Source organism: Caballeronia concitans (genome assembly GCF_001544615.1).
Classification (GTDB): Bacteria; Pseudomonadota; Gammaproteobacteria; order Burkholderiales; family Burkholderiaceae; genus Caballeronia; species Caballeronia concitans.
Window position 1 is genome coordinate 54720 of sequence record NZ_FCNV02000007.1, and the last position, 199211, is coordinate 253930.

Here is a 199211-nt window from a genome sequence, read left to right on the forward strand (position 1 = left end):
CCTGGAGCTTCGCGTGCGCCATGTCGCCGGTCTGCGCGAAGAAGCTGGCGGCGCTGCCGGCAATGCGTTCCTGACCGATGATCGAATTCGCTGTCACCGATTCACGGATGGCCGCCGCGTGAAAGTCGTTGCGCCGGTCGATGACCGTGCCGAGAATCGCGAGCCCCACGGAGCCGCCGAGATTGCGCGCCATGTTGTAGAGACCGGCGGCATCGCCCGATTCTTCGCGCGAAACCGCCGCCATCGACGCCTGATTGAGCGGCATCATCGCGAGCATCTGGCCGAAGCCGCGCAGGATTTGCGACCAGAAGAAGTCGTGTCCGACGCTTTGCGCGGTCAGCGAGATGTCGAGCAGACAGCTCGCCGCGAAGCAGAGCAGCCCGGAGATGACGAGGAAACGCGAATCGACCTTGCCGAGCAGACGCGGCAGCACAGGCATGATGAGAAACGCGGGCACGCCGGAAATCAGCATGATCGAGCCGGATTGAAACGCGTTATAGCCCGCGACGATGGAGAGGAATTGCGGCAACAGGAACGACACGCAATAGAGCCCCGCGCCGACCGCGAACACGATGAGAATGACGCTCGCATAACGCAGATTGCGCAAGAGCGAGAGCCGCACGATAGGCTGCTTCGCGACGAACTGCGACACCGCGATCAGGATGAAGCCGAACACGGTCACGCATGTGAGCGTCACGATTTCATGCGATTCGAACCACTGATTGCGCTGGCCTTCTTCGAGCACGACCGTGAGCGAACTCAGGCCGATGGCCAGTCCCGCAATGCCGATCCAGTCCGCCTTGAAGAACGCTTCCCAATGCGGCTTGTCGGCGGGCAGGCCGCTCAAGAGCAGCGCGGCGAGCGCAATGCCCACGGGCAAGTTGATGAAGAAGCACCACGACCACGAGATGTTCTCCGCGAGCCAGCCGCCGAGCACGGGACCGAGCAGCGGCCCGAGCAGCACGATCAGCCCGAAGATGGTCATGCCGACCGGCATCTGCTGGCGCGGCAGCCGCGTGCGGATGATGGTCTGCGCGGTCGGGATCATCGCGCCGCCGGTGAAGCCCTGGCCGATGCGGCCCGCGACCATCATCGGCAGCGAATGGGAGAGGCCGCACATCACCGAGAAGAGCGTGAAGAGCACCGCGTTGCCGAGCAGGAAATTGCGCAGCCCGAACACGCGCGTGAGCCACGCGGCGAGCGGAATCATCACGATTTCCGACATCAGATAGCCCGTTGAAATCCACGTGCCTTCGGTGCCGGTCGCGCCGATTTCGCCCTGAATCTGCGGCAGCGCCGAGTTGGTGATGGAGATGTCGAGGGTGGCCATCAACGCGCCGAGCGCGCCCGCCGTGACGGCGATCCAGTCGGTGGCGCTCGCGCGGGCTTGCGCGTTCGCGTCAGTCATGGCGGTTTTCAGCGGCGATGCGCTTGCTTTGATCGGTGGCGGATTTCGTATCGACATCGACGGTCACGGACAGCCCCGGCAACAGCACCTTGCGCGTTTCCGGCCCCGTGTCGACGCGAATGCGCACCGGCACGCGCTGCACGATCTTCGTGAAGTTGCCGGTGGCGTTCTCGGGCGGCAGAAGCGCGAACTCCGCGCCCGTGCCCGGCGAAAAGCTCTCGACGACGCCATGCAGGTCCGTGCCCTTGAGCGCATCCACATGCAGCGTCGCCGGCTGGCCGACACGCATGCGGCCCACCTGCGTTTCCTTGAAGTTAGCTTCGAGATACACGGTCTGCACGGGCACGACCGTCATCAGCCGCGTGCCGGGCTGCACGAACTGGCCGACGCGCACCGAGCGGTCGCCCACGCGACCCGCGAGCGGGCTGTAGAGCGTGGTGTCGCTGAAATCGAGTTTCGACTGGTTCAACTGCGCCTGCGCCGCTTCCAGTTGCGCGCGCGCCTGCGCGATCTGCGCTTCGGTCGCGCCGATCTGCGTCGCGGCGGAGCGGGCCGCGGCCTGATTCGCGGCGAGCGTGGCGCGGGCCTGATCGCGCGTGCTCACGAGGCTCGCGAGACGCTCCGCGCTTTCCGCGCCGGTCGCGACGAGCGGACGATAGCGGGTCACGTCGTCCTCCGCGTGCTGCAGGCTCACGCGCGAGACTTCGGCTTGCGCCTTCGCCTGATCCGCGTTGGCCTGCTGCTGCCTGACTTCGGCTTCGGCGCGCTGGATGTCGGCGGCGCGGGCATCGAGCGTGGCCTTGGCCTGATCGAGCGATGCCTGATACTGCCGCGTGTCGAGCCGCGCGAGCGGGGCGCCGGCGGCGACGGCCTGATTGTCCTCGACGAGCACCTCGGTCACGTAGCCGCTCACTTTCGGCGCGATGGTCACGCTGTCGGCCTTGAGATACGCGTCGTCCGTGCTTTCGATGAATCGTCCGACGGTCCACCACCGGACGCCCCACGCCACCGCGACCACGGCCGCGACGAGGCCCACGATAATGAGCAAGCGCCGCCGCGACGGTTTGCGTTGGGTGGTGACAGTGGAATTGCCGCCTTCTGCGGGCGCTGCAACGGACATGTTTTCTCCGAGGAATGGGGCGAGCCGCGCGCGCGGCGGCTCGATGAATGCGTGCGGGGAGCGTTGCAAGCGCGTGTTTTCAAGCACGATGCGACGCTCGCCAAACTAGACGATGTCGTCTAGTATGCACGAGTCTAGACGGGAGCGTCTAGTTTGATCAGACAATGGACACGAGATGACGAAGCACCGCGACGACGACACCTCTCAACACGACTCGGAGCGCACCACCGCCGCGCGATCCCCGTTGCAGGCGCGCGGCCGTGCGCGCATCGAGGCGGTGCTCGACGCGACGGCTGAACTGATCGTGGAAAAGGGCCTCGCGGGCGTGACGATGCATGGCGTCGCGCGGCGCGCCGAGACGCCCATCGGTTCGATGTATCACTTCTTTCCGGACCGCGAGAGCCTGCTTTCCGCGTTGTGGGATCGCCACATGGCGGCGACCGGCGAGATCGACGACGAACTCGGCCAGATCGATATCGAAACGTGGCGCGCGTTGTCGTCCGAGGCGGTGATCGATCGCTTGATGACGCCCTACATCACGTATCTGGAGCAGAATCCCGACTGCCTGATCCTGATGACCGTGATGCCCCATGACGACAACAAGAAGCGCGAGCCCGGCACGCTGCGAAAAGTCGTGGATGCGCGCATGCCCAACGTGAAGGCTGCGGAGCGCGCGCTCTATGTGGAGATTTTGAGGGCGCTCGCGAGCGGATCGCTTGCCATCAAGCTGCGTCCCGCAATGGGCGATGTTCAACTCGCCAGACGTTACCTGCGCGAGGTGAAGCGCGCGCTGGCCGCGTATCTCGCGGCGGTGGAGGCGTCGGTGCTCGGCTGACGTCGTCCGCGCACGGCGAGTGTGCGCCCCGTTTCGGACCGAATAAAGATCAATACAAAATGCTTTCTATTTCGGGCGGCGCAGCTATCGATTAGGCGTGCGAGGGTTTACACGAAACAGACAACGCTCGTGCTATCAACTAAGGCATCCTATCTTGTTAGGCAGCGATCGATTTTCGTGCGTCACTCGTGTAGTCAAATCGTATTTACATCGGGAGAATCGCCATGCGTATGATCGCTTGTCACACGCTCTTTGCCGGACTCTGTATCGCGCTTGCTTCGCCGCTGACTCACGCCCATTCATACGATAACGACGACAATTCCTCTGGCCGATGCACGCTGCCGCAAGGCACGGTGTCGCTCGTCGAGAAACAACTCTACACGGTGGTCAATCTCGGCGACGGCAACGGCGGCATCTTCAAGCCGAATCGGATGTGGGCGGCCATCGTGGATCGGCAAGGTCATCTCTGCTCCGTCATCAAGACCGGCGATGCATGGCCCGGCAGCCGCGCCATCGCCATCGCGAAGGCCTACACCGCGAACGGCTTCAGCAACGACGCGCTCGCGCTTTCCACGGCGAATCTTTATGCAGCCACGCAGCCGGGCGGATCCTTGTATGGGCTGAACAATTCGAATCCCTTCGATGCCCGCTTCCTCGAACAGGGCACCGGCATCGGGCGCACGCTGGGCGGCGTCATCACGTTCGGCGGCGGCGTCGCGCTCTATGCGGGCGGCAAGGTGATCGGCGGGCTGGGCGTCAGCGGCGACAGCGCATGCGCCGATCACGCCATCGCGTACCGCATGCGCAAGCTCGCGGGTCTCGGCGGCGTGCCGGCCGGTCAGGGTCCGGGCAATACCGACAACATCATCTATTCGACGGGCGCATCGCCGATGGGATTCGAGCACCCGCACTGCTTCCCGACCGATCTCTCCGCGAGCAAGATCGAGTCGGTGCGATAAAGCGGTTCACTCCATCGAGGGCCGCTGAGCCCTCGATGTCCAGCAGCCGGTAAAATGCTGCGCCCGCCGTCATTCAGGCCCGCGCCGCGCGACACCCGCGCGCGCCGGCGTCACGGACGGGCATGCGCCCCACGAAGGCAAGCCTGCGTCATTCTCTTCGACCACGAGCCGCATCATCGACGGCTGACGGGTCGTGAAGCCGTTCGCCACGCGCCACGGTTTCGACCATCACACGACACGACATACGAGGAACGCTTCACATGCTTGCCCGCATCACCCGTCTTTTTCCGCTTTGGGCCGTTATCGTTTCGATCGCCGCTTATTTGTCGCCTGCATCAGTCACCGGCATTGCCCCGCACGTCACGACGTTGCTCACCATCATCATGCTGTCGATGGGCGTCACGCTTTCCATCGACGATTTCCGCCGCGTCTTCACGCGCCCCGCGCCCGTCATCGCGGGCATCGTGCTGCATTACCTCGTGATGCCGCTCGCGGCCTGGGTCATCGCGAAGGCGTTGCGCATGCCGCCCGATCTGACGGCGGGCATGGTGCTGGTCGGCAGCGTCGCGAGCGGGACCGCGTCGAACGTGATGATCTATCTCGCGCGCGGCGACGTGGCGTTGTCCGTCACCATCAGCGCGCTGTCCACGCTCGTCGGCGTGTTCGCGACGCCGCTGCTCACGCGCCTTTATGTCGATGCGTCCATCGTCGTCGATGTCCACGGCATGCTGATGAGCATTCTGCAGATCGTCGCGCTGCCGATCGTCGTCGGGCTGATCGTGAATCACTTCTTCGGCAAGTTCGTGCGCAGGATCGAATGGCTGCTGCCGCTAATCTCGATGGTGTCGATTCTCCTGATCATCGCGGCGGTGGTCGGCGGCACGCAGAAGAGCATCGCGTCGGTGGGCATGGTGGTCGCGCTGGGCGTGGTGCTGCATAACGGCATCGGCTTGCTCGGCGGCTACTGGGGCGGCCGTCTGCTCGGCTTCGATGAAGCCGTTTGCCGCACGCTCGCGATCGAAGTCGGCATGCAGAACTCGGGTCTCGCCGCGACGCTCGGCAAGCTGTATTTCACGCCGATCGCCGCGCTGCCCGGTGCGCTGTTCTCCGTCTGGCACAACCTGTCGGGTTCGGTGCTCGCGGGTTACTGGGCGGGACGTCCGGCGAAAGGCGCGACGCGCGACGCCGATGCTTCGGGCGTCGCCGCGCGGCAAGGCTGAACGCGGATCGAGCAGCGGGGCGCTCAGTGGCCGAGCGCCCCGCGAATGCGTTCCGCCTGCGCTTCGAGCGTCGCATCGTCGGCGCGCACGCGGGCATGTTGCTTCAGCGGCGCGTCGTGCCAGCGCGGGATGATATGAAAATGGATGTGCGGCACGGTCTGGCCCGCCGCCTCGCCGTTGAACTGCGCGATCAGCATGCCGTCGGGCTGCAGGGCATCGCGCACCGCCGCCGCCACGCGCTTCACCTCGCGCATGCATTCGGCGAGCGCGGCATCGGAGACATCGTGAATCGTCGATGCTGCTTCTCTCGGAATGACGAGCACGTGTCCGTCCGATTGCGGCATCACATCCATGAAGGCGAGCGTGTGCGCCGTTTCGCTCACCTTGATGCACGGCAGTTCGCTGCGAAGAATGCGGGCGAAGATATTGTTCGGGTCATAGTTCATGGGCGGCTCCGTTGCCAAGAATTCGACGATGCCAAGTGTAGGGTCTTCCATGCACGGCCACGCGTTTTTCGCTTAGAATGCGCCCTTCTGGAGATGGCATTCCTCCAAACAACCGCCGGCTGTCCTGCCGGCTGATGATGCCTACGAGTTCCTGAGCGCAGGAGGTCGTGGGCCGTCCAAAGCGGCGTCCTGCCGCTCAGGTTTGATGTTCAGTCAAATCTGCCAATCATGAAGCGTCTTCTTTCCATCGGGCATGTCGAGCAATTCGCCATGGCGCCGCATTTCGTGCGCTGGCTCGCGCTGTCTTCCGTGCTGGGCGTGCTCGCGGGGTCCGCGTCGGCATTCTTTCTCTATTCGCTCGATGCCGCCACGAACACGCGCATCGCGCATCCGTGGCTTCTGTGGCTGCTGCCCGTCGCGGGGCTCGTCACGGGCTGGGTGTATCAGCGCATCGGCAAGCCGGTGGAGGGCGGCAACAATCTGCTGATCGACGAAATCCACGATCCACGCAAGATCGTGCCCGCGCGCATGGGGCCGCTCGTGCTCGCGGCGACCGTCGTGACGCATCTGTTCGGCGGATCGGCGGGCCGCGAAGGGACGGCCGTGCAGATGGGCGGCGCGCTCGCCGATCGCGTCACGCAATTCTTCCGGCTCGGCAGCGACGACCGCCGCATCCTGCTGATGGGCGGCATCGCGGCGGGCTTTTCGTCGGTGTTCGGCACGCCGCTCGCCGGCGCGATCTTCGGTCTCGAAGTGCTCGCAATAGGCCGCCTGCGCTACGACGCGCTGCTGGCTTGCGTCGCGTCGTCCATCGTCGCCGATGAAACGTGCAGGCTCTGGGCCGTCCATCACACGGCGTATGCGGTGCCCTTCGTTCCGCCGGTGAGCGCGATGGGCTTAGGCTCGGCGGTGCTGGCGGGCGTGGCGTTCGGCGTGGTCGGCATGCTGTTCGCCGATACGACGCACGCGCTGTCCGCGTTCATCAAGCGCCGCATCGCGTGGGCGCCGATGCGGCCGTTCGCGGGCGGCGTGGTCGTCGCCGTGTGCGCGACGCTCCTGAACACGCCGCAGTTTCTCGGCCTCGGCATTCCGACCATCGAAGCGGCGTTTCGCGGCGATCTGCCGGTCTACGATTTCGCCGGCAAGTTCGCGTTCACCGTGGTCACGCTGGCATCGGGCTTCAAGGGCGGCGAAGTCACGCCGCTGTTCTATATCGGCGCGACGCTCGGCAACGCGCTCGGTCAGGTGCTCGCGCTGCCGGTTCCGGTGCTGGCCGCGCTCGGGTTCGTGGCGGTGTTCGCGGGCGCGGCCAATACGCCGATCGCATCCACGGTCATGGCGATGGAGCTTTTCGGCACGCATATCGGCGTCTATGCCGCCGTGGCGTGCGTCGTCAGTTATCTGTTTTCGGGCCACACGGGCATTTATCGGGCGCAGCGCGTGGGGCAGGCGAAACATCGGCGGTTGCCGGAAGACATTCGCCTTGCCGATGTCGCCGCGTTTCGCAAGCGCGGGCAGGCAGACGAGCGTTCGTGAGCGCGACCGCACGCCTTTGCCCGATGACAGGCAAAATACGCGGTTCAATCCCTGAACGCTGCCTTCGATCTTCGGACCGGCCGATGCTCATTGAGCGCATCGGCGCTCTCGCCCTTTATGAACCCTGCCAACCCCGACCGCTCTTTTGCCGCCGTGCGCGAATCGAATTCGCCGCGCTTTCTGCTGTTCCTCGTCTGCTTCTTCGCGTCCGCCGGGCAACTCGCGATCGACATCTATGTGCCCGCGCTGCCCGCGATGGCGCGTTACTTCGCGACATCGCCGCAGGCCATTCAGTCGAGCGTGTCGGGTTACATGGCCGCGTATGCGCTCGGCCAGCTCATCTTCGGCCCGGTCGCCGATGCGTATGGCCGCAAGCGCGTGCTCGCGTTCGGGCTCGTGATCTTCACGCTCGGCTGCCTGCTTTCGCTCGCCGCGACGAACCTCGAAACGTTCCTGCTCGCGCGATGCATGCAGGGCTTCGGCATCGCGACGACCAATCTGCTCGCGAAAACCATCATCACCGATTCGTTCGCCGGACAAGCGCTGATGCACGCGTTCACGTACATGTCGATTGCGTGGGGTCTCGCGCCGATCATCGCGCCCGTGATCGGCGCGCACTTGCAGGAGTGGCTCGGCTGGAAGTCGTGCCTCGTGTTCCTGCTGCTGTATTCGATCGTGATGTGGTTCCTCGTCTGGCGATACCGCGAGACCTTGCCGCGGCCCGTTCATCTCGCGCCGCGCACGCTCGTCACGAATGCGGGCAAGGTGCTGTCGAGTCCGGTGTTTCAGAGCTGCTTCCTGGCGCAAGGGCTGTGCTACAGCATCCTGCTCGTGTTCAATGTCGTCGGCCCGTTCATGGTGCAGAACACGCTGCACAAGCCGCCGACTTACTTCGGCTATCTCGCGCTCGGCATCGGGCTCGCATACTTTCTCGGCGGCCTCTCGAACCGCGTGCATGGTCCGCGTCTGCCGAGCGCGGAGCGGCGGCTCCGCATCGGGGCGTGCACGATGGCGGTCACGTCCGTCGTGATGCTGCTGCTTGCGCTGACGGTGGGCTTGCGCGTGTGGACGCTCGCGACGCCGGTGCTCGTGATGGGCTTCTGCGCCGGCGCGATGTATCCGACGCTGATGGCGAAGGGCAATTCGCTGTTCCCGCACATCGCCGGGCTGACGAGCGCGATTCTCGGCTGCGCGTTGCTGCTGGTGTCGTCGTTGATGATGGGCCTCGCGGGCTTCGTGTCGGTGCAGGTGCTGACGCCGCTGGCGGTGTTCTTCGTGCTGCTGGCGTTCACCGTCGTCGGCATGGTGACGAAGCTGTTGCGGCATCTGGAGCAGGCTGCGCCCGATGCCGTCGCGCGGCGAGCGGGCTGAACGCCACGATCACTCCGCCGCGAGCGCGTATCGCCGGCAATGCTCCAGATAACCGACCTCGTGACTGCCCACCAGCTCGACGATGCTGCTCCACAGCCATAACGGCGCATCGATCGATTTGGGCTTCGTGCGCTTGAGTTCGGCGAGCCAGCTTCGACGCGTCGCCTTGTCCATCTGGCGCGCGTGCGCCTGGCCGACGACGAACGCCAGATAGCGCGCCACTTCCATCGCTTCCGCTTCGCCAATCTGCTCGATCTCGAGCTTGAGGTCTTGCGGCAAGAGTTCGCGCAAGACCACGGGCTTGCCCTGCATGGTGGCGGCCAGCATGCGCTCGCCCAGATGCGGCGACAACGCGCGCGCGCCCGCGACGACGCGCTCGGCATTGTCGCGCGGCATCGCGGCGCCCGGATAACGCGGCGCGGCGGCCTTCACGCCTTCCTTGATGTCGATGAGACACAGATCGTCGCCCTCGACGACGCCGCCGTCGACATCGAGCAGCACCGCGTAGCGCAGGCGTCCGAGCGAGCTGCATCCCTTCACCCAGTACGCCGCGTCCAGCACCGTGACGTGCCCGGTGTTCGCGCGGTCGCGCAGGCTCGTGGCGAGATTGGCGACCGTCGCCTTTTCGAAGAGCGCATCGATCTCGGCGCGCTCGTCCTTGCTGACGGGCCAGAAGCGGCTGCCGAACGGAATCGTCGGACGCGTGTCTTCGAGGCGCTCGCGCGCCAGATGCTTCCATGACCGTCGCACGGCCTCGCGCATCACGACCCGCACGACTTCGGGCTTGCGGCAGACGTCGTCGGAGGCACGATCGTTGTCGAACGCGAGCGCGTAGCCTTCGAACAGCGCTTCGATCATGTTGATGGTGGTGACGCCGGGCAGCGCCGAGCCGCGCGCCGCCGTGGCGAGCGAAAGCCCGAGCCGGATCAGGTCGTGCACCGGATTGCCGATCACGGTTTGATCGAGATCGCGGATCTGCACGTCGATGCGGCCCTGCACGTTGCCGACAGGACCGAGATTGCCGGTGTGGCAATCGCCGCAGATCCAGATCGCCGGTCCTTCGGGGAGGCTGCGAATGTCCGCCTGTTCCAGCCAGTCGTAAAACTTGGCGGTGTTGCCGCGCACGTAGGCGTGCGTCGAACGGGCCATCTTGGCGTTGCGCCGGGCGGTCAGCAGTTCCTGCCGCTTGTCGAAACTGGTGAGCTTGGGCTGCGGGGGATTACGCATGGAGTCGTGTTCGGAAGTGAATCGATGGGGCGCGTCGTATGACCTGAAGTCACCGTCCGCTAGACAACGCACGGCGTGTGCCTGATGCGGGAGGTCGCGCAGTTGGACGATGCAGCCGGACGCGGAGCAATCGCTGCTGGAAGCGATTGGCGTGGGAGAGTGGTCGACGAGGCGGGCGCGGACGCGATGTCCGGCCCGCGCGAACCGCCGCTTACTTGAAGAGCTTCACCGCCTGCGTGAGCGTGTTCGTGATGCCCCACGCGAGCGGAATCAGCACGTACAGCCAGAACACCACCAGCAGCGCCTTGTTCGACGCGCCGCGTTCGGAAGAAGTAGCCATCGTAGAGTCCCCTGAATTCAGCCGGCGGTCTGCGCCGCCGTGTCCATGTGATGTCTGTCGTTCACGCGCGTGACCAACAGGTTGCAGAAGAAGCCGATGACGAGCAGCACGGCCATGATGTGCAGCGTCATCGTGTAGGCGTCCGCCTTGGCGACGCCGTGCGCCACTTCATACGCGCGAATGTAGTTCACGAGCACCGGACCCGCGATGCCCGCCGCCGCCCACGCGGTCAGCAGCCGCCCATGTATGCCGCCGACGAACGCCGTGCCGAACATGTCCGCGAGGTACGCGGGAATGGTGGCGAAACCGCCGCCGTACATCGAGAGAATGACGCCATACGCGGCCACGAAGAGCGCGATGTTGCCCGCCTGCGCGAACTGCGGCACGAGGAAGTACAGCACCGCGCCGAGCGCAAAGAATACGAAGTACGTGTTCTTGCGGCCGATCCAGTCCGACGCGGAAGCCCACACGAATCGTCCGCCCATGTTGAAGAGCGACAGAAGCCCGACGAAGCCCGCCGCCGCGCCCGCCGTGATCGACGACTTGAAGCTCTCCTGGATCATCACCGATGCCTGGCCGAGCACGCCGATGCCCGCCGTCACGTTCAGGAACAGCACGAGCCACAGCAGATAGAACTGCGGCGTCTTGAGCGCCTGATCGATGTGCACGTGGTTCTTCGTGATCATCTTGTTCGCGGTCGTGGGCGGCGTCCAGCCGGCGGGCTTCCAGTCGGCCGGGGGAATGCGGATGGCGAGCGCGCCGATCGTCATGGAGATGAAGTAGACGATGCCGAGCACCACGAAGGTCTCCGCCACGCCCACGCTCGTCGCGCTCTTGAAGTAGTTCATCAGCGCGACGGAGCCGGGCGCCGCGATCATCGCGCCGCCGCCGAAGCCCATGATGGCCATTCCCGTCGCCATGCCGCGACGGTCCGGGAACCAGCGAATGAGCGTCGATACCGGCGATACATAACCGAGCCCGAGCCCGATGCCGCCGATCACGCCATAGCCGAGATAGAGCAGCGCGATCTGATGCAGATAGACGCCGAGCGCGGACACGAGAAAGCCGCCGCCGAAGCAGCATGCGGCGGTGAACATGGTGCGGCGCGGGCCGACCTTTTCGAGCCACTTGCCCGCGAACGCCGCCGATAGCCCCAGGAACACGATGGCAAGCGAGAAGATCCAGCCGAGCGTGGTGAGCGACCAGTCATCGGGCGCGGACTGCGTGATGCCGATGATCTTGGTGAGCGGCGCATTGAACACGGAGAACGCATACGCCTGCCCGATGCACAGATGAACGGCGAGCGCGGCGGGCGGCACCATCCAGCGTGAGAAGCCGGGGCGCGCGACCGTCGCCTCCTTCGAGAAAAAGCCCTGCGGGCCGTGCGCGGCCCCCTGCTTGATGGTGCTCATCGTGGTCTCCGTGGCGCGTCAATGGCGCACTTGTCCTTGTCGTACACCGCCGCGCGATATCGCGTCAGACATGTGATGAAGCGACATATGACGACGGTTGCGCATGACCTTAGACAAGAGCGATGCGCTTGGCAATATGAACCGTGCTGCCATAAGCGTTTGCCCCAAGCAGTTGTCCTGCATCGCTACAGCGCGCATTGCACCTGTAGCGAAAGTGGACAGCGAGCGTGCAGCGCGTATGAGCGATTGCACCCGTGCATGCGTGCTGCGCGGGCTTGTCGCGCGATGGCATGGAACTCGCAGAGCGGATCGTGCGGCGGCGAGCATCGCAGCATCGCCGGCCGTTCATATCGACATGCGAGGAGCACATAGATGAATCATGCAGAGATGCAGTTCCTGAGCACGGACTATCCGTACAAGAAGCAGTACGGCAACTTCATCGGCGGAAAGTGGGTGCCGCCCGCGGGCGGCGAGTACTTCGACAACATTTCGCCCATTACCGGTGAGCCGTTCACGTCGATACCCCGCTCGCGCGAAGCCGATATCGAAGCCGCGCTCGATGCCGCGCATGCCGCGAAGGCATCGTGGGCGAGGACGTCGGCGGCGGATCGCGCGAACGTGCTGATGAAGATCGCGGACCGCATGGAAGCGAACCTCGCGCGGCTCGCGGTCGCGGAATCCATCGACAACGGCAAGCCCTTGCGCGAGACGATGGCGGCGGACATTCCGCTCGCCATCGATCATTTCCGCTACTTCGCGAGCGCGGCGCGCGCGCAGGAAGGCTCGATCTCGCAGATCGACGACGATACCGTCGCCTATCACTTCCACGAACCGCTCGGCGTGGTCGGGCAGATCATCCCGTGGAATTTCCCGATTCTGATGGCCGTATGGAAGCTCGCGCCCGCGCTCGCAGCGGGCAATTGCGTCGTGCTGAAGCCGGCCGAGCAGACGCCCGCGTCGCTGCTCGTGCTGCTGGAAATCGTCGAGGACTTGCTGCCGCCGGGCGTCGTGAACGTGGTGAACGGCTTCGGGCTGGAAGCGGGCAAGCCGCTCGCATCGAGCAAGCGCATTGCGAAGATCGCGTTCACGGGCGAGACCACGACGGGCCGGCTCATCATGCAGTACGCGAGCCAGAACCTCATTCCGGTGACGCTCGAACTGGGCGGCAAGAGCCCGAACATCTTCTTCGCGGATGTCATGAACGCCGACGACAGCTACTTCGACAAGGCGCTCGAAGGCTTCACGATGTTCGCGCTGAATCAGGGCGAAGTGTGCACGTGTCCATCGCGTGCGCTGATCGAGGAATCCATCTACGAGCGATTCATGGAGCGCGCGTTGAAGCGCGTCGCGGCCATTGCGCAAGGGCATCCGCTCGATACGAAAACGATGATCGGCGCGCAGGCATCGCAGGAACAGTTGGAAAAGATCCTGTCGTATATCGATCTCGGCAAGCAGGAGGGCGCGCAATGCCTGAGCGGCGGCGCCCGCAATGCACTCGACGGCGAACTTGCCAACGGCTACTACGTGCAGCCGACGGTGTTCCGCGGCCACAACAAGATGCGTATTTTTCAGGAGGAAATCTTCGGTCCGGTCGTCTCAGTGACGACGTTCAAGAACGAAGAAGAAGCGCTGGAAATTGCCAACGACACGCTCTATGGACTGGGCGCAGGCGTATGGACGCGCGACGGTACGCGGGCGTATCGCTTTGGCCGCGCGATTCAGGCGGGCCGCGTGTGGACCAACTGCTATCACGCGTATCCGGCGCACGCGGCGTTCGGCGGCTACAAGCAATCGGGCATCGGCCGCGAGAATCACAAGATGATGCTCGATCACTATCAGCAGACGAAGAACCTGCTTGTCAGCTATAGCGACAAGCCGCTCGGCTTCTTCTAAACCTTGCGCGAAGAGAGCCGCTGCATCGAAGGGCGGCTCGGGGAATGTCATGAGCGAACAGGAAGTCTTGCGCGTCGTCGCGACGGATGCGGCCATCGCGTTGATCGAAAAGCTCGTCGGGGAGCATGGCGCGGTGCTGTTTCATCAATCCGGCGGATGCTGCGACGGCAGCGCGCCGATGTGCTTTCCCGCGAACGAGTTCATCGTCGGCGGCTCGGACGTGAAGCTCGGCGACATCGCGGGCGTGCCGTTCTACATGAGCGAATCGCAATTCGAATACTGGCAGCATACGCAGCTCGTCATCGATTGCGTGCCGGGCAACGGCGGCATGTTCTCGCTCGAACGTCCTACGGGACTGCGCTTTCTGACGCGTTCCCGCCTCTTCACCGATGAAGAGAACGCGTGGCTCGACAAGCATCCCGTCGAGCACGCGCAATGAGCGCGATACTCACCAGCGCGGCGCGCGTTTCTCGATGAACGCCTGCGTGCCTTCTAGCGTGGCCTCGTCCATCATGTTGCAGGCCATCGTCTCCGACGCGAGCGCATACGCCCCTTCGATGCCCGTTTCGAGTTGCCGATAGAAAAGCCGCTTGCCCGCCGCGACCGCTTCACGCGGCTTGCTTGCGATGCTTGCCGCGAGCGCGCTGACTGCATCGTCGAGTTCGGCGAGCGGCGCAACGCGATTTACTAGGCCGCGTTCGCGCGCCGTATGGGCATCGATGAAGTCGCCCGTCACGAGCATCTCGAACGCGGCCTTGCGCGATACGTTGCGCGAGAGCGGGACGCTCGGCGTGGCGCAAAAAAGCCCGAGATTGACGCCCGATACCGCGAAGCGCGCGTCGTCCGATGCCACCGCGAGATCGCACATCGCGACGAGCTGACAGCCCGCCGCCGTCGCGATGCCATGCACGCGCGCGATCACCGGCTGCGGTATGCGTTGAACGGTCAGCATCATGCGCGAGCAGCGCGCGAAGAGATCGCGATAGTAGTCGAGCGCGGGCTGCGCGCGCATCTCCTTGAGATCGTGGCCCGCACAGAACGCACGCCCCGCGCCGGCAATGACCACGACCCGCGCATCCGATTCGCCGATGTCCTGCAACGCATGTTCCATTGCATCGAGCATGGACTCGGACAGCGCGTTGAACGCTTGCGGCCGGTTCAACGTGAGTTTCACCGCGCCTTTTATGCCGTATGCATCGTGTTCCAGCAGGACGAGTGCTTCGTTATCGCTCATCGATGCTTCCTTTAAACGTCGATTGCCGCAACCGAGCCCGCGCGCTTGCGCAACTCGTACTTCTGAATCTTGCCGGTCGATGTCTTCGGCAACTCGCAGAATTCGATTGCACGCGGCACCTTGAAGCCCGCGAGATGCGCCTTGCAATGCGCGATGAGATCCGCCGCGCTCACTTCTGCGCCAGCCTTGATTTCGACGAACGCGCAAGGCGTCTCGCCCCAACGCGCATCCGGCTTCGCGACAACAGCGGCCGCGAGCACCGCCGGATGCCGATACAGCACGTCTTCCACCTCGGTGCTCGATATGTTTTCGCCGCCCGAGATGATGATGTCCTTGCTGCGATCCTTGATACGCACATAACCATCCGGATAGCAGACGGCGAGATCGCCGGTATGGAACCAGCCGCCGCGGAACGCTTCCTCGGTGGCCTTCGCGTTCTTCAGATAACCCTTCATCGCGATGTTCCCGCGAAACATGATCTCGCCGATGGTTTCGCCGTCGTTGGGCACGGGCTGCATCGTGAGCGGATCGCACACGCCGACCGCATCCTGCAAGTGATAGCGCACGCCTTGCCGCGCATTGAGCCGTGCGCGGTCGCTGATGTCGAGCGCGCTCCATTCGGCCTGCTGCGCACAGACGGTCGCGGGTCCATAGACTTCGGTGAGCCCATACACGTGCGTCAGTTCGAAGCCGAGCCGCTCCATGCCTTCGATCATCGCGGCAGGCGGCGCGGCGCCCGCGACCATCGCGTGTACCTTGTGCGCGATGCCTTGCTTCATCTCGTCCGGCGCATTGACGAGCAGGTTCTGCACGATCGGCGCGCCGCAATAATGCGTGACGCCTTCGCTGCGGATCAGATCGAAGATGGCCTTGGCATCGACCTTGCGCAAACAGACGTTCACGCCCGCACGCGCCGCCACGGTCCACGGGAAGCACCAGCCGTTGCAATGAAACATCGGCAAGGTCCACAGATACACCGCGTGCTTCGGCATGTCCCATTCGAGGATGTTGCTCACCGCATTCGTATAAGCGCCGCGATGATGGTACACAACGCCCTTCGGATTGCCCGTCGTGCCGGACGTGTAATTCAGGCAGATGGCGTTCCACTCGTCCGATGGCGGCGACCACGCATAGTCGGGATCGCCGCTCGCGAGCAGCGCTTCATAGCCGATCTCGCCGATAAGATCGCCTTCGCCCGTGTATTGCGGATCGTCCACATCGATCACGATGAGCGACTGCGGCACGTCCGCAAGCGCCTTCTTCACCACTCCGGCGAACTCGCGATCGACGAGCACCGCCTTGGCCTCGCCATGCGTGAGCATGAACGCGAGCGTCGCGGCATCGAGCCGCGTGTTGAGCGTGTTGAGCACGGCGCCCGTCATCGGCACGCCAAAGTGCGCTTCCACCATTTCCGGCGTGTTCGGCAGCATGGCCGCGACCGTATCGCCCACGCCGATGCCGCGCGCCGCGAGCGCCGATGCGAGGCGTCGCGTTCGCGCATACGTTTCGGCCCACGTGCGCCGCACATCGCCATGCACGACGGCAAGCCGCTTTGGATACACGGACGCCGCGCGCTCGATGAAAGTCAGCGGCGTCAGCGCCGCGAAGTTGGCCGCTGTCTTGGGAAGGCCTTCGTCATACATATGGGCGGTCATGGTTGTCTCCTCACCGTGTCTTTCGCGGATGCCGCTCATATTACGCGCGCCTGACAGCGCCGCGCATCAGGCCTGATCGTCCAGTTTCACTTCGAAGCCGCGCTGCACGCCGGGTCGCGCAAACAATGCTTCATACCAGCGTTTGACGTTGGGAAAATCGTCCAGCGATACTTGATGCCGCTCGTGCCGCCACGCCCAGCCGAGAATCGCGAAGTCGGCGACGGACAACGCGCCCGCGACGAATTCCACTTCGGCGAGACGCCGGTCGAGCACGCCGTAGAGGCGTCGTGTTTCATCGGAATAGCGCTTGAGGCCATAACGGCGATCGCTCTCCGCTTCGACCATGCGGAAGTGATGCACTTGACCGGGCATCGGGCCGAAGCCGCCCATTTGCCACATCAGCCATTCGAGCACCGGTACGCGCTCGCGCAGGCTCGCGGGAAGAAACTGCCCGGTCTTTTCGCCGAGATATAGCAGGATCGCGCCGGACTCGAACACGCTGATCGGCTGGCCGTCGGGACCATCGGGATCGACGATAGCCGGAATGCGGTTGTTCGGGCTGATGCGCAGAAACTCGGGCGCATGCTGCGCGCCCTTCGTGATGTCGATGGTCCTGACCGTGTAGGGCAGTTGCATCTCTTCCAGCGCGACGCTGATCTTGCGTCCGTTGGGCGTGTTCCATGTATGCAGTTCGATGGTCATGTCGGTATCTTTTCGATGGATGCGTTCAGGTCAGTTCGGGCGCGATGTAGCGCTGGAATCCCGCGCGTTGCGACTGTTGCGCGTACCAGCGTTCGAGGTCCGGCAGCGCGGGGCGCTCCAGCTCCGCGATGCCATACCACCGGCGCGCATAAGCGGCCACGACGAGATCCGCGAGCGTGAACGCGTTGCCTTCGAGAAAGTCGCGGTCTTTCAGATGAGCGTCGATCACGCGCCACAGCGTTTCGACTTCGCGGGCGTCGGCTTCGAGCTGCTTCAAATGGCGCTTGGCCGCAGGCGTGCGGATGTAGCCCCAGAACACCGGGCGCTCCGCCGGTTGCAGCGTGGACAGCGTCCAGTCGAGCCAGCGGTCGACGCTTGCGCGCAGCTTCGGGTCGGCGGGATAGATGGCGTTGTCCGCGCCGTATTGCATCGCGAGATAGCGGATGATCGCGTTGGATTCCCACAGCACGAAGTCGCCATCCACCAGCGTCGGCACGCGGCCCATTGGATTCATCGCAAGGTATTCGGGTTCGTGATTGCGCCCGAACTGCATGCCCGCGTCGATGCGGTCGTACGCCAAGCCCAGTTCGTCACAGCACCACAGCACTTTCTGCACGTTGACGGAGTTGGCTCTGCCCCAGATGGTCAGCATCGGATGTCTCCCTCTTCAATAGTCTGTCGTTTTCTTCAAGCATAACGGCTATTAAGCGCGGGCTGCAATCGGGCTTTGCATGAACGCTTGAGCGGATAAGGCGTCGCCAAGCGTTCGTGGTCTGTGGGCTTGCCCACGTTCGGTCGTCGACTTGCATCGCAATGATGGACGGACACGAACGCTGGCGAGCGGCGTCAAGCAAAACAATATGCTAAGGATGACGAATAAACGTGCGGCCGCCTTCAGACGTTCATGGCGATGGCTACGCCCGTCCCGATCACTTGCCGCCTGTTGCGTAAACCACCACAGTTTGCGCGCCCGCGTGCCCGCGCCGATGCGTTGCGATATTTGATGTGATAAAAGTCCGCGTGCTCATCGCGTTTCCATTGCAGACGCGCGCAACGGGCGCATCACATTGAACAGAAATAAACGCATAGACACTATGAAGACGATCACCTCGCGCGCGGCCACCGCGTTTGCCGCATCCGCCATTGCATTCGCCTGCCAATCCGCGTTCGCGCAAAGCTCAGTGACGCTGTACGGCGTCGCCGACGTGAGCGTGCGCTATCTGACCAACGCGAACGCCAGTAACGACGGCAAGCTGTTCATGACGAACGGCGCAATCACCAACAGCCGTATCGGGCTGAAAGGAACGGAAGATCTCGGCGGCGGCCTGAAGGCGATTTTCCGCCTGGAAAGCGGCGTGGAACTGAACAGCGGCCAGTATTCGGACAGCCAGCGCGCGTTCAATCGCGCGGCCTATGTCGGGCTCGCGAACCAGTATGGCGCGCTGACGCTCGGCCGCCAGAAGACGCCGCTCTTCGACATGCTCGGCGACACCTACGATCCGCTTACCGTCGGCAATTACTTCGAGAACGCGTGGCTGCCGGTGGCGCTCGGCGCCGGCTTGTATGCGGATAACGCGGTGAAGTACGAGGGCACGTTCGCGGGCCTGTCCATCGGCGCGATGTACTCGTTCGGCACGAACTCCACGTCGACCGGCGCAGGCGGCTTCTCGGGCCAGGTGCCGGGACATCTCGGCGCGGGCAACATGTACGGCTTCACGGCGTCGTATGCAGTGGGGCCGTTGTCGATCGGCGGCGGCTATCAGCAGAACAGCGACAACGCCAGCAACAAGCAGAAGATCTGGAACGCGAACATCGTCTATACGGTCGGGCCCGCGAAGCTCTATGCCGGCTATCTGCATTCGACGGACGACACCGGCTTCGTCGACAGCCTGCTCGCGCAACGCAACCTCGTGTCCGGCGTGGACATTCTCAAGGGCTCGGGCCGCCGCGACGATGGCCCGTTCGCCGGCGTGACGTGGCAAGTGACGCCCGCGCTGCTGCTCACGGGCGCGTTCTACTACGACCACATGAAGAACGCCGCCATCGGCGGTGGCGAGACGGGCAGCGGCAATCGCTACACGGGCGTCGCGGTCGCGGAATATGCGCTGTCCAAGCGCACCGAAGTCTACGGCACCGTCGACTTCAACAAGGTGACGGGCGCGGGCGTCGTGGAATTGCCGGGCCGCTCGAATCAGACGGGCGTGTCCCTGGGACTGCGCAACCTGTTCTGATCGATGCCGGTGGTGTCGGCATGTCTTGCGGGCGCGAAACTTGCGGCGTAGCGCCCGGAGCCAAAAATCAAAGGAGACAAGGATGCCCGACACCACTCATCCGGACCCGTGCAGGCTGGGCGTCGCGTTCATCGACGCTCAGTTGCTCTCGCTTTGCACGCATGCCGGCTTGCTCGCCGACTGGATCGAAAATGGCGAGCGCGCGCCGGACTTCAGCGCGCTCGCGCGATTGATCGAGCATCGGCATGCGAAGCCCGAAGCGCACACGCATAGCGAAGACGGCATGCCGATGAAGAACGATCCGTCCGACGCCTTGCAGCCGTGGCCTTCGCTGCCCGATGCCTCGCAGCGCATGTCCTTCGCGCTGCGCGTGCCGTGTACGAATGCGATTCTCGCGGTGGCGGATTTCTTCGACGTGCATCGGCTGTCGAGTTCGCGCACGCCCGAAGTGCAGTTCCTCATGCGCCTGCGCGATGCGGCCGTGAACGGCGGGCGCTTTCGCATCGGCGTCGATGAGTATGTGCCGCACGCGGCGTATGGCGGTCTCATCGTCGACAAGACGATCGACGGCAAAGCCTTGTTCAGCGATGGCGGGGAAACGGGCTTCATCGCGTTCGGCGATGTGGTGGGTTTGCTCGCGTACTTGCGCAAGCTCCTGAAGAGCATGCAGGCAGTGATCAGTGCGGGCGATGCCGGATAACGCTTGACAGAAGCGGCCGCATGCAACGTACCGCACGCGGCCGCGATGCTTATTGCGCCGGCGCGGTCTTGTGATGCTTGTGGTGCTTGTGCGTCTTGCTATACGCCGGGCGCTTCTGGCTGGACGGATAAGCGGCCGTTGCGAACGAGAGGCTCGGTGCGGCGAAAGCCGCGAGCACGAACAGCACGAGAGTCTTTTTGATGGCAGTTTTCATCGGATGCTCGGTAGTGATTCGTGAATGACGCGATGGCGAACGATCATTCGTGCGCGTCGCGGGCAATGTCGGCACTGCGCTGATCAGTTTAACCGCGTAAAGCGTTGCCGCGTCATGCCGCATCGACGGTGTTGCGGATTCACCGCGCCCGACGCTTCACGCTCACGCATTCGGTCCTTCGGGCAGCTTGCGCTGCCACGCGACTGCAATCGCGCTGCCGACGATCAACGCAATGCCCGCAAGCGAGAGCGGCTGAATGATCTCGCCCCACGCGACGTACGCGAAGAGCGCGGCCCACGCGATGCTCGTGTAGTTGAACGGCGCGAGCGCCCCGGCGTCCGCGCGCCGATACGCGACCGTCATCAGCAATTGTCCTGCCGTCGCGAATGCGCCGAGCAGCGCCATGACGACGAGCGCCTGAAGGGTCGGCGTCTTCCAGCTGAACGCGAGCGTGCACGCGCTCACCGCGGTGCCGACCGCGCTGAAAAAGAGCACTGTCGTGCGCGAATCGTCGGTGGCGCGAATGCGCTTGATCTGCATGATCGAAAGCGCGCCGAACATGGCGCTCGCCAGCAGCAGCAAAGGTCCGAACCACGTCGATTCGCCGCCGCCCGGCCGCACGACCAGCAGCACGCCCGCGAAGCCGATGCACGCGGACCATGCGCCGCGCGTCGTGAGCTTTTCCTTGAGGACGAACGGCGCGAGCACGACAACGATCAACGTCTCCGAATACGCGATGGCGACGGCCTCGCCGAGCGGCATGAACGGAAGCCCCGCGAAAAAGAAGCCGGACGCGCCGAGCAGCGTGAGCGCGCGCCACGTTTGCCCTTTGATGTCGAGCGATCTCATGCGATCGGCGAACGACCGCTTGCCGACGCAGCACATGACGAACGCCGGAATAAGCCCGAACAGCATGCGAAAGAAAGTCACTTCGTTCGCCGGATACTGAAGCGCGACGACCTTCGCGAGCGCATCGACGATAGCGAAGCACAGCATCGACGTGAGAATGTAGCCGATGCTCGCAAGCGAAAGATGGCCGTTACGTGTGGCGGTTATCGACGGCATGTCGTGTTCAATGTTTCGATGAGCGTGGCGCACGCATCGCGCGTTTGGCGGCCGGCTTGCGCGGCTTCGGCTCGACGCCCACGCGCGGATCGCGTGCGAGCACGAGCGCGGTCAACTGTTCGGCGACGGCCTCGAAGTCCGGGCTTTCCTGCGCCACGTAAAGCCACTTGCCGAGCACGGGATGCGGTTGCAGCGCGGGTATCTCGTCGATGAGCGCGGCATGCCGCTCCCGCGACGTGCACACGAGCAGGCCATTCCACGGCTTCTCGCGATCGGCGGCGACGAGGCACAGCAAGCCGTCGATATACGCGGCATCGCAACCGAACATGCGTCTGCGGATGTAGGTCGCATCGCGCTCGAAGGCATCGAAGATCCAGAGCAGGGAATTGCGAATGGTGGCGGGCATCGTCGTTCAGTGTGTCTGCGCCGGCTGGCAATCCGTTTGGAACCAGCCATCGATTCGACGCTGCGCCACTTGAAGATCCTCGGGATAGTACGGGTCGTACCACTTCGACGGATCGTAACCGGCTTGCCTCAGCGCGGTCAGTTCGCTCGCGTTGCGTTCGCGCGAAGGCGGCGCGTGGTTGCGCAGCGCGGCGAGATCGCGGCATTGCGTTTCTGAGAGATGCCGCGCATTGTCGGGCGTGGCGCTCGCGGCGCAACCCGCCAGCACGAGCGCCGACGCGAAGATCATCGGGAAGAGTTTGATGAAGTCGTTCATCCCGCGTTTTCCTTCAGGGCGATGTCGATTTTGCGTGCGATGCATCGTCGTAGACTGTGTCGAATTTTTCAAGCGAGGAGTGGATATCATGACTACCGGCACCGTCCATCTGCACCGCGTCCTGCGCGCGACGCCCGAGCGCGTCTATCGCGCGTTCCTCGAACCCGAAGCCATCGCGAAGTGGCTGCCGCCCTACGGCTTCACGTGTCAGGTGCATCACATGGATGCGCGCGAGGGCGGAACGCACAAGATGTCCTTCCGCAATTTCAGCACCGGACATGGCCACTCGTTCGGCGGCGAGTATGTCGAACTCGTGCCGTTCGAGAAGCTGCGCTACACGGACCGTTTCGACGATCCGAACCTGCCCGGCGAGATGCACGTCACCGTTTCGCTGCGGCAGGTATCGTGCGGAACGGACCTGACCATCGTGCAGGAAGGCGTGCCCGAGGTCATCCCTCTTGAGATGTGCTATCTCGGCTGGCAGGAGTCGCTGCTTCAGCTCGCAAGACTCGTCGAGCCGGATATCGCCGAATGATGCGCAATACGCGGCCCGCGCTCACGTGTGTCATGCGTGTCACGCGTGCTCAGGGCCGCGCCGCGACTTCGTCCAGATGGGCGAGCAGGTCGGCGGGATCTTCGTACACGCGCAGCGCGCCGGATCGCTCGAGTTCGTCGCTGCCGTAGCCGCCCGATAACAGGCCGACGCCAAGCGACCGGCAGCGCCGCGCCGCGAGCATGTCCCAAATGCTGTCGCCGACGACGACCGTATGCTCGATCGGCACGTTCAGACGTTCGGCGGCGGCGAGGAACAAGTCGGGGTCGGGCTTCGCGTACTTCACGTCGTCGCGCGTGATGACGACCTGCTTCGACGCATCGACGCCCAGCGCTTCCAGATTGACCGCCGCGGTTTCCATGCGTCCGCTCGTCGCAATGGCCCAGCGCGTGCCCGCGTCCGTCAGCGCGGCGAGCAGCTCGCGCGCGCCCGGCAGCGGGCACACCTGCGCGCGCAGCCGCTTGTACGCTTCGGCATGCAACTGGCGCAGCCGCTCGACGCGATCCGCGCTGATCTCGCCATGCGTCTCGCGAAGCAACTGATTGGTGAAGAGCCCGCCGCTCATCCCGATCTTGCGATGAATGCGCCACACCGACAGTTCGATGCCCTCCGCATCCAGCGCTTCCTTCCAGGCCAGCACGTGTTGATAGACGCTGTCGACGAGCGTGCCGTCGAGGTCGAAAAGAAACGATGTTTCGATCCGCATGTTCTTGCTCCGATGATGAAGTCTCATGATACGCACGATCCTCAGCCCAAGGGGCCGCCGCACCGCAACGATGCGATAATCGATGTTCGCGCCGCTCGTCGGCAATGAAGCGGAAAAACCGCATCGAACCTGCATTTCAAGCATTTATACCGCATGACGGAGCCCATTTTGAGCCGCATCGACAATCCCGCTCGCGACCAGGAGGCCGGCGTCGCCGACTCCACGCAAGATACGACCCGCATCGACGACACGCGCATCGGCGCGGTGCGTCCGCTGATTTCGCCGGCGCTGCTCATCGACGAACTGCCGGTCACGCCCGGCGTGCAGACGCTCGTGGAAGAGAGCCGCGCGTCGATTGCGAACATCCTGCACGGCCGCGATGACCGGCTCGTGGTCGTCGTCGGACCGTGTTCCATTCACGACCACGATCAGGCGATGCAATACGCCGAGCGCCTGAAAAGCGTCGCCGAGCGCCTGCGTGACGATCTTTTCATCGTGATGCGCGTGTACTTCGAAAAGCCGCGCACGACGGTCGGCTGGAAGGGCTATATCAACGATCCGCGTCTCGACGGCAGTTTCCGCATCAACGAAGGCCTGCGCCGCGCGCGCGAACTTCTGCTCGATATCAGCGGCCTCGGGCTGCCGACCGCCACCGAATTCCTCGACCTGCTGAGCCCGCAGTACATCGCCGATTTGATCGCGTGGGGCGCGATCGGCGCGCGCACGACGGAGAGCCAGAGTCATCGGCAGCTTGCTTCGGGGCTTTCGTGTCCGATCGGCTTCAAGAACGGCACCGATGGCGGCGTGCAGGTCGCCGCCGATGCGATCGTCGCGGCGAGCGCGAGCCACGCGTTCATGGGCATGACGAAGATGGGCATGGCCGCGATCTTCGAAACGCGCGGCAATGCCGACTGCCACGTGATTCTGCGCGGCGGCAAGAAGGGCCCCAACTACGACGCCGACAGCGTGAACGCAAGCTGTGCAGCGCTCGCGACGCTCGGCCAGCGCGAACAGGTGATGATCGATTTCTCGCACGCGAACTCGAACAAGTCGCATCAGCGTCAGGTCGATGTCGCCGAGGACGTCGCGCGGCAACTGTCGGCGGGCGAGAAGCGCATCACGGGCGTCATGATCGAAAGCCATCTCGAAGAAGGCCGGCAGGACCTGAAACCGGGCGTGCCGCTGAAGCACGGCGTATCGATCACCGATGCGTGCCTCGGCTGGACGCAGACCGAGCCGGTGCTGGAACTGCTCGCGGAAGCGGTGAGAAAGCGCCGGGCGCGATGAACGTTGGATGAACGCCGTCGCGCTCAGGCCGCGGCGGCGGCATTCAACGCATCGACGAGCGCGAACGGATCGTACGGCTTGCGCACTTGAATGGCGCGCGGCAACGCCTTGCGTTCGTCATCGCTCAGTGCAAGTTCGTAGCCCGTCACGAACACGACGCCCAGCGCGGGCTGGTCGCGACGCGCGGCCATCGCCAGTTCAACGCCCGATTTCCCCGCCAGATCCACGTCCGTCAGCAAGACGTCGAAGCGATGCTCGCGTAGCAGCGTCATCGCTTCATCCACGCTTGCCGCTTCCATCAGATCGAGCCCCATCGTGCGCAGCAGTTCGGCGCTGCTCGTGCGAACGAGTTCGTTGTCTTCGACGAACAGCACGCGCCGGGCGGCAAGCGCGTCTTGCTGCGCCGTCTCCGGCTCTTTAGCGGGCGCATCGCCGGATTCGGTATCGTGCACGTTTCGTCCGAGCACGAGCCGGACCTTGCGTGCAAGCGCCTCGTGCGTATAAGGCTTGCTCAACAGGTCGATGCCTTCGTCGAGCCGCCCCGCATGCACGATCGCGTTGTCCGTATAGCCCGACGTGAACAGCACGCCGATGCCCGGCACGCGCTCACGCGCCTTGCGCGCGAGTTCGGTGCTGCGCAGCGGCCCGGGCATCACGACATCGGTGAAGATCAGGTCGATGGGCACGCCGCTTTCGACGATCGCGAGCGCGCTCATCGCGTCCTTCGCGCGCAGCACGCGATAGCCGAGATCGGCCAGCAGCTCGACCACGGTGGCGCGCACTTCCTCGTCGTCCTCGACCACGAGGATCGTTTCGGTGCCGCCCTTGGCCGGCCCGGCTTCGACGTTCGTTTCGAGGTCTTCTTCCTCCCGCGCGCGCGGCAGGTAAATGCGCACCGTGGTGCCGTGCCCTTCCTCGCTGTACACCTTCACGTGCCCGCCCGACTGCTTGACGAAGCCGTACACCATCGAAAGTCCGAGGCCCGTGCCCTGGCCTTCGCGCTTCGTCGTGAAGAACGGCTCGAACGCGCGTTCCTGCACTTCGGGCGACATGCCCGCTCCCGTGTCCGTGACCGCGACCATCACGTACTGGCCGGGCAATACATCGACGTTGCGCAAGGCGTAGGTTTCATCGAGCGATGCATTGCCCGCCTCGATGGTCAGCTTGCCGTGGCCGTTCATCGCGTCGCGGGCGTTGATCGCGAGATTGAGCAGCGCGTTCTCGACCTGGAACGGATCGACGAGCGTATTCCACAGGCCGCCCGTGATGACCGTTTCGATCTCGATGCCGTCGCCGAGCGCGCGGCGGAACATGTCGTCGAGACCGCGCACGAAGCGGCCCAGATTGACGACCTTCGGCGCGAGCGGCTGGCGTCGCCCGAATGCGAGCAGTTGCGAGGCGAGATTCGCGCCGCGCACCACGCCAGCGAGCGCGCTGCGCACGCGCTGCTCGGCTTTCTCGTGGCCCGCGACATCTTTCACGAGCAGTTGCAGGTTGCCGCCGATCACTTGCAGCAGGTTGTTGAAGTCGTGCGCGACGCCGCCCGTCAGCTTGCCGATGGCCTCCATCTTCTGCGCCATGCGCAGCGCTTCTTCGGCGTGACGCAGCGCATCGGCGGTTTCGCGGTCGGCGGTGACGTCGCGGCCCACGCCGTGAATGCGCCGCGTGCGCGGATCGAGCGACAGCGTCCACGCGATCCAGCGCCATCCGCCATCCATGCGCGCAAGGCGGCATTCATAACGCACCGGCGTGCCGCTCGCCCGCAGGCGGTCGATCTCGAATTCGGCGGCGGCCGCGTCGTCGGGATGCACGAGTTCCAGCATCGTGCGTGCATGCAGACGCTGCTCATCCATGCCGAGCACCGACGCCCACGACGGACTCACGCGCAAGAGCGCGCCGTCGAAGCTCGCGATGACGAACAGGTCTTCGCTCAGTTCCCAGAGCCGGTCGCGGTCCGCGACGACTTCCGTCACGCGGCGCTCCAGCGTTTCGTTGAGATCGCGCAGCGCGGTCTGCGCCTTGGTGCGCTCGGCGATTTCGTCCTGCGCCGCCTGAAAGAGCCGCGCATTGTCGATGGCGATGGCCGCCTGTGCCGCGATGCCTTCGATGATCTGCTCGGCGCGTTCATGGAAAATATCCGGCTCCGGATGCCCGAAGAACAGGCCGCCGAGCACTTCGCCCGTGCGCGACACGACCGGCGCGGCGAGATAGCTGCGCACCGCGAGATGGCCCTTCGGCATGCCGTGATGCGGCGCGTTGTGGCCGTATCGCGGGTCCTTCGTGATATCCGCCGAACGGACGATGCCTTCGCCGCGGAACGTCGGCCCGAACACGGATGTGTTGCGCGGCATCGGGAACTTGGAGAAGCTGTCCTTCGGCACGCCTGAGAGCGCGTACAGCGTGTAGCTGCCGCCTTCGTTGTCGAGCACGTTGTAGAAGAACGAGCCGAACGCCGCGCCGGTCAGTTCCGTGGCGGCGTCCGTCACCACCTGCACCGCGCGCGACAGATCGAGTTCCGCCGCGATCGTCGTGCCCACGCGGTTCAGCACTTCCAGCACGCGCGAATCTTCGCGAAGTTTGCGCTCCGTTTCCTGCCGAAGCCGCGCGAGCCGCAGATTGCTCGATACGCGCGCGAGCAGTTCGCGCGCGGAGAAGGGCTTGGTCAGATAATCGTCGGCGCCGGCATCGAGGCCGCCCACGCGCGCTTCTTCGCCCGCGCGCGCGGACAGCAGCACGACCGGCGTCTCGCGCAGCGTCTCGTCCTCGCGCACCGCGCGCAGCAGGCCGAAGCCGTCGAGACGCGGCATCATCACGTCCGACACGATCACTTCCGGGCGCAACGCGCGGGCGGCTTCGAGCGCGGCGGCGCCATCGGCGGCGACGATCACGTCGTGGCCCGCCGACGCCAGCATGCGGCGCATGTAGTCGCGCAGGTCGGTGTTGTCGTCGACCACGAGCACGCGGCCTGTCAACGCCGCATCGCCTTCGGCATGCGCGAGCGGCGCGTTGATGTCGCTGATCGCGTCGATGGCTTCGTTCGCCGCATCGGACGTCCAGCGCAATGCGGCGTCGACGTAGCTGCGCGCGCCGCTGCTCGCTTCGGCGCGCGAGGCGTCGTCGCGCACGACGGCCGTCGGCTGCGCGGCGGGCAGCGTGACCCTGAAGCACGCGCCTTTGCCCGGCCGGCTCTCCACGCCGATACGCCCGCCATGCAGCTTCACCAGCTCGTGCACCATCGCGAGTCCGATGCCGCTGCCTTCCACCGAACGCCCCGTCGCGCCCGCCACGCGATGAAAGCGCTCGAACACGCGCTCGAGTTCGTCGGCGGGAATGCCGATGCCCGTATCGCGCACGCACATCTCGATCTCGCTGTCACCGCGCGCGTGCAGGGACACGATAATCGCGCCGTCGAACGTGAACTTGAACGCGTTCGACAGCAGGTTCATCACGACCTTCTCCCACATGTCGCGGTCGATGTCCGCGAGAAGCGGCGTGTCGGGAATATCGGTGCGAAGCTCGAGCCCGGCGGTTTCGATCGCCGAGCGAAACAGCGACGCAAGCTCCGCGGTGAACGCGGCAATGTCCGTCGTCTGGCGATGAATCTCGATGCGCCCCGCCTCGATGCGCGAAAAGTCGAGCAGCGCGTTGACGAGCTTCAGGAGCCGCAAGCCGTTGCGATGAACCATCTCGACGAGCCGCACGTCGCCGGGCGCGACGCGCTCGTGATTGGCGAGCATCTCTTCGAGCGGGCCGAGCATCAGCGTGAGCGGCGTCCTGAACTCGTGGCTGATGTTCGAGAAGAACGTGGTCTTCGCGCGGTCGATTTCCGCGAGCGCTTCGGCGCGGCGGCGTTCTTCGTCGTAAGCGTGCGCGTAGCCGATCGCCGCGCCGATCTGCCCGGCGACGAGATTCATGAACGCGCGATAGCCGTCGTCGAACAGGCGATACGGATTCAGCGCGACGACGAGCACGCCCGCGTGGCCGGTCTCGCCGGTCGGCGCGATCGGCATGAGGACCGCGCGCGTGGGCGCGGCGTTCCATGCGCCGCTCGGCAACGGCGCATCGATATGTTCGTGCAGATTCGTCACGAGCCGCGACTGGTTATCGCGCAGGACTTCGTGGATCGGCCACGGTTCGCGTTGTCCGGCGTGGACGGTCTCGGGCGCGGCGGGATGCCCCGGCGCGATGCCGCATGCGCCGACGAGCGTCGCCGTCTGATTGCCCGGCTCGGCGGCGTAGAGCAGCGCGAACGGCATGTCGCGCGGCGCGTTGCGCAGCGCCTTCATCGAGCGTTCGCAGGCTTCCCGCCAGGTGCGCGCATCGGCGGCGTAGGTCGCGAGTTCGCGCAGCACGAGAAGCTGGCGCTCGCCGAGCACGCGTTGCGTGTCGTCGCTGTTCGCGCAGATGATGCCGCCCGCGCCGCCCCGGTCGTCGGGAATCGGGCTGTAGGAGAACGTGTAGTACGTTTCCTCCGGGAAGCCGTTGCGCTCCATGATGAGCAGCTTCTGTTCGACGAACGTGCCTTCGACGCCCGCGAGCGCGGTATCGAGCAGCGGCCCGATGTCGTTCCAGATCTCGCGCCATACGGCCGAAGTCGGCTGGCCGAGCGCATGCGGATGCTTGCCGCCGATGATCGACTTGTACGCGTCGTTATAGAAGAACAGCAGGTCGCGGCCCCAGCCGATCCAGATGGGCTGGCGCGACGTCAGCATGATGCGGATGGCGGTCTTGAGACTTTGTGGCCAATGGACCGGCTCGCCGAGCGTGGTTTGTGTCCAGTCGAAGCCACGGATGAGCACGCCCATCTCGCCGCCGCCGAGGAGAAAGCTCGGGTCGCCGGGGCGCGATGTCATATCCGGGATCAGATTGCTGGAATCCATTGACGCTGTAGCTCCTCACTGTCTATCGATGCGGCCATTCAACGCCGCAGGGTGACGTTTCTTTTGGGATAAAGCTTCGGAATTTTCGCATGGAATATGCGGAAAGCCGGGCCGTCGTGCTTGTTCCGGATCGCGCGCAAGTGCGTAGCAAGCATCGTGACCGGGCGGCTGACATGCTTTTGTCGAAGGCACTGAAGGCGAATAACGCCAACGCCGATAATCGGCGTTTCACGCAATCGCACCCCGATCGTTGGCAATAATTTTTGGACTATACGCGAATGCATCCGTTAATGTTCGCCCTTTGAAATAGCAATAATGCGAAGCCGGATTTAGCGGCATCGACTAGATCACGCTGAAAATCGGCGCCCGGGCGATGCGTTCGCGTGCCGCGCGTCGTGGCGCTTTCCTCATTTCCGTTAGCGGCCATTCGAATAACGTTTTATCCCCGGCACGAGAATCAACTCATGAATGAAGAGACGAGCCTTAATCGCGAGCGCCTCGCTGAAGCGGAAACCATGCTTCGCGGCGAATTGGCCGATAACCCGAATTCCGTCGCGACGTATAACAATCTGGCGCTCGTCCTTCGTCAACTCGGCCGTCCCTCCGAGGCCGAGCGGCTGCTTCGGCATGCACTGACGTTGCAGCCCGATTCGGCTGACATTCATCTGAATCTCTCACTGCTTCTTTTCGATCAGCGGCTTTACGGCGGATGCGAAACCATGCTGAACGCGGCGCTGGCGCTGCGTCCGGATTTCGCGCTGGCCAAACACCTGCTCGGCCTGGCGCTTCAGGCGCAGGGCCGCATGGATGAAGCCGGCAACGCATTCACCGGGGCGATTGCCGACGATCGCGGCTTCGCACTGGCGCATCTCGCGCTCGGTCGCTGGCTGCGCATTGACGTGCGCTGGGGGCAAGCGGAAGCTGCATGCCGCCGGGCGATCGACCTGGGACGAAGTGATCGGCCGTGTCGTGATGAGCCTGGCGGAGTTCAGGCAAAACGCGTGACGAAGCGATTCTCAGTCAGCCGCATGGACAAAAGCTATATGTAAGGCTTGCTTCTTGCTCGTGCATGAATATGTAATCGCAGGGAGAAAATTCATGCAGAAGCCGAAGCCCACATCGACCGATCAGCTCGACACCATCCCAGACACGAGCAGCCCCGCCTACGCGAAGGCGAATCCCGTGATGCGCGCGTTCGACAGCTTCGCGAGCCTCGTCACGCGCTGGGCCGGCTCGCCGTTTGCATTCGGCTTCGCGGTCACGAGCATCGTGGTATGGGTCGCCACTGGCCCCATCTTTCATTATTCCGATGGCTGGCAACTCGTCATCAACACGGGCACGACGATCATCACCTTCCTGATGGTGTTCCTGATCCAGCAGAGCCAGAACAAGGACAGCGTCGCGCTGCATCTGAAGCTGAACGAGTTGCTCGCGACGCACCGCACGGCGAGCAATCAACTCATCGGCATCGAGGATGCGAGCGAGGAAGAACTGCGCAGGCTCGCCGCCGCGTATTTGCGTCTCGCCTCGGAAGGCAGCACGCGCGGGGGCGCGGCGCGGTCGCCTGCATGCGAAGTGGAAGTCGAAGGCGCAAGCGACAAGGACGCGCGTTGAGCGCATCGATGCCGCCTCGAAGCAGCATCGCGCGGCCTCGTGCGCGCATCAGTCCTTGTGGCCCGGCAGCACCGCGCCGATGACCTGCTTCGCCGTGTCGATGATCACGTTGCGCTGATTCGGATCGCCCTCGAAGAGCGTCGTCGCGAACGCCTTCGCCTGCTGCAGCGTGATATGCGGCGGCAGCGGCGGCACGTTCGGATCGGCTTTCACTTCGATCACCACGGGGCGATCCGACGCCAGCGCTTCGTCCCAGACGGCGGCCATGCGTTCGGCATCGTCGACATAGAAGCCGCGCAGTCCGATCATTTCCGCGAACCGGTGATACGGCACCGACGGAATGTCCTGCGACGCTTCGAACTTGGGATCGCCGTTCATCACGCGCTGCTCCCACGTGACCTGATTCAGGTCTTCGTTATTGAGCACCATGCAGATCCATCGCGGATCGGACCATTGTTTCCAGTACTTCGATACGGTGATGAGTTCGGCCATGTTGTTCATCTGCATGGCGCCATCGCCGACGAGCGCGATCACGGGCCGCTCGGGATGTGCGAACTTGGCCGCGATGGCGTACGGCACCGCTGCGCCCATCGACGCAAGGCCGCCCGATAAAGAGCACATCATGCCGCGTTTCACTTTGAGATCGCGCGCGTACCAGTTGGCGCATGATCCCGAATCACTGGTGACGATCGCGTTCGACGGAACACGCGGCGACAGTTCCCATACCGTGCGTTGCGGATTCACGCCGGTCGTTCCCGCTTCCAGCGCGCGCTTTTCGAGCTTCTTCCACCAGTCGCCCATCCAGCCTTCGATGTCCTTGCGCCATGCGTGATCGGTCTTTTCCTCAAGCAGCGGAAGAAGCGCACGCAAGGTCTCGGCGCTATCGCCGACGAGGTTCACTTCCATCGGATAACGGATGGACAACATGTCCGGCTTGATATCGATCTGCACGCCGCGCGCTTGTCCTTCCTTCGGCAGAAACTCGGAGTACGGAAAGCCCGAGCCGATCATCAATAGCGTGTCGCATTCGGTCATCAGCTTGTAGCTCGGCTCGGTGCCGAGCAGGCCGATCGATCCCGTCACGTATGGAAGATCGTCGGGCAACGCGGCCTTGCCGAGCAGCGCCTTCGCGACGCCCGCGCCCAACTTTTCCGCGATGGCGATGACTTCATCGGTAGCCTGAAGCGCGCCCGCGCCGACGAGAATCGCGACCTTCTTGCCTGCGTTGAGCACATCGGCGGCGCGTTGCAAATCATTTGCATAAGGCACGACTTTCGGCGCGCTGAAACCCACGCCCGAGTGCAGCGTGCCGTGCTTGCGCGCGGGCGCTTCGTATTCGAGGTCCTGCAGATCGTTCGGCAGAATCAGTGCCGTGACCTTGCGTTCGCCGATCGCCGTGCGCACCGCCCGATCGACGAGATGCCTGATTTGCGACGGCACGCTCGCCTGCTGCGCGAATGCACCGGCGACGTCCTTGAACATCGCTTGCAGATCGACTTCCTGCTGATAATGCCCGCCGAGCGCCGCACGCGCCTGTTGGCCCACGATGGCGAGCACGGGCATGTGGTCGAGCCGTGCATCGTAGAGACCGGTGATGAGATGCGCGGCGCCCGGTCCGGAAGTGGCGATGCACACGCCGAGTTCGCCGGTGAACTTTGCATGCGCGGACGCCATGAACGCGGCCATTTCCTCGTGCCGCGCCTGAATGAATTCGATCTTGCCCTTCGCGCGATTGAGCGCGCCGAACACGCCGTTGATGCCATCGCCGGGATAGCCATAGATGCGGCGCACGCCCCAGGCGTGCAGACGGTCGATCAGAAAATCGCCGACGGTGATGCTCATGATGAGGCCTCCGTGATGCGGTCGGAAAGGGATGCGGGAACCAGAGCGAGTGAGCAATGCACATGCCGTATCCATTCAATCGCGGCGATGTAACGGTCGCGTAAGAACAGTGAAAACATGGGGCAATCCCGGATGATTCGATCGTCCTAGGACATGCGTGCGGACAATTGGCTTCTGTATGGTGGACTCAAGACGGCGCGACATGCACGCACGAAGCAACACGCTTCGCTTCGACGCCGATTCACTGACGCATCCGGACCACGAACATGAGTTATGTGCAGGCATCCATGAAGCAGGACACGACGCACGACACGACACGAACGGAACGCGGCCCGCTTCGCCGTGCGATGGCGGCATCGGCGATAGGCAACGCGACCGAATGGTTCGACTACGGCATCTACAGCTACGGCCTGACGTATATCTCCGCCGCGCTCTTTCCCGGCAGCACCGCGCAAGCGACGCTCTTCGCGCTCGCCACCTTCGCGATCTCGTTTCTCGTGCGTCCGTTGGGCGGCCTCTTCTGGGGACCGCTCGGCGACCGTCTCGGCCGCAAGCATGTGCTCGCACTGACGATCATCATCATGTCGGTGGCGACGCTGCTCGTCGGCGTGTTGCCGTCGTATGCGAGCATCGGCATGTGGGCGCCGGTATCGCTCATTGCGTTGCGCATGATTCAGGGCTTCTCGACGGGCGGCGAATACGGTGGCGCGGCGACCTTCATGGCCGAATATGCGCCCGACCATCGGCGCGGCTTCTGCGGCAGCTTCCTCGAATTCGGCACGCTCGCGGGCTTTTCACTCGGCGCGTTCCTGATGCTCGGCTGTTCGGTCCTGCTCGGCAACGACGCGATGCACGCATGGGGCTGGCGTCTGCCGTTTCTCGTGGCCGCGCCGCTCGGTCTGATCGGCCTCTATCTGCGCTCGAAGATGGAAGACACGCCCGTGTTCCGCGAAGCCGCCGCCGCAGCGCAACGCGAAGAGCCGGCGGGCGTGCCGCTGCGCGAACTGTTCACGCGCTTCTGGAAGCCGCTCGTTCTGCTGGGCGGACTCGTGGTGGCGCTCAATGTCGTGAATTACGTGCTGCTCGCCTACATGCCGACCTTCATGAAGAAGGAACTCGGCATGAGCGACAACCTCTCGCTTCTGCTGCCGCTCATCGGCATGTTGTCGATGATGGTGCTGCTGCCGTTCGCTGGCGCGCTGTCCGATCGCATCGGCCGCAAGAAGGTGTGGTGGCTGTCGCTCGCGGGCATCTTCGTGGCCGCCGTGCCGATGTTCTCGCTGATGTCGCATGGCATTGCGGGCGCGCTCATCGGCCTCGCAGTGCTGGGCGTGCTCTACGTGCCGCAACTCGCGAGCATCTCCGCGATGTTCCCCGCCATGTTCCCGACGCAGGCGCGCTATGCGGGCATGGCGATCGCGTACAACGTATCGACGTCGATCTTCGGCGGCACCGCGCCGATGGTCACGGACTGGCTGATCGGCCGCACGGGCAGCACGCTCGTCCCGGCGTATTACATGATGGCGGCGTGCGCGGTCGGCGCCTTCGCGCTGTTGTTCGTCACCGAGACGGCGGGATGTTCGCTGCGCGGCCGCGAGATTCCGGGCGAAGCGGAGAAGGCGAAGCGCGTGGATTCGACAGTCGATGCCGGCGATGCGTGGGTCGATGCCGATCGCTACCACGCCTGAACGCAATCACGCCTCGAACAGCGAATGGCCCGGCAGAACGCCGGGCCATTTTCGTTTTCATTGAAGCATGGTCAATGCGCGACCTTCGCGGGCGCCGCGCTTCGCTTCAGCACGCGCGCCTGCAACACGATCACGAGCAGCAGGAACAAGCCGCGAGTCACCGACTGCCAATACGCCGACAGGCTGATATACCCGAGCCCGTTCTCGAAGTTCAGCAGGTTGAACACGAGGCCGAGCAGCGCGACGCCCGCGATGGTCATCGCGATGGAACCTTCGCCGCCCGTCAGACGCGTGCCGCCGAGCACGACTGCCGAGATCGCGAACAGCTCCCAGCCGACGCCTTCGTTCGGCTGTCCCGCGCCGAATTGCGCCGCGAGGATCGCGCCGGCGATGCCCGCCAGCAGTCCGCTCACCGCATACACCGCGACGAGCGTGCGGTCCACGTTCAGCCCCATCAGCCGCGATGCTTCCTCGCTGCCGCCGATGGCGAGCGCATGCCGCCCGAAGCGCGAGCTGCGCAACGCGATCCACCCCGCGACCGCCGCCACGAGCGACACGATGCCCGGTATCGGCAAGCCGAGGAAATCGCCCTGGCCGAACGCGGCGAAGTTCGTGTCGTAGGAAATCGCGACGGCATCGTTATGGCCGAGCAGGAGCGCGAGACCATGCGCGCCGAGACTCGTCGCGAGCGTGACGATGAACGGAAGAATGCGCATGTGCGTGATGACCATGCCGTTCAGCACGCCGACAGCCAGCCCCGCGCACGATCCCGCGAGCACGCCCGCCACCGCGCCGTGCGAACTCGCCAGCGCCGATACGACGCTCGCCAGCGCCGCCACCGCGCCCACCGACAGATCGATGCCGCCCGTGATGATGACGAACGCCATGCCGATGGAGATCAGTGCGAACATCGAGTTGTATCGCCAGAAGGAGGTGACGTTGTATGCCGACGCGAAGTGCTCGTAGCGCACCACGCCCAGCACGAGCAACGCCGCGAGCGCGATCAGAATGGGAAGGTTCTTCTTCATGTCATGAGCCCCGGCGACGTTGCACGTACACGGCAGCGATGATGATCGCGGCCTTGAGCACGAGCGCGGCGGCATCCGGAATGCCGTGCGCGAGCAGCGTGTAGCGCAATAGCTGGATGATGAGCGCGCCGATCAGCGTGCCCGTGATATACGCCTTGCCGCCCGTCAACGCGGTGCCGCCGACGGCGACCGCCGCGATCGCATCGAGTTCGACGCCGAGGCCGACCACGTTCGCATCCGACGACGAATTCACCGATATCGATATCAAACCCGCAAGACCCGCGAGCGCCGCGCACAGCGTGTACGCGATCATCTTCACGCGCGCGGTCGGAATGCCGCACAGATACGCGGCGTCCTCGTTGCCGCCGGTGACGAGCAGGTACTTGCCGAAGAGCGTCTTGCGCACGATCCACGTGAAGATCGCGACGAGCGCGAGCATCAGCAGGATTTGAAACGGCACGCCCGCGACCTTGCCGAGCGCGATCCACTGGAACGCGGGATTGTTGAACGCCTGCAGGCTGCCGTCGGTGACGACCTGCGCGATGCCGCGTCCCGCGATGAACAGCACGAGCGTCGCGACGATAGGCTGCACATGAAGCCTCGTCACCAGCAGCCCGTTGAACACGCCGCACGCCGCTGCGGCGAGCACGGGCAGCGTGAACGCGAGCAGCAAGCCCAACGGGCCGTCGATGTTCATGAAGAGCATCGGCGCGAGCGCGCCTGCAATCGCCATCGATGCGCCCACGGACAAGTCGATGCCACCCGTCGCCACGACGAGCGTCATGCCGATGCCGACGATCACGATCGTCACCACTTGCGTGAGATTCACGTTGAACGTCTGCAGCGACAGAAAGTGGTCCGTGAAGATGAGATTGAAGACGATCATCGCGACGAGCACGGCGATCTCGCGCTGTATCGCGATGCCGCGCTTCTTCTTCGCGGGCGCGGCCTGTGCATCGGCGGCGAGCGGCGCGGCGGGTTGCGTCTTGTCGATCATGTTTCGTTTCCTTGCGCGGCGCTTGCTTGCGCCAGCGTCGATTCCTCGCCCGAGCCATACGCGATGGCATCCATGATCGACGCTTCGTTCATCTGCGCGCCGTCCAGTTGCGCGACCGTTTCGCCGTCGCGGATGACGACCGCGCGATCGGCGACGGCGGTCAGTTCCTCGAGTTCGGATGCCGATAACAACACGGCCATGCCCGCATCGCGCAACTCGCGCACGATGTTCGCGACATCGGCTTTCGCGCCGACATCGATGCCGCGCGTGGGTTCATCGAGCAAGAGAAGCCGCGGATTCGTCGCGAGCCAGCGCGCGAGCAGCACCTTCTGCTGATTGCCGCCCGACAGCTCGCGCACCGGCTGATCCGGCGAACGCAGCTTGATGCCGAGCGACGCGATGAAGCGATCGACGATCTCGCGCTGCTTCGCCACATCGACGATGCCGCGTTTCGTCAACGCAGGCAGGCACACGAGCGTGAGGTTGTCGCGCACGGAAAGCTCCGGCACGATGCCTTCCGCCTTGCGGTCTTCCGTGAGATACGCGATGCCGCGCGCGATCGCATCTTTCGGCGACTTGAACGCGACGCTATCGCCGCCGACGGCGAGCGTTCCGTGCGACGGACGGTCCGCGCCGAACAGAAGACGCATGGTCTCCGTGCGGCCCGAGCCGAGCAAACCCGCGAGGCCGACGGCTTCGCCCGCGTGGACATCGAGCGAGACGTTCGCCACCTTCGCGCCCGCCGCGAGCGATTGCGCGCTCAGCGCCACCGCGCCGCGCTTCGCGAGATTCGCTTCCTTGACCGCGCTGTCTTCGTGAACGACGGCGGCGAGCGTGCGGCCGAGCATCGTCGTGACGAGCTTGAGCTTGTCCATCTCCTGCATCGTGCTTTCCGCGACGGTCTGTCCGTCGCGCATCACGGTCACGCGGTCGCATAGCGCATAGAGTTCGTCGAGCCGATGCGACACGAAGATGACCGCGCGGCCATCGTCACGCAAGCGGCGCACGACGGTGAAGAGCAGCTCCACTTCGCGTTCGTCGAGCGAGGACGTCGATTCGTCCATGATGACCATCTTCGCCTCCGACGATACGGCGCGCGCGAGCGCCACCATCTGCTGAATCGCGGTGGAATAATCGCGCACGGGCTTCTTCACATCGATTCGTAATCCGAACGATTCGAGCAGTTCGCTCGCGCGACGCTGCACTGTCTTCCAGTCGATGAGGCCGAACCGGCGAGGCTCGCGCCCGAGGAAGATGTTCTCCGCGACCGAGCGGAACGGCACGAGATTGATCTCCTGATAGATCGTGCTGATGCCGGCCTCGCGCGCTTCCTTCGGCGTGCGGAAATCGACTTCGCGTCCGTCGAAGCGAATCGTGCCGCCGCTCTTGCGATACGCGCCCGTGAGAATCTTGATGAGTGTCGACTTGCCCGCGCCGTTCTGGCCGATGAGCGCATGCACTTCGCCCGCCGCCACGGTCAGACGCGCGCGCTTCAACGCCGCGACGCCGCCGAACGCGATGTCGATGTCCTGCATGTCGAGTAGGGGAGTCTGGGCCATGCGGCTTGTCCATCGGAATGAAAAAGCGAGCGCCGGCGAACGGCGCCCGCAAGACACACACCTTCGCTTCTGGCGATTCAATACCCGTACTGCATGCTCTGATCGACGTTGCTCTTGTCGTAGAAGCGGTCGGAGACTTTCACCCACGGCGGGATGGTCTCGCCCTTCGCGTACTTCTGCGCGACATCGCACGCGAGCGGTCCGAAGAACGGACTCGACTGCACGCTCGCGCCGAGTTCGCCCGCCTTGATCGCTTCGAGGCCGCCCTTCGTGCCGTCGATGGTGACGATCTGGATGTCCTTGCCCGGCTGCTTGCCCGCCGCCTTGATCGCGGCGATCGCGCCGAGCGCCATTTCGTCGTTGTGCGCGTAGACGGCGGTCACGTCCGGATGCGCCTGCAACAGCGTTTCCATGACCTGACGGCCCTTGTCGCGCGCGAAGTCGCCGCTTTGCGACGCGACGATCTTCATGCCGGGATTCTTCGCGATGACTTCATCGAAGCCCTTCTTGCGATCGTTCGCAGCGGACGCGCCCGTCGAGCCTTCGAGTTCGATGATCGTCGCCTTGCCGTTGGTCGCCTTCACGAGCCAGTCGGCGGCGCGGTGTCCCTGGTCGATGAAGTCGGAGCCGATGAACGTGATGTAGTCGCGGCCCGCCTTCGCCATCGACTGATCGATGTTGCGGTCGACGAGAATCACCGGAATGCCCGCCTTCTTTGCCTGCATGACGACCGGCGCGAGCGGCTTCTCTTCGCGCGGCGGGAACACGAGCAAGTCCACGCGCTGCGCGATCATGCTCTGGATGTCGGACACCTGTTTCGCGGCGGAACTGTTGGCGTCGGTCATGACCATCTGCCAGCCGCACTTCGCGGCGATGTCCTTGAAGCTCTTGGTCTCCGCGAGCCGCCACGGGTTGTTGCTCTCGGTCTGCGCGAAGCCGACCTTGAGCGGCTTCTTGTTGGGGATCTTGGGCAGCGCGTCGTCGGCGGCGTGCGCGGCGGAGAAGCCTGCGGAAAGCGTCAGCGTGGCGACCGCCGCGAGCGCGGCGGAAAGCGGGCGCAGGCCCGAGCGCGAATGGTTCTTGAGCGACAGCATGTCTTCCTCCGATAAGGATGATTCTCTTGTGGTGATGCCGATGCTTGTTGTTGCCCGGTCGATCTGCTGCGAGAGTGGCTGCTGTTGCTGCGTTTTATCGATGGACGGCACTTTCTATCGACCGTCAATCGCTAATATTATTAATGGCGAGTTGCCTGACTTCATTGACGACTCTGACCGATCCGCGTTCGATCAGCGGACCGTCGAGCTTCACCGTGCGATGCCGCACCGGCGCGCCGGCCGCGCGATTGTGTTCCTCCTGCAAGAGCGTTTCGACCGCCCAGCGGCCCAGGTCGTAGTTAGGAAGCACGACGGTGGACAGCGGCGGATGCGTGTGCCGCGCGATTTCCTGATCGTCATAGCCGACGACGGATACATCGTCGGGAACGCGCAGGCCGAGTTGCTTCAGCGCTTCGATTGCGCCGAGCGCCATCAGGTCGTTCGCGCAGAAAATCGCGGTCGGCGGATTCGCTTCACGCATCAGCGAAAGCGTTTGCTCGAAGCCCGTGCCCGAACTCCAGTCGCCTTCGCGCACCAGTTCCGGCGCGAACGGCAAGTCGGCCGTGGCGAGCGCGGTGCGATATCCCTTCAGGCGCTCGCGCGCCGCGTCCTGCCACGGTTCGCCGTTGATATAACCGATCCGCCGATGCCCCGCCGCCAGCAGATAGTCGGTTGCCGTGTGGCCGCCCGCGACTTCCGCCGGCACCACCGACGACACGTTCGCCTCGCCCGAATAGCAATTGAGCAGCACGGTCGGCACCTTCGCGAGCGCGGCGGGCAGCGTGACGCGGCGCGTGTAGACCGTCGCGTAGATCACGCCGCAGACGTCGCGATTGCGAAGCGTCGCATCCAGCACGCGCGCTTCGATCTTCGCGTTGCCGTGCGTCGAATACACGGCGAGCATGCGTCCGTGCGCGAACGCGGTTTCGCGCGCGCCGTCGATGCTGACCACCGGATGCGGGCTCGTCGAGATTTCGTCGGCGAGATAGACGATGAGATTGCGCTCGTTTTGCGTATGGAGCGCATCGAGCGGATCGAGACTCGCGGACTCGCGCGGCGTCATGCGATAGCCGAGTTCCTGCGCGGCCTTGAGCACCTTGTCGCGTGTGGCGTCCGAGAACTTCGCGCCGCTGGCGTTGTTCAGCACGAGCGATACCGTCGATTGCGAGACTCCGGTGAGCTTCGCGATGTCGGTCATCGTCGGGCGGCGTGGCGTGGATTTCTTCATTGCGCGAAGGCAGGGTCATGAGCGAATGAAACTTACCACTAATATTAGCGATGAACAACGCGGGCGAGCACTAGCCAAATGGTGAATCTGCATCGGGTTTTCCCGTGTTATTACTAATAATATTGACGGCCTGCTGACGGCCATGCGATTCTGCTTTCGATCCAGTGACGACCGAAGAACACGGAGGAGACGATGGGCCGCTACGACGAAAGCACGAGAGACGCGCTCGCTCGAGCGTTCGAGAAGGATGGGTTCGTGTTGCTGCGCGATCACTTCGACCGCGCGAAGCTCGAAGCCTGGCGCGATGCATTCGCGCCGCTGTTCAAGCCGCATGTCGATGCGGCGCGCGAGGCATCGGCGAACGGCAATCGCGGACCGGGCCGCTATTACGTGACCTTGCCGTTCGAAGGCGAGTTCGCGGACCCGGCAATCATTTGCGACGAAGACATCGTCGGCATTGTCGAGCGCGTGGCCGGACCCGATCCGGTGATGTGCCAACTCGCCACCGACACCCCCGTGCGCGGCTCGGACTTCCAGGACTGGCATCGCGATACGCCGCCGCTCTTCGACGACGCGCCCGAAACGCCGTCGTTCCAGCTTGCGGTGAACTTTCCGCTCGTCGATGTGAACGACAGCAACGGCCCGCTCGAAACCACGCGCGGCACGCATCGCATGTCGCGCGAAGAAGCGCTCGCCGGTCTCGCCGATGGCCGCTTTCCGCCGGAGCGCGTGCCGATGCGCGTCGGCGACGTGATGATCCGCGACGTGCGCGGGCTGCATCGCGGCACGCCGAATCTCACCGACGAACCGCGTCCGATGGTCGTGATCGGCTATAGCCGCGCGTGGTATTTCCGGCCCGAAGTGCATATCGACGTGCCGCGCGCCGTGCTCGCCGACCTGCCGCCGCACGCGCGACGTCTCCTGCGCTACAGCCCGGTGGTCGAGCGCACCGCGCGGACCTTCGACGAAAGCTACCGGCAGTTCGCATATTGAGCGCCGATCCGAACACGCGCGCGCCCGACGCGCTCCTCGAATTGCGTCACGGTGCGCGGCGCGTGCTGCTCGCTCCGCATATCGGCGGGGCGATCGCGGCCTTCTTCGACGCGCACGAAAGCGGCGAGCGCCACTGGTTGCGTCCCGCGACGCCCGAGACGCTCGCCGCGCGCAATCCGCTCGGCATGGCGAGCTTTCCGCTCGTGCCGTATTGCAACCGCATCCGCGATGCGCGCTTCACGTTCGATGGCGCGCTTATCGATCTGTCCGGCGATGGCAATACTTTCCCGCACGCGCTGCACGGCAACGCGTGGCGGCTGCCGTGGCGCGTCGATTCGCTCACCGAAGCGCATGCGCGCCTGACGCTGCATCACGAGCCGTCGCGGGAAGCGGCGCATCACTGGCCGTTCGCGCATGAGGCGGCGCAGGACATCGCGCTCGATGCGCAATCATTGACCGTCACGATGTCGCTGCGCAATCTGTCCGATCGGCCTATGCCGTTCGGCATAGGACATCATCCGTACTTTCCGCGCACGGCGGGCACGCGTGTGCATGCGCGCGTGGCGTCGATGTGGCACACGACGCCCGATCCGCTGCCGACGCACGCCGGGCCGCATCCGAGCATCGATGCGCTGGCATCGCCCGAAGGCATGTCCCCCGATGCGTACGATCTCGACAATAACTTCACGGGCTGGGCGCGCACGGCGTCTATTGTGTGGCCGGACGAGCATCGCTCGATCACGCTGCAGGCGGGCGCGCCGTTCGACTTCATGGTGATCTACGCGCCGTCGGCGTTCCCGTCGCTCTTGTGCGTGGAGCCGGTGAGCAACGTGGCGGACTGGATCAATCTCGATCTCGATCCCGCGTCGAAGGGCGGCGGGGTGCTCGCGCCGGGCGAGTCGATGAGCGCGAGTTTCACCCTGACGCCGCAAACGGCGTAGCGTTGCGGCTTTGAACGACTCGCGCGCTGTTCGGGTAAGACGCCGACGCCTCCCGAAGGAAGCGTCGCCGTGCATCGCTCAATGCCCGAAGAACACGCTGCAGGCGGGCGTCCATGCGCAGGTCTCGGCGTCGCGGCGGCTCGCCGATGCGCTCGCGCCGGCAGTCGAACCGCCATACGCGCTGTCGTCGGTCGTCTGTGCGCGGGCGTTGGCGTCGTGCTCCGGCGCGCCGTTATGCGGCTGCATGGGGCGCATCGTCTGGACGAGTTGTTGCGCGGGCTCCGGCATGCCTTGCGCGTGCGCAGCGCCAATGCCCGCGGCCATCGCGCAGGCGGCCATCATCGCGACGACTTTCAGGTTGACTCTCGGCTTCATGTTCCAGCTCCTCATAACGAATGCCCAAGCAGCCGGAAACGTATTTCTCGGACTCCTTGCAGCGTCTTAGGACGAAGTCGCGCGATGAGTGGATTCGAACGCGTCGCGCGAACGATACCGGCGCGCAGCGGATTCGCCGCATGCCATTTTTCAAAGACGGATGACGAAACGCGCGACATGCAGACGTGGCGAAACCACGTAAGCAGTGCAGGCGAACGGTTCATTACGCCTTGGCGCGACAGGGATCGCGCAGGCATACGTTACGGATTCATGAGAGGACGCGAAATCCCTATGTGGAAGGGATGCGTTAGGAGGGATCGGCTGGAACAAAGCCGGCAACGAGGGAACGACGCGACGCTGAGAAGCGTCGATCAGGCCGCGCATCGAACGCGGCCTGAAAATACGACGAGTCACGACGACTTACGACGAATTACGACGAATTACGGCGAGACGCTGTTAGTCCGCCTTCGATCCGCTGGTCGAGCTGCCCTTCTTCATTGAATGGCCACTCTTGCCGGTCGATCCGCTCTTGCCGCCCGACGAGTCCATCGTGCTTGCGCCCGACGCGCCCGACGTTGCGCCGGTCGTGCCGTGTGCATTCGGCGTGCTCATGCCGGTGCCGCCCTGGCCCGCGCCGTTGCCGCCAGCCGTGCCGCCGCCTGCACCGCCTCCGCCGCCCGCACCGCCGCCGGCGCCCTGCGCAAAGGCAGCGCCCGACATACTCAGAACCAACGCGGATACGAGCAAGCTCTTCTTGGCGATCTTCATGGTGCCTCCCTTGAGTGGTGGATATCGCGCGCCGCTTCGCGTGTCCGGCGCGGCGTCGCGGCTTACATACCGCAATCCCCGTGCCGCGCGATGTAAGCGCGCATGAAGCCAGCCACGACGATCAGCAAGCGCCACTCAGGCGAGCGCCTCATCACACCATTCGATGGCCCATGAACGCGCGCAATTCAAGGCGTCCCATTCATTGGCGAACGAGTCGAGATCGCCGGAATCGTGGACCTCCACGTGCGGTGTGTATTCGTTCGGCGCGCTCGTGATGCGGGCGTGCGCGTAGAAGCGCCCGTCCTCGTCGTGGCGAGCCGTGCAGTCGATATGAAAATGCTTGTAGTCGAAACGCATTGAGAGGTCTCCGGAATTGAAGTGGTCGGCTTCGACCGAGCAAGCCGATGTCACAGGAGCGATGCTTGCTCGATCGACGTATGGCGACTCAAGGAGCAAACTCGTGACCACCCATCACACGCATGGACAATCGACGGACGAAGACGACAAGGCCGCGTTCGAAGAATTCAAGTCGCTCGTGAACATGACGGCGCATCAACTGGAAAAGTGGCTTGCCACGGAAGCATCCCGCGCAGTTGGCCAAAAGGACGGCGATGCGGAGTCTGTCGGACACAAGTCGGGACGACGGATTATCGAACTGCTGGGCGCGAAGAAAAGCGACTTGCAATCCGATGACTACGCCCACATGCGCAAGGTAACCGGCTATGTGAAGCGCCATCTCGCGCAGCGCCCGCACGGCGATATCGAACATACGAAGTGGCGGTATTCGCTGATGAACTGGGGACATGATCCGTTGAAATGAAGCCCGACCGCGCAGAAGCGCAAAACACGAATACCATACTGTATAAACATACAGTATCATAGGCAAGATGGAACTGTCCGAAAAGCTCGAAATTCTTGCGGATGCCGCGAAGTACGACGCCTCGTGCGCCAGCGGCGGCGCGTCAAAACGCGAGTCGCGCGGCGTGGAAGGCCTCGGCGCGAGCACGGGCTCGGGCATCTGTCACAGCTTCACGCCGGACGGCCGCTGCGTGTCGCTGCTGAAGATTCTGCTGACCAACTTTTGCCTGTACGACTGCCGCTATTGCATCAATCGCCGGTCGAGCAACGTGCCTCGCGCGCGGTTCACGCCGGAGGAAGTCGTCACGTTGACGGTGGACTTTTATCGCCGCAACTACATCGACGGCCTGTTTCTCAGTTCGGGCGTCATCCGCTCGTCGAATTACACGATGGAGCAACTCGTGCTCGTCGCGAAGACGCTGCGCGAAAAGCATCAGTTTCGCGGCTATATCCATCTGAAGACCATTCCCGACGCCGATTCCGAACTCATCGCGCAGGCCGGGCGGTATGCGGACCGGCTGAGCGTGAACATCGAGTTGCCGACCGAAATCAGCCTCGAACGGCTCGCGCCCGAAAAGAGCGGGCGCACGATCAAGCTCGCGATGGGCAACATTCGCGTCGCGCGCGAAGAGTCCGAAGCCGAGCCGCGCGCGCCGCGTTTCGCGCCGGCCGGGCAGAGCACGCAGATGATCGTCGGCGCGGACGAAACGGACGACCGCACCATCCTCGGCACCGCCGAAACGCTGTACGGCTCGTATCAACTAAAGCGCGTGTATTACTCCGCGTTCAGCCCGATTCCCGATAGCCCGAGCGGCGTGCCGTCGAAAGCGCCGCCGCTGTTGCGGGAGCATCGGCTGTATCAGGCTGATTTCTTGATGCGCGGGTACGGTTTCAATGCCGCCGAATTGCTCGGCGATGCCGGCAATCTGCCGCTCGATGTCGATCCGAAACTCGCATGGGCGCTCGCGCATCGCGAGCGCTTTCCCGTCGATCTGAACGCTGCACCCGCGCGCATGATCGCGCGCGTGCCGGGCATCGGCATGCGCAACGCGAAGCGCATCGTGGAATTGCGGCGCACGCGTCGCGTGCGTTATGCCGATCTCGCGCGGCTGCGTTGCGGCATGGAAAAGGTGAAGCCGTTCGTCGTGACGGAAGATTATCGGCCGCCGCTTTCGGAGGCGTCGTCGGAGAACTTGCGACGGGCGCTGGCCACGCAGCCCGTGCAGCTTTCGCTGCTTTAGCTTCGCCATGCGCGCGATCATCATCGACGACGATTTCGATGCCTGGCGCAGCGCCGCGCTCGATGCGTTGTCGCAAGGGCTCGCGCCCGAATCCATCGACTGGCGCACGCGGCAAAGCGAGGCCCCGGCGCTTTTCGAAGCCAGCGCTGATGTCGCCACGCCGCGCACCGATGCGCCACAAGTCCGCGTTTCCCGCGACCTCGCCGCGTTGCTGAAAGACGCCGCGCATTTTCGCGACGTGCACCGCTGGGGCTTTCTCTATCGCGTGTTGTGGCGATGGACGCATGGCGACCGCTCCGTCGCGTCTCCCGCCGATGAGGACGGCGCGCGTCTCTACAAGATGGCGAAGGCGGTGCGGCGCGCGCAGCACGACATGATCGCCTACGTGCGCTTCCGTCAGCGCGATGCATCGCTCGGGCCGCCCGAATATGTCGCGTGGTACGAGCCGGATCACGACGTGCTCGCGTGGGGCGCGGAGCATTTCGCGGCGCGCATGGGCCGCTCGACGTGGCTCATCACCACGCCCGACGGCGCGGCCATGTGGAACGGCGAGCGTCTGGAGATCGAGCGGCGGCGCGCTCATGCATCGGACCATGGATCCGATACGCCCGACGCCGCCGAAGACCTCTGGATGACGTACTACCGCAGCATCTTCAATCCGGCACGTCTGAACGAATCCGCGCTCGAACAGCACATGCCGGTGCGTTTCTGGAAGGGCCTGCCCGAAGGCGCTTTGATCCCGCAAATGCTGAGCGATGCCCGCGGCGGCGCGCGGCGGGTCGCGCAGGCGAGAACGGTCGGCGCGCTCGGCGGCAAGACGGTGCAGGTCGACGCGGAAGACGCACAGCCGGAACGCGACGCGCCCACATCGCTCGATACATGCCGCCGCTGCGATCTATGGCGCAACGCGACGCAAGCGGTCCACGGCGCGGGGCCGTCGGATGCGCGCATCATGCTGCTCGGCGAGCAGCCCGGCGATCAGGAAGACCTGAAGGGCGAGCCGTTCGTCGGCCCGGCCGGACAGTTACTCGACGACGCCATGCGGCGCGCGGGCGTGCCGCGCGAACAGGTCTATCTGACCAACGCGGTGAAGCATTTCAAATGGGAGCCGCGCGGCAAGCGGCGTCTGCACAAGACGCCCGCGCAGCAGGAAGTCGAAGCGTGCTCGTACTGGCTCGAACGCGAACTCGACGATACCGCCGCGCGCGTCATCGTCACGCTCGGCGCGACGGCGCTCACCGCGCTGCTCGGCAAGCGCGCGACCTTGCGCGAGCACGTCGGGCGCGTGGTGCCGTTCGGCGACAAGCTGATCGTCGCGACGTATCACCCGTCGTATGCGCTGAGGCAAATGGACGAGACCGCGCGCGCAAAGACCGTCGCCGATATCACCGATGCGCTCGCGAAGGCGCATCGGCTGAGCGCGACTTAAAACGCCGCGCGCACCACGCCGCCATCCGCGCGCAACGCCGCGCCGTTCGTCGCCGACGACAACTCCGAGCACACATACACGACCATGTTCGCGATCTCCTCGGGCAGGATGAAGCGCTTGAGCAGCGAACTTGGCCGCGCCTCGGCGAAGAACGACTTCTCCGCTTCCTCGAAACTCTTGCCGCCCGAGAGCTTGTCGACGAACTCGGTGACGCCTTCCGAGCGCGTCGGCCCCGGCAGCACCGCGTTGACCGTCACGCCGGTGCCGGCGCACGTTTCCGCGAGACCGCGCGAGAGCGACAGTTGCGCGGTTTTCGTGAGGCCGTAGTGAATCATCTCGACCGGAATCTGGATGCCGCTCTCGCTGCTGATGAACACCACGCGGCCCCAGTTCTTCGCCTTCATTTTCGGCAGATACGCGCGCGACAGCCGCACGCCCGACATCACGTTGGCATTGAAAAAACGCAGCCAGTCGTCGTCGGAAATCTCTTCGAAGGGCTTCGGCTCGAAGATGCCCATGTTGTTCACGAGAATATCGACGTCCGGAAAGCGCTGCACGAGCGCGTCGACTTGCGCGGCGTCGGAGACATCGCCCGCGAAGCCTTCGGCCTGCGCGTTCGGCACGAGCTGGCGCAGCTTGTCGAGGGCGGCATCGACGGACGATTGCGAACGACCGTTGACGATCACGCGCGCGCCTTCACGCGCGAGCGCCACCGCGATGGCGTGACCGATTCCCTTCGTCGATCCGGAAACGAACGCGAGCTTGTTGGCGATTTTCAGGTCCATGTCGGGTTCCTTTTGAGTGGCGGTTGGGCAACCGGTGAATGGTAGCCACGCTCGCGCAATCGTGCTTGAACGCGGGCTTTCTTCCGCGCGTAACTTCGCGACATAAATGTTCGATGGCGTCGTCGGAAGGCATCGTCCATAGTTGGGCCTGCGTGATCGAGCACAACGAAAGAAAGCATCGCGCGCCGACCCACTTTCGAGCCGCCATCATGTCCATCCAGATCTGCTTTCCTTCGTTCGATTCCATCCTCAAGCACGCGCGCCATGCCGTCATTGCCGGCGTGATGACGAGCAGCGCATTGTTCGCGGGCTGCGCGCAAGCGGGCCAATATCAACATGCGCCGACCGTCGCGGCCGCCACCGCCGCGCGGCCCGACGTCATCTACGTGTATGCGTTTCAAAGCAGCGCAAGCGATGTGAAGCTCGACGAACACGGCATCGCTTCGAGGCTGAAGGCGTCGATGTCCGGCGAATCGCAAGCGCAGCAGCAGTCGATGGAAGCGGTCGAAGCGCGCGAGGAGGTGGCGAACGAAATCGTCGCGAAGCTGCAGTCGATGGGCCTGCGCGCGGTCCGCGCCGATGTCGCGCCGCCCGACAACCAGAACGTGCTCGTCGTCGAAGGCAGCATCAACACGATCGACGCGGGCAATCGCCGCCGCCGCGTGCTGATCGGTCTCGGCGCGGGCGAAAGCAAGGTCGGCGCGACGGTCCAGCTCGTCTACAAGCCGGCGCACGGCGTGCCGCAGCTTATCGAACAGTTCGACGCCACCGGCGACAGCGGCCACGCGCCGGGCGTCGCGGAGACGGCGGGCGTCGGCGCGGTGGTGGGCCATGCGGCGAGTTCGCTTGTCGTTTCGGGCGGACTGCACGCGGTATCGGAGACGAAGCGCGCGGGGGTATCGTCGGATGAAAAGCGTCTGGGCGAGGCGATCGCGACGCAAATCCGCAAGACGGGCGAGGCGCAAGGCTGGATGCCCGCGAAGGGCTGAATCACGCACGAATCGACCGATCGTCCTAAAGAATGCCGGGTGCGCGCCGATAAGACGCAAACGCAAACAAGCATCTTCGCAACCCGGCACTCATGCACGGCATCTATAACTTCTGGCTCGTCGCGGCGTCGCTCGTCGTGGCAACGCTCGCCTCATACACCGCGCTCGACATCTCGGGCCGCCTCGCGGCGCTCTCCGCATCGCGCATGCGCCATGTCTGGCTCGCGGGCGGCGCGGCTTCGATGGGCACCGGCATCTGGTCGATGCACTTCATCGGGGTGCTCGCCTTCTCGCTGCCCATTCCGCTCGGCTACGACCTGCGCATCACGGCGGCGTCGCTCGCGGTCGCGATATTCGTGTCGTTCTTCGCGCTCTCGGTCATCAATCGCGCGCAACTGACGTTCGCGCGGCTGGCGGCGAGCAGCGTGCTGATGGGCGCGGGCATCGCGACCATGCACTACATGGGCGACGCCGCCATGCGCATGCAGCCGGCCATCGTCTACGACCCGCTGCTGTTCGTCGCGTCCGTGGCGATCGCGGTGGTGGCGTCGGGCGCGGCAATGTGGATCGCACGCGCGCTGTCCGATGCGAGCCAGTCGAACCTGACGACGAAGCGCATTGCATCGGCGTTCGTGATGGGCATCGCGATCACCGGCATGCATTACACGGGCAATGCAGCCGCGAACTTTCCGCTCGGCGCGGTATGCGGCGCGGCCAACGATGTCGACGTGCACTGGCTCGCCACGACTGTCACGCTATTTACATTCGGAATCCTGATTATCACGCTCGTGCTGTCGCGTCTCGACACGCACAACGCGATGCTCGCGGGATCGGTCACGCGCCTGCATGGACAGATCGTCCACATGGCGACCTTCGACACGCTCACGGAATTGCCGAACCGCAGCACGATGACGGACCGCATCGAGCGTGCGGTGCGGCACGCGACGCAGAGCGGCACGCGCTTCGCGATTCTGTTCATGGACCTGGACGGCTTCAAGACCATCAACGATTCGCTCGGCCACTCGACCGGCGACGAAGTGCTGAAAGCGTTCGCGCGACGCCTGCTGCAATGCGTGCGCGGCGGCGATACCGTCGCGCGGCTCGGCGGCGACGAGTTCGTCGTGATGCTCGAAAACATGAACGCGCATTCCGATGCCGAGCGCCTCGCCGAACGCATTCTCGATGCGACGAAGAAAGGACTCGTCGTGGGCGCGCATCCGTTGCAGGTGACACCGAGTATCGGCATTGCGCTTTTCCCCGACGATGGCGAGAGCGTCGAGGCGTTGCTCAAGCACGCGGATGTCGCGATGTATGAAGCGAAGCGCGGCGGGCGCAGCACGTATCGCTTTTTCGAAGCGAGCATGAACGAGGCGGCGGTGCGCACGCTGCAGATTCAGCAGGCCTTGCATGAAGCATTGAGCGGGGGCTATTTCTTCCTGTTGTTCCAGCCCAAGTTTCGCGGCGATGGCGAGCTTGCCGGCGCGGAGGCGCTGATCCGGCTCGATCATCCGCAGATCGGCTTGTTGACGCCGCTCGAATTCATCCCGATTGCGGAGCGCTCGGGACAGATCGTCGAGATCGGCTATTGGGTCGTGCGCGAGACGTGCCGGCAGATTACGCGATGGCGCGAAGCGGGACGTCCGCCGGTGAAAGTGGCGATCAATCTATCGCCCAGGCAGATGAACGAGACCGATCTTGTCGCGCGCGTGATGGACATTCTGCGCGAGGAGCATGTCGCGAGCGAGCATCTGATGTTCGAGATCACCGAGACGGTGGCGATGCAGGACGCGCCGCGCACCATCGAAATGATTCGCGCGTTTCAGGACAATGGCTTTGAGATTGCCATCGACGATTTCGGCACGGGTTATTCGAGTCTCGCTTATTTGCAGCGCTTTCGGGCGAAGCAGTTGAAGATCGACCGCTTCTTCACGAACGGACTCGATGAGAACGGGCAGGAAGGGCGCGCGATCGTATCGGCGATCATTGCGCTTGCTCACTCGCTTGATATGGACGTGGTCGCGGAAGGCGTCGAAACGAAAACGCAACAAGACAGGCTGCGCGATCTCATGTGCGATGAGATGCAGGGGTTCTTGCTGGCTAAGCCGCTTTCGGCTCAGGCGTTCGAGGCGTTGCTGGAGACGGGGGTGGTGGTTTGAGGGGAGGTGAAGCGCGTTCGGGACCGCTTGTTGCTGTTTCGATCCGCAAACAACCCACAACCGGAGCCCGTTCATGCCGATTCATCGCAAAGCACCGCTGGCCGCCATCGCCTTGTCCGTTGCAGCGCTCGTCACCTTGCCTGCCGTGCCCGCGCAGGCGCAGGACACCGCCGCTTCCACGCCCAAGCAAGTGAGAAAAGCCGAGCGCAAGGCCGCGCGCGCGAAGAAGAATGCGGAACTGAAAGAGCTCGAAAAGAACGGCTACAGCCCCTCCGGCGAACAGACTGATTATCCGAGCAACCTGCAGAACGCGCAGAAGCGCATCAACGCGGAAAAGGCCGGCCAACCCGCGCCCGCATCGGCGCCTTGATACGCATATCGGCGGCGTTCACGCCGCCATTGACTCACGTTCAAGCGGCATCGGCTAGCCGCACGCCGGCACTGTGCGGCTTGACGTTGCGCAGCATCGGCGAACGCACGCCCGGCACGTTCTCCATGCCGAACACAGGGCGCGCCAGATAGAAGCCTTGCGCGAACACATGCGGCCATTGCGCGAGCCACTGCGCCTGCGCCGGCGTCTCGACGCCTTCGACCACGATCTTCACCTTGAGACGCGCCAGCAACGCGAGCACGGACGAAAACACGGTGCTCGCGTTGGGGCAACGCGGCGCTTCAGCGAGCAGTTCCTTTGCGATCTTCACCGTCCCGAAGTTGATCGGCCCCAACGCGGCGAGACAGGCGAAGCCGGTGCCGAAGTCGTCCATCGCTACATTGACGCCGCGGCTGCGCAAACGTTGCACGACCTTCGGGATGCAAGGGAAACGAGCGAGATCCTGATTCTCGGAGAGTTCGATCTCGATGAGTTCGGGCGCGACGCCATGTGCATCGCACACGGACTGAAGACGTTCGCTGAACCCTTCCGACGATGCGAACGAAGGCGGCACGTTGATCGCGACCGGATAGCATGCGCCGCTGGCCTGCAACGTGGCGATATCGTGCGATACCGCGTTCATCACGAAGTCCGTCAATTCGGCGATGACCTCGTCGTCTTCGAGCGCTTCGTGGAAGCTGCCCGGCAATAGCACTCCAAACTCCGGATGACGCCAGCGAATAAGCGCTTCCATCTGCGCAAGCTCGCTGGTATCGACACGGTAGATACCCTGATACGCGACGCGGAACTCATCGGTTCTCAAGCCCTGAAGCACGCGACGCTTCAGCGTGTGACCGGCTTTCGGCGCGGCGTTCATCACGCGCGAACGGAGTGTTGTTGCATTCATGCTGTGCCGCCCTCAAACGATGGACCATCCGATTAATTGCATGAGCCATGCCCGAATGAGACGTTTGGTAGAGCGATACAGCGAAGCGCCGGGAAAACCCTGAGCCATGCATCGTTGCAGTGCAGGATGCTTGGCTAACGACTGTTTCCAACTCCGAAAATCAGTAATCGACAGCGGTAAAGGCAGGCGTTTTGTCCGATGCGTCCGGTGATGGACGCAGCGGGTGTGAACGATCGTACAAAACCACTTTGAAGTTTCTGCTGATCTTTTCTGGAACTTTTGTAATACGGACTATTGAAAGAGCACCCGCGTTCTATCAGACGATAGCCGCTTCTGCCACTGGACGCATGCGTTCGAGCGCGCTGCCATCTTCGCGAAAGAGATGCACGTGACGAATGCTGAAGCCTACGTTGAGCCGTTGCCCATCCACGGCGGGCGACTCACCGGAACCCTTCACGTTAATGACGAGATCGTCCGGCAACCGAATATGCAGAAGCGTCTCGCCGCCGAGATGTTCGATGACCATGACTTCGCCGGTGAGTCCGCTGTCGATATCGCCGCCGCCCGACTCGATGAAATGCTCGGGGCGTATGCCGAGCGTGAGGGTTTCCCCAGCCTTCACCGATGCGCCCGCAAAGGGCAGCGTCAACGGTTCTCCACCCGGCAGTTCGATGGTCACGCCCGCGCCATCGACACGCAGCACACGCACATCCATGAAGTTCATCTTCGGCGAGCCGATGAATCCCGCGACGAAGCGATTGTGCGGTGTGCGATACAACTCGAGCGGCGATCCGATCTGTTCGACGCGCCCATGATTCATCACCACGATGCGATCGGCCATGGTCATGGCTTCGGTCTGATCGTGCGTGACGTAGATCATCGTTGCGTTGAGCTGCTTGTGGAGCTTGATGAGTTCGAGGCGCATCTGCACGCGCAATGCCGCGTCGAGATTGGATAACGGTTCGTCGAACAGAAAGACCTTCGGTTCGCGCACGATCGATCGCCCGATAGCCACACGCTGCCGCTGGCCGCCCGACAACGCGCGCGGACGCCGCTCCAGCAATTGCCCGATCTGGAGGATTTCCGCCGCACGCTTCACGCGTTCCTTGATCTGCGCTTCGGGCAGCTTCAGCATGCGCAAGCCGAACGCGATGTTTTCGTACACCGACATGTGCGGATAGAGCGCATACGACTGAAACACCATTGCGACGCCGCGTTGCGATGGCTCGAGGTCCGTGACGTCCTCACCGCCTATCAGCACTTGTCCGGAGTCGCATTGCTCGAGGCCCGCAATGCTGCGGAGCAAGGTGGACTTGCCGCATCCCGACGGACCGACGAAGACCATGAACTCACGGTCGGTCACTTCGATATCCACGCCCTTCAGCACATCGACGCCACCGAAGGACTTGCGAATCTGCTGCAAATGGACTGCGCTCATGCGTGTCTCCGTCCAGAGCTGCGTGTCATGGCTGCATTGCAAAGAGCATCGCAGTGCAACATGGATTGCCTCGTCGATATTGTTCTTGACAACCCGTTCGGGGCCAAATATACAATTGTAAAACCGAAATTACAAGTGAAACGCAGCAGGTCAGGGCGCTGCATTCACGCTGCTGCGCAAGAAGGGACGCACGACACGAACGTATCCGCTCAAGAAGATAGAAAGGAGACAAGGCATGAAAAAGCGCATCACGCAGGGCAGACATTCTGGTCCGATGAAGCACATTGCGGCCATCACGCTATGGGCGGCAAGCGCGGCGTTCGCTGCATCGAATGCGCAGGCCTGGACTCTCAAGGAAGCGGCGCAACCGTATTCGGGCACCACCATCAAGGCTATATTTCTGGACCGTCCGGGATACAAGGCAGCACAAACCCTGATTCCTCAGTTCGAGAAGGAAACCGGCATCAAGGTGCGCTGGGAAGTGATTCCCTACGAGAACACGCGCGAGAAGGAAGTGCTGAACTTCGTCGGCGGCGGAGATCAGGACGTGGTGCTGGTGGATGTCGTGTGGATCGGCGAATTCGCGAGCAACAAGTGGCTCGTGCCTATCAAGAAGTTCACGGACGACCCGAAGCTCGCGGACCCGAATCTTAATCTCAAGGGCTTCTTCCCGATCCTGCTCGATTCCTTCGGCACATGGGACAAGGTCACGTATGGCCTGCCGTTCGATAACTACTCGGGCCTCATGTTCTACAACAAGTGCATGTTGAAGGACGCGGGTTTCGACGAGCCGCCGAAGACCTGGGACGAACTGCTCAACACGTATGCGCCGAAGCTCACCAAGGGGGACAAGTTCGCGTTCGCGCTGCAGTCGCGGCGCGGCGAAACGCAATCGGCGGACAGCTTCATGCGCGTGTTGTGGCCCAACGGCGGTTCGCTGCTCGACGCGAAGTTCAAATCGAATCTGATGTCCGCGCAATCGCAGGCGGGCCTCGAATATCGGCAGAAGCTGATGAAGTACATGCCGCCCGGCATCGTCGATTTCGACCATGCCGAAGCGGTCAATGCGCTGGCGCAAGGGCAGGTCGCGATGATCACCGAGTGGTCCGCGTTCTATCCGACGCTTACTGACCCGAGCAAATCGAAGATCGGCAACTGTCTTGCCATCACCACCGAGCCGAAGGGTCCGGCGGGCCTCAAGCCTGCGCTCGGCGGCTTCTCGCTCGCGGTCAATGCGAAGTCGAATGCGAAGAAGCAGGCGGCGTCGTGGCTCTTCATTCAGTGGATCACGTCCGAAGCCATGGCGAAGCCTTATCTCGAAGCGGGCGGCGTGCCGGCGCGCACGGCGGTGTATCAGGACAAGGCTGTGCAGGACAAGTATCCGTTCGTGAAGCCGATGGTCGAGTCGTGGCAAGGCGGCGTGCCGGATTATCGTCCGCGTTTCCCCGAATGGCCGGCGGTGTCCGAAGTCATCGGCGAATGGGGCAGCAAGATGATGCTCGGGCAGGTCACGGTGAAGGAAGGTGCGGAGACTATCGGCCAGAAGACCGAGGACATCCTGAAGAAAGCGGGCTACTACGACGGCAAGAAGCCCTTGCTGAAGTAAGCGCGCATTGGCAGCACACTACACGGAACCGGAGGCGATTCAATGGCGAACGGCACTGTATCCGCGACACAGTCGCGGGGGCCGCGCAAACATGCGCGTCGCTTCGGCATATGGCCGCGCTCGCCCGCCTTCTGGTTCCTGTTTCCCGCGATCTTCGCGCTCGCGGTCATCGGCATCTATCCGCTGCTGCTCGCGCTCTATAACTCGTTCCATCAATACAAGCTGGCGGACCTGGCGTCGGGCACGCCGTTCGTCGGCTTCGACAATTACATGGCGACGCTCTCGGACCCTTCGTTCTGGGGCGCGCTCGGCCGCACTGCATTGTTTCTTTGCCTTACGCTGCCTATCGAAGTCGCGCTCGGCCTGTTCGCTGCGCTGATGCTGCATCGCACGGACCTGCGCATCATGCGTGCGGCCGCGCGCGTGAGTCTCGTGATTCCAATGGCGACGACCTACGCGGTCGTCGGCCTGATCGGACGGCTCATCTTCAACCGGCAGTTCGGCGTGGCGAATTACTTGACGGGCCTCTTCGGCATACCGCCGCAAGACTGGCTTGCCGATCCCACGCTCGCGTTCGTCTCCGTGATGATCATGGATATCTGGCAATGGACGCCGTTCTGCGCGCTCATCATGCTGGCGGGTCTTTCGATGGTGCCGAAGGAAGCGGAAGAGGCCGCGCGCCTCGAAACGCCGAAGTGGACGATGATCCTGTGGCACTTGCAGCGGCCCTATCTTTTGCCCGGCCTGACCGCGATTCTCATTCTCCGTTCCGCCGACATGCTCAAGATGTTCGACGCCGTCTTCACGATGACGCGCGGCGGCCCCGGCGCCGCCACCGAGTTCATCAGCGTCTATATCCAGCGCGTGGGCTTCAGGCTCTTCGATCAGGGCATGGCGTCCGCGCAAGCCATCATCCTGCTGATCCTCACCATCGTGTTGTCGCGTCTTTATATTCGCTTTGTTTATCGGGAGGCCGCGTGAGCACATCCGTATCGCCCGTCGCGAACGGCGGCGTTGCAGAGCGCGGCAAGCGTGCGCGCGCGGCACGCCGGCGCGCGACCGTATGGCATTTTCTCGGACTGGTCGTCGTGTTCCTGTCCTCCGTGTTTCCGTTCTACTGGATGGTCACGACGAGCCTCAAGAGCCAAGCTGATGCGCTGGCGTATCCGCCGAAGTGGATCTTCAGCCCGACGTTCCATCACTATTCCGCCGCGCTTTTCGAGCACGATGTGGCGGGCAGTCTGATCAATTCGCTCATCATCGCAAGTTCGACAACCGTGCTGGCCATTCTGCTCGGCACGCCCGCAGCGTATGCGCTTGCGCGCTATGAATTTCGCGGCAAGGAAGACCTGTGGTTCTGGTTCATCTCGAACCGCATGGTGAGTCCTGTGGTGCTTGCCGTGCCGTTCTTTCTGATTGCGACGAAGCTCGATCTCGTCGATACGCATATCGTCCTCATTCTGCTTTACCTCACGTTCTCGCTGCCGATCGTCGTATGGATCTGCACGGACCAGTTCCGCAATATCCCGGTCGAACTGGATGAAGCCGCGCGTCTCGATGGCGCATCGCCGTGGCGCGTGTTCTGGCGCATCAATCTGCCGCTCGCAATGCCGGGCATCGTCGTATCCGCGATCTTCGCGTTCATCTTCTCGTGGAACGATCTGCTCTATGCGCTCGTGCTCACGCGCACCGAAGCCATTACGTCGCCGGTTGCAGCGACGAGTTACATGAGCGGCTATGAGTTGCCGTGGGGCGAGATCATGGCGACGGGCACGCTGATCGTCCTGCCGATGGTGGTGTTCGCGCTGCTCGTATCGGGGCGGCTCGTGCAAGGGCTCACGATGGGCGCGGTGAAGTAAGATCGCGCGGCCCTTCATTGCGACGACATAGAGAACATGAGCAAGACAGCACCACCCATCGCCATCGCCGTAACGGACGATTCGATCGACTCGGAAGAGGAATTGCAGGCCCGCGTCGCGTGGCATTACTACGTCGGCAATCTGACGCAACAGGAGATCGCGCAACGCATCGGGAGCAATCGCGTGCGCGTGAACCGGCTGCTCGCCGCGAGCCGCGAATCGGGCCTCGTGCAGATCACCATCAACAGCAAGATCGCGCCGTGCGTGGCGCTGGAAGAAGCGCTCGTAAAGCGCTTCGGCCTGGAAAGCGCCGTGGTCGTGCCAAGCGGCGCGAACACGGAGGCGAACAACGCGGCGCTCGGCATCGGCGCGGCGTCGTACTTCTCGAAGCAGATCGTTGCGGGGCAGACCATTGGGCTCGGCTGGGGCCGCACGATACGCGCGGTGCTGCGCGCGATGCCGCAGCGTTCGTATGGCGCGGTGTCGGCGGTATCGCTGCAAGGCGGGTTGTCGCATTGCCCGAGCATCAATACGTTCGATCTCGTGTCGGACTTCGCGGACATCTGCCGCGCCGATGGCTATATTTTCGCCGCGCCGATCTACGTGAGCAGTCAGAAGGCGCGCGATGTGATCCTTCAGGAAGGCACCGTGCGCGAAACATACGATCTCGCGAGAAACGCGGACCTTGCGTTGCTGACGTGCGGTGATCTGACGGAATCGCTCGTGGTGACGTATGGCATCGACAATCCCGAGCAGTTGCGCACGCTGCAGAAAGCGGGCGCGGTCGGCGACATGCTCGGGCATTTCATGGATGAAGACGGCGAGCTGATCGACCATCCGCTGAATCGCCGCACGGTGGCGATCACGCTCGAAGACTTGCGCAAGATTCGCCGCGTGATCCTGGTGAGCGGCGGCCCCAAGAAGTTTCATGTGACGCGTGCCGCGTTGCGTGGACGTTATCCGTCGGTGCTCGTGACCGATGAAGACACCGCGCGACGCCTATGCGAAGAGCGCTGACGAAGCCATGACGACCATCGACAGGAACCGAGAATTCGAAGGCAAGGCCGTGCTCGTGACGGGCGCGGGCAAGGGCATCGGTCATGCGACGGTGCATCTCTTGGCGAGTCGCGGCGCGCGCGTGATTGCATTGAGCCGCAGCGCCGACGACCTCGCTATGCTTGCAAAAGAAACGGGCTGCGAGACCATCGCCGTCGATCTGGCGGATGCCGACGCCGCACGTGAAGCGGCGCGTTCGGCGCAACCGGTCGATCTGCTCGTCAATTGCGCGGGGCTCGTCGTATTGCAGCCCTTTCTCGATACCACGGTCGAAGCATTCGATCTCACGATGAACGTGAATGTGCGCGCCGCGATGATCGTCGCTCAGGCGTGCGCGAAGAGCATGATCGAGCGCGGCAAGGGCGGCGCGATCGTCAACGTGTCGAGCTTGTCGGCGACGGTCGGCTTGCCGCTGCATGCGTCGTATTGCGCATCGAAAGGCGCGCTCGATGCGATGACGCGCGTGATGGCCGTCGAGCTCGGTCCGCACGGCATCCGAGTGAACGCGATCAATCCCGTGGTCACGATGACGCCGATGGCCGAGAAAGCCTGGAGCGATCCCGCGAAGTCGGGGCCGATGCTCGCGCGTATTCCGCTGAACCGCTTCGTGCAGCCGGTGGAAGTGGCGCGCACCATCGCTTATTTGTTGAGCGACGATTCGAGCATGGTGAGCGGCGTGAGCCTTGCCGTCGACGGCGGCTTTCAGGCAGGATGATTCGGATACCGTATTTAAACCGAAGGAACGACGATGGAAGCACTGGTTCTCGAAGAGGCGCGGCGCATCAGCCTGCGTCCGTTCAGCTTGCCGCAGGTCGTGGGTCCGCGCGATGTTCGCATCCGCATCCATACGGTCGGCATTTGCGGCAGCGACGTTCATTACTATCAGCACGGACGCATCGGCCCGTTCGTCGTGAACGAGCCGATGGTGCTCGGACATGAAGCGTCGGGCACGGTCGTCGAAGTGGGCGAGGAGGTCACGCATCTGAAGGCGGGCGATCGCGTGTGCATGGAACCGGGCGTGCCGGACATGGAATCGCGTGCGTCGCGCGAAGGCATGTACAACCTCGACCCCAAAGTGCGCTTCTGGGCGACGCCGCCGGTGCATGGCTGCCTCGCGCCGTACGTCGTGCATCCGGCCGCGTTCACGTACAAGCTGCCCGATAACGTGAGCTTCGCGGAGGGCGCCATTGTCGAGCCGCTGTCCATCGGCTTGCAGGCCGCGAAGAAGGCCGCGATCCAGCCGGGCGATGTGGCCGTCGTGCTCGGTGCGGGCACCATCGGCATGATGTGCGCGCTTGCGGCGCTCGCGGGCGGATGCAGCCGCGCGATCGTCTGCGATCTCGTGCAGGAGAAGCTCGATCTGATCGGCAGCGTGCAGGGCGTGACGGCAGTGAACATTCGCGAGCAGCGCGTGCAGGACGTCATCGCCGAACTGACGGACGGCTGGGGCGCGAACATCGTGTTCGAAGCGAGCGGCAACGAGAAGGCGTTCGAAGGCATCGTCGATCTGTTGTGTCCGGGCGGATGCATCGTGCTCGTCGGCATGCCGCAACGCGCGATTCCGCTCGATGTCGTCGCGGTTCAGATCAAGGAAGCGCGCATCGAATCCGTGTTCCGTTACGCGAACATCTTTCCGCGCGCGATCCAGTTGATCGCATCGGGCAGGCTCGATGTGAAACCCTTCATTTCGCGCACGTTCCCGTTCGCGGAAGGCATCAAGGCGTTCGAGGAAGCGGCGAGCGGCGTGCCGACGGATGTGAAAGTGCAGATCGTGATGGAATGAGACGATAACGACCGGGAGACGCGATCATGGAAAACACTGCGGAAATGACGGCCATTGTCTGCCGCGCACCGAAGGACTATCGCGTCGAGCGCGTGGAGCGTCCGCGCGCAGGCCCGAACGAGTTGGTCATTCGCATTGCCGCATGCGGCATCTGCGCGAGCGACTGCAAATGCTGGTCGGGGGCGAAGATGTTCTGGGGCGGCCCGAATCCGTGGGTCAAGGCGCCGGTCATCCCCGGGCATGAGTTCTTCGGCTATGTCGAAGAACTCGGCGAGGGTGCGGCGGAACACTTCGGAGTGCAGAATGGAGATCGCGTGATCGCGGAGCAGATCGTGCCCTGTGCGAAGTGCCGCTATTGCAAGTCGGGCCAGTACTGGATGTGCGAAGTGCATAACATCTTCGGCTTTCAACGCGAGGTCGCGGACGGCGGCATGGCCGAATACATGCGCTTTCCGCCGACGGCCATCGTCCACAAGATTCCGGATGGCATTTCGCTCGAAGATGCGGCGATCATCGAGCCGCTCGCATGCGCGATTCATACGGTGAATCGAGGCGATATTCAATTGAGCGATGTCGTCGTGATCGCGGGCGCGGGTCCGCTCGGATTGATGATGGTGCAGGTCGCGCATCTGAAGACGCCGAAGAAGCTGGTTGTCATCGATCTCGTCGATGAGCGGCTCGAGCTTGCACGCGAATACGGCGCGGATATCACGATCAACCCGAAGACCGACAACGCGCTCGAGATGATTCGCGGCATCACGGATCAATACGGCTGCGACGTGTATATCGAAACGACGGGTTCGCCCGTGGGCGTGACGCAAGGGCTGGAGTTGATTCGCAAGCTCGGGCGCTTCGTGGAGTTTTCCGTGTTCGGCAGCGATACGACGGTGGACTGGTCGATCATCGGCGACCGCAAGGAACTGGACGTGCGCGGCGCGCATCTGGGACCGTATTGCTATCCCATCGCCATCGATCTGCTCGCGCGTGGGCTCGTGACGTCGAAGGGCATCGTCACGCACGGCTTCACGCTGGAAGAGTGGGACGATGCCATTGAAGTCGCGAATTCGCTCGATTCGATCAAGGTGCTGCTGCGGCCGAAGTGATCAGTGGTTCATCCATGTGCGGCCGATGACGCTTTGGGGTAGGCGTCTATGCTGTACAGCGATGTCGTAGCCATGAGGTCGGCGCGATGCGAAGGTCAACGCTTTTGCGTGGACGTCCGTCGACATAATTGCCGCACGTTCGAGCGTTTCCCGAATCGCCAGGTTAGACGCGCTGAGCAACGGCGCTCCCATCGTTCGAAACAAGACGCGAAAAATGGGCAGCTAGCGCGGCGAATAACGCATTCACCCCAAAACCTCACACCCGTTCGCAAACCCGGGGTTTATCAAATCGAAAGGAGGCGCCTAGAATCAATCCACCGCCCCGGTCTTCGTCGCCTTGCAACAGGACATCTCATGCTGCAGCCATTCGCGTCGTCGGAATCGTTCACGATTGGAGTCGAACTCGAGGTTCAGCTCGTCAACACGCACGACTACAACCTCACGAAGGCCACGACCGAGCTGTTGAACCGCGTGCGCGCCGAGAGCTTCGCGGGCGCGATCAATCCCGAGACCACGGAAGGCATGATCGAGCTGTCGACCGGCATATGCAAGCACTTCGACCAGGCCCGCAGCGAACTGCAAGGCCTTCGCGATACGCTCGTGCGCGCAGCCGACTTTCTCAACGTCGGCGTGTGCGGCGGCGGAACGAATTTCTTCCAGAACTGGTACGACCAGAGATCCGATGGACGCGAACGCTCCGAATATTTGATGGGACTGTATGGCGCGTTGTATCAGCAGTTCACCATCTTCGGTCAGCATGTGCATGTCGGCTGCCCCGATCCGGACTCGGCGCTCGTGCTGTTGCATTCGCTTTCGCGCTACGTGCCGCACTTCGTCGCGCTGGCCGCGTGTTCACCGTTCGTCCAGGGCAGCGACACGCAATTCCAATGCGCCCGCTTGAATTCCGTCGCGCCGTTTCCGTTGTCGGGACATTCGCCGTTCGTGACTACATGGGCCGAGTTCGAACAATACTTCGATCGAATGACGTGCACGGGTCTGGTCAAGAGCCTCAAGGACTTCTACTGGGACATTCGCCCGAGCCCCGGTTATGGAACGATCGAAATACGCGTGATGGACACGCCGCTTCGCGTCGAATGGGCCGCTGCGATTGCCGCCTATATTCAGGCGCTTTCGCGCTATCTGCTGATCGACAGGCCCTTGCGGCTCAGTGATCGCGACTACGAGGTGTATCGAACGAACCGGTTCAATGCGTGCCGATTCGGCCTCGATGGCGCATGCGTGAACCCCGAGACCGGACAGCGCGGCCCGATAAGAAACGACATTCTCGCGACGCTCGCAGCCATCGCGCCCCACGCGCAAGCGCTCGGCGCGGAGGAAGGCATTGATCAGATCAGGCGCACGGTCACCGACGGCGTCAGCGATGCTACGTGGCAACGCCGCGTCTATGGCGCGCATCGTTCGTTGCATGAGTTGGTACGTCAGCAATGCCAGATATGGCGCGGCGCGGAGATCGCGTGAAGTGGCGTGAAGGAGTGTGATGCGATGCCGACACGAACCACGAATCCTGGACGGCGCGACTTTCTGCGCAGGTCGAGTGTCGTGCCGTCCGCGTGCTTGCTGCTCGCGCTGGGTCGCGCAGGCCATGCACGAGCCGATGAACTCACTGCGACCCCCGCCTGCACCGACGAACACGAACCGACCCGCCCACAGACCGCCGGACCGTTCTTTCTTCCGCATTCTCCGCAACGGGCATCGCTGCTGGAGCCGGGCATGCGAGGCACGAAGATCGTTCTGAGCGGACGCGTATGGTCATCGCGATGCGCACCCGTGTCCGGCGCGCTGCTCGATTTCTGGCATGCCGATGACGCCGGTGAATACGACACCGATGGCTTCCGTTTGCGCGGGCATCAGTTTGCCGATAGCGAGGGGCGGTATCGGCTGGAGACCATCGTGCCGGGGCTGTATCCGGGCCGCACGCGGCACTTTCACGTGAACGTGCAGCCGCCCAACGGGCGCGTGCTCACCACGCAACTGTATTTTCCCGACGAGCCGCGCAATGCGCGCGATTCGCTGTTCGATCGACGGCTCCTGATGACGATTAACGGCGATGGCGCCGGCAAGATCGCGCGATTCGATTTCGTGCTCGCGCTTGCATAGCGTCATGCATGCAGTCCGCTTGTTGTCACGTGCTGTCCGCCGCCACCGGTAATTCCTCGGCCTTCCACCGCAGCATGCCGCCTGCAAGGTTCGCCACCTTGCCGAAGCCCGCCTTGGCGAGCAACACGCTGGCCTGAGCGGAACGCGCCCCGGAGCGGCACACCGCCACCACCGGCCGATCGCGGTCCAGTTCGTCGAGCCGGTTCATCAACTGCGAGAGCGGCACGAGCTTCGCGTGCGGCAAACGCCCGAGCGGATCGATGAATTCCGCGGCCTCGCGAACATCGACGATTTGCACGGCGCCTTCACGCTCGAGCAGCGCCATCGGTTCGATCTCCCACACGCCGCTGAAACGCAAGGTCAGCGGGGCCCAGGCGGGCATGTCGTCCGCGGGGGCGTCGCCTTCGGGCTGTCCGCAGCGCAGGTTCGCGGGCACCGCCACGGCCATATGCTTCGGATGCGGCAGATGGAGGTGGCTCATGTGCCCGACGAAATCGTCGATGTTCACATCGCCGCCCAGGCGCGGGTTGAAACGCCGCTCTTCCGTGACGCTCGTCACCGTGATCCCGCGATAGTCGTGCGCCGGATACAGCAGGCAGTCGCCGGGCAGCGTCAGAATCTGCTCGCGCACGGAGGCGAACAACTGGCGGGCGCTGCCCTGCTGAAAATCGGTGCGGCCGCATCCGCGAATCAGGAGACTGTCGCCGGTGAAGGCCATGCGCCGGTCGTCGAGCACGTAGGTCAGGCAGCCGTTCGTGTGGCCGGGCGTGGCGCGCACCGTCAGATGGCGGCTTCCGAAGTCGATGCGGTCGCCGTGCGCAAGCGGCCGGTCCACGCCCTCGGCGCCCGCGGCGGCGGCGAGCGCGATCGAACTGCCGCTGCGCCTCTGCAAGCGCCACGCGCCTGTGACGTGATCGGCGTGGACATGCGTATCGAGCGTCGCCTGAAGGTGCAGACCGAGTTCTTCCAGAAGCGCGAGATCGCGCGGCGCCTGTTCGTAGACGGGATCGATCAGCAGCGCCGCGCCGCTATCGCCGAGTAAGTAGGTGTAGGTCGATGACGCGGCATCGAAAAGCTGGCGAAAGATCATGGCGGAAGCTCAAACAAGGAAAGACACACTACGACACGGACGGTCTTACCTCCATTCAAGCCGTTTGCGGGCCAATGCTCAAGTAGATGAACCGCACCGCGCCACTGCGGATTCGAGCGTGCGCTCGAAAAGCCTTCGCCGCGTAGGTTTTCAATTGCGCCTTCCGATTCTTCGCAACATACTTGGTTCCACCTTACTTGCCAGCAAAGCGCGCGTCGGTGAATCGGTGCCGGAACGCGCGCCCCAAGTTTCAATAAGAGCGATGACAACAATAACGGCCGATGCTCGCGAATACCTATAACCCGCTGTTGGTCGTTTGCTCGCTTCTCGTCGCGATCCTGGCCGCCTACACCGCGCTCGACATGGCCGGGCGCATTGCACTCGCCGAAGGACGCACCGCGCGCTGGTGGATGATCGGCGGCGGATGCGCGATGGGCCTCGGCATCTGGTCGATGCACTTCGTCGGCATGCTTGCGTTCAATCTGCCGATCGCGCTCGGTTATGACCCGGCCATCACGTCGCTGTCGCTGCTCATCGCGGTGGCGGCGTCCATGTTCGCGCTGTGGCTCGTCTGCCAGAACACGCTGCCCATGCCGCGCCTCGTCGTCGGCGCATTGCTGATGGGACCGGCCATCGCGGGCATGCACTACACCGGCATGGCGGCCATGCGCATGCGGCCGGGCATCGACTATGACGCGACGCTCGTCGCGCTGTCCGTGAGCATTGCCATCGTGGCGTCGGGCGCGGCGCTGTGGATCGCGTTCCGCTTGCGGCAGCGCTCGGCGGGACGCTTCCTGTTGCGGGCAGTCGCGTCGCTGGTGATGGGCGTCGCTATCGTCGGCATGCATTACACGGGCATGGCCGCCGCGCATTTTCCGGCAGGCAGCATCTGCGATGCCGCCCGCGACGGCGCGAATCCCGCGTGGCTCGCGCTGGTGGTGATCGTCGTGACGCTCGCGGTCATCGCCATCGCGCTCATTATTTCCGTGCTCGATCTGCGGATGGAAGCGCGCACGGCGGTGCTCGCCGCGTCGCTCGCGGAGGCGAACAAGGAACTCGCGTATCTCGCGCTTCACGACAGTCTGACCGGCTTGCCGAACCGCGTGCTGCTCGAAGACCGGCTCGCGCAGCTGGTTCGGGGCGCCCGTCATTCGAAGCGGCGTTTCACGCTGATGTTCATGGACCTCGACAGTTTCAAGGCCGTCAACGACGCGCTCGGGCACCATGTCGGGGACAAGCTGCTCGTCGAAGTGTCGCGACGCCTTCGCGCCGCGCTGCCATCGCACGACACGATCGCCCGCGTGGGCGGCGACGAGTTCGTGCTGCTGTCCAACGTCGAAGACGCGACGGCCGCCGCCGACGTCGCGCAGGCGCTGACGCGGGCGATCGAAGCGCCGTTCGAAGTCGAAACGCACGCTGTCCACATTTCGTTGAGCGTCGGCATCGCCATTTATCCGGACAACGGCGCGGATCAACAGGAGTTGCTGAGCAACGCGGATGCGGCCATGTATCACGCGAAGGCGCTCGGCAGTGGAAGCTGCTGCTTCTTCGAGCCGTCGATGCAGGCGGACGTGTACGAGCAGATGCAGCTCGCGCATGAATTGCGTTCCGCGGTCGCGGCGGGCGAAATGGTCCTGCATTACCAGCCGAAGTTCGGCGCGGCGAGCGGCGAGGCCGTCGGGGCCGAAGCGCTGCTGCGCTGGAATCATCCGGTGCGCGGACTGTTGTCGCCCGATCACTTCATTCCGCTTGCGGAAAAGACCGGGCTCATCGTGTCGATCGGCATGTGGGTGCTCGACGAAAGTTGCCGGCAACTGAAGCTCTGGCATTGCATGGGGCGCACCGGCTGGAGCATCGCGGTGAACCTGTCGCCGCTGCAGTTCGTCGACGATGGTCTCGTGAAAGCCGTGCAGGACGTGCTGCGCCGGCACGACTTGCCCGCGCATTGCCTGATCCTCGAAGTGACGGAAACCACCGCGATGCGCGATGTCGACGTCAGCCTGACGGTGCTGCGGCAACTCCGGCATACCGGCGTGCAGATTGCCATCGACGATTTCGGCACGGGCTATTCGAGCTTGGTCTATCTGAAGCGCCTGCCCGCGACGGAGCTGAAAATCGATCGCGCTTTCGTGCGGCAACTGTCGCACGGCACCGAGGACGCCGCGATCGTGTCGGCGGTCATCGCGCTCGGCAGGACGCTCAACCTCCGCATCGTCGCGGAAGGTGTGGAGACGCACCAGCAACGCACGTATCTGACCGATGTCGGCTGCGACATGTTGCAGGGCTTCCTGCTGGGCCGGCCCATGTCCGCCGATGCGTTCGTCGAAGCGCTGATGCCTTGCGACGCAGCGCTCGCCGCGACGCACGCGCGGTGACGAAGCTGTCGCGTTTTTGTACAAGACGGTGAAAAAGCGCCGGCTGAAATCGTGATGTAACGGAACGTGCCTTGCTCGAAACGCGTGTTCGAGCGAAGCACTCATCCACCATCACCGGTCTCTTCCCATGCCGACGAATTCCCCTCACGACGACGACAGCGACGACGCTGCACTTCACACTGAAACGCCGCGCCGCCGCTTCCTTCAGCGCACCGGAACCGGCGTCGCGGCCGCGCTGATCGCGGGCGGCGTGGGCACGGCGCGCGTGGCGCATGCCGCGCAAGCCACGCCCGGCGATGCCGATGCCGTCAAGCTTCCACCCATCGCCGATACCGAGACCGAACAGCAGGAAGAGACGCCCGATCCGCGCGCCCGCACCGACGAGCGCGTGGGCTTCGCGGTCGTCGGCATCGGACGGCTCACGATGAATCAGATCTTGCCGGCGCTGGCATCGTCGAAATATGCGAAGCTCGCCGCGCTCGTGAGCGGTGACGCCGACAAGGCGCACAAGGTCGCGCGCCAATACGGTCTTTCAGAGGACGCGGTCTACGGCTACGACAGCTTCGAGCGTCTCGCCGGCAATCGCGACGTGCAGGTCGTATACATCGTGCTGCCGAACAGCATGCACCGCGAATACACGGAGCGCGCCGCGAAGATCGGCAAGCACGTGCTCTGCGAGAAGCCGATGGCGACGAGCGTCGCCGACTGCCAGCGCATGATCGACGCGTGCCGCAACGCGAACCGCCTGCTGATGATCGCGTACCGCAGCCAGTACGAGCCGATGGACCGTCTCGTCGCGAAGTGGATCAAGGAGAAGCAGCTCGGGCCGGTGACGGAGTTCATCGCGGGAAACTCGCAGAATACGGGCGATCCCGGCCAGTGGCGTCTCAAGCGCGCGCTCGCGGGCGGCGGGCCGCTGCCGGACGTGGGCATCTATTGCATCAACGCCGCGCGTTTTCTGTTCGACGAGGAACCGACGGAAATCATCGGCACCGTCACGCAGCCCGCCGCCGATCCGCGCTTTCGCGAAGTGGAGCAGAGCGTGCATTTCATCCTGCGCTTTCCGAGCGGCGCGACGGCCACGTGCGCGTCGAGCTACGGGAATCACGAATCGCGCTTTTTCCGCGTGCAGGGCGCGAAGGCGTGGGCGGAGATGAATCCCGCGTTCGCGTACAACGGGCTGCGGCTGCGCAAGGGCATGCTCGTGGAGGAGAAGAACGCCGCGACGGAGATCACCGTCGATCCGGTCGATCAGTTCGCGCGCGAGATCGATCACATGGCGCTGTGCGTAGTGCGTAACCGGACGCCGCATACGCCCGGCGAGGAGGGCTTGCAGGATCAGCGGATCATCGAGGCGATCTACGAATCCGCGCGCACGGGGCGCGTCGTGAAGCTCTCGCCGCCGCCCGGACCGACGCGCGGCCCGATGCCGGACGAAGAGAAATTCTAGAACCGCAGGAAGGTCAGCGCATCGCCTGCCATTCGGCGGCGCGGTGGCCGCCCATCACGAGACATTGCGATCTGAACGCGTCGCCCTGACTGCCTGCGGCGGCCTCGCTGAAGCCTTTGCCGAGCGCGTCCAGCCGGACATGCTCGGCGCCGCGCACGCACGACGGAGCATCGACATCGCGCGCCTGCGCATGGAGCATGGCGCGATCGGCCACGAGATAAGCGACGACCGCGAAGACGGCGGCGTTGAACAGCTTTTTCATTCTTGTCTCCCTGCTTGTCTCTTTCCACTAGGCTAAGTGGCGGGGCGCTCCGGGCAAATCAGGGCAAGCACGGAGAAAGCGAACGATCGGTGACCTGTCGATGACACGGGAACCGGTCGATTCGAATTTGTCAATAGCACCACACGCAATGAACTTGATCGTCGGCAATTCCCCGAAAAGTTTTTCTTTGAGTTATTCTCGTTAACCCTAGAAGTACGCGCCTTTCATTTTGGTTGCGTTCCGGGTTTCGGAACACTCGCGCAACCGTTCCGCTCGTTACCTCATCGTCAACCTCGCGGTTTCAGCACGTCAGCCGGCGTCCCGGCGACGTGCGAACGCGTTTTGCGCTTCAAAAATCGTCAAGCCATGCACCTGCCGTCAGTACTCAGCTTTCTCATCTGGATGCCAGTGGTGTCGGGCATCTTCGTCTTCACGTTCAGCGTGTCGGCGATGCTCGCGCGCGCAGCCGCGCTCTTCGGCGCGGTGCTCGGGCTGCTGCCGGTCGTGCCGCTGCTCGCGCGCTTCGATGCGTCGTCGAATGCCGTTCAGCTCGCCGAGCGCATCGACTGGCTGCCGCAATTCGGCATTTCTTACCACCTGGGCGTCGACGGCATCTCGCTGTGGTTCTCCGTGCTGACCGCGGTGACGACGCTGATCGTGTTCATGGCGTCGTGGCGCAGCGTGACGAAACAGGTCGCGCAGTATTACGGCGCGTTCCTCGTGCTGTCGGGCTGCATGCAGGGCGTGTTTCTCGCGCTCGACGGCATGCTGTTCTTCGTCTTCTTCGAGGCGACGCTGATTCCGCTGTATCTGCTGATCGGCACGTGGGGTTCCGAGCGCCGTGTCTACGCGGCAATGCGCTTCTTCTTCATCTCGCTCTTCGGCTCGCTGGCGATGCTCGCCGCGCTGATCTATCTGTGGAGCCAGTCGCATACGTTCGACATCGACGCATGGCGCAACATGAAGATCGGCTTCGCGCCGCAACTCGTGGTGTTCGTGTGTCTCGTGGCGGCTTTCTCGGTGAAGGTGCCGATGTGGCCGCTGCATACGTGGCTGCCCGATGTCAACGCGGAAGGTCCGACCGGCGCGGCCGTGCTGCTCGGCATGTTGAAGATCGGCGGATACGGCATGCTGCGCTACGTGCTGCCGATCGTGCCCGATGCATCGCACTTCTTCGCCCCGGCGATGATCGCGCTGGCCCTCGTCGCCGTCATCTACGGGAGCCTCGTCGCGCTCGCACAGACCGACATGCGCAAGCTGCTCGCGTACTCGGCGGTCGCGCACATGGGTCTCGTGACGCTCGGCCTCTTCACGTTCGACCGCATGGGCACCGAAGGCGCGGTCGTGCAGATGCTGTCGTACGGCGTGGTATCGGGCGCGATGCTGCTGTGTACCGGCGTGCTCGTCGACCGCACGCAGAGCGGTTCCATCGATGCCTATGGCGGCGTGGTCAACACCATGCCGAAGTTCGCCACCTACGCCATGCTCTTCTCGATGGCGAACGTCGGCTTGCCGGGCACGTCCGGCTTCGTCGGCGAATTTCTGGTGCTGATGGGCGCGATCCGCTTCAACTTCTGGATCGGCGCGATCGCGGCGCTGTCGCTCATCTTGAGCGCGGCTTATACGCTGTGGATGTACAAGCGCGTGATCTTCGGCGCGGTTGCCAACGAGCGCGTCGCGAAGCTCAAGGACATCGGCAAGCGCGAGTTCGTCGTGCTGGGCGCGATGGCCGTGCTCGTGCTCGCCATCGGTGTGCATCCGAAGACCTTCACGGACGCCATCGGGCCGTCGGTGGAGGCCGTGCTGTCGGCGGCGCAATCGTCGTCGCTGCCCTCGGACGACAACGCGCCTTCATACGACGCGCATCGCGTCGACGCAACGAAGCGTTTGCCGGGGTAAGTTTCGCTTGCGAATGACAAAGCCTCGCGGCGCGCTCATGCACTCGCGAGGCTTTTTTTTGCCTCTCGCAAGCGCGTGAATGCCGGGTCGTTGATCGGTTATCTCTTATCGCGATTTCGCAGGATCGAAGGCCGGCATTCACTCCGCGCGCGCCCGGCTCGTCAGATGCTCGACCATGCGCTGCGCAGCCGGCTGCAGCAGATCGAAGCCCTTGAAGCACACGACGAAGCGTCGCTCGGCCCATGCATCGACGAGTGGAATGACCTTGACACCGAACACCGCCTGATAGGTCGCGGCCACTTCCACCGGCACCACGCTGATACCGAGTCCCGCCGCGACGACGCGAAACGCGGCATCGAAACTGGACACGATCACGCGATACGACAGCGTCTTGCCCGCGCTCGCCGCCGCGCGCTGAAGCATGATGTGCACGGCCGTGGACGGCAACAGTCCCACGTGTTCATACGCAAGCGTCGCTTCGAAGTTCAGATGCGGCTCCGTTGCGAGCGGATGATCGGGATGCACGGCAAGCGCCAGCCTGTCACGCCGATACGGCCTGTGCTGCAAGCCCTGCAGATCGACGTTGTCCCAGCACACGCCCACGCTCGCCGCGCCTTCGCGCAGCTGCCGCACGAGGTCCGACGAAAGCCGCTCTTCCACATCCACGCGAATATTCGCATTGCCCGGCTCGCGCATGAACGCGGCGATATCGTCGAGCAAGGCTTCCGCAATCGCCGATGCCGACGCGCACACGCTCACCCGTCCGCGAAGGCCGCCGCCGAACGCGGCCACGTCATTGCCGATGCGCTCCAGCGTGAACAACACGTTGCGCGCGTGTTCGAGCATCGCGATGCCCGCGCCCGTGGGCTCGACGCCGCGCCGCGATCGCGATAGCAGCGGCACGCCGAGATCCGCTTCGAGCTGCGCAATGCGCTTGCTGATGGCGGACGGCTCGATGTGCGCTTCATCGGCGGCGCGCGCGATGTTGCGGTGATCGCATACGGCAACGAAGAGGCGCAGCGTCTTCAGATCGATGTCACGCACGGGCGTTTCCCTTTAGACATTCCATATCGGAACGATGACGCTTCCAAGATACCGCTACACAGTTGGCGTGGAATGTCTAAAGTTAGCACAACGCCGGCGATACGATGACCGGCGATAACACGGAGACGGCTCATGCCCCTGTTCCCCGCGGACGTCGCGATACGCGAAGTCGGCTTGCGCGACGGCCTGCAAAGCATCCAGCAGATCCTGCCGACGGAACGCAAGCTCGAATGGATTCGCGACGCCTATGAAGCCGGCCAGCGCGAGATCGAAGTCGGCTCGTTCGTGCCCGCGCGCCTCTTGCCCCAACTCGCCGATACCGCGGACCTCGTGGCTTACGCGAAGACACTGCCCGGCCTCTTCGTATCCGTGCTCGTGCCCAATCTGAAGGGCGCCGAGCGCGCGTTCGAAACCGAAGCCGATCTCCTGCTCGTGCCGCTTTCCGCGAGCCGCGAACATAGCCTCGCCAATCTGCGCAAGACGCCCGATGAAGTCGTCGCGGAAGTGGCGCGCATTCGCGCTGCCCGCGATGCATCGGGCGCGAAGACGCTGATCGAAGGCGGCATCGGCACGTCGTTCGGCTGCACGATTCAGGGCCGCGTCGAAACCAGCGAAGTGCTGCGCTGCATGCAGGCGCTGCTCGATGCAGGCGCGGATCGCGTGAGCATCGCCGATACGGTCGGCTATGCGGGTCCGCGCGCCGTGCGTGAATTGTTCGAGAAGGCGCGGCATATCGCGGGCGAGCGCTTCTGGTGCGGCCACTTTCACGACACGCGCGGCCTTGCGCTCGCCAACGTTTATGCGGCGCTCGAAACCGGCGTGGCGCGCTTCGATGCGACGCTCGCCGGCATCGGCGGATGTCCGCACGCGCCGGGCGCGAGCGGCAATGCATCGAGCGAGGACCTGGCGTTCATGCTCGCCGGCATGGGTATCGAAACGGGCATCGACATTCGGGCGTTGCTCGCGCTGCGCGGCAAGGTCGCGCAATGGCTCGAACACGAAACGCTGCACGGCGCGCTATGGCGTGCGGGCTTGCCCAAGACGTTCACGCCCACATTCGCGACGACGTTCACAAATGATGCGGCGAGCGCCGCGCTCACCGCCTGAGGCTTTCCACATGAGTTCGACTGCAAGACTTCCGCTCGACGGCGTGCGCGTCATCGAATTCACGCACATGGTCATGGGGCCGACGTGCGGCATGATCCTCGCCGATCTCGGCGCCGAAGTCATCAAGATAGAACCGCCCGGCGGCGACAAGACGCGCACGCTGCCGGGACTCGGCATCGGCTTCTTTCGCTCGTTCAATCGCAACAAGAAGAGCGTCGTCATCGACATCACCACGCCGGAGGGCCGCGAAACCGCGACCGAACTGATCGGCACCTGCGACGTGATGCTGGAAAACTTCCGCCCCGGTCTCATGCAGAAGCTCGGCCTCGATTACGACACGCTGAAGCAACGCTATCCCGCGCTCGTGTATGTATCGCACAAGGGCTTCCTGCCCGGTCCCTATGAAAAGCGCCTCGCGCTCGACGAAGTCGTGCAGATGATGGGCGGTCTCTCGTACATGACCGGGCCCGTCGGACGGCCGCTGCGGGCGGGGACATCCGTGAACGACATCATGGGCGGCATGTTCGGTGCGATCGGCGTGCTGGCCGCGTTGCGCGAACGCGATATCACCGGACGCGGACAGGAAGTGCAAAGCGCGCTCTTCGAGAACTGCGTGTTCCTGTCGGCGCAGCACATGCAGCAATATGCGATGACACGCGAAGCGCCGCCGCCGATGCCCGCGCGCGTATCGGCATGGAGCGTCTATGACGTGTTCACGCTGGCCGAGGGCGAGCAGCTTTTCATCGGCGCGGTGAGCGACAAGCAGTTCATCACGCTCTGCGATGTGCTCGAACGGCCCGATATTGCCGCCGAGCCGCGCTTCGCGAACAACGCGATGCGCGTCGCGGTGCGCCCCGAATTGCTCGCATGCCTCGGCGCGATTCTCAAGGATCATCGCGTGGACGAACTCGCGCCGAAGCTCGAAGCGGCCGGCATTCCGTATGCGCCCATCGTGCGGCCCGATCAGCTTCTCGACGATCCGCATCTGAAGGCAAGCGGCGGTCTCGTCCCGATGCGAACCGATGACGGCGATACCACCGATGTCGTGCTGTTGCCGATCACGATGGGCGGCCGGCGGCCCGGCGTGCGTCATGCGCTGGCGCGCGTCGGCGAGCATACGCAGGAAGTGCTTGCGCGCATCAAGAGCCGCGTCACCGCATAACGTTCGAAAGACAGCGAAGTCCATATCCGGCAGGGCTGCATGAAGACAGCCCGCCGGAACAACGAAGATCAGGAGACAGACATGCAGCAGAGCGTCACCGCGGGCAGTCCCCCGCTCGTCACACCGAACGTGCGCGTCGGCATTCAGCCCGGCGCGGAGATATCCGCGCGCATGGATCGCCTGCCGATCACGCGGCATCTGTGGATGCTCGTGCTGCTGATCTCGCTCGGCGGCTTCTTCGAAATCTACGATCTGATCTTCACGGGCTATATCGCGCCGGGCATGGCGAAGAGCGGCCTGCTCGCGACCACCACGCATGCGTTCTTCGGCTTCACCGGCATTGCGGGCTTTATCGCGGCGACGTTCGCGGGGCTGTTCGTCGGCACGTTCTGTTTCGGTTGGTTGCCGGACCGATACGGCCGCCGCGCCGTCTTCACCGTGTCCTTGCTGTGGTACTCGGCCGGCTCCGCGATCATGGCCTTTCAAACGACGCCCGAGGCGGTCATTCTGTGGCGCTTCATCACGGGCATTGGCGTGGGCGTGGAGATCATCACCATCGACAGCTACGTGACCGAACTCGTGCCGCAGCACATGCGCGGCCGCGCGATGGCGTTCAATCAGATGGTCATGTTCGCCGCCGCGCCCGTGGCCGCGATCCTCTCTTACTGGCTCGTGCCGACGACCGTGTTCGGCATCGACGGATGGCGTGTCGTCGTGCTGGCCGGATCGGTGGGCGCGGTGCTCGTGTGGTTCATCCGCCGCTCGGTGCCGGAAAGCCCGCGCTGGCTCGCATCGCATGGACAGCCCGAAAAAGCGGATGCGATCGTGCGCGATATCGAATCGATCGTCGCTCAGCAGGCGAAGGCGCCGTTGCCGCCGCCGCTGCCCTTGGTCGAGCAGCCGATGCATCGCCGTGCCTCGTTCGCCGAGTTGCTGCAGCCGCCGTATCGGTCGCGCTTTCTGATGCTCGTGGTCTTCAATCTCTGTCAGGCGATCGGCTACTACGGCTTCGCGAACTGGGTGCCGACGCTGTTGATCGGGCAGGGCATCACCGTGACGAAGAGCTTGCTGTATTCGTTCATCATCGCGTTCGCATTGCCCGTCGGTCCCATGCTCGCGATGCTTTACGCCGACCGCATTCAGCGCAAATGGCTGATCGTCGGCGGCGCGCTGATGGTGATCGTGTGCGGCATCGCGTTCGCTCAGGCGAGGTCGGTTCCCATGCTGATCGTGCTCGGCGTGCTCATCAGTCTCGCGGGACAAACCATCTCGGTCTGCTATCACACGTATCAGGCCGAACTCTTTCCAACCGCCATACGTTGCCGCGCGAATGGTCTCGTGTATTCGGCGAGCCGTGTCGGCGCCATGATGTCGGGCTTCATCATCGCGGCGCTGCTGCGTGACTTCGGCGTGGTTGGCGTATTCGCAGGAATTACCGCTTGCATGCTCGTCGTCGTGCTGTCGATCGGTATTTTTGGGCCGCGCACGAATGGCAAGCGCCTCGAAGAGTTGTGTCATTGACGGCGCTTCGATGCTTCAAGGAGCGGCAGCGGTCTTTCGTCCGATGAATGCGTGCTCACGCACTTAGCGGTCGCGAGCGGTAGGGTACGGTAGCGCGATTAGAAACGACTGTTCGGTTGCGCCATGAGCCTCGTCAAAGTCACCGCACAAGAATTGAAGATCGGCACGCCGCTGCCTTTCGCTGTCTATTCGGCCAACGGCAAATTGCTTCTTACACAAGGCTATTGCGTTCGTTCGGAGAGCCAGCGCGACAAGATACTGGCGGCTGGCGGTTTCCGCGACGAAGCCCCGCCCGCGACTCGGCCTCATGCGGATGCCCCCGCACCCGGCGAAGTGCTTATCTCGACCGCGAAGCACGACGCGCCGCCAAGCGAAAACGTCATGCCGGCGAGCATGGGCGTGTTGCCGAAGTTCATCGACGCAATGCAACTCTCTCTTGTCGGCCGCCAGCACGGTCCCTTGCAAACCGATTACGTCGGCTCGATTGCGGGTCAGGCGCTGCTTCTCACTGCATCGCACGGACACGAGTTGCTTGAGCCGGGCGTGGAAGTCGATTGCAAGGCGCTGCGCGGACGCAAGGTCCATATGTTTCGCAGCAAAGTCATCGGGCGAAGCGAGACGCCGGTGCAGCTCGTCTATATCGCGCAGCCGGAAATCGTGCAGACGCATATGGTGCGCAAGCATGTACGCGTTTCGACGGAACTCGCAGGCCGGCTCATTCGCAACGACTGCATTGCCGCGGGCTTCGATGTGACTGTCGTGAACGTGAGTCTCGGCGGCGTTGCATTGAGCACGCCGGACTCGATCGTCAATGTCGGCGAGCACTTCAAGCTCGCGCTACGGCTGCGCGCCGACGGCAAGATGCATGCGGTCGTGATGAACTGCATTGCGCGCAGTCTCAGGCATGTCGATGGCGCGGTGCAGGTGGGTGTCGAATTCAGCAACCGAAGCGCCGATGTGACCGCGTTGTTGCGGGCGCATCTGTTTGAAATGGCGACGGGCAGTGCGGGGGATTGAGCGGAGTAGCGCGCTGTTATTTCGTTCCATCAAGTGTCACCTAAGCGCTTGAGCTTTAGTACTTCATCCCATTCTGTCAGCCCTTCCATTCAATTCTTGCAAAACATTGGGCATGGGGTGCAACTAACTGTCCATTCTGTATCTTCCCTTAGACCCGGCAGATTCACTGCCAATTAAATCGCGCTTGGCAGAATCCCTCTCCTCCGCCTCAGGCAAGAGCCGTCGAATCAGCCAGATTTTTTAGTCGGCGCTACAATCCCGCTGCCCTGCAATGCACAGCCGCCGGTGCGTGGCGACAAGCGGCCGTTCGATAAACGCTGCTACGCATGTCACCGCGAGGCCGCTGGCTGCCGCCTCACACAGCCAGCCATTTGCGCTACCGCTGAATTCAACGCACAAGCCGGAGCTGCTCATGACCACGCTTTCCATCAATGGCCAGTCGCATAACGTCGATGCCCCGCCCGATATGCCGCTGCTCTGGGTGCTGCGCGATATCGTCGGGCTGACCGGCACCAAGTTTGGCTGCGGCATCGCGCAATGCGGCGCATGCACCGTGCATCTCGATGGCGTCGCGGTGCGATCGTGCGTGCTGCCTGTCGCGGCCATCGGCGATAAAAAGATCACGACCATCGAAGCCGTCGGCGCCACGCCCGCAGGCAAGAAAGTGCAGGACGCTTGGAATCAGCTCGATGTCGTGCAATGCGGCTATTGCCAATCGGGCCAAGTCATGTCGGCGGCCGCGTTGATCGCGACCGTCCCCCATCCGAGCGATGCGGACATCGACGCCGCCATGGCCGGCAACATCTGCCGCTGCGGCACGTATAACCGCATTCGCGCGGCTATCAAGCACGCGGCGAAGGAGGCTTGAGATGTCGCGAGGACTACTCGAAGCGGGACGTCATGCGGCGAGCGCCGGCTTCTCGCGCCGCTCGTTCCTCAAGCTCGGTCTGACGGCGGGCGTCACGGCAAGCGGCGGCTTTCTGCTTGGCTTCAGCATGCCGGTCGCGAGCCAGGATCAGGCCAAAGGCAAGTCGATCATTGGCGGCGATGGGATCGAGTCGCCGCAAGACGGCGTCTTTGCACCGAATGCATTCGTGCAGATCGATACGAGCGGCAAGGTCGTGCTCATCATGCCCAAGGTGGAGATGGGCCAGGGCGTCTATACGGCCTTGCCGATGCTGATCGCCGAAGAACTCGAAGTGCCGCTCGACAGCGTGACGATCGATCACGCGCCGCCCAACGAAAAGCTCTTCATGGACCCGCTGCTTGGCGGTCAGCTGACCGGCGGCTCCACGTCCATTCGCTATGCATGGGAGCCGATGCGCAAGGCGGGCGCCGCCGCGCGCATGATGCTCGTCGCGGCAGCCGCGCAGCAATGGCAATGCGATGCGTCGTCTTGTCGTGCGGAGAACGGCAAGGTGTTGCACGCAGCGGGCGATCGCACCGCGAGTTACGGCGAGCTTGCGCGAGCCGCCGCGAAAATGCCGGTGCCGCAAGACATCAAGCTCAAGGAAACGAAGGACTTTCGCATCGTCGGGAAACCTGTCAGGCGTCTGGACTCGCCTGAAAAAGTGGATGGCACGGCGGTCTTCGGCCTCGATGTGCGCTTGCCCGGCATGGTCTATGCGGCCATCGTGAATTGCCCCGTGTTCGGCGGCACGCTCGCATCCGTCGATGATACGCACACCAAAACAATTCCGGGCGTGCGTCAGGTCATCAAGTTCGATAACGGCGTGGCGGTCATCGGCGATCACACATGGGCTGCGAAGCGTGGCGCGGCGGCACTTGCCATTCAGTGGAATGAAGGCGCGGGCGCGAACGTATCGACCCGGCTGATCGTCGATGAAATGGCGAAGGCGTCGGAGAAGCAAGGCGCGGTGGCACGCAATGACGGCGATGTCGGCAAGGGCTTCGCCAATGGGAAGACGCGCGTCGATGCGGTGTATCAGCAGCCTTTCCTTGCGCACGCGACGATGGAGCCGATCAATTGCACGGTACATGTGCGCCCGGATGGTTGCGACATATGGCTGGGCACGCAAGTGCCGACGCGCATTCAGGGCGCAGGCGTGCAGGCAACGGGGCTGCCGCCGGAGAAGGTCGTCGTGCATAACCACCTGTTGGGCGGCGGCTTCGGCAGACGGCTCGAATTCGACATGGCGACGCAAGCGATCAAGATCGGCAAGCAGCTCGGCGTGCCGGTGAAAGTAACGTGGTCGCGCGAAGAAGACATTCAGCACGACATGTATCGCCCGTATTACTACGACAAGCTGTCCGCTGCGCTCGATGCGAACGGCAAGCCGATTGCGTGGACGCATCGCATCGTGGGGTCGTCCATTCTCTCGCGATTCGCGCCGCCTGCCGTGAAGAACGGCATCGATCCGGACGCGGTCGAAGTCGCGTCCGACTTGCCTTATGACTTGCCCAATCAGGTTGTCGATTACGTGCGCCATGAACCGCGCAACGTTCCGACTGCATTCTGGCGCGGCGTGGGCCCGACGCGCGGTACGTTCGTCGTCGAAAGTTTCATGGATGAACTCGCCGTGCAAGCCAAGATCGATCCGGTTCAGTACCGGCGCGATCTCTTAGGAAAGACGCCGCGTGCGCGCAACGTACTCGATGTCGCGACGCAAGCGGCCGCCTGGGGCAAGCAGTCCGTGCCCCAAGGGCAGGGACGCGGCGTGTCGGTCATGCACGCATTCGGCAGTTACTTTTCGATGGTCGCGGATGTCACGGTCGACAAGGAAGGCGGCGTCAGAGTGAATAAAGTGGTGTGCGCGGTGGATTGCGGCATGGTGGTGAATCCCAGCACCGTCGAAGCGCAAGTGCAGGGCGGAATCATCTTCGGCATCACGGCGGCGCTTTACGGCGAGATCACGATCAAGAACGGCCGTGTCGAGCAGAGTAACTTCACCGATTACCGCATGCTGCGTATCGATGAAACGCCGCCTATCGAAGTGCATATCGTGAAGAGCACGGAAGCGCCGGGCGGCATCGGCGAGCCGGGTACTGCCGCGCTCGCGCCTGCGATCACCAATGCGATCTATGCGGCAACGGGCAAGCGGCTAAGGCAATTACCCGTCGGCAATCAATTGCGCAGCGCCTGAGGAGCCTACTCATGAAAAGCATGTTCAAGCCTCTAGGCGCAGCGGCTTTTGCGGCCAGCATCGCGCTCGCGACATTTCCATTGGCGGCGCGCGCGGATGCCGCCAGCGATGCACTCGTCTCGCGCGGCGCTTACCTCGCCAAAGCGGGCGATTGCATTGCTTGCCACACTGCGCCGCGCGGCAAGCCGATGGCCGGCGGTTTGCCGATGACGACTCCGCTCGGCGCGATCTATACGACGAACATCACGCCGGACCCGGATACGGGCATCGGCCGCTATACCGAAGAAGATTTCGCGCGCGCGTTGCGTGAAGGCGTGGCAAAGGACGGCCACAATCTTTATCCGGCGATGCCTTATCCGTCGTATGCAAAGATCAACGACGACGACATGCACGCGCTTTACGCTTACTTCATGCATGGCGTCACGCCTGTGAAGCAAGCGAATCGCGAACCGGGCATGAAATGGCCGCTCAATATGCGCTGGCCGCTCAAGATATGGAACGCGGTGTTCCTCGATAAAGGCGTCTATAAGGAAAAGACGGGCAAGGATGTTGCCTGGAATCGTGGCGCTTATCTCACGCAAGGGCTCGGACATTGCGGAGCATGTCATACGCCGCGCGGCATCGCATTCCAGGAGAAAGCGCTCGACGAAAGCGGCAGTGCGTTCCTGACCGGGGGCGTGCTGGACAACTGGTTCGGTTCGAATCTGACGGGCGATCACAACACCGGACTCGGCCGCTGGTCCGAACAGGAAGTCGCCACCTTTCTGAAGACCGGGGCGAATGCTCACGCGACGGCCTTCGGTTCGATGACGAGCGTTATCAACAACAGCACGCAGGCGCTCAACGACACGGATATCGCAGCGATGGCGCGTTATCTGAAGTCACTGCCGGCGGCGGGCGGCAATGGCAATCCGCCTTATTCGTATGATCCGAAGGCGACCAAAGTGACTTTGACGCGACCCGCCGCGACGGATTCGGGCGCACGCGTCTATGCGGCTTTCTGCATGCACTGTCACGGAATCGATGGCCGCGGCTTCGCGCCGATGCTCGCGCCGCTCGCAGGCAATCCGAATGTGCTGGAGAAAGATGCGTCGTCGCTCATCAACGTGACGCTGAACGGCACCGAGGACCTCGTGATTCAGGGCGTGCCCGCGCCTTATCCGATGCCGCGTTATGCGCCCGTGCTGAATGATCAGCAGATAGCCGATGTGGTGACGTTCATTCGCGGCTCATGGAACAACGGCATGCCCGCAGTGAAGGTCGAGGACGTGGCGAAGATGCGCAAGTCCACCGAAGCGGCGCGCTAGGCGCGCCGTTTTTGAAAGCAATGGTTCAGGAAGAAAAGTCGATGACGTCCAGATGGATTGAATTCGACGGATGCGCCAGAAACTTCCGGTGGACGCGGGCGCTGATGCGCTCGTATCCGTCGCTTAGCGCCTTGAGGAGGCGCTCGTCGCTTGCGCCGACGGGCGCCCAGAAGCATTGCTCCAGTGCTTTGCGCGTGATGTTGCATTGAATTTCCCTTTCGCGGGAAAAAGCGACGAAGCTGACCGAAGCGCGGTCCGCCGATATGGTCGCATTGATGGAGAGCTTGCTTGTCATGATTCGACAGAGGGTTTTCCGGTTTGCCGGTTTTATTTTGTCAGAAATCGGCTACTGTGCGCACTAGACTTGCAGTCTCCAACGTGTGCAAGCGGGCACTTGTTTAGCGATAAATCTTTCCTTTTTTATCGAACGATCGTTCTTCTGTCCGATCGCGTCGGCTTTTTGCAAAGCACTGACGACTTAACCTGAACAAAACCCGGTCAAAGAAAAACGAAACGAGACTTTCTCAGGTGTACTACTCTAAGAACGGTCAATTGAAAAAGCGGGGCGCATAGGTCGGCTCATTTCCGCTCCGCGAATTCCTAACAATTACGCAATGTGGAAGCGGCGCGCATTGTGATCGGCAGGAGGGAGCATGAAGCATCCATCGCTGATGGACCCCTGGAGCCGTACCCTCGCCATGCTCGACGACCGTCCGAGCCGCGGCTCACATTCCAGCGACAAGCGCGTGCCGTTCACGCGAACATTCGACGGCGGCGTGCACGGCAGCGCGGACGATCACGCACGCTGCGTCAACATCCGGCTCCTGGAGCGCTTGAGCGAATCGACGCTCGCCTTGTCGTGGCACGATCCGACATCGTTCAATTATTCGGAGCAGGTCTGGGCGCTATGCACCGCACGCAAGCGCGGCGTATGCGTGCTCAGCGGGCAGACTATCCGGCGCGGGCAACCGGTCTATCGCCCAAGACGCGTAGGCAGTTCGGTGCCGCTCAATAGCGGCGCGATGATTCTCGCACTCGCGCTTGCGCCCGGCGAGCAGGACGCCGACGAGCGTATAGAGTGAGTTGCGCTCGGCAATGTCTCCAACACAGCGCGCATATTAATCGCGCGCAAATTGAAAGCGCCTAGAGCAAAGGACTGTGTGTGCGTGAATAACCACTGGCGCGATCATAGGCCAGCCCCATCTGCAAGACTGCCAGATCCATTTGCGCGGGACCGATGATCTGCACACCGGCCGGTAAGCCATTCGCACCGAAGCCGGCCGGGGCGCACAGCGCGGGCAATGAAGCCATCGTCGCTGCAATGACGACTTCCATCCAGCGATGGTACGTATCCATTTCACGATCGCCGATTGCGTGCGGCCAATCGAGCGTTGCGTCGAATGGAAAGACTTGCGTCGCGGGCATCACGAGAAAGTCGAAGCGCGTGAAGAGCGCGTTCAATGTTTGATACCACGACGAGCGGTCTCGTGCCGCGCGCGACACGTCCTCACCCGACAACCGCAAGCCGCGCTCTATTTCCCAAACTGCCTCGGGCTTGAGCTTCGCGCGTTTCGCGTCATCGCGATAGAGCGGCGCGTTATTTCCCGCGAACGAAAAACTGCGCAAATTGAGCCACGCTTGCCACAAGCGGTCGAAATCGAAATTCACTTCGGCCGGTTCTACCACACAGTCTGCCGCTTCGAAGTGTCTCAACGCGGACGCGCAAGTTTCGAGCAGCCCGGCTTCCATCGCCAAATGCCCGCCCAAGTCGCCGAGCCATCCGATTCTCGTCCCGCGCATATCATGGTCGAACGCGTGGGCGAAGTCGGCGGGCCTGTCGCTTCGGCGTGAAAGCGGCGCGCGTGCATCGAAGCCTGCTTGTGTGGAAAGCAGCAGACCGAGATCTTCAACGGTGCGCGCAATCGGACCGACGACGCTGAACTGCTGAAAGAACACATCGTCGCTCGGCGCATACGGGACGCATCCCGGCGACGTACGAAAGCCGAAGACGTTGTTGAATGCAGCGGGCGTGCGCAGCGAACCCATCATGTCCGATCCATCCGCGAAGGGCAACATGCGCAGCGCGACGGCCACCGCCGCGCCTCCGCTGCTTCCGCCCGCGGAGCGCGACGGGTCGAACGCATTGCGCGTCGTGCCATAGACCGGGTTATACGTATGGCCGCCCAGGCCGAATTCCGGCGAGTTGGTGCGTCCGATGAAAACCGCTCCTGCGCGACGCATCCGCTCGAAGACAATGGCGTCCGTCTGCGTGATATCGCCTGCAAAGATGGGTGATCCTTTGGTGGTCACCATGCCTGCAACGGGCAAGATATCTTTAGGCGCTTGCGGAAATCCATGCAGAGGTCCACAACTCTCTCCCCGCGCGAGCTGCTCGTCGCGCTGACGCGCTTCTGCGATAAGCGCATCGCGATCCTGCATGGCGACGATCGCATTAACCTGCGGATTGAAGCGATCCACTTGTGCAAGATACGCGTGCATCACTTCCACGCACGATACGTCGCGTGCCTGAATGGCTTCGGACAGTGCGACCGCGTTCAGCGAAACGATATCGTTCATCGGTAAAGGAGAGAGTTTGGGCGTACGTTCATGTTAGCGCGTCGCAAAGGCTTTCTTCTCTTATCGACGCACGCTTGCCGACAAGCATTGCGCGCTTGCCGCCGAAGCCGCGCACCTTGCGATATTCAAAGCCGTTTTGAACGAGCGCGCGCTTGACATCGCCCGAGCTGGTGTAAGTTGCGAAGGTCGCATCCGGTGCGCTGAGGCGAGTAAGCAGCGCGAAGTTAGCCGACGCCCACATTTCAGGATTCTTCGCGGGAGCGAATCCGTCCAGATAGATTGCATCCGCGTCGACGTTCAAAGCCAAGGCTTGGCGCAACGCATCGGCGATATCGGCGAAAACGAGCGTCAATGCGACAGCGCCCGAATCGAACATGAGACGATACACACCCGGCGCGAGCGCGGGCCACGCGGCAACGAGTTCGTCGGCGAGCGGCATGATCGAGGCGTCGCCAATGATGGCTTCGTGCGCACGCTGTAAATCGTCTGCGCTAAACGGATATTTTTCGACCGACAGAAATTCGAGCGTGTCGCTTCGACTCGTGTCGTCGCGCCATGCAAACCATGTCGCCAGAAAATTGATGCCCAGGCCAAAGCCGGTCTCGATGATCGAGAAACGCGCCTTGCTGCGCCATCGTTCAGGCAGGCCATTGCTTCGCAGGAACACATGGCGCGCCTGGGCAAGCGCGCCCGCCGCGCTGTGATAGATGTCGTCATGACGCGGCGAATACAGCGTTCCGTCATCACGAAACGCAAGCGCGGCAGGGCTGAATGGCTCGTTCACATTTCCGATGATTGCGACAACGGTTGGTCGAGCGTGATACCCAATTCACTCGCCATGCGTTCCACCATGACGCGCAATTGAGCGACTTCATGCACGAGGCGCTTTTGCTCGGCCTTCAATGCCTCGAATTCGGAAGGCGCAAACGTTTCGCTGGGTGCGGCTTCGCGAACGGGCGCGTCGGTCAAACTCACTGCGCCGCACAACAGATGCATCCAGCGGCTCTCGCGTTCGCCCGGCGTGCGCGGCAGCTTGACGACGCGCGGCGGATCGTTGGCGGCCAATTCATCGAGAAAGCTCTCCACCGACGATATATCCGCGAAGCCATGCAGGCGCGCGCTGTTGGCGCGCAACTCCGCGGCGGTTTGCGGGCCACGCAGGAAGAGCGTTGCGAGCAGCGCCACCGATTGACTCGGCACGCCGAGCACGCGATTGATGTTGTGCTCGAAACGCGGCACCCGGCTGCTGCTTCCTTCCAGTACGAGCGAAAGGCGCTTGAGGCTGTCGATGGTCGTCAGCACTTCGTCTTCGCTGACATTCATGACCGGCGAGCGCGCGGTTTTCTGATTGCAGCCCGCGATAAGCGAATTCAGCGATAGCGGATACGTATCCGGGACGGTCTGCTGCTTCTCGACGAGCACGCCCAGCACGCGCGCTTCGAGTGCATTGAGTTCGCGCAAGGCGGGACGGGGTGCGGCTTCGGTAGGTGTATTCATCGACGTTCGAAGTAATGCGGTCAGACGCCTATCATACCGGCGCGCCGGCGCTTACTATCAAATGACGCACCGTCGTGCGGCATGTTGCCGTGCAGCCATCGGAAATGCCGCGCGTTTTTGGTGCAGAAAGACTTTTACTCAAGCAGTTTCAGTTCGAATTCGCCGGAATAAAGACGTTGTTCGCTTGGCATTGATGTTGCTGTGATTGGATCGGCACTGGGCTGCCCACGCAAGCGATGCACGCCGAGAGAAGGCATTGCGCTTAGAGGTCGCCTAAAGAACCAGGCAACGCCGGCTGGCTTGGAACCGAGTCGGGCATGCCGCGTCGCTAGGCGCTTCGAATCATTGCGAGTGCAACCAGAATGATTAAACGATAGGGGATCGCGGTCCCGGCCCGCACTTGATATGGAAGTCTCTCCATGACGCAAGCATTCTTCAACGAGATGTTCGAGCGCAATGACCTGGAAGCGCGTGGAGTGCCAGCGTCGGCGTTTCGGGGCGTGGGCGATCCACGCTCGCATTACCGCGAATTCATGGAATGGCTCAGCGCGCAGAGCGAGCAGCAGATCGACTTGAAGCGCGCGGAGGCGGATCTCAACTTCCGGCGCGTCGGCATTACCTTCGCCGTCTATGGAACGAGCGATGTCCCCGGCATCATTCCCGAACGCACGATTCCGTTCGATGTCATTCCGCGCATCTTTCCCGCAGACGAATGGCGCGCGCTGGAGCGCGGTCTCAGGCAACGCGTGAACGCGCTCAACCGCTTCATCCACGACATCTATCACGATCAGGACATCATCCGCGCGGGCATCATTCCTGAAGCGCAGATCGTCGGCAACGCGCAGTATCGGCCGCAAATGCGCGGTGTCGATGTGACGCGGAATATCTATGCGCATATCGCGGGCATCGATATCGTGCGTGCGGGGCAGGGTGAGTTTTATGTGCTCGAAGACAATCTGCGCGTGCCGTCGGGCGTGTCGTACATGCTGGAAAACCGCAAGATGATGATGCGGCTCTTCCCCGATCTCTTCGCGCGCAATCGTGTGGCGCCCGTCGCGCATTACCCGGATCTGTTGCTCGATACCTTGCGTGCAGCGGCGCCAGTGAGCGCGGTGAACCCGAACGTCGTCGTGATGACGCCGGGCATGTACAACTCCGCATACTTCGAGCACGCGTTCCTTGCGCAGCAAATGGGCGTGGAGTTAGTGGAAGGGCAAGACTTGTTCGTCGACGACGATCATGTCTATATGCGCACCACGCAAGGGCCCCAGCGCGTGGACGTGATTTACCGCCGCGTCGACGATGACTTCCTGGACCCGCTTGTTTTCCGCGCGGATTCCGCGTTGGGCGTCGCGGGGCTGATTTCGGCGTATCGCGCGGGCAATGTCTCGCTATGCAATGCAGTGGGGACGGGTATCGCGGATGACAAGTCCATTTATCCGTATGTGCCGGACATGGTTCGCTTCTATCTGGGAGAAGAACCCATTCTGAACAACGTGCCCACGTGGATGTGCCGCAAGCCTGACGATCTCAAGTATGTGCTCGCGCATTTGCCGGAACTCGTCGTCAAGGAAACGCATGGCGCGGGCGGATATGGGATGCTGGTCGGGCCTTCGTCGACAGCCGCGCAAATCGCGGAGTTTCGCGCGGTGCTCGAAGCAAACCCCGAGAAATACATCGCACAGCCGACGCTCGCGCTCTCGACTTGTCCGACCTATGTGGAAGCGGGCATCGCGCCCCGGCATATCGATCTACGACCGTTCGTGCTCTCCGGCACGGAAGTGCGCATGGTGCCCGGCGGCCTGACGCGCGTTGCCTTGCGCGAAGGCTCGCTCGTCGTCAATTCGTCGCAAGGAGGCGGCACGAAAGATACCTGGGTGCTGGAACGCTAAGAGACACCAAGACGCTGACGACTAAAACATCAAGACGCGCATAGACCATCAAGACTTAAAGCGAGAACAGCCATGCTTAGCCGCACCGCGGATCATCTCTTCTGGATGGCGCGTTATACCGAGCGCGCTGAAAACACCGCGCGCATGCTCGACGCAAACTATCAGCTCTCGCTCCTGCCGCAATCGGACGAATATGCGGAGCTTGGATGGCGCGCGATGCTGTCGATTTCCGAACTGAGCGGAACTTACTCGGCGGCGCATCACGGCATGAAGAGCCGCGAGGTCATCGACTTCATGTCGCGCGACATGACCAATCCCTCTTCGATTCTCAGTTGTCTGCGCGCCGCACGTGAGAACGCGCGTGCGGTTCGCAGTTCGACCAATAGCGAGCTTTGGGAAACGCTCAATACGACGTGGCTCGATGGCCAGCGCCTGCTGGCGGACGGCATTCTCGATCGCGAGCCGTACACGTTCTTCGAATGGGTGAAGTTCCGTTCGCATTTGTCGCGCGGCGTGCAGCTCGGCACGCTCGTCAAGGACGATGCGTTCTATTTCATGCGACTCGGCACCTTCATCGAACGCGCGGACAACACAGCACGCATTCTCGACGTCAAGTTCGAAATGATGGAGCAGCGTGCCGATACGTCGGCGCAGCCCTTCGATTACCACCACTGGACGGCGGTGCTCGGTTCGGTTTCAGGCTTCGAGGTGTATCGCAGGGTGTATCGCGATGTCATCACGCCCGAGCGCGTGGCAGGGCTGCTCATTCTTTATCGCGACTGGCCGCGCTCCCTGGCGGCGGCCATTGCGGAAGCGGAACAACTCATTGGTCAAGTGACCAACGGACGTCATTCCGAAGCGGCACGCCTCGCCGCGCAATTGAGCGCCGAGCTTAAGAACGGTGATATCGGCGCAATTCTGCAAGGCGGTCTGCACGCGTATCTCGTGAATTTTCTTGCGCGCGTGAACGAACTCGCAAGCCAGATCAGCCGCGAGTTTCTGTTGCCGATCGCACCGGAGGAGCCTGAGATCACGCAAGCTCCTTCTCAAACGCAGTCGCAAACGCAAAGCTCGTCGAGTTGAACGTGCGCCTAGCGCCTGGCCGCCGCCGCCACGACACGATGCACGAAACGCAGCTTGTCGATGACCGGCGGCGCGAGCGCGAACGGATAACCGTCCGGCATGCCGAGGCTGCGGTTCAGGCTGTTCAGCACATAAGTGAGGGGAAACCAGCGATTCATGAGGTTATCGAACGTGGTTTCCTCGATAGGCGTCTGGTCGGTGAGCGTGGGTTCGTTCGGCGTATCCGGCACGAGCACGAGGCCGCAGGACACGGCGGTATCGAGCGTATCCACGATATGCAGGTAATGCGCCCATGTTTCCGCCCAGTCTTCCCACGGATGCATGGTCGCGTATGCGCTGATGTAATTGTCGGCCCAGTTCGGCGGCGGGCCTTGCTTGTAATGGCGATCGAGCGCGGCGGCATAGTCTTGCTGCTCGTCGCCGAAAGCCGTGCGAAATGCCTTGATGCGCGGTGTATCCGCAATCAGGCGATCGAAGAAATAGTGCCCTGTTTCATGACGAAAATGACCGAGCAGCGTCCGATACGGCTCGTGCAGCGAAGAACGGAGTTTCTCGCGATGCGCGTCGTCAGCTTCGGCAACGTTCAGCGTGATGAGGCCGTTGTTATGACCGGTCATCACGCCCTTGCCTTCGGCGTCGGCTTCGAGGAACTGGAATTCGAGTCCGTGTTCCGGGTCTTGCTGACGCGACGTGACATCGAGACCCAGTTCGCCGAGCGTGTAGAGCAGGCGGCGCTTCGCGTTCTCTATGCGATACCAGTAAAGACGATTCTCCGGCTGCGCAAGATTGGGAATGGTGCTCGTGAGTTGGCAAGAGCAGCAGAGCGTGTCCTCGGAGTCGGCGGGAATGACCCAATTGCAGACGTTCTCGACTGCATAGTTATGGCAAGGACGATAGAACAAATCCTTTGCAAGCGGATGCAGGCTTTTCCAGCGGCCATCGTCGGTTTCTTCAAAGGCACTGATCTGACTCAGCTCGGGCACGTAGCCAAGCCGCGCGCCGCATTTTTCGCAATGCGTGTTTTCGAAAAACACGAGTTGATTGCAACGATTGCAATGAAAGGTCTTCATGGTGTGGACCGGAAGGAGGAACGGACCGAGCGTTGGCGGGGTGGGTCAGCGCGACGGTTGCAAGGAGCGTGCCCCGCCTGACAGCCAAGCCTCTTTCCAGAGAAAAACCGATCAAGGAGTTGCGTGTGTCCATTCGTGTCGCGTTGAACCATGTCACGCATTACCGCTATGACCGCCTCGTCGGCTTGTCGCCGCAAGTGGTGCGCTTGCGGCCCGCACCGCATTGCCGCACGCCCATTCTTTCTTACTCGATACGCGTCGAACCCGAGGAACACTTCATCAACTGGCAACAGGACGCATTCGCGAACTATCAGGCGCGGCTCGTTTTTCCCGAGAAAACACGCGAATTCAAGGTGACGGTCGATCTCGTCGCGGAGATGGCCGTCTACAACCCATTCGATTTCTTTCTCGAACCGTCTGCGGAAACGTTTCCCTTCAGTTATGCGCCGGATCTGCTGCACGACCTTGCGCCGTATATGGTGAAGCGCGAATTGACCCCGCGCTTTGCGGCGTTCGTCGAAAGCATCGACCGTTCAACGGCGCACCCGACAGTGAATTTCCTCGTCGATTTGAATCAGCGCCTGGCGAATGAAATTCGCTATCTCATTCGCATGGAGCCGGGCGTGCAGACGCCGGAAGAAACGCTTGCGCGTGCGGCGGGGTCGTGTCGCGATTCCGGCTGGCTGCTTGTCGAAACACTGCGGCATCTGGGACTCGCCGCGCGCTTCGTGTCCGGCTATCTGCTGCAACTCGCGCCCGACGTGAAATCGCTCGATGGCCCGAGCGGCACCGAAGTCGACTTCACCGACCTGCATGCGTGGTGCGAAGTCTTTCTGCCGGGCGCGGGGTGGATCGGCTTCGATCCGACTTCGGGCCTGCTCGCGGGCGAAGGACACATTCCCGTCGCGTGCACGCCGGAGCCGGATAGCGCAGCGCCCGTTTCCGGTGCGGTCGAGAAATGCGAAGTCGAATTCACTCATGCGATGTCCATCGAACGTGTGCTCGAGACGCCGCGTGTGACGAAGCCTTATAGCGATGATGACTGGGACGCGGTCCTGCGCATGGGCGCACAAGTGGATGCGCAACTGGAGGCATCCGATGTGCGCCTGACGATGGGCGGCGAGCCGACCTACGTTTCGGTGCGCGACCGCGATGCACCGGAATGGAACACCGACGCGCTCGGGCCGACCAAGCGCGCGTATGCGGTCTCGCTGATGAACAAGCTGCGCGCGCAATACGGCGGGGGCGGCTTTCTCCATATTGGTCAGGGCAAGTGGTATCCGGGCGAGCAATTGCCGCGCTGGGCCTTGTCGCTTTACTGGCGCGCGGACGGCGAACCTTGCTGGACCGACCCATCGCTTCTCGCCGACGAACGGCAGCCCGCGAACTACACATCCGACGACGCCGCGCGCTTCATTCAACATCTCGCGGGCAAGCTGTCTTTGGATACAAAATACATTCAGCCCGGCTACGAAGACACCTGGTATTACCTTTGGCGCGAACGCCGGTTGCCGGTGAATGTCGATCCTTTCGACTCGCGCCTCGGCGACGAACTCGAACGCGTCCGTCTTCGCCGCGTCTTCGATGCAGGCCTGTCATCGGTCATCGGCTATGCGCTGCCCGTCGCCCGAGAGGAAGCGGACGCCTCCGGCGCGGCGCGCTGGCGGACGGGCCCGTGGTTCCTGCGCGACGAGCGCATGTACCTCGTTCCCGGCGATTCGCCGATGGGCTACCGCTTGCCGCTCGACTCGCTGCCGTGGGTATCGGAAGGCGACTACCCGTGGCAACACGAGCACGATCCGTTCGCGCCGTCCGCGCCGCTTCGTCGTGCGGCCGAACTCCGCATGCAATACATGCAAGACGCCGATTTGCATGCTGCATCCGGCATGCCGCATGCAAAACGCCAAATCGAGCCCGATGCGACCGCCACGAGCACCGACCGCGTCCCCGCGCGGGGCGAGTCGGCGGCGTGGATCGCGCGTACCGCGATCTGCGTGGAAGCGCGCGACCCGGCGCGTGCCGCCGGCCCGAAGGCGGAAGCCGAGGCGCTGAAGACGTCGGAGCAGGGCAGTCAAGGCAACAAGCTGATGCACGTTTTCATGCCCCCGCTTTCGGGCATCGACGAGTATCTCGATCTGCTCGCCGCCGTCGAAGCGACCGCTGCGGATTTGCGGATGCCCGTCATTATCGAAGGCTATCCGCCGCCGCGCGATGCGCGTCTGAAGCTGCTTCAGGTCACGCCCGACCCCGGCGTGGTGGAGGTGAACATTCATCCGGCGTCGAACTGGAACGAGCTCGTCGATCACACCGAATTCCTCTACAACGCCGCGCACGAGTCGTATCTGAGCCCGGAGAAATTCATGCTGGACGGCCGCCACACCGGCACCGGCGGCGGCAATCACTTCGTGCTCGGCGGCGCGACCCCGCCCGACAGCCCGTTCCTGCGACGCCCCGATCTGCTCGCGAGCCTGATCGCGTACTGGCACAACCATCCGTCGCTCTCGATGCTGTTTTCCGGCCTCTTCATCGGCCCTACAAGCCAGGCGCCGCGCGTCGACGAGGCGCGCAACGATCAGGTCTATGAACTCGAGATCGCATTCGCCGAACTTCAGCGGCAAGTGGACCTACTCGGCGGACGCGGCAGCGCGGCGGTGCCGCCGTGGCTCATCGACCGCATTCTGCGCAACATCCTGATCGATGTGACGGGCAACACGCACCGCGCGGAATTCTGCATCGACAAACTGTATTCGCCGGATGGACCAACCGGCCGCCTCGGCCTGCTCGAACTGCGCGGATTCGAAATGCCGCCTCACGCGCGTATGAGTCTCGTGCAGCAACTGCTCTTGCGTGCGCTCGTCGCGCGCTTTTGGCAGACGCCGTACACGGCGCGCCTCACGCGCTGGGGCACCGAGCTGCATGATCGCTTCATGCTGAGCACGTTCGTGCAGATGGACTTCGACGACGTGCTCGCCGAACTGCGCGACGCCGGTTTCGCATTCGAACGCAAATGGTTCGATCCGCATTTTGAATTCCGTTTTCCGCTCGTCGGTGAATACGATACCAACGGCATTTCGCTCACCATCCGCAACGCGCTGGAGCCGTGGCACGTGCTGGGCGAGACGGGCGCGATCGGCGGCACCGTGCGTTATGTCGATTCATCCGTCGAGCGGCTCGAAGTGCTTGCAATCGGCTTGAACGACAACCGTCATGTGGTGACCGTGAATGGCGAACGCTTGCCGCTGCAATCGACCGGACGCGTGAGCGAATATGTCGCGGGCGTGCGCTTTCGGGCATGGCGGCAGGCACAGGCGCTGCATCCGACGATCGATGCGCATGCGCCGCTCACGTTCGATATCGTCGATACATGGACGGGCCGCTCGATCGGCGGATGTCAGTATCATGTTGCGCATCCGGGCGGACGCAACTACGAGACGTTCCCGGTCAATGCATACGAAGCGGAAAGCCGCCGCCGCGCGCGCTTCTTTGCAAGCGGCCATACGCCGGGACGGTTGAGTATCGAGCCGCGCGAACGCAGCCTCGAATTTCCGTTCACGCTCGACATGCGTCGCCGCTGAGCGCATCGGTCACGCGCGAACATCATCGACTAAGAGACGACATTGGCGTTCCAATCCACCTTGCCCTTCGATGCAACGGCCGCGCAACTCGATGCGCTCACGCTTCTGCGCGTGCTGCCCGCACGCGAAGGACGCTGGGACGAGTTGCGCGATGCGTCCGGCCAGTTGCGCGAACCGTGGCGCCAGTTCTTCGAACTGCTCGGCGAACAGGGCATTGCGCGCCTCGATGACGGCGTCGCGGCAGTCGCGCAACAGATTCGCGATAACGACATCACGTACAACGTCTATGCCGACAATGGCGAGCCGCGTGCATGGTCGCTCGACTTGCTGCCGCTCGTGATTGACGAGGACGAGTGGGCCGCGATCGAACGTGGCGTCGCGCAGCGGGCGCGTTTGATGGAAGCGATCATCGCCGATACATACGGTCCGCAAACGCTCCTGCAACGCGGCTTGTTGCCGGGTGCGCTCGTGTTCGGGCATCCCGGTTATCTGCGTTCGGTGAAGGGCTTCATGCCGCCGGACGGGCGCTTTCTGCGGATCGTGGCGGTCGATCTCGCGCGTTCGCCATCGGGTGCGTGGACGGTCATCGCGCATCGCACGGAAGCGCCTTCGGGACTGGGTTATGCATTGGAGAACCGGCTGATCGTCGGGAGTCTCTTCACCGATCCTTTTCGTGCAATGCGCGTGAGCCGCCTCGCATCGACCTACTCACAACTCGTGGCCACGCTCGCGCAGGCGGCGCGCGCGACGATGCGCGATGACGAAGCGGATCGCAATGACGCGCCGCATATCGCGCTATTGACGCCGGGACCATTCAGCGAAACTTACTTCGAACATGTGTTTCTCGCGCGTTATCTGGGCGTCACGCTCGTGGAAGGCAAGGACCTCACCGTGCGTCAGGACAAGCTGTATCTGAAGACGCTTGCGGGCCTCTCGCGCGTGCATGCCGTGCTGCGCCGCTTGGACGATGCGTTCTGCGATCCCGTCGAATTGCGAGCGGATTCGAGCATCGGCGTGCCCGGTCTCTTGCAGGTCATGCGCGCGGGCAACGTGGCGATATCCAACGTGCCCGGCGCAGGTTTCACCGAATCGCCGGCACTCAATGCTTTCTTGCCGGGCATTGCCGATGCGTTGCTCGGTGAATCGCTCGAACTGCCCACGGTGCCGACATGGTGGTGCGGCGAAGAAGCCGCGCGCAGCGAAGCATTCGAGCAACTCGATGACGCATTGCTCGTGCCGACGTGGCCGGGCGCGCAAGCCGATCGTGCGCCCGGCATCGAGGCGGGCGTGCAGAAACTCGCGGACTGGCGCGAACGCATCGAACGTACGCCTGACGTCTTCACGTTGCAGCAGAGCTTGCCGTTCTCAAGCGCGCCGCGCTTTCATGATGGCGCGCTCGGCGCTCGCCCATGTGTGTTGCGTGCTTATGCGATCGCCGATGTCGATGGCACATGGCGCGTGATGCCCGGCGGCTTCACGCGCCTCGCGGCCGACAGGCGCGCGACCGTCTCGATGCAATTCGGAGGCAGCAGCGTCGATACGTGGGTGCTGTCGAGCGAACCGGGACCGGCCACATCGTTGCGCCCTTCGATGAAGCCCGGCGATTTGCGCAAGCATCGCATCGTGTCGAGCCGCGCTGCGGAAAACCTCTTTTGGGCGGGACGTTATGGCGAACGCGTGGAGAACAACGTGCGTCTATGTCGCCTGTTGCTGGGTTCACTCGATACGAGCGATGCAGACGCGATGTTCAGCACGCTCGTCGAACTCGCGCAGCAGTGCGGCCTCATTCCATCCATCGATACGCTTGCACGCAGCTCGCGACATGCGTTCGAACGCGTGCTCGTTGCGGGACTCGCGGAAAGCGCCACGCAGACGAGCATCGGCGGCAATCTCACGGAACAGGCGCGCGCATGCGGCGAGATACGCGACAGGCTTTCGACCGATCACTGGCGCACGATCCTCGCATCGCGCAATGACTTTCGCGATGCGTTGGCACGTCTCAAACTCGCATCGCCTGAAGCGGGCTTCGACTATGACCGCGTGATGCTTTCGGGCGCACTGGAACATCTCGCCACGCAGCTTCTTGCGATCAGCGGCGCGCAAGGCGATCGCATGACACGCGATGAAGCATGGCGGCTCATCTTTATCGGCAGAATGATCGAGCGCGTTTCGACGATGTCGACCTTTCTGCGCGCCGCCGCCGAACACGACACACTCGGCGTGCCGGCGGGCTTCGACTTGCTGCTGCAACTTTTCGACAGCACGCTGACGTATCGCTCGCTCTATCCGGGGCGCCTCGAAGTGCCTGCGCTCATCGATCTGATCGTCGTGGACAGGACCAATCCGCGCGGGCTTTATGGCGTCTATGCGCGCTTGTGCGTGAAGCTCGATGAGATCGCCGCTGCGGCGGGTGGCGCACGGCGCGCGAATTTCTCGGGCATCGTTCCCCACGTGGATGCGTTGCCTCAACTCGAAACGCTCTGCGAAACGAGCGAGGACGGCCGCTATGCCAAGCTCATTGCCTTATGCGACTCGATGATTGCATCGGTGAGCGCGGCATCGACTGAAGTCAGCGCGCGCTATTTCAGCCACGCGAATACGCTTTCCGCGCAGGTGTCGTCATGAACGTGACGCTCGGCTCAACCGATAAATCCACGACGCTCGCGGTCACGCATCGCACGACGTACCGCTATTCCACGCCTGTCGAAATCGCGCAGCATCTCGCGACCATTCGTCCGTTGCATTGCCCGTGGCAGCAGGTGATCGCGCATACGGAGCGCATCGAGCCGCCGCCTTCGTATGTGCATAGCCGCGTCGATACATTCGGCAATGACGTGCTGTACTTTTCACTCGATGCCCCGCACGAGCGTCTTTCGATGACGAGTGAAACCACCGTGCGCTTGAGTCCGCGCTGGGACCGTCTCGATCCGCACGCAACGCCGCCGTGGGAAGCGGTCGCGCAAAGGCTGCGTTATTGCGCGGGCGCTGCGTTCGTGCCGGAGAGCGAGTATTGCTACGCGTCGCCCAACATCGTGATGAACGAAGCATTGCGCGAGTATGCGCGCACGAGCTTCACGAAGGGCACGCCGCTGATCGCAGGCGCGATCGATCTCATGCATAGAATTCATTCGGACTTCGAATATAAACCGTCATCCACTGCATTCGATACCCCCGCCATGCGCGCATTCGAATTGAGGCGCGGCGTATGTCAGGACTTCGCGCAAGTGATGATTGGATGCCTGCGCGCGCTCGGCTTGCCCGCGCGTTACGTGAGCGGCTATTTGCGCAACGATCCGCCGCCGGGACATCCACGGCTCATTGGCGCGGATGCATCGCATGCGTGGGTGTCGCTGCATTGCCCGCAAAACGGATGGATTGATCTCGATCCGACCAACGACGTACTCGCCGATCTCGATCACGTGACGCTGGCGACGGGCCGCGATTACAGCGACGTGTCGCTATTGCGCGGCATGATACTGGGCGGCGGCACGCATCATGTCGATGTCGCGGTGAACGTGCTCGCGCTCTGAGCGTGTATGTACGCCTAGCTCTGTGCGCGCCGCAAACGCTCTCTGCTGTTGATGAGATGCAGACGCATCGCGGTGCGCGCCGAATCGGCATCGCCACGTTCGATGGCATCCGCTATCTGTTCATGCTCGCGATTCACGCGCAGCAGATAGTCCGCGTATTCATCGCGCGGAATGGACGTGGCCGTCAGACGCGTGCGCGGAAACATGCGCAAGCCGAGATGCTCCATGATCTCCACGAAGTAGCGGTTGCCCGTTGCATGCGCGATCTCCAGATGAAAGCGAAAGTCGGGCGACACGGTGCCGCTCGCCGTGTCCACGCTGCGCGTGAAATCGTCGAGTGCGGAACGCATCGTGGCGAGCCTCGCGGAATCGCGGCGCATGGCCGCCAGCCCTGCACATTCGGTCTCCAGGCTGATGCGCAATTCGAGGATCGCGAGCGCGTCCAGGGAGCCGGCGACATCGGCGGGATCGAGTTGCAATAACGGCGATGCCGCTGCTTCGCATACGAACGTGCCGATGCCATGCCGCGTCTCGACGAGGCCGGCCGCCTGTAGCCGCGATAGCGCCTCACGCACGACGGTCCGGCTCACGCCGAAGCGCTGCACCATCTCCGCTTCGGTCGCGATCCTGCTGCCGGCCGCAAGCTCGCGCGATTCGATCTGCGCGCGCAGCGCATCGACGAGCTGCGTCGTGAGGCTGCGTCGAATACCCGGCGCGAGCGTGGGCGAGGCGTTGGAAGCGGCAAGCGAATCTGGCGGTGGCGTCACGGCGCTCCTGGCGTGGTTTTGACAAACGTTGACAAAACATTCGGTAAGTGATGATATGCGCCATGTTGTGATATGACAACGTACAAGAACAGTCGCGCAGGGAAATCCCTAGTCGTGAACGCAGGAGACAAAATTCGCATGGCACATCAACTGGACGCGCCCGCAACGGGCGGCGGCTTCACACGCTTGCTGCTGACGGGTGCGGCGGGCGGCATCGGGCGGGCGATCCGGCATCGCGTCGCCGAATTTGCATCTTGTATTCGAATTTCGGATTTGCCCGGCGCGCTGTCGAGCGATGCGTCGGCCAGCGAGGAAGTCGTGCCGTGCGATCTCGCCGACCGTCAGGCGGTGGATGCGCTCGTCGCCGGTTGCGATGCGATCGTCCATCTCGGCGGCGTCTCGGTGGAGCGGCCCTTCGAGGAGATTCTCGAAGCGAACATCAAGGGCGTGTTCAACCTTTACGAAGCGGCGCGGCGTCATGGCGTGAAGCGCATCGTGTTTGCAAGCTCGAACCACGTGACCGGCTTTTATCGGCAAGACGAACGGATCGACGCCACGGCACGCAAGCGCCCCGATGGTTATTACGGCGTGTCGAAGTCCTTCGGCGAAGACATGGCGCAGCTGTACTTCGACCGTTATGGCGTGGAGACCGTGAGCATTCGCATCGGCTCGGTATTTTCCGAGCCGAAGGACCGCCGGATGATGGCGACGTGGATGAGCTACGACGACTTCCACAAGCTCTTGCAATGCGCGCTGTTTACGCCGCAAGTCGGGCACACGATCGTATTCGGCATGTCGGCGAATGCGTACACGTGGTGGGACAACCGCGAGGCCGCGCATCTCGGCTTCGAGCCGCGCGACTCGTCCGAGCAGTTCCGCGCCAAAGTGGAAGCGACACCGCCGCCCGCCGCCGATGATCCCGTCTCCGTCCTGCAGGGCGGTGCGTTCACGGTCACCGGCCCGTTCGATCCCGTCGCGCCGGTTTAATGCATGCAGCACGCAACATGATGAATGCCATCGCGCGTAGTCAGTCGTCATACGTCGATTACGCGTGAAGCAAAGGACATCGCCGCCATGTTTTCTCTCGACTTCTCCCCGCTGCTGCCTTACTGGCCGACGTTCCTGCAGGGCGCATGGCTCACGCTCAAGATGACGTGCGTGGCTGTGTTCTTCGGCCTGATACTCGGCATGCTGGTCGCGTTCGCGAAGCGCGCCAAGCTGCCGGTATTGACGCGCCTGTGCATCGTCTATGTCGAGGCCGTGCGCAACACGCCGTTCCTCGTGCAGATCTTTCTGCTGTACTTCGGACTGGCGAGCATCGGTTTGCGGATGCCGACCTTCGCTGCCGCCGCGCTCGCCATGACGATCAACATCGGTGCCTATGCAGCGGAGATCATTCGCGCGGGCCTCGAATCCGTGCCGCGCGGACAGATCGAAGCAGCCGAATGCCTCGGCTTGCCGAAATGGCGCATCGGCTGGCATGTGATGCTGCAGCCTTCCATCGAGAAGGTTTATCCGGCGCTGACCAGTCAGTTTCTCTTGATGATGCAGGCTTCCGCGATCGCATCGCAGATTTCCGCTGAAGAACTCACTGCCGTCGCGAATACGGTCCAATCGGACACGTTTCGTTCGCTCGAAACTTACATCGTGGTGGCGGCCTTGTATCTCGCGTTGTCCCTGCTCATTAAGTTGATTGCGTGGGCCATCGGCGAACATGTGTTCAAGCGCCGCCGCGCCATTCGACTGGCGGCCAAGCGCGCGGGCAAGGCGCCGGCCGATCAGCAACGCATCGATACGGTCATTCCCGGAGGCGCGGCATGAGCGGCGGATTCACTTACGCGCACCTCGTCTATCTGGTGCAATCCATCGGCTGGACGCTCGTGCTGTCCGTGCTCGCTTTCTTGCTTGGCGGAATAGGCGGCTTCGTCGTGATGCTTGCGCGCATCTCGCCGCGTGCGTGGCTTTCGCGCACGGCGCTCGTCTACATCGAAGCCATTCAGGGCATCCCGTTGCTCATTCTGCTATTCATCGTGTATTTCGGGTTGTCCGTCTATGGCTATCAGGTGCCTGCGCTCGTTGCGGCAGGCATTGCATTGATGGTTTATTCGAGCGCTTATCTCGGCGATATCTGGCGCGGGTGTATCGAAGCCATGCCCAAGCCGCAGTGGGAAGCCGCCGAGTGTCTTTCGCTTTCGCGCTGGCAGAGCTTGCGGCTCGTGATCATTCCGCAAGCCATGCGTCTCGCATTGCCGCCCACGGTCGGTTTTCTCGTGCAACTCATCAAGATGACGTCGCTTGCTTCGGTGATCGGCTTCATTGAATTGACGCGCGCGGGGCAGATCATCAACAACTCGATCTTCCAGCCATTCCTCATCTTCGGTTTGGTCGGCGTGTTTTATTTCCTGCTGTGCTATCCGCTTTCGCGCTGGAGCCAATCGATGGAGAACAAGCTCAATGTCAGCAATCGTTAAGGTCGATGAGATTCACAAGAGCTTCGGCGCCAATCATGTGCTGAAGGGCGTGTCCTTCGAGGTCAACAAGGGCGAAATGATCGCCGTGATCGGCGCAAGCGGCTCGGGCAAAAGCACGGCGTTGCGTTGCATCGACCGGCTCGAAACCGTCGATCAGGGGCAGATCGAGGTATGCGGCATTCGCGTGGACGATCCGAAGGTCGACTTGCATCTGCTGAGGCGCGAAGTCGGCATCGTGTTCCAGAGCTATAACCTCTTTCCGCACTTGACGGTCGAAGAGAACATCATGCTTGCGCTGCGGCACGTGAAGAAGCTCCCACGCGATGAAGCGCGGCGCATCGCAACGAACGTGCTCGAACAAGTGGGACTCGGGCAGAAGGCCGAGTCGTATCCCGAGCAATTGTCGGGTGGACAGCAGCAGCGCGTTGCGATTGCGCGTTCGCTTGCCATGTCGCCGAAGGTCATGCTGTTCGATGAAGTGACATCGGCGCTGGACCCGCAACTCACGGGCGAAGTGCTGCGCGTGATGGAAGACCTCGCCGCCGACGGCATGACGATGCTGCTCGTCACGCATGAAATGGCGTTCGCCAAGCGCGTGGCGGATCGCATCATCTATATGCATCACGGCAAGGTGTGGGAAGTCGGCGACGGCGGCATGCTGGACGCGCCACGCACGCCTGAATTGCGCGCCTTCCTGGACAACGGGCTTTAATAGGTTGAAGGCTTTAATGCGTTTTACTCTTTGAATATCAATAACGACGGAGACATCACTTGAAAGCCAGCCAATTCATTGCACGCGCTTCCCTTGCAGCGTTCATGTTCGCAGGCGCCATGCACAGTGCGATGGCCGATCAACTCGACGACATCAAAAAGGCAGGCGTGGTTCGCGTCGCCATTGCAATGGGCACGCCGCTTTTCAGCTATGCGGATGAAAATCTCAAGCCCGCAGGCTCGGATGTGGATACCGCCGCGGCGCTTGCGAAAGATCTTGGTGTCAAGCTTGAGCTGGTGCAGATCACCAACGCGGCGCGTGTGCCGACCTTGCAGGCGAAACGCGCCGATCTCGTGATCGCGGACCTTTCGATCACGCCGGAGCGTGCGAAGGTCGTCGATTTCTCGACGCCGTATGCGGTCATCACGATCATCGTGGGCGGCATCAATAGCGCGAAGGTCAAGGACTATGCGGACCTGGACGGCAAGACCGTCGGCCTGACGCGCGCCACCGTCAACGACACGCTAACCACGCAACTCGCCAAGGGCGCGCAAATCCAGCGTTACGAAGACGATGCGACGCTCATCACATCGATGGTCACGGGCCAGATCGATATCTTCTCCAGCACGCCGTCGAATCTGCAGGAAATGCAGCATCGCGCGCCGCAACGTCACATCGAAATGAAATTCGAGCAAAAGAATTTCGATCTCGGCATTGCAATGAACAAGGATCAGCCGCGCCTGAAGGAGTGGGTCAACAACTGGGTCCACACGAACATGCAGAACGGCAATCTCAATACGATCTACAAGAAGTATCACGGACGTGACTTGCCGGACGCCGTGCGCAAGAGCTGACAGGTTAGGCTCGGCGGCGGGTCATCCGCCGCCAGGCAACTCAGGACTTGCGCGTATAGCGAACCCACACGACGTCATTCTCGAGTTTCTCCACCGAGTCGAGCTTCAGGTACGTCGGCTTTTGCCACTTGTCCATAGCGATTTCGAACGATGAAGGATGCGCCTCGCGTCCATCGACGAGCGGAATCAGCAGCACACTGACTTCGTCGGCCAATTGCGCATTGACGAAAGCGCCCGACACGTGGCTGCCGCCCTCGACGATCAACTTCTTGATCTTCAACTCGCGCTCGAGCGTATCGACCACACGCTTCAGATCGATGTCTTCCTTGCCGCCGAATAGATACGAAGCGCCGATGGATTGCAGGTAGGCGAGATAATCGTCCTCGACTGTTTCGGCCAGCACTTCGACGATATGCGAATCGAGCGCGGTGCTGCTTTTCCATGCAACGCGGCCTTTAGGGTCGATGGAAATGGCATATTGACTCGCATCGCGCGTGGCAAAGTAATCGGTGCGGGCAACGGGATTCTTTGCAAGCCCACGCGGATAGTCGCGGTCCTTGCCGTGTGATATCTCCTGCATCGTCACGCGGCCGCAGACCCACGCATCGGCCTTGAAACGCGCTGCCGTTTCTTCGTAGCAAGGGGAGGCGAAGTCGAGATGCCAGCCGTCGGTGAGGCTGCGGCCATCGACCGACGACATCATGTGGCAAATAATATGCATGAGTGCTCCAGCGTGAGTAAGTGCAACGCTGGTGCAAGGCACATGCCTATTTCCGTCTCACACCCGAGTGCGTTCCCGGCTTTTCGTCGGGCGGCAGCGGACCTTCCTCGTCGATCGTGCTGCCTTGACGCCAGACATCCTTGCCGGCCTCGGACAACTCTCCGCTGCTCGCGTCCTTGCCCGACTCCGAGCCTTCGATCGCCATGTTGCCGCCTGCCTGTTCCTGTGACGGCAGCTTCTTGCCTTCTTCAGCGGCAATGCGATCCTCTTGCGATCTGCCTGCATACGTGGCCATAGATCCTCCATGAGAGTGCGGTATCAGGCGTTGAGCAGCAAGCAATAAGCCACGGCCGCGCCATGTAGGTTCTTGCAAACTCACTCGGACAGAGAATGTCCTTCAAGGCGCCTATGCTTTACTGTAAATAAATACAGTGCTTCAACCATGACTAATCTTCTTTCACGAGACTCAGCAGACGGCAAAAATTGCCATGCCTATCACCCACCGGAGAATGCGCAGGCCTTATTGTCTGGATGGATGAGACGCGCCCGCGATGCGCAAGTGCGCCACTATGCAATGGCTGATCGGCTATCCGCGTATGGCCGGCGCCTCGGCCTCGCCGTGATCGGCATTACCGCGCTGACGGGAACATCGTCGTTTTTATCGCTAGCCACGAGCGCGGTTGCACCGGAGTTGCGCGTCGTCGTCGGGCTGACGAGCATGGGCGCAGCCGTGCTGGCTTCGTTGCAGACGTTTCTTCGCTACACCGAGCGAGCCGATCTGCATCGAAGAGCAGGGGCGCGATATGGCGCGGTCCGGCGACGGCTCGAAGCCATGCATGTCCGCGATGTCAGCGGCCCGGAGACAGCGGAAATGACCGCCGTGCGCGCCGAACTCGACGGCATCGCTCAGGACGCACCGCCCGTTCCGCGTCGGGCGATGCGATGCCCCGAGCCGCCTACGAACTCATCAACCGTCCCCATTCGTAGTCGACAGCATCGGGACGCATCGGAAATACACCCGCCCCCGGCGTGAACGTCAATTCGCCGAAGTAGATCTTGTCGCCCGGCGCGTAAAGATCCACGCGCACATATTCGAAGCCTTCGGCGAGCGCGGTTGCAATGGCAAGCAGCTTGTCGAAGTTCTCCGGACGCGGCAGCGGCACTTCGCTGCGCGCGTAATGGCCAATTGCAATGTCGAGCCGATTCCAGTCGCCGTCGTACATATCGCCGCGCGGATGATCGCCGAAGCGATCCGAAATGAGTGCGGTGAAGACGGTCGGTTTGCGTTCGCCCGGGCGGAAGAAGCAGTGCATCTTGATGTCCGCGGGCACGATGCCGGTTTGTTCGAGCAACAGCTCTTCGAAGAAAATGCGCGGGCTGATGGTGCGGTAATGACGTTCGCGCGCAACACGATAAAAGTCGGTCGCGAGCCACTGCTGCGCAAGCGCGTGCAGTTCTTCGAACGTGGTTTCCGACTTGTCGTGGACGAGCTTGACGAACCCGCTCCCGTGATTCGCCTTCATCACGAAACGCTGGGGCAGGGCGTCGAACACTTCGCGCGTAAATTTGTCCGGGGCGGCAAAGAGTTCGGGCAGATGTTCGTCGCCAATCCGGTCCCGCACGTAATCGCGCACGGTCAATTTGTCCGTCAGATCGACAAATCTCGGGTCCGGATGAAGGCAGCGGTAGAGGATTTTCTCATTGAACGTCCTCGGCGCCTTGATGTTCGGGAAACGTCCGACTTTATGCAGATGCGCGATACGCAAGAAAATGCTGTCGGGAAGCCAACCTTTGGCGTTGTCGACCAGCCTTTTGGAAAGCGACATTCTTTCTCCTGGATAAAACGCAGTGTGTCGTTGTGTCGGTTAGCGAACGAATGATACTTACGTTTGTAAAATAGGCAACGACCAAGTTCCCTAAAAACGCTGTCGATAACGTCATGCGGGGTATCGCACAGACGCGCAGTACTTTTGTCGTTCGTTAAAAGCAGAGGTGCGTCCGCTACGAATGAGGCCATCAGATAAGATAAACACAGAAATATATAGACTGCCCTAGATCAATATGTAAATCACGTCTTTTCGCGCATGCCGAAAATCCGTGACATACAGAAATGCGATCGATTACCGCTTTCGATGTTCAAATTGACCGGTTCAACGAGTGGAACCAGTAAAAGCGTCGTAGCCAGGCGATCGCACTTTGCGACTCACTGAGCTTCGCCGGTCAGTCGATTCGGTTCTCGTAACGTTCACCTATGAATGGAGGGAAAATAAAAACGTTAGGACCGCCACGCAATGGAGCGATTGGCCGGAAGAGCCGTAAAGGGCTCATTCTTGTTGACACGCCTGTGAAACAAATGAGAGGTTACGATCCCGTGTGCGGAGGCGCAAACACATTGGGCCTGCGCTCGCCGGGCGCGACGACGTGAACCGCGACCTATTCCTCGACGTGTGACGGCGCGTTTGGTCGATTCAGCGGGCCTTGCGCGCCGCTATGCGGGGCATCTGGAGACGGACGGGCGCACCGTCGATGGGCGATCCGGGACCGGTTTGAACGGCGGTTTCCCGCAGGCGGATACGCCGCCGATCGACTTCGACGACGTATCCGCGTGCCATACTCGACGGCAATTATTTCTGCGTGATCACGCCCTTGACGAACCAGTCCATCTTCCAGAGGTCCTTGTCCGAAAGCACCTGGCCGCCGGCCACACGCTGTTGGCCATCGCCGGAGCCGAGCGGACCCGCGTAGATCTGTTTGCCCTTGATGATGGCGTCGCGCTCGGCACGAATCAGCGCCTGCTTGTCCGCGGGAACGGCGTCGCTGAAGCCGGCGATATCGGTTCCCCCGTCCTTCATTTCGATCAGGGCGCCGTTCGGTACCGGCTGCCAGTTGCCCGCCTTGATCTTGCGCACTTCGGGGATCAGGAATTTGTCCCACACCCACACGGAGGAGCAAAGCGTCGACTTGGGCGCGTACTGTCTCATGTCCCTGTGATGCCCCGTCGCGTACACGCCGCGCTCCTGTGCGACGAGTTGAACGGTCGGCGTATCGGTGTGCGCGCCCACCACGTCGTCGCCGTGGTCGATGAGGGCAGTTGCCGCCGCGCGTTCCTTCACGGGATCGTCCCACGCGCCGGTGTACACGACCGTGACGACCGCATTCGGATTGATCTTCCGCGCACCGAGCGCATAAGCGTTGATGGTCCAGTTCACCACGCCGAACGGGTGAGCAGCGACGAAGCCCAGCTTCCCGGTCTTCGACACCGCTGCTGCCGCCATGCCGCAGAGATACTGACTTTCGTAGGTGCGGCCGTAGAAGGATTCGAGATTCGGGCCATTGGTCGTGCCTGCCGCGTTCAGGAACGCGACATCGGGATGACGGCTTGCGAGCTCCTTGAACGCATCCGAATAGCCGAACGCGGTGCCGATGATGATGTTGTTTCCACGCTTGATGAGTTGCTCGACAGCGGGCACGACTACCGCAGGATCTTCGCGAATACTCTCGACGTAGCCAATCTTCTCGCCGAGCGCGGCCTCCATCTTGACTCTCGCTTCATCGAAGGATTGAGTCCATCCGGCGTCGTTCTTCGAGCTGAAGTACACCATGACGATCTTGGGCTTGGCCTTCAACGTGAAACCGTCCGCATACGCGGTGGTGGCAGCGCCACAGCAAGCAATCGACATCGCAAGCAGGAGACAGCGAGTGTTCATGGATCACCTTTTCGATAACGTTAGGATAACGACACAATGCTCATGGATGAATCGGATACTGTTGGTCCGTCATCCGCCGCTACGAGCGCCGGATGACGAAATCCGCAGGCTCAGCGCCGCTCTTCGCGAACGTAGGGTTCCCCGAGCGCGCATGGCGTTTCATCGTTGCCACGCTGCACGATAGCGACCTGAATCATCACGGCAAGCGTGATCAGGTAGGGCGCGCAGAGCACGTAGTACTGAGGCAGGCTGATGCCCGCGGCGGCCATCTGCGGGATGAGCGCCTCGATACCGCCGAAGAGCAGTGCGCCGATCAGCGCGCGGCCCGGCGACCAGCGCGCGAAAATCACCAGCGCCACCGCAATCCATCCGCGCCCGCCCGTCATATCGGCGATCCACATATGCGTGCTCGCCACGGACAGGTATCCGCCCGCGAGTCCGAGCAACGTAGCGCCTGCCATGACGGCCAAAAACCGGATGCGCAGCACCGCGATGCCGGCGGCGTCCGCCGCCTGCGGGTTCTCGCCGACCGAGCGAAGGCGCAATCCCCACACCGTGCGATTCAGATACCAGGCCGCCGCCACGAAGATCAGCGGCGTCAGATAGACGATCACGTTCTGATTGAAGAGCGAACCGACGAGCGGAAGCTGGGCCAGCGGTCCGAGCGCGATCGATTGCAGACCCGTGACCGGACGGTTGATCCACCCGGTCACGGTACCGAGCAGCCCTGTCAGCCCCTGACAGAAGAACACGAGCGCGAGGCCCGAGATCACCTGATTGACACGCAACCAGACGACCATCACGGCGAACAGTATCGAGACGGCTCCGCCTGCGATCATCGACACGAAGAGTGCAAGGCCGGCATTGTGGAAAGTGAGTTGAGTGCCGATGCCGGCGAGCGCACCGACGAGCATGATGCCTTCGGCGCCCAGCGAAAGCACGCCGGCACGTTCACTCACGATGAGGCCGAGCGCAGCGAGCGCGAGCGGCACGGCAACGTCCGGTATATTTCCGATCCAGCTAAAGAGCAGACTCATTCGGTGGTCCCCACGGGCGACAGGCGGTAGCGAGTAAAGAAGTCGGATGCCGCGACGACGATCACGAGAATCGCCTGAATGAGCTGCACCATCGAAAACGGTATCTGGTAGAGCACCTGCAGGCTGCGGCCGGTGACGAACAGCACGGCTATCAGCAACGCGACCACGCTGGCGGCGATCGGGTTGTTGCGAGCGAGGAATGCGATCAGGATTCCTGAAAATCCATAGCCGCTGTAGAAATCCTGCGTGAGCCGTCCCGCCTGACCCGCGGTCACCGTGAATCCCGCGAAACCCGCCAGCGCTCCCGAGAGCAGCACGACGCCGGCCACGACGTTGCGCACGGGTATGCCCATTGCCTGCGCCGCGCGTGCGTTGACATTCACGAACCGCACGTAAATGCCGGCCCGGCTGCGATGAAGAAACCACCATGCAGCGACCGATAGCAACACGGCCAGCAGGATCGCACAGCTATATCCGTTCACGATGTCGGGAAGCCGCTCTTCTGCCAGAAAGTTGCGTGAATGAGGGAACGAATCTCTCGGGTCCTTCCATTGGCCGTAGACCAGATTCAACAGAAGGTTGGCCGCCACATAGTTCAGCATGAGCGTCGAGATGATTTCGCTGATGCCGAAGCGCAATCTGAGCACGAGCGGCAACACGGTCCATAGCGCACCGCAGGACAGCGCGGCGGCGCCCATCAGCCACAGTCGCGTTCCGGGCGTGCCGGCACCCGCGAGCGCAATCGCAGTCGCACCGATGGCGCCCCACACCATCTGGCCTTCCAGCCCGAGATTCCAGAACCTGGCGCGAAAGGACAGCGCGGCTGCGAGGCCGACCATCACCGTCGGCGCGGCCTGAAAGAGGACAGCCCGGAAGTTGTCGGCATCGCCCAGGGTCGCCACGACGAATTCATCGAAGAGATCGCCGGCCGGGACCCCGGCGGCCATCAGGATCGCGACGCAGACGGCAAGGCCTATCGCAACTGACACCGCCAGCACGACGGCCTGCTTGTGCCATGCAACGTCCTGGCGCAACTCGACCGCATAACGCCGCGCCAACAGCGATGGCCGGCGCGTGCGCCGATGATTGAAGCCGGCGTCGCCGTCGAGCGCGGGGTCGGCCACGCACAGCTCGGTCTGGTTGGGCGGTACGGTATTTGTCATAGATGCTCCACGGTTGCAGGACTCCTTATGAATGAGCGACCATCGCTTGACCGATAGCCTGTCTGTCCACGGGCGCGCTGAAGTTGCCGACGATGCGCCCGCGCACCATCACACCGGCCCGGTCGGCGAGCGCCAGCACTTCGTCGAGGTCTTCGCTGATGACGAGCACGGCGGCGCCTTCATCGCGTGCCGCGCGAAGCCGCGCGTGGACCTGGGCGCTCGCACGCGCATCGAGTCCGCGGCTGGGGCTGTGCGCGAGGACAACGCCGGGCCGTCGGGCGAACTCGCGCGCGATCACGAGCTTCTGCGCATTGCCGCCTGACAGTAGCGAGACGCGCTGGCGAAGCGAACGCACGCCAAGCACGTCGAAGTGCTTGACGGCTTCGGCAGCGTCTTCTTCCATGCGCCGATAGTCGAGCCACAAGGGATTGCCGTAGCGGCCCGCATGCACCTGACCGATGGCGAAGTTCTCGACCACCGAAAGCAGCGGGGCCAACGCGAACGTCTGCCGGTCAGCGGGGATGCACGCGATACCCATCTCGCGACGATCAACGGCGCTCGCGCGACGCAGGTCTCCCGCGCCTTCGATCAGCATGGAGCCGTCGTCGAGCGGCAGCAGGCCCATGATCGCCTGCATCAGTTCGCTCTGGCCGTTGCCGCCCACGCCGGCGAGCCCGTAGATCTCGCCCGCGTGGACGGTCAGGTCGACACCATCGAGCGCAGGCAAGCCCTGCCGCGTGCCCGATTGCGAAGCCGCGCTGCGCACGCCGCGCAGACGAAGGCGCGGCGCTGCACGGTCACCCATCACAGCGGTATTCGAAGGCTTCTCCGCTGCGACGGTCTCGCCCACCGCGAGCCGCACCATCTCCGCCTCGGACATGTCGGACGGCTTGAACGTGTCGACGGTGCGACCGGCGCGCATCACGGTGACGCGGTCGGCGTAGCGACGGACATCGGCCATCTTGTGCGTGACGAGTACGACGGCCGATCCCTTCGACGCCAGAAGGCGCATGGTTTCGAGCAGTCTCGCGGCTTCCTGGTCGGTGAGCACGGCAGTCGGCTCGTCGAGCACGAGAATGCGCGCGCCGGCCAGCAGCACTTTCAGTATCTCGACGCGCTGCTGTTCCGCCACCGACAATTGCGAAACGCGCCGGTCCGGATCGATTTCGAATCCGAGCGCTGCGCACTGCGAGCGAACGGCCTCGCGTACCTTGGCGAGGCGCTTGCGATAAGCGAGCCGTGCACCGTTCATCGGCATGCCGAGCAGGATGTTCTCGGCAACGGTAAAGCGGGACACCAGCTTGAAATGCTGATGAACCATGCCGATACCGCTACGCGCCGCGTCGCGCGGTCCGCTCAGCCGCACGGGGTGACCGTCGATTGAGATGGTGCCCGCCTCGGGCGCATAAAGACCCACGGCAACATTCATGAGCGTGGATTTACCCGCGCCGTTTTCTCCGAGCAACGCGTGTACTTCGCCCCAGTTCACATCAAACTGCGCATCGTTCAACGCGATGAAGCCATCGAAAGACTTATGGATTCCAACAAGATCGAGTGCCGCCGACATGCGAGTCCCTCGCTAGTATCGTTCGTGGTTTTCGCCAGGTAATCAGGCTGTTGCCTGCGTTTTTAGTTGTTATGCATCTCAGTCTGCTGCACGGCCCGACGAGCGGTTGCTTCGTTCGAAGTCTCGACAGTCAAAATAGCGTCGAACATGTGCAGTCGAGGTCGCATCCGATCGGCCGTGAGGGATGTGAAGAGCGGCCGTTAGCTCGTGTTACCTGTACAGATGCGTCGATGCCGCGCGTTAGCGGCAGGCTGCGGTCCTCGTTCATCACCCATCACCACAACAAAGAGGCCGGCTTCTTTCATCCGATGGAACGCGACGCATTGGCGTTAGGTGCTTAGCCTTTCTTCGCGGCAACGTAAAGCCGCCACGATTCGGTCGGGCCCGCATGCGGCTGTGCCGCGTTGAAGCGCCATCCGTCGATCGCGGAACGCTTTATGCGGGCACTCGCGTGTTCTCCACGCGCCATGCCGCTATCGCCACATGCCTTCCGACGTCGAATACACATCCTCCCGTCCTTCCGCAAGTGTCCTTCTCGCCCGCGACTGGGCCGATACGCCGCTCGGCACGCCCGACCGATGGCCGGTCGCGCTGCGCACCTTATGCGATGTCATCGACGGCTCCGCGCAGCCGATGTTCATCGTCTGGGGCCCGGAGCGCGTGCTCATCCATAACGGCGCGTACGCGTCGATTCTCGCGGACAAGCAGCACCACGCGCTCGGACGGCCGTTCCTCGATGTCTGGTCCGAGATCGCCCGCGATCTGGCGCCGCTCGTCGATCAGGCTTATGCGGGCGTCCCCGTGCACATGGACGACATCACGCTGAAGATGCTCCGTCATGGACGCGCCGAAGAAGCGCACTTCGCGTTTTCGTACACGCCGGTGCGCGTGGAGAGCGGCGGCGTGGGCGGCTTTCTGTGCGCGTGCGTGGAGACGACCGAACGCGTGCTCGCGGACCGGCAGCGGCGCGCGGTCGAAGAGCGGCTGCGTGCGACGCTCGCCATCAAGACCGTCGGCGTCATTCGCTGGGACGGCCAGTATCGCTTGGCCGATGTCAACGAAGGCTTCCTGCGCATGACCGGCTTTACGCAGCAGGAAGCGCTCGGCCGGACGTGGCGCGAACTGACGCCGCCGGAGTTCTGGCCCGCGTCCGAACGCGCGGTATCGCAAGTGATGACGCTCGGCGAGGCGGTGCCTTACGAGAAGCAATATTTTCGCAAGGACGGCTCGCGCTGGTGGGGACTCTTCGCGCCGCGGGCGTTCGCCGATGGTGCGATCGAGATCGTCCTCGACATCACCGAGCGCAAGGAAGCCGAGAAGCGCTTGCGCGAACGCGAGCAGCGGCTGCGGCTCATCGTCGAATCGGCGACGGAGTATGCGATCGTCACCGCCGGTTCCGATGGCCGCGTGACGACCTGGTCGCCGGGCGCCGCGCGCACTTTCGGGTATCGCGCGGACGAGATCGTCGGGCGATCATGCGACATCCTTTACGTGCCCGAAGACGCCGAGGCCGGCGTTCCGGCGCAGGAACTGGAGAAGGCACGCCGCGATGGGCAGGCCACCAATACGCGGTGGCATCAGCGTCAGGATGGGAGCCGTGTCTTCGTGAGCGGATCGACGAATCTGCTGCGCGATCCCGCCGGCGCGGAGATCGGCTTCCTTTTCGTCATGCACGATGAAACCGAGCGCCGCCGCGCCGAAGAAGAGCTTCGCGAGGCGGAAGAGCGGTATCGCTTTGCCGCGCGCGCGACCAGTGACGCGATATGGGACTGGGATCTGATCACGGACACGATTCACTGGAACGAAGCCGTCGAAGTGCATTTCGGCTTCGCGCCGGCCGACATTCCCGAATCGAGCGCGTGGTGGAAGGAGCACATTCATGCGCAGGACCGCGAAAGCGTGGTGGCGTCGGTCCAGGCGGTGATCGCGAGCGACAACGATAGCTGGCTGGCCGAGTATCGGTTCGAACGCAGCGACGGCACGTACGCCGATGTCCTCGACCGTGGCACCGTGCTGCGCGACGGCGAAGGCCGCGCCGTGCGAATGGTCGGCGCCATGCACGATCTGACGCGCCGCAAGCAGGCAGAAGCGACGCTGCGTCATCTCAACGAGACGCTTGAAGAGCGCGTCGTTCAGGAAGTGAGCGCGCGGCTCAAGACCGAAGAAGCGCTGCGTCAGAGCCAGAAGCTCGAAGCGATCGGGCAGCTCACGGGCGGCGTGGCGCACGACTTCAATAACCTGCTGACCGTCATTCGCGGCGCGGCGCAAATGCTCGCGCTGCCGAGCCTGCGCGAAGAAAAACGCGCGCGTTATGTCAGCGCCATCGCGGAGACGGCGGACCGCGCCGCCAAACTGACGAGCCAGTTGCTGACCTTCGCTCGCCGGCAGGCGCTGAAGCCGGAAGTGTTCAATGTGGGCGAACGCATCGATTCGATTGGCGAGATGTTGCGCACCGTGGTCGGATCGCGTGTGAAACTGACAATCGATTCGAAGTGCGAAATATGTTACGCCGATGCGGATATCAGCCAGTTCGAAACCGCGCTCGTGAATATGGCCGTCAATGCGCGTGACGCGATGGAGGGTGACGGCGAACTGCTCATTGCGGTGAGAGCGGCGCACGCGGTGCCGAGAGTGAGAGGGCATGGCAAGGCGGACGGCGAATATGTGGCCGTGAGCATCACCGATACCGGCTCGGGCATTGCACCGGAAAATCTTGCGCAGATTTTCGAGCCGTTCTTCACGACGAAGGCCATCGGCAAGGGAACGGGCCTCGGCTTGAGCCAGGCGTACGGCTTCGCGAAGCAATCGGGCGGCGAAGTCGATGTCAAGAGCGTGCTCGGGCAAGGCACTACGTTCACCATTTATCTGCCGCGCGTGCCCGCCGCGGTCGCGAGTGCGGCGCTCTCCAAGGCCGCGACGGAAGACACGCGCGGTCATGGTCGCGTGCTGCTCGTCGAAGACAACGAGCAGGTCGGGCAGTTCTCCAGCGATCTTCTCTCGGAACTCGGCTTCGAAACATCGTGGGCGGCGAACGCCGAGGCGGCGCTGAGATTGCTCGAGGAACATCCGGACGAGTACGCCGTCGTCTTCTCCGATGTCGTGATGCCAGGGATGAACGGCGTCGAACTGGGATCGGAAGTGCGCAAGCGGTGTCCGGACTTGCCCGTGATTCTGGCGAGCGGCTATAGCCACGTCGTGTCGCAAGGCCTGAATCACGACTTCCAGCTACTGCAGAAGCCTTATTCCATCGACGAACTCGCGCGGGCGCTGCGCAATGCGATAACAAGCCGTGTGAAATGATTCGGCAAGACCTGGAGAACCCTTAATGCACGATCTTCACGGTGTCAGCGTGCTGCTGGTCGAGGACGAAAGCAGCATCGCCATGCTCATGGAAGACATGCTCGAACTGCTTGGCTGCAACGTGGCGGACTGCGCGTCGACCTTGGAGGACGCCTGCGCGCGCGCCCAAAGCGGCTCATTCGACGTCGCCATTCTCGACGTGAATCTCGGCGGTCATCCCGTGTACCCGGCGGCGGCGATTCTCCGCGAGCGCGAAATCCCGTTCGTGTTCAGCACCGGATACGGTCACGGCGGCGTGAGCAACGAATATCAGGGCGTGACGATTCTCGCCAAACCATTCGCAATGGTGGATCTCGAACGGGCCGTGATCAGTGCTTTGGCTTCGCGCCGGTAGTGAGTTCATCGCGCGCATCGCGCCTCAAACGAGCGGAAGTGAATTCTTTCGCGTACACGCGCGCTCGCGCGTGATTCTCTCTTGGCAATTCCAGGTCTCTCTTACCGGTTTCGGGCCTTTCTGCGTCCAAACGTACTCCGGTAGCGAGGGAAAACCCGCTGTCAATAGTTCTCTCTCTGTTTTCTCGACCGGAAAAAACGCCACTTAAGGACATTCGCCTGACATAAAGGGAATGCTTCCATTCGCCGTGTCAAATCTGCCGATCCCTCTGCCAGTAAGCCTCCAGGCGCCGATTTAATCGGTAATTCCCGTTGTGAGCCTCACGATCGATCGCGCGTTTCGGAAAGCTAAACGATCGAAATCGGCAAATATAACTCAGATATTAAATCTGATCAAAGAAAGAAAGGCCAACAATGACCGATCAGGCGGTATTCATCTTAAATAATGCGAACGTTTGTTCCGCGTGAGCAAACGATTGCAGGAGTATTTCCCACCTACGATATGAATAAAGCAAGCGTTTACCTTTTTCCAAATCTGTTACATTCAGAAACGTTTAAGGCAGTTTTAGGACCCTATACTGCGGTCTCCTTAACGCCAATACGAATAAATTCCCGTGCCGTCCAACCACACCATCAGATCGCAGGACGAAACTTCCTTGTTGAACATCGCCCAGCAAAGCAAGTCGCCCCTTTCGCGTAGAAGCTTCCTGTCGTTCATGATGGCAGGTGCCGGCAGTGCCGCTCTGGCCGCTTGCGGCGGCGGCGGGGAAGGAACCGGCGCCGACAGCGTCGTCAACGCACAAGCCGTTTCCAAGGCCGCCTCGGCAAGCGGCACGGTCATTCCGCCCGCGGCATCCATTACCGACGGCTCGGGCGCCGTCTGGACGCTCGTCGGTGGCCGCGTGACCCGCAATGGCAGCGGCGTCTCGACCGGCTCGTCCGTCGCGCTCACGACCATCCTGTATTACAACGGCACGATCTACGCGAAGAACTCGTCCGGCACGTGGTACAAGAACGGCAGCCCGTGGCAGAACATCGGCACGACGGACCCGCGCGGCATCGCTTCGACGGTGGCGGCGGCGACCAGCAGCAAGCCGCTCTTCTACGGCATCAACGGTCACCTCGCGTACGGCTCGGGCATCTACAAGACGATGTCGGCAGCAGCGCAGCTCGCGATCCTCAAGGATCTCGGCGTGACCAACTACCGCTGCGACGTCGCCGATTCCGGCATGGCGAAGACCCTCGCGGCAGCACTTACGGGCGCGTTCAAGGGCAGCGGCGTGTCGATCCTGCCGGTGCTCAACCCGCTGTCGAGCGGCTGGAACACGTCGCTCAGCGAATCGTCGGCGTACACGCTGGGTTACAACCTCGCAACGGGCGCCACGACGCAGCTCAAGGGTCTCGTGACGCACATCGAATGCGGCAACGAACTCGACGTGCCGCTGAAGGTCAGCGGCGACGGCAGCAGCGCGACGAACTGGAGCCCCTCGATGTGGCCTTCGCTGCGTGGCGTGATCCGCGGCATGATCGACGGCGTGCGTGCAATCGACCCGACGATCAAGGTCGGCGTGGGCACCGGCATTCCGCTGTCCTACCGCGCATTGCAGATGCTGTGGAACGGCGTATCGCCGAACGGCACGACGAACGGTGTGGGCGGCGCAGCCTCGATTCGCTGGGACTTCACCTGCTACCACTGGTACGAAAGCTCGGGCGACATGCTGTGCGGCTGGCAGAACAGCCAGTGCTACGACGTGCTGCAAGCGCTGAAGGATTCGTTCGGGGTGCCGATCTGGTTGACCGAGTGGGGCTGGAACGCTCAGAAGGACACGTCGGACCAGCAAGCCGCGTACATTCCGAAGGCGCTGGCCGAGTACTACTCGCTGAAGGACAAGTACAACATCGAGTCGATCCTGATGTACGCGGTCATCGACGACAACTACGGTCTCGTCGCGGGCGATGGCGTCACGAAGCGCGCGTCGTACAACAACTTCAAGAACTTCGTGAAGGCGAACCCGGTTTAAGCGGGTCGCGCAACAGGGCAGTCTCGAACGCTCTGGCTCCTTGCGGGCCAGAGCGTTTTTTCATGCGCGCGCGCTCGGGCGTGACTTCATCACTTCGCCGGGATCAGGTACTTCGGCAGCGCGCCGAGCTTCCACTGAAAGCCTTCATTGACCGTGACCGTCGACTTCGCGCCCTGCCAGTCGATCTGCGTGTACGTGCCCGGCGGAACGGGAACGGATGTCGGCACGGGGTCGGCATCGACATCGCTGCGCCAGCCGACGATCACGCGGTCGCCCTCGCCATACTGATAGACCTTCGTGTCCTTGTCGTCGACGAGCGCGTGGTCCCACTTGCGCGAGCCGATGTTGCGCATCAGCGTGGCGACGGCCACGTACGAAGGCTTCGGCGTGAGATCGAGCCGCACGAGGCCGAAGTTCGCTTCCTTGTCGGCGGGCTTCACGCCGTCGTCGATGAAGTCGTACCACATCACCGCTTCCACTGCGTTGAAGCGCCGCGAAAGCAGGAACGTGCGCGCCGCGTAAGCCGCCTGCTTCTGTTCGGAGAGACCCGCCGCCTGCGGACTCGACGGCCAGCCGATCTCCGTGATGTACAGCTTGAGCCGTCCGATGTCCGGCCGCGGATGAGACTGCGCCATGTTCCGCAGATGCGGCCATACGCTCGGCACGTTCACGCGCGGCAACGGCGAGCCGGTCGCGGTATAACCGTGATCCGGATCGTATGGCGACATGTACGGATGAATGCTGAAGGCGTCCTGATACTGCAGCGCGTTGGCCTTCGCGATCTCCACGATGCAATCGCCACCGGGACCGCCGCCCGCGCCGCCGCCGCCACAAGACACGACGGTCGCACCGGGACTCACTTTCTTGATCGCGGTATAGACGGGCTTGAGCAGCGCAATGTAGTTGTCGTAGCCGATCTTCGGGAACGCGGGCTCGTTCCAGACCTCCCACGTCTTCACATCGCTGCCGAAGAAGCCGACCACCTTTTGCGCGTATCGCACGAACAGATCGCGCTCCTCATCCGTTCTCGGGAAGGCTTGCGGTCCCTTGAAGAGGGAAGGGTAGGCGCGTCCGTTTCCATAGTCGAGCACGATCAGCGGCTTGATGTTCATCTTCGCCGCCTGGCGCACGTAGCCGCCATAGTCGCTGACGCCGCGTCCGAGCTGGAACTTGCCGGGCGTCTTCTCGACTTCGCTCCAGTAGATTTCGTCGCGTATCCACGTGAAGCCCGCGCGCTTGATGAGCGGAAGCACTGTCGCCGGATTGCCCTTGCGCTGACCGAAGTGCGTGGCGACCCCCGCATCCGCGAAGCTGCCGTTGCCCGGCGCGAGCGCGGCGAGGCTGACTTTCACGGAATCGCTTTCCGCGCCGCCGGGGGAAACGACTTTCGCATCGAGCACATACAAGCCCGGACCGGGCAACGAAATCGATACGGACACCTGACTACCGCTCTTGCTGCCCGAAACCGGCGCACGATAGGTATCGATCGGCGTTTGCGCGAGTTCGGCATTGTCGTCATAGCGATACAGCGTGGCGACGACCTGCGCGCCTTCCGACACGCTGCCCGGCGACAGCCTGAACGTGATGCGCTTGCTGCCGGCATCGTCGCTGATGAGCGAGCCCGGCGCATTCGATACGGTGAGGCCGCTGTCGGCGAAGGCATCGTTCGCGAGAGCGAGGCCCGCGCACTGCGCCGCCAGCATGAGCGTGGCGTGTGCGATCAATCGGGCGTGACGCGGGTAGCGCGGCACGCCCTGCTTCATGCGAAGCACTGGCATTGAAACTCCTGTGGGCTGCGTACCTGTGGATGAATCGGCGCTCATTCGCCTTCGATGAGATGCGCGGCATGCGGCCGTGGCGGACGTACCGGACGTGGCGCGCGCGACGGCGTGAAGCGCCGCACGAGCGCGCGTCGTGGTCCCTGGTGCCATGCGGCGAGACGCTGTTCCGCGATATACGTCTGGAAACGCGGCCAGTACAGCAGCAGGTAGCCGAGCGGCACGAACGACGTGACCGTGGTGATACTCACCGTCGACGAGATCAGCAGGAAGAGCAGAAGCACGAAGCCATCCGACGCGGTGAAGGCCACGACGCCGAACAACATCAGCGCGCTGAAGAGGCCCATGTCCGCGATGGATGCGGGCAGTCCCGCGAACGGCACGCCGGCCACCATCATGTCGCCTTCGATGAGGCGTATGTAAGGCAGATAGCGATAGTGCTTGAGAATGTCAGGCGCGGTGATGCCGGAAATGAGGTCTTCGAGCCGTGCTTCGACCATGAACGGATAACCGCCGAAGCGATGCCCGAACGTCTCTGAGCCAAAGAACACGTGGTTCCCCATGTACACCCCGAGCAGAATCATCGCCACTGCAAAACAGCAAAACACGATGAGCGGATGCGTGGCGCGCAACGGCCTGCGGAAAGGGTAGAGCGCGGCGAACAGGAACAGCAGCATCGACGACTTCGAGAAGCTGATGACGAGGCCGAAGAAATACAGCGCGACGACCCGCTTGTCGATGCGCTCACTGGTCACGAGATACACGACGAGCGATGCCACCAGCAGCGACGAAAAGAAGCCCGCTTCACGCGACAAGCCCGACACGCGCGCGAAGTAGAACACTTCGAAGAAGTTGGTGTAGGCCGCGGTCGCATACGAGCCCCAGATCATCTGCCCGAGCTGGCGCGGACCGAGCGCCATCGCGAGATCGCGGTTCACGTAGTACAGCACGAACTGCAGCGCGGCGAATCCGATGTTGATGATCATCCACGTGTGCAGATAGAAGATGCGCCGCTGCTTCGTGTACATGAGATAGCCGATGCAGATTGCAATCGACAACACGCGCACCGCTACCGTCGGCGATCCGATCAAACTCACTGCGACCGCGACCGCGAGCGGTCCGCTCCAGCGGCGCGCGGTGGCGCCGAGAAAGCGCATGAAACCGGGATCGAAGAACGGAATGAAGAGGTAGAAGTAAATCGTGAAGCCCGACACTTGCGGATTCAAAATCACGCAAGTGAAGAACATGAAGAACAACATCGAGATGGTACGTGCGTACATGGGTCTCTCCGGACGCTAGCGTCCATCGACTCGAATTGTTATGACGTGCTCAGCAAGACAACGCGCCAATGCCGGGGCGGCATTGGCGGCGGTCCGACTTACTGATCGGAAGGGGACGATGCGCTTATTCCTCTTCCGTCGCCACATTGGACATATAGGCGCTTGCGTACGCATACGTGCGCTTCTCGCTGCGGCGCTTGGGCACCGCATTGAAGATCACGCCCGCGATACGCGCGCCCGTCAGGTCGAGCCGCTTGATGGCTTCCTGCAGTTCGCCTTCGCTCTGCGCGCTCGGGCGGACCACGACCACCGACGATCCCGCGTTCGCGGCGATCAGGTTCGCATCGCTGACCGCAAGCACGGCCGGCGTATCGATGATGACGAGGTCGTAACGCTGTTGCAGAAGATCGAGGATCAGCGGCAGACGCGGCGTCGACAGCATCTTCGACGGATTGGCCGGGAAGCGGCCCGAGGTCATCAGCGAGAGACCCGGCACGTCCGTTTGGCGGACGGCCTGATCGATCTGGATCTTGCTTGCGAGCACTTCAGCGAAGCCGTTGCCGCCGTGCTGACCGAAGATGGAGGCAATGCGGCCGCGTCGCATGTCGCCGTCGATCAGCAACACGCTCTTGCCGGTTTGCGCGTGCAGCACGGCCAGGTTCGATGCAACGAAGGTCTTGCCGGTCCCGGGCGTGGCGCCCACGACTGCCAGGACGTTGTTCGGTGCCGGGCCGATGTCGAGCATCAACGATGCATGCACCGCGCGCAACGCTTCGACGGCCATGTCGCGATCGCCGAGGGCGGAGAGCAGGTGATGGTTCGCGTCGTCGGGCAAGACCGTATCGGCATCGCGCTCGTCGCTCAGCACGCGGCGGGACGGGTCGCCGGCAAGCGCACCGGGACGGGTCTTGCCAGGCAGAAGCGATGCCTTCGACGGACGATCGAGACGCGCCTGCATCGGGCTGAAGCTGACCGCGCCGAACACCGGCAGGCTCAGACGGCTTTCCACCGAATGCGGGCTCTTCACGCTGCGCGAAAGCTGGTCGCGGAAGAACACGAACAGAACGCTCAGGACGAGGCCGGCAGCCGCGCCGCCACCGATCACGAGCGGGCGCTTCGGCTTCGACGGATCGGTCGGATAGATGGCCGAGTCGATCAGATGCACGTTGCCGATGGTGCCAGCACGCGTGACGGCAAGTTCGCTCGCCTTCTGGCGCATTGCCACATAGATGTCTTCGGCGACCTTCGAATCACGCGTCAAATCCATCAGCTTGCGTTCCGACACGGGCAGGCGGCCGAAGCGCTGATCGAACGCCTGCTTCTGGGCCTTGAGCGTCGCGAGCTGTTCGTCGATGGTGCGCACTTCGCGCGTCGTCGGTGCAAAGCGGGCAGCGGTCTGCGTGCGCTGCATCTCGAGCGTCGCGATCTGACGTTCGATGTCGATGCTTCCCTGCAGATACGAATTCGCTTCCGTACCCGGCTGCATCGAATTCGACGACATGCGGTAGTTGCTCAACTCGGTCTCGGTGCGCTTCAGTTCGCTCTCGAGTCGCGGCAGTTCGCCGAGAATGAAGTTGCGCGTGACGCTCGCTTCCTCGCGGTGCTGATCGACATGCGCCGCGATGTAGGTCTGCGCGATCGAGGTCGTGATGTCCTGCGCGAGCTTCGGGTCCTCGTTTTCATAGAGAATCTGCACGACGCCGGAATCCTTCATCGATTCCATGACCTTCAGGTTCTTCGCGAAACGTGCGACCGCCTGATACTCGCTGAAGCGAATGACGTTGAATTCCGTGCCCGGACGAGCGACGAGCTTGTCGATCATGATCGACGTGCCGTCCGAAGTCGCGACGCGGCCGACGGTGCCATGAAGGATCGAGTTGCCGTCGTTGTCGACCAACTCATACGCGCCTTGCGGCAGCACGCGCAGCATGAGCTTCTTGTTTTCCAGGCGCGCCGGCACTTCGAGCTGGCTCACGTTCACGTCTTCACCGCCCCATGCGAACGAGCTGAAGCCGAGAAGCGGCGCAGTGGGCTGGCCCGGCGTGGCCAGCATGCTCGAAATGCGGCCGAGCAGCGGCATCTCGTGCGGCGTGATCGAGATGTCCTGATGAAACTTCTTGATGACCGGCAGAAGCACCGCGCGGCTTTGGATGATCTGAATCTCAGCGTCCGTCGGCAATTGCGAAGGGACGGCCTGCTGCTGCACTTGCCCGCTGTTCACGCCGAGCGCATTGGGATTTGGAAAGTCAACCTTGACCAGCGCATCCGACGAATAGACGGGCGTGGCAAGGAATGCGTAAGCCGTTGCCAGGGCCGTCACGCCGATGATGATCGACACGACGAGCCATACGTTATCGACGATGAGTTTCCAAAAATCACTTGCAGAGAATCTATCGTCTCGGCTGCGCATCGGGACTGGATCGATCCCAAGAACTGGTGTGTTCATTAGAGGGTTTCCTTATGGATTCGAATGTCGGTCCAAAGATTTACGGCGCGCGGCGCAAGGAATACCGCTCCCGCGACCGCACGACCAGTAAAAAATTCCAACGTTTTCTAAAGAAGGAGAATGTTTGGGACGGCCAAACATCAGACGGTAGCGCCCCGCGGCGAAAAACTCGGGAAAACGCGTAGCCGTCGCAATACGGTTACCTTCCAGCCTAGTCAATTTACGGTACGTGCGCTAACGCACATAACGAAAAAAGGGACGTAGCAGGCGTGAAAGTTTTCGCCGATCGCATAGTTAGGCTTGACTCACGTCTGCTTTTGCTTCTAGCCACTAAATTCAATGGCTTACAGAAGCGAACGTGTAATCTCAACCTGCTGTTTGTAGAATCTGCATGAGTTTCTTTGCAGCGCCTTCCCATCTGAATTGCGATGCATGCGCCAACCCCGCGCGACGATGTCTCTCGCGCAGTTCGTCGTTGGTCGCCATCGATTCGATCTTGGCCGCAATGTCCTCGACCGACGTGGCGTCGCAATACATTGCCGCCTCGCCGCATACTTCCGGAAGCGACGCTTCAGCCGAAACGATCACCGGGCATCCGCAATACATCGCTTCCAGCGGCGGCAAGCCGTATCCCTCATAGAGTGAAGCAAAAACGAGGCACGCTGCACTGCTGTAGAGCGCCTTGAGTTCGCCATCGGTGACGAAGCCCGCCCATATCACGCGATCCGACTCCGGCTGTTGCGTGGAATCATGATTGGCGAAAACGCGCGGATTCGCACCGCCCGCGATGACGAACTTGAAGTCGTCGTCGAGGTGATTGAGCCGCCTGGTCGCGGCGAGCACGCGCTGAAGGTTCTTGCGCGGGTCCAGGCTGCCGACGAGGATGCAGTACTTGTCTCTCTTCAGCGCGAGCTTCTGAAGAATGCCGGGTTCGGCCGTGACGCGATCCATGTGATCGGCGCCGGGCCGGATGACTTCGACGCGCGATTCGTCGAGGCCGAGATGATGGCAAATGCGGTCGCGTGAGAAGCGCGATACGGTCAGGATCAGGTTCGCTTGCCTGCGCAGCACCGAGAATCTCAGGCGGTACCACATGACGAATTTCTTCGAGAAGCCATGCGGGACGTCGTAGACGGCCATGTCATGGATCATCAGTAGATGATGACGCTTGAAAAGCGGCCCGGTATTGCAGAGACTAATGAGCGTATCGCGCCGCGATTCCAGCGGCAGTGCGATCTGCTCCCAGAGATTGCCCTTCAGATTACGAGCGATGTGCGTACGGCGCGCGGCCAGTCCCAGGTCGTTCGCATCGGGAGGCACGAGAACGGGAAGCTCGGTTGGCGACGATGCTCGCGACTGCATCGCGCGCGTGAGTTCATACGCAACGCGTTGCACGCCAGTGATGCGCTGTGATGCGAACTTACCGTTTATTGCAAAGCCCATCGAGTGTCCTTGTTTATTGCAAATGCTCATGCTGCATACGACGCGGACGCCGGCCCTCGCATCGAAAGACGTGCGCCAACACGCAGACGAACGGAGCAGCCTTTCTATCAGAGAGTAAGTCGCTTGTCATGAGTGTTCGTTATTTATATGTGCGGTAACCGACGCAATTAATCGCGCTTAACAGGGAATTGCTAAAGAAATGCTTTCGTTATGACGATCGGACGTTTTTATTCGTTACTGAGTATTTCGTTCATTGCCGAAGCAGGATGCATCGCTTAGAGTGTCGACTTCGCAGGAAGGTTGCTCCGCCGAGACCAGCGCCTTTGAGCTGACCAACGAAGTCACACAGGCTCGCATTCCATTTGCGCCTGCCTTGCGCGGTCCTGGCATCAACCATGCTAATAGTCGGTGCCTCGAGTCGTTACCATCGAATCAGCATGCGAACCATTACGTCGTACCGGGGAAGTGCGGCTGCTCGCGCCGTGTTGGCGCGACATACAGGAACGTATGGGACAAGCAATGTCATTCGCTTCGCGCGTGCACTCGATCATCGGGCTCATCGCACGCGCACTCGATATCGTCCGGGTTTTAGGCTTGTTTCTCGTGGCGACAGTCTCGATGTGGTTGTTCGAGACGGCCGAGAGACTCTTGAGCCGCATGAAGAAAAGCCGTCAATAAATCAGGCCGAGCCGCTTTTCGTCTGCTGTCTTTCAGTGAGCGGCGCGGTCGTTAGCACATTCAAATCGTCATTGGCAGTCTGCCAAGCCCCGGGAGCGCCCATGTATCAGGAGATACTGTGAAAGTTGCCATTGTCCACGATTGGCTCGTGGTGTCGGGCGGAGCCGAGAAAGTATTGCAGCAGATCATCGACTGCTATCCGAATGCCGACATCTTTACGCTCGTCGACTTTCTGGAAGATCGCACCTGCCTCAGAAATCGTCCGGTTCATACTTCCTTCATTCAGAAGCTGCCCTCCGCGAAGAAGCGCTACAGGAGCTACTTGCCCCTCATGCCGCTCGCGATCGAGCAGTTCGATCTCTCCGGCTACGACCTCGTGATTTCGAGTTCGTACGCGGTCGCCAAAGGCGTGATCACCGGCCCGGATCAACTGCATATCAGCTACATGCATTCGCCGATCCGCTATGCGTGGGACCTGCAACATCAGTATCTGAATGAGGCGGGTCTTTCGAAGGGCATCAAGTCCCTTCTTGCGCGCGGGTTGCTGCACTACATTCGCGGCTGGGACGCCCGTTCGACGAACGGCGTGGACCATATCATCGCCAATTCGCATTTCATCAGCCGGCGCGTCAAAAAGGCGTACCGCCGCGATGCGACCGTGATCTACCCGCCGGTCGATGTCAGCGCGTTCGGCATGCGCACGCAGAAAGAAGATTTCTATGTGACCGCGTCGCGCATGGTTCCGTACAAGCGCATCGACATGATCGTGAAGGCGTTCTCGATGACGCCGGAGCGGCGTCTCGTCGTCATCGGCGACGGGCCGGACATGCACAAGGTCCGCGCGGCCGCAGGTCCGAACATCACGATCATGGGCTATCAGTCGTTCGAAGTCCTGCGCGATCATCTTCAGCGCGCGCGCGCTTTCGTCTATGCGGCGGAAGAAGATTTCGGAATCTCGATCATCGAAGCGCAGGCATGCGGCACGCCCGTCATCACGTTTGGCAGAGGCGGTGCGCTGGAAACGGTCATCGGCATTCCGCGCGAGCGGCCGACCGGTGTGTTCTTCAAGGACCAGACGCCTGCATCGCTCAATGAAGCCGTGTCGCGTTTCGAGCGCAATAGACATGCATTCGACCCGCGCGTCTGCCGCGAAAACGCGGAGCGCTTCTCCAGCGAAATCTTCAAGGCCTCGCTCAGCTCGTTCATCGACATGCGGCTGGCGCGCTTTCAATCGGATGCAGCGGCCGATCGGCGTCCCGTGCACGGCGACGTTGCGGTGCCGAAGGGTGCGGTCGAATCGGTCGAGCCTCTCGAGTGATCGAGAGTCGATGATTAGTTGACCGTATCGAATCGCTTGGCTTGCGCATGCGCCGCGTTCTTCTCGGTGTCGATGAGGGACGTGGCGGCAATCGTCCTGAAGCCTGACGCGATAGCCGCAAGCGCTCGTCCGATGGTGCGTGCAGCCATCGGCACATGAACCTTGGATGGCGCGTGCGCATTCTCATGGCGCTCCAGTTCACTGGCAATATACGGCGCCTTTCCGTAGAAGCTGAGAAACGGACCCGCGTTCGCCCTGGCGCGGGTATACATGCGCGACTTCTCCAACAACGTCGCCAGCAATTTCTGATCGATCTGGTCCGCATGCCTTCGTAGCGTCTCGAGCGCGGCCGCGGCTGCGGTCAGCGATTGCGCGAGCACCGGCAGCGTGCGTCCGATGCCGACATCGAGCAGGCGAAGAACACGCGGCAGATCGGCCGGCGTATCGGCAAGCTCACGATTGGCGAGCAGGATGGCCGCATCAGGCGATCCGCGCGCGGTCTGAAACAGATTCACGGCATCGGCAAGCGTGAACCTGTCTCGCGCTCGAAGCCGGATGGCGACATGAGCGAGCGCACATGCGATGAGCGGATCGTCACGCACGCTATTCCAGTCGAAGCCGTTAGTGAGTTCTTCGGCGAGGCGCGGCGCCTGCACCATTTCATTCATCGCGAGAAGCGAGAGCAATGCACTGCGCGGACCTTCCGATGCGCGGGAAACAACGACGCTCAATGGATACTCTTGTCCTTCGGCATGCATGTTCGGCGTAAGAAGAACCTTCACGTGACCCGCCGGAAGCGATACGAAGCACGGCGGAAGCTCGGGTCCGCCAATCTGAAAGAGACACGGCTCGCGCGTGTCCACTTCGAATTGTTCGGCATAAGCGCACGATCGGTGCTGATGGATAACGAGCTCGACGGGGCGCCACGTTCCGAATCGCGGCGCCCATAGTTGTCCCCATACCTGATAAGCAGGCGTCTCATCGAACGACACGCGTGATGCTTCCGCGAGATCCACATGCGCGGCGGCCCACGTGAGCCATTCGGGAATGTCGTCGGGAACGAGGTCGATGGTATGTTGAGCGAAGCGTCCCACGAACGGAATGCGGCGCGTGATGTTCGGACCGTTCATCGTCGACACCTTGACGACCACCGCCGATAAGCCGCTCGAACCTGGCCGGCCCATGCTTTCCGATGCTCTCCCGCCACCGTTCGCGTCGTCCGGCAATTCGACCGTGGTTGCGTGCTTCGTGGATATGATGACGCGCTCGACTACCGATCCCCGTTCGCTCTTGACTTCCGCAGGCAATGCGACGTCTTCTTTGTCGTCATCGCTCAACGACGCGAGACTGAGGATAACGACTCGGCTCATGAGATGGGGCTCTTGGATTTAAGAGGGTACATAGTAGGTCAAATCAATGGGTTTGACTACGATCGACGTTCGCACCGAAAGCTCTTGCAAGGCGGCACTTGAATGCCGGCGTCACTTCTTCAGCACATCGGGACTGGGCGCTGACGCGGAATCGAATGCGTCAGCGTAAGGAGCAGGACGCGTGATGACGCGCTGCGCCTGCGCATCGAATACTTCTCGCGAGAAGCGGCGGCGGAATTCCTGCGCGAGCAAGGCAACCGGCACATCGCGAGCGGCAAAGATGCGTTCCACGAATGCGTCGTGATCGCCCGAGGGAAAGAGCAGTGCTTGCGGCAAATAAGCATCGAGTCCTGAAACGCGCGCGACGACAATCGGACGCTCGGCGAGTATCGATTCGATCATCACGAGCGGCACACCTTCGAATGCGGAGGGAAGCACGAGCGTATCGCTTGCTGCGATATACGGAAGCACATCGTTCTTCTTGCCCAGTATGCGAACGCACTCCGACAGCACCGGGCTTGCTTCGACCATCGCGGCGAGGCGCGCCGCGTCCGGCCCTTCGCCGATAATCAACACGATGCTGCGCCTGAACGCACCTGGGTGACGTTCGATCGATTCCAGCAGGAAGTCGTGGCGCTTCTGTTCGAAATCGATCCGCCCTATGTGCGTGATGATCGTCGTGCCGTCATCGGGCAAGCCGAGCGACGCGCGCGCTTCGGCTCGCGTGAGCATCGTGCGCCCGAAGCGGTGATCGACGCAATTCTCGAGGATCATCGTGCGCGCATGTGGTGCGAACATGCGCAACTTGGCGCGCAAATGCTCGTTGAGCGTGATGAACTCATTCGGCATGCGATACACGCCACGCTTGGCAAGCCACTTTGCTTTGTCGCTCAGACGAGCGCTCTTGGGGCGGTCGTCAACGAGCGGCAGATAGCTGATGCTTCGCGTGCCGGACAAGCGCGCGGCAAACAGGCCCGCGAGCCCCGAGACGATGGTGCCTTGCGCGATCAACAGCCTATGCAGCTGCAGCTTGCGAAGAATGGACGCAGTGAATCGGGCCATGCGCAACAATGCAAAGAGATTTCCGCGTATGGACTCGGCGGTAAAGGGAAGGGCAATCGTCTGTACTTTGCGATGTTCGCTCGCAAGCTCGGCTACAAATCGAAAGAGCGCCGCGTTGTCTCGGGGGACGAAGACATGCAGCGCCTCGATGTCCGCACTCTGAACGAGTGCGAGCAAGAAGCGCTTGAGCATTTCTTCGTGGCCGCCGTTGATGCCGGAGTCGCAATAGATTCCCACCTTCACGACGTCCTCCCTTGTTGCGCGCGTTGGAGCGCGTCTTTACGGCCTTCGTGTCGACATAAACGAACTCGTTCCAGCATCAAAAGTTTAGTGACGGCTTGCCGCCGATGTCCAGGAAACATCGTCGAAGGGCGCTTTACCAAGGGCTTGCCCGCAAGCGGCTTAATATCATAAGTAAAGGATTTCAAGGAAGTCTCACGTGAGCCGCCATCGCCTCGGAGCGGGGCAGAAAGCGCTAAACGCGGTGCCGGTTCGTTAATGGGGCCATCTAGATGCGCAGCCCTTCGTGTCTGGCGGACCGGCGCGTCGCTTACAGGCGACGCACTTGTGTTCAGCTTACATTCTTCCTGCGTAAAACGCTTGAACGATCGTTCGCAGGGCTATCGATATTGTTGTTCGAAAGCGTTTTTTCGGGTACATAACGGTGCATCGGTATGCTAACGTCGGTTGTAATCATCGTTTGAACCGTTGACATCAGGCCAGGCTTTCGCGTCGACATTGTTACTAGACTCTCTGAAGCATTCGTGCCGGAGGGTCGACTCTTTGTCGAGGCGACGCTGCCTCTAGCGGCAAACTGCCCGCCGAACGTGTATCAAGCGCCACATCGGTGCACTGCGCGTTGCGGACGGCACTCATTCGATCGGGTATGACCATGGACCAGCACGATGAGTTGCGGTCGCTTTACTCAGTCATCTGCCCTCGCTGTCAAAGCATCTCTCCGGCGGATGACATCGCATGCCCATACTGCGGCGCGGATCGCCACGGTGCAACGCTAACGAGGGCCGACGAATCGGCAGCCGTGTTGCGCGAGTCGTCCAGCAGCGGACACGGCGCACAAATGGAAGGCTACGAACCGGATCGTCGCGCTCCGACGATGGAGGCGAGCAGCCCTTCATTCCTTGCACTGGCTCGCGTGCTGTCGCCCAGGCCAAACCGCGCGATCTTACTCGCGGTGAGCGTTTGTTTCGTTGCTGGTGCTTACGCGTTGATGCACGCCACATTGAACAACGGCGCCCGATCGCAGCACACTGGAGTGAGTGCCGTAGGCACCGTGGGACTCGCTGCACCGATCTCGCCGGCAGATCGAACAAACGAACGGCCAGCGACGAAGACGAAAGAAGGTAGCGAATCCAGTCGATTTGCGCCGAACCGCTTGCTCGCCTTCGAGACATCGCTACAACGGGTAGCTTTTATCGTGCCAGGGTCCGCGCAAATGACCCCTTGCAGTGTAACGCCTGCCGCGGCGCTCGGTCTCGACATGCTTTGGTGCGATCCGCGCGCAAATAAGGGCGTGGGGAAGGCTATCGATTCGCGTGAAGAGCGACCAATGAAGGCGGACGAGGCTAAACGAGATCGTCTGATGAATGCGCGACCATCGACGAATGCCCAACGCACCGTGCGCGTTGAAGAGAAGCAACGGGTAACACCGTCAGTAGGCAAGAGCAAACCGACCGTCGCCTCCAAGTCGAACGCGTGCTCAGGAAAAGGGGACGCATGTAAAAAGAAAGCGGCGAGCCGGGGATCGCTAATGGACAAGAAGCCGCAGCGCACGGCTTCGCGGGAGAAAAAGCTGGAAGCCAGTTATACGCAAAGTCCGACTGTCCTGCCGCCTGTAGTCAATCCCGCGATGACATCGGCGGGCAGCTGGACGCCCAGTACCAGCCCGGAACCATATGCCGCCGCCTTACACGAAGACACCAGTCGCACCGTTCCGCACCCTCGTGCAACAACTTCAAACAAGGGGCGCGGTGAAGCGCATTAATAGTTAGCATAACGGAATAAACGAGTGGGAATCGTCGGATCATCGGCGTCATCTCCGATTCCACGCATGCGGTTATCGCCGGCGGCAGCGCGGTGCAGCACGCGCATTGCCTTTATAGTGCTTCTATCTGAAACGCCAAAAGAGAAGAAGCATGAGTATCCCGACCCTCAACACGCCGGCTGCACTTATTGACGTGCGCCGGATGCGCCATAACATCGAGCGCATGCAGTCGAAACTCAACGGGCTAGGCGTGACATTCCGCCCTCATGTGAAGACGACGAAATGCAGCAAGGTGGTCGCCGCGCAAATTGAAGCCGGCGCGCGGGGCATTACTGTCTCGACGCTCAAGGAAGCGGAGCAGTTCTTCGATGCAGGCATTCGCGACATTCTCTATGCGGTCGGCATGGTTCCCACCAAGCTGCCGCAAGCACTGGCCTTGCGACGCAAGGGTTGCGACCTGAAGATCATCGTCGACAGCCTGCAAGCGGCGCTTGCAATTTCGAGCTACGGTCAGATGCACGGCGAGCGCTTCGAAGTGTGGATCGAGGTCGATGTGGATGGCCACCGGTCCGGCGTTCAGGTCGAAGATGACTTGCTTGTTGAAATCGGCCGCGCGCTTGTGGACGGTGACATGACCTTGGGTGGTGTCCTCGCGCACGCAGGCTCCAGCTATGAATACGACACGAAGGAAGCGCTAGAACAGATCGCGGAACAGGAGCGCGCTCTGACGGTTCGTGCGGCAGAGCGGCTTAGAGAGGCAGGGCTTCCGTGTCCGGTCGTGAGCATTGGTTCGACGCCCACCGCGCTTTCCGCGCAGCATCTCGAAGGCGTGACCGAAGTCAGGGCCGGAGTGTATGTCCTCTTCGATCTCGTCATGCACAACGTGGGCGTGTGCGGGATCGAAGACATCGCGCTTTCGGTGCTGACGACGGTCATCGGTCATCAAGAGGAGAAAGGCTGGGCTATCGTCGATGCGGGCTGGATGGCAATGAGCCGTGATCGCGGCACACAGCGCCAGTCACGCGATTTCGGTTATGGCCTCGTATGCAGCGAAGAGGGAGAGGTGCTCGGCGACTACGTGATGAGCGGCGCGAATCAGGAGCACGGCATCGTGTCGCGAGCCGGCTCGATAGATACGGAGATCGCGGCGAAGTTTCCCATCGGCGCGCGTCTTCGCATCGTGCCGAATCACGCTTGCGCCACGGGGGCGCAGCATCCCGAATATCACGCCATAGCAGAGGATGATTCGGTCGAGACGTGGCCGCGATTCTATGGCTGGTAAGCGAAACTTACTGAAATGAATTTGCCGCCGGATGCCTGTTTCAAGGCTTCCGGCGGCCTCGTCGAATGCGTTTCAGGCTGCGAGCGCTTCATCGATCTTGTCGATGTCCACGATGGCTTTCACGGCCGCCGCATGCTCGCGAATCAGGCGATAGACGGTTTCGCCCGGCACCGTTTCGGATTCCAGCAATTGATCGGCAATGGCGCGCAACACCGGTTCGTTCGCCTTGAGCAACGAGAAACAGGCGTCGTTGAGATCGTGCAGAAGCTCGTTCGCATGCGCGATCGCCGTCTTCAATTGCAGACCTGCGACCTGTTGCGGCAACGCGGCAAGACTGAAGAGATTGCCCTCGGTATTGAAGCCGAACTTCGACACCATATCCAGCCCGATACGCGACGCTTCCTGCAAGTCTTGAGCAGCACCGCTCGATGCTTCGTTGAACATCAGCAATTCCGCATTGCGCCCGCCGAGCAGCACTTGAATCTCATTGCGCATCTCCGTCTCGCGATAAAGATGCTTGTCCTGCGTCTTCGTGATGAGCGCGACACCCAATGCACCGCCGCGCGGCAGGATCGTGACTTCTTCGAGCACGCCCGTATTGAGCAATGCCGCCACGAGCCCGTGGCCGGCTTCGTGAATGGCAATGCGTGTGCGTTCGTCGTCGGACAAGGCGCGCTCTGCACCGTTGATATCGCCGATGCGCGCAATCTTGATCGCCTCGACGAAATGCCCGGCCGCGACTTCCTTCTCGCCTGCCTTGCGCGCAACGAGTCCCGCCTGATTGGCGATCATCGCAAGCGTGGCCGGCGAAAGACCGGTGGTGAGGCGCGCGAGTTGCGTGAAGTCGATGTCGCCGCTCTTCGTCTTCAGGCTCGCCGCATAGAAGCGCAGGATCTTTTCGCGGTCTTCGATATCCGGCAGACGCACCTGAATGGTTCGATCGAAGCGGCCCGGACGACGCAGCGCTTCGTCGAGATTGTCCGGATGATTCGTCGCCGCCACGATGATCACGCCTTCGTTCGACGCGAAGCCATCCATCTCGGCAAGCAGCTGATTGATGATGCGGTTGCTCTCGGCCTCAACGGGACCGCCGCCGCTATCCGTGCGCTTGCCGAGGCCATCGGCTTCGTCGATGAATATCACCGTCGGCGCATTCTTGCGCGCCAGTTCGAACAGATGCTTTACTTTTTGAATGCCGACACCGTAATACTTCGCGCTGAAATAACTACCCGTGATCGCGATGAAGTTCGCGCCGCACTCGCCGGCGAGCGCCTGAGCAAGACGCGTCTTGCCGACGCCGGGACCGCCCGTCATCAGAATGCCGCACGGCGCGCGCACGCCCATGCCGGTGAATTGCGCGGGTTCGGTGAGCCATGCACGCACATCCGTGAGAGCGGCCTTTGCCTCGCCCGCGCCGATCACATCGTCGAAGCGCATCGTCGGAGACTTGGTGAGCAGCTGCGCGCCGCCGCGCATCTCGCGTCGCATGAACCACAAGAGACCGCCGACCATCAGCACCGGCAGCAATATGCTCAGGACGTCGCGCAGGCGATCGAAGTTGTCGGCCCAGCGCGCCATGCCGGTCTGCACGTTCGCGTCCGGCAGCCAGACCAATTGATACGGAGCGTTCGCACCCGACTTCAAATCACCGATCAAGAGCGCATTGGAAAAGGAGCCGTTATGGTCGGCGACGTAGTATTTCTCACCGTGTTGCGTGGACACGAGAATCGCATCACGGCTCACGCCGATTGCGCTGACGTCGTGAGCGCGAATATCGGTCATCAACTCGGAGACGTCTTTCTCGCGATGCGTCCACGGCGCGGCATCCGCACGCATTTCTTTCGCGACGCCCGGCAAAGCCTGCGCCTCGTGCTGTGAGAGCGTTGCGTTGTGACGCCAGATAAACGCGCCAGCCGCAGCGGCAAGCGCGACAGTGGTCACGCCATATGCAATGAAGCGGCCAACGCGTGACCGCAAAAAATTCCTTACCGGTTTCATCAGGCAAATCCTGAACGGTTCCGCCAGGCGCGGCCGTTAATGTATGGTCGGAGCGTGAGGTCCGAAGTGTGTCGGGGGTATTGCTTCGGTGGTGGGATGCCCGCCGCGCGCGGCTTGACGATTGACCTTGAACCGCTAAAGAGCAGTCAGTGTTGCTTGCCATTCTCTTAACGGCAAGCGGCGCACCTTCTTGATCTTGAACGAAAGCGGTAATTCCTACTCGCGTCTCGTCTATTCAAGCGTTTTCTTTAAAGCGTTTCCGAGGATATCACAGCATTAATTTATGCTCCACGCGGTAAAGAATGCCGCCTCTATGAAGAGTAGTACTCTCGGCACATATCGATGGCGTCTCCGCATTTTCCCTATGTTACGATCGTAACAACACTGCTATAAACTGAGATCAATCTATCAAAACCTGTTGTGCATCGCGCAAGCGCACAACTCACTCGATCTCATGGTGGAAACCGTCTCGAAGTCCGTCGTCGCGTGGCCCGGCAAGGCGCAGGCTCACACAAGCGCGCGCAATCCCGGCGTGCCGTTCGATCTCGCATGGCTCGAAGGCCTGCGGGTGAATCAATCGGCTGTATCGCGAAGGACGTCCACGCTCGGCACGCGGCGCGCCGTCAAGAAAGACGCGCAAGCAGCGTGGCTGCTCAAAGCCATTACCTGTATCGATCTCACTACGCTTAGTGGCGATGACACCGCCGCGCGCGTCGAACGGCTCTGCGCTAAAGCACGCCGTCCTTTGCGCGACGATCTGCTGGACGCACTCGGCATGTCGGGTCAACCCATTACGACAGGCGCGGTCTGTGTGTATCACCGCTTCGTCAAGACCGCAGTCGATGCGCTGGAAGGCAGCGGCATTCCGGTCGCGGCCGTCTCTACTGGTTTTCCCGCCGGCCTCAATCCGCATTCGCTCAAGCTCAAGGAAATCGAGGCTTCGGTGGCGGACGGCGCAAAGGAAATCGATATCGTCGTCACGCGCGAGCATGTGCTGACGGGAAACTGGCAAGCGCTGTATAGCGAAATGCGCGACTTTCGCGCGGCTTGCGGCGATGCGCACGTCAAGGCAATTCTCGGCACCGGCGACATTCGCACGTTATCCAATATCGCCAAGGCGTCGATGATTTGCATGATGGCCGGCGCGGATTTCATCAAGACATCGACGGGGAAGGAAAGCGTCAACGCAACGCTCGACGTGTCGCTCGTGATGTTGCGCATGATTCGCGAATATCTCGCGCGCACGGGCGTCGCAGTCGGTTTCAAACCGGCGGGCGGTGTGTCCAGCGCCAAGTCAGTGCTTCAGTACCAGATCCTCATGAAGGAAGAACTGGGGCGCGCGTGGCTCGAAGCCGATCTCTTTCGCATCGGCGCTTCCAGTCTTCTTGCCGATATCGAGCGGCAACTCGAGCATCACGTAAGCGGGCGCTATTCGGCGTTCAATCGTCATCCGGTTGCTTGACCAAGCACTTACACATAAAGCCTCATGAGCGTAGCCGAATATTTTTCTTCGATGGAATACGGACCCGCACCGGAAGACGATAGCGCCGTGCACGCATGGCTCGACGAACACGCCGGCCGCTTCGGTCACTTCATCAATGGCGCGTGGCGAGCGGGCGTCGATGATGAGCGATTCGATTCGCGCGAACCGGCGACAGGCCGCGTGCTTGCATCGATTGCTCAGGGCGCGGGCGCGGATGTCGACGCAGCCGTGCAGGCCGCTCACGATGCGCTCGAATCCTGGCAAGGCTTGGGCGGCGCAGGCCGAGCACGGCATCTTTATGCTTTGTCGCGGATGGTGCAAAGGCATAGCCGTCTCTTTGCCGTGCTCGAATCGCTCGACAACGGCAAGCCGATCCGCGAGTCGCGCGATATCGATATACCCCTTGTTTCAAGGCACTTTCTGCATCACGCGGGATGGGCGCAGTTGCAGGACCGCGAGTTCGCGGACTGGGCGCCGCTCGGTGTGATCGGGCAGATCGTGCCCTGGAATTTCCCGCTATTGATGCTCGCGTGGAAGATTGCGCCCGCGCTCGCGCTCGGCAATTGCGTCGTGCTTAAGCCCGCGGAGTATACGTCGCTGACGGCACTGCTTTTTGCGGAGCTTGCGCATCGCGCGGGCTTGCCGAAGGGCGTGCTCAACGTCGTGACCGGCGATGGCCGCACGGGCGCTGCGTTGGTCGAGCATCCACGCGTCGCGAAGATCGCGTTCACGGGATCGACGGAAGTCGGCCGCCATATTCGCGCGACGACGGCCGGATCGGGCAAGTCACTCACGCTGGAACTCGGCGGCAAGTCGCCGTTCATCGTATTCGACGATGCCGATATCGATTCCGCTGTCGAAGGCGTGGTCGATGCAATCTGGTTCAATCAAGGCCAGGTATGTTGCGCGGGTTCGCGCCTGCTCGTGCAGGAAGGCATCGAAACGCAGTTCGTCGACAAGCTCAAGCGCCGCATGGAAACGCTGCGTGTGGGGCATTCGCTCGACAAGAGCATCGACATGAGCGCGATTGTCGATGACGTGCAGCTCGAACGCATTCGCGCACTCGTCGAAAGAGGACGAAGCGAAGGCTGTGCGATTCATCAGCCGTCGCGTCTCACACTGCCCGAAGGCGGCGCTTTCTTCCCTCCGACGCTCGTGACCAACGTTGCGCCCGCTTCCACGCTCGCGCAAGAAGAAATCTTCGGGCCCGTTCTGGTGACGATGAGTTTCCGCACGCCGGAAGAAGCCGTCGCCCTCGCGAACAATACGCGCTATGGGCTTGCGGCGAGCGTATGGAGCGAGAACATCAGCCGGGCGCTGGATGTCGCGCCGCGCCTGCAATGCGGTGTCGTATGGATCAATGCGACGAATCTCTTCGACGCAGCCGTGGGTTTCGGCGGTTATCGCGAGTCCGGGTTCGGCCGGGAAGGCGGACGCGAGGGCATTTACGAATATCTCAAGCCGCGCGCCTGGTCCAAGCTGCCGGTACGCGATGAATCGAAAACGCTTTCCCCGCAGTTGGACTCACTCACGGATGGCGGCAATGTCAGTGCGATCGACCGCACCGCGAAGCTTTATATCGGCGGCAAGCAGACGCGTCCCGATAGCGGCTATTCGCGGATCGTGCGCGCGCCGTCGGGCGTGATCGTCGGAGAAGTAGGCGATGGCAGTCGCAAGGACATTCGCGATGCGGTGACCGCGGCGCGCGGCATGACGAAATGGTCGGCCGCGACTGCGCATAATCGCGCGCAAGTGCTGTATTACCTGGCGGAAAATCTGAGTGCGCGTGCCGATGAATTCACTCGACAACTCACTCTGCGCGCCGGCTGTAACGAGCGCGATGCGAAGCGGGAAGTGGACGCATCGATCGCGCGTTTCTTCACGTATGCGGCATGGGCCGACAAGTTCGACGGCGCGGTGCATGCACCGCCTCTGCATGGCGTGGCGCTTGCAATGCATGAACCGCTTGGCGTGGTGGGTATCGTATGTCCCGATGAAGCGCCGCTGCTTGGATTCGTCTCGTTGGTCGCGCCCGCGCTTGCGCTGGGAAATCGCGTGGTCGTCGTGCCAAGCGAGACGTGTCCGCTGATGGCGACCGACTTCTATCAGGTGGCGGAAACGTCGGACGTGCCGGGCGGAGCGCTCAACATCGTCACTGGCGACGCGCGTACGCTGGCGCATACGCTTGCGAGACACGACGACGTCGATGCGCTATGGTGCTTCCACGGTCTCGCGCTCTCGGCTATGGTCGAGCGCGAGTCGGTCGGCAACCTCAAGCGCACGTTCGTCGATCAGGGCCGCGTGTACGACTGGCACGATGCATCGAGTGAAGGCTTGCCGTTCTTGCGTCAGGCAGTGCAGGTGAAGAATATCTGGGTGCCTTACGGAGATTGATCGAGGCATTGAATCAGAGAGTTTAATGGGCGTAGATTTCGAATGGGACACGCCCTTCGCATGGAGGAGACGCTGTGCTGAAGAACATCGATCCGCTGTTGAACGCCGATATCCTTTACGCGCTTGCCGCGATGGGTCATGGCGATGAAGTGGTGATTTGCGACGCGAATTTCCCCGCCGATTCCGTCGCGCGCCAAACGCCGCTGGGCAAGCTCTTGCGCGTGGATGGTGCGAATGCGCCGCGTGTCGTGCGTGCGGTGTTGTCGGTATTGCCGCTGGATACGTTCGTCGATGATCCCGCAGGCCGCATGGAAGTCGTCGGCGATTCTTCCTCGCTACCCGCCGTGCAGCGCGAAGCGCAACGCGAAGTGGATGCAGCGGAAGGACGTGCAATGCCGTTTGCACCTATCGAACGATTTGCTTTCTACGAGCGCGCAAAGAAAGCCTATTGCGTGATTGCCACAGGCGAAGCACGCGGTTACGGCTGCTTCATCTTCAAGAAGGGCGTCGAGCTTGCGCCCGATGCACCGCAAGGGGACGCACAATGAGCGGTAGCGTCGTCATCCTCGGCATCTACGTGACCGACCTTGCGTTTCGCGCGCAACGCATGCCCTTGCTCGGCGAGACCGTGGCGGGGTCCGCTTTTGCAATGGGGCCGGGCGGTAAAGGCTCGAACCAGGCCGTCGCGGCCGCGCGTGCAGGTGCGGACGTGATCTTCTGCACGCGCATCGGCAACGATGCGTTCGGCAACATCGCGCAAGCCACATGGGCCGCTGAAGGCATCACCTCGCGCGCCACTGTCATGGACGAAGTGGCCACAGGCGCCGCGCATATCTACGTCGACGAGAATACGGGCGGCAATGCGATCATCGTCGCGGCGGGCGCGGCAGGCACGCTCGGCCCGGAAGATGTCGATGCAATCGAAGACGATATTTCCCGTGCGGCGGTTTTCGTCACGCAACTGGAACAACCGATTCCTGCCGCGCGGCGCGGCCTCGAACTGGCACGAAAGCATGGCGTGATCACCGTGTTCAATCCCGCACCGGCCTTGCCGCTTACCGACGACATTTATCCGCTTTGCGACTACATCACGCCCAACGAAACGGAAGCGGCGGCATTGACGGGCATGACAGTAAGTTCCGTCGACGATGCACGCCGCGCCGCGAATATTCTCTTGGCCAAGGGCGCTCGCGCCGCGATCATCACGCTCGGCGAAGCGGGTGCGTTGCTGCATACCGCGAATGAATCAGTGCTCGTGCCGGCGTTCGATTGCGGGCGCGTGGTGGAGACGGCCGGTGCAGGCGATGGCTTTACCGGTGGCTTCGCTGCCGCGCTTGCGCGTGGCGAAAGTCCCCTGGATGCGGTGCGTTTCGGCTGCGCGCTCGCGAGCATTTCGGTGACGCGCGCGGGCACCGCACCATCCATGCCGCGCCTCGATGAGATCAACGCGCTGCTCGCGGAAAGGAGCGTCACGCAATGAAAGCGTCGAAGTGGCTCGCCGACCGTCAGTTCAATTTTCTTGTCGGCGTGAACTTACTGGTAATTGTGGTTGCGACGTGGCTTTCGCACGGCCAGTTTCTCGACATCGACAATCTGCAGTCGATGGGCGGACAGTTGCCCGAACTCGGCCTGCTTGCGCTTGGAATCATGCTTTCGATGGTATCGGGCAATGGCGGCATCGACTTGTCGGGTGTGGGGCTTGCGAATCTCTCGGGCATGGTCGCGGCAATGCTGTTGCCGCAGCTCCTTTCCGCTGACGATTCGCCCGCGCTGTACACGGCGGCGTTCGTCTGCATCGTCGTGGCAATGGGTCTGATCGGCGGCTTGCTCAACGGCGTTGTCATTGCCAAGCTCAGACTCACTCCCATTCTTTGCACGCTCGGCACGCAATTGCTGTTCACCGGTATCGCAGTGGTGTTGAGCAATGGCGCTTCGGTACGCGTCGAGTATGTCGATCCCTTATCGAATATCGGCAACGGGACGTTCCTGCAAGTGCCGATCGCATTCTGGATTTTCATCGCAGCCGTGTTGCTGCTCGGGTGGATACTCAAGCGCACGCCGTTCGGCTTGCGGCTCTATTTGATGGGCACCAATCCGAAAGCCGCGTTTTATGCGGGTATTCCACGCGCGCGCATGCTGATTCTCACCTATGGCATGTGCGGCGTGCTGGCATCGCTTGCCGGTCTCATCAGTGCAACGCATACGTCCAGCGCAAAATGGGACTACGGCAATTCATACCTGCTGATCGCCATTCTCATCGCGGTGATGGGAGGCGTGAATCCGGCAGGCGGCTATGGCCGCATTGTCTGTGTGTTTCTCGCCGCGACGGTGCTGCAGTTTCTGTCGAGCCTCTTCAACTTGCTTGGCGTGTCGCAATTTTTCGGCGATTGCGCGTGGGGCTTCCTGCTGCTTGCTTCGCTCGCTTTCGCGGGCGGCGAACGCGTCCGTGCGATCTTCGGCATCGGCGGCGCCGCGCCTACGACTAAAGTTCCACCGCCGCCTGCATCGACCGGACGTTGATATCTGCCATGTGATTTCTTTAAAAGACCAATCGAGAGCCATTCGAAACATAAAGGAGACAGCGCAATGAAGCTCAAGAAATTCGGCACCGCTCTTACGGCGATCGCGCTTGCTGCAGGCGCGATTGCAGCCGCGCAAGCCGCGACCAACGAGACGATCGTGACCGTGGTGAAAGTGACCGGCATCAACTGGTTCAATCGCATGGACGATGGCGTGAAGGAATTCGGCAAAGAGAATCCGAATATCAACGTCTATCAGACCGGCCCGGGCCGCGCCGATGCCGCGCAGCAGCTCAAGATCATCGAAGACCTGATTGCCAAGAAAGTCACTGCGATCGCAGTCGTTCCCTACGATCCGCCGACGCTCGAACCCGCGCTCAAGAAAGCGATGGATCGCGGCATCAAGGTCGTCACGCATGAGGCCGACAATGCCAAGAACACGATGGTCGATATCGAAGCGTTCGACAATACCGCCTATGGCGCAGGTCTGAACGAGCGGCTCGCTAAGTGCATGGGACAGCAGGGCAAGTGGGCAGTGCTGGTCGGCTCGCTCGGCAGCCGCTCGCAAGTGCAATGGGCCGATGGCGGCATCGGCAATGCCAAGGCTAAATATCCGAAGATGGATCTCGTCGAGCCGAAGCTCGAAACGAACAACGACGGCGAGCGCGCTTATCAGGTCGCCAAGGAAGTCTTGCGCAAGCATCCGGACCTGACAGGCTTCCAGGGTTCATCGTCGCTGGATGTGATCGGCATTGGCCGGGCGGTTGAAGAAGCCGGCAAGGTCGGCAAGATCTGCGTCTATGGCACGGGCTTGCCGACGGAAGCGGGCAAGTTCCTCGAAAGCGGCGCGATCAACGGCATTGCCTTTTGGGATCCGAAGCTCGCGGGCATCGCAATGAACAAGGTCGCGCAAATGCTCGTCGACGGCAAGACGGTTCAGAACGGCGCCGATCTCGGCATTCCCGGCTATAACAAAGTCACTGTGAGCAAGGGCCCGGGCAAAGGCGTGATCGTGCGCGGCACTGGCTGGGTGGATGTCGACAAGACGAATTACAAGCAATACCCGTTCTGATGTAATGCTTGCGGCGCGTGAGTTCAAGGCACGCGCCGCGCGAAACCATACGCCATGACCACAGAGACACCGCTCCTCGAAGTCGTCGATATTCATAAGCGCTTTACCGGCGTGTATGCGCTGCGCGGCGTGAGCCTTGCGTTCGAGCGTGGGCAGATTTATCACTTGCTTGGTGAGAATGGCTGCGGCAAGAGCACGCTCATCAAGATCATTTCGGGCGCGCAGCCGCCGGACGAAGGCGAGCTCGTAATAGAAGGCGCGCGTCATGCACGACTTTCGCCGCTGGATGCGCTTTCGGCAGGCATCGAGACGGTCTATCAGGACTTGTCGTTGCTGCCGAACATGAGCGTGGCAGAGAATGTCGCGCTCACATCCGAGCTTGCCGAACACGCAGGAAAGCTCGCGCGCACGTTCGATCGTCGTGCGCTTGCCGCCACCGCCGCGCGTGCGCTCGAAGCCGTTGGCTTGCCAGGCGACCTCACTTTTCAAAAGACTCTGATCGAGCAATTGCCGCTCGCCACGCGTCAGCTCGTGGCGATTGCGCGCGCCATTGCCAGTGAAGCGAAATTCGTCATCATGGATGAACCGACGACCTCGCTGACTCAAAAGGAAGTGGACAACCTGATCGCGGTGCTGGGCAAGCTGCGCGCTCAAGGCGTTGCAGTGCTCTTCGTCAGTCACAAGCTGGATGAGTGTTATGCGATTGGCGGCGAAGTCATCGTGCTGCGCGACGGCCAGAAAATGGCGCAAGGGCCGATTGAAAACTATTCGAAGGCACAGATCAGCGAGCTCATGACGGGCAAGCATCTTTCGACGGAGCGCTATCGCGATGAGGGCGATGTCCATGCGTCGCAAGTGGTGCTCGATGTGAAGGACCTGGGGCGTAAGGGCCAGTTCGCGGATGTGTCGTTTGCCTTGCACAAGGGTGAGATTCTCGGCGTGACCGGATTGCTCGACTCCGGGCGTAACGAGCTTGCGCGCGCGCTGGCCGGCGTCGCGCCGGCGGATACCGGCGCGGTGACGCTCGACGGCATGCGCGTGCGCCTGCATTCGCCAGCCGACGCCAAGGCGCAGCGCATTGGCTATGTGCCCGAAGACCGCCTGAACGAAGGCTTGTTTCTCGACAAGCCGATACGCGACAACGTCGTGACCGCGATGATCGCGAGCTTGCGCGACCGCTTCGGCCAGATCGATCGCAAACGGGCGCAAGCGCTTGCCGAGCGCACCGTGAAAGACTTGCAGATCGCGACGCCCGATGTCGACAAGCCGGTGCAATCGCTCTCGGGCGGCAATCAGCAGCGCGTGCTGATCGGCCGCTGGCTTGCAATCGATCCGCGCGTGCTCATCTTGCACGGACCGACGGTGGGCGTGGACGTGGGATCGAAGGACATCATTTACCGCATCATGCAGCGGCTGTCCAAAGAGGGCATCGGCATTATCCTGATCAGTGACGACTTGCCCGAGCTGCTGCAGAACTGCGACCGCATACTGATGATGAAGAAAGGCCGCATTGCGAGTGAGTATCGTGCGGACCGCCTGAACGAGGCCGATCTTTATCACGCGCTACTTTCAGAGGCAGCATGAGCATGAGTGAATCCGTCCGCCGCACAGGAAACGAGACGATGACGCCAGCAGTGAGCGATGTCTCTCCGCGTGTGCGCAAGGGCAATCTGTATGCGCAACTGATGCGCAATCCGGAGTGGTTTACGGTCGGACTCATTGTGGTCACGTGTCTGATCGTGGGCAGCCTCAACCCGCGCTTCTTTCAGTTCGCCACGTTGTTCGACATGCTGCATTCGGCGACGACCGTATCGCTGTTTGCAATGGGCACGCTCGTGGTGCTGGCATCGGGCGGCATCGACGTGTCGTTCACCGCCATCGCCGCCTTGACGATGTATTCCATCACCAAGGCCGTATTCGCATGGTGGCCCGAGTGTCCGTTCGTCTTCATTCTGCTTGCGGGCGCGGTGGGCGGCGTGCTGCTCGGCATCGTCAATGGGACGCTGGTGCATCGGCTAAAGGCACCTTCGCTGATCGTCACGATCGGCACGCAGTATCTGTTTCGCGGTTTGCTGCTGACGTTCGTCGGCACGCAGTTCTTCATGAATATTCCGCACAGCATGGATACGTTCGGCCGCTTGCCACTCTTCTTCTATCACACGGCCGATGGGTTGCGCGCGGTGTTGCCGGTGTCGGTGCTGGCGCTCGTGATTGCAGCCGTCGTTACGTGGTGGCTGCTCAATCGAACGATGATGGGCCGCGGCGTGTATGCAATGGGCGGCAGTCTGGCCATTGCCGAGCGCCTGGGCTATAACCTGCGCGCCATTCATCTCTTCGTATTCGGTTATACCGGTTTGCTGGCGGGCGTCGCGGGCATTCTGCACGTATCGACTAATCGGCTGGCGAATCCGTTCGATCTCGTCGGCACCGAGCTCGATGTGATCGCTGCGGTCATTCTCGGCGGAGCGCGCATCACGGGCGGCACGGGTACGGTCATCGGCACGCTGCTTGGTGTCGTGCTCGTGACGCTCATCAATAGCGTGCTGATTCTGGTGGGCGTGCCTAGCACCTGGCAGAAGGTGATTATCGGCGCGTTTATTCTCGTCGCGGGGACGCTGTTCGCTCTGGGACGCAGGCAGTAGGTTCGGTCAGGCGCGCTTCTGCTGCGCCTGTCCCTTTTCCGTGATGATCGAATCGAACTCGGCAAGTTCAGCGAAGCGCACGGCCTTCACCTTGCCAAATTTACTCGAATCGACGACGAGATGCCGCTCCACGGCGCTCGCCATGGCGGCCTGCTTGATTGCCACTTCATGGAAATTCCAGCACGTGACGCCGCGCGCTTCGTCGGCGCCGCCCGCCGACACGAACGCCTTGTTGATGCCCATGCGTCTCAACGTCTCGACACTTTCATCGCTTGCAAACGATTCGGACGAAGGCACGTACACGCCTCCAAGCAGAATCATGCGCACATTGGGCTTGCGCCGCAAAATTTCCGCGACGTTGAGTGAGTAACACACCACCGTCAAATGCATCTCGGCGGGAATGTGACGGGCGAGCGTGGTCAGCGTCGTGCCGCAGTCGATGAAAATGGTTTCGCTGTCCGTCAGGAGATGCGCCGCATGGCCCGATGCAATGGCCTTCGCCTGCGCGAAGTGATCCTTCTCTTCGTCGATGGTGTAGCCCGCCGCGTTCGGTAAATCCGCTGCGCTGACGATATAACCGCCAAGGTAAGTGAATTGGCCGGGATGCGCCGCGATATCCCGGCGAACGGTCATTTCGGATACGCCTAGAAGTGTCGCCGCATCGCGCAGACGCATGACGTTTTGTTTCTCTAGCGCGCTGGAAAGCGTGCGTAGGCGGTCGCTCTTGGCCATTGAATTCGCAGTCTCGCAACGCGTCGCCGCGGTGTTAGATTTTAGTCGTGAGTTGAAAGAATTATAACAATGCAAGGCGCATCGGCGTGCGCCTTGACTGTGCGTAGCGGGTAAATACGGAGTGGGAAGCTAGTTCGCTTCGACTTCGTCCAGCATGACGGAAAGCGTGCCGGCTTCGCTTTGCACGCCCGCATCGAGATCGATCTCGTGAGGCGTCATCTTTGCGATGGCTTTCAAAAGACGCGGCGAAAACGTCGCGCCAAACAAGGCAATCGCATCGTTGCGTTCGCGTTCGTTTGCATTCGCCAAGGTCCGCAACTCTGCAAGCGGCAGGCCGACGAACAGGTCCAAGGGATAAGGCGGAGCGTTGAGTTCTAGCGTCGTGGCCGGTGACTCCGGAGCGCGAATACGCAGACCGGGCTGAAGATGGTTCTCCAATTCCATCGTCACTTCATAATCTGCCTCCGCTTCGAGTGATGTGCGCGCTTCGCTTTGCAAAAACGGCGCGACGGGCTGAAGGCGGGCGAGTTCTTCATCGGTCAGTAGCATGGCGGTTCTCCTTGATCGGCGATCGATGGATCGCCTGATCCTAGCCCTTAAGCTAAATGCTTGCCCGGTACGCGATAGCTTCGAATTCGATGGAGAGGAAGAAAGATTTCTCAGTGCCGATGCGCTTCGACGAAGTGCGCGATTGCATCGTTTACCGCACTTGCAGCGTCGCGATGAGGCGAGTGACCGCAATGCGGCAGCTTGGCCAGTTGCGCGTGCGGAACGTATGCCTTGATTCTGTCGATCTGTTCCATTGATGCATATTCGTCGTCGCAACCCTGAATGGCAAGAAGCGGCCGCTTGATCGATACAAGCGTTGCTGCAATATCCCAGTGGCGAAACGCGGGGGCGAGCCAGGCATCGTTCCATCCATAGAAAGCCGAGTCCACGTCTTCGTGATAGGGCGCGAGCCTTGCCCGAAAGCCGCCCGTTTCATAGGCGATTCTTGCCTTGCCGATTGCATCCACGGTCATTGCTTCGACGAACGTATGCGGCGCAAGCACGACCGCGCCCGCGAGCGCTTCGGGAAACGCGCTTGCATAGAGCAGCGCGATGGAGCCGCCGTCACTATGACCGACCACCCACATGCGCGCCCGCTCGGCATGATCGATGGCGAGTGCATCGAGGAATGCAGGCAGCACGACTTGCGCTTGACGATGCAGGAAGTCGACCGGCCATTTTTCTTGTCGAGGTCGCGGCGTGGAGCGTCCATAACCGGGACGTGAATAAACGAGGCCACGGCAATTCAGGCGATCGCACAAGGCCTTGGGCCAGTCCTTCCATAAGGCAATGGAGCCCAGGCCCTCATGTAGAAAGAGCGCAATCGGCGCATCCGTGCGTTCAGCGTTGATCCATCGATACTCGATGTCGAGCGGATAAGGGCCGCAGTCCAGTCGAGTGAATTTCACGTGGTCGTTCATGGCGTTCCAAGGTCTTTGGATGCGCCCAAGATTAACAGAGACCGCTTAGCCTGGCGCCGCTGTCAATTGCGAATGGACGTCCTGTGCGAGTTCCAGCATCACTTGGCGGTCGATGCCACCGGAAACCGCATAGCCGAAATCGCCGTCGACCCAGTAGAAAACACTTACCGGGCCATCCTGATACAGCTTGAATGCAGTCGTATTCGCGCTCGTCTTGCGGCGGGAAATGCAAAGCGTCACACGTTCGCCTCTTGCGTCGCGATACATGAATTGAGCCATCGGACCGTCTTCGCCGGGAATGAGCCGGCCGCCCATCAATTGAAAGCCGCTCTTGGTGAGCATGGGCGGATGCACGTCCGTTCCCAGCTTGTTCGACAGGTACTGCACGAATTCTTCTTCGCGATCTTGGCTCATGTCCGCAGGACGATCGACTGTCGGCATATACACCACATGCGCAAGCGCGGCCTCGCGCGCCATCGTTTCGTTGTTGTCCGCGCCGAGCGCAACGGTCTGCGATGCATTCGACCACGGTCCATATGCGCGCATGCCGAATCCGAAGCCGGCACCGATGCCGATGCCAAGCACGAGCGTCGCAGCAAGGCCCGCGAATTGCGGCCAACTGGCGATGCTCCATGTGCGCCGCTTGCGTTCGAGCGCACGCAAACGAGACGGCACGGGCTCGTTCAGAACGCGGTCGTAACGCTCATGAAACATGTTATTCAGCGAGAAATAATCGCTTACGCGCGCAGCCAGCGCGGGATTCGATTCGATTGCACGTTGAACCTGCTCGCGACGTTCCGAGGACAGTGCGCCATCGACATAAGCATGGATTTCTTCTTCGCTGATCGCAGTCGGTTGCTCGCTCATCGCACCACCTTCAGTTTTGCACCGGGCTGCGCGCCCGCCATGAATGCTCTTAGTCGTTCGCGGCCACGCGACAGCCGGGACATGACCGTGCCGACGGGCACGTCCAGCGCAATCGCGACTTCCGCATAGCTCATCTCTTCCAGGCCCACGAGCAAGACGACTTCACGCTGCTCGGCGGGCAGGCGCTGCAATGCATAGTCGAGGTCGCGCACTTCGAGGGAACGCAATTGGTCGCCGGGTGCGGCAAAATCGCTTTCGCGGTACGCGTCGTCGTCGACCGAAACGTGAACTGCGCGCGCCGACGCTTTGCTGAGTTGATTGACGAACACGTTATGCATGATCGTAAAAAGCCACGCGCGCAGATCGGTGCCGGCTTCGAACATTTTGCTTCGCGAGAGGGCGCGTTCGAGCGTGTCCTGCACGAGATCGTCCGCGAGTTCGCGGTTGGTCAGAAGCGCGCGCGCGTATCGGCGCAATCGCGGCACGTGCTCCATCAAGTCATTGCGGATGTCCATGTTCGATCCGTCGCTCATTGCCCGTCGCAGCCGGTATCAGCTGCGGTCATTCAAAAAGAAGAACAGGCGCGCCGGCGTTTTATTCCCGTTTTTAGTGAATTCTTTTTCCCGCAGACCGACGCTCGCTGAATGGAGCATGCGGGGGTTACGCAATGTGCGTCGCTTCCTTGGCGATACCCGACGTGTGCCGCAACTGATCGACGGTCAGCCGGATTGCATCGATCAAGGCGCGCGCGGCCGGTGAAGGCGTGCTGCCCGCGCGCATCGTGAGGCCGATATCGCGCCGCGTGTTTTGCATCGCAATGTCGAGCACGACGAGTTGTCCCGCCTCGCATTCGTAGTGCAATTGCTGTGCGGAAACCGCGGCAAGCATGTCCGTATGAGCCAGCAAGCCGCGAATGATGGCAAGGTCCGCCGTCTCGACGGTCGGCATCGGCGGTTTGAGCTTGAGGCGCCTGAATTGCGCTTCGAATATGCCCCGTGCGGGTGCATGGCTGCGTGGCAAAACCCACTGGGCTGCGATCAATTCGTTGAGTGTCAAGTCGCGCTTGCTCGCTAACGGATGATCGCGCCGCGCAAGGACCACCATGTCTTCCGACATGAGACGTTCATTCGCCAGGCCGCTCGATGCATCGTTCGCTCTCAGCGCGCCGAGTACGAAATCGATATCGCCCGCCCGCAGTCCGGCGACGAGCGGTTCATACGCGCTTTCATCGGTTGCAATTCGCACGCCGGGATATTGAGCGGCGACGCGTGCAATCGCGCGAGGAAGAATCAAGGTTCTGCCAAGCGGCAGCGCGCCGACGGTGACATAACCCTGAATGGTGCCGCGCAAGGCGGCAAGATCATCGGGAATATGCCGCAACTCATTGAGCGCGCGACGCACGTGAAGCACGAAAGTCTCGCCTTCGCTCGTGAGCAACAGGCCGCGCGGGCTGCGATGAAACAATTGCATGCCCGCGCCGGTTTCCATGATGCGTATGGCGCTACTGACGGCGGGCTGACTGAGGCCGAGTGTCTGAGCGGCGCTGGGCATATGACGATGACGCGCCAGTGCGGAAAACAATTGCAGCCGCCGCGTGTTCAGGAGAAAAGCCGGCAATGCATTCCCCGATGCCGAGCGTCGACGCGACTGCCGCGCGGCGCACCATTGCGCGAGCGTTTCGAGTTCGAAGAATATGCGCTCGCAACGCAATAAAACAGCGCGTCCGGCGGGCGTAGGCAACATGCCCGATGGACGGCGTTCGAGCAGGGTTTCGCCTACCGCCGCTTCGAGTTCCTGCAGCGACCGTGTAACGGCGGATTGCGCGCGAAAGAGCGCAGATGCAGCGCGCGTGGCGCTGCCGGTTTGCACCACGAGTCTGAATGCGCGCAAGTACGCGAGATTGAGCAGTTCGCGGGTGTCCATGGGACTTGCTGAAGGAAAGGTTCGGGCATCAGTTTAATTTATCGCTTGCCGCTCTTAGCAATTCCCCGCCGTCAATCGTCGATCGTTCCATGCACGCCAAGCTCGCCGCGCTTCCAATAAGCGGAGGCACGGATGCGCCGCTTGTCGATACCGCGTTCGTCGCAAAGCAACTGACGCACCGAACGCATCAGCGTCGCTTCACCGGCGGCCCACACATAGCCTTCGCCATCGGGCAAATACAACTCGCGCAGCGCGGACAACACATCGCCTGATTGCGCGGTCTCGTCGCGGTAACACCATTGCGCGTAGAGATCGGCGCGCGAATTGAGTTCGAAGCACGCGGAAGGATCGGCGACTTCGATCAACGTGGCCGCGCGGGTGCCTTCGGGCAGTTCTTCGAGACGACGCGCGATGGCGGGCAGGGCGGTTTCATCGCCGATCAGAAGATGCCAGTCGAAATGCGACGGCACGACGAACGAGCCGCGCGGCCCGCCGATGCCGAGAGTGTGACCCGGCGCGGCCTGCGACGCCCACGCCGTCGCCGGACCGGCTTGGTGCAAAGCGAATTCAATATCCAATTCCAGCGCCTCGCGGTCGAAGCGCCGCGGCGTGAAATCGCGCGCGATGGGTTTGGGCTTCGCCGGATCGAAAACGGGACCGTCGGGGCCCGCTTCGGGAATGACGGGCATCGTCTCGCCGGGCTGCGGGAAAAAGACCTTTACGTGATCGTCGAAAGATGCGGTTTCGAAATCGGCGAGCGCTTCGCCCGTCAATGTCACGCGGATCAAACGCGGGTTCATTGCATGCACGCGCTTCACTTGAAGCAGGCGGAACTTGAGTGCATGGCGCACGCGCGTGACTTCGAGATTGGGGCGGTCCTGCCGTTCGTTCGTCGCGGAATGGATCATCGGATGTTCTTCAATCGTTGGCCTGCGTTTTTGATTGCGGGCTGGCGTCGCCCTGTTCGATCTCCGCCGTTGCACGCGCGAGAATGGCCGCGATACGGCGCTGCTCTCCCTGCGATGCATCGGTGCGCAGCAGCAGAGCGCGTTTCAACGCGTGTCGCGCGGCGATCAGTTCGGGCGCCCATCCGTTGTCGGCTGCCGCGTCGTCCGGATCCTCGCCCGCATAGGCGCGGCGCACGAGGTCCATCTTGCGTGCAAAATGCAAAAGCCTTGCAAGCATCAGATCGACGCGCTCGCGGTTCGCAGCGAGATACGCGCGGCCCGACTCCGATAGCGCGTAGCGCTTGCGGTTGCCTTCCAGTTCGACGGTTGCATGGCCGAGTTCTTCGAGATACGTGAGCGCGGGATAGACCATGCCGGGACTCGGCGCATAGAAGCCGTTGGAGCGGTCCGCCAACGCCTTGATCAGCTCGTATCCGTGGCGCGGGGCCTCTTCGAGCATCGCGAGAAGCAGCAGTTGCAGGTCCTCCGACGAAAACTTGCGGCCACGCGGCATGCCGCCCATGTCGTCGGGACCGCCGCCGAATCCGCCCATCCCCCCGAAGCCACCGCCCCTGCCGAACCGCCCGCCGCCGTGCCGATGCCGGCCGACCATGCCCCAGCGCTCGAACATGAACCACGCGGCTCGGAAGGGCGAATCGAATTCAAAATGCCGTTCGGGGCCGGGGGCGACAGCGTGGCTGCATCGGTGAAAACCTCGAGATCTCATGGTCGCACTCCTTGATATATCGTAAAACATATCTAAAGATATATATCGTAAGAGTGTCTGTCAAGGGTGTCTCAAGGGTTTTATGGTGCACAACATAGTCTGCGGGAACCAAAAAGACCGGTTTCGAAGACAACCGAGTCTGCAGGATCGCGGAAACCTCAGCGGCTTGTACGCGCAGGTCATTCCGCCGATCGCAGGCGATGCGCGCTGCTTCGCCGAATCGATGTCTCCTTGGGAATCTCAGGCAAGCGTCGAGAAGTATTTCTCGTCAGGCACGACGCCCGTTGCGATAAAAATGCGATTGGTATGGTTGAACCACGATGCGATCTCGATGGCTTCGAGTATGTCGGCATCGTCGAGACCGAGCCGCCGCAAGCGTTCGAAGTCATGCGGCGTGATGGCGCGCGGCGACGTGGTGATGGTCTCGGCGATCTCTGCGAGCGCGCGTTGACGCGGCGATAGATCGGCGAGGTGATAGTCGAGTGCGATGCGCCTTGCGCGCACGCGATCGCGCGAAGCGGCAGCAAGCGAGCGCGCATGATGAATCGTGCAGCGTGCGCAGCCGTTCGTGCGCGAAACGATGACCGCGATGAGTTCGCGCTCGTCGATCGGTAAGCGGCCTGCCGTCGCGCTGAAGAGCTTCTCGAAATACTGCGTGAAGCGGCGTGCCGTATCAGGATTGATGGACAGCGCGCGAATCCAGTTGTCGCCATCGTGGTGCGCGACGAGTTCGCGGATATCGTCGCTCAAGGCATTCTGGTCGGGCACTTCGAGCCGGCCGATGACGGATGCATCGGCGCTGGGAATGTTTGCCATGTCGCATTCCTCGTCCGGATAGATTCGAACATGCAGCGGACCATTATGCGCAGTGTGTTCCGGCTCGTTCCAATATCGATTTGCGATTAGCAATTCAGCCGGGCGCGATGCGCGCGGATCGCTTAGCTTATGAAAAATGAGTCGTACCGATGATCGTGCGCGTGAGCTAACGTTGAGCTCTTCATCCACACCGGGAGAAACCGACGATGTCCACACTTGCGCCCGATCCGGCGACGCTTGCCGATGCCAACGTCAATCGCGAGCCGATATCACGCTTCGTCGTGCCGGATGAAGCGCGCTTGCCGCCGCACGTCGCATCGATTCATGCGCAGTTTCGCCGGCAGTACGGCTTCGTGCCGAACTGGCTCGCGGCGTTTTCGGTGAATCCGGATACCGCTTACCGGCTCTTCACGTTCTACGAGCATCTCGTCGATCCGCACCGGAGCAACCTGACGGCGGCCGAGCGCGAATTGATTGCGGTCGTGACATCGGCGGCGAACGAGTGCAGCTATTGCGTGTTCAATCACACGCAGGCGCTCGCGCATGTGCTCGGTGATACGGTCCGTGCGCAGCGCATCGCGCAGGGGTTTCATCATGTGCGGCTGACGCCGAAGGAAGCCGCGCTCGCCGAGATTTCGGTGCGTCTGACGCGCGATCCATCCAGCATCCGCGACGACGACTTGCAGCAGTTGCGCGAGATCGGCTTCACGCAGCAAGCCGTGACGGAAGTGCTGGAGATCGCCGCTTTCTTCAATTACGCGAACCGGCTGACGATCGCCCTCAATGTCGTGCCGGATGATGAGTTCTTCGCGGGGCGTGATCTGAAGACCGCAGTCGCAGCGGCATAGATTGGCGCTCGATTGATAAAGACTCGGCTTGATCACATAGGCAGAGACATCAACGATGATCGAACGTAATGCGTTGCACCGCGTCGTGCCAGATAGAAAAGAATCGCACCCCGTCACGCTCGTGACGGTTCCCGGGCTGCATGGCAGCGAAGGCGCGCACTGGCAGAGCTGGCTGGAACGCCAGATGCCCGGCGCGCGGCGTGTCCAACAACGCGACTGGAATGCGCCGCATCTGGAAACATGGAGCGACGCCGTGCACGACGCACTCCTGCATGCGCCGAATCCGACCGTTTTGGCGGCGCACAGTTTCGGTTGCCTGGCCGTCGCGCAGGCGCTTGCGCAGCGTGCGCGCGGCGCGTTCCATGGGTTGGGCGCGACGGTGCTCGGCGTGCTGTTCGTCGCGCCGGCGAGTCCGTCGAAGTTTCGTTCTGCGGGCGCGTTCGACGCGCGCCGCCTCGATGTGCCCTCGCTCGTCGTCGGCAGCACGAACGACCCGTGGATTCCCATCGACGAAGCGCGCGCGCTCGCGCAGCACTGGAACAGCGCTTTCGTGAATCTGGGCGACGCCGGTCATATCAACACGGCAGCGGGGTACGGGCCGTGGCCGCTCGCGCGACATATCGTCGAGACGCTCGCGCGCCGCATCGACACGGTGACGGACGATGCGCTTACGCGGCGGCGTCATCGCGCGCACTCGTGAACAGGCCGTCCAGAGAGCCTGGCCGAGCCTGATTTCACCGTTCAGCGTCCCTTCCACGGCACGAGCCGCCGCTCCAGCGCGCGCATGCCGAAATCGAAAATCCACGCGATCGCGCCGATCAACACGATCCCCATCACGACGACATCCGTGCGCAGGAAGCTCGATGCGTTGAGCACCATCTGCCCGAGCCCGGCGGTGGCGGCGACCATTTCGGCGGCGACGAGCGTGGTCCAGCCGAAGCCGACCGCGATGCGCAAGCCCGTCAGTATTTCCGGCAGCGCGGCGGGCAGCACGACATGCCACACCACCTGGCGGAAGTTCGCGCCGAGCGACCACGCGGCGTTCACCTGCTCGGCGGTCGCGCTTCTCGCACCGGCACGGGCGGCCATCGCGATGGGCGCGAAGCACGCGAGCCAGATCACGACGATTTTCGCGGTCTCGTCGATGCCGAAGTAGATGACGACGAGCGGCAGATAAGCGAGCGGCGGCAGCGGCCGATAAAACTCCAGCGGCGGGTCCAGCACACCGCGCGCGATGCGGCTCACGCCCATCAGAATGCCGACGGGCACCGCCGTGACGACCGCCAGCGCGAACGCGCCGAACACGCGAATCGCGCTCCACAGCAGATGTTCCGAGAGCGGCAGGCCGCCTTGCAGACGCCCATGCCACGCATCGACGAATGCGTGCCATACCGCCTCGGGCGAAGGCAGGAAGAGCGGCGGCAACCAGCCGAAATGCGTGGCGGACCACCACAACGCCGCGAGCACGACAACGCATAGCGCACTCGGCAGCGCGGTCGGCCCCGCGCCGGGCATACCGCGATTGCGGGCGCGATGCTTCGCGCGAGCGGTGCGTCGAGTGAGCCGCGACCCCGCCGTTGCACCGGACAACGATGCATCCGAAGCCTGCCGGTTCACGCGGCCTCCTTTTCCGTGCGATGCAAACGGCGCGTCAGCCGCTCGCGCCATTCGATGAACGCGGGCGACGACTTCACGGCGCGCGCATCGCGGCCACGCACGTATTCGCGCGAGAAAGGCAGTTCGTGCACTTCCTCGATTCGTCCGGGACCGGGCGTCATCAGCACGAGCCGCGTCGCCAGAAAGAGCGCTTCTTCCACGCTGTGCGTGATGAAGAACACCGTCTTGCGAGTGCGCGCCCACACATCCAGCACCAGCTCCTGCACGCTTTCGCGCGTGAGGGCGTCGAGCGCGCCCATCGGTTCGTCCATCAAGAGGACTTCGGGATCGCTCGCGAGCGCACGCGCAATGCCGACGCGTTGCTGCATGCCGCCCGAAAGCGCGTGGACCTTCGCATGCTCGTGCTGCGCCAGGCCGACGAGGGCAAGCGTGCGCCGCGCGATAACGTGACGTTCGGCGCGCTTCACGCCGCGAAAGCGCAAGCCGAGCGCGACGTTGTCGAGCACGTCGAGCCACGGCATCAACGCATGCTTCTGAAACACCACGCCGCGCTCCGCGCCCGGTCCGGCGATCGGTTCGCCGTTGAGCGATGCCTCGCCCTCGGTCGGATCGATGAAACCGGCGAGGCAGTTGAGCAGCGTGGTCTTGCCGCAGCCCGATGCGCCGAGCGCCACGACGAACTCGCCGCTGCCGATGTGCAGATCGACGCCTTCCAACGCAGGCGCGCTCGCGCCGTCATAAGTGACGCCGAGATTGCGGATGGAAAGCGATGTCATTTCGCGGCCTGCTGCGCGTAGCGCGGATCGACGCCCGTGGAGTAATCCGCGAGCACGTTCTGGATCGTGCCCTGCTGCTTGAGGAACTGCGCAGTCGCGGCAAGCGATTTCGCCGCGCCGGACTGTTGCCCGCCGCCGAGCCACGTCTGAGATGCCTGTTCGCCCGCCGTCGGGAACGCGTAGAGCGCGAGACTCGCGGGCACGTCGGCGGCGTTCGCGCCGGATTCCCGTGCCACGGCCTTCACCTGCGCGGAGCCGGCGCTCCAGTCGGCTTTGTGATCGCGATATTGCGCGTCGGTGTCGGCGAGCACTTTGACGAGACCGGCCATGAACGCGGCGTTGTCCTGCGCGAACTTGCGCGACGCGACGAAGCCGTCGAAGGTCGCCTTGCCAGTTTCCTTCGCCACCTCGCCCGACGTGACGAGCACCTTGCCGTTCTGCTTGACCTTCGCGAGCACCGGGTCCCAGATATAGGTCGCGTCGATGTTGCCGCGCTCCCACGCTGCGGCCACTTCGGGCGGACGCAGATTGACGATCCTGACCGCGGAAGGATCGACGCCCGCCTGCTGCAACGCGACGAGCGCATGGAAATGCGAGGTCGACACATACGGCACGCCGAGCGTCTTGCCCTTGAGATCGGCGAGCTTGGTCACGCCCGAGCCGTTGCGGGCGACGAGCGCTTCGGCGTCGTTGATGTTGTCGAGAATCCAGAACAGCGAGAGATCGACGCCTTGCGACAAGCCCGCCGCGATTGGACTCGAACCCGCTTCGCCGACTTGTATCGAACCCGACGCGAGCGCGCGAATGACGTCCGCGCCGCTGCCGAGCTTGCGATAGGTGACCTTGTAGCCCGTCGCCTTCTCGACAGCGCCGCTCGCCTGCGCATAACGCCAGGGCACCACCATATCCTGATAGCCGATGACGACCTCGCGTGTCTCGGCGCGCGTGGAAAGGGGCGCGAATGCGATGGCGGCGAACAGGAAGGACGCAGCGCCGGCGATCAGCCTGCGACGATGGAACGTGTGTTTCATGGAGCGGACGAAAGTGGTGGGATGGAGCATTCGACTATAGGCACTTCGCGTACCGCGGCTACGAATCTTTCATGCTTTGCAAGTGAAGCAGGAAGGCATGATCGCCGTTCATGTCCGATGCTATGCATATTCCGCGTCGCGCGAAAAGCAAAGTGCCGAAGCATTCGAGCGCGTTTTCGCCAGTTGCAGTACCTTGGCGCGAATCACACTACGCATTCAATCGACGCGATGCCACACTCACGACAGCTTCATCTCGGCGCGTTCATGCGTCCGGTCAGCCTGCACACCGGCGCGTGGCGCTACCCTGGCGCATACCCCGACGCCAACTTCAACTTCAAGCACCTGAAACGCTTCGTGCAGACGCTGGAGAAAGCGTGCTTCGATGCCTTCTTCATGGCCGATCATCTCGCCGTGCTCAACATGCCGGTGAATGCGTTGAAGCGCAGCCACACCGCCACTTCGTTCGAACCGTTCACGCTGCTTTCCGCGCTCGCCTCGGTGACGGAGCGCATCGGGCTGGTGGCGACGGCATCGACCACGTTCGACGAGCCGTATCACATCGCACGGCGCTTTGCGTCGCTCGATCATCTGAGCGACGGGCGCGCGGGCTGGAATCTCGTCACCACGTCCAATCCCGATGCCGCACGCAACTTCGGCCGCGAAGAGCACATGGAGCACGACGAGCGCTATCGGCGAGCGCGCGAGTTCCACGATGTCGTCACGGGCCTCTGGGATAGCTGGTCCGACGACGCCTTCGTGCGCGACACCGAAAGCGGCCTCTTCTTCGATCCGGCGAAGCTGCACGTGCTCGATCACAAGGGGCCGTATCTGTCGGTGCGCGGGCCGTTGAACATCGCGCGGCCGTTGCAGGGCTGGCCCGTGGTGGTGCAGGCGGGATCGTCGGAGGCGGGCAAGCAGCTCGCCGCCGAAACCGCCGATGCGGTCTTCACCGCGCAGCCGAATCTCGCCGCGGGCAAGCGTTTCTATGCCGACGTGAAAGGCCGCATGGAACGCATCGGCCGCGCGCGGGATCATCTGAAGATCCTGCCCGGCGCGTTCGTCGTGGTGGGCGATTCGCGCGACGAAGCGCAGGAAAAGCGCGCGCTGCTCGATACCTTCGTGCACGACGATAGCGGCTTCGCCTCGCTGTCGATCGCGCTCGGGCACGATGTATCGTCGTTCGATCCGGACGGCCCTCTGCCCGAGATTCCCGAAACGAATGCGAGCCGGAGCGCGCGCGAACGCGTCATCGACATGGCGCGCAGGGAAGGGCTGAGCGTGCGCGAGCTTGCGCGCCGTGTCGGCGGCTATTCGGGCTTGCAGATGGTCGGAACCGCGACGGACATCGCCGACGAGATGGAGCAATGGCTCGTCGAGGAAGGCAGCGACGGCTTCAACGTGATGTTTCCGTTCTTGCCGGCGGGCCTTGATGATTTCGTCGCGAAGGTCGTGCCGGAACTGCAGCGGCGCGGCATCTTCAGGCGCGCATACGAAGGCGCGACACTGCGCGAGCATCTGGGTCTGCCGAGACCGCGCAACCGTTTCTTCGATGAAGGGTGATGTGTCGCGTTGCATGGAGCGCGAAGCGATGCGCGAGCGGCCCACGCTTATGACCTCAAGGAACGATTGGTTATCTTTATAAATTGGATAGCCGGACGCGCGAGCGGCATTAGCATGATGTGCTTCGCCACTTCTCTAGAGGCTCATTCAAACGATGTCCAACTCTCCCCGCTTCGGCGTTTGGGCGCTGGTGCATGGCAGCCGCGCGGCGCTGCAGGATCCCGACGAGCCTTACGATGCATCGTGGGCGCGCAACAAGGCGCTCGTGCTCGAAGCCGAACGCCTCGGCTACGACTCCGTGCTCGTCGCGCAACATACGATCAATCCGCATGATCCTTCGCTCGATCAGCTCGAGGCATGGACGGCATCGGCGGCGCTGGCGGCGCTCACGTCGCGCATCGAGATCATCACGGCGATCAAGCCTTATCTCTATCATCCGGTGGTGCTCGCGAAAATGGCGCAGCAGATCGAGCATATCAGCGGCGGGCGCTTCGCGATCAATCTCGTGAATGCGTGGAATCGTCCCGAGCTTGAGCGCGCCGGCATCGGTTTCGCCGAGCACGATGAGCGTTACGCGTATGGCCGCGAGTGGATCGGCGTCGTCGATGCGTTGCTGCGCGGCGAAGCGCTGACGCATCGCGGCGATCACTTTCGTATCGACGATTACCAGTTGCGTCCCGGCGATCCGTTTCGCGCGCGTCCGCGTATTTATGTGGGCGGCGAATCGGAGCCGGCGCGTTCGCTCGTGGCGGCGCATGGCGACGTGTGGTTCATCAACGGTCAGCCGCACGACGACGTTGCGAAGCTCATCGCCGATGTCTCCGCGCGTGCGCGTCCGGCTGGGCGGGAGCCGTTGCGCTTCGGCTTATCGGCGTTCGTGATCGCGCGCGAGACGCACGATGAAGCGCTCGCGCATTTGCAGCATCTCTTCGCGCTGGCGGAACTCGACAAGCCGCTGCGCGAGCAGCAGAAGGCGAATACCGATCCGAACGCCGTCATGCATCAGACCTTCGCGCGCTCGGCGCGGGTTGGGTCGAACGGCGGAACGGCGGCCGATCTCGTCGGCGATTACGATACCGTTGCGCGGCGCATTGCGGATTTCCATCGCGCGGGCATCGAACTGTTCATGCTGCAGTTTCAGCCGTTCGAAGCGGACATGGCCCGCTTCGCCCACGAAGTGATGCCGCGCGTGCGCCGGCTGTTGAACGCGTGAGCGCGTGAGCGCATGCGTGTCCGCAAGCGAGCGGACACGCTTCACTGCATCATCAAAAGAACGCGCCCGTGGGCGGCAGTTGTCCGCTCAACAGGTTTTGCCCGAGCAGGCGTTCCTTATAGAGCCGCGGATTGTGCGACGCGATGACCTTGATGTTGCGCCAGTGCCGGTCCAGCGCGCCGATGCGTGAGACGACCGATCCCGAGCCGAGATCGATCAGCCAGCTTGCGATCTGCGGCGCGAGATCGTCGATGACCACCTTCGCCTCCGATGCCGCGAGCGTGGCGGCAAGCGTCGCCTCGTATTCATCGCGCGTGCCGTAAGCGTCCCACGCGCGCTGCAACGCATCGGCTGCGCGGTCGGCGATTGCTTCGACGCTTGCCGCATAGGCGCGAATGCGGCCGAGCAGGGCGTGCAGCACGGGTTCGTCCGTGGGATGCGCGGCTTCGCCATGATAGAAGTTGCGTCCTCGCGCACGCAGCACGCCGGCGCCGTCCAGCGCGACGCGCCGCGCAATCCCGGCGATGCAGTTGGTCAGATAGACCTGATGGAACGTGAAGCCCCACGGCGCGGCTTCGTCGGACTTCGGCGGATCGGCGGGATAAACGTGCGCGGGCGGCACCGTCACGTCGTGAAAGCGCGCCGTCCCCGAGCCTGTCAGACGCTGGCCGAAACCCTGCCAGTCATCGTCGTTGCTGACGCCTGCGCCGCGTTCCAGCACGTACTGCACCGTGCGCCCCGCGCGGCTTTCCACCGCCACGCCGGTGAATGCATCGTTATAAAGATTGCCCGTTGCGTAGGGCTTCTCGCCGGAGCCGACATAGACATCGCGCGACGCGTCCCATTCCAGCCGCGTCAGCACTTTCGTGGGCCGCGCGCCCGCCGCTCTCACATCGCTTTCGACGAAACCCAGGCCGATGGTCTTTTTCTGCGCGGTGAGTTCGAGCACGCGCGCATGAAACGGATGCTCGCGTCTTTTGAGCGCGGCCTCGACTTGCCACAGATGATTGCGAAACGCGTGCGCGATGTTCGAATCCGCTGCGGCGATGTCGCGTGCGACGACGAACAGTTCGCGCAGCGACACGCCATGGCCGCCGGCATCGGAAGGAAGACGCAGCGCGCCGAAGCCGAGCGCCTTGAGCTTCGCGATTTCCTCGTGTGGCAGCCGATGATCGCGTTCGCGTTCGGCGGCCGTCGCGGCGATATCGTCGATGACTTGCGAGAAGCCGAGCGTCGCGGAAAGGGGCGACACGAGGCGCGGATTCGAGCTTGTGTGTTGAGTGCGTTCAGTCATGATCGTGCGTGTCCTCGCGTCACACTTTGACGCTGTAATCCGCGACCTTGATGCGCGAATTGATGATTTTGCGTTCCGCGAGCCAGTCGGCCGCGCGCTGGAATTGCGCAATGAACGCGGCGTCGTCGGGCTCGTGAAACTGATTGACGCGCTTGAGGCTCGTCAAGTACTCGCGCACCTGATCCGGATACTTGCCCTCGCGTTGAACGAGCAGTTCGGCATCGGCGGAATGCGCGGACTGCCATGCGCCTTCGACGTAGTACGCATCGATCACGGCGCGGATCAGTTCCGAGTTCTCCTCGGTGAATTGGCGGCGCGTCACGAGCGAACTGTAGTCGATCAGGAAATCCAGATCGCGGCCTTCGTTGAAGATGTCGTGCGCATCGTTGGCGAAACGCGAAATGTCGACGCCCGGCGACCACATGGACCACGCATCGACCTTGCCTTGCGCGAAGGCCGGCGCCGCGTCGGGCGGATTCAGATAGACGAACTGCACCTTGTCCCGATCGACGCGATGCTTTTCCAGCGCCGCGATGAGCAGGAATTCGCCGAGTCCCGAGCGGTTGACGGCGACCTTGCGGCCCGCCAGATCGCTCACCGAACGAATGCCGCTCGACTTCTTCGCGATGATCGCAGTGGAGCGCGGCGAATAGATATCGAATGCGTTGAAGACGATGGGCGAGCCGGCGAGCATGGCGGCGAGCGCGGGTGTCGTCGATCCCCAGAAGCCGAAGTCCGCGCTGCCGCCGACGACCGCCTGAATCGAGGGCGCGTGGTTCGGAAACGGTCCGACCCATTCGACCTTGATGCCTTTGGCAGCGAGCGTCTTCTCGAACACGCCGCGCTGTTTCGCGATGTCCGGCAGGCTGCCGTAGCCCCAGCCGATGCGGACCGTATCGGTATTGCGCGTGAGCTTGCGCGGCTCGGCCGCCTGCGCCGGGAACAGGCCGCCGACGGCTGCGCCGGCAAACAAGCCACCCGCCGCGCGCAACAACTGGCGGCGGGTCAGCGATGAATCGTTCATTCTCTCGGGTCCTTCTTGTCGTGGAAAAGGCGGTCAATGCGAACGGACACCCAGCTCGTCGAGCAGGATGGGCCGCAGCGTTTGCGGCGTGTGCGCCTTCGGCTCGAACGAAGCCGCGATGCGTCCCGCGCGCATGACGAGGATTCTGTCGGCGAGCGCGAGGGCTTCGTCGACGTCATGCGTGACGATCAGCACGCCGGGGTGATGAAGCGCGACGAGCTCCTTCACGAGCCCGTGCATCTTGATGCGCGTGAGGGCATCGAGCGCCGCGAATGGCTCGTCGAGCAGCAGCAGCGCGGGATCGTGGATGAGCGCGCGCGCCAGCGCCACACGCTGAGCCTGCCCGCCCGATAGATTGCGCGGCCAGTCGTCCTCGCGGCCTGCGAGTCCGACTTCGGCCAGCGCACGCGCCGCGCCATTGCGGCCGATAGTGTTCTCATGACCGAGCGACACGTTCTGCCACAGCGTCGCCCACGGAAGAAGCCGATGCTCCTGGAACACGACGGAAGGCCTGGCCGGCGCGCGGATGCTTCCCGCATCGGGCCGATCGAGTCCTGCGAGCGCGCGCAGCAGCGTGGTCTTGCCGCATCCGCTTTCGCCCAGCAGCGCGACGAATTCGCCTTTGCGGATGTCGAGATCGAGGGCATCGATGACGACGCGGCTGCCGTAGCGCCGCTGAAGACCGCGAACCGATACGGCCAGCGTCGATGCGGCGCTTGGCTCGCGAGTGGCCGACGCGCTTGGCGAGGAATCGCGCGAAAGAGCGATGCTTCCAGTCACTTGTGCGCTCCCTTGTTGCTGTTCGCGTAGTTCGCATGCCAGGAGAGGAAATGGCCTTCGAGCAAGCGCACGAGTGTGTCCGCGACGACGCCGATGATCGCGTAGATGATCACGGTCAGCACGATGACATTGGTGTTCAGGAACTCGCGCGCGTCCATCGCGAGAAAGCCGATGCCTTTGGTCGTCGCAAGCGTTTCGGCGATGACGAGGGCAAGCCACGCATGAGCGAGCGCATAGCGCACGCCAGTGAGGATCGAGGGCATTGCGCCGGGAAGAATGATTCGCCGCACGGTCGCGCTTCGGCTCATGCCGACGACCTTGGCAAGCTCCATCAGCTTCGGATCGATCTGGCGGATGCCGAGCATCGTGTTGATATAGATCGGGAAGAGGACCGCGAGCGCGACCAGAAAGATCTTTGCGGTTTCGCCGACGCCGAACCACACGATGACGAGCGGGAGCATCGCCAGAAAAGGAATGGCGCGCACCATCTGCACGGAGCGATCGATAATCGCCTGCGCAAGGGGCGAGAAGCCGACCACGACACCCAGCGCCAGCCCGATGATCCCGCCAATGGCGAAGCCCGCCGCCGCGCGCAACAGCGAAACGCCAAGGTGAACGAAGAGTTCGCCGTTCTGCGCCATATTCGCGGCGGTTGCGAGGACGCGGCTCGGTGCGGGAAGCACTTGCGGTGCAATGAGTCCGGCGCGTGCGGCGGCTTCCCATAGCAGCACGACCATCGCCGGTACGAGCCAGGATAGCCACCGGTAAAGGACGGTCGTGGTTAAGCCCGCGCGAGCGGGTCGCGTGGACAGATAGCGTTCATGCGTCGAAGTCAGGTCGGCCATTTCATTCCCGTGTCAGTCCATGAAGGATGGAACGCTCCGGCAGGAAGCAGAAGCGCGGCGGTGCGCCGAGTGCCGTGGTCATCGAATACTGAATGGTGTAAAGCAGCCAGTCATTAGAAGACAGCGCGATCAGCAACGACAAACGATTTATTGTCGTTTGCTTTTCAGCTCCGGCGCGATGAGTAATTCACGACAAATGATGTCGGCCCCGGCAATTCGTCGCGCGTGAACTGCATCTATGAATCGAAGAATTGCTTGTTTTCGGCGGCGGCTGAGTTGCCGTATCGTCGGCGAGGAAGATCACTCGGGCAAGGAGGAAGTCGATGACCATTCCCGCGGAAACGAGAAGCTCGGTCCACGGAGTCCATGAGGCGCGTGCTCGCACGCTGGCAAGCAGCTTGGCCGTGGTTGCCGGCAAGACGCGGGCAGCGGCGGCATCGACATTATTCAGGGCTGCGAGAAGCGCGCTTCCGGATGCGTTGCTGCTGCGTCTCCTGCATCGCCGAAAAGTAGGGCGATTCCCGAACCTCGCCAATCCCTCGACCTTCAACGAACTGATTCTCGACCGCTGCCTGAATCCGCAGCCGCAATGGACTGCGCTCACCGACAAGCTGCTCGTCAGAGACCACGTTAAACGCACCATCGGCGAGCGGCATCTGATTCCGTTGATCGCTGCGCCCGACGTTTTCACGCGCGATGTCTTCGACTCGCTTCCCGATGCCTTCGTGATGAAAGCCAATCACGGTTGCGGTTTTGTGAAAGTGGTCTGGAGAAAGGCGGATACGTCGTTCGAAGAACTGAGCCGGATCGCGAGCAGGTGGCTCGATACGAACTTCTATCGCCACACACGCGAACGGCACTATGAGCCGATCGAGCGTCGCGTGTTCTTCGAGAAACTGCTGCTGGATAAAGACGGCAAGATTCCGCCTGACATCAAGCTCAATATCTTCGGGAACGGACCGGACGGACGGATCATCTATACCGGCGTCATTACCGACCGGTTCGGCCAGCCGCGCCACGATTTCTACGATCCGCAGTGGAATCGCATGGACATCGTTCTTGGCGATTATCCGTGCAGCGACGTGGCTGCTCCGCCGCTCAGGAACTGGAAAGAGATTGTCGAGATCGCGACGCGCCTGGCGGACGGTCTCGGCTATGTGCGCGTCGATCTCTACGCACCCGACGATCATATCTATTTCGGGGAGCTAACGTTCACGCCGGGCGGCGGACTCATGCGGATCGCGCCGGACCATTACGACCATGAATGGGGACGACTGATTCGCCAGATGGGCTAACGGACGAAGCGCGTCGGTTGACGAGGGTCACTATGTCAATAAGGCTATCGGAATCGGAGCAGATTCCTTTCGACGAGGCATCGTCCGATCCAGCGTTCGCCGATGTCGTCGACTGGATCGTACAATTTCTGTGCGCGCCGCATGCGGATGTCGGCCGGCTGGGGGACGTATGCCCGTTCGCGAGATCGGCGGTGCTGAGGAAGAGCATAGCGTTCTTCAGCAACTGGTCTGCGGACGCGGACGCGTTCGAGCAGGAAGTCGCGGCGCATCGCGAAGACTTCGGGCAAAGCGGCGGAATGCTGGACACATATCGTTGCCGTATCATCGTTCCGATGCGAATCGCCAATGCGGCGCACGCGGTCGAGCGCGTTCAGCAAAGGCTCAAGCCGAGCTTCGTCGAACGCCATCTGATGATCGGCCAATTCTTTCCGGGCTGCGAGGAGCCGGGCCTCTGGAACCGGTCGTTTCGGCCGCTGCAAGCACCCGTTCCCTTGCTTGCGATTCGAAACATGGTCCCGACCGACATCGCGTTCCTATACGATAACGCGCACTATGTCCGCCTGTATCTGGAGAAGTTCGGCGGGCGCGGCAGGATCGCCCTTCGGCAACTGGAAACCGCAAGAGAGGCCAAGGCATGAACGCATCGTCAATCGAACGATTCGGCAGCGACGTGTACCGCAACACGCTATACATCGAGAAGCTGGACCTCGCGTTCTCGCAGTTTTTCATTCGCTCGCCTTCGGGCGGATACGTGGGCGTCTCCACCGGCATGCGGGCCGACTTTGCGCAACTCGAGGCGAATCTGCGGAGCGTGGGCATCGAAGTGGGCGAGGTCGGAAGCATCGTGGCGCCGCATTTCGAAGCCGATGAAATTGCCGCGCTGCCCGAGTTCTCATCGCGTCATGCGGGCGTCGTTGCATACGCGCATCCCATTTGCGCGCACGCGCTCGCCGATATTTTTTCCGTCAAGACGAAGCCGCTCAAGGATGAAGTGCCGATCACGATATCGGGCGAGCGCATCGTGCCGATCTTCACGACGCACGTGCATCAATGGGACGCGCTCGTGCTCTATGTGCCGCGGCTGAAGGCGCTGTTTTCGTCGGATATCTTCATGAGCTACGGACCGGTCGATGCGTCGGGCGATGCGTTGCGCGACATCATCGGCTCTATCGAGAAGTCGGGATATCTGCCTTCGCTCGCGCATCTGCATGCCGCACTCATGAAGATACGCAAGTACGACATAGACTGGATATTCCCGATGCATGGCCCCGCGATCGACTCGGGAATTCCGCAGATCATCGATGGACTCATCCAGTACTGCACGGCGGCAAGTGCGAGGGAAGTTGCCGAGTGATGCGCTGCACGAGCAGCCTGGCCCGTGACGCGCACGCTGCGGCTTTTATTCATGCATACCCGTTGCGCAGTCCGCAGAAAGGGAACCGTTCAGCCATTAAAAAATGAAGAAAAATTGGTTATCGCCTGCGCGGGGTGTGCTCAGAATCAAAGCCTCGGCTTGATCGGATAGGCAGAGGCATCACCGATGATCGAACGTAATGCGTTGCACCGCGACGTGCCAGATAGACAAGAATCGCACCCTTTCACGCTTGTGACGGTTCCCTTTCCTCAAACCCCAAGCCAAATCTTCCCGCCTGATTTCGACGTGAGAAAAACTTCGTTCCCTTGTGCCCCTTACGCCGATACAGTGCGTGCCTCGCCACCGCCGATGCACGACGACGGCGCAGGCGGCACAACGAACGAGGAATCCATCCAATGAAAATCAAGACCTGGGGCGCGGTGCTGGCGGCACTGCTGGTAACTGCATCGAACGGCGCGCATGCGGACCGTCTGGACGACATCAGGAAGGCAGGCGTGCTGCGCGTGGCGGCATTCGACAGCAACCCGCCATTCGGCTTCGTCGATCCGAAGGACAACCAGATCGTCGGCCTCGATGTCGACTATGCGCGCGCCGTCGCGAGCAGTCTCGGCGTCAAGCTGGAAGTGCAGCCGACGAATCCTGCCAATCGCATTGCTTTCCTCAAGTCGGGCAAGGTGGACCTCGTGTTCGCCAACTTCACGATCACCGACGAGCGCAAGAAGGAAGTGGATTTCAGCACGCCGTACTTCGCATCGGGCACGCAGTTCATCGCGAAGAAGGGCGTGCTGAAGACGCCCGATCAGATCAACAGCCTGCGCATCGGCGCGGACAAGGGTACGACCAACGAGCAGCAGGTGCGCGCGAAATTCCCGAACGCGACCATCGTCGCCTATGACGATACGCCTTTCGCCTTTGCCGCATTGCGCACGGGCAACGTGCAGGCAATCACGCAGGACGGCCCGAAGCTCGTCGCGCTGCTCGCGCGCGTGCCTGACAAGTCCGGCTATGAAATCTCGCCTTTCACGATTTCCAACGACTACGAAGGCGTGGGCGTGCCGAAGGGTGAAACGCGCTTGCTCGACGCCGTGAACAGCACGCTCACGAAACTCGAAGCGGACGGCGAGGCGAACCGAATCTACGACAAGTGGTTCGGGCCTCGAAGCGCCGCACCGCTGCCGCGCCTCTTCAAGATCGGCGATCCGCAGAAGAACAGCTGAGTCTCGTCGACGACATCAATGGGCCGGCGCGCGAACTTCGGGCGCCGGCTTTCGCTGCTTATGTTTCTCGCTGTCGATCATGCACACCTGGCTTGAACCGAAGTATCTCGCGTGGCTCGTGCACGGCTTCGCCGTCACGCTCGGGCTCTCCGCATGTGCGGGCATCGGCGCAACGCTGCTCGGCTTCCTATTGGCGGTCGCGCGCACGTCGCGAAGCGCGGTCTTCGCGCAAGCCGCCGCGCTTTATGTCTTCGTTTTCCGGAATTCGCCGTTGCTCGTTCAATTGCTCTTTTGGTACTTCGGCGCGGCCGCGTTGCTGCCGTCCGACTGGATGACGTGGCTCAACACACCGCATGCAGTGACGTTCGGCCCGGTTTCAATACCTTGGCCTAGCTTCGAACTGTTTGCTGGATGGACAGGCCTCACTTGCTACACAACGGCCTTCATCGGCGAAGAGTTTCGCGCCGGCATGCGCGGCGTCAGCCATGCGCAGGAACAGGCCGCCGCCGCGCTAGGCATGGGCCGCTTCGCGACCCTGCGATACGTGATCCTGCCGCAGGCGCTGCGCATCGCGACGCCGCCGCTCGCGGGGCAATACATGAACGTGGTGAAGAACTCGTCGCTGACAATGGCCATCGGCGTCGCGGAACTGTCGTACATGTCGCGTCAGGTCGATACGGAAACGTTCAAGACCTTCCAGGCATTCGGCACGGCGACCGTGTTCTATGTGCTGACCATCGCCGTCATCGAGGTCGCGCTGGTGCTTTGGCAGCGCAGTCGCGCGCGCGCCTTTCAGCGAGGCCATGCATGAGCGGTTTAGACTGGCTGCTCTCGCTGCGCTATCTCGCTTTCGGCGCGTTTCCTTCAGGGCCGTTGGGCGGCATCGCGCTGACGGTCGCGCTCTCGGTCACTTCAGCGTCGCTCGCCGCGATGATCGGCCTCGCGGGCGGCATCGCGCTCGCCATGACACGCGGCATCGTGCATCTTCTGCTGACTTCGGTGGTGGCGTTCTTTCGCGCGATTCCCGTGCTGATGCTGATCTTCTGGACGTTCTTCCTCATGCCGATCCTGCTGCATGTGAACGTGCCGGGGCTCGCGACGGTCGTGTGCGCGCTCGCGCTCATCGGCGGCGCGTATCTGTCGCATTCGGTGCATGCGGGCATCGCGTCGATCGGCGATGGCCAGCGGCAGGCGGCGTTGTCGCTCGGCCTCACGCGCTGGCAGGCGTTGCGCGAAGTGATCCTGCCGCAAGCCGTGCGCGTGATGATGCCGTCCTTCGTCAATCAGTGCGTCTCGCTCGTCAAGGACACGTCGCTGGCCTATATCGTCGGCGTGCCGGAATTCACGTTCCTCGCGAATCAGCTCAACAATCGCCTGATGATTTATCCGGCGCAAATCTTTTTGTTCGTTGGCTTCGTCTATCTGATGCTGTGCGGCGCGCTGCAAGGGCTTGCGCGCCTGCTGCTCGGACATCGCGAGAAGATGCAGCCGCGCGAGCGGCGCGCGCGCAAGCCGGGTCTCGGCGAGCGGCTTCCGGAGTGATGGCGCCGTCGGCGTGGCCGGCACGATGCGACCGAACTGGCCGCCGACGGCGTCGTTCTCGACCACGAGGCGCGCTACGAGTACGCCGACGAATTTCTTTACGTGTGGCGCAGGCTCTCCGCGGGCGAGTCGATCGATTTCGACGGCAAGCATGTGCGCGTCAAGGGCGCGAAGAATTTCCACGAGCCAGTGCAGAAGCCGTATCCGCCGCTATATTTCGGCGGTTCATCTGATGCGGCGCACGAGATCGCGGCGGAGCACGTCGATACATACCTGACGTGGGGCGAGCCGCCCGAGGCCGTCGCGAAGAAATTCGCGGACGTGCGCGAGCGCGCCACGCGCCGTGGCCGCACGCTGCGCTTCGGGGTGCGCCTGCATGTGATCGTGCGCGAGACCAATGAGGAAGCATGGGCCGCAGCCGATTCGTTGATCAGCCGCCTGACCGACGAGGACATCGCGCAATCGCAGCAGAACTTCGCGAAGATGGATTCGGTAGGGCAGCGCCGCATGGCTGAACTGCACGGTGGACGACGCGACAAGCTGGAGACGAGCCCGAACCTGTGGGCCGGCGTTGGACTGACGGTGACGGTTCGCCGATTTGCTAGAACCAAATACCGCGCACGGCGGCTCGTCGCCGTGCTTGCTCGCCGGATACGGGGACGAGTCGAACCTGCGGCAGAAGATGCCTGCCGATGTTGCGCAAAATGCTAAAGACACGAGACATCGCACACCTCCAAGGTTCGTTTCGGCTCGCAATAGCAACAGGCGGCTCTGCCCACCCGTGTTTGCGATGTCGGCAGCGCGCGATATTTCTTTAGAACCGCAGAAGGTCACATCCGCACTTGCTGATCAACGACATTGGGTATTCAGGCCGCTCGTGTATGGATCGTCGAACCATCACTTGTGAGCGGGCGGCGCTCCAGGGACCGCGTTGACGCGCGCGGCATTCGCGGCATTCGCTGCATTCGCCGCGTTTATAGCCCTCCAGTTGTAGGTCGGGGCGGCGTTAGGAGTCGGGCTGACGTTGGCGTTCGGCGCAGTCTGGTTCGGTGTAGTGCCGTTCGACGTATTCGAGTTGTTATTAGCGGGGGGCGCGGGGTTTGAATTAAGGGGTTTGGGTTGAAGCGTTTGATTGATGACAGTTATCTGGCCGAGCTTCTTCACCGCCTGACTTTCTGCGGTAGCTATCGCGGTGAAGCACAGCGCAGCAGCACCGATTAGCGTAATGAGCGTGGCGCGAAGTTGCGCGCGATCGCAATTCCTCTTCATGATGGGCTCCTTGTGCAGGTTCCGGCGCCGCTGACAAGTCGACGCCAGCGGAAGCGGCATGGCCACAGTTACATTGCACCGCTTCTACGTTTCTGTAGCTCTTCAACGGCCTACGAAAAACAGCAGTGCCCAGCACACGAAACAATGATACTTCCGATCGTGAAAAGGATGAGCGGTCCCTATCTTCGACCGCTGCGGCCCCACACAAATCGAATCCACCGTTGCCATCGGTTCCCTGGTGCAGGCGCGTTGTGCGCGGCCTGCGTATCGCGGTCCCGCTGAACGGACTTCTGCACCTGCTCGTGGATCTGGCGGAATGTCATGCCACCCGGGCCTTTCAGCTTGTCGGGATCAGAAGGGGAATCGTCTGTCATCACGTTGCCTCGTGAAGGTTGCGCGCATCGCGGCATCAATTACCGGAGATCGTTGGCGAAGACCGGTACCGCAGCAAGTGATCCGTGCCGGATTCGGATAACCACACTTCACCGGGGCGCCCCATCATCTGACGCACATTCGCGTGCGGCCGCGGCAGCGCAAACGTCTCGAACCGTTCAGTTCGCGGGTCAAACCGGACCAGCGCGTTCGCGCTCCATTCGCTGAGCCATACGATATCTTTCTCGTCGACGAATACCGCGTACGCGTGTGGATCCGAACCGGGCAATTTCCACTCGCGCCATCGATGCGTCGCGGGATCGAACATGCCGAGCTTTCCTGCGTTCCACTCGCTGATCCAGACGCGTCCCATCGAGTCGGACCATACGCGGCGCGCGCCCTGCCGCGGTGTCGGCGGTTCGATGACCTGCGCCGCGCCGCTCGTCGGATCAATCCGGCCGAGATAACTTCCCGCAAGCGAAGCGAAGTACACGCTGGCGTCGGGCGTCACGCAGATTCCATATGCGCCTGGTCCTCGCGGCGCGTCGAACACGCGCATCTGACCGCTTTTCGGGTCGAGTTCGCCGTAGATTCCACTTTGCCCGGTAAACCAGAGATGCCCTCGTTTGTCGAAGACCGCCGTGTTTAGGTTGGCATTTCGCCGTTCCTTCGGTAACGGGAATCGTGTGACCGCGAGCGTCACAGGATCGACGCGCACAATTGCGTCGCGCCCGCCGTCTGTGATCCATGCCGCCTGATCCGGACCGACGATGACGCCGTGCGGCGCAGAGCCATCGCCCAGCGGGATTCGATCGATCTTGCCGCTGCGCGGGTCGAGTCGTCCTGCGGCGCCTTGCGCCTGAGCCGTGTACCAGACGAGGCCGTTTGACGCCGGCGCAACATCGTGCGGCGCGCTGCCGGCGGGCACGGGGAAGGAGTCGAACGGTGATGACTGGGCCTGCACCGGCCCCGCCGCAACCATTGCGCCGACAACCAGCAAGGCGAGACAGCGAACAAACCGTGATGCAGACATGCCGTTCCCCTTCGCCAGTATTACCGCGCTTCCGTCGGGCATAGCGTCCACCTCCGTGATCGCATCCGCTCATACCGCAGCCACCGGTTCATTGTGGCACCTCTCGGCCGATGCGGCCTCCGGCGTGACAAGCGGATGTTGCAGGTGGGTGAATGCCGGGCGTCGGCCGTTTCCAATGGACATGCTCAAGCGGCGGTGCTACGACAGGGTCGGCCAGAGCACGCCGAACTCCGTAACGATCAACGATACGCCTCGAAGAAAAGACGTATGGCGTAGTGCGGGACCTCAGACCACTCAGGGGAGAAAACGACGGCCCTCTCAAACATCGAAGGATTAAAAATTGCAGGCCCGAGCAGACGCGCTTCAAAAAAGCAGGCCATTGCCGCCGTCGCAAAAATTCATTCGCTCATGAAAGCGCATGGCCTGACGATTACGACCTGACTAATCGATGTAGAGCTGGCGCAGCAAAGGACCCGGCCAACGCTGCGCTAGCTGCGACCCGCAAATATCGTGATCCGGATCGTGATCCGGGCGCGACGTGGAGCGGTCGAGGCAGAGCGCCCGCGTGGAGAGCGAACGTTAAGAATCGTGCGAGGTTCCTGGTCTTTGCAGCAGCCAGTCTAACGATACCCACTCGGGAAAGCGCATCGGAAACTACCCTCGCGGTCCCCAACCGGCGAAGTACCGAGATCCTGAATCCGGAGCCGAGTGGAGCGGCCGGGGCAGGCGCCAGAATGGTTGGCATCGTTGAAGGACGGGAGCAAGTTTGTGATCTCCATCGCTGATACCAAAGCGGCTGGCACTAAGAAGCCGAAGTCCGAAACGAACGCAACGCCGGCGCGCTCGACTAAGGCCGGAAAGACGTCCAGCGCGGCAAAGGCGCCCCGCGCGAAGCGGACATAGCGGCGCAGGGTGGCGTGCCCTCTTGCTCTGGAAATTAAGGAGTCAGCCGACCGTTCGCCAGCGCCTTCTCACGCTTCTGTCCTAGACATGGCCATCGTCGCACGCAGCGTTTCCGCCTGATCTTGCAGCGAACCGGCGGCTGCCGCCGCTTGCTCGACGAGCGCTGCGTTCTGCTGTGTGACCTCGTCCATCTGGCCATCGACCGACTTGTCAAAGCCAGATTCTAAAACCCAGATCCACTCCGGGCGGGAGAGGCGTTCGTCCGGTGCACCTGTAAAACTGACGTCAGCGACGATCTTTCAGCTACGTCGTGGATCTCGCCGACGCGCTCGCCGTCGCTGGAAATGATGACCGCAACTGCGTTAATGCCGCGGCGGGTTTCTTTGAAAGCGATGCTCGAAGCGTCGATGTTGAATGCCATCCCGTTGACTCCTGAGGTGTAGGCCAAGCAAAAATGCTTGGCCAATTCCCTCAGACTACTGTCGGCCGGCGAAAGTCAAGGCGCGGGAGACTTGTGTAGTTCGCGACCGGGCAAGTTCGAGGTCGTCGCTTTCATGCCCGGTCGCTATGCTCTCGTGACAGGAGCGTCGACGACCGACCTTACGCTACGCGGAACTGACCAACGGCGCTTGCCAGTTCGTTGGCCTGCGTCTGAAGCGCGGAAGCTGCGGCCGCCGACTGTTCGACCAACGCCGCGTTTTGCTGCACCATCTCGTCGAGCTGCGCCACCGCACGATTGATTTCCTGGATGCCGCGCGTCTGTTCATCCGCCGCGTTCGTTATCTCGCCGATGATCGTGGTTACGCTGGAAACCCGCCCTACGATATCCGTCATCGTCTCGCCTGCCTGCTGAACCAGCGACGCGCCGGTAGACACGCTCGTCACGCTGGAATCGATCAGTTCCTTGATCTCCTTCGCGGCCTGCGCACTGCGCTGAGCAAGCGTTCGCACCTCGCCCGCGACAACAGCGAATCCACGACCATCCTCGCCTGCACGTGCGGCCTCGACGGCAGCGTTAAGCGCGAGAATATTGGTCTGGAAGGCGATCCCCTCAATCACGCCAATGATGTCGGCGATCTTGCCAGATGCTCCTTCGATTTCATGCATCGTCGAAACAACGTCGGAGACAACGGAGCCACCACGGGATGCAGCGCTCGCTGCGGTCGTCGCGGTTTGGTCCGCCTGCCGAGCTGCGCTGGCGGACTGCGTCACTGTGGACGTGATCTCTTCCATAGACGCAGCAGTCTCCTCGAGGCTTGCCGCAGCCGCTTCCGTCCGACGCGACAAATCGTGATTCCCTGAGGCGATCTCGTTGGCGGCATGGCGCACCGCTTCACTCGTGTCGCGGATCTGAACCATCACGCTATTGATCTTGCCGACGAATGCGTTGAAAGAGCGGGCGATCTGCGCCACTTCGTCGTTGCCGGTCGCGGGCAGGCGCTGGGTAAGGTCTCCGCTGCCCGAGCCGATGCCTTCCATGGCGTCGCGCACCTTGGCAAGCCCTCTGAAGGCCACGCCGGTGACCGTGCCGATGATGGCGGCGGCGATTGCGGCGAGCACGGCGAGCGAGATGATCGATCCAGTCAGCAGCGAACGCATTCCGGCGGTCGCTTCCGACTTGTCGAGCGCGACAAGTGTCAGCCAATTCGTTCCCGGCACTGCGCGAGCCCTTACCAGCTTGGTCGCACCACCGACCGTGGCCTCGATGGCAGGCGATTGCTCCTGCGAGGCAGCGGTGATGGCGCCCGTGGTCAGTTCGCTGGAGACGTCGGTCAACGGCTTCAGTGTCAGCTTCGCATCAGCGGCGGCAACAATATTGCCGCTCCGATCCACCAACATGCCGAAGCTTGCGGGCGTCGGATGAATCGACTTGACGTTCGCAACGACGCTGTCCATCGCCACGTCACCCGATACGACGCCTTTTACCGCGCCGTCTCTTACGATCGGCGCGGCAAACGCGACCACGAGCTTGCCGGTGCCCACATCGACGTAGGGTGGCGTCACTACCGGCTTTCCGGCCTCAACCGCCTGCTTGTACCACGGCCGTCCGGTAGGGTCGTAATCCGATGGAATACCGGTCGGGTCGGAGAACTTCGCCGTTTTGTCCGCATAGCCGACATAAACGTTCGTGAAACCGCCAGCGGATGCAATCTGTTTCAGGAACGGCACCGGATCGGTACTTAGCGCAGCGTCTTCGACCGAAACGATCATCTGCGTTTTCGACGTGACCCAGTCCTCGATACCGGCTTCGTGACCGGTTAGTACCGCACTGAGGCTGTTGTCGATGGATTCGCTGTTATAGCGATGAGCGACGACGTAATTTACGCCCGTATTGACGGCGAGTCCGCCAACGACGATGGCGACAGAAGCGGCGAGGACGCGACCGCGAATAGAAGAGAACATGTGAGCCGTGTGAGCCGTGGAAAAAATTAGCACTGGCTCAGTTAACGGCACGGTGTGCACGCTCTTGATCGTTGGCTGGATCTAGGCCAGATCCAAATTTTGGGGCACGAGCCACGCGTCACGTCGGTCGCGGCAGCGGATACTGCGGCGAGAAAGCGCTCGCGGCCAGTCCCTCGTGATTCTTGCCGTGACACCGGGCGCAATCGGCGATGCGCACCGCGATTGATGCCGTAGCCCGCGGGGCGGGGTAGGCGCTGAATCACAGCGTCACCAACCGGCTCGTGCCGGAACTGCCGACAGCGCCGTCATCGTATCAATGCATTAGGGGGCGGTCCAAAGGTCATCGACGGCGCGGATCGCGAGCAAGTAGCCGTTCGCACCAGCCCCGCAGATCACGGCGGTTGCCGCCACTGATATCGTCGAATGACGGTATTCCTCCGAGCGTCGATGAATGTTCGTGATGTGTACTTCCACGACCGGGTGGCGAATCAGCTTGACCGCGTCGAGCACCGGAATCCGCCCGAACGAGAAGCCGGCCGGGTTGATGATGAGCGCCGCGTCCTGCAGGAAGGCTTCCTGAATCCAGTCGATCAACTGGCTCTCGCTGTTGGTCTGACGGAATACGCAATCGAATTTAAGCTCTTCAGCGAGCGCAAGACAGTTCTTCTCGATGTCCTTCAGCGTCGCATGTCCGTAAAGGTGCGGCTCGCGTGCGCCCAGCATGTTCAGGTTCGAGCCATTGAGAATGTAGAGTTTGCGAGTCATGGTTTCAGTGGGTAGCGCTACGTTCGAGGGCGGTGTCTTTGGTTTCCCGCGACGTCGCGATCATGAGAAATGAGAGCAGGTTCAATGAGCCACAGACCACAACGATGGCCCACGGTGAACCATGGAAGGCATTGAGCAGGGCGACGGCGACGATCGGCATCGGTCCGCCGGTGAGAAGGTTCGCCCCCGAGTAAGACAGTGCGGAGCCCGTGTAGCGCGCTTCGGTCGGGAAGGATTCGGCGAACCACACCGGCTGGATGCCGCTTTGAAACTGCGTGAAGCCGAGGAAGGCGCCCATCACGGCCATCGTCATCGCGATGGAGTGCTGATTGAGGATCGGAAAGTAGATCAGGCAGCAGACCAGCGTGCAGAACGAGCCGATCATCAGCGCGCGCTTGCGTCCGATCCGGTCGCTCAGATAGCCACCCGCGAGCGCACCCACGATGGCGCAGACGTTGGCCACCATCAGCAGCATGAACCCGGTCTGCTTGGGCACGCCGAGGTTCTTCGTCAGATAGCTCAGCGAGAAGACCACGATCAGGTAGAAGAGCGCAGCCGGGCCGCAGAAGAACAGCGTGAGACGCAGCGCGGTCCGCCAGTGAAACCTGAAGACAATGCCGAGCGGATTGGCGGCGGGCGCGGCTTTGCCATTCCCTTTCAGCGCCTCGAAGGCCGGCGTCTCGCTGACCTTCATGCGGATATAAATGCCCAACAGCACGAGCACGAAACTGGCGACGAACGGGATTCTCCAACCGAACGATTCGAAGTCGTCGGTCGAAAGCAGGGCAGACAGCGCAAATAGGGCGAAATTGGCGAGGATCTGGCTGAGCGGTGAGCAGATGCCGAGCAGGCCCGAGTACAGCCCGCGCTTGTTCGCGGACGCGTGTTCGACCGCCATCAGTTGCGCGCCGGTCGATTCGCCGCCGAGCGCGAAACCCTGAATGATGCGCAGCGAGACCAGCAAGGTTGGCGCAAGAATGCCGACTTGCCGATACGTGGGCAGCAGGCCCATCAGGAACGACGACGCGCCCATCACCGAAACCGTGACGAGCATCAGCTTGCGCCGTCCCCAGCGGTCGCCGAGCATGCCGCAGATCACCGCGCCGAGCGGACGTGCGGCGAGTCCCGCCCAGAAGCTCGCCAAAGACGCGAGCAGCGAGGCTGTGGGGTCGAGCGAGGGGAAGAACAGCTTCGGGAAGATCGTGGCCGCGACGACGCCGTACAACGCGAAGTCGAACCATTCGAGTGCCGTGCCGACGGTTGCGCCCGCCACCGCGCGACGCGCCATCAGGTGAGACTCAGCGGATCGTTCGCCCGCGGCAAGGTTGGGGTCGGCAGTGAGTGACATGGCTGTCTCCTGGATTCTCGTTATCTCGTGATGTTCGCTTTATGCGGCGAACAGGTGCTATTGTTTTCGCTGCGAAAGCGAGCCGTTCCATACCGGAACTGCATTTCGTAACATGAAATCCGACCAACGATGTCGCTCAAAAACGGCCTAAGAATGCTGGACTTCCTCGCCTCGCAGGGCGAGGGGGCAGGGCTGGTCGAGATCGCGGATGCGCTCGCAATGCCACGCAGTTCGTGTCATCGCGTCCTCGCAGAACTCGTCGAAAGCGGATATGTGCGGCAATTGACGGAGCACAGCCGCTACATTCTGACCATGCGCATGACGTCGAACGGGCTCGAGTTTCTGAGCTTGACCGGCATCGCAGATATTGCCCAGCCGATCATTGAACGCATCGCGGCGCGCACGGGCGAACTGGCGCGGCTGTCGCTGGTGGACGGCGATGCGATCATCTGGGTGGGAAAGGCCGACGGTCAGCGGTCGGGCTTTCGTTACGATCCCGACATGGGGCACGCAGCACGGCTTTCCTGCACATCGACCGGACACGCATGGCTCATGACGATGTCCGATGAAAGAGCGGCTGCGCTCGTGCTGAAGCAGGGCTTCGGTCAGCCGAATGAATTCGGCCCGAATGCGCCGACCACGCTGAAGTCGCTTTTTGGTTTCTTGCACGCTGCGCGGGTACGCGGCTACGCGATGATCGATGAAGTTTTTGCGCCGAAAATGTCGGCCGTCGCGGCGCCCGTGATCAGCGGCTCGCGTTGCGTCGGCGTCATCAGCTTGGCCGGTCCGCGCAAGCGGCTGACGGCAGAGAAGATCCACGAGTATTCGGAACTGCTGCGCGAGGCCGCCAATGAACTAGCCCAGTTGAGCAACATGGCGGGATTTCCAAGCCGGCCACCGCTGGGTAAGGGATGAGCTGGAGCGGGACAAGCCCTCCGCCGACCGACACCATGCGCTTCGAGTAGCTTCTCTGATACATCGGCGTGGATGACCGGAGCCCTCTGTCAGCGGCCGCTGATTGCCCGACTCCGTGGCCGGCTGAAGTGCGTCGAAGAACGACCAGTTCGCAAGCGCACAATCGATCTCGCTTCATTGAAGAGGAGACTGTCATGGAAACGCTTGAATCTTCCAGCGGTCGTTGAGTTCGAAGGGATCGATCGGGTAAGTGGGCTGAAGACAGCGCGAGTGCATCGCTGCCTTCACTCGATGTTCTCGCTCAGACTTGCGCCTGACCGCCATCGACGAACAATTCCGCACCATTGACGAAGCTCGCGTCATCCGAAGCCAGGAACAGCGCGGCCGCTGCGATCTCGCTGGGCTGGCCAACGCGCCCCATCGGGATGCGCGAGGCGAGATAGTCGAGCAAGCCCTGCTGCTGAGTGGCGTCAGGCCCTGCGAGTTCGACCAGGCCGGGCGTCTTCGTCGCACCCGGGCTGATGGTATTGACGCGGATGCCACGGTCCTTCAGGTCGAGAATCCAGCTGCGCGCAAAGTTGCGGATGGCAGCCTTCGAGGCGGAATACACGCTGAAGGCGGCGGTCCCTTCGATGGTCACTGTCGAGCCGGCGAGGATCACCGATGCGCCTCGCGACAGCAGCGGCAATGCCTTCTGAACGGTGAACAGCGTGCCCTTCACATTGCGATCGAAGGTGTCGTGGTAGTGCTCTTCGGTGATCTCGCCGAGCGGCACCATCGAGCCGCCACCTGCGTTGGCGAACAGCACATCGAGCCGGCCCTTCTCGCCGCGAATCTGTTCATACAGTGCGCTCAGTTGATCGAGCCTGGAAGAGTCGACGCGAACACCCGTCACGTTGCCGATTTCGCGAATCGCGGCGACTGCTGCGTCGAGTTCAGGTTGACGACGTCCCGTGATATAGACATGCGCCCCTTCTGCTGCAAAGCGCTTCGCGGTGGCGAGGCCGATGCCACTGGTTGCGCCGGTGACGAGTGCGATCTTGCCTTCGAGCTTGCGTGCCATGATGTTTCTCCTTGAGTTTCGTTAAGTGGTGAAGCGATGTGAGGAGAATATCGACGCGGGCATCTTTTCGAAATAGAATCGCCTGCAAACTATCATTGCAAAATTGAAATGAACACGCTTCCGGATTTTGAAGGATTGGCGATGTTCGCCAAGGTGGCGGAGGAGGGGTCGTTCGCCGCAGCGGCAAGGGCGATGGGCGTCTCGGTGGCGACCGTCTCGCGGGGCGTCGCGCGCCTGGAAGAACGCTTGGGGGCGCGCCTTTTCAACCGGACGTCACGCCAACTGGCGCTGACCGAGTTCGGCGGAACGATCGCCGAGAAAGCAGGCGACATCTATCGGCAGGCAGAAGAGGCGGAGAGTGCCGCCCGCGAAATGTCCGTGCAGCCGCGCGGTCTCGTGCGGCTGGCGGTTCCGATGTCTTTCGGCTTGCGCTGGGTCGCGCCGCTGATGCCGGGCTTTTTCAAGGCCTACCCGCAAATATCGATTGACCTGCATCTGTCGGATGCAACGGTGGACATCGTCGCGCAAGGATTCGATGCGGCGTTGAGAATCGCGGCGTTGCCCGATTCTTCGCTCGTCGCGAAGCGTCTCTGTCCGGTCTCTCAGCTCGTCGTTGCGTCGCCGGCCTATCTCGAGCGGCATGGCCGGCCAACGCATCCGCGTGAGCTGGTGGGTCGGCCATGTCTGTCCTATGCCTATCGCGCTCGAAACGAGGTCTGGCATTTCGTCAACAACGCCGGGGAGGAGGAGGCTGTCACCCCGGTGGGTCCGCTGCGCGTGACGAACGCGGACGCGTTGCTGCCGACGTTGCTCGAGGGATTGGCGATTGCGGAACTGCCCGAGTTCATCGCAGGCGAGTACCTCGCGGACGGCCGCCTGGAGACTATCCTGACGGACTGGCATCTGACACGAGGCGGTGTGTATTTCGTGACGCCATCGGCCAGGGCTCGACCGGCCAAGGTCACGGCGCTAGCCGATTACCTGGCCGGCCATCTTTCGACGCCTGCATGGTTCAAGCGCGCGTAACGGTGCTTTGCAGATAGTCGAGACGTTGCCGGCATCGTTGCGAGACTTCGACGATGCTTTGCGTGTGAAGTTATTCGCGATGGTCGCGTGCCACCGAAGGATGAGCGAGCAGACACGCGCGCGACCGTGCGGCAGCTTTATTGCTATACGCAATGTCGCTATTGCGGACATTGCATTGCCAGCATGAGCGCGTGGCCGTATCTTCGTCTCCATGTCAAGGAGACGTCAATGAAGATCGCTTTTCTCGGGGCTGGTGCGCTCGGTTGTGCCATCGGCTCCGCGCTCACGGAAGGGGGCCACGAGACGTGGCTAGTCGATCGCTTCGCGGAGCACGTCGAAGCCATGTCGCGCAATGGCCTGAAAGTCGACGACGAGCGCGGCACCCGCCGCGTCAAGGTCCGCTCGACGATGGATTCGGCTGAAGTAGGTCCGGTCGACCTGGTGATCGTGCTCGTCAAGTCGTTCCACACCGATACGGCGATGCGCGGCGCGCTCGATCTCGTCGGACCTGAAACGGTCGTGCTTTCGCTGCAAAACGGCCTCGGTCACGAAGACGTGCTGAGCGAAATCGTCGGACGCGAGCGCGTGATCGCCGGCAAGACGTACGTTGGCGGCGTGCTGCGCGCGCCCGGCCATATTCAGTCCGGCGTCACCGGAAAGCTGACGATCATCGGAGAGCTCGACGGTCAGATCACGAGCCGCGCGAGGGCGATCGCTGAGGCGTTCAATCGCGCCGGCCTGACGACCACGGTCAGCGACAACATACTCGGCACGATGTGGGACAAGCTGCTGATCAACGTCGCGACCGGCGCGATTACCGGCATCACGGGACTCACCTACGGACAACTCTACGACGAGCCCGTTCTGAAGGCGACATCGCTTGCAGCCATCGAAGAAGCGATGGCTACCGCGAAGGCCGCGGGCGTCGCGCTTTCCATTGCGACTGCAGAGGACGCCTGGAAAATGGCAGCGGAAGGATTGTCGCCCGCGTTCAAGACCTCGATGCTGCAAAGCATCGAGAAGTCATCGGTCACGGAAATCGACTTCATCAACGGAGCAGTGGTGCGTTGGGGTGAACGCCTGGGCGTGCCGACGCCCGTCAACTCGACGCTTGTGGCCTGCATCAAAGGCATCGAGCGCGCGATGACCGATCGCCAAAAGGAAGGAGCCGCGGCATGAGCGCGCCGAAAGCCTATCTGGAGCATGTCGCGATCTGGGTGAAGGACATCCACTGGCATATCCGATTCTTCGAGCAAGTGCTCGGCATGACGATGCGCGAAGTGGACGGCACTTTGGATGAGCCGCGTCAATACTGGACGCTCGGCGGACTGCAATTCATCAGCGAGCCTCGCCATGAAGGTCCGGAAGGCCGGCTCGCGCATCTCGGCGTCATGTGCGAGGACCTCGACGCCGCACTGAAGGCGGCGCAAGCGTTCGGTGTCAGTGAAATGCCGCAGGGACGCAACTGGCTCCGTCTTCCGGACGGACTCGCCGTCGAACTTATTCAGGCCAAACCTGCAGTGTGCGTCGCGCAGGCGCTGTCGATCAATCCACGCGCGGAGGCGTGAGCATGAGCACCATCACCGAAAAGTACTGGGATGACGCGCGCGAAGGCGACGAATGCGTGAGCCCGACGTACACCGTCACGAAAGAACGCATTCTGGCTTACGCCGATCTCACGGGCGATCACACGCCGGTACATGTCGATGAGGAATACGCCAACGCGAGCCACTTCGGTTCGATCGTGGCGCACGGGCTCTTCGGCTTGTCGATAGCCGACGGCCTGAAGACGCAGAGCGACTACCGTTTTCTGCCGGGTATGTCGCTCGGCTGGACGTGGGACTTCCTGCTGCCTATCAAGGTCGACGACGTCCTGCATGTGAAGTTCCGGGTCGGCTCGATGCGTGCGAGCAAGAGCAAGCCGGAATGGGGCATCGTCGTCTTGCCTTCGGAACTGATCAACCAGGACGGCCAGGTCGTCCAGCGCGGGGAACATCGCCTGATGATCCCGCGCCGTCCGGGAGCGAACTGATGCAAGCCCGTCCTTTAGAAGGTATCCGCGTCGTCGATTACAGTCACTTTCTCGCTGGTCCGTATGTTGGCCGATGTCTTGCCGCGCTCGGCGCGGAAGTCATCAAGGTCGAGCGTCCCGGTAGCGGCGACGCAGGACGCCAGCACGCCACGATTCTCGACGATCAGCAAAGCGCTTATTTTCTGCAACTCAACATGGGTAAGCGCGGCGTGAGCGTCAACATGAAGGATTCACGCGGCAAGGCGCTCATGGAGCGTCTTTGCGATTCCGCAGACGTGTTCATCGAGAACTATCGGCCGGGCGCGCTCGACAAGCTCGGGCTCGGGTATGCGGCGTTGTCGGCGCGTAATCCCGGCCTCGTCTATTGCTCGATCTCGGCGTACGGACACACGGGGCCTGACGCGCATCGTGCGGGCTTCGGTCTCATCGCGGAAGCCAAGAGCGGCATCATGCAGATGATCGGCAACCCGGGCGAGCCGCCGCCGCTCATGCGCATCTCGCTCGGCGACATGTACACGGGCATCCACGCGGTTGCCGCGATCAACGCGGCGTTGCTTGGTCGCGTCAAAAGCGGTCGCGGTCAGCACATCGATATGGCGCTGTACGACACGCTGTTTTCGATGCACGAGTACGCAGTCCAGTGTTACACCATGCAGGGCGTTCTTCCCGAGCAGACGGGGCACGACATGCCAACTTCGACGTTGTACGGTGTATTCCGTGCGGCCGATGGCGACCTCGTGATTGCTGCACAAGTCGATGATTCGTGGAAGCGCTTTGCCACGCTGGTCGAACGTAATGGCGGGCCGGAGCGATTCGGCGCGGATACGCGCTTTCACAGCTTGAATGGACGCAACGCAAATCGCGAAGCGATCCTTGCAGTCGTAAAACCCTGGGTCGCATCTCGACCCGTTGCAGAAGTGCTGACCTTGCTCGACAGCGTCGATGTTCCGAGCGCGAAGGTTCAGCGCATCGATGAAGTCGTGGCCGATCCACAAATCGTGGCGCGCGGCATGGTGGTGGAACAGGAGCATCCGCGTTTTGGCACGCTGCGTCTGCCGAACTTGCCGTTTCGTTTCTCCGACTGCGACACGTCGATTCGCGAAGTCGGACCCGACCTCGGGCAACACAACGAAGAAGTCGCGCAATCTCTGGGTTTCAGCGCGGCCGAGATCGACGCCATGCAAACTGACGGCGTCTTGTTCTCGAGACGGAGCGAACAATGAGCGACCAGTACGCGGTAATCGGTAACCCGATCGGGCACACCAAGTCCCCACTTATCCACGTTCTGTTCGCACAAGAGACCGGGCAGGACCTGACGTATGTCCCTATTGAAGGTCCCGTTGAGCCCGAGCACGCCTTTGCCGAGACCGTAAGGCAGTTCATCGCAGCCGGTGGCAAGGGCATGAACGTGACCGCACCCTTCAAGCTCCAAGCGTTCGCCATGTCAGACGAACGAAGCGAACGGGCCACGCTTGCGGGCGCAGTCAACGCGATGAAGTTCGAGGACGGGCGCATCATCGCCGAAAACTTCGATGGCGTTGGGCTGGTGAGAGATATCGAAGAGAATCTGCATCAGCCGATGGCAGATAAGCGTGTCTTGATTCTCGGGGCCGGCGGAGCCGTGCGCGGCGCGTTACTGCCGTTCATCGCCGCGCGGCCGGGGGAACTCGTCGTTGCGAACAGGGATGTGGAAAAAGCGAAGGCGCTCGTTAATCAAGTCATGGCGGGCGACTTCCTGCGCGCGTGCGAATATCCCGAGCTTGAGTCGATGGGTCAGTTCGATCTCGTCGTCAATGCCACATCGGCGAGCCTCACCGGCCAACTGCCACCTGTTCCGTCCAGTGTCTTCAGTCCGACCGGGAGCGCCTATGAACTGGCCTACGGAAAGGGACTGACGCCCTTTCTGCGCCTCGCGCGCAATGCCGGCGTGCAAGGCGTCGCTGATGGCGTCGGCATGCTGGTCGAGCAAGCGGCCGAGGCGTTCGCGTGGTGGCGCCGCATCCGCCCTCAGACGCGCGCTGTCATCGATCGTTTGACTGTCCCGCTGGCTTGAGGTCGGAGAAACTTTCGTGCATCCGGAAGACTATCGCTATTGCCGGTATGAGGTGCAAGGGCCGCTGCTTACGCTGACGATCGACCGGCGCGAAGTCCTCAACGCGTTGCATTCCGACGCCTATCGTGAACTGGCCGATGTCTTCGACCGTTATGCCGCCGATGCCGCACTGCGCGTTGCGATCGCGTGGCTCATATCTGCTCGATGTTCGCAATGGGATTCGGCGGCGCACTGTGCGACCGCATTGGACGCCGTCGCGCGATGCGGGTCGGGTCGCGCTCGATACTGGTGGCGTTCATCGCGTTCTTCCCGCTGATCCTGAGCGGACATGTCGTTCTGATTTCGATGTGGGCGATTCACGCCGGTCCTGAAACCTATGGAGAGTGACATGGAGAAGACACGTATCGCTGTGGCCGGTGCCGGGTACATCGGTCTCGAACATATTCGCGTCATTCGGGAAAGCACGAGCTGCGTGCTGTCGGCGGTCGTCGATCCCTCGGATGCTGCGGGCGATGTCGCCGCGACGGCCGGCGTTCCGCATTACCGCTCGCTCGACGAACTCATTGAGCACGACCGCCCCGATGGCGTCGTGCTTGCCACGCCGAATCAGCTCCATGTCCAGCACGCGCTGTCGTGCATGCGAGCCGGCTTGCCGATGCTGTTGGAAAAGCCCATTGCGCCCACCGTGGAAGAGGCCGAGGCACTCGTTGCCGCCGCCGACCGATACAACGCGTCTATGCTGATCGGGCATCATCGGGCGCATAGCCCGATCATGGCGCGAGCAAAGGAAATCATCGAAGAGGGAACCCTCGGTCCGCTCGTTGCCGTGATGGGCAGCGCGCTATTCTTCAAGCCCGATCACTATTTCACGGCGGCGCCTTGGCGCAAGGAGCCGGGGGCCGGCCCGATACTGCTCAATCTGATTCACGAGATACACAATCTCCGCATGCTCTGCGGTGACATCGTTGCCGTGCAGGCTTTCTCGTCCAACGCGACGCGCGGATTCCAGATAGAAGATACGGCCGCCATCATTCTGCGTTTCGCGACCGGCGCGCTGGGCACATTCCTGCTTTCCGACACAGCAGCGAGCGCACGAAGCTGGGAGCAGACCTCGCAGGAGAACAAGGCGTATCCGTCGTATGCCGACGAAGACTGCTATGCGATCGCGGGCACTTTCGGGTCGCTGTCGATTCCCACCATGCGCGTGAAAACCTACGGCAAGGCAGAGGACCGGTCGTGGTGGAAGCCGTTCGATGTAAGTGTCGCGGAATTGACGCGCGACGATCCGCTCAAGCATCAGATGGAGCACTTCAGGCGAGTGATACGAGGCGAAGCGACTCCTCTCGTCACCGCACGCGACGGTTTGCAGACCCTTCGTATCACCGACGCAATCGTGAAGGCCGCTAAAACGGGAGCCGTTGTCGAGACGACCGCCGCGGCTGCACGCAGCGCCGACTCAAACACTGGGACGAGATGATGAAAACGTTTCTCATGCTTCACGGCATCAATCACAACATGTTCGGCAAGCGCGATCCCGTTCAATACGGAACGGCCACGCTGGCTGACATCGACGCGCAGCTTCACGCGCTGGCCAAAGAGCTGGGTGTCGAGGTCGAGAGTTATCAGACCAATAGCGAAGGCGACATGTGCGAGCGAATCCACAAGGCGTTCGCCGATAACGTCGACGGCGTGCTGATCAATGCGGGTGCTTGGACGCATTACAGCTACGGCATACGAGACGCACTCGCGATATTGACTGTGCCTGTCGTCGAGATTCACATGTCGAATATTCACGCGCGGGAAGCGTTCCGCCATCACTCGGTGTTCGCAGAGATCGTGAAAGGTCAGATTTGCGGCTTCGGCGTCGATAGTTATTCGCTCGGGCTACGAGCGGTGGTGTCGGCGGCAGGGTGATCGTCGCGGGACGGGAAGACTTGCATTCCGCCCCGCACTCGCTTCTCAGCATGCCACCGTAGCCGGCGATCCCTGTGGTAGAAGTCGGCGATCGCGCGAACTTCCGGTCGGTTGAGCCTCGCCGCGAGACGCGTCGCATCGGCGACGCTGTTGACGAGCGCCGACTCTTTGCGCTTAAGCGGTTCGATCACGAGCGTCGTGCCGCAACCACTCAACGAATCGGCGCATCAGTCGAGCGCCTTCGAGAATTCGTTTTCGGTTTCGCTCTTCGTCCAGCCATTCGGGATGTTTCGCGCGCTAGCCAAGCAACTGCACGGCGCGATCGAAATACGCGTGATTGCGTGCGTCGTGTTTATCCGGACCGACGCGACGAACGTCGTGCGGCAACAAATAGCCGAACGCCAGTGCAGGCAAGGGAAGGTCCCCAGCCGAGGTGCGGAATCGTCATTGCCGACTCCATGAAAGTCAGTACTTCAGTTTGGCAAGCGAACGCAGCACGTCTGGCGTCGTGGTTGGAAAGCCACCGAACATGTCTCCGACGAGACGCCCATCTGCATCGCGGCGCACTGCGTTACATGAACCGGCGATATTGTTTTCTAGCGTGAAGACGGATTCGAGGAATGCGGGAAAGGGTTCAGGTTTGCATCCCGTCGGACAACGACTGCATCGACACCTGCATGCTCGAAGTACGGGTTATCGATCATCGGCGATTTGAAGGTGTGCGTTGGAAAACCGATGTGCGCGATGATGGCGGTGTTGCCGGCGATCATGCTTTGTCCTGGAAAGTCTTAGATGAAACTTAGGTCGAGCACTTGAAGTAAGTGCCCGACCGCAGCAGTCGTTATCGGGCCTGCATGGAAGCCGCCGCGAGTCTCGCTTCGCCTAACGATTCCTCCCGGAGTTGCTCGTACTGTTGCTTTGGAATCGGCACAGCGTTTTTCTTGCCGAGATCGTCGAGGCGCAGGCGGTACGTTTCTCTCGCGCTCCATGCAGCCAAAGCCGACACGATGGTGACACCGAGCGTGAGTGAGCCGATCATCATAGGCACGTTGTGCGACCCCGGAGGCGCGACCGCTGCGAAGAGCGCCGGCAGCAGTGCAGTGATGGTCGTCCCGATGTTCTGTGCGATCGCCATCGCCGAGACGCGGAAGCGCGTCGGAAAGAGTTCGGGATAGTAGCCCGGAAAGACAGCGTTATAGCCTTGATAGACAACGCCCCACATGAGTATCGACATCACAAAAGCGATCGGCAGATTGTGAATGCTGATGGCATATAAGTATGCAAATGACAAGAGCCCGGATGAGAGTGCGCCGAAGATCATCGGGATTCTCCGTCCAATGCGGTCCGACAAATTTCCGACGTACGGGATGACAAGCACCGCCACGATGTTTCCGACCACTGGAATCCACAGATACACACTCGCGTGGAAGTTGATGCCGTAAGAAGGCTGCACCGCGTAAGCCGCGCCGAACACTGTGGCGACTACCGGAATGACGTTCATGAACGCCATGCAGACGACGCGAAGCATGTCGGGCCAGCTGAACCTGAACGCTTCGAGAATCGGCGCGCGGGCGACCTGACCGCTCGCGTCTTCCTTGGCGAACGCAGCCGTCTCGTCCACCTCACGACGGATGATGAAGCCTGCCACGAGAACGAGCGCGCTAAGCAGGAAGGGGATGCGCCATCCCCACGCGACGAACGCGTCTTGGGACATGTAGTACGAAAGGGGCAAGAAGACGGCAGCAGCGAGAATCTGGCCCGCTTGCACGCCTTGCAGCGTGAAGCTCGCGAAGTATCCGCGTCTGCCGAACGGTGCCTGCTCCATGATCATCGAACTGGCGCCTGATATCTCGCCTGCGACTGCAAAACCTTGAATCAGACGCAGAATCACGAGTAATGCCGGCGCCAGCATTCCCACTGATTGATACGTGGGCAGCAGACCGACGGCCATCGTCGAGACGCCCATCAGGAACATGCAGATCAGCAGCACGGTCTTTCGGCCGTGCGTGTCGCCCCAATGCCCGAGCACGAACGCGCCGATCGGACGCGCGACATAGCCGACGCCGTAGGTCGCCAGCGACGCCACAATTGCAATCTTCGGATCGCCTTTAGGGAAGAAAATCTGAGGGAAGATCAGTGCCGCTGCCTGCGCGTAGATGAAGAAGTCGTAATACTCGAGCGCGGAACCAATCCAGCCGCTCGCTCTGGCCTTTCTTGCCTGTTTTCGGGCTCTCTCATCCATGAGCCCGTCGCTCGGGCCGCCTTGCGACGGCAATCTGTTTTCCATGAACGTCTCCTGAATCAAACGGTTCGGAGCAGCGTCGACGGCTGCATCTCTCGTGAGGCATCCTGATACGGACTCCCAGATCCAAGATACGGGGATGCATCAGCGGACGCAATGCAATGGATACAATGGCGTCATTGCGATGGACAATATGCCGTGAGCACATCCGAACTTCCTGATCTCAAACTCCTTCAGCTTTTCGACTTGCTATATGACGTTCGCAGCGTCACGCGGGCAGCCGAGCAGCTCGGGCAAAGCCAACCGACCATCAGCATCTGGCTGGGGCGTCTGCGTGAACATCTGCAGGACCCGCTATTTGTACGCACGCCGGGCGGCATGACGCCGACACCGCAGGCGGACGCGCTAATAGGTCCGTGCCGACAAATTCTCGAATCGCTTCGGCGGTTTGCTGCATGGGAGATTTCGTTTGATCCGAGTACGGCCAAGCGCCGCTTTCGCATCTGCATGACAGACGCCAGCCACATCACGCTCTTGCCGAGAATGCTGGCTCACGTCCGCGCCGAAGCACCCGGTATTCGGCTGGAAGCCGCGCGGATCGACGGGAACACGGAGAGGGCGCTGGAGTCGGGTGAAGCCGATCTTGCGATCGGACACGTTCCTTGGCTCGGCGGCGGGATGTATCAGCAACAGCTATACATGCAGGATTGGGTGTGCCTGGCCAATCGAAATCACCCGCGCGTGCGCAGCAGGCTGAGCGTGAAACAGTACTGTAACGAGGGGCACGTGATTGTCGCTGCCGGCACGGGAGCGCAGTTGCTTGAACAAGCCTTGCTACGCGAAAACATTGAACGTGACGTTGTGCTTGAGCTTCCGGGCATGCTTGGGCTGGGATCGATCATCGCATCGACCGACCTGATCTCCACGTTGCCGCGAAACATTGGCGAGACGTTGGCTCGAGTAAATGATATCGCGGTACATTCGTGCCCTTTCTCGGTCGACAAATTCGCTGTGCGGCAGCACTGGCACGCGAAGTACCACCACGAGGCAGGCAATCGGTGGCTTCGCTCCGTTGTGGCAGACCTCTTCCTGGAGAGGAACTAGGCGCCCGGCGGCGGCATGAGCATTAACGAATAAGTTTTAACGCAGGCGGATTTCGTGATTTCAGCTATTGATTCACGGTAAGCCGTCGGAAACGTATGTTCAACTGGTGCCAGGATCGGCGGGCGGCAACGTGTCCATCGAGGCTCAGTCGTCGGTCGGGAAGGACGGCGTTCGACTGCGCCGAGTCGCGACTACAATCAAGCGGCCCGCTCTAGCCGCATCGGCTTCGGATGGCGAATGTTGGCAAGCGGCGAGAACGGCCCGTAGCTGAAGCCTCGGTATGTGGAATAACGACGGTCCGACCGTCAGCAACAGGTCGCAACGACGCATCGCTCCCGCGCCGACGTTCTATGTCAAGTTGCGGGCACTCGTCCTGAAAAGCGACGTCACGAAGATTAATGCCGCACGCTTTCGCTTCCGGAATTCAAGACAGAGCGTTCTTTCCACGCGCCATTATGTCGAAAGAAACCTGAAGAGTACGAAATACGCAGTGATGCCGCCCGCATGCGAAGCGTTAGCGACCGACTCGTCGTAAAGTCGGGGAACCTTTTTCGGCATTGATAACGTTTGAACATCAATGCTTCGGAAAATTGCACTTCTTGTTTGGACTTTCTTGCGCAAATATCTGGTCTCAAGACGTTCATAAAAGAGAACGCGTCGGAGACAGGCACGAAGCGCAGAACAGCGTTTCGCTGCATCCCAGTGCACGCCCGTTCGCGGCTGCCGCCAAGAGTCATCGACGCATATCTCGCGTAACCCACCTCGCTAGTTGAATCCTGCCGCCGCTTTCGAGCGCGTCCACGGCAGCGGTGCATCTCACGCCTGCCGCAGCGAGTCGATGGACCCTCAGTATCCGCTTCAGTCGTCATTGCTCAAATCCAGGAGACACGTCACATGCAGATCACCGGAATGTTGCACGGCACGCGCCTGTTGCAATTCGTCGGCTTTCCGTCCAGCGAAGTTCTAGGGCCGGGCGCCAGCGAAGAAGAGATCAAGTCGCTGATCGACAGACATGGTCAGATATTCATCAAGCCGGTGTTCAAGGGCGGTGTGGGCAAGAAAGGCAAAGCCGGCCTGCTCGGCCGCGCGACTGATCTCAAGACGGCACTGGCGGAGAAGGAACGGCTGTATTTCGCCGAGCACGCAGTGGGACACGTGAAAGCGAAAGCAAACGGCGTGACCTTCGAAGCCGGCGTGCCCGCCAAGCACGAAGTCTATTTTTCGATCACCGATTCCACGCGTTTCCGCGCGCCGACGATGACGCTCTCGCATATGGGCGGCATGGATATCGAGGAAGTCGATCCTAAGCACGTCGCGATGGTGCCGTTCGATGCGCTCACCGGATTGAAGGCCTTCGTTGTCGCGAATGCGCTCAGCGAAATCGGCGCGCCGCGTGAAATCATCTCGCCGCTCGTGCAGCAGTTGCCGAAGCTCTGGGAGCTCTTCCACGACTTCGGCATGACGACGCTCGAGCTCAACCCGATCCGCATGCGCGAGGACAAGAAGGGACGCCTCACGCCCGTGGCATGCGACTTCAAGTGCGGCTTCGATCGCGACGATCCACGCTTCTCGCGGCTCGGTTTGCCTGCGCATCTGTTCGCCGCCGATTACTCGGATTTCGAGCAGGAGATCAATCAGCTTCGCACCCACCAGGGGCAAAGCGATGTCTACGTGATCAACGACAAGGGAACGATCCTCGCGCCCACCTTCGGCGGCGGCGCGAACTCGCTCGTCACGGAAATGCTCGGCGACGCGGCGATCATCTCGTCGGACTTCGGCGGCAATCCTCCGTATGAAAAGATGAAGGAAGTGGCGCGCATCTGCTTCCGGCACTGGCTGAAGCAGTCGAACGTGCTCTTCATCATCGGCGGCAAGTCGAACAATACCGACATCTACGAAACGCTGCGCGCCATGGCCGATGCGCTGCGCGAGCACTTCAGCGAGCACGGTCCGACGCCGCTCTATGTCGTCCTCGGACGCGGCGGCCCGAACCTCGTGCGCGGCATGTCCGCACTGCGCGACACCTGCGATTCGCTCGGCCTGCCTTATCGCCTCTTCGGTTTCGACTCCGACATCAGCGAAGTCATTCAGTACGCGCGCCATGCCGATGTGTGGATGCAATCGGGTGGACGCGCACAGATCGCGGCGCGCATCGGCGCGCGCGACGCGCAATCGCAAACGACATCGGCTTGAGGAGATCGAACATGCACAAGCAAGGCAACAGTCACTTCAAATACTTCGTCGGAATCCAGTCGCTGGCGGACATCGCCACGCGCGAAGATCGCGTCTGCGTGCTCAACATCCTTGGCGGCGAATCATCGGACGTGACGCCCGTGAGTCACGCCTTCTCGGGCGCGAATGTCGTCTTCGGCACCGCGCCCGGCAAAGGCGGACAGGTGCTCGCGACGTCCGCGGGCGACATTCCCGTCTTCAACAACGTGCGAGAGGGTCTGGAAGCCGGGCATCGATTCAACTGCGGCGTCGTCTACCTGCCGCCTTCGGCCGCGCGCGACGGCGTGGCTGAGCTGATCCGCGTGAACCCGGATTTGCGTAAGATCTTCATCATCACGGAAAAGATCGCCGTGCACGACGCCCGTGAGATCCGCGCGATGGGTCAGCAGGCGGGCATCGACATCTTCGGCGCGAACGGGCTGGGCGTCGCGGACTCGTGGCAACGCGTGCGCATCGGCGGCGCGCTCGGCGGCGACGATCCGGGCGCGACCTTGCGCCAAGGATCGATCGCTATCTTCTCGAACTCCGGCGGCTTCAGCACCACGATTGCGCAATACCTGCGCATGAGCGGCTGGGGGACTTCGACGGTCATTTCCAGCGGGAAGGACGTCTACATCCACTATGCCGCGCCGGAATTCGCCTTCGCGCTTGCAAACGATGCGCGCAGCAAGGCGGCCGTGCTGTACTGCGAGCCCGGCGGCTATTACGAGGCCGATGCGGACTTCACGAAGCCCGTGGTGGCGTGCGTGGTGGGCCGCTGGAAAAGCCGTCTGACGCGCGCGGTGGGACATGCCGGCGCGATGGCGGGCGGTGCCGACGATGCGCTCGCGAAGGAGCGCTGGTTCATGGAGAAATTCGGCGTCGAACGGCTCTTCACGCCCGGCGATCCATGCTGCTCGGCGAAGGGTGCGGTGGTGACGAACATCGCGCATATTCCCGCCGCGCTCACGGCGGTGATGCGGGCGAACGCCACGATGCCCGACTTCGAGCCCGAAGGCAGCCTTGCCCTCAAGCCCTGGTTCGGCTCCGATCAGGGGCTCGAATTGCCCGACGATCTCGCGCTTGCAGTCGTGAAAGCTGTCGCGCCCTATGACGAACAAGTCGCGCGGGTGAACGACCAGATCGGCGCAATCCCGCCGCGGCAGGCGTTGAAGGATGCATCGGGCGCCTCGCAGATGGATGCGAAGACCCAGGTGAGCAGCCTGCACGGCGTATCGATGCTCGACGCGGCGACGCATTCCTTCGAAGCGAACGTATGCCTCGCGCTGTTGCGCGAGTTCGGCGGCGCGAACGACGAGAAACTGATCGACGTCGCGGTCGGCGCGGCGGTGAACCTGTACGGGACGCCCGAACTGGCGGCGGCGCAGGCAGCGCGCGAGGCGGGCAATGCCCCCAATGCCGTGCTCGCCGCTGCTGCTGCCATCGTCGGGCCGAATCGCCAGCGCGCGGCGAGGGAGGCGGCGAAGCTGATGATCGACCGGTTCGCCGCAGCTAAACTCGTCGACGCATTCGATCGCGATTTCGACATCGACGCCATCCACACCGAAGGTAGCGCGGCACTGTTCTCCGAGGAACCGGATCAGAAGGCCGAAGCCATGCTCGCCGGCCTCGCCGCCCGTGGCGTGAGTTCCGTCTTTGTACGATGGATTGCCGGCGGCCCGGGCCATCCGCGTGCGGACGCCGTGCTCGCGGCGATCACGACGACACTCGCCTGGGGCCCGCTCATGCGCAAGCGCATCTCGCGTCTGACGGCGGAGAGCCTGCCGTGGTGGACGACGCTGTTCGGCACGTTGATCGGCGCTTCGGCGGACGCATCGCGCCATCGTCCCGACAGCTTCTGCGACATTTCCACCTCCGCGTTGCTCGGCGAGCGCTCGCTGACGGAGATTGCGTTCGCGGCGCTGCTCGGCCTCGAACCGTCCGCCGACGACCTGTTCGCTTTCAGGACGCTGACCGGATTGCTGCTCACGAACGGACCGGGTGCGATCTCGGCGCAAGGCGCGAAGGGTGCCGTATCCGCCGATGGCCCCGAGTCACCCGAACGCGTGCAACTGAACAAGGCGTTGACGGGCTTTCTGACGCACACCGGCTATACGCACGGCGGCAACGGCTACGAAGGCATCGCGTTTCTCAACGATGCGTTTCGCGACAGCGCCCTCGACGATCCCGCCGACCCGCATCACGGCGTCGATCTCGAAGCGCTCGCGCGCCGTTCCGTCGAGCATTACGCGCGATACAAGGCGAGCCAGAAGCAGGCCGGCAGCCTCGACATCGCCAAGCTGCCGGGCGTCAATCACCCGGTTTTCAAGGACAAGCCGGTGAATCACGATCCGCGCGAGGTGTTCATCGCCGAGCTGTACGAGGCGCGAGGCGAGTACAACGCGTTTCATGCGTACTACCGCGCGCTGGTGCAGGCCTTGTTCGACGCGGGCGTCTCGCGCAGCGTCTACTGCGTCAATGTCGATGCCGTGATCGCCGCGCTGCTGCTGAAAATGCTGTGGCAGCCGCTCAAACGCGGCGCATTCAGCGAGGCCGATCTCGAAACCGCTGCGTTCACGATCTTTCTGTATCCGCGCATGCTCGGTTGCGCCGCGGAAATCGACGATCACCTGAACCGCGGTCGAAACATGGACACGCGCACGCCCGCGACACAGTGCCGTTTCGTGGCCTGAATGCCTGGATCCGCGAGCCCGGCCGGGCGCTGATTCACCGTAGCGCCCGGCCTTTGCCGACGGTATCGAACGATTGATAACGAGCGAACATCAATCGTTGAGAACATTGCACTTATCTTTTTGATGGCGACAAGCCATCATTCCCGAAAGACAAGAGCGGACAGACCGCAAATTCGGGACTTCAGGAGACACATCGATGCATCCCTCACCTTCCACCCTTTCGCCGGGACATTCAAAGGCCGCGGCGGTTTTCCGCGTAACGGCCGGCAACTTCCTGGAGCAGTTCGACTTCTTTCTGTTCGGTTTCTACGCGACGCAAATCGCCGGCGTGTTCTTTCCGGCATCGAGTGAATTCGCTTCGCTGATGATGACGTTCGCGGTCTTCGGCGCCGGATTCCTGATGCGTCCGCTGGGCGCGATCGTGCTCGGCGCCTACATCGACGATGTCGGCCGCCGCAAGGGCCTGATCGTCACGCTTTCCATCATGGCGAGCGGCACCATCCTGATCGCATTCGTGCCGGGCTATGCGGCGATCGGTCTTCTGGCACCCGCGCTCGTGCTCGTCGGACGTCTGTTGCAGGGATTCTCCGCAGGCGCCGAACTGGGTGGCGTGTCGGTCTATCTCGCCGAGATGGCCACGCCCGGCCGCAAGGGCTTCTTCACGAGCTGGCAGTCCGCGAGCCAGCAGGTCGCGATCGTCGTGGCCGCCGCGCTTGGCTTCGCGCTCAATCAATCCCTCGACGCCACGGCCATCGCGAGCTGGGGCTGGCGCGTGCCGTTCTTCGTCGGCTGCATGATCGTGCCGTTCATCTTCATGCTGCGTCGCAATCTGGAAGAAACGCAGGAATTCAAGGCACGCCAGCATCGCCCGAGCATGAAGGAAGTGTTCCGCACGCTGGTCGAGAACTGGACCGTCGTGATCGCCGGCATGATGCTGGTGGCGATGACTACCGCGAGCTTCTATCTCATCACGGTCTACGCGCCGACTTTCGGAAAGACGGTCCTGCATCTGAGCACGGCGGACAGTCTGCTCGTGACCTTGTGTGTAGCCGTGTCGAACTTCGTGTGGTTGCCGGTCGGCGGGGCGCTCTCGGACAAGATCGGCCGCAGGCCGCTGCTCGTCGGCATGACGCTGCTCGCTATCGCAACCGCATACCCCGCGCTGTCGATACTCGCCCACGCGCCGAGCTTCATCAACATGCTGCTCGTGCTGCTTTGGCTCTCGTTCATGTACGGCATGTATAACGGCGCGATGGTCGTCGCGCTGACCGAGGTCATGCCGGTTCAGGTGCGCGTGGCGGGTTTTTCGCTTGCTTACAGCCTTGCGACGGCGGTGTTCGGCGGCTTCACGCCGGCAATCTCGACGGCGCTCATTCACATGACCGGCGACAAGGCCGCGCCCGGATACTGGATGAGCTTCGCCGCTGGCTGCGCGCTTCTGGCGACGTTCGCGCTCTATCGCCGGCGCGCAGGAACGCTGACTCCGGCGCACTGACGCGTCGCTCGTTGCGCCAAGCGTCTATTGAATCCCACCCAACTCCGATCATGAAAAATCTGTTTCCGAAACTATGCGCGGCGGCGCTCATCGCAACTTCGGCCGCTGCGTCCAGCGTGCAGGCCGCCGACCTGCACGTCATGAGCTCGGGCGGCTTTACCGCGGCGTACAAGGTGCTGGGTCCGAGATTCGCGTCCGAGACGGGCAACACGCTCGACACCGCGCTCGGTCCGTCGATGGGCAAATCGCCCGAAGCCATTCCCAACCGCCTCGAACGGGGCGAGCCGGCCGACGCCGTCATCATGGTCGGTTATGCGCTAGACGAGCTGATCAAGCAAGGCAAGGTCGTGCCCGGATCGCGCGTGGAACTGGCGGATTCGCGCATCGGCATGGTCGTGCGCGACGGTGCGGCGAAGCCCGACATCAGCTCGGAGGAAGGCCTCCGGCAGACTCTGCTGCATGCGAAGTCGATCGCCTACTCGGACAGCGCGAGCGGTGTCTATATCGAGCGGGAACTGTTCACGAAGCTCGGCATAGAGAATCAGGTGAAGCCCAAGGCGAAGATGATCCCGCGCATACCGGTGGCCTCGGTCGTCGCGAACGGCGATTACGAGATCGGCTTTCAGCAGGTGAGCGAGTTGCTGCCGGTCAAGGGCGCGACCTTCGTCGGAAAGATTCCGGAATCCCTGCAGTCCGTCACGCGTTTTGCCGCCGGCATTCCCGTGAGCGCACAGCATCCGAAGGAAGCGAAGGCGCTCCTCGACTATCTGGCATCGCCCGGCGTTCAGGCAGATGTGAAATCGACGGGGCTCGATAGCGTCGCCGCGCATTGATGCAGCCTTCTCCGTCAACTTCTCGAGGTACTGCTCGCATGGTCCTCTGCGCCGTCGGCGTCGCCCGGCGTCGGCGCGCGCAGCATCCGGACGAGACGCGCGCGATCGCAGGCGCCTTCCCACATCGAAACGAAGATCACCGCGCACGCGTTGCTGATCACGCTCGTGAGGGCGCGTGCTTCGGACATGAAGCGGTCGATGCCCACCAGTAGCGCCACGCCCGCGACGGGGAGATCGGGAATCACCGTCAGCGTCGCGACGAGCGCCACGAGGCCGCTCCCGGACACGCCGGCCGCTCCTTTGGACGTAAGCAGCATGACCGCGAGCATCATCGCGATCTGCGACGCGGAGAGCGAGACGTCGCAGGCCTGCGCGATGAACATCGAAGCAAGCGTCAGGTAGATCGCGGTGCCGTCGAGATTGAACGAATAGCCTGCGGGCAACACGAGTCCCACGACACCCTTGTCGCAGCCGAGCATTTCCAGCTTCGTGATCAGGCGCGGCAACACCGGTTCCGTCGACGAAGTCGCCAGGACGATCAGCAATTCCTCGCGCAGATAACGCAAGAGCCGCCAAAGGGCGAAGCCGTGCAAGCGCGCGAGCGGAGCAAGGACGAGTGCCACGAACAGCACGCATGCCACATAGAACGACACCATCAACATGCCGAGTGAGCCGACCGAGCGAATCCCGAAGCGGCCCACCGTGAAAGCCATCGCGCCGAATGCGCCGAGCGGCGCGAGCCGCATGATCATCGCGAGAATGCGAAACAGCGCCTGGGCGATGCCATCGATGAGCGCGAGTACAGGCCGGCCTGCACCCGGATGCAGATTCAGTGCGAAGCCGAATAGCAGCGAGAGCAGCAGCACCGGCAGCACCTCGCCCTTCTCGAAGGCGCCAAGCATCGTTTCGGGGATGACGTTCAGTGCGAAGGCGACGAAGCCATCCGGATGCGCCTGCTTCACATACTGCGCGAAGATCGTCGTATCGAGACTTCGGGCGTCGATATGCATGCCCGCGCCGGGCCGCATTGTAAATGCCGTGACGAGTCCCAGCGCGAGCGCCACGGCAGTCAGAAAATAAAAGAGTCCCAACGCCCGGAAGATTACGCGACCGATGGCCTTTCCGCTCGCGACAGACGTGACCCCGGAGACGATCGTGCAGAAGACGATCGGCGTAATCATCATCCTTACGAGGCCGACAAAGCCGTCGCTGACAGGCTTGAGAAGCGAGCCGGCTTGCGGCCAGAAGTGCCCGAGTGCCATGCCGAGCAACATGCCCAGCACGACCTGCACATAGAGCAGACGAAGCGTTCTCGCCACCCTCACGATGCGGGCTTCCTGCTCGGGCGCGCTTTCCGAGCTACGTCGTCGGTTGATGTGCCGCTGCTCCTGACATCGCCTCTCATATCGAGAATCGTTTGATGAAACTCCTGCGCGGTCGGCGTCAGCGTGCGTCCGCGGCGCCTCACGATCCCCACCCGTCGCTTCACGACGGGGTCGACCAGCGGCACACTCGTGAGGATGTGGTGATTGCGTCCGGGCATGGCCATCGACGGTACGGCGGCGACGCCAAGGCCCGCTTCCACCAGGCCAAGCATGGTCGTGACGTGACGTGTTTCGCACACGCTCGGTGCGCGCGGCGACACAGCCGAAAGAGCCTGATCGAGCAACAGACGATTGCCTGACGTCTTGTCCACGGAAACGTATTCGTGCTCGTAGAGCTCGTTCCAGGTCACGCGTTTCTTGCGCGCGAGCGGGTGGTCACGACGGCAAGCCGCAACGAACTGCTCCTGCAGCAGCACTTTGAAGTCGACCTCGGACTCCTGGCTTCCCATGAAGCTGACACCGAAATCGGCCTCGCCGCTGATGACGGCGGAGAGCACCTCGTTCGCGCTCGCATCGAGCAATTTCACCCTGATGCGCGGAAAACGGCGATGGAAGCTCGCAACCGCGCTTGGCAGAAAGTAGTAGGCCACGGATGGCACACAGGCAATGGTTACATGACCCAATCGGCTCGATGAGACATCGCGGATGCCGAGCAGGGCGACATCGAGATCGTCCAGCAACTGCTCCGCGCTCGGCGCGAATGCCCGGCCGACAGTCGTGAGCGTCACGCTGCGCGTGGTGCGTTCGAAGAGACGTACGCCGAGCGCTTCCTCCAGCTTTTCGATCCGGCGGCTCAAGGCTGGCTGGGATATGTTCACCGCCTCGGCTGCCTTTCGAAAGCTGCCCAGTTCCACCACGGCTCTGAATGCCTGCAAGTCGTTGAGGTCGAAGTTGACGCCCACGGGCCATTCTCCGCGTTCTTAGATGCCGATATTGTGCATGACGCACAGAGGCGCGCCTATTTCTGTGGATGGGGTCGCGATCCTGATCGGAAGAGGGCGACGGTGGGGGTGACCTTCCTGACGATTCTCGGACCAGAAGAACTTGAGAGAATGGCTTCAAACGGAGAGATGGAAGGTAAGCGCGCATTAGACGGCGTCCCTTGCGCACTGCCATGCGACATACGTCAGGCTATGGTTGGATTCAGTCGCCAGGGCAGCAAAGCCTCGTAGTCGTCGGCGGTGTGCGCGTGCGGCAGACCTTTGAACAACGCGATGAGGTATTGGTACGGCTCAATGCTGTTGGCTTTGCAGGTTTGCACGAGCGAATACAGGTTGGCGGCGGCGTTTGCGCCGGCGACGCTGTCACTAAAGAGCCAGTTCCGGCGTCCGACCGTAAACGGTCTGATCGCGTTCTCACACGGGTTGTTCGAGATGGGCCACGCTCCGTTGCCGACGTAGCGAACCAGCTTGGGCCATTGGCCTCGCAGATATTGAAGCGCTTTGCCGAACCCGCTTTGCGGCAACACCGTGTTCAGATGACGCGATAGCAGCGCCTCGATCTGATCAAGAACTGGCTGACTTCTGGCCTGTCTGAGTTGCTGGCGCTGCTCCGGCGTCATGTGTTCGGATCGTGCCTCAACGGCAAACAGCTGGCCGATCAGGCGAATGAATTCGCTCACCGGATGATTGCCGCCGCGCTGTACCTTTGGGAGGTCCTCTTCGGCCTCAATCAGGTAACGTCGCGCGTGCGCCCAACATCCGAGGTGCACTAGCTGGTTTGTTCGGGCGATTTCGTTGTACGGCTCGTAGCCGTCGCTCATCAATACCGCTCCGGGTTTGATGCCTGCATAGAGCACGGCGGCCTGCGCCGCGCTGCGCGTGGGACTGTAGCTGAACATTCGCACTGGTGGTCCGGTACCGTTCATCTGCGCCCACATGTAGCTCTTGCGTTGTGCAGCACGGCCCGGCTCTTTTAGTACCTGAACCGTCGTTTCATCGCCGTAGACGATGTCGGCCTCGAGCAGGTGGTCGCGCATCAGGTTAATCAGCGGCTGCACTGCCATGCCGACGCGCACTACGCTTGCTGCCAGCGTGCCGCGTGAGAGATCGCCACCGAAACGGTGCAGCAACGCGGCGATCCGGTACAGCGGCAGCGCGTCAGCAAACTTACTCACAACCACCCATGCAAGCGCTGATTCAGTGAGTAAGCCCTTCGGGATGATGCGCGAAGGTGCCGGCGTCACCTTGATGCTAAGGTCGCAGCAAGGGCATGCGTATTTGATTCGCTGGTGCTGAATGACGCGAACCTGCTGCGGCACGATATCGAGTTGCTCGCTGATCTCGGCGCCGATCTCGACCAGTGCGTGGCCATCGTGTGCGCAGACGCGTTCTGATTCGGGCAACTCATGGCGCACGACCTCGCGAGGCAGCATCGGGTCTAACGGTTTGCGCCCACGCTTCCTGCGTTCATGCGCGCCGACTTCGACGCTCTGTTCAGTTTCGGCCTGTTGCGCCGGCTCGCATCCCGTTGCGAGCGCTTCTGCTTCGTTCAGGAAGAGGTCGCGTTGCTCAGCACCGCGCACTTCGCTCCTGGAAGCAAACAACTGCCGCTGATAGGCCTTAAGTCTCTCGCGCAACAAATCGCGTTCGACTGTCACCACACGCAACTCGCCCTTCATGGCAGCGAGTTCTGCGCGCAGCGCCTGCAGTTCGTCGGTAGAAGAAGAGGATGATGGCGGCATCGCTGAATTAGACCAGCGATGCCGGTTCTCGTTTCAGGTCACGCGCTGATAATAACGCCTCGGATGCGCGCGCATCGCTTCGATGTCGATGCCGTCCAGTAGCCAGTGAAGTTGCTCTGTTCGCAGCATGAGCACCGCTTCCTTGCGCGGCCATACGAAGCGGTCCTGCTCGAGGCGTTTCATGAGAAGCCAGAAGCCGTTACGGTCCCACAGCAGCATCTTGATGCGGTCGCGCCGCTGATTGCTGAACACATAAACCGCACGCGCGAATGGATCGAGCTTCATTGACTGCTCGACGATGGCTGCGAGACCGTTGATGCTCTTGCGGAAGTCAACGGCGTCACGATGCACATAGACTTTCAGTTCATCGTCCAGGCGGAACATCGCACCGTCCAAGCGTCTCGATCATGGCCGATAGCAACGGCGCGTCATTGTCGGTGCATTCAAACCGGAGTGTGACGCCGTTGGGCATCTGCACCATCAACCGCGCCGAAGTGGGCGATGACGTCCTTGCTGCGGGGGTGTGGCGGTGTGCCTTCGTGGATGCGGGCGCAACCACCGCTTCGTGACTATCGACTTCGACTACCGGAACGAAAGCGGTGCCAGTCGGCGCCGGCTTTAGGGACGTGCCAGCCAGTCGCTGCTGATGCAGCTTGATCCACTTGCGTAGCAAGTTGGCGTTGACTCCATGCTTGAGTGCGAGTCCGGCGACCGAAGCGCCCGGCTCAAGACACGCTTCCACCAACTTCTGTTTGGTTTGCCGATCATATCTGCGCTTGCCGTCCCGACCAACGTTGACGACCTTCAACCCGGTCGTTTCTGAGTGCTCTTCTGTCATGAAAGGTGTCCACTGATTCGATGAACTGCACCCCAAAAGTTGGACATCATTTTGAGGTGCTTTCATGCGATACAGCGAGAAGAAGAAGTTAGCTGCAACGGAAGATTATTGCTCCGGTCACGACGGTCTTATACGGGTAGCCGCAAGGCATGGCGTAGAGGTGTCGTCGCTACGTAGGTGGGCGGCGATCTACCGATCACATGGCGCATCCGGGCTCGCACGCAAAAGATCAGGGACGCGCTACAGCCCTGAATTTAAGCTGAAGGTAGTTCTAAGAATGCAAAAGGAAGGCCTGTCCGACCGTCAGGCCGCAGCATTGTTCAACGTTCGGAACTTCAATGCCGTGAGGGATTGGAAGCTCCAGTATGATGGCGTCAGTGTCAACTCTTCGTCTCCCAGAACTGTGCGAAAGAAACCAGTTGTAAAGGTCAGCCCGTCGTCCAGCGAGCATTGCAGCCGCGAGGAGTTGCTTGCAGAGGTGCACCAACTTCGCACGGAGAATGCCTACCTAAAAAAGCTAGGCGCCTTGGTTCAAGCGCATGCGAAAACGGCGCGGCAGAAAAAGCGCAAATCGTGCTTGAACTAAGGCAGCGTTACCCGCTCGCGGACCTCCTCAAGGTGGCAGGTTTGGCGCGTAGCACGTTTTATTACCAGCAGAAGGTTCTGCAGGCGAGGGACAAATACGCGAGCTTGAAAGACCGCATCCGTACGCTCTTTGAGCAGCACAAGGGTCGCTACGGGTACCGTCGGATCACGGCAGCTGTTCGGCGTCAGGGCGACAGAATCAACCACAAAACGATACAGCGTCTTATGGGCGAGCTGTCCCTCAAGTCGTGCATTCGACCGAAGAAGTACAAGTCGTTCAAAGGGAATGTCGGCAAGATAGCTCCCAACGTGCTGAAGCGAAAATTTGATGCGACACGTCCTAACAGGAAGTGGGTGACGGACGTGACCGAGTTCAACGTCGGCGGCGAGAAACTCTATCTTTCTCCGGTCCTTGACCTTTACAACGGCGAGATCATTGCCTACGAAATGGCACGACGCCCGCTATTCGACATGGTCAACACGATGCTGAACAAGGCCTTCGCGAAACTGGGACCCCGCGACAAGCCGATCCTGCATTCGGATCAAGGCTGGCAAGGCGGATTCAA

General features: G+C 62.2%; 177 protein-coding genes, 4 pseudogenes and 1 riboswitch (1 of these 182 only partly in view). Of the genes and pseudogenes, 99 read left to right on the plus strand and 82 right to left on the minus strand.

What is annotated here, in order from left to right:
- Positions 1–1408 carry the 5' portion of an MDR family MFS transporter gene (locus AWB72_RS17140; RefSeq protein ID WP_040049082.1) on the minus strand. 164 nt of this gene lie to the left of the window's left edge, so only the first 1408 of its 1572 coding nucleotides appear in the window; it begins with the start codon at positions 1406–1408; the stop codon falls past the left edge of the window.
- Positions 1401–2528 (minus strand): HlyD family secretion protein, encoded by a 1128-nt coding sequence (locus tag AWB72_RS17145; RefSeq protein ID WP_040049233.1) that lies wholly within the window; start codon positions 2526–2528, stop codon positions 1401–1403. Before AWB72_RS17145 ends, AWB72_RS17140 begins: the two co-directional genes overlap by 8 nt.
- A 175-nt stretch (positions 2529–2703) precedes the next feature.
- On the opposite strand from AWB72_RS17145, the gene AWB72_RS17150 reads away from it, so the two are divergent.
- The 3 genes from AWB72_RS17150 (at position 2704) to panS (ending at position 5542) form a co-directional block, all read left to right on the plus strand.
- Entirely contained in the window at positions 2704–3363 is a 660-nt protein-coding gene (locus AWB72_RS17150; protein WP_040049083.1) for a TetR/AcrR family transcriptional regulator, read from the plus strand.
- A 224-nt stretch (positions 3364–3587) separates the two neighbouring features.
- Positions 3588–4322 (plus strand): GlcG/HbpS family heme-binding protein, encoded by a 735-nt coding sequence (locus AWB72_RS17155; RefSeq protein ID WP_040049084.1) that lies wholly within the window; start codon positions 3588–3590, stop codon positions 4320–4322.
- A 260-nt stretch (positions 4323–4582) separates the two neighbouring features.
- A complete protein-coding gene (gene panS / locus AWB72_RS17160; RefSeq protein WP_040049085.1) occupies positions 4583–5542 on the plus strand; it encodes a ketopantoate/pantoate/pantothenate transporter PanS in 960 nt (319 codons plus the stop codon).
- Positions 5543–5565: 23 nt separating this feature from the next.
- On the opposite strand, the gene AWB72_RS17165 is transcribed toward panS, so the two are convergent.
- Entirely contained in the window at positions 5566–5988 is a 423-nt protein-coding gene (locus tag AWB72_RS17165; protein ID WP_040049234.1) for an HIT family protein, read from the minus strand.
- 80 nt (positions 5989–6068) lie between these two features.
- A riboswitch (Fluoride riboswitch) is annotated at positions 6069–6139 on the plus strand.
- Positions 6140–6216: 77 nt separating this feature from the next.
- Here AWB72_RS17165 and AWB72_RS17170 point away from each other — a divergent pair.
- On the plus strand, positions 6217–7524 hold the full coding sequence (locus AWB72_RS17170; RefSeq protein WP_040049086.1) for a voltage-gated chloride channel family protein: 1308 nt from the start codon (positions 6217–6219) through the stop codon (positions 7522–7524).
- A 117-nt stretch (positions 7525–7641) separates the two neighbouring features.
- Entirely contained in the window at positions 7642–8895 is a 1254-nt protein-coding gene (locus tag AWB72_RS17175) for a multidrug effflux MFS transporter (protein ID WP_040049087.1), read from the plus strand.
- A gap of 9 nt (positions 8896–8904) precedes the next feature.
- Here AWB72_RS17175 and AWB72_RS17180 read toward each other — a convergent pair whose 3' ends face one another.
- The 3 genes from AWB72_RS17180 to AWB72_RS17190 form a co-directional block, all read right to left on the minus strand.
- Positions 8905–10122, minus strand: coding sequence for a DUF2252 domain-containing protein (locus AWB72_RS17180; RefSeq protein WP_040049088.1), 1218 nt, complete (start codon positions 10120–10122; stop codon positions 8905–8907).
- Positions 10123–10333: 211 nt separating this feature from the next.
- The gene (locus AWB72_RS17185) at positions 10334–10462 is read right to left on the minus strand and encodes an MFS transporter small subunit (protein WP_040049089.1); all 129 of its coding nucleotides are present in this window, start codon (positions 10460–10462) and stop codon (positions 10334–10336) included.
- 17 nt (positions 10463–10479) lie between these two features.
- Positions 10480–11874, minus strand: a complete 1395-nt coding sequence (locus tag AWB72_RS17190) for an L-lactate MFS transporter (RefSeq protein ID WP_040049090.1) — start codon at positions 11872–11874, stop codon at positions 10480–10482.
- 372 nt (positions 11875–12246) lie between these two features.
- Between AWB72_RS17190 and adh the strand changes: the two genes are divergently transcribed.
- Both adh and AWB72_RS17200 read left to right on the plus strand, forming a co-directional pair.
- Positions 12247–13767 (plus strand): aldehyde dehydrogenase, encoded by a 1521-nt coding sequence (adh, locus tag AWB72_RS17195; protein ID WP_040049091.1) that lies wholly within the window; start codon positions 12247–12249, stop codon positions 13765–13767.
- Positions 13768–13816: 49 nt separating this feature from the next.
- Positions 13817–14206 (plus strand): DUF779 domain-containing protein, encoded by a 390-nt coding sequence (locus AWB72_RS17200; protein ID WP_040049092.1) that lies wholly within the window; start codon positions 13817–13819, stop codon positions 14204–14206.
- Positions 14207–14215: 9 nt separating this feature from the next.
- Here AWB72_RS17200 and AWB72_RS17205 read toward each other — a convergent pair whose 3' ends face one another.
- The 4 genes from AWB72_RS17205 to AWB72_RS17220 form a co-directional block, all read right to left on the minus strand.
- On the minus strand, positions 14216–15001 hold the full coding sequence (locus tag AWB72_RS17205) for an enoyl-CoA hydratase (RefSeq protein ID WP_040049093.1): 786 nt from the start codon (positions 14999–15001) through the stop codon (positions 14216–14218).
- Positions 15002–15012: 11 nt separating this feature from the next.
- Entirely contained in the window at positions 15013–16656 is a 1644-nt protein-coding gene (locus AWB72_RS17210; protein ID WP_040049094.1) for an acyl-CoA synthetase, read from the minus strand.
- A gap of 66 nt (positions 16657–16722) precedes the next feature.
- Entirely contained in the window at positions 16723–17358 is a 636-nt protein-coding gene (locus AWB72_RS17215) for a glutathione S-transferase family protein (protein ID WP_040049095.1), read from the minus strand.
- 25 nt (positions 17359–17383) lie between these two features.
- The gene (locus AWB72_RS17220; protein WP_040049096.1) at positions 17384–18010 is read right to left on the minus strand and encodes a glutathione S-transferase family protein; all 627 of its coding nucleotides are present in this window, start codon (positions 18008–18010) and stop codon (positions 17384–17386) included.
- 442 nt (positions 18011–18452) lie between these two features.
- On the opposite strand from AWB72_RS17220, the gene AWB72_RS17225 reads away from it, so the two are divergent.
- Together AWB72_RS17225 and AWB72_RS17230 are read left to right on the plus strand one after the other, a co-directional pair.
- Positions 18453–19589 carry a porin gene (locus tag AWB72_RS17225; protein WP_040049097.1) on the plus strand — a complete coding sequence of 379 codons (1137 nt, stop codon included), beginning with the start codon at positions 18453–18455 and terminating at the stop codon, positions 19587–19589.
- An 82-nt stretch (positions 19590–19671) separates the two neighbouring features.
- The gene (locus AWB72_RS17230) at positions 19672–20289 is read left to right on the plus strand and encodes a hypothetical protein (RefSeq protein WP_040049098.1); all 618 of its coding nucleotides are present in this window, start codon (positions 19672–19674) and stop codon (positions 20287–20289) included.
- 49 nt (positions 20290–20338) lie between these two features.
- Here the strand turns inward: AWB72_RS17230 and AWB72_RS28925 are convergent, their stop codons facing one another.
- The 4 genes from AWB72_RS28925 to AWB72_RS17245 form a co-directional block, all read right to left on the minus strand.
- The gene (locus AWB72_RS28925; RefSeq protein ID WP_159459379.1) at positions 20339–20503 is read right to left on the minus strand and encodes a hypothetical protein; all 165 of its coding nucleotides are present in this window, start codon (positions 20501–20503) and stop codon (positions 20339–20341) included.
- A 162-nt stretch (positions 20504–20665) separates the two neighbouring features.
- Positions 20666–21568 carry a DMT family transporter gene (locus AWB72_RS17235; RefSeq protein WP_040049099.1) on the minus strand — a complete coding sequence of 301 codons (903 nt, stop codon included), beginning with the start codon at positions 21566–21568 and terminating at the stop codon, positions 20666–20668.
- Between the two features lie 7 nt (positions 21569–21575).
- On the minus strand, positions 21576–21974 hold the full coding sequence (locus AWB72_RS17240; RefSeq protein WP_040049100.1) for a hypothetical protein: 399 nt from the start codon (positions 21972–21974) through the stop codon (positions 21576–21578).
- A 6-nt stretch (positions 21975–21980) separates the two neighbouring features.
- Positions 21981–22289 (minus strand): DUF4148 domain-containing protein, encoded by a 309-nt coding sequence (locus AWB72_RS17245; protein WP_040049101.1) that lies wholly within the window; start codon positions 22287–22289, stop codon positions 21981–21983.
- A gap of 88 nt (positions 22290–22377) precedes the next feature.
- Between AWB72_RS17245 and AWB72_RS17250 the strand changes: the two genes are divergently transcribed.
- Entirely contained in the window at positions 22378–22824 is a 447-nt protein-coding gene (locus tag AWB72_RS17250) for an SRPBCC family protein (protein ID WP_040049102.1), read from the plus strand.
- A 49-nt stretch (positions 22825–22873) separates the two neighbouring features.
- Here AWB72_RS17250 and AWB72_RS17255 read toward each other — a convergent pair whose 3' ends face one another.
- Positions 22874–23548, minus strand: a complete 675-nt coding sequence (locus AWB72_RS17255) for an HAD family hydrolase (protein ID WP_040049235.1) — start codon at positions 23546–23548, stop codon at positions 22874–22876.
- Between the two features lie 168 nt (positions 23549–23716).
- On the opposite strand from AWB72_RS17255, the gene AWB72_RS17260 reads away from it, so the two are divergent.
- Complete coding sequence (locus tag AWB72_RS17260) at positions 23717–24835, plus strand: 3-deoxy-7-phosphoheptulonate synthase (RefSeq protein ID WP_040049236.1); 1119 nt, start codon at positions 23717–23719, stop codon at positions 24833–24835.
- 23 nt (positions 24836–24858) lie between these two features.
- Here AWB72_RS17260 and AWB72_RS17265 read toward each other — a convergent pair whose 3' ends face one another.
- A complete protein-coding gene (locus tag AWB72_RS17265; protein WP_040049103.1) occupies positions 24859–29715 on the minus strand; it encodes a response regulator in 4857 nt (1618 codons plus the stop codon).
- 89 nt (positions 29716–29804) lie between these two features.
- Here AWB72_RS17265 and AWB72_RS28930 point away from each other — a divergent pair, with 89 nt between their 5' ends.
- The 3 genes from AWB72_RS28930 to AWB72_RS17275 all read left to right on the plus strand — a co-directional run bounded on the left by AWB72_RS28930 (position 29805) and on the right by AWB72_RS17275 (position 31329).
- Positions 29805–29975 carry a hypothetical protein gene (locus AWB72_RS28930; RefSeq protein ID WP_159459380.1) on the plus strand — a complete coding sequence of 57 codons (171 nt, stop codon included), beginning with the start codon at positions 29805–29807 and terminating at the stop codon, positions 29973–29975.
- Positions 29976–30179: 204 nt separating this feature from the next.
- A complete protein-coding gene (locus AWB72_RS17270) occupies positions 30180–30764 on the plus strand; it encodes a tetratricopeptide repeat protein (RefSeq protein WP_040049104.1) in 585 nt (194 codons plus the stop codon).
- A 49-nt stretch (positions 30765–30813) separates the two neighbouring features.
- A complete protein-coding gene (locus tag AWB72_RS17275) occupies positions 30814–31329 on the plus strand; it encodes a low affinity iron permease family protein (protein WP_084592741.1) in 516 nt (171 codons plus the stop codon).
- A gap of 48 nt (positions 31330–31377) precedes the next feature.
- Here the strand turns inward: AWB72_RS17275 and AWB72_RS17280 are convergent, their stop codons facing one another.
- On the minus strand, positions 31378–33171 hold the full coding sequence (locus AWB72_RS17280) for a thiamine pyrophosphate-requiring protein (protein WP_040049105.1): 1794 nt from the start codon (positions 33169–33171) through the stop codon (positions 31378–31380).
- 266 nt (positions 33172–33437) lie between these two features.
- On the opposite strand from AWB72_RS17280, the gene AWB72_RS17285 reads away from it, so the two are divergent.
- A complete protein-coding gene (locus AWB72_RS17285) occupies positions 33438–34859 on the plus strand; it encodes an MFS transporter (RefSeq protein WP_040049106.1) in 1422 nt (473 codons plus the stop codon).
- 71 nt (positions 34860–34930) lie between these two features.
- On the opposite strand, the gene AWB72_RS17290 is transcribed toward AWB72_RS17285, so the two are convergent.
- The 5 genes from AWB72_RS17290 to AWB72_RS17310 all read right to left on the minus strand — a co-directional run bounded on the left by AWB72_RS17290 (position 34931) and on the right by AWB72_RS17310 (position 40765).
- The gene (locus tag AWB72_RS17290; RefSeq protein ID WP_040049107.1) at positions 34931–35887 is read right to left on the minus strand and encodes an ABC transporter permease; all 957 of its coding nucleotides are present in this window, start codon (positions 35885–35887) and stop codon (positions 34931–34933) included.
- A gap of 1 nt (position 35888) precedes the next feature.
- Positions 35889–36884, minus strand: coding sequence for an ABC transporter permease (locus AWB72_RS17295; RefSeq protein WP_040049108.1), 996 nt, complete (start codon positions 36882–36884; stop codon positions 35889–35891).
- The gene (locus AWB72_RS17300; RefSeq protein WP_040049109.1) at positions 36881–38443 is read right to left on the minus strand and encodes a sugar ABC transporter ATP-binding protein; all 1563 of its coding nucleotides are present in this window, start codon (positions 38441–38443) and stop codon (positions 36881–36883) included. Before AWB72_RS17300 ends, AWB72_RS17295 begins: the two co-directional genes overlap by 4 nt.
- Positions 38444–38520: 77 nt before the next feature.
- On the minus strand, positions 38521–39537 hold the full coding sequence (locus AWB72_RS17305; RefSeq protein WP_040049110.1) for an ABC transporter substrate-binding protein: 1017 nt from the start codon (positions 39535–39537) through the stop codon (positions 38521–38523).
- Between the two features lie 124 nt (positions 39538–39661).
- Positions 39662–40765 (minus strand): LacI family DNA-binding transcriptional regulator, encoded by a 1104-nt coding sequence (locus AWB72_RS17310; RefSeq protein WP_040049111.1) that lies wholly within the window; start codon positions 40763–40765, stop codon positions 39662–39664.
- 192 nt (positions 40766–40957) lie between these two features.
- Between AWB72_RS17310 and AWB72_RS17315 the strand changes: the two genes are divergently transcribed.
- Positions 40958–41758, plus strand: coding sequence for a phytanoyl-CoA dioxygenase family protein (locus AWB72_RS17315; RefSeq protein WP_040049112.1), 801 nt, complete (start codon positions 40958–40960; stop codon positions 41756–41758).
- On the plus strand, positions 41755–42699 hold the full coding sequence (locus tag AWB72_RS17320) for an aldose 1-epimerase (protein ID WP_040049113.1): 945 nt from the start codon (positions 41755–41757) through the stop codon (positions 42697–42699). Before AWB72_RS17315 ends, AWB72_RS17320 begins: the two co-directional genes overlap by 4 nt.
- A gap of 78 nt (positions 42700–42777) precedes the next feature.
- On the opposite strand, the gene AWB72_RS17325 is transcribed toward AWB72_RS17320, so the two are convergent.
- The 3 genes from AWB72_RS17325 to AWB72_RS17335 form a co-directional block, all read right to left on the minus strand.
- The gene (locus AWB72_RS17325) at positions 42778–43074 is read right to left on the minus strand and encodes a hypothetical protein (protein ID WP_244285664.1); all 297 of its coding nucleotides are present in this window, start codon (positions 43072–43074) and stop codon (positions 42778–42780) included.
- A 456-nt stretch (positions 43075–43530) separates the two neighbouring features.
- Positions 43531–43842: a hypothetical protein gene (locus AWB72_RS29180; RefSeq protein WP_084592742.1), complete on the minus strand. Its 312-nt coding sequence runs from the start codon at positions 43840–43842 to the stop codon at positions 43531–43533.
- Between the two features lie 135 nt (positions 43843–43977).
- A complete protein-coding gene (locus tag AWB72_RS17335) occupies positions 43978–44199 on the minus strand; it encodes a hypothetical protein (protein WP_040049114.1) in 222 nt (73 codons plus the stop codon).
- Between the two features lie 103 nt (positions 44200–44302).
- Between AWB72_RS17335 and AWB72_RS17340 the strand changes: the two genes are divergently transcribed.
- From AWB72_RS17340 to AWB72_RS17350, 3 genes are all read left to right on the plus strand, one after another.
- Positions 44303–44662, plus strand: a complete 360-nt coding sequence (locus tag AWB72_RS17340; RefSeq protein WP_040049240.1) for a DUF3140 domain-containing protein — start codon at positions 44303–44305, stop codon at positions 44660–44662.
- 67 nt (positions 44663–44729) lie between these two features.
- On the plus strand, positions 44730–45941 hold the full coding sequence (locus AWB72_RS17345) for a putative DNA modification/repair radical SAM protein (RefSeq protein ID WP_040049115.1): 1212 nt from the start codon (positions 44730–44732) through the stop codon (positions 45939–45941).
- 7 nt (positions 45942–45948) lie between these two features.
- Complete coding sequence (locus tag AWB72_RS17350; RefSeq protein WP_040049116.1) at positions 45949–47370, plus strand: UdgX family uracil-DNA binding protein; 1422 nt, start codon at positions 45949–45951, stop codon at positions 47368–47370.
- On the opposite strand, the gene AWB72_RS17355 is transcribed toward AWB72_RS17350, so the two are convergent.
- Positions 47367–48155, minus strand: coding sequence for an SDR family NAD(P)-dependent oxidoreductase (locus AWB72_RS17355; RefSeq protein ID WP_040049117.1), 789 nt, complete (start codon positions 48153–48155; stop codon positions 47367–47369). The two genes, AWB72_RS17350 and AWB72_RS17355, sit on opposite strands and share 4 nt — an antisense overlap.
- A 209-nt stretch (positions 48156–48364) precedes the next feature.
- On the opposite strand from AWB72_RS17355, the gene AWB72_RS17360 reads away from it, so the two are divergent.
- The 3 genes from AWB72_RS17360 to AWB72_RS17370 all read left to right on the plus strand — a co-directional run bounded on the left by AWB72_RS17360 (position 48365) and on the right by AWB72_RS17370 (position 51670).
- Positions 48365–49144, plus strand: a complete 780-nt coding sequence (locus AWB72_RS17360; RefSeq protein WP_052449744.1) for a DUF4410 domain-containing protein — start codon at positions 48365–48367, stop codon at positions 49142–49144.
- A 92-nt stretch (positions 49145–49236) separates the two neighbouring features.
- A complete protein-coding gene (locus tag AWB72_RS17365; protein ID WP_040049118.1) occupies positions 49237–51300 on the plus strand; it encodes a putative bifunctional diguanylate cyclase/phosphodiesterase in 2064 nt (687 codons plus the stop codon).
- 73 nt (positions 51301–51373) lie between these two features.
- Positions 51374–51670: a DUF4148 domain-containing protein gene (locus tag AWB72_RS17370; RefSeq protein ID WP_040049119.1), complete on the plus strand. Its 297-nt coding sequence runs from the start codon at positions 51374–51376 to the stop codon at positions 51668–51670.
- A 40-nt stretch (positions 51671–51710) separates the two neighbouring features.
- On the opposite strand, the gene AWB72_RS17375 is transcribed toward AWB72_RS17370, so the two are convergent.
- On the minus strand, positions 51711–52577 hold the full coding sequence (locus AWB72_RS17375) for an EAL domain-containing protein (RefSeq protein ID WP_084592744.1): 867 nt from the start codon (positions 52575–52577) through the stop codon (positions 51711–51713).
- Positions 52578–52893: 316 nt separating this feature from the next.
- On the minus strand, positions 52894–54015 hold the full coding sequence (locus AWB72_RS17380; protein ID WP_040049243.1) for an ABC transporter ATP-binding protein: 1122 nt from the start codon (positions 54013–54015) through the stop codon (positions 52894–52896).
- 235 nt (positions 54016–54250) lie between these two features.
- Here AWB72_RS17380 and AWB72_RS17385 point away from each other — a divergent pair, with 235 nt between their 5' ends.
- The 9 genes from AWB72_RS17385 to AWB72_RS17430 all read left to right on the plus strand — a co-directional run bounded on the left by AWB72_RS17385 (position 54251) and on the right by AWB72_RS17430 (position 63540).
- The gene (locus tag AWB72_RS17385; RefSeq protein ID WP_040049120.1) at positions 54251–55621 is read left to right on the plus strand and encodes an ABC transporter substrate-binding protein; all 1371 of its coding nucleotides are present in this window, start codon (positions 54251–54253) and stop codon (positions 55619–55621) included.
- Between the two features lie 42 nt (positions 55622–55663).
- A complete protein-coding gene (locus AWB72_RS17390) occupies positions 55664–56602 on the plus strand; it encodes a carbohydrate ABC transporter permease (RefSeq protein ID WP_040049121.1) in 939 nt (312 codons plus the stop codon).
- Positions 56599–57480, plus strand: coding sequence for a carbohydrate ABC transporter permease (locus AWB72_RS17395; protein ID WP_040049122.1), 882 nt, complete (start codon positions 56599–56601; stop codon positions 57478–57480). The genes AWB72_RS17390 and AWB72_RS17395 overlap by 4 nt, the downstream gene beginning before the upstream one ends.
- Positions 57481–57516: 36 nt before the next feature.
- Positions 57517–58497, plus strand: coding sequence for a sugar-binding transcriptional regulator (locus AWB72_RS17400; protein ID WP_040049123.1), 981 nt, complete (start codon positions 57517–57519; stop codon positions 58495–58497).
- A 7-nt stretch (positions 58498–58504) separates the two neighbouring features.
- Complete coding sequence (locus AWB72_RS17405) at positions 58505–59251, plus strand: SDR family oxidoreductase (protein ID WP_040049244.1); 747 nt, start codon at positions 58505–58507, stop codon at positions 59249–59251.
- A 33-nt stretch (positions 59252–59284) separates the two neighbouring features.
- Positions 59285–60319, plus strand: coding sequence for an NAD(P)-dependent alcohol dehydrogenase (locus AWB72_RS17410; protein ID WP_040049124.1), 1035 nt, complete (start codon positions 59285–59287; stop codon positions 60317–60319).
- Between the two features lie 26 nt (positions 60320–60345).
- The gene (locus tag AWB72_RS17415) at positions 60346–61422 is read left to right on the plus strand and encodes an alcohol dehydrogenase catalytic domain-containing protein (RefSeq protein ID WP_040049125.1); all 1077 of its coding nucleotides are present in this window, start codon (positions 60346–60348) and stop codon (positions 61420–61422) included.
- Between the two features lie 354 nt (positions 61423–61776).
- Positions 61777–62901 (plus strand): YbdK family carboxylate-amine ligase, encoded by a 1125-nt coding sequence (locus tag AWB72_RS17425; RefSeq protein WP_087128398.1) that lies wholly within the window; start codon positions 61777–61779, stop codon positions 62899–62901.
- Between the two features lie 24 nt (positions 62902–62925).
- Positions 62926–63540, plus strand: a complete 615-nt coding sequence (locus tag AWB72_RS17430) for a dioxygenase family protein (RefSeq protein WP_040049128.1) — start codon at positions 62926–62928, stop codon at positions 63538–63540.
- A gap of 25 nt (positions 63541–63565) precedes the next feature.
- Here the strand turns inward: AWB72_RS17430 and AWB72_RS17435 are convergent, their stop codons facing one another.
- Entirely contained in the window at positions 63566–64630 is a 1065-nt protein-coding gene (locus tag AWB72_RS17435; RefSeq protein ID WP_040049129.1) for an MBL fold metallo-hydrolase, read from the minus strand.
- A gap of 281 nt (positions 64631–64911) precedes the next feature.
- On the opposite strand from AWB72_RS17435, the gene AWB72_RS17440 reads away from it, so the two are divergent.
- Both AWB72_RS17440 and AWB72_RS17445 read left to right on the plus strand, forming a co-directional pair.
- Positions 64912–67005: a putative bifunctional diguanylate cyclase/phosphodiesterase gene (locus tag AWB72_RS17440; protein ID WP_087128400.1), complete on the plus strand. Its 2094-nt coding sequence runs from the start codon at positions 64912–64914 to the stop codon at positions 67003–67005.
- A 127-nt stretch (positions 67006–67132) separates the two neighbouring features.
- Complete coding sequence (locus tag AWB72_RS17445) at positions 67133–68455, plus strand: Gfo/Idh/MocA family protein (RefSeq protein WP_052449733.1); 1323 nt, start codon at positions 67133–67135, stop codon at positions 68453–68455.
- Between the two features lie 13 nt (positions 68456–68468).
- Here AWB72_RS17445 and AWB72_RS17450 read toward each other — a convergent pair whose 3' ends face one another.
- On the minus strand, positions 68469–68717 hold the full coding sequence (locus tag AWB72_RS17450; RefSeq protein WP_040049131.1) for a hypothetical protein: 249 nt from the start codon (positions 68715–68717) through the stop codon (positions 68469–68471).
- Positions 68718–69083: 366 nt separating this feature from the next.
- Here AWB72_RS17450 and AWB72_RS17455 point away from each other — a divergent pair, with 366 nt between their 5' ends.
- Positions 69084–70616 carry a complex I subunit 4 family protein gene (locus AWB72_RS17455; protein WP_040049132.1) on the plus strand — a complete coding sequence of 511 codons (1533 nt, stop codon included), beginning with the start codon at positions 69084–69086 and terminating at the stop codon, positions 70614–70616.
- Positions 70617–70754: 138 nt separating this feature from the next.
- Here the strand turns inward: AWB72_RS17455 and AWB72_RS17460 are convergent, their stop codons facing one another.
- Positions 70755–71660 (minus strand): LysR family transcriptional regulator, encoded by a 906-nt coding sequence (locus AWB72_RS17460; RefSeq protein WP_040049133.1) that lies wholly within the window; start codon positions 71658–71660, stop codon positions 70755–70757.
- A gap of 132 nt (positions 71661–71792) precedes the next feature.
- Here AWB72_RS17460 and AWB72_RS17465 point away from each other — a divergent pair, with 132 nt between their 5' ends.
- The 7 genes from AWB72_RS17465 to AWB72_RS17495 all read left to right on the plus strand — a co-directional run bounded on the left by AWB72_RS17465 (position 71793) and on the right by AWB72_RS17495 (position 80878).
- Positions 71793–72767 (plus strand): hydroxymethylglutaryl-CoA lyase, encoded by a 975-nt coding sequence (locus AWB72_RS17465; RefSeq protein ID WP_040049134.1) that lies wholly within the window; start codon positions 71793–71795, stop codon positions 72765–72767.
- Between the two features lie 10 nt (positions 72768–72777).
- A complete protein-coding gene (locus AWB72_RS17470) occupies positions 72778–73929 on the plus strand; it encodes a CaiB/BaiF CoA transferase family protein (protein WP_040049135.1) in 1152 nt (383 codons plus the stop codon).
- An 81-nt stretch (positions 73930–74010) separates the two neighbouring features.
- A complete protein-coding gene (locus tag AWB72_RS17475) occupies positions 74011–75450 on the plus strand; it encodes an MFS transporter (RefSeq protein ID WP_040049246.1) in 1440 nt (479 codons plus the stop codon).
- 123 nt (positions 75451–75573) lie between these two features.
- Positions 75574–76467, plus strand: coding sequence for a flagellar brake protein (locus AWB72_RS17480; protein ID WP_040049136.1), 894 nt, complete (start codon positions 75574–75576; stop codon positions 76465–76467).
- Positions 76468–76879: 412 nt separating this feature from the next.
- Positions 76880–77335, plus strand: a complete 456-nt coding sequence (locus AWB72_RS17485; RefSeq protein ID WP_040049137.1) for a (2Fe-2S)-binding protein — start codon at positions 76880–76882, stop codon at positions 77333–77335.
- A gap of 1 nt (position 77336) precedes the next feature.
- Positions 77337–79571, plus strand: a complete 2235-nt coding sequence (locus AWB72_RS17490) for a xanthine dehydrogenase family protein molybdopterin-binding subunit (protein ID WP_040049138.1) — start codon at positions 77337–77339, stop codon at positions 79569–79571.
- Positions 79572–79582: 11 nt separating this feature from the next.
- A complete protein-coding gene (locus tag AWB72_RS17495; RefSeq protein ID WP_040049139.1) occupies positions 79583–80878 on the plus strand; it encodes a cytochrome c in 1296 nt (431 codons plus the stop codon).
- A 25-nt stretch (positions 80879–80903) separates the two neighbouring features.
- Here the strand turns inward: AWB72_RS17495 and AWB72_RS17500 are convergent, their stop codons facing one another.
- On the minus strand, positions 80904–81173 hold the full coding sequence (locus AWB72_RS17500; protein ID WP_040049140.1) for a DUF1488 family protein: 270 nt from the start codon (positions 81171–81173) through the stop codon (positions 80904–80906).
- 358 nt (positions 81174–81531) lie between these two features.
- Here AWB72_RS17500 and AWB72_RS17505 point away from each other — a divergent pair, with 358 nt between their 5' ends.
- Positions 81532–81960 (plus strand): DUF3331 domain-containing protein, encoded by a 429-nt coding sequence (locus AWB72_RS17505; RefSeq protein WP_040049141.1) that lies wholly within the window; start codon positions 81532–81534, stop codon positions 81958–81960.
- A 61-nt stretch (positions 81961–82021) separates the two neighbouring features.
- On the opposite strand, the gene AWB72_RS17510 is transcribed toward AWB72_RS17505, so the two are convergent.
- From AWB72_RS17510 to AWB72_RS17520, 3 genes and pseudogenes are all read right to left on the minus strand, one after another.
- Positions 82022–83455, minus strand: a complete 1434-nt coding sequence (locus AWB72_RS17510; RefSeq protein WP_040049142.1) for an amidase — start codon at positions 83453–83455, stop codon at positions 82022–82024.
- 67 nt (positions 83456–83522) lie between these two features.
- Positions 83523–84239 (minus strand): annotated as a pseudogene (gene mnmC2, locus AWB72_RS17515) (tRNA (5-methylaminomethyl-2-thiouridine)(34)-methyltransferase MnmC2); the annotation flags it as partial.
- Positions 84236–84952, minus strand: coding sequence for a YceH family protein (locus tag AWB72_RS17520; RefSeq protein ID WP_040049143.1), 717 nt, complete (start codon positions 84950–84952; stop codon positions 84236–84238). The gene AWB72_RS17520 and the pseudogene mnmC2, both read right to left, overlap by 4 nt.
- 419 nt (positions 84953–85371) lie before the next feature.
- Here AWB72_RS17520 and AWB72_RS17525 point away from each other — a divergent pair, with 419 nt between their 5' ends.
- Complete coding sequence (locus AWB72_RS17525) at positions 85372–86844, plus strand: circularly permuted type 2 ATP-grasp protein (RefSeq protein WP_040049144.1); 1473 nt, start codon at positions 85372–85374, stop codon at positions 86842–86844.
- Positions 86845–86916: 72 nt separating this feature from the next.
- The gene (locus tag AWB72_RS17530; RefSeq protein ID WP_040049145.1) at positions 86917–87927 is read left to right on the plus strand and encodes an alpha-E domain-containing protein; all 1011 of its coding nucleotides are present in this window, start codon (positions 86917–86919) and stop codon (positions 87925–87927) included.
- A gap of 8 nt (positions 87928–87935) precedes the next feature.
- Here the strand turns inward: AWB72_RS17530 and AWB72_RS17535 are convergent, their stop codons facing one another.
- Positions 87936–88997, minus strand: coding sequence for a zinc-binding metallopeptidase family protein (locus AWB72_RS17535; protein ID WP_040049146.1), 1062 nt, complete (start codon positions 88995–88997; stop codon positions 87936–87938).
- Between the two features lie 125 nt (positions 88998–89122).
- On the opposite strand from AWB72_RS17535, the gene AWB72_RS17540 reads away from it, so the two are divergent.
- The 3 genes from AWB72_RS17540 to AWB72_RS17550 are packed head-to-tail and all read left to right on the plus strand — an operon-like array spanning position 89123 to position 96102.
- Positions 89123–92572 carry a transglutaminase family protein gene (locus AWB72_RS17540; RefSeq protein WP_040049147.1) on the plus strand — a complete coding sequence of 1150 codons (3450 nt, stop codon included), beginning with the start codon at positions 89123–89125 and terminating at the stop codon, positions 92570–92572.
- Between the two features lie 42 nt (positions 92573–92614).
- Positions 92615–95197: a circularly permuted type 2 ATP-grasp protein gene (locus AWB72_RS17545; protein ID WP_040049148.1), complete on the plus strand. Its 2583-nt coding sequence runs from the start codon at positions 92615–92617 to the stop codon at positions 95195–95197.
- On the plus strand, positions 95194–96102 hold the full coding sequence (locus tag AWB72_RS17550) for a transglutaminase family protein (RefSeq protein ID WP_040049149.1): 909 nt from the start codon (positions 95194–95196) through the stop codon (positions 96100–96102). Before AWB72_RS17545 ends, AWB72_RS17550 begins: the two co-directional genes overlap by 4 nt.
- Positions 96103–96116: 14 nt before the next feature.
- Here AWB72_RS17550 and AWB72_RS17555 read toward each other — a convergent pair whose 3' ends face one another.
- Positions 96117–96869 carry a FadR/GntR family transcriptional regulator gene (locus AWB72_RS17555; protein WP_040049150.1) on the minus strand — a complete coding sequence of 251 codons (753 nt, stop codon included), beginning with the start codon at positions 96867–96869 and terminating at the stop codon, positions 96117–96119.
- A 138-nt stretch (positions 96870–97007) separates the two neighbouring features.
- Between AWB72_RS17555 and AWB72_RS17560 the strand changes: the two genes are divergently transcribed.
- From AWB72_RS17560 to AWB72_RS17580, 5 genes are all read left to right on the plus strand, one after another.
- Positions 97008–97856: an NAD-dependent epimerase/dehydratase family protein gene (locus tag AWB72_RS17560; protein WP_040049151.1), complete on the plus strand. Its 849-nt coding sequence runs from the start codon at positions 97008–97010 to the stop codon at positions 97854–97856.
- A gap of 87 nt (positions 97857–97943) precedes the next feature.
- Positions 97944–98690, plus strand: coding sequence for an amino acid ABC transporter permease (locus tag AWB72_RS17565; RefSeq protein ID WP_040049152.1), 747 nt, complete (start codon positions 97944–97946; stop codon positions 98688–98690).
- Positions 98687–99340 (plus strand): amino acid ABC transporter permease, encoded by a 654-nt coding sequence (locus AWB72_RS17570; protein WP_040049153.1) that lies wholly within the window; start codon positions 98687–98689, stop codon positions 99338–99340. Before AWB72_RS17565 ends, AWB72_RS17570 begins: the two co-directional genes overlap by 4 nt.
- A complete protein-coding gene (locus AWB72_RS17575; protein WP_040049154.1) occupies positions 99324–100052 on the plus strand; it encodes an amino acid ABC transporter ATP-binding protein in 729 nt (242 codons plus the stop codon). The genes AWB72_RS17570 and AWB72_RS17575 overlap by 17 nt, the downstream gene beginning before the upstream one ends.
- 59 nt (positions 100053–100111) lie before the next feature.
- Positions 100112–100906 (plus strand): transporter substrate-binding domain-containing protein, encoded by a 795-nt coding sequence (locus AWB72_RS17580; protein WP_040049155.1) that lies wholly within the window; start codon positions 100112–100114, stop codon positions 100904–100906.
- 40 nt (positions 100907–100946) lie between these two features.
- On the opposite strand, the gene AWB72_RS17585 is transcribed toward AWB72_RS17580, so the two are convergent.
- Both AWB72_RS17585 and AWB72_RS17590 read right to left on the minus strand, forming a co-directional pair.
- Entirely contained in the window at positions 100947–101627 is a 681-nt protein-coding gene (locus AWB72_RS17585) for a dihydrofolate reductase family protein (RefSeq protein WP_040049156.1), read from the minus strand.
- Positions 101628–101673: 46 nt separating this feature from the next.
- The gene (locus tag AWB72_RS17590) at positions 101674–101922 is read right to left on the minus strand and encodes a hypothetical protein (protein ID WP_052449735.1); all 249 of its coding nucleotides are present in this window, start codon (positions 101920–101922) and stop codon (positions 101674–101676) included.
- A gap of 240 nt (positions 101923–102162) precedes the next feature.
- On the opposite strand from AWB72_RS17590, the gene AWB72_RS17595 reads away from it, so the two are divergent.
- Positions 102163–102660 (plus strand): SLATT domain-containing protein, encoded by a 498-nt coding sequence (locus AWB72_RS17595; protein WP_244285665.1) that lies wholly within the window; start codon positions 102163–102165, stop codon positions 102658–102660.
- On the opposite strand, the gene AWB72_RS17600 is transcribed toward AWB72_RS17595, so the two are convergent.
- The 5 genes from AWB72_RS17600 to AWB72_RS17620 form a co-directional block, all read right to left on the minus strand.
- Positions 102584–103453 carry an ATP-grasp fold amidoligase family protein gene (locus AWB72_RS17600; protein ID WP_040049157.1) on the minus strand — a complete coding sequence of 290 codons (870 nt, stop codon included), beginning with the start codon at positions 103451–103453 and terminating at the stop codon, positions 102584–102586. The two genes, AWB72_RS17595 and AWB72_RS17600, sit on opposite strands and share 77 nt — an antisense overlap.
- A 798-nt stretch (positions 103454–104251) precedes the next feature.
- Positions 104252–105334, minus strand: coding sequence for a BMP family ABC transporter substrate-binding protein (locus AWB72_RS17605; RefSeq protein WP_040049158.1), 1083 nt, complete (start codon positions 105332–105334; stop codon positions 104252–104254).
- 110 nt (positions 105335–105444) lie between these two features.
- Positions 105445–106371, minus strand: a complete 927-nt coding sequence (locus tag AWB72_RS17610; RefSeq protein ID WP_040049159.1) for an ABC transporter permease — start codon at positions 106369–106371, stop codon at positions 105445–105447.
- Complete coding sequence (locus AWB72_RS17615; RefSeq protein ID WP_084592745.1) at positions 106368–107534, minus strand: ABC transporter permease; 1167 nt, start codon at positions 107532–107534, stop codon at positions 106368–106370. The genes AWB72_RS17610 and AWB72_RS17615 overlap by 4 nt, the downstream gene beginning before the upstream one ends.
- A 25-nt stretch (positions 107535–107559) precedes the next feature.
- Positions 107560–109101: an ABC transporter ATP-binding protein gene (locus AWB72_RS17620; protein ID WP_040049160.1), complete on the minus strand. Its 1542-nt coding sequence runs from the start codon at positions 109099–109101 to the stop codon at positions 107560–107562.
- A 483-nt stretch (positions 109102–109584) separates the two neighbouring features.
- On the opposite strand from AWB72_RS17620, the gene AWB72_RS17625 reads away from it, so the two are divergent.
- From AWB72_RS17625 to AWB72_RS17635, 3 genes are all read left to right on the plus strand, one after another.
- Positions 109585–112401 (plus strand): PAS domain S-box protein, encoded by a 2817-nt coding sequence (locus AWB72_RS17625; protein WP_084592746.1) that lies wholly within the window; start codon positions 109585–109587, stop codon positions 112399–112401.
- 25 nt (positions 112402–112426) lie between these two features.
- Entirely contained in the window at positions 112427–112795 is a 369-nt protein-coding gene (locus tag AWB72_RS17630) for a response regulator (RefSeq protein WP_040049161.1), read from the plus strand.
- 715 nt (positions 112796–113510) lie between these two features.
- The gene (locus AWB72_RS17635) at positions 113511–114815 is read left to right on the plus strand and encodes a glycosyl hydrolase (RefSeq protein ID WP_087128401.1); all 1305 of its coding nucleotides are present in this window, start codon (positions 113511–113513) and stop codon (positions 114813–114815) included.
- 89 nt (positions 114816–114904) lie between these two features.
- Here the strand turns inward: AWB72_RS17635 and AWB72_RS17640 are convergent, their stop codons facing one another.
- The 4 genes from AWB72_RS17640 to AWB72_RS17655 all read right to left on the minus strand — a co-directional run bounded on the left by AWB72_RS17640 (position 114905) and on the right by AWB72_RS17655 (position 121762).
- On the minus strand, positions 114905–116593 hold the full coding sequence (locus tag AWB72_RS17640) for a glycoside hydrolase 5 family protein (RefSeq protein WP_143754638.1): 1689 nt from the start codon (positions 116591–116593) through the stop codon (positions 114905–114907).
- 41 nt (positions 116594–116634) lie between these two features.
- Positions 116635–117873, minus strand: coding sequence for a hypothetical protein (locus AWB72_RS17645; protein WP_087128404.1), 1239 nt, complete (start codon positions 117871–117873; stop codon positions 116635–116637).
- Positions 117874–117997: 124 nt separating this feature from the next.
- Positions 117998–120319: a polysaccharide biosynthesis tyrosine autokinase gene (locus AWB72_RS17650; protein WP_040049162.1), complete on the minus strand. Its 2322-nt coding sequence runs from the start codon at positions 120317–120319 to the stop codon at positions 117998–118000.
- Positions 120320–120685: 366 nt separating this feature from the next.
- A complete protein-coding gene (locus AWB72_RS17655; protein WP_052449738.1) occupies positions 120686–121762 on the minus strand; it encodes a glycosyltransferase family 4 protein in 1077 nt (358 codons plus the stop codon).
- A 796-nt stretch (positions 121763–122558) separates the two neighbouring features.
- Here AWB72_RS17655 and AWB72_RS17665 point away from each other — a divergent pair.
- Positions 122559–123758, plus strand: coding sequence for a glycosyltransferase family 4 protein (locus AWB72_RS17665; protein WP_084592747.1), 1200 nt, complete (start codon positions 122559–122561; stop codon positions 123756–123758).
- A 14-nt stretch (positions 123759–123772) separates the two neighbouring features.
- Here the strand turns inward: AWB72_RS17665 and AWB72_RS17670 are convergent, their stop codons facing one another.
- Together AWB72_RS17670 and AWB72_RS17675 are read right to left on the minus strand one after the other, a co-directional pair.
- On the minus strand, positions 123773–125128 hold the full coding sequence (locus AWB72_RS17670) for a hypothetical protein (RefSeq protein ID WP_040049164.1): 1356 nt from the start codon (positions 125126–125128) through the stop codon (positions 123773–123775).
- Positions 125129–125239: 111 nt separating this feature from the next.
- Positions 125240–126433 (minus strand): glycosyltransferase, encoded by a 1194-nt coding sequence (locus tag AWB72_RS17675; RefSeq protein WP_040049165.1) that lies wholly within the window; start codon positions 126431–126433, stop codon positions 125240–125242.
- An 835-nt stretch (positions 126434–127268) separates the two neighbouring features.
- Between AWB72_RS17675 and AWB72_RS28570 the strand changes: the two genes are divergently transcribed.
- Positions 127269–128192, plus strand: a complete 924-nt coding sequence (locus AWB72_RS28570; protein ID WP_143754639.1) for a hypothetical protein — start codon at positions 127269–127271, stop codon at positions 128190–128192.
- Between the two features lie 151 nt (positions 128193–128343).
- Complete coding sequence (locus AWB72_RS17680) at positions 128344–129474, plus strand: DSD1 family PLP-dependent enzyme (protein ID WP_040049166.1); 1131 nt, start codon at positions 128344–128346, stop codon at positions 129472–129474.
- A 72-nt stretch (positions 129475–129546) separates the two neighbouring features.
- On the opposite strand, the gene AWB72_RS17685 is transcribed toward AWB72_RS17680, so the two are convergent.
- Complete coding sequence (locus AWB72_RS17685) at positions 129547–131472, minus strand: AAA family ATPase (RefSeq protein ID WP_040049167.1); 1926 nt, start codon at positions 131470–131472, stop codon at positions 129547–129549.
- A 454-nt stretch (positions 131473–131926) separates the two neighbouring features.
- On the opposite strand from AWB72_RS17685, the gene deoC reads away from it, so the two are divergent.
- The 8 genes from deoC (at position 131927) to AWB72_RS17725 (ending at position 141582) form a co-directional block, all read left to right on the plus strand.
- Complete coding sequence (gene deoC, locus AWB72_RS17690; protein WP_040049256.1) at positions 131927–132934, plus strand: deoxyribose-phosphate aldolase; 1008 nt, start codon at positions 131927–131929, stop codon at positions 132932–132934.
- Between the two features lie 24 nt (positions 132935–132958).
- Positions 132959–135349 carry an aldehyde dehydrogenase family protein gene (locus AWB72_RS17695; protein ID WP_040049168.1) on the plus strand — a complete coding sequence of 797 codons (2391 nt, stop codon included), beginning with the start codon at positions 132959–132961 and terminating at the stop codon, positions 135347–135349.
- Positions 135350–135423: 74 nt separating this feature from the next.
- Positions 135424–135897 (plus strand): RbsD/FucU family protein, encoded by a 474-nt coding sequence (locus AWB72_RS17700; protein WP_040049169.1) that lies wholly within the window; start codon positions 135424–135426, stop codon positions 135895–135897.
- The gene (gene rbsK, locus AWB72_RS17705; protein WP_040049170.1) at positions 135894–136829 is read left to right on the plus strand and encodes a ribokinase; all 936 of its coding nucleotides are present in this window, start codon (positions 135894–135896) and stop codon (positions 136827–136829) included. Before AWB72_RS17700 ends, rbsK begins: the two co-directional genes overlap by 4 nt.
- A complete protein-coding gene (locus tag AWB72_RS17710) occupies positions 136826–137869 on the plus strand; it encodes an ABC transporter permease (RefSeq protein ID WP_040049171.1) in 1044 nt (347 codons plus the stop codon). The genes rbsK and AWB72_RS17710 overlap by 4 nt, the downstream gene beginning before the upstream one ends.
- A 66-nt stretch (positions 137870–137935) precedes the next feature.
- Positions 137936–138940: an autoinducer 2 ABC transporter substrate-binding protein gene (locus AWB72_RS17715; RefSeq protein ID WP_040049172.1), complete on the plus strand. Its 1005-nt coding sequence runs from the start codon at positions 137936–137938 to the stop codon at positions 138938–138940.
- Positions 138941–138994: 54 nt separating this feature from the next.
- Entirely contained in the window at positions 138995–140524 is a 1530-nt protein-coding gene (locus AWB72_RS17720) for a sugar ABC transporter ATP-binding protein (RefSeq protein ID WP_040049173.1), read from the plus strand.
- A complete protein-coding gene (locus tag AWB72_RS17725; RefSeq protein ID WP_040049174.1) occupies positions 140521–141582 on the plus strand; it encodes an ABC transporter permease in 1062 nt (353 codons plus the stop codon). Before AWB72_RS17720 ends, AWB72_RS17725 begins: the two co-directional genes overlap by 4 nt.
- 6 nt (positions 141583–141588) lie before the next feature.
- Here the strand turns inward: AWB72_RS17725 and AWB72_RS17730 are convergent, their stop codons facing one another.
- The 5 genes from AWB72_RS17730 to AWB72_RS17750 form a co-directional block, all read right to left on the minus strand.
- Positions 141589–142314 (minus strand): DeoR family transcriptional regulator, encoded by a 726-nt coding sequence (locus AWB72_RS17730; RefSeq protein WP_040049175.1) that lies wholly within the window; start codon positions 142312–142314, stop codon positions 141589–141591.
- Between the two features lie 129 nt (positions 142315–142443).
- Positions 142444–142863 (minus strand): hypothetical protein, encoded by a 420-nt coding sequence (locus tag AWB72_RS17735; protein WP_040049176.1) that lies wholly within the window; start codon positions 142861–142863, stop codon positions 142444–142446.
- 110 nt (positions 142864–142973) lie between these two features.
- On the minus strand, positions 142974–143783 hold the full coding sequence (locus tag AWB72_RS17740) for an alpha/beta fold hydrolase (protein WP_040049177.1): 810 nt from the start codon (positions 143781–143783) through the stop codon (positions 142974–142976).
- 45 nt (positions 143784–143828) lie between these two features.
- On the minus strand, positions 143829–144650 hold the full coding sequence (locus AWB72_RS17745; protein ID WP_040049178.1) for an anti-sigma factor family protein: 822 nt from the start codon (positions 144648–144650) through the stop codon (positions 143829–143831).
- Complete coding sequence (locus AWB72_RS17750; protein ID WP_244285672.1) at positions 144647–145102, minus strand: RNA polymerase sigma factor; 456 nt, start codon at positions 145100–145102, stop codon at positions 144647–144649. Before AWB72_RS17750 ends, AWB72_RS17745 begins: the two co-directional genes overlap by 4 nt.
- On the opposite strand from AWB72_RS17750, the gene AWB72_RS29450 reads away from it, so the two are divergent.
- Positions 144983–145294: a hypothetical protein gene (locus AWB72_RS29450; protein ID WP_244285674.1), complete on the plus strand. Its 312-nt coding sequence runs from the start codon at positions 144983–144985 to the stop codon at positions 145292–145294. The genes AWB72_RS17750 and AWB72_RS29450 overlap by 120 nt on opposite strands.
- A gap of 16 nt (positions 145295–145310) precedes the next feature.
- Here AWB72_RS29450 and AWB72_RS17755 read toward each other — a convergent pair whose 3' ends face one another.
- From AWB72_RS17755 to AWB72_RS17770, 4 genes are all read right to left on the minus strand, one after another.
- Positions 145311–146573 carry a LysR family transcriptional regulator gene (locus AWB72_RS17755; protein WP_040049179.1) on the minus strand — a complete coding sequence of 421 codons (1263 nt, stop codon included), beginning with the start codon at positions 146571–146573 and terminating at the stop codon, positions 145311–145313.
- Between the two features lie 71 nt (positions 146574–146644).
- Positions 146645–147481, minus strand: a complete 837-nt coding sequence (locus AWB72_RS17760) for a siderophore-interacting protein (RefSeq protein ID WP_040049180.1) — start codon at positions 147479–147481, stop codon at positions 146645–146647.
- A 10-nt stretch (positions 147482–147491) separates the two neighbouring features.
- Complete coding sequence (locus tag AWB72_RS17765; RefSeq protein WP_087128405.1) at positions 147492–148247, minus strand: PadR family transcriptional regulator; 756 nt, start codon at positions 148245–148247, stop codon at positions 147492–147494.
- A gap of 240 nt (positions 148248–148487) precedes the next feature.
- The gene (locus tag AWB72_RS17770) at positions 148488–149063 is read right to left on the minus strand and encodes a peroxidase-related enzyme (RefSeq protein WP_040049181.1); all 576 of its coding nucleotides are present in this window, start codon (positions 149061–149063) and stop codon (positions 148488–148490) included.
- A gap of 206 nt (positions 149064–149269) precedes the next feature.
- Here AWB72_RS17770 and AWB72_RS17775 point away from each other — a divergent pair, with 206 nt between their 5' ends.
- Both AWB72_RS17775 and AWB72_RS17780 read left to right on the plus strand, forming a co-directional pair.
- On the plus strand, positions 149270–149911 hold the full coding sequence (locus AWB72_RS17775; RefSeq protein WP_040049182.1) for a peroxidase-related enzyme: 642 nt from the start codon (positions 149270–149272) through the stop codon (positions 149909–149911).
- 55 nt (positions 149912–149966) lie between these two features.
- Positions 149967–150611, plus strand: a complete 645-nt coding sequence (locus AWB72_RS17780; RefSeq protein ID WP_084592749.1) for an RBBP9/YdeN family alpha/beta hydrolase — start codon at positions 149967–149969, stop codon at positions 150609–150611.
- 41 nt (positions 150612–150652) lie between these two features.
- Here the strand turns inward: AWB72_RS17780 and AWB72_RS17785 are convergent, their stop codons facing one another.
- The 3 genes from AWB72_RS17785 to tauA are packed head-to-tail and all read right to left on the minus strand — an operon-like array spanning position 150653 to position 153335.
- Positions 150653–151528, minus strand: a complete 876-nt coding sequence (locus tag AWB72_RS17785) for an ABC transporter permease subunit (protein ID WP_096030987.1) — start codon at positions 151526–151528, stop codon at positions 150653–150655.
- Positions 151525–152304 (minus strand): taurine ABC transporter ATP-binding protein, encoded by a 780-nt coding sequence (locus AWB72_RS17790; RefSeq protein WP_040049183.1) that lies wholly within the window; start codon positions 152302–152304, stop codon positions 151525–151527. The genes AWB72_RS17785 and AWB72_RS17790 overlap by 4 nt, the downstream gene beginning before the upstream one ends.
- Positions 152301–153335: a taurine ABC transporter substrate-binding protein gene (tauA, locus tag AWB72_RS17795; RefSeq protein ID WP_040049184.1), complete on the minus strand. Its 1035-nt coding sequence runs from the start codon at positions 153333–153335 to the stop codon at positions 152301–152303. Before tauA ends, AWB72_RS17790 begins: the two co-directional genes overlap by 4 nt.
- Before the next feature lie 228 nt (positions 153336–153563).
- On the opposite strand from tauA, the gene AWB72_RS17800 reads away from it, so the two are divergent.
- Entirely contained in the window at positions 153564–154895 is a 1332-nt protein-coding gene (locus tag AWB72_RS17800; protein ID WP_040049261.1) for an LLM class flavin-dependent oxidoreductase, read from the plus strand.
- 154 nt (positions 154896–155049) lie between these two features.
- Positions 155050–156108 (plus strand): LLM class flavin-dependent oxidoreductase, encoded by a 1059-nt coding sequence (locus AWB72_RS17805; RefSeq protein ID WP_040049185.1) that lies wholly within the window; start codon positions 155050–155052, stop codon positions 156106–156108.
- A gap of 52 nt (positions 156109–156160) precedes the next feature.
- On the opposite strand, the gene AWB72_RS17810 is transcribed toward AWB72_RS17805, so the two are convergent.
- The 4 genes from AWB72_RS17810 to AWB72_RS17825 are packed head-to-tail and all read right to left on the minus strand — an operon-like array spanning position 156161 to position 160051.
- Positions 156161–157402 carry an acyl-CoA dehydrogenase family protein gene (locus AWB72_RS17810; RefSeq protein ID WP_040049186.1) on the minus strand — a complete coding sequence of 414 codons (1242 nt, stop codon included), beginning with the start codon at positions 157400–157402 and terminating at the stop codon, positions 156161–156163.
- 19 nt (positions 157403–157421) lie between these two features.
- Positions 157422–158426 (minus strand): NrtA/SsuA/CpmA family ABC transporter substrate-binding protein, encoded by a 1005-nt coding sequence (locus AWB72_RS17815; RefSeq protein ID WP_040049187.1) that lies wholly within the window; start codon positions 158424–158426, stop codon positions 157422–157424.
- Positions 158427–158459: 33 nt separating this feature from the next.
- Entirely contained in the window at positions 158460–159206 is a 747-nt protein-coding gene (locus tag AWB72_RS17820; protein ID WP_040049188.1) for an ABC transporter ATP-binding protein, read from the minus strand.
- Entirely contained in the window at positions 159203–160051 is an 849-nt protein-coding gene (locus AWB72_RS17825) for an ABC transporter permease subunit (RefSeq protein WP_040049189.1), read from the minus strand. Before AWB72_RS17825 ends, AWB72_RS17820 begins: the two co-directional genes overlap by 4 nt.
- Before the next feature lie 323 nt (positions 160052–160374).
- Here AWB72_RS17825 and AWB72_RS17830 point away from each other — a divergent pair, with 323 nt between their 5' ends.
- The 8 genes and pseudogenes from AWB72_RS17830 to AWB72_RS17860 all read left to right on the plus strand — a co-directional run.
- Positions 160375–161346: an ATP-grasp fold amidoligase family protein gene (locus tag AWB72_RS17830; protein WP_084592750.1), complete on the plus strand. Its 972-nt coding sequence runs from the start codon at positions 160375–160377 to the stop codon at positions 161344–161346.
- Between the two features lie 32 nt (positions 161347–161378).
- Complete coding sequence (locus tag AWB72_RS17835) at positions 161379–161984, plus strand: DUF6875 domain-containing protein (protein WP_052449741.1); 606 nt, start codon at positions 161379–161381, stop codon at positions 161982–161984.
- Complete coding sequence (locus AWB72_RS17840; protein WP_040049190.1) at positions 161981–162700, plus strand: oxygen-binding di-iron domain-containing protein; 720 nt, start codon at positions 161981–161983, stop codon at positions 162698–162700. Before AWB72_RS17835 ends, AWB72_RS17840 begins: the two co-directional genes overlap by 4 nt.
- 186 nt (positions 162701–162886) lie before the next feature.
- The gene (locus tag AWB72_RS28935; RefSeq protein ID WP_159459381.1) at positions 162887–163120 is read left to right on the plus strand and encodes a hypothetical protein; all 234 of its coding nucleotides are present in this window, start codon (positions 162887–162889) and stop codon (positions 163118–163120) included.
- Positions 163117–163938 (plus strand): ABC transporter substrate-binding protein, encoded by an 822-nt coding sequence (locus AWB72_RS17845; RefSeq protein WP_040049191.1) that lies wholly within the window; start codon positions 163117–163119, stop codon positions 163936–163938. Before AWB72_RS28935 ends, AWB72_RS17845 begins: the two co-directional genes overlap by 4 nt.
- Positions 163939–164017: 79 nt before the next feature.
- Entirely contained in the window at positions 164018–164749 is a 732-nt protein-coding gene (locus AWB72_RS17850) for an amino acid ABC transporter permease (protein ID WP_040049192.1), read from the plus strand.
- Positions 164746–165480: an amino acid ABC transporter permease gene (locus AWB72_RS17855; protein ID WP_052449742.1), complete on the plus strand. Its 735-nt coding sequence runs from the start codon at positions 164746–164748 to the stop codon at positions 165478–165480. Before AWB72_RS17850 ends, AWB72_RS17855 begins: the two co-directional genes overlap by 4 nt.
- Positions 165481–165497: 17 nt before the next feature.
- Positions 165498–166059: pseudogene (locus AWB72_RS17860) on the plus strand (LLM class flavin-dependent oxidoreductase); the annotation flags it as partial.
- A gap of 318 nt (positions 166060–166377) precedes the next feature.
- On the opposite strand, the gene AWB72_RS17865 reads toward AWB72_RS17860, so the two are convergent.
- Positions 166378–166749, minus strand: coding sequence for a hypothetical protein (locus AWB72_RS17865; RefSeq protein ID WP_084592755.1), 372 nt, complete (start codon positions 166747–166749; stop codon positions 166378–166380).
- 409 nt (positions 166750–167158) lie between these two features.
- Positions 167159–168154, minus strand: coding sequence for a Vgb family protein (locus AWB72_RS17875; RefSeq protein ID WP_052449746.1), 996 nt, complete (start codon positions 168152–168154; stop codon positions 167159–167161).
- A gap of 275 nt (positions 168155–168429) precedes the next feature.
- On the opposite strand from AWB72_RS17875, the pseudogene AWB72_RS29890 reads away from it, so the two are divergent.
- A pseudogene (locus AWB72_RS29890) lies at positions 168430–168705 on the plus strand (hypothetical protein); the annotation flags it as partial.
- Positions 168706–168800: 95 nt separating this feature from the next.
- Positions 168801–168905 carry an H-NS family nucleoid-associated regulatory protein gene (locus AWB72_RS29895; protein WP_143754644.1) on the plus strand — a complete coding sequence of 35 codons (105 nt, stop codon included), beginning with the start codon at positions 168801–168803 and terminating at the stop codon, positions 168903–168905.
- Positions 168906–169125: 220 nt separating this feature from the next.
- On the opposite strand, the gene AWB72_RS29685 is transcribed toward AWB72_RS29895, so the two are convergent.
- The 5 genes from AWB72_RS29685 to AWB72_RS17900 all read right to left on the minus strand — a co-directional run bounded on the left by AWB72_RS29685 (position 169126) and on the right by AWB72_RS17900 (position 173513).
- Positions 169126–169248 (minus strand): hypothetical protein, encoded by a 123-nt coding sequence (locus tag AWB72_RS29685; protein ID WP_280174581.1) that lies wholly within the window; start codon positions 169246–169248, stop codon positions 169126–169128.
- 32 nt (positions 169249–169280) lie between these two features.
- Entirely contained in the window at positions 169281–169478 is a 198-nt protein-coding gene (locus AWB72_RS17885; RefSeq protein ID WP_087128408.1) for a hypothetical protein, read from the minus strand.
- A 179-nt stretch (positions 169479–169657) separates the two neighbouring features.
- Positions 169658–171460: a methyl-accepting chemotaxis protein gene (locus tag AWB72_RS17890; RefSeq protein ID WP_040049195.1), complete on the minus strand. Its 1803-nt coding sequence runs from the start codon at positions 171458–171460 to the stop codon at positions 169658–169660.
- Between the two features lie 321 nt (positions 171461–171781).
- Positions 171782–172225 carry a type II 3-dehydroquinate dehydratase gene (locus AWB72_RS17895; protein WP_040049196.1) on the minus strand — a complete coding sequence of 148 codons (444 nt, stop codon included), beginning with the start codon at positions 172223–172225 and terminating at the stop codon, positions 171782–171784.
- Between the two features lie 4 nt (positions 172226–172229).
- Complete coding sequence (locus AWB72_RS17900; protein WP_040049197.1) at positions 172230–173513, minus strand: MFS transporter; 1284 nt, start codon at positions 173511–173513, stop codon at positions 172230–172232.
- A 189-nt stretch (positions 173514–173702) separates the two neighbouring features.
- On the opposite strand from AWB72_RS17900, the gene AWB72_RS17905 reads away from it, so the two are divergent.
- Complete coding sequence (locus tag AWB72_RS17905; RefSeq protein WP_040049198.1) at positions 173703–174488, plus strand: IclR family transcriptional regulator; 786 nt, start codon at positions 173703–173705, stop codon at positions 174486–174488.
- Between the two features lie 301 nt (positions 174489–174789).
- Here the strand turns inward: AWB72_RS17905 and AWB72_RS17910 are convergent, their stop codons facing one another.
- The gene (locus tag AWB72_RS17910) at positions 174790–175551 is read right to left on the minus strand and encodes an SDR family NAD(P)-dependent oxidoreductase (protein WP_040049199.1); all 762 of its coding nucleotides are present in this window, start codon (positions 175549–175551) and stop codon (positions 174790–174792) included.
- A 108-nt stretch (positions 175552–175659) separates the two neighbouring features.
- On the opposite strand from AWB72_RS17910, the gene AWB72_RS17915 reads away from it, so the two are divergent.
- The 9 genes from AWB72_RS17915 (at position 175660) to aroQ (ending at position 182576) form a co-directional block, all read left to right on the plus strand.
- On the plus strand, positions 175660–176577 hold the full coding sequence (locus AWB72_RS17915; protein ID WP_040049200.1) for a LysR family transcriptional regulator: 918 nt from the start codon (positions 175660–175662) through the stop codon (positions 176575–176577).
- 228 nt (positions 176578–176805) lie between these two features.
- The gene (locus AWB72_RS17925) at positions 176806–177756 is read left to right on the plus strand and encodes a ketopantoate reductase family protein (protein ID WP_040049265.1); all 951 of its coding nucleotides are present in this window, start codon (positions 176806–176808) and stop codon (positions 177754–177756) included.
- Entirely contained in the window at positions 177753–178145 is a 393-nt protein-coding gene (locus AWB72_RS17930; RefSeq protein ID WP_040049202.1) for a VOC family protein, read from the plus strand. The genes AWB72_RS17925 and AWB72_RS17930 overlap by 4 nt, the downstream gene beginning before the upstream one ends.
- Before the next feature lie 2 nt (positions 178146–178147).
- Complete coding sequence (locus AWB72_RS17935) at positions 178148–178609, plus strand: MaoC family dehydratase (protein WP_040049203.1); 462 nt, start codon at positions 178148–178150, stop codon at positions 178607–178609.
- Positions 178609–179832 (plus strand): CaiB/BaiF CoA transferase family protein, encoded by a 1224-nt coding sequence (locus tag AWB72_RS17940; protein ID WP_087128410.1) that lies wholly within the window; start codon positions 178609–178611, stop codon positions 179830–179832. Before AWB72_RS17935 ends, AWB72_RS17940 begins: the two co-directional genes overlap by 1 nt.
- Positions 179829–180662 (plus strand): shikimate dehydrogenase, encoded by an 834-nt coding sequence (aroE, locus tag AWB72_RS17945; RefSeq protein WP_040049205.1) that lies wholly within the window; start codon positions 179829–179831, stop codon positions 180660–180662. The genes AWB72_RS17940 and aroE overlap by 4 nt, the downstream gene beginning before the upstream one ends.
- A 213-nt stretch (positions 180663–180875) precedes the next feature.
- Positions 180876–181049 carry an MHS family MFS transporter gene (locus AWB72_RS17950; RefSeq protein ID WP_143754640.1) on the plus strand — a complete coding sequence of 58 codons (174 nt, stop codon included), beginning with the start codon at positions 180876–180878 and terminating at the stop codon, positions 181047–181049.
- A 1-nt stretch (position 181050) separates the two neighbouring features.
- Positions 181051–182139, plus strand: a complete 1089-nt coding sequence (locus AWB72_RS17955; protein ID WP_040049207.1) for a Gfo/Idh/MocA family protein — start codon at positions 181051–181053, stop codon at positions 182137–182139.
- Positions 182139–182576 carry a type II 3-dehydroquinate dehydratase gene (gene aroQ, locus AWB72_RS17960; protein WP_040049266.1) on the plus strand — a complete coding sequence of 146 codons (438 nt, stop codon included), beginning with the start codon at positions 182139–182141 and terminating at the stop codon, positions 182574–182576. Before AWB72_RS17955 ends, aroQ begins: the two co-directional genes overlap by 1 nt.
- A gap of 596 nt (positions 182577–183172) precedes the next feature.
- On the opposite strand, the gene AWB72_RS17970 is transcribed toward aroQ, so the two are convergent.
- A complete protein-coding gene (locus AWB72_RS17970; RefSeq protein ID WP_208863154.1) occupies positions 183173–183346 on the minus strand; it encodes a hypothetical protein in 174 nt (57 codons plus the stop codon).
- Positions 183347–183417: 71 nt separating this feature from the next.
- Entirely contained in the window at positions 183418–184818 is a 1401-nt protein-coding gene (locus AWB72_RS17975) for an MFS transporter (RefSeq protein ID WP_040049267.1), read from the minus strand.
- A gap of 198 nt (positions 184819–185016) precedes the next feature.
- Between AWB72_RS17975 and AWB72_RS17980 the strand changes: the two genes are divergently transcribed.
- From AWB72_RS17980 to AWB72_RS18000, 5 genes are all read left to right on the plus strand, one after another.
- Complete coding sequence (locus AWB72_RS17980; protein ID WP_040049209.1) at positions 185017–185922, plus strand: LysR family transcriptional regulator; 906 nt, start codon at positions 185017–185019, stop codon at positions 185920–185922.
- A gap of 894 nt (positions 185923–186816) precedes the next feature.
- Positions 186817–188115 (plus strand): ATP citrate lyase citrate-binding domain-containing protein, encoded by a 1299-nt coding sequence (locus tag AWB72_RS17985; RefSeq protein ID WP_040049210.1) that lies wholly within the window; start codon positions 186817–186819, stop codon positions 188113–188115.
- An 11-nt stretch (positions 188116–188126) separates the two neighbouring features.
- Positions 188127–190826 (plus strand): CoA-binding protein, encoded by a 2700-nt coding sequence (locus AWB72_RS17990; protein WP_040049211.1) that lies wholly within the window; start codon positions 188127–188129, stop codon positions 190824–190826.
- Positions 190827–191022: 196 nt separating this feature from the next.
- Positions 191023–192321, plus strand: coding sequence for an MFS transporter (locus AWB72_RS17995; protein WP_040049212.1), 1299 nt, complete (start codon positions 191023–191025; stop codon positions 192319–192321).
- Positions 192322–192371: 50 nt separating this feature from the next.
- On the plus strand, positions 192372–193154 hold the full coding sequence (locus AWB72_RS18000) for a substrate-binding domain-containing protein (protein WP_040049213.1): 783 nt from the start codon (positions 192372–192374) through the stop codon (positions 193152–193154).
- A gap of 14 nt (positions 193155–193168) precedes the next feature.
- Here the strand turns inward: AWB72_RS18000 and dctA are convergent, their stop codons facing one another.
- From dctA to tnpA, 5 genes are all read right to left on the minus strand, one after another.
- Positions 193169–194479, minus strand: coding sequence for a C4-dicarboxylate transporter DctA (gene dctA / locus AWB72_RS18005; protein ID WP_040049214.1), 1311 nt, complete (start codon positions 194477–194479; stop codon positions 193169–193171).
- Positions 194476–195441, minus strand: coding sequence for a LysR family transcriptional regulator (locus AWB72_RS18010; RefSeq protein ID WP_040049215.1), 966 nt, complete (start codon positions 195439–195441; stop codon positions 194476–194478). Before AWB72_RS18010 ends, dctA begins: the two co-directional genes overlap by 4 nt.
- 224 nt (positions 195442–195665) lie before the next feature.
- A complete protein-coding gene (gene tnpC, locus AWB72_RS18015) occupies positions 195666–197222 on the minus strand; it encodes an IS66 family transposase (RefSeq protein ID WP_040049297.1) in 1557 nt (518 codons plus the stop codon).
- Between the two features lie 33 nt (positions 197223–197255).
- On the minus strand, positions 197256–197618 hold the full coding sequence (gene tnpB, locus AWB72_RS18020; RefSeq protein ID WP_143754641.1) for an IS66 family insertion sequence element accessory protein TnpB: 363 nt from the start codon (positions 197616–197618) through the stop codon (positions 197256–197258).
- Positions 197587–198060: an IS66-like element accessory protein TnpA gene (tnpA, locus tag AWB72_RS18025; protein ID WP_040049295.1), complete on the minus strand. Its 474-nt coding sequence runs from the start codon at positions 198058–198060 to the stop codon at positions 197587–197589. Before tnpA ends, tnpB begins: the two co-directional genes overlap by 32 nt.
- A 64-nt stretch (positions 198061–198124) precedes the next feature.
- Between tnpA and AWB72_RS29460 the strand changes: the two are divergent.
- Positions 198125–199211, plus strand: a pseudogene (locus tag AWB72_RS29460) (IS3 family transposase); the annotation flags it as partial.

Excerpts from the sequence above, each read along its gene's own strand:
- AWB72_RS17225 (WP_040049097.1), top strand. The coding sequence starts at position 18,453 with ATGAAGACGATCACCTCGCGCGCGGCCACCGCGTTTGCCGCATCCGCC.
- AWB72_RS17635 (WP_087128401.1), top strand. The coding sequence starts at position 113,511 with ATGATGGCAGGTGCCGGCAGTGCCGCTCTGGCCGCTTGCGGCGGCGGC.
- AWB72_RS17175 (WP_040049087.1), top strand. The coding sequence starts at position 7,642 with ATGAACCCTGCCAACCCCGACCGCTCTTTTGCCGCCGTGCGCGAATCG.
- AWB72_RS17390 (WP_040049121.1), top strand. The coding sequence starts at position 55,664 with ATGGCGAACGGCACTGTATCCGCGACACAGTCGCGGGGGCCGCGCAAA.
- AWB72_RS17765 (WP_087128405.1), bottom strand. The coding sequence starts at position 148,247 with ATGAGATCTCGAGGTTTTCACCGATGCAGCCACGCTGTCGCCCCCGGC.
- AWB72_RS28930 (WP_159459380.1), top strand. The coding sequence starts at position 29,805 with ATGGAATATGCGGAAAGCCGGGCCGTCGTGCTTGTTCCGGATCGCGCG.
- AWB72_RS17755 (WP_040049179.1), bottom strand. The coding sequence starts at position 146,573 with ATGGACACCCGCGAACTGCTCAATCTCGCGTACTTGCGCGCATTCAGA.
- AWB72_RS17370 (WP_040049119.1), top strand. The coding sequence starts at position 51,374 with ATGCCGATTCATCGCAAAGCACCGCTGGCCGCCATCGCCTTGTCCGTT.
- AWB72_RS17335 (WP_040049114.1), bottom strand. The coding sequence starts at position 44,199 with ATGCGTTTCGACTACAAGCATTTTCATATCGACTGCACGGCTCGCCAC.
- AWB72_RS17170 (WP_040049086.1), top strand. The coding sequence starts at position 6,217 with ATGAAGCGTCTTCTTTCCATCGGGCATGTCGAGCAATTCGCCATGGCG.
- AWB72_RS17500 (WP_040049140.1), bottom strand. The coding sequence starts at position 81,173 with ATGACAAGCAAGCTCTCCATCAATGCGACCATATCGGCGGACCGCGCT.
- AWB72_RS17830 (WP_084592750.1), top strand. The coding sequence starts at position 160,375 with ATGACCATTCCCGCGGAAACGAGAAGCTCGGTCCACGGAGTCCATGAG.
- AWB72_RS17630 (WP_040049161.1), top strand. The coding sequence starts at position 112,427 with ATGCACGATCTTCACGGTGTCAGCGTGCTGCTGGTCGAGGACGAAAGC.
- AWB72_RS17150 (WP_040049083.1), top strand. The coding sequence starts at position 2,704 with ATGACGAAGCACCGCGACGACGACACCTCTCAACACGACTCGGAGCGC.
- AWB72_RS17935 (WP_040049203.1), top strand. The coding sequence starts at position 178,148 with ATGAGCACCATCACCGAAAAGTACTGGGATGACGCGCGCGAAGGCGAC.
- AWB72_RS17605 (WP_040049158.1), bottom strand. The coding sequence starts at position 105,334 with ATGAACACTCGCTGTCTCCTGCTTGCGATGTCGATTGCTTGCTGTGGC.
- AWB72_RS17975 (WP_040049267.1), bottom strand. The coding sequence starts at position 184,818 with ATGGATGAGAGAGCCCGAAAACAGGCAAGAAAGGCCAGAGCGAGCGGC.
- AWB72_RS28570 (WP_143754639.1), top strand. The coding sequence starts at position 127,269 with ATGGAAGGCTACGAACCGGATCGTCGCGCTCCGACGATGGAGGCGAGC.
- AWB72_RS17200 (WP_040049092.1), top strand. The coding sequence starts at position 13,817 with ATGAGCGAACAGGAAGTCTTGCGCGTCGTCGCGACGGATGCGGCCATC.
- AWB72_RS17295 (WP_040049108.1), bottom strand. The coding sequence starts at position 36,884 with ATGATCGACAAGACGCAACCCGCCGCGCCGCTCGCCGCCGATGCACAG.
- AWB72_RS17510 (WP_040049142.1), bottom strand. The coding sequence starts at position 83,455 with ATGAACGATATCGTTTCGCTGAACGCGGTCGCACTGTCCGAAGCCATT.
- AWB72_RS17585 (WP_040049156.1), bottom strand. The coding sequence starts at position 101,627 with ATGCATATTATTTGCCACATGATGTCGTCGGTCGATGGCCGCAGCCTC.
- AWB72_RS17365 (WP_040049118.1), top strand. The coding sequence starts at position 49,237 with ATGCACGGCATCTATAACTTCTGGCTCGTCGCGGCGTCGCTCGTCGTG.
- AWB72_RS29180 (WP_084592742.1), bottom strand. The coding sequence starts at position 43,842 with ATGAAGATCGCCAAGAAGAGCTTGCTCGTATCCGCGTTGGTTCTGAGT.
- AWB72_RS17560 (WP_040049151.1), top strand. The coding sequence starts at position 97,008 with ATGGCACATCAACTGGACGCGCCCGCAACGGGCGGCGGCTTCACACGC.
- AWB72_RS17800 (WP_040049261.1), top strand. The coding sequence starts at position 153,564 with ATGCCACACTCACGACAGCTTCATCTCGGCGCGTTCATGCGTCCGGTC.
- AWB72_RS17940 (WP_087128410.1), top strand. The coding sequence starts at position 178,609 with ATGCAAGCCCGTCCTTTAGAAGGTATCCGCGTCGTCGATTACAGTCAC.
- AWB72_RS17905 (WP_040049198.1), top strand. The coding sequence starts at position 173,703 with ATGTCGCTCAAAAACGGCCTAAGAATGCTGGACTTCCTCGCCTCGCAG.
- adh (WP_040049091.1), top strand. The coding sequence starts at position 12,247 with ATGAATCATGCAGAGATGCAGTTCCTGAGCACGGACTATCCGTACAAG.
- AWB72_RS17490 (WP_040049138.1), top strand. The coding sequence starts at position 77,337 with ATGTCGCGAGGACTACTCGAAGCGGGACGTCATGCGGCGAGCGCCGGC.
- AWB72_RS17525 (WP_040049144.1), top strand. The coding sequence starts at position 85,372 with ATGACGCAAGCATTCTTCAACGAGATGTTCGAGCGCAATGACCTGGAA.
- AWB72_RS17770 (WP_040049181.1), bottom strand. The coding sequence starts at position 149,063 with ATGGCAAACATTCCCAGCGCCGATGCATCCGTCATCGGCCGGCTCGAA.
- AWB72_RS17930 (WP_040049202.1), top strand. The coding sequence starts at position 177,753 with ATGAGCGCGCCGAAAGCCTATCTGGAGCATGTCGCGATCTGGGTGAAG.
- AWB72_RS17760 (WP_040049180.1), bottom strand. The coding sequence starts at position 147,481 with ATGATCCATTCCGCGACGAACGAACGGCAGGACCGCCCCAATCTCGAA.
- AWB72_RS17220 (WP_040049096.1), bottom strand. The coding sequence starts at position 18,010 with ATGCTGACCATCTGGGGCAGAGCCAACTCCGTCAACGTGCAGAAAGTG.
- AWB72_RS17155 (WP_040049084.1), top strand. The coding sequence starts at position 3,588 with ATGCGTATGATCGCTTGTCACACGCTCTTTGCCGGACTCTGTATCGCG.
- AWB72_RS17250 (WP_040049102.1), top strand. The coding sequence starts at position 22,378 with ATGACTACCGGCACCGTCCATCTGCACCGCGTCCTGCGCGCGACGCCC.
- AWB72_RS17720 (WP_040049173.1), top strand. The coding sequence starts at position 138,995 with ATGACCACAGAGACACCGCTCCTCGAAGTCGTCGATATTCATAAGCGC.
- AWB72_RS17815 (WP_040049187.1), bottom strand. The coding sequence starts at position 158,426 with ATGAACGATTCATCGCTGACCCGCCGCCAGTTGTTGCGCGCGGCGGGT.
- AWB72_RS17165 (WP_040049234.1), bottom strand. The coding sequence starts at position 5,988 with ATGAACTATGACCCGAACAATATCTTCGCCCGCATTCTTCGCAGCGAA.
- AWB72_RS17715 (WP_040049172.1), top strand. The coding sequence starts at position 137,936 with ATGAAGCTCAAGAAATTCGGCACCGCTCTTACGGCGATCGCGCTTGCT.
- AWB72_RS17305 (WP_040049110.1), bottom strand. The coding sequence starts at position 39,537 with ATGCTGTCGCTCAAGAACCATTCGCGCTCGGGCCTGCGCCCGCTTTCC.
- AWB72_RS17310 (WP_040049111.1), bottom strand. The coding sequence starts at position 40,765 with ATGAAGAAATCCACGCCACGCCGCCCGACGATGACCGACATCGCGAAG.
- AWB72_RS17575 (WP_040049154.1), top strand. The coding sequence starts at position 99,324 with ATGTCAGCAATCGTTAAGGTCGATGAGATTCACAAGAGCTTCGGCGCC.
- AWB72_RS17875 (WP_052449746.1), bottom strand. The coding sequence starts at position 168,154 with ATGTCTGCATCACGGTTTGTTCGCTGTCTCGCCTTGCTGGTTGTCGGC.
- panS (WP_040049085.1), top strand. The coding sequence starts at position 4,583 with ATGCTTGCCCGCATCACCCGTCTTTTTCCGCTTTGGGCCGTTATCGTT.
- AWB72_RS18000 (WP_040049213.1), top strand. The coding sequence starts at position 192,372 with ATGAAAAATCTGTTTCCGAAACTATGCGCGGCGGCGCTCATCGCAACT.
- AWB72_RS17565 (WP_040049152.1), top strand. The coding sequence starts at position 97,944 with ATGTTTTCTCTCGACTTCTCCCCGCTGCTGCCTTACTGGCCGACGTTC.
- AWB72_RS17900 (WP_040049197.1), bottom strand. The coding sequence starts at position 173,513 with ATGGCGCGTCGCGCGGTGGCGGGCGCAACCGTCGGCACGGCACTCGAA.
- AWB72_RS17465 (WP_040049134.1), top strand. The coding sequence starts at position 71,793 with ATGCCCCTGTTCCCCGCGGACGTCGCGATACGCGAAGTCGGCTTGCGC.
- AWB72_RS17455 (WP_040049132.1), top strand. The coding sequence starts at position 69,084 with ATGCACCTGCCGTCAGTACTCAGCTTTCTCATCTGGATGCCAGTGGTG.
- AWB72_RS17780 (WP_084592749.1), top strand. The coding sequence starts at position 149,967 with ATGATCGAACGTAATGCGTTGCACCGCGTCGTGCCAGATAGAAAAGAA.
- AWB72_RS17850 (WP_040049192.1), top strand. The coding sequence starts at position 164,018 with ATGCACACCTGGCTTGAACCGAAGTATCTCGCGTGGCTCGTGCACGGC.
- AWB72_RS17910 (WP_040049199.1), bottom strand. The coding sequence starts at position 175,551 with ATGGCACGCAAGCTCGAAGGCAAGATCGCACTCGTCACCGGCGCAACC.
- AWB72_RS17615 (WP_084592745.1), bottom strand. The coding sequence starts at position 107,534 with ATGACAAATACCGTACCGCCCAACCAGACCGAGCTGTGCGTGGCCGAC.
- AWB72_RS17970 (WP_208863154.1), bottom strand. The coding sequence starts at position 183,346 with ATGATCGCCGGCAACACCGCCATCATCGCGCACATCGGTTTTCCAACG.
- AWB72_RS17640 (WP_143754638.1), bottom strand. The coding sequence starts at position 116,593 with ATGCCAGTGCTTCGCATGAAGCAGGGCGTGCCGCGCTACCCGCGTCAC.
- AWB72_RS17185 (WP_040049089.1), bottom strand. The coding sequence starts at position 10,462 with ATGGCTACTTCTTCCGAACGCGGCGCGTCGAACAAGGCGCTGCTGGTG.
- AWB72_RS17745 (WP_040049178.1), bottom strand. The coding sequence starts at position 144,650 with ATGAGCGAGCAACCGACTGCGATCAGCGAAGAAGAAATCCATGCTTAT.
- AWB72_RS28935 (WP_159459381.1), top strand. The coding sequence starts at position 162,887 with ATGATCGAACGTAATGCGTTGCACCGCGACGTGCCAGATAGACAAGAA.
- AWB72_RS17655 (WP_052449738.1), bottom strand. The coding sequence starts at position 121,762 with ATGGGCTTTGCAATAAACGGTAAGTTCGCATCACAGCGCATCACTGGC.
- AWB72_RS17475 (WP_040049246.1), top strand. The coding sequence starts at position 74,011 with ATGCAGCAGAGCGTCACCGCGGGCAGTCCCCCGCTCGTCACACCGAAC.
- AWB72_RS17725 (WP_040049174.1), top strand. The coding sequence starts at position 140,521 with ATGAGCATGAGTGAATCCGTCCGCCGCACAGGAAACGAGACGATGACG.
- AWB72_RS17495 (WP_040049139.1), top strand. The coding sequence starts at position 79,583 with ATGAAAAGCATGTTCAAGCCTCTAGGCGCAGCGGCTTTTGCGGCCAGC.
- AWB72_RS17985 (WP_040049210.1), top strand. The coding sequence starts at position 186,817 with ATGCAGATCACCGGAATGTTGCACGGCACGCGCCTGTTGCAATTCGTC.
- AWB72_RS17995 (WP_040049212.1), top strand. The coding sequence starts at position 191,023 with ATGCATCCCTCACCTTCCACCCTTTCGCCGGGACATTCAAAGGCCGCG.
- AWB72_RS17415 (WP_040049125.1), top strand. The coding sequence starts at position 60,346 with ATGGAAAACACTGCGGAAATGACGGCCATTGTCTGCCGCGCACCGAAG.
- AWB72_RS17835 (WP_052449741.1), top strand. The coding sequence starts at position 161,379 with ATGTCAATAAGGCTATCGGAATCGGAGCAGATTCCTTTCGACGAGGCA.
- AWB72_RS17680 (WP_040049166.1), top strand. The coding sequence starts at position 128,344 with ATGAGTATCCCGACCCTCAACACGCCGGCTGCACTTATTGACGTGCGC.
- AWB72_RS17530 (WP_040049145.1), top strand. The coding sequence starts at position 86,917 with ATGCTTAGCCGCACCGCGGATCATCTCTTCTGGATGGCGCGTTATACC.
- AWB72_RS17885 (WP_087128408.1), bottom strand. The coding sequence starts at position 169,478 with ATGGCATTCAACATCGACGCTTCGAGCATCGCTTTCAAAGAAACCCGC.
- AWB72_RS17590 (WP_052449735.1), bottom strand. The coding sequence starts at position 101,922 with ATGGCCACGTATGCAGGCAGATCGCAAGAGGATCGCATTGCCGCTGAA.
- AWB72_RS17425 (WP_087128398.1), top strand. The coding sequence starts at position 61,777 with ATGCTGCAGCCATTCGCGTCGTCGGAATCGTTCACGATTGGAGTCGAA.
- AWB72_RS17670 (WP_040049164.1), bottom strand. The coding sequence starts at position 125,128 with ATGAGCCGAGTCGTTATCCTCAGTCTCGCGTCGTTGAGCGATGACGAC.
- AWB72_RS17790 (WP_040049183.1), bottom strand. The coding sequence starts at position 152,304 with ATGACATCGCTTTCCATCCGCAATCTCGGCGTCACTTATGACGGCGCG.
- AWB72_RS28925 (WP_159459379.1), bottom strand. The coding sequence starts at position 20,503 with ATGAAAACTGCCATCAAAAAGACTCTCGTGCTGTTCGTGCTCGCGGCT.
- AWB72_RS17735 (WP_040049176.1), bottom strand. The coding sequence starts at position 142,863 with ATGCTACTGACCGATGAAGAACTCGCCCGCCTTCAGCCCGTCGCGCCG.
- AWB72_RS17240 (WP_040049100.1), bottom strand. The coding sequence starts at position 21,974 with ATGCCCGCCACCATTCGCAATTCCCTGCTCTGGATCTTCGATGCCTTC.
- AWB72_RS17325 (WP_244285664.1), bottom strand. The coding sequence starts at position 43,074 with ATGAAGCCGAGAGTCAACCTGAAAGTCGTCGCGATGATGGCCGCCTGC.
- AWB72_RS17190 (WP_040049090.1), bottom strand. The coding sequence starts at position 11,874 with ATGAGCACCATCAAGCAGGGGGCCGCGCACGGCCCGCAGGGCTTTTTC.
- AWB72_RS17650 (WP_040049162.1), bottom strand. The coding sequence starts at position 120,319 with ATGAACACACCAGTTCTTGGGATCGATCCAGTCCCGATGCGCAGCCGA.
- AWB72_RS17280 (WP_040049105.1), bottom strand. The coding sequence starts at position 33,171 with ATGAGCATCACCGTCGGCGATTTTCTGATCGACCGTCTGCACGCCTGG.
- AWB72_RS17410 (WP_040049124.1), top strand. The coding sequence starts at position 59,285 with ATGGAAGCACTGGTTCTCGAAGAGGCGCGGCGCATCAGCCTGCGTCCG.
- AWB72_RS17620 (WP_040049160.1), bottom strand. The coding sequence starts at position 109,101 with ATGTCGGCGGCACTCGATCTTGTTGGAATCCATAAGTCTTTCGATGGC.
- tnpC (WP_040049297.1), bottom strand. The coding sequence starts at position 197,222 with ATGCCGCCATCATCCTCTTCTTCTACCGACGAACTGCAGGCGCTGCGC.
- AWB72_RS17775 (WP_040049182.1), top strand. The coding sequence starts at position 149,270 with ATGTCCACACTTGCGCCCGATCCGGCGACGCTTGCCGATGCCAACGTC.
- AWB72_RS17215 (WP_040049095.1), bottom strand. The coding sequence starts at position 17,358 with ATGACCATCGAACTGCATACATGGAACACGCCCAACGGACGCAAGATC.
- AWB72_RS17245 (WP_040049101.1), bottom strand. The coding sequence starts at position 22,289 with ATGAACGACTTCATCAAACTCTTCCCGATGATCTTCGCGTCGGCGCTC.
- AWB72_RS17550 (WP_040049149.1), top strand. The coding sequence starts at position 95,194 with ATGAACGTGACGCTCGGCTCAACCGATAAATCCACGACGCTCGCGGTC.
- AWB72_RS17855 (WP_052449742.1), top strand. The coding sequence starts at position 164,746 with ATGAGCGGTTTAGACTGGCTGCTCTCGCTGCGCTATCTCGCTTTCGGC.
- AWB72_RS17625 (WP_084592746.1), top strand. The coding sequence starts at position 109,585 with ATGCCTTCCGACGTCGAATACACATCCTCCCGTCCTTCCGCAAGTGTC.
- AWB72_RS17180 (WP_040049088.1), bottom strand. The coding sequence starts at position 10,122 with ATGCGTAATCCCCCGCAGCCCAAGCTCACCAGTTTCGACAAGCGGCAG.
- AWB72_RS17740 (WP_040049177.1), bottom strand. The coding sequence starts at position 143,783 with ATGAACGACCACGTGAAATTCACTCGACTGGACTGCGGCCCTTATCCG.
- AWB72_RS17235 (WP_040049099.1), bottom strand. The coding sequence starts at position 21,568 with ATGCCGTCGATAACCGCCACACGTAACGGCCATCTTTCGCTTGCGAGC.
- AWB72_RS17470 (WP_040049135.1), top strand. The coding sequence starts at position 72,778 with ATGAGTTCGACTGCAAGACTTCCGCTCGACGGCGTGCGCGTCATCGAA.
- AWB72_RS17730 (WP_040049175.1), bottom strand. The coding sequence starts at position 142,314 with ATGGCCAAGAGCGACCGCCTACGCACGCTTTCCAGCGCGCTAGAGAAA.
- AWB72_RS17275 (WP_084592741.1), top strand. The coding sequence starts at position 30,814 with ATGCAGAAGCCGAAGCCCACATCGACCGATCAGCTCGACACCATCCCA.
- AWB72_RS17955 (WP_040049207.1), top strand. The coding sequence starts at position 181,051 with ATGGAGAAGACACGTATCGCTGTGGCCGGTGCCGGGTACATCGGTCTC.
- AWB72_RS17360 (WP_052449744.1), top strand. The coding sequence starts at position 48,365 with ATGTCCATCCAGATCTGCTTTCCTTCGTTCGATTCCATCCTCAAGCAC.
- AWB72_RS17285 (WP_040049106.1), top strand. The coding sequence starts at position 33,438 with ATGAGTTATGTGCAGGCATCCATGAAGCAGGACACGACGCACGACACG.
- AWB72_RS17350 (WP_040049116.1), top strand. The coding sequence starts at position 45,949 with ATGCGCGCGATCATCATCGACGACGATTTCGATGCCTGGCGCAGCGCC.
- AWB72_RS17205 (WP_040049093.1), bottom strand. The coding sequence starts at position 15,001 with ATGAGCGATAACGAAGCACTCGTCCTGCTGGAACACGATGCATACGGC.
- AWB72_RS17925 (WP_040049265.1), top strand. The coding sequence starts at position 176,806 with ATGAAGATCGCTTTTCTCGGGGCTGGTGCGCTCGGTTGTGCCATCGGC.
- tnpA (WP_040049295.1), bottom strand. The coding sequence starts at position 198,060 with ATGACAGAAGAGCACTCAGAAACGACCGGGTTGAAGGTCGTCAACGTT.
- AWB72_RS17315 (WP_040049112.1), top strand. The coding sequence starts at position 40,958 with ATGGGCCGCTACGACGAAAGCACGAGAGACGCGCTCGCTCGAGCGTTC.
- AWB72_RS29450 (WP_244285674.1), top strand. The coding sequence starts at position 144,983 with ATGCATGATCGTAAAAAGCCACGCGCGCAGATCGGTGCCGGCTTCGAA.
- AWB72_RS17990 (WP_040049211.1), top strand. The coding sequence starts at position 188,127 with ATGCACAAGCAAGGCAACAGTCACTTCAAATACTTCGTCGGAATCCAG.
- AWB72_RS17895 (WP_040049196.1), bottom strand. The coding sequence starts at position 172,225 with ATGACTCGCAAACTCTACATTCTCAATGGCTCGAACCTGAACATGCTG.
- AWB72_RS17695 (WP_040049168.1), top strand. The coding sequence starts at position 132,959 with ATGAGCGTAGCCGAATATTTTTCTTCGATGGAATACGGACCCGCACCG.
- AWB72_RS17385 (WP_040049120.1), top strand. The coding sequence starts at position 54,251 with ATGAAAAAGCGCATCACGCAGGGCAGACATTCTGGTCCGATGAAGCAC.
- AWB72_RS17610 (WP_040049159.1), bottom strand. The coding sequence starts at position 106,371 with ATGAGTCTGCTCTTTAGCTGGATCGGAAATATACCGGACGTTGCCGTG.
- AWB72_RS17645 (WP_087128404.1), bottom strand. The coding sequence starts at position 117,873 with ATGTACGCACGTACCATCTCGATGTTGTTCTTCATGTTCTTCACTTGC.
- AWB72_RS17810 (WP_040049186.1), bottom strand. The coding sequence starts at position 157,402 with ATGACTGAACGCACTCAACACACAAGCTCGAATCCGCGCCTCGTGTCG.
- AWB72_RS17265 (WP_040049103.1), bottom strand. The coding sequence starts at position 29,715 with ATGGATTCCAGCAATCTGATCCCGGATATGACATCGCGCCCCGGCGAC.
- AWB72_RS17145 (WP_040049233.1), bottom strand. The coding sequence starts at position 2,528 with ATGTCCGTTGCAGCGCCCGCAGAAGGCGGCAATTCCACTGTCACCACC.
- AWB72_RS17840 (WP_040049190.1), top strand. The coding sequence starts at position 161,981 with ATGAACGCATCGTCAATCGAACGATTCGGCAGCGACGTGTACCGCAAC.
- aroE (WP_040049205.1), top strand. The coding sequence starts at position 179,829 with ATGAGCGACCAGTACGCGGTAATCGGTAACCCGATCGGGCACACCAAG.
- AWB72_RS17440 (WP_087128400.1), top strand. The coding sequence starts at position 64,912 with ATGCTCGCGAATACCTATAACCCGCTGTTGGTCGTTTGCTCGCTTCTC.
- AWB72_RS17405 (WP_040049244.1), top strand. The coding sequence starts at position 58,505 with ATGACGACCATCGACAGGAACCGAGAATTCGAAGGCAAGGCCGTGCTC.
- AWB72_RS17845 (WP_040049191.1), top strand. The coding sequence starts at position 163,117 with ATGAAAATCAAGACCTGGGGCGCGGTGCTGGCGGCACTGCTGGTAACT.
- AWB72_RS17375 (WP_084592744.1), bottom strand. The coding sequence starts at position 52,577 with ATGAATGCAACAACACTCCGTTCGCGCGTGATGAACGCCGCGCCGAAA.
- AWB72_RS17520 (WP_040049143.1), bottom strand. The coding sequence starts at position 84,952 with ATGAATACACCTACCGAAGCCGCACCCCGTCCCGCCTTGCGCGAACTC.
- AWB72_RS17890 (WP_040049195.1), bottom strand. The coding sequence starts at position 171,460 with ATGTTCTCTTCTATTCGCGGTCGCGTCCTCGCCGCTTCTGTCGCCATC.
- AWB72_RS17685 (WP_040049167.1), bottom strand. The coding sequence starts at position 131,472 with ATGAAACCGGTAAGGAATTTTTTGCGGTCACGCGTTGGCCGCTTCATT.
- AWB72_RS17805 (WP_040049185.1), top strand. The coding sequence starts at position 155,050 with ATGTCCAACTCTCCCCGCTTCGGCGTTTGGGCGCTGGTGCATGGCAGC.
- AWB72_RS17450 (WP_040049131.1), bottom strand. The coding sequence starts at position 68,717 with ATGAAAAAGCTGTTCAACGCCGCCGTCTTCGCGGTCGTCGCTTATCTC.
- AWB72_RS17535 (WP_040049146.1), bottom strand. The coding sequence starts at position 88,997 with ATGAAGACCTTTCATTGCAATCGTTGCAATCAACTCGTGTTTTTCGAA.
- AWB72_RS17290 (WP_040049107.1), bottom strand. The coding sequence starts at position 35,887 with ATGAAGAAGAACCTTCCCATTCTGATCGCGCTCGCGGCGTTGCTCGTG.
- AWB72_RS17480 (WP_040049136.1), top strand. The coding sequence starts at position 75,574 with ATGAGCCTCGTCAAAGTCACCGCACAAGAATTGAAGATCGGCACGCCG.
- AWB72_RS17300 (WP_040049109.1), bottom strand. The coding sequence starts at position 38,443 with ATGGCCCAGACTCCCCTACTCGACATGCAGGACATCGACATCGCGTTC.
- rbsK (WP_040049170.1), top strand. The coding sequence starts at position 135,894 with ATGAGCGGTAGCGTCGTCATCCTCGGCATCTACGTGACCGACCTTGCG.
- AWB72_RS17210 (WP_040049094.1), bottom strand. The coding sequence starts at position 16,656 with ATGACCGCCCATATGTATGACGAAGGCCTTCCCAAGACAGCGGCCAAC.
- AWB72_RS17255 (WP_040049235.1), bottom strand. The coding sequence starts at position 23,548 with ATGCGGATCGAAACATCGTTTCTTTTCGACCTCGACGGCACGCTCGTC.
- AWB72_RS17435 (WP_040049129.1), bottom strand. The coding sequence starts at position 64,630 with ATGATCTTTCGCCAGCTTTTCGATGCCGCGTCATCGACCTACACCTAC.
- AWB72_RS17950 (WP_143754640.1), top strand. The coding sequence starts at position 180,876 with ATGGGATTCGGCGGCGCACTGTGCGACCGCATTGGACGCCGTCGCGCG.
- AWB72_RS17270 (WP_040049104.1), top strand. The coding sequence starts at position 30,180 with ATGAATGAAGAGACGAGCCTTAATCGCGAGCGCCTCGCTGAAGCGGAA.
- AWB72_RS17230 (WP_040049098.1), top strand. The coding sequence starts at position 19,672 with ATGCCCGACACCACTCATCCGGACCCGTGCAGGCTGGGCGTCGCGTTC.
- AWB72_RS17430 (WP_040049128.1), top strand. The coding sequence starts at position 62,926 with ATGCCGACACGAACCACGAATCCTGGACGGCGCGACTTTCTGCGCAGG.
- AWB72_RS17400 (WP_040049123.1), top strand. The coding sequence starts at position 57,517 with ATGAGCAAGACAGCACCACCCATCGCCATCGCCGTAACGGACGATTCG.
- AWB72_RS17505 (WP_040049141.1), top strand. The coding sequence starts at position 81,532 with ATGAAGCATCCATCGCTGATGGACCCCTGGAGCCGTACCCTCGCCATG.
- AWB72_RS17865 (WP_084592755.1), bottom strand. The coding sequence starts at position 166,749 with ATGAAGAGGAATTGCGATCGCGCGCAACTTCGCGCCACGCTCATTACG.
- AWB72_RS17485 (WP_040049137.1), top strand. The coding sequence starts at position 76,880 with ATGACCACGCTTTCCATCAATGGCCAGTCGCATAACGTCGATGCCCCG.
- AWB72_RS17570 (WP_040049153.1), top strand. The coding sequence starts at position 98,687 with ATGAGCGGCGGATTCACTTACGCGCACCTCGTCTATCTGGTGCAATCC.
- AWB72_RS17825 (WP_040049189.1), bottom strand. The coding sequence starts at position 160,051 with ATGGCCGACCTGACTTCGACGCATGAACGCTATCTGTCCACGCGACCC.
- AWB72_RS17915 (WP_040049200.1), top strand. The coding sequence starts at position 175,660 with ATGAACACGCTTCCGGATTTTGAAGGATTGGCGATGTTCGCCAAGGTG.
- aroQ (WP_040049266.1), top strand. The coding sequence starts at position 182,139 with ATGAAAACGTTTCTCATGCTTCACGGCATCAATCACAACATGTTCGGC.
- deoC (WP_040049256.1), top strand. The coding sequence starts at position 131,927 with ATGGTGGAAACCGTCTCGAAGTCCGTCGTCGCGTGGCCCGGCAAGGCG.
- AWB72_RS17355 (WP_040049117.1), bottom strand. The coding sequence starts at position 48,155 with ATGGACCTGAAAATCGCCAACAAGCTCGCGTTCGTTTCCGGATCGACG.
- AWB72_RS29685 (WP_280174581.1), bottom strand. The coding sequence starts at position 169,248 with ATGGACGAGGTCACACAGCAGAACGCAGCGCTCGTCGAGCAAGCGGCG.
- AWB72_RS17445 (WP_052449733.1), top strand. The coding sequence starts at position 67,133 with ATGCCGACGAATTCCCCTCACGACGACGACAGCGACGACGCTGCACTT.
- AWB72_RS17380 (WP_040049243.1), bottom strand. The coding sequence starts at position 54,015 with ATGAGCGCAGTCCATTTGCAGCAGATTCGCAAGTCCTTCGGTGGCGTC.
- AWB72_RS17600 (WP_040049157.1), bottom strand. The coding sequence starts at position 103,453 with ATGTCGCTTTCCAAAAGGCTGGTCGACAACGCCAAAGGTTGGCTTCCC.
- AWB72_RS17345 (WP_040049115.1), top strand. The coding sequence starts at position 44,730 with ATGGAACTGTCCGAAAAGCTCGAAATTCTTGCGGATGCCGCGAAGTAC.
- AWB72_RS17710 (WP_040049171.1), top strand. The coding sequence starts at position 136,826 with ATGAAAGCGTCGAAGTGGCTCGCCGACCGTCAGTTCAATTTTCTTGTC.
- AWB72_RS17595 (WP_244285665.1), top strand. The coding sequence starts at position 102,163 with ATGAGACGCGCCCGCGATGCGCAAGTGCGCCACTATGCAATGGCTGAT.
- tauA (WP_040049184.1), bottom strand. The coding sequence starts at position 153,335 with ATGAAACACACGTTCCATCGTCGCAGGCTGATCGCCGGCGCTGCGTCC.